General features: G+C 31.1%; 147 protein-coding genes, 7 tRNA genes, 1 rRNA gene and 1 pseudogene. 93 read left to right on the top strand and 63 right to left on the bottom strand.

The features are described from left to right. A partial coding sequence (locus ACYEKI_RS14340) for an HYR domain-containing protein (RefSeq protein WP_459211886.1) occupies positions 1-1,425 on the top strand: 1,425 nt, incomplete at its 5' end. Positions 1,426-1,431: 6 nt separating this feature from the next. Then, positions 1,432-2,355 carry a PorP/SprF family type IX secretion system membrane protein gene (locus ACYEKI_RS14335; RefSeq protein ID WP_459211885.1) on the top strand — a complete coding sequence of 308 codons (924 nt, stop codon included), beginning with the start codon at positions 1,432-1,434 and terminating at the stop codon, positions 2,353-2,355. A gap of 38 nt (positions 2,356-2,393) precedes the next feature. Here the strand turns inward: ACYEKI_RS14335 and ACYEKI_RS14330 are convergent, their stop codons facing one another. Beyond that, entirely contained in the window at positions 2,394-3,077 is a 684-nt protein-coding gene (locus ACYEKI_RS14330) for an SIMPL domain-containing protein (RefSeq protein WP_459211884.1), read from the bottom strand. A gap of 92 nt (positions 3,078-3,169) precedes the next feature. Beyond that, positions 3,170-3,820: a rhomboid family intramembrane serine protease gene (locus ACYEKI_RS14325; protein ID WP_459211883.1), complete on the bottom strand. Its 651-nt coding sequence runs from the start codon at positions 3,818-3,820 to the stop codon at positions 3,170-3,172. A gap of 145 nt (positions 3,821-3,965) precedes the next feature. On the opposite strand from ACYEKI_RS14325, the gene ACYEKI_RS14320 reads away from it, so the two are divergent. Beyond that, positions 3,966-4,865, top strand: a complete 900-nt coding sequence (locus ACYEKI_RS14320) for a lysophospholipid acyltransferase family protein (RefSeq protein ID WP_459211882.1) — start codon at positions 3,966-3,968, stop codon at positions 4,863-4,865. Positions 4,866-5,047: 182 nt separating this feature from the next. Here ACYEKI_RS14320 and ACYEKI_RS14315 read toward each other — a convergent pair whose 3' ends face one another. The 3 genes from ACYEKI_RS14315 to ACYEKI_RS14305 form a co-directional block, all read right to left on the bottom strand. Then, positions 5,048-13,987, bottom strand: coding sequence for a LamG-like jellyroll fold domain-containing protein (locus ACYEKI_RS14315; protein WP_459211881.1), 8,940 nt, complete (start codon positions 13,985-13,987; stop codon positions 5,048-5,050). Between the two features lie 12 nt (positions 13,988-13,999). Then, positions 14,000-14,572 carry a hypothetical protein gene (locus ACYEKI_RS14310; protein ID WP_459211880.1) on the bottom strand — a complete coding sequence of 191 codons (573 nt, stop codon included), beginning with the start codon at positions 14,570-14,572 and terminating at the stop codon, positions 14,000-14,002. A 216-nt stretch (positions 14,573-14,788) separates the two neighbouring features. Next, positions 14,789-15,991: a hypothetical protein gene (locus ACYEKI_RS14305; RefSeq protein WP_459211879.1), complete on the bottom strand. Its 1,203-nt coding sequence runs from the start codon at positions 15,989-15,991 to the stop codon at positions 14,789-14,791. A gap of 429 nt (positions 15,992-16,420) precedes the next feature. Here ACYEKI_RS14305 and ACYEKI_RS14300 point away from each other — a divergent pair, with 429 nt between their 5' ends. Together ACYEKI_RS14300 and ACYEKI_RS14295 are read left to right on the top strand one after the other, a co-directional pair. Continuing rightward, entirely contained in the window at positions 16,421-17,026 is a 606-nt protein-coding gene (locus tag ACYEKI_RS14300) for a Crp/Fnr family transcriptional regulator (protein ID WP_459211878.1), read from the top strand. Between the two features lie 25 nt (positions 17,027-17,051). Beyond that, positions 17,052-17,690, top strand: coding sequence for a Crp/Fnr family transcriptional regulator (locus ACYEKI_RS14295; RefSeq protein ID WP_459211877.1), 639 nt, complete (start codon positions 17,052-17,054; stop codon positions 17,688-17,690). 100 nt (positions 17,691-17,790) lie between these two features. Here ACYEKI_RS14295 and glmM read toward each other — a convergent pair whose 3' ends face one another. Continuing rightward, on the bottom strand, positions 17,791-19,179 hold the full coding sequence (gene glmM / locus ACYEKI_RS14290) for a phosphoglucosamine mutase (protein WP_459211876.1): 1,389 nt from the start codon (positions 19,177-19,179) through the stop codon (positions 17,791-17,793). Between the two features lie 143 nt (positions 19,180-19,322). Here glmM and ACYEKI_RS14285 point away from each other — a divergent pair, with 143 nt between their 5' ends. Together ACYEKI_RS14285 and ggt are read left to right on the top strand one after the other, a co-directional pair. Beyond that, a complete protein-coding gene (locus ACYEKI_RS14285) occupies positions 19,323-19,913 on the top strand; it encodes an acyl carrier protein phosphodiesterase (RefSeq protein ID WP_459211875.1) in 591 nt (196 codons plus the stop codon). Positions 19,914-19,917: 4 nt separating this feature from the next. Beyond that, positions 19,918-21,642, top strand: a complete 1,725-nt coding sequence (gene ggt / locus ACYEKI_RS14280; RefSeq protein ID WP_459211874.1) for a gamma-glutamyltransferase — start codon at positions 19,918-19,920, stop codon at positions 21,640-21,642. A gap of 473 nt (positions 21,643-22,115) precedes the next feature. Here ggt and ACYEKI_RS14275 read toward each other — a convergent pair whose 3' ends face one another. Together ACYEKI_RS14275 and ACYEKI_RS14270 are read right to left on the bottom strand one after the other, a co-directional pair. After that, positions 22,116-24,416, bottom strand: a complete 2,301-nt coding sequence (locus ACYEKI_RS14275) for a M1 family metallopeptidase (protein ID WP_459211873.1) — start codon at positions 24,414-24,416, stop codon at positions 22,116-22,118. 59 nt (positions 24,417-24,475) lie between these two features. Then, positions 24,476-24,991 (bottom strand): DUF6702 family protein, encoded by a 516-nt coding sequence (locus tag ACYEKI_RS14270; protein WP_459211872.1) that lies wholly within the window; start codon positions 24,989-24,991, stop codon positions 24,476-24,478. Between the two features lie 102 nt (positions 24,992-25,093). Here ACYEKI_RS14270 and ACYEKI_RS14265 point away from each other — a divergent pair, with 102 nt between their 5' ends. Then, a complete protein-coding gene (locus ACYEKI_RS14265; RefSeq protein ID WP_459211871.1) occupies positions 25,094-26,422 on the top strand; it encodes a sialidase family protein in 1,329 nt (442 codons plus the stop codon). Between the two features lie 59 nt (positions 26,423-26,481). On the opposite strand, the pseudogene ACYEKI_RS14260 reads toward ACYEKI_RS14265, so the two are convergent. Then, positions 26,482-26,604: pseudogene (locus ACYEKI_RS14260) on the bottom strand (IS982 family transposase); the annotation flags it as partial. Positions 26,605-26,730: 126 nt separating this feature from the next. Between ACYEKI_RS14260 and ACYEKI_RS14255 the strand changes: the two are divergent. Then, positions 26,731-27,027, top strand: coding sequence for a hypothetical protein (locus ACYEKI_RS14255; RefSeq protein WP_459211870.1), 297 nt, complete (start codon positions 26,731-26,733; stop codon positions 27,025-27,027). An 88-nt stretch (positions 27,028-27,115) separates the two neighbouring features. Here ACYEKI_RS14255 and dnaK read toward each other — a convergent pair whose 3' ends face one another. Continuing rightward, a complete protein-coding gene (dnaK, locus tag ACYEKI_RS14250) occupies positions 27,116-29,029 on the bottom strand; it encodes a molecular chaperone DnaK (RefSeq protein ID WP_459211869.1) in 1,914 nt (637 codons plus the stop codon). Positions 29,030-29,285: 256 nt separating this feature from the next. On the opposite strand from dnaK, the gene ACYEKI_RS14245 reads away from it, so the two are divergent. Both ACYEKI_RS14245 and ACYEKI_RS14240 read left to right on the top strand, forming a co-directional pair. Beyond that, complete coding sequence (locus tag ACYEKI_RS14245) at positions 29,286-30,710, top strand: L-serine ammonia-lyase (RefSeq protein WP_459211868.1); 1,425 nt, start codon at positions 29,286-29,288, stop codon at positions 30,708-30,710. Beyond that, on the top strand, positions 30,710-31,399 hold the full coding sequence (locus tag ACYEKI_RS14240) for a CPBP family glutamic-type intramembrane protease (protein WP_459211867.1): 690 nt from the start codon (positions 30,710-30,712) through the stop codon (positions 31,397-31,399). The genes ACYEKI_RS14245 and ACYEKI_RS14240 overlap by 1 nt, the downstream gene beginning before the upstream one ends. Before the next feature lie 33 nt (positions 31,400-31,432). Here the strand turns inward: ACYEKI_RS14240 and ACYEKI_RS14235 are convergent, their stop codons facing one another. Then, entirely contained in the window at positions 31,433-31,912 is a 480-nt protein-coding gene (locus tag ACYEKI_RS14235) for a nuclear transport factor 2 family protein (protein ID WP_459211866.1), read from the bottom strand. 141 nt (positions 31,913-32,053) lie between these two features. Here ACYEKI_RS14235 and panB point away from each other — a divergent pair, with 141 nt between their 5' ends. Both panB and ACYEKI_RS14225 read left to right on the top strand, forming a co-directional pair. Beyond that, positions 32,054-32,872, top strand: a complete 819-nt coding sequence (gene panB / locus ACYEKI_RS14230) for a 3-methyl-2-oxobutanoate hydroxymethyltransferase (RefSeq protein WP_459211865.1) — start codon at positions 32,054-32,056, stop codon at positions 32,870-32,872. A 10-nt stretch (positions 32,873-32,882) separates the two neighbouring features. Then, positions 32,883-33,575, top strand: coding sequence for an RluA family pseudouridine synthase (locus ACYEKI_RS14225; RefSeq protein ID WP_459211864.1), 693 nt, complete (start codon positions 32,883-32,885; stop codon positions 33,573-33,575). Here ACYEKI_RS14225 and ACYEKI_RS14220 read toward each other — a convergent pair. Then, positions 33,572-34,441: a DMT family transporter gene (locus ACYEKI_RS14220; protein ID WP_459211863.1), complete on the bottom strand. Its 870-nt coding sequence runs from the start codon at positions 34,439-34,441 to the stop codon at positions 33,572-33,574. The two genes, ACYEKI_RS14225 and ACYEKI_RS14220, sit on opposite strands and share 4 nt — an antisense overlap. A gap of 14 nt (positions 34,442-34,455) precedes the next feature. After that, positions 34,456-36,000: a hypothetical protein gene (locus ACYEKI_RS14215; RefSeq protein ID WP_459211862.1), complete on the bottom strand. Its 1,545-nt coding sequence runs from the start codon at positions 35,998-36,000 to the stop codon at positions 34,456-34,458. 202 nt (positions 36,001-36,202) lie between these two features. Between ACYEKI_RS14215 and ACYEKI_RS14210 the strand changes: the two genes are divergently transcribed. From ACYEKI_RS14210 to ACYEKI_RS14175, 8 genes are all read left to right on the top strand, one after another. Continuing rightward, positions 36,203-37,375 (top strand): 2-isopropylmalate synthase, encoded by a 1,173-nt coding sequence (locus ACYEKI_RS14210; protein WP_459211861.1) that lies wholly within the window; start codon positions 36,203-36,205, stop codon positions 37,373-37,375. Positions 37,376-37,403: 28 nt separating this feature from the next. Further along, a complete protein-coding gene (gene leuC / locus ACYEKI_RS14205; protein ID WP_459211860.1) occupies positions 37,404-38,786 on the top strand; it encodes a 3-isopropylmalate dehydratase large subunit in 1,383 nt (460 codons plus the stop codon). A 2-nt stretch (positions 38,787-38,788) separates the two neighbouring features. After that, positions 38,789-39,379, top strand: a complete 591-nt coding sequence (gene leuD / locus ACYEKI_RS14200) for a 3-isopropylmalate dehydratase small subunit (RefSeq protein WP_459211859.1) — start codon at positions 38,789-38,791, stop codon at positions 39,377-39,379. A 58-nt stretch (positions 39,380-39,437) separates the two neighbouring features. Continuing rightward, positions 39,438-40,553, top strand: coding sequence for a 3-isopropylmalate dehydrogenase (leuB, locus tag ACYEKI_RS14195; protein WP_459211858.1), 1,116 nt, complete (start codon positions 39,438-39,440; stop codon positions 40,551-40,553). A 521-nt stretch (positions 40,554-41,074) separates the two neighbouring features. Next, entirely contained in the window at positions 41,075-41,236 is a 162-nt protein-coding gene (locus ACYEKI_RS14190) for a hypothetical protein (protein WP_459211857.1), read from the top strand. 91 nt (positions 41,237-41,327) lie between these two features. Further along, positions 41,328-41,495 carry a hypothetical protein gene (locus tag ACYEKI_RS14185; RefSeq protein ID WP_459211856.1) on the top strand — a complete coding sequence of 56 codons (168 nt, stop codon included), beginning with the start codon at positions 41,328-41,330 and terminating at the stop codon, positions 41,493-41,495. 232 nt (positions 41,496-41,727) lie between these two features. Then, complete coding sequence (locus ACYEKI_RS14180; RefSeq protein WP_459211855.1) at positions 41,728-43,401, top strand: tetratricopeptide repeat-containing sensor histidine kinase; 1,674 nt, start codon at positions 41,728-41,730, stop codon at positions 43,399-43,401. Then, a complete protein-coding gene (locus ACYEKI_RS14175) occupies positions 43,382-44,092 on the top strand; it encodes a LytR/AlgR family response regulator transcription factor (protein WP_459211854.1) in 711 nt (236 codons plus the stop codon). Before ACYEKI_RS14180 ends, ACYEKI_RS14175 begins: the two co-directional genes overlap by 20 nt. Positions 44,093-44,647: 555 nt before the next feature. Here the strand turns inward: ACYEKI_RS14175 and ACYEKI_RS14170 are convergent. The 3 genes from ACYEKI_RS14170 to ACYEKI_RS14160 form a co-directional block, all read right to left on the bottom strand. Next, positions 44,648-45,667, bottom strand: a complete 1,020-nt coding sequence (locus ACYEKI_RS14170; RefSeq protein WP_459211853.1) for a cytochrome d ubiquinol oxidase subunit II — start codon at positions 45,665-45,667, stop codon at positions 44,648-44,650. Positions 45,668-45,671: 4 nt separating this feature from the next. Next, positions 45,672-46,973 (bottom strand): cytochrome ubiquinol oxidase subunit I, encoded by a 1,302-nt coding sequence (locus tag ACYEKI_RS14165; protein WP_459211852.1) that lies wholly within the window; start codon positions 46,971-46,973, stop codon positions 45,672-45,674. Positions 46,974-47,228: 255 nt separating this feature from the next. Beyond that, the gene (locus ACYEKI_RS14160) at positions 47,229-48,506 is read right to left on the bottom strand and encodes a pentapeptide repeat-containing protein (protein ID WP_459211851.1); all 1,278 of its coding nucleotides are present in this window, start codon (positions 48,504-48,506) and stop codon (positions 47,229-47,231) included. A 164-nt stretch (positions 48,507-48,670) separates the two neighbouring features. Between ACYEKI_RS14160 and ACYEKI_RS14155 the strand changes: the two genes are divergently transcribed. Next, entirely contained in the window at positions 48,671-49,402 is a 732-nt protein-coding gene (locus ACYEKI_RS14155; protein ID WP_459211850.1) for an aspartyl/asparaginyl beta-hydroxylase domain-containing protein, read from the top strand. Here the strand turns inward: ACYEKI_RS14155 and ACYEKI_RS14150 are convergent. Further along, positions 49,399-49,785: an acyl-CoA thioesterase gene (locus tag ACYEKI_RS14150; RefSeq protein WP_459211849.1), complete on the bottom strand. Its 387-nt coding sequence runs from the start codon at positions 49,783-49,785 to the stop codon at positions 49,399-49,401. The genes ACYEKI_RS14155 and ACYEKI_RS14150 overlap by 4 nt on opposite strands. A gap of 78 nt (positions 49,786-49,863) precedes the next feature. Between ACYEKI_RS14150 and ACYEKI_RS14145 the strand changes: the two genes are divergently transcribed. Beyond that, positions 49,864-50,493 carry an NAD(P)H-dependent oxidoreductase gene (locus ACYEKI_RS14145; RefSeq protein ID WP_459211848.1) on the top strand — a complete coding sequence of 210 codons (630 nt, stop codon included), beginning with the start codon at positions 49,864-49,866 and terminating at the stop codon, positions 50,491-50,493. A 54-nt stretch (positions 50,494-50,547) separates the two neighbouring features. Here the strand turns inward: ACYEKI_RS14145 and ribB are convergent, their stop codons facing one another. The 6 genes from ribB to tpx form a co-directional block, all read right to left on the bottom strand. Then, positions 50,548-51,699, bottom strand: coding sequence for a 3,4-dihydroxy-2-butanone-4-phosphate synthase (ribB, locus tag ACYEKI_RS14140; RefSeq protein ID WP_459211847.1), 1,152 nt, complete (start codon positions 51,697-51,699; stop codon positions 50,548-50,550). Positions 51,700-51,755: 56 nt separating this feature from the next. After that, positions 51,756-53,195, bottom strand: a complete 1,440-nt coding sequence (locus ACYEKI_RS14135) for an LptF/LptG family permease (protein ID WP_459211846.1) — start codon at positions 53,193-53,195, stop codon at positions 51,756-51,758. Positions 53,196-53,202: 7 nt separating this feature from the next. Further along, positions 53,203-53,838: a LolA family protein gene (locus ACYEKI_RS14130; protein WP_459211845.1), complete on the bottom strand. Its 636-nt coding sequence runs from the start codon at positions 53,836-53,838 to the stop codon at positions 53,203-53,205. A 63-nt stretch (positions 53,839-53,901) separates the two neighbouring features. Beyond that, positions 53,902-56,388 (bottom strand): FtsK/SpoIIIE family DNA translocase, encoded by a 2,487-nt coding sequence (locus tag ACYEKI_RS14125; protein WP_459211844.1) that lies wholly within the window; start codon positions 56,386-56,388, stop codon positions 53,902-53,904. A 68-nt stretch (positions 56,389-56,456) separates the two neighbouring features. Further along, the gene (locus ACYEKI_RS14120) at positions 56,457-56,825 is read right to left on the bottom strand and encodes a diacylglycerol kinase (protein ID WP_459211843.1); all 369 of its coding nucleotides are present in this window, start codon (positions 56,823-56,825) and stop codon (positions 56,457-56,459) included. 2 nt (positions 56,826-56,827) lie between these two features. Continuing rightward, a complete protein-coding gene (tpx, locus tag ACYEKI_RS14115; protein ID WP_459211842.1) occupies positions 56,828-57,325 on the bottom strand; it encodes a thiol peroxidase in 498 nt (165 codons plus the stop codon). A gap of 238 nt (positions 57,326-57,563) precedes the next feature. Between tpx and ACYEKI_RS14110 the strand changes: the two genes are divergently transcribed. After that, positions 57,564-59,645, top strand: a complete 2,082-nt coding sequence (locus ACYEKI_RS14110) for a T9SS type A sorting domain-containing protein (RefSeq protein WP_459211841.1) — start codon at positions 57,564-57,566, stop codon at positions 59,643-59,645. Between the two features lie 94 nt (positions 59,646-59,739). Here ACYEKI_RS14110 and ACYEKI_RS14105 read toward each other — a convergent pair whose 3' ends face one another. The 3 genes from ACYEKI_RS14105 to ACYEKI_RS14095 all read right to left on the bottom strand — a co-directional run bounded on the left by ACYEKI_RS14105 (position 59,740) and on the right by ACYEKI_RS14095 (position 60,996). Continuing rightward, positions 59,740-59,997, bottom strand: a complete 258-nt coding sequence (locus tag ACYEKI_RS14105; protein WP_459211840.1) for a DUF6952 family protein — start codon at positions 59,995-59,997, stop codon at positions 59,740-59,742. Then, positions 59,978-60,292, bottom strand: a complete 315-nt coding sequence (locus ACYEKI_RS14100; RefSeq protein WP_459211839.1) for a thioredoxin family protein — start codon at positions 60,290-60,292, stop codon at positions 59,978-59,980. Before ACYEKI_RS14100 ends, ACYEKI_RS14105 begins: the two co-directional genes overlap by 20 nt. A gap of 65 nt (positions 60,293-60,357) precedes the next feature. Next, on the bottom strand, positions 60,358-60,996 hold the full coding sequence (locus tag ACYEKI_RS14095; protein WP_459211838.1) for a redoxin domain-containing protein: 639 nt from the start codon (positions 60,994-60,996) through the stop codon (positions 60,358-60,360). Positions 60,997-61,262: 266 nt separating this feature from the next. Between ACYEKI_RS14095 and ACYEKI_RS14090 the strand changes: the two genes are divergently transcribed. The 8 genes from ACYEKI_RS14090 to ACYEKI_RS14055 all read left to right on the top strand — a co-directional run bounded on the left by ACYEKI_RS14090 (position 61,263) and on the right by ACYEKI_RS14055 (position 71,711). Then, a complete protein-coding gene (locus ACYEKI_RS14090; RefSeq protein WP_459211837.1) occupies positions 61,263-63,473 on the top strand; it encodes a tetratricopeptide repeat-containing hybrid sensor histidine kinase/response regulator in 2,211 nt (736 codons plus the stop codon). A gap of 147 nt (positions 63,474-63,620) precedes the next feature. Then, positions 63,621-64,781, top strand: a complete 1,161-nt coding sequence (locus ACYEKI_RS14085) for a trans-sulfuration enzyme family protein (RefSeq protein ID WP_459211836.1) — start codon at positions 63,621-63,623, stop codon at positions 64,779-64,781. A gap of 61 nt (positions 64,782-64,842) precedes the next feature. Further along, complete coding sequence (gene bshB1 / locus ACYEKI_RS14080; RefSeq protein ID WP_459211835.1) at positions 64,843-65,559, top strand: bacillithiol biosynthesis deacetylase BshB1; 717 nt, start codon at positions 64,843-64,845, stop codon at positions 65,557-65,559. Between the two features lie 70 nt (positions 65,560-65,629). Beyond that, a tRNA-His gene (locus ACYEKI_RS14075) sits at positions 65,630-65,705 on the top strand. A 316-nt stretch (positions 65,706-66,021) separates the two neighbouring features. Next, a tRNA-His gene (locus tag ACYEKI_RS14070) sits at positions 66,022-66,097 on the top strand. Between the two features lie 546 nt (positions 66,098-66,643). Beyond that, entirely contained in the window at positions 66,644-67,153 is a 510-nt protein-coding gene (locus ACYEKI_RS14065) for a hypothetical protein (RefSeq protein WP_459211834.1), read from the top strand. A gap of 144 nt (positions 67,154-67,297) precedes the next feature. After that, a complete protein-coding gene (locus ACYEKI_RS14060) occupies positions 67,298-68,752 on the top strand; it encodes a sodium:solute symporter (protein WP_459211833.1) in 1,455 nt (484 codons plus the stop codon). A gap of 592 nt (positions 68,753-69,344) precedes the next feature. Next, positions 69,345-71,711 (top strand): TonB-dependent receptor, encoded by a 2,367-nt coding sequence (locus tag ACYEKI_RS14055; protein WP_459211832.1) that lies wholly within the window; start codon positions 69,345-69,347, stop codon positions 71,709-71,711. A gap of 254 nt (positions 71,712-71,965) precedes the next feature. Here ACYEKI_RS14055 and ACYEKI_RS14050 read toward each other — a convergent pair whose 3' ends face one another. Further along, positions 71,966-72,973, bottom strand: a complete 1,008-nt coding sequence (locus tag ACYEKI_RS14050) for a 3-oxoacyl-ACP synthase III family protein (RefSeq protein ID WP_459211831.1) — start codon at positions 72,971-72,973, stop codon at positions 71,966-71,968. Positions 72,974-73,751: 778 nt separating this feature from the next. Here ACYEKI_RS14050 and htpG point away from each other — a divergent pair. From htpG to ACYEKI_RS14035, 3 genes are all read left to right on the top strand, one after another. Beyond that, positions 73,752-75,635: a molecular chaperone HtpG gene (gene htpG / locus ACYEKI_RS14045; RefSeq protein WP_459211830.1), complete on the top strand. Its 1,884-nt coding sequence runs from the start codon at positions 73,752-73,754 to the stop codon at positions 75,633-75,635. Between the two features lie 118 nt (positions 75,636-75,753). Then, positions 75,754-77,103 (top strand): serine hydrolase domain-containing protein, encoded by a 1,350-nt coding sequence (locus ACYEKI_RS14040; protein ID WP_459211829.1) that lies wholly within the window; start codon positions 75,754-75,756, stop codon positions 77,101-77,103. A gap of 78 nt (positions 77,104-77,181) precedes the next feature. Further along, the gene (locus ACYEKI_RS14035) at positions 77,182-77,583 is read left to right on the top strand and encodes a hypothetical protein (protein WP_459211828.1); all 402 of its coding nucleotides are present in this window, start codon (positions 77,182-77,184) and stop codon (positions 77,581-77,583) included. Between the two features lie 139 nt (positions 77,584-77,722). Here ACYEKI_RS14035 and ACYEKI_RS14030 read toward each other — a convergent pair whose 3' ends face one another. Further along, positions 77,723-78,133, bottom strand: a complete 411-nt coding sequence (locus tag ACYEKI_RS14030) for a hypothetical protein (RefSeq protein WP_459211827.1) — start codon at positions 78,131-78,133, stop codon at positions 77,723-77,725. Positions 78,134-78,339: 206 nt separating this feature from the next. Here ACYEKI_RS14030 and ACYEKI_RS14025 point away from each other — a divergent pair, with 206 nt between their 5' ends. Further along, positions 78,340-79,209 (top strand): helix-turn-helix domain-containing protein, encoded by an 870-nt coding sequence (locus tag ACYEKI_RS14025; RefSeq protein ID WP_459211826.1) that lies wholly within the window; start codon positions 78,340-78,342, stop codon positions 79,207-79,209. A 109-nt stretch (positions 79,210-79,318) separates the two neighbouring features. On the opposite strand, the gene ACYEKI_RS14020 is transcribed toward ACYEKI_RS14025, so the two are convergent. Then, a complete protein-coding gene (locus ACYEKI_RS14020) occupies positions 79,319-80,101 on the bottom strand; it encodes a S1/P1 nuclease (protein WP_459211825.1) in 783 nt (260 codons plus the stop codon). Between the two features lie 227 nt (positions 80,102-80,328). Here ACYEKI_RS14020 and ACYEKI_RS14015 point away from each other — a divergent pair, with 227 nt between their 5' ends. From ACYEKI_RS14015 to ACYEKI_RS13990, 6 genes are all read left to right on the top strand, one after another. Continuing rightward, positions 80,329-81,258: an alpha/beta hydrolase gene (locus ACYEKI_RS14015; protein WP_459211824.1), complete on the top strand. Its 930-nt coding sequence runs from the start codon at positions 80,329-80,331 to the stop codon at positions 81,256-81,258. A 20-nt stretch (positions 81,259-81,278) separates the two neighbouring features. After that, positions 81,279-82,085 carry a Cof-type HAD-IIB family hydrolase gene (locus ACYEKI_RS14010; RefSeq protein ID WP_459211823.1) on the top strand — a complete coding sequence of 269 codons (807 nt, stop codon included), beginning with the start codon at positions 81,279-81,281 and terminating at the stop codon, positions 82,083-82,085. An 8-nt stretch (positions 82,086-82,093) separates the two neighbouring features. Further along, positions 82,094-83,977 (top strand): M61 family metallopeptidase, encoded by a 1,884-nt coding sequence (locus tag ACYEKI_RS14005; RefSeq protein ID WP_459211822.1) that lies wholly within the window; start codon positions 82,094-82,096, stop codon positions 83,975-83,977. Positions 83,978-84,063: 86 nt separating this feature from the next. Further along, entirely contained in the window at positions 84,064-85,332 is a 1,269-nt protein-coding gene (locus ACYEKI_RS14000; protein ID WP_459211821.1) for a DUF819 family protein, read from the top strand. Between the two features lie 97 nt (positions 85,333-85,429). Continuing rightward, the gene (locus ACYEKI_RS13995; RefSeq protein ID WP_459211820.1) at positions 85,430-86,179 is read left to right on the top strand and encodes a DUF4369 domain-containing protein; all 750 of its coding nucleotides are present in this window, start codon (positions 85,430-85,432) and stop codon (positions 86,177-86,179) included. 92 nt (positions 86,180-86,271) lie between these two features. Beyond that, positions 86,272-87,513 (top strand): DEAD/DEAH box helicase, encoded by a 1,242-nt coding sequence (locus ACYEKI_RS13990; RefSeq protein WP_459211819.1) that lies wholly within the window; start codon positions 86,272-86,274, stop codon positions 87,511-87,513. 74 nt (positions 87,514-87,587) lie between these two features. On the opposite strand, the gene ACYEKI_RS13985 is transcribed toward ACYEKI_RS13990, so the two are convergent. Next, on the bottom strand, positions 87,588-88,625 hold the full coding sequence (locus tag ACYEKI_RS13985) for a M28 family metallopeptidase (protein ID WP_459211818.1): 1,038 nt from the start codon (positions 88,623-88,625) through the stop codon (positions 87,588-87,590). Positions 88,626-88,789: 164 nt separating this feature from the next. Here ACYEKI_RS13985 and ACYEKI_RS13980 point away from each other — a divergent pair. The 6 genes from ACYEKI_RS13980 (at position 88,790) to ACYEKI_RS13955 (ending at position 92,528) form a co-directional block, all read left to right on the top strand. Beyond that, positions 88,790-88,874, top strand: a tRNA-Ser gene (locus tag ACYEKI_RS13980). Positions 88,875-88,954: 80 nt separating this feature from the next. After that, positions 88,955-89,039: transfer RNA gene (locus tag ACYEKI_RS13975), tRNA-Ser, on the top strand. A gap of 80 nt (positions 89,040-89,119) precedes the next feature. Then, positions 89,120-89,204 (top strand) — tRNA-Ser (locus ACYEKI_RS13970). Between the two features lie 80 nt (positions 89,205-89,284). Further along, a tRNA-Ser gene (locus ACYEKI_RS13965) sits at positions 89,285-89,369 on the top strand. 983 nt (positions 89,370-90,352) lie between these two features. Next, positions 90,353-91,198, top strand: a complete 846-nt coding sequence (locus tag ACYEKI_RS13960) for a M57 family metalloprotease (RefSeq protein ID WP_459211817.1) — start codon at positions 90,353-90,355, stop codon at positions 91,196-91,198. Positions 91,199-91,664: 466 nt separating this feature from the next. Next, the gene (locus ACYEKI_RS13955) at positions 91,665-92,528 is read left to right on the top strand and encodes a DUF6268 family outer membrane beta-barrel protein (RefSeq protein ID WP_459211816.1); all 864 of its coding nucleotides are present in this window, start codon (positions 91,665-91,667) and stop codon (positions 92,526-92,528) included. Between the two features lie 1,433 nt (positions 92,529-93,961). On the opposite strand, the gene ACYEKI_RS13950 is transcribed toward ACYEKI_RS13955, so the two are convergent. Further along, a complete protein-coding gene (locus tag ACYEKI_RS13950) occupies positions 93,962-94,765 on the bottom strand; it encodes a lysophospholipid acyltransferase family protein (RefSeq protein ID WP_459211815.1) in 804 nt (267 codons plus the stop codon). 40 nt (positions 94,766-94,805) lie between these two features. Beyond that, positions 94,806-95,450: an NUDIX hydrolase gene (locus ACYEKI_RS13945; RefSeq protein ID WP_459211814.1), complete on the bottom strand. Its 645-nt coding sequence runs from the start codon at positions 95,448-95,450 to the stop codon at positions 94,806-94,808. Here ACYEKI_RS13945 and ACYEKI_RS13940 point away from each other — a divergent pair. Then, positions 95,444-96,172: a peptidylprolyl isomerase gene (locus tag ACYEKI_RS13940; protein WP_459211813.1), complete on the top strand. Its 729-nt coding sequence runs from the start codon at positions 95,444-95,446 to the stop codon at positions 96,170-96,172. The genes ACYEKI_RS13945 and ACYEKI_RS13940 overlap by 7 nt on opposite strands. Before the next feature lie 46 nt (positions 96,173-96,218). Here the strand turns inward: ACYEKI_RS13940 and ACYEKI_RS13935 are convergent, their stop codons facing one another. Then, positions 96,219-96,932, bottom strand: coding sequence for an RDD family protein (locus tag ACYEKI_RS13935; protein WP_459211812.1), 714 nt, complete (start codon positions 96,930-96,932; stop codon positions 96,219-96,221). 36 nt (positions 96,933-96,968) lie between these two features. Between ACYEKI_RS13935 and ACYEKI_RS13930 the strand changes: the two genes are divergently transcribed. From ACYEKI_RS13930 to ACYEKI_RS13900, 7 genes are all read left to right on the top strand, one after another. Next, positions 96,969-97,928, top strand: a complete 960-nt coding sequence (locus ACYEKI_RS13930) for a stage II sporulation protein M (RefSeq protein ID WP_459211811.1) — start codon at positions 96,969-96,971, stop codon at positions 97,926-97,928. Next, the gene (locus tag ACYEKI_RS13925) at positions 97,925-98,806 is read left to right on the top strand and encodes a hypothetical protein (RefSeq protein WP_459211810.1); all 882 of its coding nucleotides are present in this window, start codon (positions 97,925-97,927) and stop codon (positions 98,804-98,806) included. The genes ACYEKI_RS13930 and ACYEKI_RS13925 overlap by 4 nt, the downstream gene beginning before the upstream one ends. A 46-nt stretch (positions 98,807-98,852) precedes the next feature. Then, positions 98,853-99,557 carry a DUF4129 domain-containing protein gene (locus ACYEKI_RS13920; protein ID WP_459211809.1) on the top strand — a complete coding sequence of 235 codons (705 nt, stop codon included), beginning with the start codon at positions 98,853-98,855 and terminating at the stop codon, positions 99,555-99,557. Between the two features lie 56 nt (positions 99,558-99,613). Next, the gene (locus tag ACYEKI_RS13915) at positions 99,614-100,780 is read left to right on the top strand and encodes a DUF4350 domain-containing protein (RefSeq protein ID WP_459211808.1); all 1,167 of its coding nucleotides are present in this window, start codon (positions 99,614-99,616) and stop codon (positions 100,778-100,780) included. Positions 100,781-100,809: 29 nt separating this feature from the next. Continuing rightward, positions 100,810-101,826, top strand: coding sequence for an AAA family ATPase (locus tag ACYEKI_RS13910; protein ID WP_459211807.1), 1,017 nt, complete (start codon positions 100,810-100,812; stop codon positions 101,824-101,826). A 5-nt stretch (positions 101,827-101,831) separates the two neighbouring features. After that, the gene (locus ACYEKI_RS13905; protein WP_459211888.1) at positions 101,832-103,163 is read left to right on the top strand and encodes a DUF58 domain-containing protein; all 1,332 of its coding nucleotides are present in this window, start codon (positions 101,832-101,834) and stop codon (positions 103,161-103,163) included. Between the two features lie 115 nt (positions 103,164-103,278). Continuing rightward, positions 103,279-103,707: a DUF2141 domain-containing protein gene (locus tag ACYEKI_RS13900; RefSeq protein WP_459211806.1), complete on the top strand. Its 429-nt coding sequence runs from the start codon at positions 103,279-103,281 to the stop codon at positions 103,705-103,707. 72 nt (positions 103,708-103,779) lie between these two features. Here ACYEKI_RS13900 and ACYEKI_RS13895 read toward each other — a convergent pair whose 3' ends face one another. Continuing rightward, positions 103,780-105,273 carry a hypothetical protein gene (locus ACYEKI_RS13895; RefSeq protein ID WP_459211805.1) on the bottom strand — a complete coding sequence of 498 codons (1,494 nt, stop codon included), beginning with the start codon at positions 105,271-105,273 and terminating at the stop codon, positions 103,780-103,782. Positions 105,274-106,072: 799 nt separating this feature from the next. Between ACYEKI_RS13895 and ACYEKI_RS13890 the strand changes: the two genes are divergently transcribed. The 4 genes from ACYEKI_RS13890 to ACYEKI_RS13875 all read left to right on the top strand — a co-directional run bounded on the left by ACYEKI_RS13890 (position 106,073) and on the right by ACYEKI_RS13875 (position 111,522). Further along, positions 106,073-106,888 (top strand): sensor histidine kinase, encoded by an 816-nt coding sequence (locus ACYEKI_RS13890; protein ID WP_459211804.1) that lies wholly within the window; start codon positions 106,073-106,075, stop codon positions 106,886-106,888. Next, positions 106,885-107,634: a LytR/AlgR family response regulator transcription factor gene (locus ACYEKI_RS13885; protein ID WP_459211803.1), complete on the top strand. Its 750-nt coding sequence runs from the start codon at positions 106,885-106,887 to the stop codon at positions 107,632-107,634. Before ACYEKI_RS13890 ends, ACYEKI_RS13885 begins: the two co-directional genes overlap by 4 nt. 425 nt (positions 107,635-108,059) lie before the next feature. After that, entirely contained in the window at positions 108,060-110,399 is a 2,340-nt protein-coding gene (locus ACYEKI_RS13880) for a TonB-dependent receptor (RefSeq protein ID WP_459211802.1), read from the top strand. Between the two features lie 184 nt (positions 110,400-110,583). Further along, a complete protein-coding gene (locus ACYEKI_RS13875) occupies positions 110,584-111,522 on the top strand; it encodes a LysR substrate-binding domain-containing protein (protein ID WP_459211801.1) in 939 nt (312 codons plus the stop codon). Between the two features lie 56 nt (positions 111,523-111,578). Here the strand turns inward: ACYEKI_RS13875 and ACYEKI_RS13870 are convergent, their stop codons facing one another. From ACYEKI_RS13870 to ACYEKI_RS13855, 4 genes are all read right to left on the bottom strand, one after another. Further along, the gene (locus tag ACYEKI_RS13870; protein ID WP_459211800.1) at positions 111,579-111,773 is read right to left on the bottom strand and encodes a hypothetical protein; all 195 of its coding nucleotides are present in this window, start codon (positions 111,771-111,773) and stop codon (positions 111,579-111,581) included. Between the two features lie 132 nt (positions 111,774-111,905). After that, complete coding sequence (locus ACYEKI_RS13865) at positions 111,906-112,706, bottom strand: TIGR00266 family protein (RefSeq protein WP_459211799.1); 801 nt, start codon at positions 112,704-112,706, stop codon at positions 111,906-111,908. An 82-nt stretch (positions 112,707-112,788) separates the two neighbouring features. Further along, a complete protein-coding gene (locus ACYEKI_RS13860; protein WP_459211798.1) occupies positions 112,789-113,241 on the bottom strand; it encodes a DUF4442 domain-containing protein in 453 nt (150 codons plus the stop codon). 179 nt (positions 113,242-113,420) lie between these two features. After that, positions 113,421-113,612, bottom strand: coding sequence for a hypothetical protein (locus ACYEKI_RS13855; protein WP_459211797.1), 192 nt, complete (start codon positions 113,610-113,612; stop codon positions 113,421-113,423). A 293-nt stretch (positions 113,613-113,905) separates the two neighbouring features. Here ACYEKI_RS13855 and ACYEKI_RS13850 point away from each other — a divergent pair, with 293 nt between their 5' ends. The 5 genes from ACYEKI_RS13850 to ACYEKI_RS13830 all read left to right on the top strand — a co-directional run bounded on the left by ACYEKI_RS13850 (position 113,906) and on the right by ACYEKI_RS13830 (position 118,254). Next, positions 113,906-114,367 carry a DUF4870 domain-containing protein gene (locus ACYEKI_RS13850; RefSeq protein ID WP_459211796.1) on the top strand — a complete coding sequence of 154 codons (462 nt, stop codon included), beginning with the start codon at positions 113,906-113,908 and terminating at the stop codon, positions 114,365-114,367. 51 nt (positions 114,368-114,418) lie between these two features. Next, on the top strand, positions 114,419-114,772 hold the full coding sequence (locus ACYEKI_RS13845; RefSeq protein WP_459211795.1) for a PadR family transcriptional regulator: 354 nt from the start codon (positions 114,419-114,421) through the stop codon (positions 114,770-114,772). Continuing rightward, positions 114,756-116,480, top strand: coding sequence for a PspC domain-containing protein (locus ACYEKI_RS13840; protein ID WP_459211794.1), 1,725 nt, complete (start codon positions 114,756-114,758; stop codon positions 116,478-116,480). Before ACYEKI_RS13845 ends, ACYEKI_RS13840 begins: the two co-directional genes overlap by 17 nt. 31 nt (positions 116,481-116,511) lie before the next feature. Beyond that, the gene (locus ACYEKI_RS13835) at positions 116,512-117,231 is read left to right on the top strand and encodes a head GIN domain-containing protein (protein ID WP_459211793.1); all 720 of its coding nucleotides are present in this window, start codon (positions 116,512-116,514) and stop codon (positions 117,229-117,231) included. Positions 117,232-117,396: 165 nt separating this feature from the next. After that, positions 117,397-118,254 carry a GIN domain-containing protein gene (locus tag ACYEKI_RS13830; RefSeq protein ID WP_459211792.1) on the top strand — a complete coding sequence of 286 codons (858 nt, stop codon included), beginning with the start codon at positions 117,397-117,399 and terminating at the stop codon, positions 118,252-118,254. A gap of 57 nt (positions 118,255-118,311) precedes the next feature. Here the strand turns inward: ACYEKI_RS13830 and trxB are convergent, their stop codons facing one another. After that, positions 118,312-119,277 carry a thioredoxin-disulfide reductase gene (trxB, locus tag ACYEKI_RS13825; RefSeq protein WP_459211791.1) on the bottom strand — a complete coding sequence of 322 codons (966 nt, stop codon included), beginning with the start codon at positions 119,275-119,277 and terminating at the stop codon, positions 118,312-118,314. A gap of 257 nt (positions 119,278-119,534) precedes the next feature. Here trxB and ACYEKI_RS13820 point away from each other — a divergent pair, with 257 nt between their 5' ends. Continuing rightward, positions 119,535-120,155: a trimeric intracellular cation channel family protein gene (locus ACYEKI_RS13820; protein WP_459211790.1), complete on the top strand. Its 621-nt coding sequence runs from the start codon at positions 119,535-119,537 to the stop codon at positions 120,153-120,155. 37 nt (positions 120,156-120,192) lie between these two features. On the opposite strand, the gene ACYEKI_RS13815 is transcribed toward ACYEKI_RS13820, so the two are convergent. Together ACYEKI_RS13815 and ACYEKI_RS13810 are read right to left on the bottom strand one after the other, a co-directional pair. Continuing rightward, on the bottom strand, positions 120,193-121,512 hold the full coding sequence (locus ACYEKI_RS13815) for a hypothetical protein (RefSeq protein ID WP_459211789.1): 1,320 nt from the start codon (positions 121,510-121,512) through the stop codon (positions 120,193-120,195). 192 nt (positions 121,513-121,704) lie between these two features. After that, positions 121,705-123,114 carry an MBL fold metallo-hydrolase gene (locus tag ACYEKI_RS13810; protein WP_459211788.1) on the bottom strand — a complete coding sequence of 470 codons (1,410 nt, stop codon included), beginning with the start codon at positions 123,112-123,114 and terminating at the stop codon, positions 121,705-121,707. 152 nt (positions 123,115-123,266) lie between these two features. Here ACYEKI_RS13810 and ACYEKI_RS13805 point away from each other — a divergent pair, with 152 nt between their 5' ends. The 15 genes from ACYEKI_RS13805 to nadB all read left to right on the top strand — a co-directional run bounded on the left by ACYEKI_RS13805 (position 123,267) and on the right by nadB (position 138,331). Further along, complete coding sequence (locus ACYEKI_RS13805; protein WP_459211787.1) at positions 123,267-123,650, top strand: hypothetical protein; 384 nt, start codon at positions 123,267-123,269, stop codon at positions 123,648-123,650. A gap of 402 nt (positions 123,651-124,052) precedes the next feature. Beyond that, complete coding sequence (locus ACYEKI_RS13800; protein WP_459211786.1) at positions 124,053-125,084, top strand: transporter family protein; 1,032 nt, start codon at positions 124,053-124,055, stop codon at positions 125,082-125,084. Between the two features lie 100 nt (positions 125,085-125,184). Then, positions 125,185-127,551 carry a TonB-dependent receptor domain-containing protein gene (locus tag ACYEKI_RS13795; RefSeq protein ID WP_459211785.1) on the top strand — a complete coding sequence of 789 codons (2,367 nt, stop codon included), beginning with the start codon at positions 125,185-125,187 and terminating at the stop codon, positions 127,549-127,551. A gap of 42 nt (positions 127,552-127,593) precedes the next feature. Continuing rightward, positions 127,594-129,261 (top strand): PepSY-associated TM helix domain-containing protein, encoded by a 1,668-nt coding sequence (locus tag ACYEKI_RS13790; RefSeq protein ID WP_459211784.1) that lies wholly within the window; start codon positions 127,594-127,596, stop codon positions 129,259-129,261. 102 nt (positions 129,262-129,363) lie between these two features. Then, complete coding sequence (locus ACYEKI_RS13785) at positions 129,364-130,197, top strand: OmpA/MotB family protein (protein WP_459211783.1); 834 nt, start codon at positions 129,364-129,366, stop codon at positions 130,195-130,197. A 152-nt stretch (positions 130,198-130,349) separates the two neighbouring features. After that, positions 130,350-130,748 (top strand): DUF983 domain-containing protein, encoded by a 399-nt coding sequence (locus tag ACYEKI_RS13780; protein WP_459211782.1) that lies wholly within the window; start codon positions 130,350-130,352, stop codon positions 130,746-130,748. After that, on the top strand, positions 130,745-131,377 hold the full coding sequence (locus ACYEKI_RS13775) for a Crp/Fnr family transcriptional regulator (protein WP_459211781.1): 633 nt from the start codon (positions 130,745-130,747) through the stop codon (positions 131,375-131,377). The genes ACYEKI_RS13780 and ACYEKI_RS13775 overlap by 4 nt, the downstream gene beginning before the upstream one ends. Before the next feature lie 67 nt (positions 131,378-131,444). Beyond that, positions 131,445-132,248, top strand: coding sequence for a sulfite exporter TauE/SafE family protein (locus ACYEKI_RS13770; RefSeq protein ID WP_459211780.1), 804 nt, complete (start codon positions 131,445-131,447; stop codon positions 132,246-132,248). 93 nt (positions 132,249-132,341) lie between these two features. Then, positions 132,342-133,742, top strand: a complete 1,401-nt coding sequence (locus ACYEKI_RS13765; RefSeq protein ID WP_459211779.1) for an MBL fold metallo-hydrolase — start codon at positions 132,342-132,344, stop codon at positions 133,740-133,742. A 113-nt stretch (positions 133,743-133,855) separates the two neighbouring features. Continuing rightward, a complete protein-coding gene (locus tag ACYEKI_RS13760) occupies positions 133,856-134,218 on the top strand; it encodes a rhodanese-like domain-containing protein (RefSeq protein WP_459211778.1) in 363 nt (120 codons plus the stop codon). Further along, the gene (locus ACYEKI_RS13755) at positions 134,190-134,504 is read left to right on the top strand and encodes a heavy-metal-associated domain-containing protein (protein ID WP_459211777.1); all 315 of its coding nucleotides are present in this window, start codon (positions 134,190-134,192) and stop codon (positions 134,502-134,504) included. Before ACYEKI_RS13760 ends, ACYEKI_RS13755 begins: the two co-directional genes overlap by 29 nt. Before the next feature lie 190 nt (positions 134,505-134,694). Then, positions 134,695-135,249, top strand: a complete 555-nt coding sequence (locus ACYEKI_RS13750) for a YeeE/YedE family protein (protein WP_459211776.1) — start codon at positions 134,695-134,697, stop codon at positions 135,247-135,249. Positions 135,250-135,263: 14 nt separating this feature from the next. Next, positions 135,264-135,689 carry a DUF6691 family protein gene (locus ACYEKI_RS13745; RefSeq protein WP_459211775.1) on the top strand — a complete coding sequence of 142 codons (426 nt, stop codon included), beginning with the start codon at positions 135,264-135,266 and terminating at the stop codon, positions 135,687-135,689. Between the two features lie 156 nt (positions 135,690-135,845). After that, positions 135,846-136,772, top strand: coding sequence for a quinolinate synthase NadA (gene nadA, locus ACYEKI_RS13740; RefSeq protein WP_459211774.1), 927 nt, complete (start codon positions 135,846-135,848; stop codon positions 136,770-136,772). Between the two features lie 2 nt (positions 136,773-136,774). Beyond that, positions 136,775-138,331: an L-aspartate oxidase gene (gene nadB, locus ACYEKI_RS13735; protein WP_459211773.1), complete on the top strand. Its 1,557-nt coding sequence runs from the start codon at positions 136,775-136,777 to the stop codon at positions 138,329-138,331. 156 nt (positions 138,332-138,487) lie between these two features. On the opposite strand, the gene ACYEKI_RS13730 is transcribed toward nadB, so the two are convergent. The 10 genes from ACYEKI_RS13730 to ACYEKI_RS13685 all read right to left on the bottom strand — a co-directional run bounded on the left by ACYEKI_RS13730 (position 138,488) and on the right by ACYEKI_RS13685 (position 147,889). Further along, positions 138,488-139,255: a DUF481 domain-containing protein gene (locus ACYEKI_RS13730; protein ID WP_459211772.1), complete on the bottom strand. Its 768-nt coding sequence runs from the start codon at positions 139,253-139,255 to the stop codon at positions 138,488-138,490. Between the two features lie 89 nt (positions 139,256-139,344). Beyond that, positions 139,345-139,737, bottom strand: a complete 393-nt coding sequence (locus ACYEKI_RS13725; protein ID WP_459211771.1) for a CsbD family protein — start codon at positions 139,735-139,737, stop codon at positions 139,345-139,347. Positions 139,738-139,804: 67 nt separating this feature from the next. Continuing rightward, positions 139,805-140,839: an AI-2E family transporter gene (locus ACYEKI_RS13720; protein ID WP_459211770.1), complete on the bottom strand. Its 1,035-nt coding sequence runs from the start codon at positions 140,837-140,839 to the stop codon at positions 139,805-139,807. Between the two features lie 13 nt (positions 140,840-140,852). Further along, on the bottom strand, positions 140,853-141,713 hold the full coding sequence (locus tag ACYEKI_RS13715; protein ID WP_459211769.1) for a carbonic anhydrase: 861 nt from the start codon (positions 141,711-141,713) through the stop codon (positions 140,853-140,855). Between the two features lie 311 nt (positions 141,714-142,024). Beyond that, positions 142,025-142,609: a Crp/Fnr family transcriptional regulator gene (locus ACYEKI_RS13710; protein ID WP_459211768.1), complete on the bottom strand. Its 585-nt coding sequence runs from the start codon at positions 142,607-142,609 to the stop codon at positions 142,025-142,027. Positions 142,610-142,898: 289 nt separating this feature from the next. Next, positions 142,899-144,443 (bottom strand): amidohydrolase family protein, encoded by a 1,545-nt coding sequence (locus ACYEKI_RS13705; protein WP_459211767.1) that lies wholly within the window; start codon positions 144,441-144,443, stop codon positions 142,899-142,901. A 28-nt stretch (positions 144,444-144,471) separates the two neighbouring features. After that, positions 144,472-145,692 (bottom strand): dipeptidase, encoded by a 1,221-nt coding sequence (locus ACYEKI_RS13700; RefSeq protein WP_459211766.1) that lies wholly within the window; start codon positions 145,690-145,692, stop codon positions 144,472-144,474. Between the two features lie 56 nt (positions 145,693-145,748). Then, positions 145,749-146,720, bottom strand: a complete 972-nt coding sequence (locus ACYEKI_RS13695) for an ornithine cyclodeaminase family protein (protein WP_459211765.1) — start codon at positions 146,718-146,720, stop codon at positions 145,749-145,751. Further along, positions 146,721-147,056, bottom strand: a complete 336-nt coding sequence (locus tag ACYEKI_RS13690; RefSeq protein WP_459211887.1) for a MarR family winged helix-turn-helix transcriptional regulator — start codon at positions 147,054-147,056, stop codon at positions 146,721-146,723. It lies immediately after the preceding gene. Positions 147,057-147,253: 197 nt separating this feature from the next. Next, positions 147,254-147,889 (bottom strand): hypothetical protein, encoded by a 636-nt coding sequence (locus ACYEKI_RS13685; RefSeq protein ID WP_459211764.1) that lies wholly within the window; start codon positions 147,887-147,889, stop codon positions 147,254-147,256. A gap of 166 nt (positions 147,890-148,055) precedes the next feature. Between ACYEKI_RS13685 and ACYEKI_RS13680 the strand changes: the two genes are divergently transcribed. Beyond that, the gene (locus ACYEKI_RS13680; protein ID WP_459211763.1) at positions 148,056-148,532 is read left to right on the top strand and encodes a hypothetical protein; all 477 of its coding nucleotides are present in this window, start codon (positions 148,056-148,058) and stop codon (positions 148,530-148,532) included. Positions 148,533-148,626: 94 nt separating this feature from the next. Here the strand turns inward: ACYEKI_RS13680 and ACYEKI_RS13675 are convergent, their stop codons facing one another. After that, entirely contained in the window at positions 148,627-149,136 is a 510-nt protein-coding gene (locus tag ACYEKI_RS13675; RefSeq protein ID WP_459211762.1) for a hypothetical protein, read from the bottom strand. A gap of 33 nt (positions 149,137-149,169) precedes the next feature. Continuing rightward, the gene (locus ACYEKI_RS13670) at positions 149,170-150,498 is read right to left on the bottom strand and encodes a DUF6161 domain-containing protein (RefSeq protein ID WP_459211761.1); all 1,329 of its coding nucleotides are present in this window, start codon (positions 150,496-150,498) and stop codon (positions 149,170-149,172) included. Between the two features lie 363 nt (positions 150,499-150,861). On the opposite strand from ACYEKI_RS13670, the gene ACYEKI_RS13665 reads away from it, so the two are divergent. Further along, entirely contained in the window at positions 150,862-151,746 is an 885-nt protein-coding gene (locus tag ACYEKI_RS13665; RefSeq protein ID WP_459211760.1) for a putative phage abortive infection protein, read from the top strand. 16 nt (positions 151,747-151,762) lie between these two features. Here ACYEKI_RS13665 and ACYEKI_RS13660 read toward each other — a convergent pair whose 3' ends face one another. From ACYEKI_RS13660 to ACYEKI_RS13645, 4 genes are all read right to left on the bottom strand, one after another. Then, on the bottom strand, positions 151,763-152,173 hold the full coding sequence (locus tag ACYEKI_RS13660) for a hypothetical protein (protein WP_459211759.1): 411 nt from the start codon (positions 152,171-152,173) through the stop codon (positions 151,763-151,765). Between the two features lie 13 nt (positions 152,174-152,186). Continuing rightward, complete coding sequence (locus ACYEKI_RS13655) at positions 152,187-152,897, bottom strand: hypothetical protein (protein WP_459211758.1); 711 nt, start codon at positions 152,895-152,897, stop codon at positions 152,187-152,189. A gap of 412 nt (positions 152,898-153,309) precedes the next feature. Continuing rightward, positions 153,310-153,383: transfer RNA gene (locus ACYEKI_RS13650), tRNA-Pro, on the bottom strand. Between the two features lie 57 nt (positions 153,384-153,440). Continuing rightward, positions 153,441-156,692, bottom strand: a complete 3,252-nt coding sequence (locus tag ACYEKI_RS13645; protein ID WP_459211757.1) for a cytochrome c biogenesis protein — start codon at positions 156,690-156,692, stop codon at positions 153,441-153,443. A 337-nt stretch (positions 156,693-157,029) separates the two neighbouring features. Between ACYEKI_RS13645 and ACYEKI_RS13640 the strand changes: the two genes are divergently transcribed. From ACYEKI_RS13640 to ACYEKI_RS13630, 3 genes are read left to right on the top strand one after another with little or no spacing between them, the layout of a single operon-like run. Then, on the top strand, positions 157,030-157,797 hold the full coding sequence (locus ACYEKI_RS13640) for a Rossmann-like and DUF2520 domain-containing protein (RefSeq protein WP_459211756.1): 768 nt from the start codon (positions 157,030-157,032) through the stop codon (positions 157,795-157,797). Beyond that, positions 157,781-158,308: a KdsC family phosphatase gene (locus ACYEKI_RS13635; protein WP_459211755.1), complete on the top strand. Its 528-nt coding sequence runs from the start codon at positions 157,781-157,783 to the stop codon at positions 158,306-158,308. Before ACYEKI_RS13640 ends, ACYEKI_RS13635 begins: the two co-directional genes overlap by 17 nt. A gap of 6 nt (positions 158,309-158,314) precedes the next feature. Next, complete coding sequence (locus tag ACYEKI_RS13630) at positions 158,315-158,887, top strand: non-canonical purine NTP diphosphatase (protein WP_459211754.1); 573 nt, start codon at positions 158,315-158,317, stop codon at positions 158,885-158,887. Positions 158,888-158,907: 20 nt separating this feature from the next. On the opposite strand, the gene ACYEKI_RS13625 is transcribed toward ACYEKI_RS13630, so the two are convergent. Further along, positions 158,908-159,537 (bottom strand): CPBP family intramembrane glutamic endopeptidase, encoded by a 630-nt coding sequence (locus ACYEKI_RS13625; RefSeq protein WP_459211753.1) that lies wholly within the window; start codon positions 159,535-159,537, stop codon positions 158,908-158,910. A gap of 470 nt (positions 159,538-160,007) precedes the next feature. On the opposite strand from ACYEKI_RS13625, the gene nhaC reads away from it, so the two are divergent. After that, complete coding sequence (gene nhaC / locus ACYEKI_RS13620; protein WP_459211752.1) at positions 160,008-161,492, top strand: Na+/H+ antiporter NhaC; 1,485 nt, start codon at positions 160,008-160,010, stop codon at positions 161,490-161,492. Between the two features lie 194 nt (positions 161,493-161,686). Here the strand turns inward: nhaC and ACYEKI_RS13615 are convergent, their stop codons facing one another. Further along, on the bottom strand, positions 161,687-162,160 hold the full coding sequence (locus ACYEKI_RS13615) for a hypothetical protein (RefSeq protein WP_459211751.1): 474 nt from the start codon (positions 162,158-162,160) through the stop codon (positions 161,687-161,689). A 241-nt stretch (positions 162,161-162,401) separates the two neighbouring features. Continuing rightward, positions 162,402-163,022 carry a TetR/AcrR family transcriptional regulator gene (locus tag ACYEKI_RS13610; RefSeq protein WP_459211750.1) on the bottom strand — a complete coding sequence of 207 codons (621 nt, stop codon included), beginning with the start codon at positions 163,020-163,022 and terminating at the stop codon, positions 162,402-162,404. 192 nt (positions 163,023-163,214) lie between these two features. Here ACYEKI_RS13610 and ACYEKI_RS13605 point away from each other — a divergent pair, with 192 nt between their 5' ends. Then, positions 163,215-163,847: a transglutaminase-like domain-containing protein gene (locus tag ACYEKI_RS13605; RefSeq protein WP_459211749.1), complete on the top strand. Its 633-nt coding sequence runs from the start codon at positions 163,215-163,217 to the stop codon at positions 163,845-163,847. Between the two features lie 25 nt (positions 163,848-163,872). Here ACYEKI_RS13605 and ACYEKI_RS13600 read toward each other — a convergent pair whose 3' ends face one another. Continuing rightward, on the bottom strand, positions 163,873-165,447 hold the full coding sequence (locus ACYEKI_RS13600; protein ID WP_459211748.1) for a S41 family peptidase: 1,575 nt from the start codon (positions 165,445-165,447) through the stop codon (positions 163,873-163,875). A 179-nt stretch (positions 165,448-165,626) separates the two neighbouring features. On the opposite strand from ACYEKI_RS13600, the gene ACYEKI_RS13595 reads away from it, so the two are divergent. The 3 genes from ACYEKI_RS13595 to ACYEKI_RS13585 all read left to right on the top strand — a co-directional run bounded on the left by ACYEKI_RS13595 (position 165,627) and on the right by ACYEKI_RS13585 (position 171,584). After that, positions 165,627-165,938 carry a DUF6660 family protein gene (locus tag ACYEKI_RS13595; RefSeq protein WP_459211747.1) on the top strand — a complete coding sequence of 104 codons (312 nt, stop codon included), beginning with the start codon at positions 165,627-165,629 and terminating at the stop codon, positions 165,936-165,938. A 114-nt stretch (positions 165,939-166,052) separates the two neighbouring features. Beyond that, a complete protein-coding gene (locus tag ACYEKI_RS13590) occupies positions 166,053-170,357 on the top strand; it encodes a CusA/CzcA family heavy metal efflux RND transporter (protein WP_459211746.1) in 4,305 nt (1,434 codons plus the stop codon). Positions 170,358-170,402: 45 nt separating this feature from the next. Then, complete coding sequence (locus ACYEKI_RS13585) at positions 170,403-171,584, top strand: efflux RND transporter periplasmic adaptor subunit (protein WP_459211745.1); 1,182 nt, start codon at positions 170,403-170,405, stop codon at positions 171,582-171,584. Positions 171,585-172,249: 665 nt separating this feature from the next. Here ACYEKI_RS13585 and ACYEKI_RS13580 read toward each other — a convergent pair. Further along, the gene (locus ACYEKI_RS13580) at positions 172,250-174,604 is read right to left on the bottom strand and encodes a TonB-dependent receptor (RefSeq protein WP_459211744.1); all 2,355 of its coding nucleotides are present in this window, start codon (positions 174,602-174,604) and stop codon (positions 172,250-172,252) included. Positions 174,605-174,837: 233 nt separating this feature from the next. On the opposite strand from ACYEKI_RS13580, the gene ACYEKI_RS13575 reads away from it, so the two are divergent. Then, complete coding sequence (locus ACYEKI_RS13575; RefSeq protein WP_459211743.1) at positions 174,838-175,905, top strand: sensor histidine kinase; 1,068 nt, start codon at positions 174,838-174,840, stop codon at positions 175,903-175,905. Then, complete coding sequence (locus ACYEKI_RS13570) at positions 175,905-176,624, top strand: LytR/AlgR family response regulator transcription factor (protein ID WP_459211742.1); 720 nt, start codon at positions 175,905-175,907, stop codon at positions 176,622-176,624. Before ACYEKI_RS13575 ends, ACYEKI_RS13570 begins: the two co-directional genes overlap by 1 nt. A 206-nt stretch (positions 176,625-176,830) precedes the next feature. On the opposite strand, the gene rrf is transcribed toward ACYEKI_RS13570, so the two are convergent. Then, positions 176,831-176,905, bottom strand: a 5S ribosomal RNA gene (gene rrf, locus ACYEKI_RS13565); the annotation flags it as partial.

Raw genomic sequence — 176,905 nt, 5'->3', positions numbered from 1 at the left:
GGTGATAATTTACCTGATTATACTTCTTTAATCACTGCTACGGATAATTGTGATAATACTCTTACTATTACTCAAAATCCTAGCACTGGTTCTCCTTTCATAAATGGGATGACTGTTACTTTTACTGCTATTGATGATGCAGGGAACGATTCACAATGTAGTATTATCATTACTGCTAATGCTGATACCGAAGATCCTGTTATCTCATGTCAAGCTAATCAAACACTAGATTGTAATGAAACTGTTATACCCGATTATACTACACTAGTTACTGCTACTGATAATATTGATCCAGATGTCACTATTTCTCAAAATCCTAATGCTGGTTCGCCTTTTACAGATGGGATGACTGTTACTTTTATTGCTACTGACGATGCAGGGAACAGTTCACAATGTAGTATCATTATTACTGCTAATGCTGATACCGAAGATCCTGTTATCTCTTGTATTGGAAATCAAAATCTTAATATCGGTGATAATTTACCCGATTATACTTCTTTAATAACTGCTACGGATAATTGTGATAATACTCTTACTATTACTCAAAATCCTAGCGCAGGTTCACCTTTTACCGATGGAATGACTGTTACTTTTACAGCTAATGATAATACAGGGAACACTTCGCAATGTAGCATTATCATTACTGCTAATGCTGATACAGAAGATCCTGTTATCTCTTGTCTAGCTAATCAAACACTAGATTGTAATGTAACTGTTATACCTGATTATACTACGCTAGTTAATGCTACTGATAATATTGATACAGATGTCACTATTTCTCAAAATCCTAATGCTGGTTCGCCTTTTATAGATGGGATGACCGTTACTTTTACAGCAACTGATGATGCAGGAAACAGTTCGCAATGTAGTATCACTATTAACGAAGAACAACCTTTTATAGCTGTCGAAAATGATATTGAAATTAATCTAGGAGAAGAGATAGCTATCGATGTTGTTACTAATGCTACTGGTGTTATTTCATGGTCACCAACTACAGGACTTGATAATCCTAATAGTCTTTCTCCTTTAGCTAGTCCTGAGGAAACAACAACATATACTGTAACCTTAACAACTCTTAATGGATGTATAGCTCAAGATGAAATTACTATAAGCGTTATTCCTCCTCAAGAAGAAGAATCTCTTTATGGTTTTTCTCCTGACAATGATGGAATCAATGACTTTTGGGAAATAAAAGGTATAGAAAACTATACAGATAATGAAGTTTATATTTACAATCGATGGGGTGATTTGGTCTTTCAAATAAGAGGCTATAATAATACCACTAATGTTTTTAGAGGAGAAGCAAATCGATTAACCTCTGCTGGAGCAAATAGTCTTCCTGAAGGAACTTATTTCTTTGATATCAAAATTAACTCTGCTCATAATTTACCAAAACTTCAAGGTTTTCTTGTATTAAAAAGATAATATCGTATGTATAATATTAGATTGATATTCCTATTGCTTATTGTATTAATTCAAGGAAATAGTTTTTCTCTTTTGGGTCAACAAACACCTATTTTTGCTAATTATAACTATAATCCTATCATTTTAAATCCTGCTCATGCTGGATATTATGAAACTACAGATATTTCTGTTTTTACCAGAGGATATTTTAATACTACAGATGGTAGTCCACGTGATTTAGGTGCTTCTTTTAATACCTCTTTTAGAAATGAGCATCAAGGTTTTGGAGGTAGTGTTATTAGTGATGAAATAGGAGTTACCAAAACTACTCATATTTCTTTGGCGTATGCCTATAAAATCCATTTTGACAAAAATTTTAATCGTCCAATTTGGTGGGCGTATAATCCTCATATTTTATCTTTTGGTATCACCGGAGGGCTTTTATCATACAATGAAAACTTACTTGATCTAGGCATCACAAACGATCCTAATTTTGATCACAACATTAATAGTTCTATTCCTACACTAGGTATCGGGATCTTGTATAATAGAGAGGAAGCTTATATAGGTTTTTCTGTCCCCAATCTTCTAGGTACCAGCTTAGCTTCTGATCAAGATATTGATCTTCAAAATGTGTATTATAGTTATGCTGGTTTACGCCTTTTTACAAGTCGCTATCAAAAGTTATTATGGAATCCAAGTGTGCTTTTTAAATACACACAAGGCGCGCCAGCTCAAATAGATTTTAACTCAACATTTAATTATAAGAATAGTATTGAATTAGGTTTTGGTTATCGTACTAATACTTCTATTAATTATATTCTAGGATTTAAACTTTCTAATCATTTTAGATTTTTATATCAATTTAATCAAGGAGTTCGATCTTCTCCTATCAAAAGCTCACATGGTATTGTATTAAGTTACCGTTTTGGTAATGGATTTGGTAATTAGTATTTAAAATAAAGGGCGGTAATACCGCCCTTTATTTTCTATTTCAATTCAAATACGATATGTATTTGAGAACTCACCTTTAACTCTCCAGGAGCAATAGTTGGTCCGCTTGAGTCCATTTCTGCAGACATAGCTCTCATCTTTAATCCCATAGGTGCAGGATTAGAAACATTACGTTGTTCGCTAATTTGAACTGCCTTACCTATTGTTTGACCTAAAACACTAGTATACTCCAAAGCCTTTTCTTTTGCATTAGCTACAGCTTTCTTTCTAGCTTCAGCTTCTAAGCTTTCGATTTTAGATGAAGTAAATTGAATACCATCTATTCTATTGATTCCAGATGCTAATAATCCACTCATTATTTTATCATAATCTTCTAGTTTACGAATTTTGATTCGCATCGTTTGATTAGCTGTATAACTATATTTTTTGGTGTTATAATTATAGTTCTTATTTAAATTGATGTATTCTGTACGCACATCTTTTTCTTTAACCCCTGCTTTTTTACAATATTGAATTACAGCAGCAACGGCCTTATCATTTTTTGTTTTAACATCTAGTGCTTCATTACCTTGATGCTCTACTCGTACGGTTACTATTGCGCCATCAGGAATTACATGAACAATTCCTTCTCCTGCTACAGATACCGTATTTTTATGCGATTCTTGTGCTTGTATTCCCATAGTTATCAATGTAAGTGCGATTAAAAATATTTTTTTCATAGTTTGTATTTAAATGGTTATAATTTCAATATTTTCATAAATCAATCTCAGAAGTGATTTATATTAATTCCTTATAATCAATAGCTATGCCATTATAATTTTCCTTGTCGTTGCATGATAAACAAAATGACTATGGGAATGGCTAATAATCCAACAAAAATCAGGTTTTGCTGAAATATCCATGGCGCTATAATTAAGGTTATTAAATACCCTCCCACTGCACCTCCAAAATGTGCATCATGACCAATATTCCCTTGTCTATTTTTCATACCATAAATAGAATACAATAAATACCCTATACCAAAAACAAAAGCAGGAATAGGTATTGGTATAAATAATAGTCCCATACTGCTTGTAGGTTGAAATAAAATTGCTGCATATACTATTCCCGAAACTGCTCCACTTGCTCCTACTGCACTATAGTGATATTCATCTTTATGAAAATAAAGTGAACATAAACTTCCTATGACTAAACTTCCAAAATAAATGATTAAGAAATTAATGCTTCCTACATAAACTATTACTACAGGTGCAAAAAAATATAAAGTTAGCATATTAAAAAAAAGATGCATTTCGTCTGCATGCAAGAATCCTGAACTTATTGTACGGATTTGTTCTCCTCTTCTTATTCCTCCTATATTAAATTTATACTGTTCAAAAAATGAGAAGTCTTTAAAACCTTTAAACGAAATAATTACATTGGCTGCGATAAGAATAATCATTACCAGATCTAAATTCATCATATATGTCCTTTATTTTAATAGTTCAAATATACCTATAAATCTAATTTTAACAGTATAGTATATTCATATTCGAATTCCTTTTTAATTCTTCGTCTATATAATTCACTTTAAATTGTCTATTTTCGCTAATTCAAATAAAGTTGGAATGCAATTATTTATTTATTGTTTAGCTTATCCATTTTTATGGATTATTTCTAGGTTACCATGGCGTTTGTTTTATGCTTTTTCTACTAGCATTTACATTCTAGTCTATTATGTAATAGGTTATCGTCGTAAAACTGTTACAGAAAATCTCAAGTTAGTTTTTCCAGAGAAATCTGATCAGGAGATTAAGATTATTCGTAAAACTTTTTACAAACATATGTGTGACATGTTTTTGGAAATGATCAAATCCATGTCAATAACAAATGACGAATTATTAAAACGCTTTCATATTACTAATATTGAAGTTTTAAAAGAATTAGAAGCAAAACAAAAAAGTATTGTTTTACTAGTAGGTCATTACGCAAGTTATGAATGGGCAATTGTTGCTCAATTACTTATTAAATATCCTTCGATTGGGGTTTATAAACAAATTAAAAATCCTTATTTCGATCGCTTAGTTAGACGTATTCGCGCAAAATACAATACACAATTAGTCACCAGCTATAATGCCATGAAAAAAATTACTAAAAATGAAAATGATGGAAATTTAGCTATTTATGGTATGGTTTCTGACCAATCTCCTCGTATTCATAAAGCTTTTTATTGGACTGATTTTATGGGTATCAAAGTTCCTGCATTTTTAGGAGGCGAAGTTTTGGCTAAACGTTTTGATCTTGCTGTTGTTTATCTCAATGTAGAAAAAAAGAAAAGAGGTCATTATGAAGCTTCCTTTATTCCTATTACAGAAAGTGCTGGAGATTGTGAAGATTATTTTATTGTAAAAAAATATTTGAGTTTACTCGAAAATCAAATTCGTAAAGCTCCTGCTTATTATTTATGGACTCATAAAAGATGGAAACATCGCAATGCTACTCCTCCTAAAGGAGCTACTATTGATTAATAGTTCTTTTTGCTTTTTTATAGAAATAATAAGTAAGTTTTTATAATTTTATTTGTTTAACTAAGCTTACACTCTATTATAATTTATAAAGTTTAAATTCACTTCTATATATTTTATATAACAATAGAGGTTACCGAAATGGTAACCTCTATTTACTTTCTAAAAAAACAAATCAACAATTATTATTCAATGATTAATTTATGTTGTAATACTTGTTCTCCAGCTGTTAACTGATAAATATAAATTCCATTGGCTAATACTTTTCCTTCTATTTCTCCATTCCAATCAATGGTATGAATAGTATTTCCTGATACTTTTTCATTAACAAAAGTGTATACTTTTTGTCCTAACAAATTGTATAAACTAATATCTACATGTTGTGCTTCTGGTACACTATATGTTATTCTTGTAGTATCAGTCATTGGATTTGGTATATTTTGTGTTAAACTAAATCCTATTTTATCATTAATTATAACTTGTTCCACAGTGTTATTTTTAGCTGTATAATTAAGCTCATATGGAGTTTTCAATCCTCCTAATAACACATTACTATCAAAAGTCTCTACATTATCTAATGTGATTATTTTCTCTCCATCATATAATTTAAAAATCACTTCTGCATTTTCATCTGCTCCAATCCCTATAAAGTAATGATATTGATTATTTACTAGTTGTGGCTTCGCTATCCCTCGAACCTCATCTCCTATAAATGCAGCTATTATATAATCTTTTGTAACATCTAATTGAGTTGTCTTTAATACAGCGGTCATATACATAAATTCTGCATAATTTCCTGTATCCATACGCCAATCTAATCTTGATGCTTTTTCTAGATAAGAAACTTCATTTGTAGTTACATCAAAGGCTGCTCCAGAGGTATTAGCACGACTAGCAATTCCACTATAGTTCAATGTTCCTGCTACATTAAGTGTAGTAATGTACCCTAATCCTGGTGTTAAATGGGTTAAAGTTCCTACCCATCCATTAACATCATCATACTCTGCACTCAATCCTCTCCTTTCTATAAAATCTCCTGCTCTTGCTATCGTTGATGTCAATGATCTCAAAGCTAATGATGTCGTTTGTAGTTGATCTGGTAAAAACGCAATTCCTGTTCTTACATTTCCTCCTGCAATAGCAATGTTAGTATCTACTGGAACTGGAATTCCTGACACCTCTAATGTTATTGATGTACTCTCTATTCTTCTTAATAGATATCCTTTACGTATATCTATAGTTGTCATTGCTGGATCTATTCCTATTAAAACTCCATTAGCATCTACTGTTGCTATAATTGTACTTGGACTCGCTGCATCTGCTAATTGATCTCCATTTGATAATCCCCTAATCGAACTTAAAGAAAGTGTATTTGCTACCGTATTATCTATCAAGTTAAAACTCACTTCGTAAAAACGTCCAGTAACTGGAATTCTTCTTGTAAGATTCTCTCCTACAGTAAAAGTTACAGGTATAGCAATAGTACCTTGTATAGATCCGAATGCAAAATTATAGTGCTCTATAATACTTCCATACTCAGTACACTCTGAAGCATCCCATACTCTAAAACTTAAAGTTCCTGTCTCTGTATCATCACCAAATACTCCAAATCGTACCATGCCATCTACTCCAACTTGTCCTGATCCTCTAAACTCATCATTTAAGTATACGGCTACAATATCATTAGTATCTATAGATTGTGCGTCATTGATCATTAATCTCCCCACAAAATTCATTGTTCCTAAAAAGTCTCCTGAACTAAAGCCTGCTGTATAATTAGGAACTTCACAATTGGTTGTAATTTCTAATGTAAAAGTCTCTACGCCTAAGGATTGTCCTGAATTTGCATTTTCTACTACTATTGCAACATTTGCCGTATGTACACCTGGATTTAAGTATGGTGCGACTACAAATTCTAAATCTCTTTCGGTTTCTAAGGCTTCTATTCTTCTATTTGCACCTTCTGCTATAGGAGTTATGGTACTACCATTACGTTCTTGTACTGATAACCATACTGGTAACTGTTCAAAACGATACGTAACTGGTACTCCTCCTGCTTCATTAATCAAGTCAATATCATCAATAATCAACTCTTGTCCTTGAACCTGGGATCGGTTAATATTATTTTGACTCCAAGCAATAGTATTTTGATTCACTATAAAACTCCATGAATATCCATCTATCATATTTTCTGCTTGATCTCTTAAACGGTTTTCATGAATCATTGCTGTCAATCGAGCTCCTTCTAAATCTGCTACAGTAAATAATGGATTGATATTAATTGTTGTTCCTCCATCGGATACTGTAGTGGTAAATTGTAGATCTGTTACTCTACGAGTTACATCTAATGGTGCTGCTTCTGCTTCTCCATTTACAAAAGCTAAACCAGTAGCTGTGGTTCCTATTGCATTTCCTGTAAAATCTCGAATAGCTTCATCTTGTGCTCCATTTACTCCTGCTAAAGCGATATCATCTAATATAAAATAAGCTATCAACCCTGACTCATTTCCTAACAATTGACGATTCAATTGGGTGTTGATCTCTAATGGTGATTTGGCTACATTCCATATTCTGATATCATCTAATCTTCCTATATAAGATTCGCCATTTACATCTGGAGAAATTTCGATAGCTTCATTATTACTTACAACTCCATTATATGGCGCAGAAGCTACAGATTCTCCATTAAAATAGATTTCTACAGTACTTCTTCCATCATATACTGCTGCTATATGTGTCCATTCAAATGGTAATACCGCTCGATTTGTAGTTAAAACATCATTTACACGTATAGTTCCGTTAGGTAATAATGCTAATCCATAATTACTTCCTTTTCTTAACATCGGGACAGTCTCCATAGTAGGGTATCTTGATGGGTTCACCCACATTTCTACAGTAAATGCTCCTTCAATATTAAAAACAGGTTGATGCGGTACACTAATCTCATCTGCATTTTGAGCGAGCTCTGCAGATACTAAATCTCTTGGTAAACCACCTATTACTCCACGCAATCCTATAGAATTTAGGTTTACTGTAGCTGTATTAATAGGTCCATTAAAAGTAATAGAAATTGCACCTTCTGTTAATACTCCATTATTTACAGGATTAGTACTTATTCGTTCTGCTGCTGTACGATTAATAACTCCTTCTACAAAAGCTGTAGGGTTATTACGACTATTAGGATTTAAACTATCTGGATCACAAATAGGTGTAATTCGCATACTATAAGTTCCATTAGCTAGTCCCGATACATCTGCATCGTATACAACAAAACCTGTTTGATCATCTAAATTTGCTCTTAAAGTTGCTGCATCTAAAGTAACTAATTCTACAGGGGTATTATTTCCTTCATTAGCATATTCTAATCGTACTTGGAACGTACTTGTTTCTGCTTCTTCTGCTGCTGGTGCAACTCCTAAAAAGTCATTAAGTCCTGGTATAGCAAATCTAAATTGTAATTCATTATCACTTGCATTATTCACTACCCAATCTACAAGAGGTGCTGCTTGCTCAATTTCTTCTACACATGCTCCACTGAAATGTGCAGAAACAAAGACTTCTTGAAAGGGTACTACACCTACTTCTGCATATTCGTCGACTCTATATCTACGGTAAACGTCTCCATCTTGTTCACATGCTGCAAAGAATCGAATTCCAATATCTTCATACGAAATATTTTCTGGAGCATCTAACCCTCTTGTAATACGTAATTGACCTACGATTTCTTCTACAACTCCTGTCGGAGAATTTCCATCTAACCCAAACGTGATAGGTGAGGTTGTTGCTGGTTCAAAAATTGGAGATTCATTAAAGAACACTTGCGCTCCTTGATTATTACTTGCTCCATTTAATCCTACTATATATGTTTTACGTGTATTATCTTGAGCACGTTGCGTATTACGTAAAATCACATTATATAAAATAGAATCATCTCCTGGAGTACTAAATCCTACAGTTCTATCTAGGACAATTTCTACTCCTTGTCTAGGAACTGTTCCAGATTCATATGGACACATACTTCGTCCTGCTCTAGTTAAAAACATCGGAGTATCATATTCTGGATCCCTACGAATACTTACATTAAATTGATCTCCAGCATCATCATCTGTAAAAGTAAAGCTATCTACTCTGCTACTTCCATTTGAATTATTTGAAGCATTACTTCTTACTCCCGAAATAGAAGTTTCATTACTTAATGATATTCTTACACCTAAAGCATTAAAACTAGTACCTATATTAATCCCTGTAACAACTCCTCCTCCATTTACTGATCCATCATCATTAGTAACAGCTCTAGATAAAGCATAAGAGACATTTACTCCTGATGAGAATGATAATTCTTGATCTAACGCACTAACACTACCAACTCCTCCTAGAGTTTCTAAACTTTCTGTCGTATTTGCAAAAGTCTCGCCATTAGCTAAGAAGTTAACTTCTTTTAGTTTTTCTCTATTCTTCTGAATAATAGCAGTCCATGTATCAATCTGATGTGCTAAATCCCGAATCGTTTCATCTTCGTCTTTTAAATTTTGAGTCAAAATACGATCTAATGTAGCACTTAAATCATTACTATTACGTAAATCCAATTCTGATTGATTTGGTGAATTTACACCATCTATTTCTCCTATTAATAATTGTTGTAAACTAGGAATCGTAACATCTAATAATTGTTGTTGTGTAAATGCAAAAGGAGTACTCTCACTAATGACCATCGTTAATTGATTAGGATTAACTACAGCTGTACAAGTCGCTTCATTCACTGTTAACGCTCTTGACATACTAAATCCTAATACATCCGAAGTTCCTATATATACATCTGCATCTTGACCAACATACGTATCAAAAGTCGGAGTAGATACATTTTGTGTCAAACTTACACTCGTTCCATTACCTCCCGTATTGCGATAACTAAAATTTGCAGTAGTCGTTGTTCCTACATTTAACTCATTTGAACTTACTGTAGTATTTACTCCTTGAACAGTTCCTACACCCAAAGGTGCTGTAACAGCAGCTGTTGTCATTTCTACATCAAATTCTACTCCTACTCCAGCTGTAAATGCGGTCATGATATCTGTTCCTTCTTCAAAAGAATACGAATTAGAATAAGTTGCTCCTTGCTCTAATGTTGCACTACTTCCATCTCCTGGTGGATCATGCAATACATATCCTACTTGTGGGTTTGTCAATGTAAAATCAGTTGCGGCTGGTTCTGCTCCTGTTACATATACAGATTCATTTGCATTAATAGATTCTACATTAGCACCTTCTCCACGTTGTACCGCTATATTTAATCCTCTAGTATTATTTCCTAAAAAATTAGGTGTACTTACTTGAAATACAAAATTAGCTCTTCCTACTTCATTAGTAGTCATTTCTAAATTCCTACCTCCTGCTCCTAGGATTACATCTCCGCTTAAACTCACCTTAACATCTTCTATAACACATTGTGTTTCTTCATTACCTGCTACTCCATACTGTTCAAATACACGTACAGATGCCAAAACTTCTTGACCAGCTTCTAACGCATAAAATCTATTACATAAAGGATCTATTCTTGCTACAGCTAAATCTTCAGTAGCTATACCTTCTGCCGTAAGTAATGTTTGATTAGTGATATCATAACGATAAAATTCTGTAATCTGTTCTATAGGGTTTCTAAAACGAATATCTCTAATAACATTTCCTTGTTGTAGATTTACACTAAATGTTGGTAGTGTAAATCCGGTCATTGTATTTGTTACAGACACTTCATAATTACCAGGTAATAAATCTTTCACCACAAAAACATTCTGCTCTGCATTAAAATTACTAGCCTCTATCGTTTTTATGAATTGTGGCTCTCTAATATCACTTCTCGTTATTGTTCCCGTCCACACTCCTACATTATTGTCACATGGCACTACTATATTTCCTATAAAATTATATCGCGTACGGTTCTCAAAATTTAAACTTGATATAGGATCTACGACATTTAAAACATATTCTCTCATGCCTTCTGCTGGATTAAACTCGGCATTGGTAGGTACATAATCAAATGCAATCTCTCTTATGTATCCAGAGCCTCCTCTTACTATATCGGCTTCATTTTCTAAGTTTAAATAATTGTTCTCATTCGTTGCTCCTACTATAGTATTTAACGCTCTAAAACTTTCTGCCTCTTGCTCAAACGTATAGGATAATTGTAAATGATCTTCATCAAGTGTTATAACTTCTCCTTCTCTAATGGCGATTAATTGACTCTCACTATATGCTGCATCTCTATATTCTACTATATCTATATTTGCTCTAGAAAATGCTTCTTGAGTCATATCTCTATTTTGAGCACCCAAATACAAGTTAGTATTAAAGTTCTTAGTTCCACTTGGTACATTTGCTACTATCGAAGGCATCGCATCTAACTGTATTCTTACTTGATTAGTTTCTCCATTATAACTAATGGCAAAGAAATTATAATCTGATCGACTTTCAATTTCACGTTGTGTAATTTCTTGTTCTCCTATAAATACGTGAATACGATTATTCGCCTGTAAATTCACTAGCAAATCTCCCCAGTGTAATAAGGTTTGTACTTCTGGAATTATAATATTAGGATCTGCTACATCGTCTGGGCTGTAAAAGAATGACCAGGTAAATTGTTCTGCTGCATTAGCTGAAACCATCTCTGAGCTAACCGCATAACTCGTATTTCCATTAAAATCTAAACTAGACTCGTCAATAACTACTGCTTGATTCGAATTTGCTGCTTCATCTTGAATTAATTGTGGATGAATCGAAAACGTATGTCTTCCTAATGGAGCTGAAAAACTATAGGTTCCATTCATATTAGTTCCTCTTACAGTACCATCTTCATTTCTAATAATCTGTCCATCTAATACAATAGGAGTATTTGTTACTACAGGAAATAAATCAAATCCTCCAACTGCACTCACATTAGGAACTCTATATACTACTTCTCCTGTTACCGTAAATGTAGACGTATCTATAAATTGTTCTAAATTACGTTGTGCATCTGTAAATATCAATGCCAAAGGCACTTGTTGAGAACGATCTACTGGACTAAACGTATGATTAGGTAATACTGGTGTAAATGTATACCTCAAAGAAGTATTACCTCCAGTAATTCCTGGTAATGTTCTAAAACTATACATCCCATTTTGATCTGTAAAACTTGCATAGTTAATGGCGGGTCTATCATTTGCAAAGGTTAAAGGTACTTCTTCTACACGCTCTTCTCCACCTACCATTACTATTCTAAAACTTCTTCCTGTAAGTATTCCTCTAGTATGTATCGCTTGATTATATATCTCACTCTCTCCATTAATATCAAAACGGTAATATGCTATCAAGTCTTCTTCATTATCTCCTAAAATAACTTCTCTATAATTAAAAATATCTGTAGCTTCTCGAATCCCACTCCAGATTCTTAACTCATCAATATGGTATGGATTATTAATTTGATGATTAAACGAAAACTGACTTGTTCTATTTAAGTTAATGGCGAACGGATTAACTGTAGTAGCATTCGGAGTGATTTCTGTATTTGCTCCTATAGGTTGTACTCCTCCATCTATATATAAAGCTCCTCCTGTAGGACTAACTGTAAATGCATAATGATGCCAATTCGTATCATTAGGTTTATCTGCAGATACATATACGTTTGATCCCAAATACATTTCAGCTTTAGTATCTGTCATTCGAATCTCTCCTGCATCTAATTTAAATACGGTATTACTTGCAGTATTTGTTGATGGGGTTTTATACCAAAATTCTATAGTAGCAAAACCTCTTGATTCTCTAAAAGGTTCTATATTATTTACGACTACTGGTACAGCTCCATTTGTAAATAATAAGGATTGATCTGTACGAGCTACAGCATTACCATCATTAGTTAATACAGCTTCTATTTTTACATTAGGTACAGCTGTTTGTGTATTTGTAATCACACTACCATCTATCTCTCCATTATGAAATACAAATCCAGTATCACTACCTGAGCTTGTCATTGCCCCTCCATTAAATGCTTCTACAGTATATTCATACAGTTCTCCTGGTATAATTGAAGTATCATAATATGTAATAAAGCTTGATACCATGCGATTAGCCACATCATCAACTGTTTCTATTACGCTACTCGTTGCTCCTCCATTAACTGCTCTTCTTCTAATGGTATAAGAATCTACATTGGCAATATGCGGCCATCTTAGCAAAATTCCTCTAGTATCATTTTCAACATCATCATCTATTCCTCCTCCATCTGCTGCTCTTAATAAAATACGATCCAAACTAAAAATTGGATGATCTGCATCTGTACGTATTTCTGCAAATCTTCTAATTTCTCTATAATCACTTGTGATACGAGATTGTTGCACAAATCCATTATCTATTGTAGCCGCTATATTATCCCAAACGGTACTAGCTAATCTAGGTAGATTTGCAAATGTTGCTTCTGTAAATTCAGAATTGGTATAACCTATCACTAAACCTAAGCCTCTAAACTCTGCTATCGATGATTCATTCTCATTAAATAATGATCGAAATCGTGTATTTTCTATTTGCGCTCGAGTTCGTACACGACTCCATACACGGTATTCTGCTAGCATCAAATCATTATTTGCAGCAATACTCATATACAAATGCTCTGGACGCATAGTTACATTTTGTATTACTTGTAGCTCTACACCATCTAAATATATTCTTAATTGGTTTTGAGCATCTAATGTTATTGCAAAATGATTCCATTGATTATTTAATAAACGTTGCGATGGTGTTAACGTTATATTAGTAACCGCATTTCCTAGAGTTAATGTCAATTCATCTCTTGATCCTAAAAAACTAAAGGCATCTGATCCTGTCAATAAATTAGTAATGCTCCACGGAGAAAATGCATTATTAGGATTAGTATCAGAGGGGCCAGCCATGATCCAAAACTCTATAGTAGCTTCTCCTTTTTGTCCTCTCTCAATAGCATCTGTAGTAAACCTTGTTTGTGTATCAAAATGGGTTTGATAATTACTATTTCCAAAAATATGTAATACTGCTGGTCTATGATCTTGTGCTTCTACTATCAACGTATATGCTATCATCCAAAATAACAATATACTTCTTATGATATAATTCTTTTTCATATATTCTTATTTTTAAAACACATTAGTTATTTTTTGCATTGTAAATACAAAAGGATCTATTATTTCAATTATACCCCCTGTGGTATTCACAGATGGTAAAACACTATTTATAAATACATTATCATTATCTGAAGCTATTAAAACAGCTGAGTTATTTACAGTTTGAGGTGTAACTATATTTATATTATCTAAGGACTCTCCATTAAAATTTTCTTTACTGTGGAAAGATATGCTCCATCGAAATGTATCTAAACTTTGATTATTTATCTTTTCAAAAATAACATTAGATCCATTTCTCTTTAAAAAATACTCTGGAGCTTTAGCCGAAGCTATTAAAACTTCTCCTTTTTGGTTTGGAACAGGTTGTAGTATAAATGCTTGTAAATAACCATCTTTGCTATTAAACACTTGGTTTTTAAGCGGTATAGCTTCTACTGAATTATCATTTAAATTATGATGTAATACCAAACGTGTGCTATTTTGAGTTGCTTGACTCACAAACCGAAATAGTTGCGTATCTTGTGCATGGATACTTCCTATTCCCATCAAGAATAAAAAGATTCCTGTATATATATGTTTTTTCATATGTTATCCGTTATTGTTCCTTTATTTAGTACATAAATATCCTTGCTCACTATTTATCTTTGATAAACAATGTGCCTATTTATTATATCTGTAAAAGGATTGGAAGTAATTGTTATATATTATTTTTAACTAGTATTTATACGTATGTTTTACTTTTAATCTAGTTATCTATATTTTTTAAAATTGCTATATAACTTTTACCTTAGTCTTGAATTCTTATTTATTAATCGCTGCTTCAAGAGTTGCTATCTTTTTTAATAACAATGCAATTTTTTGCTCTTGAGATTGCAATTGCTCCTCTTGATTGATTGTATGTAATGTTAGTTCTTCAACTTTTTCTACTAACACTGTATTGATTTGAGATACATTCATCCCATTTGCTACTACTTCTGCTTCTGTAGGCATATTAGGTAAATGTTTATTTTCTTTAATATATGCCGCAACTTCTTTTAAAGACATTAAATTATAGTCCTTTGCAAATACATAATCTGGAAATGTAGTTACATTTAATCGTACCTCATCTGTTATAATAATACCGTCTTGTATTCTTGTTTTTTCTTTACCAGTACTATCAAAGAAAGAAACTTTGTCTAAATTCCCATTACGGTCTGCCTCTGGTCTAAATTCAATTGCTTCTGTAGATCTAATTTTACCTCCTTGTCCATCTCTTTTTATCAGTGTAATATCTCCATCTTTAATTCGTGCCATCTCTATATTTGATGAATTTCTAAATTCTATAGCGTCACTTCCATTATTAACTAAACCTGGTCTAAAAACTAAATTACCATTACTTATTAACCTTCCATTGTCTATTCTTACATCTCCATTATTAACATGTAATTTTTCGCTTGGATTAGCTGTTCCTATTCCTATTCTATCATTTCCATTAGTATTAAGTACTATATTTCTTCTAAAAGCAACTCTATTATCTGATAAGTCCATTATATCTGTACTACCTACTCGTATAGGTAAGGTATTGTTTCTTGCTTTTAACCTTGTCATACTCACTCCATTCTCATCAATCTCTGCTATAGTAATAAACCCACCAGAAGAAATCCCTGATTGAAATCTGATATTTTCACTACTAGAACTTCCATCTATATCAGATCTAATGTCTATACCTCTAATAGATTTTATGCTAAAATGTTTTCCTACAGGACTAAGAACATTTGCTCCTTGAGAGGACGATCTTCCGTTTAAAATCAAACTATTATGATTTAATTCTGCTATATAATTAGTTCCACTTGGACTTCCTGTAAAAAACCTAAAATACTCATTATTCCTAGAACTATCATCATTAGCCCTAAAGGCAATTCCTGCTTGTCTATTTATTCCTTCATATAGTTGAGCATTAGCTATTGATCCAATACCTAATGTTAATGCCATAAACGTTATAGCTTTCATTGTTTTCTTTTTCATGATCTAAATTTTCTTTTGTATTTAATTCTTTTTGCGAAAAAAGCTACCGGTACTTTATTTTCATCATCAAAGATCTCCAAAAACCATTTCTTAAATGTTGACATGAATCACACTCATTCAAAAATCACGATGTGACCTCGATCAATTTTTTTTCATAAATCATTAAAAAATCACTATCACTCATCACATTTATTTATATGCATTTCTTAAATATGTTATTTTTTATTTAACTTTTCTATAGCTTTTTATTAACATTTTTTAACACAATTAACATACTGTAGCAATTTCTATCTAATTTTTTTCTTACAAATATTTTATGCATCTTAGCAGAATCTTTTCTTATCATAATTTTCTACGTTATTTTATTCAACGTTATTTTTATTCTTTTAATCGAATACATCATTCTATTAATTAATAATAATTAACTACATGGATCATAAAATATATCAAGGATTATTATCCCTATTGTCTAGTCATGGACATATAAAAAGTTATTATCCAAATGATATAATAGTCTCTAAAGGTGATATTACAGATCAAACTGCATTTTTATTAGATGGTTTGGTTAAAGTTACTATGGGGAAAGAACAAAATGCTTTACTGCTGTATCATATCACTGATTTTGATTTAGGAGTTATCAGTTTTATGAATATTTATGAAGATACACCTATTCAAACTACAGTTATAGCTATTAAGCAGACAAAGCTATTATGGGTTTCTAATCAAATTTTACTTGATTTATCAACAAATAATCAAGAATTAAAACATATATTAATTACTAGTTATCATAATAATAATCAACATCTTTTACATAAAATAAATGAAATACTAACCCTGTCTGTAGAAGATCGCCTTTTTGAGTATTTAATAACTAAAAGTTCTTTGTTTAATACCAAAAAATTAGAACTTACACGCTTTGAAATAGCTTCTGATCTTAATATATCCAAAGAAGCTGTTTCTAGAGCTTTAAAACAACTAGATGATCAAAATCGTATCTCTAGAAACTCAAGAATTATCATAATAGAAAGCTTTTAATCACTTTATTTTAGTTTTCATTCATATGGATTTATCACTAAAACATCACTTAGTCAATTTTGACTTGCCTGAAAAGTTAATTGACTTAATTAACAGCCATTGTATTGTAAAAAAATATCATCAAAAAGATTATTTTTTTCACGAAGGTCATTCAAATAATTATACTACATTATTAATCAAAGGATCTTTAGAACTTTATTTAGAACATATTGACAAAAAGATATTATTATATCCTCTTACTTCCAAACAAATTTGTTTAATTAGCCTTACTAATTTGTTTGGCGGTTATCCTGTCAACTTTTCATCTATAGCTCTTGAAGATTGTATCTTACTTTCTATTCCGCTAGATAAAGTTATAGATTGGTCTTCAGAATTTCCTATATTAAGAGAGCTTATCATAAAATCGCATCAACATCACTACAGCTCTATCTTGAGAGTAATTCAATCATTGATAGAAGAACCTTTGGAAAATCGTTTGTTAAGTTACCTTAAATTAAAAACTGTTTATCATAACTCTAATGAGTTATCTATCCCACATCAACAAATAGCTAACGATTTAAACTGTTCTAGAGAAGCTGTATCCAGAACCTTAAAAAAATTAGAGAAAAACAATATTTTAAAAAGAAATATCAGGTCTATTACTTTAAATGATGAGCAAACATGAGAAATCATATCCTCTAATAAAAACTAAAAGGAGCTATTTAAATAGCTCCTTTTAGTTTTAAATTAATAGATTAATCCTCTTAAGAATTAATTATTCTTATTTATATACCTGCAATTTCTTTAAGTACATTTATAGTTTCATCTGCTAATGCATCTGCTTTTTCTTGACTTAAAGCTTCAGTATAAATTCTAATAATAGGTTCTGTATTACTTTTACGCAAATGTACCCAACTCTCTGCAAAATCAACTTTAACTCCGTCAACTGTGCTTACTTCTTCTGTTTCATGTTTTTTATGAAAACTCGCCAAAATAGCATCTACATCAAGCTGTGGCGTTAATTGTATTTTATTCTTGCTCATAAAATATGATGGATATGTAGCTCTCAAAGTGCTAACACTCATATTTTGCTCAGCCAGATGTGTCAAGAATAATGCAATACCTACAAGCGAATCTCTACCGTAATGTGATTCTGGATAAATAATACCTCCATTACCTTCTCCACCGATAATCGCTTTATTAGCTTTCATTTTTTCTACTACATTAACTTCTCCTACAGCACTAGCTTCATAAGTTCCACCATGTTTTTGAGTCACGTCTCTTAAAGCTCTACTTGATGATAAATTAGAAACTGTATTTCCTTTGGTTTTACTTAATACATAATCTGCACAAGCAACCAAAGTATATTCTTCTCCAAACATTTCACCATTCTCATCCATAAAAGCTAAACGATCTACATCTGGATCAACTACGATTCCTAAATCAGCTTTCTCTTTAACAACCAATTCAGATAAATCTGTTAGATGTTCTTTTAATGGTTCTGGATTATGAGGAAAATGTCCATTAGGTTCACAATATAATTCTACAACCTCAACTCCTAATTGTTTTAAAATCTTAGGAACAGCTATTCCTCCAGTAGAATTCACACCATCAACAACTACTTTTAATCCAGCTGCCTTTACTTTTTCTACATCAACTAATGGTAGTTTTAAAACTTCATCAATATGAATATCTATATAATCTGCTTTTGTCGTCACACTTCCTAAATCATCAACTTCGGCAAAAGAATAATCATCTTGTTCTGCAATTTTTAAGATATCTGCTCCATTAGCACCACTCAAAAACTCTCCCTTGTGATTTAACAATTTCAAGGCATTCCACTGCTTTGGATTATGACTTGCAGTAAGAATGATTCCTCCATCTGCTTTTTCAAGAGGTACTGCTACTTCTACTGTAGGCGTTGTAGAAAGATCAAGATCTATTACCTGTATTCCTAATCCTACCAAGCTATTCATTACCAATTGCTGTATCATAGCTCCAGAGATTCTTGCATCTCTACCTACAACAACTATTGGATGTTCTTTATTATATTCTTTTTTTAACCAGCTACCATATGCCGAAGCAAATTTTACTGCGTCTATAGGGGTCAAATTATCTCCCACATTTCCACCTATAGTACCGCGTATTCCTGAAATCGATTTGATTAATGTCATACTTTATTATTAAGTGTAGTATTTCTTCTTTTGAAGAAAAATTGAAGCACAAATATACGAGCTAGATCTTGCTATTGCTAAATTCTATTTTAATTTTTAATTAAAATTTATATTTCAAAAACTAAAAATCGTAAATTCACCTAATGAATTTTCTAGCACATATTTATCTTTCTGGTGATGATCAAGAATTACAAATAGGTAATTTTATAGCAGATTCTGTTAAAGGTAAAAAATACCTACATTATCCCGAAAGAATCCAAGATGGTATTAAATTACATCGTCAAATTGATTCTTATACAGATCATCATCCTATTGTGCGTCAAAGTATTTCTCGCTTATTTCCCGTTTATGGTCATTATAGCGGTGTTATCGTAGATATTTTTTATGATCATTTTCTCGCTTCTCTATGGCAAGATTATACAACAATACCTCTTGATGAATATATTGCTACTTTTTATAGTTTATTACAATCTCATTATGAGATATTACCTACCCGTATCCAAAATTTCATGCCATACATGTTATCTGATAATTGGTTACTTAGCTATGCTCGCATAGATGGTATAGAACGTATCTTATTTCAAATGGATCAAAGACGTACTAAACATAAATCTAATATGCATCTTGCTGTAAAGGAATTAAAAGAATATTATGAAGATTTTAAATCAGAATTTCGTTTGTTCTTTATAGATTTACAGCTTTTTACTACTGAAAAAATTAAAACCCTAGCTTAATTAAATGAAAAAAATCGCATTAATCTGTTGGGCATCTTTATGCCTTTTTTCTTGCAAAAAAGAATCTAAACCATTAACTACAACTCCTCAAAAGCAAACTACTCCTACAATAAATCGTGGGCTTATTACCAAAAAAGCCATGGTGGTTTCTGCTAGAAAAGAAGCTTCAAAAATCGGAAAAGAAATCATGCAACAAGGTGGTAATGCTTATGATGCTATGGTTGCTACCGAAATGGCTCTTGCTGTAGCTTTTCCTTTTGCAGGAAATTTAGGCGGTGGTGGTTTCATGGTCTATCGCAATGCTAATGGTGAAATTGGAGCTTTGGATTATAGAGAAAAAGCACCTCTAGCTGCGACCAAAGATATGTACCTAGATAAAGACGGAAACGTAATACCTAATAAAAGTCAAGTAGGTGCTATGGCTGTAGGAGTTCCTGGAACTGTTGCTGGAATTTTTGCCGTTCACAAAAAATTTGGTTCGTTGCCAATAGAAACTATCTTACGTCCTGTAGTTGATTTGGCAAAAAAAGGTTATGCTGTTACAGAAAAACAGCAAAAACGTTTTGAAAAATATCACAAAGTTTTTACTGAAGTTAATCAAGATACTGTTTTATATTCTACCCCGTTTAAAGCCAACGATACGGTAGTAAATTTAGGTTTGGCTAGAACGCTTGAACGAATGATTCAAAATGGTAAAGATGAATTTTATAAAGGAAAAACTGCACAAAAATTAGTTGCTTATTTACAAGAACGTGGAGGTATTATAACCCTAGAAGACATGGCTAAATATGAAGCTAAATGGCGTACTCCTGTTACTTTTAAGTATAAGGACTTGAAAATTATTTCTATGTCTCCACCTTCTAGTGGAGGGGTTTGTTTAGCTCAAATCATGAAATCTATAGAGCCATTTGACATCAAACAATATGGTCACAATTCTCAAAAAGCAATACAAATCATAACTGAAGCCGAACGTAGAGCTTATGCCGATCGAAGTTTCTATCTAGGTGATCCTGACTTTGTCAATATTCCTATTGATACACTTATTAGCGAAAAGTACTTACACAATCGTATGGAATCTTTTAGTTTTGACAAAGCTACTCCTTCAAGTGATATGTCTTATGGTAATTTACCTGGGTATGAAAGTGACGATACAACCCATTACTCTATCGTAGATCATTACGGTAATGCTATAGCTGTTACAACTACACTTAATGGTGCTTATGGTTCAAAATTATATGTAGATGAATTAGGTTTCTTTTTGAATAATGAAATGGATGATTTTAGTGCAAAACCTGGTGTACCTAATATGTTTGGTTTAATCGGTGCCGAAGCTAATGCAATTGCTCCAGAAAAACGTATGTTGAGTTCGATGACACCTACTTTGGTTGAAAAAGATGGAAAATTCTGGATGACTGTAGGAACTCCTGGGGGTTCTACAATTATTACCTCTGTACTACAAACTATTCTCAATGTATCTGAGTTTGGTATGGGAATGCAAGAAGCAGTTAATGCGCCTAGATTTCACCACCAATGGTTACCAGACGTAGTAACTTTTGAACCTAATGTTTTTGATACACAATTATTAGATAGCCTAAAACAAAAAGGATATCATATTAATCAACAGAAATCTCGTATCATTGGTAAAGTAGATGGGATATTAGTTTTACCTGATGGTACTTTAGAAGGTGGTGCAGATAAACGTGGTGATGATACCGCTATGGGATTCTAGATATTTCTAAATTATTCTATAAAAATAAACAAGAGGTAGTCATTTAGGTGATTACCTCTTGCTCATTTTAATCATAAAATATTTTATATTTTTACTTCTATATTTTTAAATTATGAAAAAGTCTTATCTATATCTCATTCTTATTTGTAGCCTACCTATACTTCTACATGTTTATAATCCCTCAATGAAATTAGGTGCTCTAGGTTTATTTTTAGGCTTTTGGGGACTTTATATTTCTCCAATAATTATTTTTGGATTCCTTTTTTATTTAATTCTTAAAGCAAATAAATAGTTTAATATATACTACTAAAAATTATTATTTAATGCTTAATTGATAAGGTATTAATATGTAATTGTTTTTAACACTATCTTAAAAAAACACAAATAAATCTCGAAAATAAAGAAACAAGGTAATAATTTTAAATTATTACCTTGTTTCTTTATTAGTTCCCTATTGACTCTTTGTCAAAGATTTAATTCTTAATCGAATTCTTAAATCTATCAAATTGACTGGCGCTTGAATTTTGTGGCCAGATATTATTTGAAGTGTCAATATCTGCTGTTTCAAACTTAGGATCTACTATTACTTTAACTAATTCTTTATCTGTACTAATTACTTTTGATACAGACTTATCATTCTTTCTCCAGATTTGTGCAGGATATTTAATAGTTTCTTCTGTACCGTCTTTATAGGTATATTGTACTATTAATGGCATTACTAAACCTCCTGGCTTTTCAAAAGTTACTTCATAGAAATATTTAGGAGTTTTAAACTCTTTTCGCTCTTCAACTGTAAAGTTATCCATAATATATTCCTTTAAACTCTTTGAGTTAGCTACAGCATCACCTTCAGTTAAAGACTCATTAAAGTCGTCACTTCCTTCTTCTACCATATAAACCATAGGCCCTAAGTCTTTTTCTGAAATCCCTCTACTTTGGATAAAGGCTTTTGCTTCTTTATTAATCTTAGGAGAAACAAAGAATTTTTTAACTCCTTTTACACCTATATCTGTATAATCTGTAGTATAGAACCATCCTCTCCAGAACCAATCTAAATCTACTGCCGAAGCATCTTCCATAGTTCTAAAGAAATCTTCTGGTGTTGGATGCTTAAACATCCATCTCTGAGAATATGTTCTAAAAGCATAATCAAACAATTCTCTACCCATTACTGTTTCTCTTAATATATTTAATCCAGTTGCTGGCTTAGAATATGCATTACTTCCAAATTGATAGATATTGTTAGATTGAGACATAATAGGGGCAATAAAACTTTGGTCTCCACTCATATAAGGCACAATTTTCTTTGCTGGTCCTCTTCTAGACGGATATTTATCTAATGGTTTAATTGCTTCGGGATACCACTCGCCAAAATCTTGTTCTGCTACATATTGTACAAAAGTATTTAAACCTTCATCCATCCATGTCCATTGACGCTCATCGCTATTAACAATCATAGGAAAATAATTATGTCCTACTTCGTGAATAATCACACTTATCATACCATATTTAACCCTATCACTATATGTCCCATCAGGATTTGGACGTCCATAATTCCAACAAATCATAGGATATTCCATCCCTTGTCTTTTTGCATGAACAGAAATTGCTTTGTGATATGGATAATCAAAAGTCATACGACTATATGATTTTAATGTACTAGCAACAGCTTTTGTTGACCATTCTTCCCATAACGGATTTCCTTCTTTAGGATACATTGATACAGCCATAACATCCTTATCTCCAACTTTTACAGCCATCATATCCATTATAAATCTACGTGAAGTAGCAAAACCAAAATCACGAACATTCTTTGCCCTTAACTTCCATGTTTTCTCTGTAGTAGCAAAAGATTTTTCTGCTTTTTCAGCTTCTTTTTGCGTTACAATGATTACAGGTTTTTTATACGATTTTTTTGCCTTTTCATAACGCTCCATCATTTTTTTTGTATATACTTCTTTGCGGTTAACCAGAACTCCTGTTCCATCAAGAATATGATCAGACGGCACTGTAATATCTACTTCAAAATCACCAAAAGGTAATGCAAATTCACCCCTTCCCCAAAATTGAGAGTTTTGCCATCCTTCTACATCATTATATACAGCCATGCGAGGATAAAATTGAGCTATAACATATGCTCTATTTCCTTCTTCAAATTCTTCATAACCTGATCTTCCTCTCCCATCTACATGGTTATTAATATTATACCACCAATTAACTGAAAAAGTAAACTTACCTCCTGGTTTAAGTGGTTGATGCATTTCTACTCTCATCATTGTTTGATTGATTGTATATGGTAATTCTTTTCCGCTTGCATCGTTTACTGCAGTAATATTAAATCCTCCATCAAAACGTTCCTTAATAAATTTCTTTGCAAATTGACTAGGTTGCTCTCCTGGATTTACTCGTTCTGATTCGATTAATGGGGTTTTTGAATCTTTTGCTCTCATATTTTGATCCAATTGAACCCATAAAAATTCAAGAACATCTGGAGAGTTATTTGTATATGTAATAGTTTCTGACCCTGTAATCGTTTTCTTTTTATCATCAAGCTTGATTTTCATTTTATAATCTGCTTGTTGCTGATAATATGCAGAACCAGGTGCTCCTGAAGCTGTTCGATACATATTAGGAGTTGAAAACTCCTGATACATTTGCCTGAATTTATTTTCATTAATGTGCCCCAATTCTCGAGCTTGTTCTTTTTCTTGACCATAGGAAACCATTCCTGTACTCAAAAAAAATGCTGTAATAGCATATACTATTTTTTTCATATCCAATCACTAAATTTGTAGAAACTGCAAAATAATTTTTTTCTCAGAAGTTTTACCTTTTATTTACTAAAATTTAACAGCCCCTTATCATTTTCTCTTTCTAAAATTAAACTTTTTCTTGTTTTTCCTTTTTTAACATGAATGATATTTTGTTGTTCTTCAAAAACTTCCATTAAAACTTTATTCTCTACAACAATTTCGTTAAATGAATTAATTCCTTCTATTTCTAAATAACATAACATGATATCATTATCATATTGTTTTCCTAAAAAAGTATATTTAATAGGTTTTCCATTTATTTCTATCTTTAATTTCTGAGCTAAATAAACATTGATATAATAATCTATATTCTTCTCTTTTTCTTCATCTTTATTCATCAATTCGATAGATTCATCATAACGTTCTTTTAATAATTTCTCAAAATCATCAATAAATATTCTAGAAATAATTTCTACACTTTTTTTACTTTCATTATAGTCAATTTGCGTTACACTCACATAAAACTTATGTACTGTAGTATAACTACTCATAATAAATAGTAATATTACCAATCCTGTAATTTTCTTTATTTGCATTATATTTTAAATCTTTCCTTTTTATTATACTTTATTTGAGTTCTTTATTTTTGTTGACCATAAATGTACCATCATTTATTTGATAACAAAATTTTCAGAAACATGTTAAATCGTTTTTATCTTGCCATTGGGCTCCTCTTTTTATGTTCCTCATGCATTCATGTGCAACATTCTGATACTTCAAACCAAAAAACATTCCAAAAAAAATCTTTTAAAAATGTTAAGATATATGAATCTACAGGTAATGGTCTTGGTCCATGCGAACCTAGTATTTTTATAAACCCTAAAAATCCTAAAGCCATTGTTGCAGGTAGTATAATCGATTTTGTACATCACTCTAATGATGGAGGTGCTACATGGCAGACAAAACGATTATCTTCTTCTCTTGGGATATGGGGAGATCCTGTAATTACTGCCGATACCAAAGGTAATTTTTACTACTTTCATCTTAGTGATCCAGATGGAACTAACTGGAAAAGTAATCGTATTTTGGATAGAATGGTTGTTCAAAAAAGTACAGATGATGGAAATACCTGGACAGATGGTATAGGTATTGGTCATAATCCCCCTAAACAGCAAGACAAAGAATGGGCTACAGTAAATCCTAAAACAAACGAAATATACCTCACTTGGACAGAATTTGATCAATACGGTAGTGATGATCCTAATCATAAAACACGCATCTTATTTTCTAGTTCAAAAGATGAGGGAGATTCTTGGTCCACTCCTATCGCTATTAATCAATTTGATGGTAATTGCATAGATGATAATAACACAGTAGAAGGCGCTGTTCCTGCTAGCGACGGTAAAAATATTTATGTTGCTTGGAGTTATAAAAATCAAATTTGGTTTGATAAAAGTACTGATAATGGAAAAACATGGCTAGATAATGATATTATAATTTCTCCTCAAAAATCAGGCTGGACTTTTAACATTCCTTCTGTTAATAGAACAAACGGAATGCCAGTAACTGCTGTAGATAATTCTGATTCTCCTTATAAAGGAACTATTTATGTTAACTGGACAGATCAATTATCTGAAGAAAATACTGATGTTTTTATTGCGAAATCTACCGATGAAGGTAAAACTTGGTCTAAACCGATACGAGTGAATACTGATCAAACACAAACTCATCAATTTTTGACATGGATGAGCGTTGATCCTTCTACTGGTTATATCTATATTATTTACTATGATAGAAGTGCTTATACTGATAGTAAAACAGATGTTGTTTTGGCAGTTTCTAAAAACGGTGGAAAGACTTTTACTAATACCACTATATCAGATAGTCCTTTTGATCCTACAGGTTGTCCTTTTTTTGGAGATTATAATAACATAAGTGCTCATAATGGTATAGTTAGACCTATATGGACACGATACGAGAATAACAAGCTTAGTATTTGGACATCTTTAATTGATGATACTAAATAATAAAAACTATATTTATTCAAATAGAACTAAAAAATATATTCAATGAACCCGTGGTGCATTTAGGCTATATTAATTTTAAGATTGTTGATATTTCTTTCAAATAAAAACTTATTGATGTATTGAATCATGGTCAAAGCAGTAATTTTAGAAAGAATTTTGGTTTTGAACTCATCAAAAAACTTGAATAATATTAAAGTTAATTTATCTTAAATTCACTACGTTTTTGTTAGCATATCTAAATCCATTATAATAGTTGTTACTATTTTAGCACCATAAATTCATTCATCAAATCAAATCAACATATCACTATGACTTCTTATCAAGAGAATCGTTCAATTGTTATTGAAGGGAAAATTAAACAACTTGAATCTCAAATGAGTTTTATTAAAAGAAACCTCGTTTTGGTTATTCTTTTTGGACTCTTTTTTATTCCTTTAGCTCCTTTTTATGGAGAAGACGACATGCCTATTCTAAAAAACTTAGATTATAATTACCTCTTGGCATTATGTTTTTCTGCTGGAGTTTATCTCTCTTTTTGCTTCTTGGCTCATTTCCTATGGGATTATCAAGATCGTCGAAAAATCAAAAGCCATCATAGAAAATGATATTAAATTAGGTAGAGAATCCAATAATATTAAGATATAAAAAACGCGCTTATAATAAGCGCGTTTTTTATATCTATAGAATTGTAAATTATTTTACTTCTTCAAAGTCTACATCTTCTACATCACTAGCTTCACCTCCACCTTGTTGTTGAGCTCCTGCTCCAGCGTCAGGTCCTGCTGCTCCACCTTGTTGTGCTTCAGCTTGTGCCTTGTACATTTCTTCGCTAGCTACTTTCCATGCTTCATTGATTTTATCAAGAGCTGGTTGAATTATAGCGATATCTTTAGTTTCGTAAGCTTTCTTTAATTCTTCTAAAGCATCTTGAATTGGCTTTTTCTTATCGTCTGATAATTTATCTCCAAATTCTTCTAATTGCTTATCAGTTTGGAAAATCATTCCATCAGCTTCATTTAGTTTATCTGCAGTTTCTTTAGCTTTTTTATCTGCTTCTGCATTAGCTTCTGCTTCATTCTTCATTCTTTGGATTTCCTCTTCAGTTAATCCAGAAGATGCTTCGATACGAATATCTTGAGTTTTGTTTGTAGCTTTATCAGTAGCGCTTACTTTGATAATTCCGTTTGCATCGATATCAAATGTTACTTCGATTTGAGGTGTTCCTCTTTTTGCTGGTGGAATACCATCTAAGTGGAAACGACCAATTGTTTTATTATCAGCTGCCATTGGACGTTCACCTTGTAATACGTGAATCTCTACCGATGGTTGATTATCTGCTGCCGTTGAGAATACTTGAGATTTCTTTGTTGGGATAGTAGTATTCGCTTCGATAAGCTTAGTCATTACATTACCCATAGTTTCAATACCTAAAGATAACGGAGTAACATCTAATAATAATACATCCTTGATATCTCCAGTTAATACACCTCCTTGGATAGCAGCTCCTACAGCAACTACCTCATCTGGGTTTACTCCTTTACTTGGCGCTTTACCAAAGAACTTTTCTACAGCTTCTTGTACAGCAGGGATACGAGTTGATCCTCCTACTAAAATGATTTCATCTATATCGCTAGTAGATAATCCAGCATTTTGTAATGCAGTTCTACATGGCTCGATAGTACGTTTTACTAAATCATCAATTAACTGATCAAATTTAGATTTTGTTAATGTTCTTACTAAGTGTTTTGGTCCACTAGCAGTAGCTGTGATATATGGTAAATTGATTTCTGTTTGTGCAGAAGATGATAATTCAATCTTAGCTTTTTCTGCAGCTTCTTTAAGACGTTGTAAAGCCATTGGATCTTGACGTAAATCCATGTTTTCTTCACCTTTGAATTCTTCTGCTAACCAATCAATAATTTTTTGATCAACATCATCTCCTCCTAGGTGAGTATCTCCATCAGTAGCCAATACTTCAAATACTCCATCTCCTAATTCAAGGATAGAAACATCATGAGTACCACCACCAAAGTCAAATACAACGATTTTCTGATCTTCTCCTTTTTTATCTAATCCATAAGCCAAAGCTGCAGCTGTAGGCTCATTGATAATTCTTTCTACAGTTAATCCTGCAATTTCTCCAGCTTCTTTTGTTGCCTGACGTTGAGCATCGTTAAAGTATGCTGGTACAGTAATTACAGCTCGTGTTACTTCTTGATCCAAGAATTCTTCTGCAGTCTTCTTCATTTTTTGAAGTGTCATTGCCGATAATTCTTGTGGTGTATATAAACGTCCATCGATATCAACTCGTGGCGTATCATTGTCTCCCTTTACTACTTTATAAGCTACTCTCTCAACTTCTTTCGTAGATTCAGAGAATTTATTCCCCATAAAACGCTTAATAGAAGCGATAGTTTTTGTTGGGTTTGTTACTGCTTGACGCTTTGCAGGATCTCCTACTTTAATTTCTCCTCCTTCTACAAAAGCAATTACAGATGGTGTTGTTCTTTTTCCTTCAGAATTAGTGATTACTACAGGATCATTCCCTTCCATCACTGATACACATGAGTTTGTTGTTCCTAAGTCTATACCTATAATCTTACTCATAGCCTTATATGTTATATTATTTTATTTAAGTGTTATTCAAAAATTTACTACTGCCTGGTATAAGTCAATGATTATGCCAACAGTTTTTGTATGACAGCTTGTCATTTTTTTAGAAATACTTCATTCATAACATGGCATTTTTTTCATTTTTGACCATATTATTTTATCCATTTTAATTAATATGTCATAAAAAAACACCTATATAAATTCCAATATCCTATATTTACCACGAAAATTAATACCAAGATTACGAATTATGGAATGTATCAGTATTTTTGATATGCTCAAAATTGGTGTCGGTCCTTCTAGTTCTCATACTTTAGGTCCATGGCGTGCAGCTCAGCAGTGGATACAAGAATTAAAAACCGCCAATGTTTATAACGAGGTAAAAACTGTTACTGTAGATTTATATGGCTCTTTGTCATTAACTGGTAAAGGTCATGCCACAGATCTTGCAGCAATTTTGGGATTGGCAGGTTATGACCCTGTGACCATTCCTATTGATCGTATTTCATCTGAAATAGATACTATACAAAAAACACATATTTTGTGTTTTAACGGCGAAAAAGATCTTGTTTTTGATCCAAAAACAAACGTAATCTTTCATCGTGATTTTCTGGATTTTCATCCAAATGGTATCACCTTTAACGCACTCTTATCAAATGGAGAAAAAATAGCTTCTACCTTTTATTCTATTGGAGGAGGCTTTGTAGTTAAAGATGAACCTAAACAAGATACTACTAAAGAAGAAAACTTTAAAACATTTCCTTTCCCTATTCAAAAAGCTACAGAGCTTTTGGAATATTGTGCTACTCAAAACAAAAAGATTTCTGAAATTGTTTTAGAAAATGAACGTTCTATCCGTTCTGATGAAGAAATAAATGACGGAATTGCTGCGGTATGGAAAGTTATGTTAGAATCTATGTATACAGGTTGTCATACAGAAGGGACTTTACCAGGTGGACTTAATGTAAGACGTAGAGCTTATGATTCTCACCAAAAATTAATAGGTAATACTCCTTATAATAATCCTACCGAATGGATAGCCGCTATTAGAGATACCGAAGTAAAGTTTAGACAAATCTTAAAATGGGTTTCTTGTTTTGCTTTAAGTGTAAACGAAGTAAACGCCTCTTTAGGTCGTGTTGTTACAGCACCTACAAATGGTAGTGCTGGAGTTATTCCTGCTGTGATGATGTATTATATGGTTATCGAAAATCACGATGCCAATTTTGATGATGTAAAACAATTTATGCTTGTTGCTGGTGAAATAGGTAGTCTTTTCAAAAAAGGTGCTACAATTTCTGCTGCTATGGGAGGTTGTCAAGCAGAAATAGGTGTTTCTTCTGCTATGGCCGCAGGAGCTTTGACCGAACTTATGGGGGGGGCTCCAGAACAGGTACTTATGGCAAGCGAAATTGCAATGGAACATCATTTAGGACTTACTTGTGATCCTATTGGTGGACTAGTTCAAATTCCATGTATAGAACGTAATGCAATGGGAGCTATTAAAGCTATTAATGCTTGTGAAATGGCACTAGATACAGATGCAAAAAACGCAAAGGTACCACTAGATAAAGTGATCAATACTATGTGGGAAACAGCCAAAGACATGAATACCAAGTATAAAGAAACTAGTGAAGGTGGTTTGGCTATTAATGTAGGAATGAGTGATTGCTAATGAATAATGAGACTAACTATAACGTACTAGCTCTTAAGTCCAAAAATTTAATTACACAATATTTTAAATTATTTGGACTCTATTTCCTGTTTGGTATCTTTTTAGTTTTCTTTAAAAGTAAATTTCCTGACTTAGATTTTGAACAATATAGTCAAGATGACATTATAGCATTATTTGCTAATAACAAACTAAAAGCTTTTTTCTCTTTAGTGATTATTGCTCCATTAATAGAAGAAGGACTTTTTCGTACCCTAATTAAACCTAAATCCTACGAAATTCCGTTATTCTTAGCTTCGATTACAGGTGTACTTCTTTTATTTTTATTACCCTCTTCTATAGATTGGTATTACCGCTTTTCTATAATGCTTTTTGCTATTTTAGCTTCAAGTTATGGATATTCTCAATTAATTCCGTTCGGACTTATTCAAAAAATACGCTTATTCTTATATAGAAATCAAATCATTGTATTACAGATTACTTCTGTATTGTTTGGACTAATACATATTCTAAACTATGTAGATACTTTTCAAATTAATACTGTTTTATTTCTACTTATAGTACCTCGTATTTTTGCAGGACATATGTGTGGTATGATTAAAATCAAGAATGATCATTTAATCTGGTCTATTTTATTACATGCCATTAATAATGGAGTTGTTTTTATAAGCCTATTGATTATGAAACCTTAATCATTTTTCTATAAGCTAATTCATAAAAACCACTTACTTACAACCTTCTTTATGTCTCGTATCTGTGATACTAAGTATCTTCCACCCTTTTCCATCTTGATATAACTGAAAGGTATTTATTCCACAATGACTAAATTTATCATTAAAATAAAATTCATAAGGTGTCCATATTTGAGCTATATCCCTTTCTGCTTCTATCTTAAATAATAATAACTGTTCATTCCATCGCTGTGTATTAGGCCTATTGTGAATTACTTCTAGAAACTTATGCATTGGTGTCTCTGCTACTTTTCTTGTTCCTTCTTTCTCTACAATAGTTCTTAATATCATCTTATCATCAATCACCTTTTTTATAATAGCGGTATCTCCTTTATGAAACCCTTCAAAAAAGGTCAAAACAGCTTTTTTAGCTTCCTTTTTATACTGAGATACATGATCTTGATTTGCTTTTTTTTGTGCATTTACATGAAAAACACAAAATACTATTACTAAACTGAAGATTACTTTTTTCATTTATCGCCTGATTTTAAGCATTAAAAATACACTTTTTAATTGTTTCTATACTTGTCAATCTTATTATCAAATAATATGATATTATTTTGGATAAAAGAAACCCTTAAAATATGTACATTTACACCATAAATAGAATTGAACATGTCTGTAGCAAAAAAGGATTATAAACGTATTACTGTAAAGTCTCTAATTGAGATGAAAGCTAATAATGAAAAAATAGCTATGCTTACTGCCTATGATTATACTATGGCAAAAATCATTGATAGTTCTGGTATAGACGTCATTTTGGTTGGGGATTCTGCTTCTAATGTAATGGCTGGTCATGAAACAACATTACCTATTACATTGGATCAAATGATCTATCATGCACAATCGGTGATACGTGCTATCAAACGTTGTCTCGTTGTTGTTGATATTCCTTTTGGAAGCTATCAAAGTGATCCTAAAGAAGCTTTACGTTCTGCTATACGTATTATGAAAGAATCTGGTGGTCATGCTGTCAAAATGGAAGGTGGAAAAGAAATTAAAGATTCTATTAAACGTATCTTAAATGCTGGTATTCCTGTAATGGGACATCTGGGACTCACTCCTCAATCTATTTATAAATTTGGTACTTATACCGTAAGAGCCAAAGAAGAAGCTGAAGCTAAAAAGCTAAAAGAAGATGCTTTATTGCTTCAAAAATTAGGATGTTTTGCTATTGTTTTAGAAAAAGTTCCTGCAAAACTTGCCAAAGAAGTTGCAGATAGTTTAACGATTCCTGTAATAGGTATCGGAGCTGGTAATGGTGTTGATGGTCAAGTCTTGGTAACTCATGATATGCTAGGCATGACTCACGAATTTAATCCTAGATTCTTAAGACGTTATATGGATTTGTTTAATGGAATGACTACTGCTTTTAGTCAGTTTATTGATGATGTAAAATCTCTTGATTTCCCTAACGAAAAAGAACAATATTAGTTTAACGCTGATGCATTCTACCAAAGACAATCTTCAAGTAATTTATGAAGACAATCACCTTATCGTTATTAATAAGCGTGCTGGTGATATTGTACAAGGTGATAAAACAGGTGATAAACCATTAAGTGAAATTACTAAAGAATATATTGCAGAAAAATACAATAAACCTGGAGCTGTTTTTCTAGGGGTTGTTCATAGATTAGATCGCCCTACTACAGGTATTATTGTTTTTGCAAAAACTAGTAAAGCCTTAACTCGTCTTAATAAATTATTTGCTAACAAAGAAACTCAAAAAACATACTGGGCTATTGTAAAAAATCAACCTCCTAAAAAGGAAGACCGTCTAACTCATTGGCTTAAACGAAACCCAAAACAAAATAAGTCATATGCGCACACAAAAGAAGTTACAGATAGCAAAAAAGCTATCCTTGACTATCGTGTTCTTAAAAAGTTACAACGCTATCACCTTTTAGAAATTGATTTGCATACGGGTAGACATCATCAAATAAGATCACAACTATCTAGTATCGGTTGTACTATTAAAGGCGATTTAAAATACGGTGCAGATCGAAGTAATAAAGATGGTAGTATTCATTTACATGCTCGAAAACTTAATTTTATTCATCCTGTAAAAAAGGAACCTATTACTTTTATTGCTCCTACACCTAATAACGACGCTATATGGAAAGCATGCAATGATTAATTTGTTTTTGTACTCTTAAATACTCGTATACTTTCTATAACAACAGCACTTAATATCAATACTCCTCCTATTAATGTATCCATTTTAGGGATTTCTTTAAGAAAAATAGCTCCCAAAAGTATACCATAAACAGGCTGAGTACTACTTATAATACTGGCTGTAGTTATCGAAAATCGTTTAAAACTAAATAAAAACAAGGTATGCCCTATAGCTGTAGTAATCAAAGCCAAAACTACTGTAGGTAACCATTGTGTAGTAATTTTTGATCCATCTAATAAAAAGATAAATGGTGCTAATATAACAGCTGTTATTACTAATTGATACCACATCAATACTGATCCATTATAGTTACCAACTTTGGTTTTCATAATTAAATTACGCAGTGCATAACATAATGCAGAGAGTACTCCTAGTAGAACTGCCTTAGTATATTGATTTTCAAAATCTAAATCAGGAACTAAAAAATAGATACCAATTAACACTAATATACTCAATAATAAATGAGCTTTCTCAAATTTAGTTTTCAATAACAATGGTTCTAATAAAGCTGTTAATACAGGATAGGTAAAAATAGATAACATTCCTATTGCTACATTAGACAATTTCAACGCATAAAAAAAAGTAACCCAATGCCCACCCATTAATAATCCACTTAGTACAATTGGCAGTATGTCTTTTTGTTCTATTTTAAGTGATAACTTTTTCCAATTACAAAAAATAAACAAAAATATTCCAGCAAAAAAGGCTCTATAACCTATAATTACAGGAACAGACATTTCTATATATCTTCCTAAAACTCCTGAAGTACTTATCAAAAGCATCGCCAAGTTAAGCTCCAGTATATTCCTAACGTATTTATTTTCCAATTCTAATTTCGACTTTAGCGCATTAATCCTTTGGCCTTCTCTCGTATAATTTCGCCTACAGGCTTTGATTCTATTTTACTCTCTAACCAAGATAAAATATCTAAATATAAAAAAGCTCTCTTTTCGTATGGATGATTTTCATACTGCTTTAAGCGAGTATACAATGTTTTAAATTCATCTTTAATTTGATGAGGAAAAATATCTCCCAACTTTCTTAAAAACTTAATCATTTCTTTTTGAACTTCATGTAAATCATCCATTTTGATTAAAAACTTATACGTTTCTTTAAGCTGAGTTTCTAGATGATAATCCAAACCTGCTTCATAATGTGCTACTAAACTTAATACTCTAGAAAAACACATCAAATCTTCTCGCATCTTTAACGATTTGTTATTGATGATTTTCTGTAAATATTCGATACACATTCTATTATCTCCTGTACCAAAATACAAACATCCTATTTTATAATACAAAACCATATTGTGATGATCATCTAATCTATTTTTATACAAAGACAATCCTTCAAGTATAGTATTCACTAACGGGAGTCCTTCTTCAAAACTTCCTTCCAAAAAATGAAGATTTAGCTTATTATTATAGGTATATAAAAATACTAACGAAGCAATATTGTCATCCATAGGAAAATCCTTTGAACTCGTTATTGTTTCCAATCGATTCAAAACCGTTTTAAACTGTTCCCTATCTTTAATATAATACAGAGATTCTAACAAATAATGATTTCCTCTTAAATAGAATACTGGATTAATTTTAATCATTTTGGGATACTCTTCAAAAAGATCTACCCATTTTTTTGAATACTTATAACACGATAAAAAATCTTGTGTAGTAAAACTATACCAAAGATGTGCTTTATACAACCATAGCTTTTCTCTAAAACCAAGCATTTCCCATTCGTATTTAGGTAACTTACTTTCAAAATAAGTCGTGATCTCACGATGCTCAGCATCATTTTTAACATATCCAGTTTTAAGCATCAATCCATACAACTGTAATGACAAATTAGACAACCTACTTGTCAATACATTCTTCATACTCAACTCTTTGGCTTCTATCGATAATTCATCTGCCCTAGAATTAATACTTCTGGTAATGTATTGCGTTTCTATAAGTTTTTCAAACTCTACTATCTCATATGCTATATTGTTTTCCTCATGTTCTTTGGCTATAGTTTTGGCCTTATCAAGAATCTTTAAACTTTGTTTATATAAACCTTTATGATATAATATAGTAGCAAAATCTAACTGTTCACGTATTTGTGATCTAATATTTTGATGTACTGGATTAAGACGTAAACTTATTAGTATCTGCTTATATAAATGTGCTTTTAAATTAGATAGTTGTTGTTTCTTAACAATACCCTTTTTTACAATAAGTTGTTCATCAAAAGCATCATATTTATCTATATGATTAAACAATGCCAAAAATTTAGAATCAGAATTTACTCCAAGCCTACCTACATAGAGTTTGAATTGTCTTTTTTCAGATTTAGATAAAGATTTCACTAAAACAAACAAAGGATCTTTTTGGTCATTAGTCATTGTAAGTTAAAACATTTTAATTATTTAGAAAACAAAGAGTTACATTGAAAAATAAAGTTTTAACCATTGTAAAAAACCATTTTTAAAACCTTTGTTTAGGATTCCCAAAATATAAATTAGCAACAGAAAATAAAATCTATTACAGGTTTATTTAAAAAAACTTTAGAGAAAAGCGTGCATTTACAATTTAATTGAGATAGCTATGAGTACCAACAAAGTTCAAATTTTTGACACAACCCTAAGAGATGGGGAACAAGTCCCAGGGTGTAAATTAAACACACAACAAAAATTAATCATAGCAAGACAACTCGATTTATTGGGTGTTGATGTTATTGAAGCTGGATTTCCCGTATCGAGTCCAGGTGATTTTAATTCGGTATCAGAAATTGCAAAACTAGTAAAAAACGCAACAGTATGTGGTCTTACACGAGCTGTTGAGAATGATATTAAGGTTGCTGCAGAAGCTTTGCAATATGCAAAACGACCTAGGATTCATACTGGAATAGGTACTTCTGAATCTCATATCAAGTTTAAATTTAATTCTACACCAGAAAAAATTATTGAACGTGGTGTAGCTGCAGTAAAATATGCAAAATCATTTGTAGAAGATGTTGAATTCTATGCAGAAGATGCTGGACGTACAAATAATGAGTATTTAGCTCGAGTATGCGAAGCCATGATCAAAGCAGGAGTCACTGTACTTAATATTCCTGATACTACTGGATATTGTTTACCAGAAGAATATGGAGAAAAGATTAAGTATTTAAAAGAAAATGTAACTGGAATTGATAAGGTAACCATTTCATGCCATTGTCATAATGATTTAGGATTAGCTACTGCAAATTCTATTGCTGGTGTTCTTAATGGAGCTCGTCAAATTGAATGTACTATCAATGGTATAGGTGAACGTGCAGGGAATACTTCGCTAGAAGAAGTTGTCATGATTATGAAACAACATCCTTACCTACAGTTAAACACTGATATCAATTCAAAATTATTATACGAAACTAGTTTAATGGTTTCAGATAAAATGGGAATGATAGTACAACCTAACAAAGCTATCGTAGGTGCAAATGCCTTTGCTCATAGTTCTGGAATTCATCAAGACGGTGTAATTAAAAATCGTGAAACTTACGAAATAATTGACCCTGCCGAAGTAGGTGTAACAGAATCTGCTATAGTGCTTACAGCTAGAAGTGGTCGAGCTGCACTTGCTTATCGCGCAAAAAAAGTTGGTTATGAATTAACTAAACTTCAACTTGATATTGCCTATAAAGAATTTTTAAATTTTGCAGATAAGAAGAAAGAAGTTTATGACGAAGATATTCATGTTATTATGAATAATACAAACATAGCAGTAGCCGTTTCTGCTTAATGATTTTATATAGCTAAAGCTAAATTTAATGAAGAAGACATTATTTGATAAAGTATGGGATGCTCATGTTGTTAAAGAAATACAAGATGGTCCTCAAATTTTATATATCGATAAACATTTAATACACGAAGTAACAAGTCCACAAGCGTTTAACGAACTTGAAAAACGAGATATTCCAGTTTTTAGACCAGATCAGATTGTTGCTACAGCAGATCACAATACCCCAACTCAGGATCAACATCTGCCTGTAAAAGATGTATTATCTAAACAGCAATTAGAACAATTAACCATTAATTGTAAAAAAAATAATATTACGTTATACGGTTTAGGTCATGAATACAATGGTATTGTTCATGTCATTGCTCCAGAATTAGGAATTACACAACCTGGTATGACTATGGTATGTGGTGATAGCCATACCTCTACTCATGGTGCGTTTGGTACTATTGCTTTTGGAATTGGTACAAGTCAAGTAGCTCAAGTTTTTGCTAGCCAATGTTTATTATTACAAAAACCTAAAAGCCTACGCGTAAATGTAAACGGGACATTAAAACCGGGTGTACTCCCAAAAGATGTTATTCTTTATATTATTTCTAAACTAGGTACTAACTCTGGTACAGGATATTTCTGTGAGTATGCAGGTAATGTATTTCAAGAAATGTCTATGGAAGGAAGAATGACTGTATGCAATATGAGTATCGAAATGGGAGCTCGTGGCGGTATGATTGCACCAGATCAAACTACTTTTGACTATATAAAAGGAAAAACGTTTGCTCCTCAAGGAGATGATTTTGATAAAAAAGTAGCTTACTGGAAAACGCTAGCTACAGACGAAGGTGCCGTATTTGATCAAGAATACCACTTTAATGCCGAAGATATAGAACCTATGCTTACCTATGGAACAAATCCAGGTATGGGTATTAAAATCACAGAACAAATTCCTATAGAAAACGATCCAAGCTTTGAAAAAGCATTACAATACATGAATTTTTCAAAAGGACAATCTCTAGTTGATCAAGAAGTTAACTATGTTTTTATAGGAAGCTGTACCAATAGTCGTATAGAAGACTTTAGAGTCGCTGCAGATTATATAAAAGGGAAACAAAAGGCCTCTAATGTAACTGCTTGGTTTGTTCCTGGATCTCAACAAGTAGCACAACAAATTGTCAACGAAGGTTTACAAGACATTTTTGAAGAAGCAGGTTTTCAACTTCGTCAACCGGGATGTTCAGCTTGTTTAGCAATGAATGATGATAAAATTCCTGAAGGTGAATATTGTGTTTCTACTTCAAATAGAAATTTTGAAGGTAGACAAGGGCAAGGTTCCAGAACTATTTTAGCTAGTCCTTTAGTGGCAGCCGCTACAGCTATAGAAGGTAAAATTATTGACATTACAAAACAATTAAACTAGTCATGGAAAAATTTTCAACATTAACCTCAACAGCAGTTCCATTGGCTATCGAAAATATAGATACCGATCAAATTATCCCTGCTCGTTTTTTAAAAGCTACAAGCAGAGAAGGATTTGGAGAGAATTTGTTTAAAGATTGGCGTTTTCATAAAGACGGAACGATCAATACAGATTTTTCTCTTAATGATTCAAAATATAGCGGAAAAGTATTAATTGCTGGAGATAATTTTGGTTGCGGTTCTAGTCGTGAACATGCCGCTTGGGCTATTCATGATTATGGTTTTAAAGTTGTGATCTCAAGTTTCTTTGCTGATATTTTTAAAGGAAATGCTTTAAATAATGGAGTGTTACCTATACAAGTATCACCTACTTTTTTATCACAACTTTTTGAAGCTATTGATCAAAATCCTAACACTGAATTTACAGTTAATCTAGAAACACAAACATTAACTATTATAGGAACTGATATTTCAACAACATTTGAAATTAACTCCTATAAAAAAACGTGTTTATTAAATGGATATGATGACATAGACTTTTTAGTAAGCAATAAAGAAGCGATAATACAATTTGAGCAAGAACGCTCTTATTAAACTTAATAAAATTAAATAGTACATTAACCATATCAATGGTTTCTAAAATTGTATACTTATGAAATTAAATATAGCTGTATTAGCAGGTGATGGTATAGGTCCAGAAGTGACAGCTCAAGCCATAAAAGCATTAGAAGCCATTGCGCATAGCTTTAACCATACTTTTTTATTCAAAAATGCATTAGTAGGAGCTACAGCAATTGATCATTGTAATGATCCTCTTCCCGAAGAAACTTTATCCTTATGTAAAAATACCGATGCAGTTCTATTCGGTGCTATAGGTGATCCTAAATATGATAATAATCCTAATGCTCCTGTTAGACCAGAACAAGGTTTATTAAAATTAAGAAAAGAGTTAGGCTTATTTGCAAATATTCGTCCTGTAAAAGCTTATGAAACTTTACTTGATAAATCACCTTTAAAATATGACATTATAGAGGGTACAGATATTTCAATATATAGAGAGCTAACAGGAGGTATCTATTTTGGCGAAAAGAAATTAAATGAAGCTGGAACTATAGCTTCTGATTTATGTCAATACAGTGTAGAAGAAATAGAACGTATTGCTCATTTAGCTTTTAAAGCTGCACAAAACAGAAGAAAGAAATTAACGCTAGTTGATAAAGCTAACGTATTAGAGTCATCTCGTTTGTGGAGAAAAGTAGTTCGTAATATGGCTTCACAATATCCAGATGTAGCCTTAGACTATTTATTTGTAGATAATGCTGCTATGCAAATGATTCTTAATCCCAAGCAATTTGACGTGATTTTAACTGAAAACATGTTTGGTGATATCATTTCTGATGAAGCTAGTGTTATTGGTGGTTCTATTGGATTACTTGCCTCTGCATCTGTAGGTAAAAAATACTGTATGTTTGAACCTATACATGGTTCCTTTCCTCAAGCAACAGGAAAAGGTATTGCAAATCCTATAGCTGCTATTTTATCTGCTGCTATGCTTCTGGAACATTTTGATTTACATCAAGAAGCAACAATGATTAAACTAGCTGTAGAAAAAGCATTAGAACTTCATTTAACCACTCCAGATTTAAATGAAGAATCACCATTAACCACTGAAAAAGTAGGCGATTTTATTGCAGATTATATCGAAAACCCTAAAGACTCAAATATAAATTTTGAAAATATACATGTAGGACAATCTACTATTATTTAAGGTCGCCCTTTTAAAAAATATGAGTTCATGAAATCTAAAAGCATCATATAGACATAAACTCATAAACTATTTTTTATTTTTTTCTTTCAAAAGGCTATTTAAGGTACTGTTCCTTAATAGCCTTTTCTTTTAGATATTTACAAGTTATCTATATATACCTAAATAGGGTTGACCGCTTTTCTAAAGAAGAAATGAATTTATGAAATCTAATTACTAGAAAAAATCGAAGAATTAACTCTATATACAATTGAACAACAAGAAGTATTAAAAAAGCAACAGCAAAAAAATGAAGTTCTCGAAGCTAGATTAGCCAAACTTGAGGCTTTATTGCTTAAATAATATCCTCTTAACCCCATAACATTTCTTTTTACTGTCTTTTATTTAATTAAACATAAACATTATATATCAATATTTTGCTCAAAATAATTACTTAAAACCCATTTATATTATACGGAAAAACACCTGTATCAATTACTGTTTTTTAATTAAATTTAAATACAAATCATTTTAAAAATAAAGATATGTTAAAAAACATTTTAAATTTAGACGGAATCAAAAAATTAGAGAAGAAACAACAACGTGCTGTCCAAGGAGGCAGAATGAAATGTAAAGTTAATGGTGAATGTATAGCTTTTGGTCGACAATGTGCTGAATCTGAATGTGCTTTTATTGATCCTTGTTAAAAGACATTAAACTTCTATATAGGATAGGAATTGTGTTTGCAATTTCTATCCTATTTTTTTAATCACATAAACCACTTAAAAACTATTACTCATGTTAAATAACATCTTAAAATTAAATCATACACATGTATTAAATAAAAAGCAACAATTGGCTATCCAAGGCGGTGAAAAAAAATGCTTCTATAATGGACAATGTCAAGAATATGGTGCGCATTGTAAAGAATTACAATGTTCCTTTGAATTAGGTAGTAGACTTTAAAATTATTCAATAACATGGTAAATATTCTACAAAGATATTTATCATGTTATTAACGCATAACCATACTATATCTTTATAAAATATTTTAATAATATCTCATCAACAATCTCATGTATACCACTTTTAATCAACATAATATACAAATGAATAATCATTTTCTTATTTCGTAAAAACAATAGTGATATCTATTCATTTTATTCTTATTTTAGCTTTACTACTTTAAAGCCCCCCTATGAAGTTAAAATACATTCTATCAATCTTTTTCATTTTTATATGCTTTCATTTTTTATATCCTCAACAAAATACAACTTCGATTATTGATTCTTTGACGACCAAAGAACAAAAACAACAGTTATCGTGGGACGATTATACTGTGTTAACTAAAGCTTTTATACGCAAAAAAGATTATACCAATGCTTTGTTTTATACCAATGCTTGGATTGAACGTGCAAGAGAAGTTGATGATACAAACCAACTAATCAAAGCTTATGACCGACGTAGAATTCCTTTGTATTATTTAGGTCAAACCGAAGAAAACATCCAGAATCATCAAACTTTAATCCAATTATTTAGCGTTAAAGATTCTATTAAAAAAACCAAAATACTTAGTTCACTAGGACTTTTATATCATGATCAAGGTGATGACCAAAAAGCCTATTCTATTTTAAAAAACATTGATTTAAAACATTTTAAAAGCGATCCTAACGCTTCTGGTTATTTTACTAATTTTGGTATCATACTTTCTTCTATAAAAAAATATGATTCGGCTATATATTATTTTAAGAGAGCTACGCAACTTAATAAAGAAAATAAAACTGGCGATCTTTTACTAAATTATTCAAATATAGCTGCTACTTATTTAGATCATAATAAACCTCAAATAGCTATTCAATATCTAGATTCAACTAGAATGTTTTCTAAAAGTTTAAGAGGTTCGAGCTTAATTCTCGAAAACTATTTTACAGCTTATAAAAACTTAAAACAATTAGATACCGCAGCAATTTATTTGGATTCTCTCCAAAAGATAAACGAACAAATTTTTCAAAAAAACCTAAACACTGAGATAAAACAACTCAAAAACGCTCATTTAAAAGAAAAAGAATTACAACATACTATAAAACTAAAAAACAATGAACTAGAGCGTTCAAAGAGATACCAATTATGGGGAATTATTCTTTTATTACTATGTATTATTGTAGCTGGATCGATTATCTTTTTTCTTGTTTTAAAGAATTTAAAAACAACACATAAAAATAGTCTAGTTGAGCAACAACTATTACGCTCGCAAATGACTCCTCATTTTATTTTTAATTCGCTAGCTATAGTTCAAGGTATGATATTGAGCAATAAAGCTCATAAAGCCTCTATTTATATAGCCAAACTATCTAAACTTATTCGTTTAGTCTTAGAAAATTCCAGATCAAAAATAGTACAGCTTTCTCAAGAATTAAAAGTAATTCAGCTATACTTAGACTTACAGTTAGAACGCACTAATCATGCTTTTACATACTCAATTCATATAGATCAATCAATAGCTACAGATACTATTAGAATTCCTCCTATGATCATCCAACCATTTATAGAAAATGCTATTGAACATGGGTATCAAGAAAATAATAAAAACTTTTCTATACATCTGAGCATTTCATTAGAAAACGAAAGTCTTATTTGTACTTTAATTGATAATGGTGTCGGCATTAATTTTTCTAAAAAGAATAAAAAAACAGGTGGTAAAAAAGGAGTTTCTACAATTATTACTACCAAGCGCCTATCACTATTATCAAAACAATTGAAATCACCCGGAAACTTAATCATTAAAGACAATACTATTTATGGCAAAAATGGTACTGTAATCACTATAACTATTCCTTACAAAATTATTGCAAATGAAGACTTTAATTATTGAAAACGAACCATACATCAGAGCTTCATTAAAAGCGTATATTAGAACTTTAGCTATTCCCATAGAAATCATCGGAGAAAGTAGCTCTGTTCATGATGCCATTGAAACTATTAAAATTATCTCTCCAGAACTTATTTTAATGGATATCGATATTGATGGTGGAACAGCTTTTGATGTTCTTAAAGCTATAGACGAAGTCAATTTTAAAGTTATTTTTATTACTGCTCACGAAAAATATGCACTCCGCGCTATAAAAAACAATGCCGTAGATTATATTTTAAAACCTATTGATCCAGAAGAGTTAGAAGCGGCTATATATAAAGTACTTTCTAACCACAATACAAGTACTACTCCTAAACAATTGGATTATCAAAAAGACAGATTAGTTTTAAAACTACAAAACAGTCTTCAGTTTATTGACTTAAATACACTCTTATATTGTAAGTCTGATAAAGGATATACGACTTTCTATCTTAATGATAATCGTCATTTTTTGGCATCAAAACCGCTTAAAGATTTTGAAAAGCAACTGCCTAAAAATAACTTTATTAGAACACATCAATCGTATATCATCAATACTGCATTTGTAGATTGTTTTGATAAAAAGGGTTTTTTAATTCTTAAAAACGGTGTTAAAATACCTGTTTCTACTCGTAAAAAAGATGAAATAATTACGGTTTTATTCCACTCTTAAAAAACAAATTTAAATTTAAACACAAACGAATATACATTTATTTTGGGCGTATATAGATTCTTGTTTTAATTCATGTGACTTTTAGGTTACTTTTACTTTGTGCTCAATCAAAAAATATATTACAGTTATATGCAATCATTAAAAAATCAAAAATATGTATTAACAATAATTACTATTTATACTATTGCCTTTATCATTGGTAATGAGACTTTATCTTTGTTTGATTTGCCCCTTGTAATCACAAATAGTATTTATCAACTTACATTAATAACATGTATGGTTTATGTTATTTTCCCCAGTATTAAATCATACATGTTATCTCTATCATCTTATACTTATATTTAAATCAAGTGGGTTAAGAAGTTAATATCTGTTCATAATTACAATCTTAACCAAATTATGGATAAGTAGTAGTGTGCTTTAGTGGGGCTTTTTTAAGTGCACTACTCACTTATTCATTTCTTAATAAGTTTATAGTAAAAAAGTAACTGTATCCTTCAATTACTTTTTATGTGTTTTCATTAACCCCAATGTTTCTCATTGGGGTTATATATTTTATCGTTCAAGTATTTTAATCATTTTAAATGATTTTAATAAATGAAACAGGCCTGGTAAAATAATACTTCCTCCTATTATCAAAGCTATTCCTAGAGTTTGTATTACAGCTTCTGGCGCAACTCCATCAAGTAAACTCAAACTTCCGGTACGTGTAATAATCATATTGGGATAATGAGACATTGCAATCGCAAATAATATTAAAAACATTTGTAAACCTGCATAAAATCTACTCCATATCTTATTCCCTTTTCTAATCGATTTCCATAACGGAATTAATACTATTGCTGAAATACCAACAATAACTAAAGCAAAACGATGATGTAAGAAATCTATAATAAATTTATTTTCGGTTACATAACCATAACTCAATGTAATTAATCCTAGAAGTACTACTACTATTGTTGCTATAGTAGATTTTCTTCTATACATCTTTTCATTTTCTGGAGCGGCTTCTCCTATTAATAAAACCGATGATAAAAAGGCACATAATGCTGTAAAAAAAGCGCCTATTAAAATACTTAATGGTGCTGTCCACGAACTGACATATATCTCATAAAAAGTTTGTGTTTGATTAGCATCCAAAAGAACTATTCTACCCGATATCAAAGCACCGAATATCATTCCTAAAAACATAGGAGTTATTAAACTAGAAATTTTAAATAATAGATCATAAATATATTGTGAGTCATCCTTAACTGCATCATAATGTCTAAAGACAAATGCAACCCCTCTTAAAGTCACTCCTAATAACATTATGGTTAACGGAATGTGCAAATTTACTACCAGCACATTGTAATACTGTGGAAATGCAATCCATAAAATCACAATTACAATAATGATCCAGATATGGTTTGCTTCCCATACTGGTCCCATAACTCTATAAATCGTTTTTTTGGTAATTTCCTGATTCTTTTCCGATGAGAATAATTCTACGATTCCTGCACCATAATCGGCTCCTCCTAAAAGTGCATAAAGAAAGAATGAAAATCCCAAAAAGAATATAACTATATACAACATAGGCTTAGGCTTTAGTTTGATTTAATACTTTGATTTGTCTTCTCATTAACCATGTTACTGCGATAGTAAGGACTGTATATACTAATACATACATATAAAAACTATAGACTACACCATCCATAGGGGTTACCGCATCTTTGGTTTTCATAATATTATAAATAATCCACGGCTGTCTTCCTACTTCGGTTACAATCCATCCTGCCTCTAGTGCTATAAATCCCATTGGTGCCATTATAATAAACACTAACCAAAATTTAGATTTTGATAACCAATGCTTTCGTTTTAATGATATAAAATACAGTATTGCGCATAACATCAACATCCCTCCTATTCCTACCATAATCTGAAAAGCATAATGTACTATAGCCACATTAGGATGTTCTTCTTTAGGAAAATCGTTTAACCCTTTTACCTCTGCATCAAAATCTCCAAAAGCCAAGAAAGATAACATTCCGGGTAAGGGTATTTTATAACTCACCTCTTGAGTTTCATTATCAACAATACCTCCTATATACAATGGCACATTTTTTTCTGTTTCATAATGAGCCTCCATTGCGGCTAACTTTATCGGTTGTCGTTTTGCTATATCTTTTGCCGATATATCTCCGCTTATAGGTTGTAACAAAGCTGCTATAGCTCCAAAGGTAATCGCGATCTTAAAAGCCTTGGTATGTAAGGCTACTTTTCGTTTTTTATAAATCTGATATGCGTGTACTCCTGCTACAGCAAAACCTGTTGCTGTAAAAGCTGCTAATATCATGTGTAATGCTTGTGTAAACCAAGCCGGATTAAGCATAGCTGCTATTGGGTCAATATTTGAAAACACTCCGTTCTCGTATGTAAAACCACTAGGCGCATTCATCCATCCATTGGCAGCGACAACCAGTATACCAGAAGCTACTCCTGCAATTCCTACTATTACTCCTGTAAACCAGTGAAATCGCTTAGGTAATTTATTCCATCCATAAAGATAAAACCCTAGCGCAATTGCTTCTATAAAAAATGCAGCACCTTCTAGCGAAAATGGCATTCCGATAATAGGTCCTGCATGTTTCATAAATTCTGGCCAGAGTAATCCTAATTCAAATGAAAGTGCTGTACCTGAAACTGCTCCAGTAACAAAAAATATAGCAACTCCTTTTTGCCAAGATTTAGTAAGCGTAAGATAAATTTGATCTTTGGTTTTTAACCATTTGTAATGTGATACTACCATAAAAAAAGGCATAACCATACCCACACAAGCAAAAACAATGTGAAATATGAGTGTAAATGCCATTTGGAGTCTTGCTGCATCAAGATTTTCCATAGACGTTATTTAATGAAGTTAATAATTGTATTATCCTTAAAACGGACTCAATTGGTACCTCATTGAATACGGCTATCAAGAATAATTTTTCCCTCTATAAAGATACGACACAACCATATTTTGAAGAAGTTTTCTTAGGGTAATTTTATAACCACACTATTCTTTTTAACTATGGTTAAATAAGTATCATTTATGATTAAAAAGAATGATCAAACCAAGCTATTTTTAAAAGACTTATTAATCGATTTTAAAACTTTATTTCTTTAAGTTTTTGGTCATCTCTTCTATAACTCTAGTAGTTATATTATCCATTTCTTTCTCTTCTAATTGTATAGGTTTATTAATAGATTCTGTGAGTTGTACGGTATTCTCTACGATTTGATCTAGTACTTGATTGATCCGTATTTTTGATTGCTCATTATTATCTGATAAGATATGGATTGCATTAAGCGCTCCATTAATCGATCCTACATAACGTTTACGCTCTTGTAATTCTATAATACGTTTTAAACGATTATTAATTTGATTAATTAAGGTAATAACTAATGATATCCCAAGAATGATAGGACTGACATAAAAGAACCATTGTAAAAAGGTAGTTTCATTGTTGAGTGTAAGTTTAAATCCTTCATAGTTAGTATTAACATAAGACATGATATTCCATACTCCTATAAGTACTAAGATTAGAAAAACACTAGCTAATACATATTGTATCCCTACTGCATATTGTAAATGTTGATTAGGTGTCTCTAGATGTTTTAGCGCATTGCTGATTTTTTGATTAGTATTTTCTTTAGCTGCTTGTTCTTTTTCTAATTTTTCTTCTTCTTTCTTTATTGAGTTTTTAATATCATCTACATTTTCGACATTTTTTAGTTTCTCTTGTAATTCATTAATTCGATGTTTACTTTCAAATTCAATATCATTTGAACTTAAATATTTTTTAGAAACATTTTTCGCTTCATATAGCTGATCTATTGTATAATCAGCCCCATCTAATTTTACACCTTCTAAATCAGCATCTTTAAAATTAGTACCTTCAAAAATTCCATCTTTTAAGTTTGCATTAATAAGAACAGCTCTACTTAAATCAGAATTAATTAATTCTGATTTTTCAAAGTTTGTATTTATCAATATAGTATCAATAAATTTTGCATTATCTATCACTGTTTCTTTTAAGTTGGCTCCAGATAAATTTGTTCTCTCAAAATTTATAAAATCCAATTTAGCTCTTTCTAAATTAATCTTACTAAGATTTAAATCACTAAAATCCAAACCACTAAGATCTAAAAATGATAAGTTACCTTGTTTTCCTATTTCACCATTAGAATTCAACCACTTTCCATGCTGCTCTAATATATTTGAGAAATCAGTATTTGTAATCTTATTCCGAATCATTACTCTATTAATAATTCGGGCAACTTTTCTATCTCTTAATATATTTTTCTTTAATAATTCTGATTCTTGATCATTTTTATCTAAAGCTTCTTTTAATTCCTCATCTGAGATTTTTCGGTATTGGCGATCTTCCATAAACTAACTGTAATAATGCTTTGATTTTATACCTAAGATACGACTTAGCCTTACACAAAACAATCTAAATTTGCTTGTATTATTTTTCAGCATTTTTATTCAAAAAACAACCTACTTCTTTATCTATTTTGTATTTTCAAGTATATCTAAGCAGCTAAGAGATTATGAGTACCATCACACCAACAAAGTTTTTGCAATTACCCTATCAGTTTGATGTTTTAAAACTACAGCAAGATGTAGCTTTGTTGCTAGAGCAACAATGGATTGCTCATTTTAATACAAAAGGTTATGATGGTGACTGGAAAGCCATTCCGTTATATGCGCCTAATGGTGATGCTTCTAATATTCAAGCTTTATCAAATTCAAACGATCCATTATTACTTACAACTAATCTTAAAGCTTGCTCTTATCTCAACGAAGTGATAGAGACTTTTCAGTTTCCGTTACTCTCTGCTCGTTTACTCAAATTAAGTGTTGGTGCTTATATCAAACCGCATAAGGATCATAAATTAGGTTATGAGGATGGATATTTTAGATTACACATCCCCATTATTACCAATAAAGATGTGCATTTTATGCTAGATAATACAGAGGTTACCATGCAAGAAGGTGAATGCTGGTATACCAATGTAAATTATGTACACTCGGTACGTAATCAAGGTGTTACTGATCGTATACATCTGGTTATTGATGGTAGACGAGATGAATGGTCTGATAATTTGTTTTTTTCTCTAGCTCCCAAAGAAAGTTTAATCACTCCTCGTGCAATCCAACAATCTCCAGAAACCATCAAGTTTACCATACGAGAATTAGAACGTAGTAATATGCCTATAGCCCAAACATTAATCAAAGATTTAAAAGAAAAACTAGCTTTAATTAATGATAGTAATTATTAATCAACAATAGGTATTGGTTGTTTTTCTTCGTTTACAGCTACAAACTTGAATAAACCAGTAACTGCTTTTTCTCTTACATCTTGGTACATATCTTCTTTGTAAATATCTACTTGAACAAGACAGCTAGTATTACCTACTTTAACCACTTTGGCAGTCAATTCAATTATAGTCCCCTGTGGTATCGGCTTTTTAAAATCAATTTTATCTGTAGAAATGGTGACTACTCTTTTTTTACTAAAACGCGTAGCACAGATAAAAGATACTTCGTCCATTAATTGTAATGCGGTACCTCCAAATAAGGTATCATAGTGATTAGTCGTATTAGGAAAAACTGCCTTAAAAACACTAGTTTCTGATGCTTCAATACGGTCGTTTATAGTCATATTATTTTTTCTTATCACATTTCTCACAAATCTACAATAGTCTAACTTATATTTGCGCTATCATAAAAAAAGATTTCTATGAATATTATCGAAAGTTTAGAATGGCGCTATGCTACAAAAAAGTTTGATGCTACAAAATCGTTAAGTACAGCTCAAATTGATACGCTTATTCAAGCATTTAATTTGACTGCAACTTCTTATGGTTTACAACCTTTAAAACTTGTTGTGATCCACAATAAAGATTTACAGCAACAACTTGTAGCGCATTCTATGAATCAACAACAAGTTGCCGATGCTTCTCATTTACTTGTTATTTGTATCGAAAAAGAAATCTCATCTGATTATATCATCAATCATTTTGAACGTGTAAAAGCGATACGAAATACTAATGATGAGGTTTTAAAGCCTTTTAGAGATTATTTGATTGATTCTTTTGGAGGAAAATCAACTACAGAAATACGCACATGGGCTTCAAAACAAGCTTATATCGCTCTAGGTAATTTATTAACTGTATGTGCTACGCAAGAGATAGATGCTTGCCCTATGGAAGGTTTTGTTCCGGAAAAATATGATGAGGTTTTACAATTAGACAAAAAAGGATTGTCTTCTATTCTGGTACTTCCTGTAGGTTATCGCTCTAATGAAGATATGTTTGCAGATTTTGCCAAGGTAAGACGTTCTACAAATGAGACTGTGATTCAATTCTAATACAAAAAGCCCTCTATAAAAGAGGGCTTCTTATTTATATTTTCTTTGTCGTAACTAATACGATACGTAATCTATTATCTCTAATCCATATCCTATCATACCTACACGCTTTTCTTGCTCACTATTAGAAACTAAGCGTAATTTATGAATGCTAAGATCATGTAATATCTGTGCTCCTATCCCAAAATCTTTGGAATCCATTACAATTCTAGGCGCTTTAACTACTTCATCTTCTTCTTGAAGTCCTTTTAATATCCCTAATCGATTTAGCACATTAAGTGATTGGTTTTCTTGATTAATAAAAAGAATTGCTCCTTTCCCTTCTTTATTAATACATTTAAACATATCGTCTAATCGTTTATCTGCATTATTAGTCAAGGTTCCCAAGATATCATTATTAACCAATGTAGAATTAATTCTAGTCATCACAGGCTCATTTTCTGCCCATGTACCTTTGGTTAATGCGATATGTATTTGATCGTTTGTAGTTTGTTTATAGGCACGTAACCTAAACTTTCCAAAACGAGTAACTATATCAAAATCTTCTTTTTTCTCAATCAAAGAGTCATGCTGCATTCTATAGGCTACAAGATCTTCTATCGATACTAATTTCAGGTCAAACTTTTTTGCTACCTCTACTAATTCTGGTAACCTTGCCATAGTCCCATCTTCGTTCATAATCTCAACGATTACTCCTGCTGGTTTTAACCCTGCTAATCTTGCAAAATCTATAGCTGCTTCTGTATGTCCTGTTCTTCTTAATACTCCTCCTTGTTTCGCTTTAAGCGGAAAAATATGTCCTGGTCTAGCCAAATCATGAGACTTAGTATCTTCATTGATTAAAGCTTCGATCGTTTTTGATCTATCGCTAGCCGAAATCCCTGTAGTAACTCCTTGTCCTTTTAAATCAACTGAAACTGTAAAAGCTGTTTCCATAGGATCGGTATTGTTACCTACCATCATATGCAACTTCAATTCGTCACAGCGCTGTTCTGTTAAAGGTGTACATATTAATCCTCGACCGTGTTTGGCCATAAAGTTAATCATCTCTGGAGTTACCTTCTCTGCTGCTGCAATAAAATCTCCTTCATTTTCTCTATCCTCATCATCAACTACTATAATTACTTTTCCTTTGCGGATATCATCTATAGCTTCTTGTATCGTATTGAGTTGTATACGTTTTTTTGTCACTGTCGTTTCAGACATAATTTATGGAAATATGTTGTGTTTATTTTCAACAAATATATTTAAAAAGAATGGCTTTATTTAGATTTTGAAAATCGTTTTTGAAAGAATTCTTTTATAGGTTGTATCACTGCATCCATGTTTGTAACTCCTCTATCTCTAGTTGCTCTATAGGTAAAGAATATACTTAATGGAAATATAATAAATGTCGATAACCACGATCCTAAAAATGTAGGTATTCCTCCTTCTTCTGCACTATTGTTTGCAAAAAGTCCAATAAAGTGATAGCTCAAAAAGATTATTACTCCAATAATAATTGGGAGTCCTAATCCTCCTTTACGAATAATAGCCCCTAATGGTGCTCCTACAAAGAATAACAATACACATGCTATACCTAAGGCATATTTATCGTGCAAAGTCATCTCATATTTATTAAGGAAACGTCTTTTTACTTTAGCATTTTTTATAGTTGCTCTAAAATTACGCTGCAATCCATCTACATTAGAAAAGGCTAATTTATATACTTGTGATTTCTCTTTATTAGTAAAGTATTCTAAGTATGTTTTTACGGTATCGCTTAATATTTTAGGTTTTTCTATTGTAAGATCTCTATTAAGTTCGCTTATTCCATTACGCGCCTCAATCTTAGTTTCCATCGATTTTCTATCGGCATTGTAAGCTCCAGATAATGAGTCCAAAATATCACCTAATTCATTTACATTAAGCATTTTTGGACCTTTTTTATATTGTTCCTTATTTAAATCGACATCATTAAAACTCGATAAATCAATATTGATCGTATATTTTTCAAAATGAGCTTTAGCTAGAGGTAACTTTCGCTGTTGTTTTGGTGACGATTGTTGTACTTCGTCATAGTAATTTCCATCACTTAATACTAGAGAAATTAACTCTGAGTCTACACTTCCCATTAATTCTCCTTCTTTGGCTTTAATCACTGTAAAATTCCCAGCTCTTGATGCTTTCTTATGTATAATTACATCTTTTAAAAACTCATCATTTTCACCATATTTTTCTGCTACTTTTATATTGATATCTCCTAAATCATTAAATTGATTAGGCGCTATTGCCATTGCTGGCTTAACTTTAACAAGGTTCTTTCTTAGGTTAATAAACTTCTTTTCTGCAGATGGCATTACCACGTTTGAAAAGAAGAATGCACCAAACCCTAAAAGCACAATAAAAACACTTAATACTCGCATTGCTCTTTGTAGCGATATTCCAGAAGATTTCATTGCTGCAAACTCATAATTCTCTGCAAAGTTACCAAAGGTCATAATTGACGTCAATAAAATTGTCAATGGTAATATCATAGGAATCAATCGCGGTGTTCCATATAATAAAAACTTAAGGATTACTAAGATATCAATATCTTTTCCTGCCAATTCTGATATGAATAACCATATCATTTGCAAGATAAAGATGAGTAATATGATAATAAAGAGCGGAAAAAATGTCTTTAAAAAAGTTACTAGAATATATCGATCTAATATTTTCAAGGGATATTTAATCTAAACGGTTGATATAATAGTTGCTATATTTTGATTCATCAAAAACAAATTGTGTTTTGGATAACGGCTGATTTGTTTTAAAGCTGTTCACTGTAATTGTAATCTGTGTACCGTTATTCTGTGTTTGAATCATTTTGTAAATATGCTTCGTTTGTACATCAATTCCCAATAAAATTTCTTTTAATTCACTATTAGTATCTATTGGGGTTAATTTTATGTACTGAATTTTTCTTCCTTTTACATTTTGTACAATGTCTTTTTTATAGGTATATCCTTCTTCATAAAACGTTAGCATTTTTGATGGTGTAATACTATCGTCTTCTTCTTCACTTTGTGTAGAAATATTAATTTCTTCGTCTTCTGGGATAATTACATATAATTTTTTTCCATCATACATACGTGTACTTCCCATTAGGTTAAGTACATAGTTATTATTTTTTAAGACCACATCTCCTCTTGTCTCTTGATATACGTCTTCTTTTGTGTTTTTTAAGGCATATTTAAATCCTATAACAATATTATCATATGATTTTACTTTGCTAGAAACCTCATCCAGTATGGTCTTTGCGTTTTGAGCTTGTACTACTTGCACAAAACAAAATGCTAATACGATGAATACTATTTTTTTCATTTTTTTTCTATAATTTATTCAAAAGTATATGTAATAATGGGGATATACTTTCTTTAGGTTATGTTACTTTTCTGCTTCTAATAAGAGATGTAATGCATTTAAATCTGTTACCAAAACTTGACGTGCTTTACTTCCTTCAAAAGGACCTACAATACCAGCTGCTTCTAATTGATCGATAAGTCGTCCTGCTCTATTATATCCTAATTTAAGTTTACGTTGCAATAACGAGGCTGATCCTTGTTGCGCTGTTACGATAATTTCGGCTGCTTCATTAAACAATTTATCTCTATCCTTCTTGTCTATATCAATACTCGTGCCACTATCTTCTCCTATGAATTCTGGTAGTAAATGAGCACTTGCATAAGCCTTTTGTCCACCGATATATTCTGTGATGCGTTCAACCTCTGGTGTATCGACAAAAGCACATTGAATACGGATAACATCATTACCTTGTGTATATAACATATCTCCTCTACCGATCAATTGATCTGCTCCTCCGGTATCTAATATTGTTCTCGAATCAATTTTTGATGTTACTCTAAATGCTATACGAGCAGGGAAATTGGCTTTTATCATTCCCGTAATTACATTTACAGAAGGTCTTTGTGTTGCTATGATTAAGTGAATACCGATTGCACGTGCTAATTGTGCTAATCTCGCTATAGGAGTTTCTACTTCTTTACCTGCCGTCATGATTAAGTCTGCAAACTCATCTATAACCAAAACAATATATGGTAAAAAGCGATGTCCGTTTTCTGGATTAAGCTTTCTTGCTTTAAACTTAGCGTTATACTCTTTTATGTTACGCACCATTGCATTTTTAAGCAAATCATAACGTGCATCCATTTCTATACACAACGAGTTTAAGGTATTAATCACCTTGCTGTTATCTGTAATAATGGCATCTTCTGCATCTGGAAGTTTTGCTAAGAAGTGACGCTCTATCTTGTTATATAATGTTAATTCTACTTTTTTAGGATCAACTAAAACAAATTTAACTTCGGCTGGATGTTTCTTATATAATAACGAAGTAAGAATCGCATTTAATCCTACCGATTTACCTTGTCCTGTAGCTCCTGCCATTAGCAAGTGAGGCATTTTTGCCAAATCTACTACCAAGGTTTCATTTGAAATGGTTTTACCTAGCGATAATGGCAATTCCATTTCTGCATTTTGAAATTTAGGAGACATAATCGCTGATCGCATCGATACTATCGTAGAGTTCTTATTAGGAACTTCTATCCCTATGGTTCCTTTTCCTGGTATAGGTGCTATAATACGAATTCCTAATGCCGCTAGAGATAAAGCTATATCGTCTTCTAAATTCTTGATTTTTGAAATTCGTATTCCTGCTTCTGGTACGATTTCATATAGTGTAACTGTTGGTCCTACAGTAGCTTTTATTTGAGCTATTTCTATCTTGTAATTCTTAAGCGTCTCAACAATTCTATTTTTGTTTTCTTCTAGCTCTCCTTGATCAATAGTAATCCCAGCTTTTCCTTGTGTGTAATCTTTTAATAAATCTACTGTTGGGAATGCATATGCACCTAATTCTAATCTAGGATCAAATTCTCCAAAATCTTTTACTAATTGATCGCTAATGGTATCGACTTCTTCTTCTTCTACGGTCTCTTCTATTTCCATAGTGATTTCTTCTAAGAAATCATCCTTTTCATCATTTACACTCTTAACCTCATCAGCTTCTTGCTCTCCATCCAAAATAGTAATTCCTTCTGGTTGTGAATAGTTCTTGATGGTTGGTACTAAATCTTCTTGACCAAAAGTAGTTGTGATAGTTGTTTCTGCATCTTCTGCTATAACTATAGGTTCATCTATAGCTGTCACAGGAATTTCTGTTTCTAATGGAATAGTTTCCTCTTTTTGATTTACGCCTTCATCATTTAATGATGGTGCATCTACTTTTTCATCGGATATAGTTTCTTCTACTTCTTCCTCTTTTCTTGAGAATGCCGCTATTACAATTTCTGGTGTCAGTTTTAATCGCACTACAACATAGAGTATGGCAAAAAATATCAGTAACAATACTGTTCCTAACTTACCTATATAATCACTTAAAAAATCATTAAATTCAAATCCAACAACTCCTCCTAAAATATGATCTGCATAATTAAAGAATCCAAATAAAACTGCGCCCCATAACATCAATAATATTCCCCAATACCAGAAACCAATCAATTTCTTTTTATTGAAACCTAGTACTAAATACACTCCAGATAATAAGGTTAATACAGGAATTATAAATGCCGAAATCCCAAATCCTCTATAGATAAAAAAGTTACTAATTTGGGCTCCAAAACTGCTTAGACTATTTTTGATTCCCACATCTCTTCTAGCATAATCAACCAATTCGCTTTGGTCTACTTTCCAATTGAAGAAAAAAGAGGTAAATGAAAAAAATAGCCATATCCCAAATAAAAATAGAAAAGTACCCAAAACAATCTTTTGTTGTTTGGTCATACTTAATCGTTCTTTAATCGACTTTTTATTCTTTACGGTTGTTTTTTTGGTAGTTGCTTTTCTTTTGGCCATTCTTGAAAATAATCTTAGCGCAAAAATACGAATATCTCTTTGTGAACGTAAAATTGCTTCTAAAATTTCTAAAAAATATACGGTATATAAATGATGAAACCTATGATAACGGCGGTAATTGCTGCAATAAATACGGCTCCAGCCGCTACATCTTTTATCACCCCTATCTTGTTATGAAAATCTGGATGGACAAAATCTGCAATAGCTTCGGCAGCTGTATTCATACCTTCCATACTCATTATCAATCCTATTGCAAAGATTTGCATTATCCATTCTGTGGTTGTAATATCATAATAAAAACCTGCAATTGTCATTACAATTCCGATTCCAGCTTGTACCTGTATACTAGCTTCAGTTTTTAATAATAGTAATGCACCTTTCATGGCATATCCACAACCACGAATTCTTCCCTTAATAAATTGTATCCCTTTTGTCATTATTACAATGCGTTCAATGCTGCTTCATAATTAGGTTCATCTACGATTTCATTTACTTGTTCTGTATGTACAACTTTACCTTCCTCATCAATAACTACAATTACTCTTGAGTGCAATTGTTGTAATACTCCATCAATAATTTCTAAGCCATAATCTTTACCAAATTTACCAGTTCTGTAATCTGAAAGGCAATATACTTTATCGATCCCTTCTGCTCCACAAAAACGGGTTTGTGCAAAAGGTAGATCTCTAGATACACATAATACTACTGTGTTTTCTATTGAAGAAGCCTTTTCATTAAACTTTCTTACAGATGTAGCACAAGTTCCTGTATCTATTGATGGAAAAACATTTAATACTACTTTTTTCCCTTTATAATCTGATAACTTAACTGTAGATAAATCCCCTTTTACTAATTCAAAATCTAATGCTTGAGTTCCTACACTAGGTAATTCTCCTATAGTTTGAACTGATTTTCCTTGTAATGCTATTGTTGCCATGATTTATGTTTCTTTTTTATGAGAATGTAAAATTAAGAAGATTAAACTATTTATCATTTTACCTTTTCTCTTTTTTCTAGTCAATAGCAAAAAAAGAGATAGGCTCTCCCCTACTTTTACAAACAACACAATAATGACATTTTTTTTATAAAATCCATAACTTTTTAACGTTTATTACGTAGGGTATATACGATATCGTGCGTTATTACAAAGAATTACAAATCACATTCTCAAAAACATGAAATACAAATTACCACTAATCATTCTTTTGATTTTAGGGCTTTCGCTTCAAGCGCAACAAAGTCCCGATGAAATAGCCAAGACTTGGCTAAAAGACAATTTAACAACATTAAAAGTCAACTCGATAGACGAATTTAATCTACGTTCAACTCGCAAAGGACTATCAGGACAAACATTACGTTATCAACAAACTATTAATGGAATACCTGTATTTGATTCTGAAATAGCTATTCATATATCAAATAAAAACAAAGTATCTTATGTAGCTAATAATCATAAACATGGTGTAACTACAATCAATACAACTCCAAACCTTTCTAAAACCTCTGTTCTTGACCAAGCAAAACAATACATGAATTTAAAAGGAGAACTAACTCAAAGTGATTCTCAATTATATGTATATCTTAAAGATGGAAACACTAGATTAGTACATGTAGTACATATGGATGCTAAACAATCTACTGGATATTGGAGAGTAATTATTGATGCGCATTCTGGTGAAATTATTGAATCCAAAGATGTATCTATCCGCCGTGATATCAATTCAAAAATTTCTCATGCAGTACCTACTGTTGGTTTTAAGGATCAAGAAACAGCTCGAATTGTAGAAAATATAGCTGCTGCACCTGTTGATGGCACAGGTATGGTATTTGATCCGGATCCATTATCTGTTAATGGTGTAACTTATGGCGGGAACTATAGAGATAATAATGATGCTACAAATGCTTCTCTGGATGCTTCAAGATCATCTGTTACCTTGAAAGGAATTGATCTTACTGGAGGTACTTATAAACTAGAAGGACAATATCTAGAAATCCAAGATGTAGAAGCTCCTTTTAAAGGGCTTTTTACACAAAATTCTCCTGATTTTAATTATAACCGTTCTAATGATGCTTTTGAAGCAGTTAATTGTTATTATCACCTTGATAAAAACATGCGTTATATCAATGAAACATTGGGTATTACTCTTGTTTCTAGATTTAACTCTGGAGTGATCATCTATGATCCTAGTGCATGGAGCGGTGGAGATAATTCTTCTTATGGAGGAGGAGTTCTTAAATTTGGCGAAGGTGGTGTAGATGACGCTGAAGATACAGATGTAATTATCCACGAATTAGGTCACGGAATTCACGATTGGATCACTAATGGTTCTTTATCTCAAGTTGATGGTTTAAGTGAGGGATGTGGTGACTACTGGGCGCAATCTTATAGTCGTAGCCTTAATCAATGGGATAGCAGTGCTCCTTCTTACCATCATATGTTTCATTGGGATGGTCATAATGAATTCTGGGGAGGAAGAACTACTAACTATTCGGCTACTTACCCAGGAGGTTTAACCTCTTCTATCCATCAAAATGGACAAATATGGGCAACTGTTCTTATGCGTATTTTTGATATTATAGGACGAGAGAAAACAGACAAAGCATTCTTAGAAGGTTTAAGTATGACTTCTAGTTCTACAAATCAAGAACAAGCTGCTATCGCTGTAAGACAAGCTGCTATCGATATGAATTACAGTTGTGCAGACATTAATGTAATGACTACTCAATTTACCAATACAGGATATACTATGCCTTCTATCCCATTACAGGTTAATTGCCCTGGTGATCTTGCCGTAGCATCTGACCCTACAACAACAAACTTTACTATTCCTGACTATACCGGTATGGCAAATGCTATTAATGATGATTGTAATGCTACTGTTACACAAAGTCCTGCTGCAGGTACTGTTGTATCAGATGGTTCTCATCAAATCACTATTACTGCTAGTAGTGGTGGAGCTTCTGTAAATTGTACTTTTGAATTAACTGTTGATAGCACTCTTTCTGTAGACGAATTTGATGTTGAAAATCAAATTTCTATATATCCTAACCCGGCTAATGATTTTATCACTATCGATCGTAAGGTTAATACATTAGAAAAAATAGAAATCTATAATATATTAGGAGCTAGAGTACATACACAAACTCTTGATAAACTTAGCAATACTATTAATGTAGCTAATTTATCAAGTGGAGTATATTTTATTTCTTTTGAAAATAGAAGCAATAGTAAATCTTATAAATTCATAAAGAATTAAGATTTAGTTTATATAAAATCAAAAAGAAAGGTTGTCTAATACATAGACAACCTTTCTTTCTTTTTCATAGCATTATTATAGTATGCTCTATTGTTTATTTATCAATAGATCCTAATACTCTTTTCATAAATGAGTTAAGCGCTTCTTTTTTAGGAGTTCCTTCTTTTATCATTTTATCAACTTCTAGAGCTCCATACATATTTGATATTAACTCTCCTATTACATCTAGTTCTTCATCTTTTAATGATGGTACTTCTGTAAGCGCTTCAAGAGTTTCAATAGTTTCGATTACAAAATCCTCGTCATTTTCTTCAATGAAAGAGGTAAGATGCTTAATTACTGGTAACTTCATTAACTAATTCTTTTAATACATCAAACTTGTTAGTTTGGGTTTGATTCACAAATTCTCCTCCTTTAAAAGTAGCAAACGTTGGTAAGTTATCTACAGTAGCTAGCTTACGTGATTCTGGATACTTCTCTGCATCAACAATCACAAAAGTCAGTTGTTCTTGCTCTGTTGCTAATTTTTTAAATTTAGGTTTCATTATTCTACAATTCCCACACCAAGTTGCAGAGTATTGTACTACTACAGTTTCATTATCTGCTATTACACTAGCTAGATTATCTTCTTGTAACTCTTTTACCATGATAATTTTTCTTTTTTTTTAGATACACTAAGCTCATAAAGAGCTTAGTGTATTATATGTTATGATTAGTGAGAAGCTAAATATGAAGCAACTCCATCTCTATTTGCATTCATTGCATCTTTACCTTCTTCCCAGTTTGCAGGACAAACCTCACCGTTCTTTTGTACGTGAGTATACGCATCGATTAATCTTAAGAATTCGTTTACGTTTCTTCCTACTGGCATATGGTTGATTCCTTCATGGAAAACTGTACCTTCTTCGTCAATTAAGTATGTAGCTCTATACGTTACGTTATCACCTTCTACAGTTACAACTCCTGTCTCTTCGTTATACGTTTCGTTAGTGATATCTAAAATCCCTAAAGTACTAGCTAAATTACGATTTGAATCAGCTAAGATTGGATAAGTAACACCTTCAATACCACCATTATCTTTAGAAGTGTTTAACCATGCAAAGTGTACTTCTGGAGTATCACATGAAGCTCCAATTACAATTGTATTTCTCTTTTCAAATTCAGCTACAGCAGCTTGAAAAGCGTGAAGTTCTGTTGGGCAAACAAATGTAAAATCTTTTGGATACCAGAAAAGTAATACTTTTTTATTCTTGTTTTTAGCTTCTTCTAAAACATTGATTTTAAAAGTATCTCCCATTTCGTTCATTGCATCTACATCAAGATTCGGAAATTTTTTACCTACTATTGCCATTTCTATTTTTTTATATGATTAATATTGATTTTGACACTGCAAATATACAGTCTCTTTTTGTTGTACTAATAGTTATTGATTTTAATTTTTTATATCGTAATAAGTTTTTCTAATGCTTCAATTTTTATTCAAAAATCTCTATTTAAATACCCTTTTTTTATGATTAAAATCATCTTATAACTTTTTAATTTCTATAATATTAATTCTATTTTGTAATTTCGTGAACCGAAATCCCCTACCCCAAATAGGTTTAAAACACTAAACTATTGAAACGTATCGTATTAATTACATCATTACTGCTGATGTTGAGTGCTTATGTCTCTAAAGCTGAGACACAAAATACTGCAACTAAGGATAGTATTCAATTAATGATTAAGGAATCTCAACGATTTCAAAATGAATTTAAATATGAACAATCATTACAAATTGCCGAAAAAGCATTAATGATTGCCAAATTCCATGATGATTCTGAAAGTAAAGCATATGTTTATCAAATTATAGGTCATAATTATGAGCTAAATGGAGAACATGATAAGGCTATTGATAATTATGAAAAAGCATTGGTTTATGCCAAAATCTCTAAAAATAAATATTTAGAATCAGAGATCAACAATAATATTGCTGCGCTTCAAATTAAAGAAAAAACAACTGTTTCTTCTGCTGTTTCACATTATAACGAGGCTTATTTAATAGCCAATAAAATGAAAGATACTATGCTTATGATAGCTCCTTTAATCGATTTAGGAGATTATTTTATCATGCAGCAAAAATATAAAACTGCTTATCCTTACTTATCAAAAGCTCGAAAATTAATTACTGCTAAAGCTTCAAATACTAATAAAACAGTGATTAATGCCCTTTTAGCTCAATATTTTTTACATGAAAAAATGTATGGTCGAGTTGAGACGCATACAAAACGTGCTATTTCTTATGCAGAAAAAGATAATTTACATGAGGAGTTAGCCAAAGCATACAAAATCTATTCTGATCTTTATAAAGCTAAAAAAGATTATCAAAAAGCCTATACCTTACTTAATGAACATTATAAAAACTTGGTGATTTCGAACAATAAAAAACGTTTAATCGAATTACAAAAAGCAAATGTTAAATACGAAGTAGAACAATATAAACGTGAATTAGAAGTTGCCGAAAATGAAGCAAAAGAACGTAAGTTTCAAATTATACGCTGGAAAACAACGATTATATTAGGTATCATTTTTATCATCATTTCTTTTATTTTCTTGATTAGTTCGTATAAAAACAACGCTCAAAAACGTAAACTTAATCAAGATCTTCTTGAAAAAAATAAGGAGCTTAAAAAAGCAAAAGAAACAGCAGAACAGGTCTCTGTTCTTAAGTCTCAGTTTGTCTCTACGGTAAGTCACGAATTACGTACACCTTTATATGGAGTTATTGGTCTTACTTCTATGCTTATGCAAGATCATCCAGAAGAAAAAAAGAAAGAATATCTTCAATCTTTAAAATTCTCTGGTGATTATCTTTTGGCATTGATTAATGATGTATTACAATTGAGTAAAATAGAAACTAACGAAGTGGTTTTAGAAAAAACTTCTTTTGATATACGTTCTCTTGTAGAAGGCATTGCTAATTCTTTACGTTCTAGATTAAAAAACAACAATAATAAAGCACATATACAGATAGATCGTTCAATTCCTCAAACACTCTCAGGAGATTCTGTTCGTTTATCTCAAATCCTAATTAATTTAATAGGAAATGCTTTAAAATTTACCAAAGAAGGAAATGTATGGATCACCATTACTCATATTCGTAATTTTAATAATACTCACCTTTTAAAATTTGTTGTTAAAGATGACGGAATAGGTATTCCTATTGATAAACAAGAATCTATTTTTGATAATTTCGTTCAAGTAAAAAATACAGAACAGGAACATCAAGGTACAGGTTTAGGGCTCTCTATTGTAAAAAAACTTATACAATTACATAACAGTGAGATTCATATTAAAAGTAAAGAAAATGAAGGTACTGAGTTTTTCTTCGAATTGTATTTTGAAGAAGCTATCCAGCAAGCTCCTGCCCTAACCAAAACTCCACAGATAAAGACTCCTGTAGGTACAGATAGTTATCATATATTAATTGTTGATGATAATAAAATCAATCAAATGGTAACTCAAAATATCTTAAAGAAAAACAATTACACTTTTAATGTAGCGACTAATGGTACTGAAGCTATTAGCAAAGCCAAAGAAAATACTTATGACCTTATTTTAATGGATATTAATATGCCTGGAATGAGCGGACTCGATGCTACCATCGAAATTCGTAAATTCAATACTAATGTCCCTATTATTGCTTTAACTGCTGTAGAAGAAGGTGAAGTAAGAGATGAGGCTTTATCTTCTGGAATGAATGATGTGATTATTAAACCTTATGATACTCAGCAATTCTTCCAAACTATAATAAAAAACATTACGATGGCAAAGCATAAAAGCGCTTAACATTTAGCTAAACCCTTGTTAAATCTAGAAAGTTTTGATTGAATATATGTATTTTTAGCCTAGTTCTTCTTCTGTAAATGTTTTATCGTTATGGAGAAAATGAGCTATTATTAGTTATAAAATACATGTTTCAAATTATTCTAGATTATGAATAAAGATTTAGGCTTTAATACAGTTTGTACTCATTTTGGAGAATTAGAAGATACGCAATTTAAAGGTGCTGTTTCTCCTATACATATATCAACATCTTATGCTTTTGAAGATGTAGCTGTAAAACGATATCCTCGTTATTTTAATACCCCTAATCAAGAAGCGCTTAATAAAAAGATAGCACGATTGGAACATGGTGAAGCTGCTCTCGTTTTTGGAAGCGGTATGGCAGCTATAAGTACTACGCTTTTAAGTTTTTTAAAGTCTGGAGATCATATCGTATTACAACGAAATTTATATGGTGGGACACTTAATCTTGTGCTTAAAGAGTTTGATCGATATGCCATTGAATATTCTTTTGTCGATATACCTACTCCTAAAGCTTTTGAAGAAAAAATACAAGAAAACACTAAACTCATTTATATTGAGACGCCTTCTAATCCACTTTTAAAGATCACAGATATTACTGCTATAGCAGCTTTAGCAAAACAACATCAATTAATTTCTGTTATTGACAACACCTTTGCTTCTCCTGTTAATCAAAACCCTATTCTTATGGGAATTGATATTGTTATCCACTCTGCTACTAAGTACCTAGGAGGTCATAGCGATATACTTGCAGGTGCTGTAATCGCTTCTCAAACTCATATCGATACTATATTTCAATTAGGAATAAACTTTGGTGGAAACTTAAGTGATCTTACCGTTTGGATGCTTGATCGTAGTATCAAAACATTAGGTTTACGTGTTAAAAAACAGAACGAAAATGCTAAAAAAATAGCTAAGTGGCTCAATAAACAGGATGCCATTTCAAAAGTATACTATCCTGGTTTAAAATCTCATCCAGATCATGATTTGGCAAAAAAGCAAATGAAAGGAGGTTTTGGAGGTATGTTATCTTTTGAATTAGATACTACAATTAATGTTACTGCTTTTCTATCATCATTAACATTAATTAAAAGTTCTATGAGTCTTGCTGGAGTAGAAAGTACTATCTTATCTCCTTCAAAAACTTCTCATGCTCTATTGAGTGAAGAAGAACGATCGCTAAGGGGAATCTCTGATAATCTACTAAGATTAAGCGTAGGTATAGAAGAGAAAAAAGATCTTATAAAAGATATCAAACAAGCCTTGAAAGCAGCAAAACAAACTTCTTAATTATAAAAATTAAATTACATTCGTAAAGTGTATTATATATACACTTATTTAATATGACTATATGAAATTAGATATACTAGCTATTGGTGCGCATCCAGATGATGTAGAATTAAGTTGTTCGGGTACTATTGCCAAAGAAATTGCTAATGGTAAAAAAGTAGGAATTATAGATCTTACCAGAGGTGAATTAGGTACTAGAGGTACTCCAGAAATTAGAGATCAAGAAGCTGCCAATGCTGCAAAAATTTTAGGCGTTAGTGTTAGAGAAAATTTAGGTTTCAAAGATGGATTTTTTGTTAATGACAAAGCACATCAATTAGAGATCATCAAAATGATACGTAAATATCGTCCAAAAATTGTATTGTGTAATGCGATTACAGATCGACATATCGATCATGGTAAAGGAAGTAAACTTACTAGTGACGCTTGCTTTTTGTCAGGTTTAAGACGTATTGAAACTACTATTAACGGGATTGATCAAGAAGCTTGGCGCCCTAAGAATGTTTATCATTATATTCAATGGCAACCTATTACTCCAGATTTTGTTGTAGATATTAGTGGATTTATGGATAAAAAGGTAGAAAGTGTACTTGCTTACAGCTCTCAATTCTTTGATCCAAACAGTAATGAACCTAAAACTCCTATTACAAGTAGTAATTTTCTAGACAGTGTAACATATAGAGCTGCCGATTTAGGTCGTTTAATTGGTGTTGATCATGCCGAAGGTTTTACTGTAGAACGTTATGTAGCAGTAGATTCTATTTCTGACCTTATTTAATATGCATTTTTTGTCATTTTTTCTTTGTATAAAGCCTAAATATGATTATATTTGCATCCGGAAATTAAATGGTGATTGTAGCTCAGTTGGTTAGAGCGCCTGATTGTGGTTCAGGAGGTCGTCGGTTCGAGACCGATCTTTCACCCTTAAATTTAAGCCTTACTTTTATTTAGTAAGGCTTTTTTGGTTTCATTATTTATTGTTTTCCTCAAAAATGAGGAAAGAGAGATTAGTGAGATTGAATCTAAAATCTAAAATATAAAACACTAAATCTAAAATTAAAAAGGGTTTTAAGCATAAACTTTATAACGAGTATATCTGTTATCTGTAAACTATCTAAGATTTCTACATCCGTTATTCCTAAATATAATTCACTCACAACTTTTGAACTTGATCCAAAAAAATAACAAAATCCCTTGTCAAATTAATAAAAAGAATTATATTTGCACCCGGAAATTAAATGGTGATTGTAGCTCAGTTGGTTAGAGCGCCTGATTGTGGTTCAGGAGGTCGTCGGTTCGAGACCGATCTTTCACCCTTAAATAAAAGGATTACAAGATAACTTGTAATCCTTTTTTAATTATATACTTACTTATACTGGATCAAGACTAATTGTTGTGTTTTTGTATAAGTGACGAGTAATTAGCGATGAGACATGAGTGGGATTGAATCTAAAATTTAAAAGGATTCTCTATATAAACTTTATAACGAGTATATCTGTTACCTGTAAACTATCTAAGATTTCTGTATTTAACGCTACTTATAAACATAATTTGCTCACAACAATCACTCTTGAACCAGCTAAAATCTTTGATTTAGTATATCATGGAGTAAAATCCTAGGATGACTATCCTTCATTCAATATTGTTTCTTAATTCTACTATAATTTTAAAGTTTGATCTTTATTACTTCTTCTAATTTTAATCAAAACACACTTCACCTAAACATTAATTTTAGCTTATAAAACCATGAATTTTAACCCATTACACCTTGTATTTTATAACAATCACTTAAAATATTTGATTAGGTCATTGATCAAAGCTTTAGTTACTTGCATCATCATTTAATCTAAAAAATCAAAACAATGAAATTTCAAATCAAATCATCTATCGTAATGGTATTTGCTGCCCTTACAATTCTATCTTGTTCTAAGCAAGAAGAAGAATTAACTCCTGCTCAAACTACAGAGAATCTTTATGAGTTAGTAGGTACTACAACTACTCGTCAAGCAACTCAAGAAGAACTCGACAAGCTTACTCAAAATCCTACTGAGAGAATTAGCTGTACACTAAGTAGTGACATTGATTGTGGTGAAAGCCCTTCTTCTTTTGAAGGTTATGTTCAAAACTGTACTACCTATCCTAAGATATGGCCTCCAACAGGAGCTACTATAGAAACATACAAAAGTATGATCTATTATGTAGACAGTGATGGTGATATCAATCTTGATCAGTACCAAGATGATGCACAAGATCACGTTGATGAATTAGTAAATACTTATGGTTCTGCAGCATTTATTACAGCAGATGTAATCTACTGGCCATGTAGAAGAGGGGATAATTCTTGTGTAATAAAATATACAGTATATAAATAATAGTACTGTAATTATTATCTAAAAATAAATTAACCACTATAATCATGATTGTAGTGGTTTTTTTCTATTAAATAGTATTCCTTTTTGAACCTGTAGTCTAAATTTGTATTTTGCTTTTCTCAATATCAAATTTAATTAGTCTCTATGCAGCCTTTACATATACTACTACTCATTGCAGCTTATTTTGGAGTGCTTATTCTTATCTCTTATTTTACTGGAAAAAATGCAGATAATGATGCTTTTTTTAAAGCTAATAAGCAATCTCCCTGGTATGTTGTTGCATTTGGAATGATTGGAGCTTCTTTAAGTGGTGTTACTTTTATTTCTGTACCTGGTTGGGTTGAAGCCTCTCAATTTAGCTATATGCAAGTAGTTTTAGGGTATATTCTAGGGTATTTGGTTATTGGTACAGTTTTACTTCCTCTATATTATAAACTCAACCTTACTTCTATATATACTTATCTCGAAGATAGATTTGGGTATTACTCCTATAAAACAGGCGCTTCTTTCTTTTTAATTTCTAGGATTGTTGGTGCTAGTTTCAGGTTATTTTTAGTAGCCAATGTGTTACAAAGTATACTTTTTGATGCTATGGGTATTCCGTTTTGGGTAACCGTTATTATCACTATTTTATTAATCTGGTTGTATACTTTTAAATCTGGTATTAAAACTATTGTTTGGACAGATACTTTACAGACGCTATTTATGCTTATTGCTGTAGGTGTTGCCATTTATTATGTTGCAGATGACTTAGGGATTAAAAACGGAGGATTGTTTAATTATGTATGGGATAGCGAACTTTCTAAAATGTTTTTCTTTGAAGATTTTAAAGATGGAAAATATTTCTGGAAACAGTTTATATCTGGTGCTTTTATTGCAATTGTAATGACTGGACTAGATCAAGATATGATGCAAAAAAACCTTACTTGTCGCACACTTAAAGACGCTCAAAAAAACATGTTTTGGTTTACTTTAGTACTAACCGTCGTTAACTTTATATTTCTAGCTTTAGGGTTATTATTAACAGATTATGCTTCTATAAATGGTATTGATGCCCAGAAAGATCAGTTATTTTCTACTATCGCTACACAAAGTAATTTAGGTTTTGGTATAGCCATATTCTTTGTGCTAGGTTTAATTGCCGCAGCATATAGTAGTGCAGATAGTGCACTCACTTCTTTAACAACATCTTTTAGTATAGATATTCTCAATATTGAAAAAAAATATGATACTAAAAAACAAATAGCATTACGTAAACAAATTCATATACTTTTCTCTTTAATATTAGCCCTTGTCATTATCGTTTTTAAATATATCATTAAAGATGCTAGTGTTATTGCAAAACTTTTTGTTTTTGCGGGTTATACTTATGGGCCTCTCTTAGGGCTATATGCTTTTGGTTTATTTACAAAACTAAAAGTAAGAGATCACCTAGTTCCTTTAATTGCTGTAATAGCTCCAATTATGGCTTATGGTATTGATTATTGTTCTGCTTTGTATTTTAGCTTTGAGTTTCAATTTTTCATACTTATTCTCAATGGCTTTATTACATTTCTAGGATTACTTTTTATTTCTAAAAAAACTACTGTTTTACAATAATATATAATGTATATTTGTTCTCAAATTGGGAAACATCTATTAAACACTGGATAATGCTATGAAAAGTTAAAAGCATATCCTTTTTTGTTAAAAAAATACAAACATTGTAACAAGAGTTTTTAACTAACGTCTTATATGTAAAGATTATGATTTTTCATAAATTTAGTTAGTTAGTTACTTAATAATCAAATTTTATTCATAGTTGATGGTTAGTGTTACTATTTGGTTATTATAAAAAAACCGCTACATATACTGTAGCGGTTTTTGTTTTTATATGATATAGTTTAATCATTTCATTTATAAGTTTTTATAAAATTGCTAATTTTATTAACACACTCTCTTTTAACCTTATTTTTCACAAAAAAAGATTTTAAACACTACAAATCAACACCTTACAACTTTTTAATAATAGTACAATCGTCTTTATTTTCTTTATTTTTTGTTAAAATAGAAATTAACTGTAACAGATTTTAGCAAGGCTCGTCATACATTCTATAAGAAACAAAGTTATCGATCTCTTTAAAAATTTAGCAATCCATGTATTTGTATTATGCAATACAAAGTACAATGCATGACCAACAACATAATCATTATGAAAACAAAAAGTAAAAATCTAATCGTATTCTTATTATCAATTTGGTGTTGTTTTGTCGCCACGGCTCAACCATCTCCAGATAATGCAATAGTAGGATCTGTAAAAGGAATAGTAATGGATAAGAATCTACAACAAGCTATTCCTTATGCAACAATAGTAATTAACGACGCTACAGAAAAAATTATAAGTGGAGGTATCACTCAAGAAGATGGAAATTTCATTATTAATGATATACCTAACGGAAATTATGCCCTTAAAGTTCAATTTATAGGTTACAAAACATTTAGTCAACCTATTGTTATTAGTCGCAAAAACAAAGATTTAGACCTAGGAACTATCTTTCTTGAAGAAGAAGTAGCGACTCTAGATGACGTAACAATTGTAGCAGAGCGTACTACAGTTGAGCAAAAAATTGACCGTAAGGTGATTAATATCGGTAAAGATTTAACTACTACTGGAGGTAGTGCTGCCGAAATCATGAATAACATCCCTTCTGTTAATGTTGATCAAGATGGAAATATCGCTTTACGCGGAAATGAAAACGTACGTATTTTGGTAGATGGAAAACCTACTAATGTATCTGCTGCACAATTGCTTAAACAAATTCCGTCTACAGCTATCAAAAAAGTAGAACTTATTACTAATCCTTCTGCAAAATATAATCCTGAAGGAATGAGTGGTATTATCAATATCGTTTTACATAAAAATAGTAATATTGGATTTAACGGAAACCTTAATCTAGGTGTTAATCATGACGAAAACACACGTTTTAATGGTTCTTTAGATCTTAACTATAGAACAGGAAAAGTAAATATCTATGGTAGTTATGGAAATAACATTTCTAAAAATCAACAACGAGGAGAGTTAAACCGATTTGACGATAATACAAGACAAGAATTTGACATCTTAACAGATAACACTTCTCATTTATTCAAAGTAGGTTTGGATTACTATATCAATGATCGCAATACAGTATCTTTTTATACGAATCAAAACTTATTTAACGGAGACAATAACATTACTACAGATTTATTATTCTTAAGTAATACTCAAAATGATTTTAGTCAAACGACAATTAATGATGAAGAAAACACAAATTCTACTTACAACTTTGACTACAAGCATGATTTTAAAAAAGAAGGGCATAACATTGAATTAGAAGTTAACCACAGTACTTTTAAACAAGATAATATTGATGATTTTACCGGATCAACAGGATTTACACCTTATAGAGATATCATTGATAATGAAAGAAACAATACAGTAATCAACTTGGATTATGTAAATCCATTATCAGAAAAAACTAAATTAGAATTAGGATCTGAAGTTCGTTTACAACGTACTGACAATGTTTACTTATCAACGTTCTTTGACAATTCAACTTTTGAATACAACAGAGATATCTATACTTTGTATGCAACTTATGGTCAAAACTTTGAAAAATGGTCATATCAATTAGGAGCTCGTTTAGAAAACTATAATGTAGAGGCTATATCTTCTACAAACGAAAACTTTGAAGATGATTTCTTTACGGTATATCCTTCAGCATTCATTAGCTATACTCCACAAGAAAAAGATAGCTACCAATTGAGTTATAGTCGTAGAGTTGATCGTCCTGGATTGAATCAAGTAAATCCTATTAGAGAATTTAGTACTGCAAGAGTTACCGGAAGAGGAAACCCTTCTCTAGATTCTCAATTTACAAACTCATTAGAGTTTAATTATACTCGTAGGCTTAATAAAGGTTCTATTACTGGAGGTGTATTTTATAGATTAATTAATGACGAAATCAACCAAACTTTTTTAGTTGATCCAGAAGATGAAAATAGATTAATCTTAATCTCTGATAACTTTGAAGATAATTCTTCTTATGGTTTTGAGATTTCAAGTAATTATCGTCCTACAAAATGGTGGAATTTCAATACTAGTTTTGAGTTATACAGTCAAACACAAAAAGGTGTGGTAGGAGAAACATTTAGAGAGGTATCTAATACAGCTTTTAACTTTAGAATCAATAACAATTTAAAAGCGACAAAAAACTTAACTTTCCAAGTATTCGGAATGTATAGAAGTTCGCAAAAAGGAGTACAATTTAACTCAAAACCGTTCTATTTTGTAAACACTGGTGCTCGTTATAATTTCTTAAAAGGAAAAGCTACAGCTAGTGTAAACTTTAATGACATATTCAATACCATGAAGTTTAGATTCCATAGTGATTTACCTTATCCTCAAGAAGGACAATTTCAAGGAGAAACACAAACAGTATACTTTGGATTATCATATCGTTTTGGAAGCGGTAAAAACAGAAAGTTAGCTAGAAAAAGAAGAGATAATAACGAGAAGTCAGGAGGAGGAATATTATAGGATAACGATCTATAATTCAGACAGAAATAAAACTATACATGTCAAAAAAAATAATATTTTAAAAATAATTCATAATTATTAAAAAATAGTGTAATAGTTTTCTTTTTTCATCGTCTTCTTAATAAATAGTACATATCAATGTTATAATTTGTTTGAGTTAACCGTCAAGATAAAAATAACTTTTAAGTACATATATAAAAAACGCGAAGAGGTTCTCTTCGCGTTTTTCTTTTTATCATATTTTTAAATGTGATCTACCATTTAATAATAGCACTACCCCATGTAAATCCACTACCAAAAGCTGCCAATACTACAGTATCTCCTTCTTTAATCTTTCCTTCTTCCCAAGCTTCTGTCAAAGCAATCGGAATTGAAGCTGCTGTTGTATTTCCATATTTCTGGATATTGTTGTAAACCTTGTCATCAGACAATTGGAATTTCTTTTGTACAAATTGTGAAATTCTCAAATTCGCTTGATGTGGTATTAACATATCAATATCAGTTGTATTTAATCCATTAGATTGTAATCCTTCGTTAATTACTTCAGAAAAACGTACTACTGCATTTTTAAATACAAATTGACCATTCATATATGGATAATAAGGAATATCTTCTTGTGGATTCTCTTCTATAAGTGCAGGTACCCAATGTTCTGTACTAGGTCCCATTAAAGCTAATTCTTTTGCATGAGCTCCTTCACTATGTAAATGTGTAGATAATACTCCATGACCTTCTTTATCACTACGAGATAATACTGCTGCTCCTGCTCCATCACCAAAAATAACAGAAACACTTCTTCCTCTAGTTGTCATATCCAATCCTCCACTGTGATTTTCACTACCTATCACCAATACATTTTTATACATCCCAGTTTTGATAAACTGATCAGCAACGGATAATCCATATACAAATCCACTACACTGATTACGTACGTCAAGGGCAGGAATTGTTCTCATATTCATCATCTCTTGAACTTGTACTCCACATCCAGGGAAATACATATCTGGACTCAATGTAGCAAAGACAATTAAATCAATATCTTCTGGTTTTAATCCTGCTCTTTCTAATGCAATTTCTGAAGCCTTAACTCCCATTACAGCAGTAGTATTACCATCTCCTTTTTTAATATGTCTTCTTTCTTTTATTCCTGTTCTTTCTTGAATCCAAGCATCGTTTGTATCCATTACTTTTGAAAGATCATCGTTTGTCACGACATTTTCAGGCACATAACTTCCTAGTCCAACTATTTTTGATGTATACATAGTATTAATTGTATATGTTCTATTTTTTTATTATTTTCTTTACTGATTTACTATCACAAGATATAGATTATTATATTTTTCGTAAAGCAATATATTCTAATCTTATATGCATGCATAATATTTTGTAAATCTAGGCAAAAGTACCTAATTTATATAATATCTTAAAAAAAAGCGTATCAAACACATATAAACAACTAATTAACAAACACTTGAAATCTTTATTTACTATTATAAAAAGTTATTATTTGTATATATTACAGGAAATAAAAGGTATAAAAATGAAGAAAGACATGTCAATCACTACATGTCTTTCTAACAACCTAACCAATAAATAAACAAACAAACCGGCTAGTGTAGTAAATTTCATGAAGTATATCAGTACTAGCTCAGTTATGATTGCTCTTTAAACATTACATCTCTTAAGGATGTTTTATTTGTATCATAAAATTATGAATTGACAGCTTGGGGTTTACTATCAATTCATAAATCAAAATCATTTTGCTTAATTCTTCTTTTTCATAGCAATTTTAACCGTTCATTTATTGACCAATTAAAATTCTTAAGCAAAAAAATCATCTTAAAAATTCAATCATCTAAATCTATGTCATTACTGTAGTCGATCACTTTTCTTATTACTTACATTTTTTTTATTTTTTTTTAAATGTCATTTTGGCAGCTATTTAATCTTGGTATTTTTTTTGAAAAAAGGCTATTGTCTTTTATCATAATTCTGTGATATAAAAGGCTTATAATTTTTAAACAAAACATTTTAAATATCATGGCAACAGGAAGTATTAATGTATCGGTAGAGAACATTTTTCCTCTCATCAAAAAGTTTTTATATTCTGATCACGAAATCTTTTTACGTGAACTAATATCAAACGCAACAGATGCAACATTAAAATTAAAACACCTTACTAATATTGGTGAAGCAAAGGTGGAATATGGAGATCCTAGAATTGAAGTAAAAATTGATAGCGAAAATAAAAAGCTTCATATTATAGATCAAGGACTAGGAATGACTGCAGATGAAGTTGAAAAGTATATTAATCAAGTAGCTTTTTCTGGAGCTGAAGAGTTTTTAGATAAATATAAAGACGGTGCCAAAGATACAGGTATTATAGGTCACTTTGGTCTTGGTTTTTATTCTGCTTTTATGGTTGCAGATAAAGTAGAAATTATCACAAAGTCTTTTAAAGATGAACCTGCTGCACATTGGACTTGTGACGGTTCTCCTACTTTTACTCTTGAAACTGCCGAAAAAGCAGATAGAGGTACAGAGATTATACTTCACATCGCAGAAGATTCTACAGAGTTCCTAGAAGAAAGTCGAATTAGCGAACTTTTAGTAAAGTATAATAAGTTTATGCCTATTCCGATTAAATTCGGAACTAAAGAAGAAACATTACCTAAAGCTGAGGATGCACCAGAAGATGCTGAACCAGAAAAAGTAACTGTTGACAATATCATCAACAACCCTTCTCCAGCATGGACAAAACAACCAAGCGAATTAAAAGAAGAAGATTATAAAGGTTTCTATAGAGAATTGTATCCTATGCAATTTGAAGAACCTTTATTTAACATACACCTTAATGTAGATTATCCATTTAACTTAACAGGGATTTTATATTTCCCTAGATTAGGTCAGGATATGAATCTACAAAAAGACAGAATCCAATTATACCAAAACCAAGTATTTGTTACTGATAATGTAGAAGGTATTGTACCAGAATTCTTAACAATGCTTAGAGGTGTAATCGATTCTCCAGATATCCCGCTTAACGTATCTCGTTCATATTTACAAGCTGATGGTGCTGTTAAGAAAATCTCAAGCTATATTACAAGAAAAGTAGCTGATAAACTTAACTCTCTTTTCAAAAATGACCGTGAAGATTTTGAAAAGAAATGGAACGATATCAAAATCGTTATCGAATACGGAATGTTATCTGAGGATAAGTTCTTTGACAAAGCAGACAAATTTGCATTATATCCTACTGTAGACGGAAGTTACTTTACATTTGAAGAGCTTCAAGAAAAAATCAAAGACTCTCAAACAGATAAAGACGATAAATTAGTTATTCTTTATGCTTCTAACGAAGATGAGCAACACACTTATATCCAAGCTGCAAAAGATAAAGGATACGAAGTTCTTTTATTAGATTCTCCTATTGTTTCTCATTTAATCCAAAAATTAGAAACTAGTAAAGAGAAAATCACTTTTGCTCGTGTTGATGCAGATCATGTAGATAATCTTATCAAGAAAGATGAAGAGACAATCTCTAAATTATCTGATGAAGAAAAAGAAACTCTTAAAACTGATTTAGAAAAAGTTGTTCCTGCTACATCATATACGGTACAATTAGAAGCATTGGATAGCTCTTCTGCTCCGTTTATGATCACTCAACCAGAATTCATGCGCCGTATGAAAGAAATGCAACAAACTGGTGGTGGCGGTATGAACATGTTTGGTAATATGCCAGAAATGTACAACCTTGTTGTTAATACCAATCATGATTTAATTAGTAAAATCATGACAGAAAAAGAAGACACTAATAAAGAGGCTATTATTAAACAAGCTCTTGATTTAGCTAAACTATCACAAAACTTGCTTAAAGGTGAAGAACTTACTGCATTTGTTAAGCGTAGTTATGATTTGATCTAATACAAATTTAGATGATATTATTAATCCCATTTTGGTTTTCAAAATGGGATTTTTTTATTGTAATATGTAACCAAGAGATTATCTCTTCTGTCTATAAAAGAAATTAAATTTTACCCTTATGACTCTTCGACATTTAGTTGCATTTTTTTTATGTTTAAGTCTTACCATCACAGGTCAAGCACAACAATTAGAACATAAAATAGATAGTTTATTACACTCTAATTTTTCTACAACTGCTCCAGGTGTTGCAATCTTGGTGGCAAAAAAAGGAGAAATTATCTACAATAAAGCCATAGGTATGTCTGATCTAGAATTAGATATTTCTTTAGCCCCTAAACACGTTTTTAAAATAGGTTCTATTACTAAACAGTTTACCGCAGTAAGTATTCTTATGCTTCAAGAACAGCAAAAGTTGAATGTAATTGATGTGATCACAAAATACCTTCCAGACTATCCTATACAAGATAAAAACATAACAATTCATCAATTATTGACACATACGTCTGGAATCAAAAACTATACTCGTCTTAATATGGATAGTATACAACATAAAGATTTATCTCCTCTAGCACTTATCGATTTTTTCAAAAACGAACCTACTAATTTTGATCCTGGGCAACGTTACTCTTATAGTAATTCTGGTTATGTTATTTTAGGATATATTATCGAAAAAGTTTCTGGTCAATCTTATGAGGATTTTATAGAAGAACATATCTTTAAAAAACTAGGAATGTCAAATTCATATTATACTAACAATTATGAAATAATAAAAAATAAAACCAAAGGTTATTTAAAACGAGATAAAAATACATATATCCATCCTCCACATTTTAGCCATACAATTCCTTATGCGGCTGGATCACTACTCTCAACTGTAGAAGATTTGTATACTTGGCAAAAAGCTATTACAAATCATACTTTGCTCTCCCCTAGTTCTACACAACAGGCTTTTACTAATTATACCACGACTACAGGAACACCTATTCATTATGGTTATGGTTGGCATATTAATGAAATTAATGGCAGTACAACCATAGAGCACTCTGGTGGTATTTTTGGATTTATAAGCAATGCTATTTATTTACCTCAAGAAGATGTTTATGTAGCGATGTTATCCAACTGTAGTTGTAATTTACCCATTACTACTACAAGTACTCAAATTGCTGCTTTGGCAATAAACAAACCTTTTCCTGAATTAAAAAATACGGTTAAACTCACAAATAAAGAGTTACAAAAATGGGTTGGCACTTATACTTTTACAGATGGTACTATACGTATTATTTCACGTGAAGGAAATCAATTATATAGTCAACTTAAAGGAAAAGATAAATTAGCCATTTATCCTATTTCAAAAAACACTTTCATCTTCAAAGAGCTATTATACACCATTATCTTTAAAAAAGATAAAAAGGGAGTCTCTTATACGTTTAAAAACAGAGTCGAATCCGAAATAGGAATCAAAAAATAAACCAATGAACAACAACACTTTAACAAAAAAAAGTGTTGTTTTTTGTATCTTTATATAGCTCACCTTAAAAAACTCGTCATGATTACTCCACTTTTTAAAAAATTACGACTTTCTCCTAATTTAGATGAGATATTAATTTTAAACGAACCTTCTGGCTTTGATAGAGAACTGAATAAACTATCTAATATACGCATCATTGAATCTCTAGTTAAAGTTTCTGAGGTTGATTTTGCTTTGGTTTTTGTAACCAAGAAAGATCAAATAGAGAAACGAATTGAAACCTTATATCCTCGTTTAATAGGCGATGCCACCTTATGGTTTGCCTATCCTAAGAAAAATTCAAAAATATATACAACCAAGCTTACAAGAAAAAATGGATGGGGTGTACTTGGTGATTATTTAATCAAGCCTGTGCAAAAAATAAGTATTGATCATAATTGGAATGCTTTACGTTTTAGAAAACTATCCTTCATTTCTTAAATTAAACATATCATCATTCCTGTTTTTAATTTCATAAGGGCAAGAAAAAACCCCTTTGCGTTACTAAGGGGTTTAACCAACTAATCAAACAAACATGTTACTTATGAAAAAAAACTCTATGATTTACATATTCTACATTTTATAAAAACATATACGGCTCTTTTTTTGCATTAAGCGCATATATATTTTTCTCATCTTTTAAGATCACTAACATCATCATTACAAACACTACATAAATTAATGCCAAATTAAATTGATGTGCATCTATCAAAAAGATCGTAAAAAAGCTACATAATAGGATTGCTATTTTGGTAACTTTCTGTGTGGCATATCCTAAAATTAACAGGAGGCCTATAAGAAATTTCTCAAAAGGAACTAAAGGTGCTAATGTTTCAATAATTCCAATATTAAAAAAACTTACTTGTCCAAAATAAGTTTCAATTCTACCTATAAATGATTCGTATTGTATTGCATTATACAAGCCATAAATCACAAAACTGAGACCTATAATAATCCTAAAAACAAAAAACACTAAAGCATTGATTTTCAAAATGATAAATTTTTAATGTAAAGCGGCACAAAGGTATTACCGTAGCCGTAACTAGCTCTTGTATATTCCTTCAAAAAAATGGTATAAAAATCTACTTCTAATTTATTTATTAACAAACGCAAACGTTATCGTTATTTTAAACAAGTAGATAAGGTCTAGTTTTATTCATTTTATTTTTGTAACTTTAAAATATTAACCCACTGATTATGAACAGATATACATTACATGAGACCTTTGTCGTCGATCAAAGTGAGCTTGATATTTGGAAATCCGAGCCTCACAGTCACAATTATTTTGAGATCATTTTTATTGAAAATGGAAAAGGATTCCATACTATTAATGATAGTAAAATCCCTTACAAATCAAGAGATATCTTCTTATTAGCCCCAGAAGATACGCACCATTTTGATATACAAGAACGCACTAGATTTACTTGTTTTAAATTTACTGAGTTATTGTTTTCAAATAAGATTAATCTTCCGGATAGAAAATATTGGTTACAACGTATTGAACAGATTTTACATCGTCCTAATATTTTACCTGGAGATGCCATCTTTCATGAAGAAGATCGCAATGTAATATGGGATATTCAAAAACTGGTCATGCACGAGTTTAGACAAGAGCAAACTTATCATCGAGAAATTATTTCTAATGCAATTAGTACTATTTTAAGTTTAATTGTAAGAAATATTTCTGAATCGTATGAAAAATTGAAAAAAGATTCTTCTGTGAATCTAGAGCGTAGTAAAATTGATGACATTTTAAGCCATATTCATCAAAACATCTATAATAATGATGTTACCAAAATCAATTATATGGCAAATAAATTTAATATGTCACAAAGCTCTATTAGTACTTATTTCAAAAAACAAACAGGAGATTCTATTCATCAATACATTACGAAATATAAAATGAAGCTCGTTAAACATCGTTTATTGCATACTGATTTTACAATTGCAGAAATCGCATATCAGTTAGGATATACCGATGAAAGTCACCTCACCAAAACTTTTAAAAAACATTTTGCAAGTTCTCCTAAGCAATTTAGAAAAGAAGCACTTGCAAGCAATGATTAACTTAACTTAACATTCCCTTGTTTATGATTACATTATTACTATATCTACAAAAAAAATCGAGGAAGTTCCTCGATTTTTTTATAATTATTATATGATAGATACTTGCTCTTTATCCAAAAATTTCATTTAAAACTTTTGCTAATCTAATTCCTCCCTTTTGTAGTTGTTCTCTTACTATAGGAAAATTAACATACGAATATCTATACCTTAGTTTCTCTCCTACATTTGCAGTCTTATATACTTCTTTTGCTAAGTTTTGAGATTCATTCACCCAATCAAGCACACTTCCGCTCTCTATCTTTCTAATTTCTTCTTTAGACAACACCGCTTTATTATTGGCTAATTCGGTATAACTCATCCCATAAGAATCTATCATTTCACTATCCCAAACCTTATGTAAGTTAGATCCTTTATTAAACCATCTTACTTGAATAGTATTTCCGCCTTTATCTTCTCCTCTACCTACATGCAAAGGCTGGTGTAAATCTCCTATAAAGTGAACCAACATTTTTAAATAAAAAGCTTTGTCTTTTTTTGCTACTTTAGGATCTTTTAAAACGGCCACACATTTTTCAATTCCTTTAACTAAATCTCCATGTTCATTAGGTTGTTCTTCTCCATACTTTTTGTCAAAAGAAAAATTAACATAATGCCATGGACTATATTTTTTGTATTGTCTATCGCTTTTAATTTCATCTGCATATGTAGAGACTATAGCCAAACTTTGCCCATCTAGCAATTTAAAAATAGCTTTTCTAGCTCTATTAGTCAAATGTTGAGATGCAATCTCTCCTGTAACTCTATGTCCTGTTTTTCCCCAAAAAAAATCTGCTCCAAAACTAAGTTGTATGGAAAAGCATACTAAAAAAAATACTAAAAAACGTAACTTCATTTATCTAAACTAAATTATTAACTCTGGTATTTCCGTAAAAAAACGGAGATGGCAAATATATAAAAGCCTTTTGTTATAGTACCGTTAATTTTTACTCTTCCTTTTAATTATAGTATGTATATTATCTTTGTCACTATTATTTTAACAATTATTAGTTATAACATACGTTTTTATTGTAATTTGTTATTATTTAGCATCGCATTTTATTTTATAAACAAAACAATTAGATGAGACATATCCTTTTTTTTCTTTTACTATGTATTAGTAGCTTATCTTTTTCTCAAGAAAGAGAATTTAACTCGGCTCAAGTAAGGATTAATCAATATGTAGATGGTACACTTATCACTCCCTTTTCTAATGCCCAAATTCCTTTAGTTATTTTTATTATGGATCAAGGAGCTATTAATAGAGATGGTAATGAACGTATGTCTAAAAATGACACTTTCAAAAAATTCTCTCGAATACTAGCTCAAAAAGGTATTGCCAGTTATAGGTATGATAAGCGTTTGTTTAGAATGGACCAATTGGGTCTTTATGAAAATGATATTTCATTTAATGACTTTATTACCGATGTTAAAACTATCATTTCATACTTCAGAAATAATAATGCTTACTCAAAAATAATCATCGCAGGACATGGTCAAGGAGCTTTAGTAGGTATGATTGCTGCTCAAAATGACAATGCAGATGGTTTTATATCTTTGGCTGGTTATGGACAATCTATAGATAACGTAATTATAGATCAATTAAAAGTACAAGCACCTGGTCTAGATAAAAATGCAGCTAAAGCATTTAAAGAATTAAGAGAAAAAGGACGTGCGGTAAGTTACCAACCTGCTTTAGGATCTATTTTTAGATATAACTTACAACCTTTTATGAGATCATGGATGAAATATGATCCTGCTGTAGAAATACAAAAATTAGAAGTTCCTATCTTACTAATTCAAGGTGATAATGATTTACAAATTACCTTATCTGAATACGAAAAATTAAAAACTGCTGTACCAGAAGCAAAATATCTCATGCTTGAAGGTATGAATCATATTTTTACTCAGGTATCTAAAAGTAGTTTAGAAAATCAAAAATCTTATAACGAACCGTGGCGAGAAATTATGCCACAAGTAATTGATACCATTACTGATTTTGTAATGCAATAAGCCCATTCAAAAGACCATTCATGTCGCAACCTATTTTATTTTCTGATATAGACGGTACTCTATTAAATGCCGAAAGAGAATTATCTCATGCAACACTTACTGAAATTAAACGTATTAAAGAAAAAATACCGTTTATTCTTATTTCTTCGCGTATGCCTAGTGCTATGAGACATTTACAACAACAATTAGCAATTACTCATCTCCCTCTTATTTGTTATAATGGAGGTCTAGTTATTGTAGATAATAAAACGGTACACTCTACAAGCATTCCTATCAATATTGTAAAAAGCTTAGCCATATATAATCAAACGATAAATACTCATATCAGTTTATATCACAATGACGAATGGCATGTACCTCAAATGGATTATTGGGCAAATAGAGAAGCAAATAATACAAAGGTACAACCTACTGTAACTCCCATACATCAAACTATTGAACGCTGGGAAACACAACAAAAAGGTGCTCATAAGATTATGTGCATGGGAGAAGAACAAGAAATAGATGCTATTGTTTCATATTTAGAAACTCATTTTGATTCTCAATTACATTTATATCGTTCTAAGCCTACTTATCTAGAAATAGCCAACAAAGAAGTCTCAAAATTTACTGCTATTGAATTGTTATTAAAAAATCACTATAACATAGATATCTCAAATGCTATTGCTTTTGGTGATAATTATAACGATATTGAAATGTTAAGTAAAGTTGGTACGGGAGTTGCAGTAGCTAATGCAAAACCCGAAGTATTAAAAATCGCAGATTACATTACGTTATCAAGTAAAGAAGATGGCGTAGCAAACTATATAAAAACACACATTAAATAGAAAGATCGATGTCGAAATTATTACGTTATGTAACCTTAATGGCGATAGCCATATTCTTAAACAGTTGTGGTGCTTCAAAGCAAACCCAAACAAGAACAAATCAACTTATTACTTCAACCATAGATTTGGTTAGTGTTGTAAATGATCAAGTAAAAGTTGATATTAATATTTCTAATATTGCTACAGATACTATTAGTTATCAGCTTCCTAAAATCATTCCTGGTACTTACTCAAATGATAATTATGGAGCTTATATAGATAACTTTCAAGCATTTGATAAAGAAGGAAACCGTTTATCTACCTCAAAAATTGATGCTAATAGATGGTTAATTCAATCTGCTCAAAAACTAGATAAAGTATCTTATTTGGTTAATGATACCTTTGATATAGAAAATACACATGAAGTTTTTTCTCCATCAGGTTCTAATATTGACAAAGACAAAAACTTTATACTTAATCTACATGCTTTTGTAGGCTACTTTACAGGATTAAAAGAGCGCAAATACAAATTACTTATTAAACATCCTAAACAACTTACTGCTGCTACTTCTTTAATCAAAGCTCCTCTATCTCAAGCTACTGCTCAAGATCCTTATGACGTTGATGTTTTCAATATCAACAGATATGCAGATGTAGTAGATTCGCCTATCATGTATTCTGTACCAGACGAAGTAAGTTTTAAAGTTAATGATATCGAAATTTTATTACGTGTATATTCTCCAAACAATATTCATACTGCGGAAAAACTCAAACCAGAAATGGAACGTATGATGAGAGCTCAAAAGAACTTTCTAGGAGATATAAATTCTACTAAAAAATATAGTATTCTTCTATACCTTTCTAGTTTAGCATCTACAGATGCAACTGGTTTTGGTGCATTAGAACACAATACCTCTACTGTAGTTGTTTTACCAGAATCTATTCCGCTAGATCGTTTAAATGAAGCTATGATCGATGTGGTTTCTCATGAGTTCTTTCATATTTTAACACCTCTTACAATACACTCAAAAGAAATACACAATTTTGATTTCAATGCTCCTAAAATGTCAAAACATTTATGGATGTATGAAGGTACTACCGAATATTTTGCCCAATTATTTCAAATCAGACAAGGTATCGTAGATAAGAATACTTTCTTTGATCGCTTATTAGGTAAAATTAATTCTTCAAAACGTTACACAGATGAAATGTCTTTTACAGAAATGAGTAAAAACATTCTTAAAGAACCTTATAAATCAAATTATGCAAACGTATATGAAAAAGGTGCTTTAATCTCTATGTGTATTGATCTAATTATTAGAGAAAAAAGTAACGGAGAAAGAGGTATTCTTGACCTTATGAAACAACTTTCTCAAAAATATGGTTATGATAAAGCTTTTAATGATCAAGATTTAATAAAAGAAGTAACCGATATTACTTATCCAGAAGTTGGTGAGTTTTTAACAACACATGTTATAGGAAAAACACCTATCAATTATGAAAAGTATCTTTTTAAAGCTGGTTTGGTTTTTAAAGATGTTACTGTTCCTACTTCTTATTTTATTCATGATCAACAACCTTATATAACTGGAAGTGAAGAAAACAATCAAATCTTTTTTATTCCAGGTATAACATACAATAGCTTTCTAAATGATTTAGGTATTAAAGGCGGAGATATTTTAGTAAGTATTAACGATAAAAAATATACTTTACAAAATGTTTACGATTTATTAAAAGATCCTAATCAATGGAAAGAGGGAGATCCTATTACTTTTAAAGTAAGACGTGATGACGAAATTGTAAGCCTAAATGGTACTGTTAGTATTCCTACATTAAAAAAGAAAATGATTCAACCTATACCTACCATTAGTCCATTACAAGCTCGAGTATTAAAAACATGGATTAATGATTAAAGCTTATTAAGGTTAATACATTATAAAATTTCATCTTACCTAAAAAATCGTATTTTGCAATACGATTTTTTTATTTGATATCATTTATGGAAGATACTACACCTTTTTTTACCAATGACGCTATCGTTTTTGGAGTAATCATGCTTTGTATAGGATTTGTATTTTATACCTCTTCTATCAAAACAGGCTTTTGGAAAACATTTTATCGTTTTGTACCCGCTATATTACTCTGCTACTTACTTCCTGCTATCTTTAATTCATTAGGAATTATAGATGCAGAAACATCAAAGCTTTATCATGTAGCTAGTCGTTATTTATTACCTGCAGCTTTAGTATTAATGACGTTAAGTATAGATCTTAAAGCTATTTTCAACTTAGGCCCCAAAGCCTTAATTATGTTTATTACAGGTACTATAGGAATCATTATTGGTGGACCTTTAGCTATTTTATTGATTTCATCTTTTTCTCCAGAAACAGTAGGAGGTGTTGGTCCTGATGCTATATGGAGAGGATTATCTACCTTGGCCGGAAGCTGGATTGGTGGAGGTGCGAATCAAGCTGCTATGTTAGAAATTTTCAACTATAATCCTGATAAATATGGTGGAATGGTTTTAGTTGATATCGTAGTAGCAAATCTATGGATGGCTATTTTATTAATCGGAATTGAAAAAAGCAATAAAATAGATCGCTGGTTAAAAGCTGATACTACAGCTATTGAAGATTTAAAAGATCGAGTATCAAACTATACAGCAAGCGTTGTACGCAACCCTACTACAACAGATCTTATGGTAATGATTGCTATTGCTTTTGTTACGGTAGGAATTGCACATTGGGGTGCTGGTGGTGTCTCTAATTTTTTAGCTACAAATTTTGAAGTTTTTAATGACAAATCTTCTGCATTATCTTCATTTACTTCAAAATTCTTCTGGATGGTAACGATTACTACTATTATAGGTATCATTCTTTCTTTTACAAAAGCTAAACAATATGAAGGAGCTGGTGCCAGTAAAATAGGTAGTGTTTTTATCTATATTCTTGTTGCTTCTATTGGTATGAAAATGGATTTAGGTTTAATTTTTGAAAACCCTGGACTTATTGCAATAGGATTGGTATGGATGACTATACATGCAGTATTATTAATTGGAGTTGCAAAACTTATCAAAGCACCATATTTCTTCTTGGCTGTAGGTAGTCAAGCTAATGTAGGAGGTGCTGCTTCTGCTCCAGTAGTCGCTGCTGCTTTTCATCCATCATTAGCTACTGTAGGTGTATTATTAGCTGTTATGGGATATGTAGTAGGAACTTATGGAGCCTTACTGTGTACTTGGTTAATGGAAATTGCATCACAACACTAGTTTTTAATCATATTTTATATGATATTTGCCTGCATTAGTATTATTTTAACAATTAGAGTATTCTTAACGTAAACTCAAAAACAACCTATATTACTCAATGAAACAAATTGTCTCATTTTTTCTACTTTTAACATTAATTGTCAGCTGTTCACAAGAACCTCAAAAAGAAGGGAACGCTATCATAAAAGGAAACATTAAAGGTCTTAAAAAAGGAACCTTATTTTTACAAAAAATTCAGGATACTACTATTATAAATGTAGACTCTATAGTTCTTGATGGAACCTCAGAATTTGTATTAGCTACTCAAATTGATGCTCCAGAAGTGTTCTTTTTACACCTTGATAAAAAAGATGGAGCACAGTATAATGATCGCTTTGATTTCTTTGTAGAACCAGGTGAAACTGTTATCTCAACTACACTTCAAGACTTTGAAAAAGATGCTCAAGTAGTAGGTTCAAAAAATCAAGAAAAATTTCAAGAATTTAAAAAAATTAGACGCCGTTTTAACGAACAACATTTAGGAATCTTAAAATCTTCTTTCGAGGCTAGAAAACAAAATGATACCGCTGTTTTAATAAAAAATGATTTAGCTTATCAAAGTTTAATCAAACGTAAATATTTATATACAGTAAATTTTGCATTGACTAATAACGATTTAGAAGTTGCTCCTTATGTTACTATGACAGATATTTTTGATGCAAATGTTAAATATCTAGATACTATTGCCAATGGTTTAACACCTAAAGTGCAACAATCTAATTATGGTAAACAATTAATTGATTTTATAAAAGATCGCAAAGAAGAAACTGCAAAATTAAAAGAGAAAACTACTGATTCTGTTCAATAGTACCTTTTAAAAGATTATATACTGCCCGTTTAAACTTGATTTAAACGGGCTTTTTTAATGTATCTTTGTCATGATTATGTAACTATTATTATATGCAATTTAAAGATTTACAACTACACAAACCTATTTTAAGAGCCTTAGCAGAAAAAAACTATCAAAACCCTACATTAATACAAGAACGTGCAATTCCGCTTATTTTTGAAGGACATGATCTTATAGCTTCGGCACAAACAGGTACTGGTAAAACAGCTGCATATGCATTACCTATGTTACAGCGTCTTTTTACAAATCCTGACACCATCAAAAAAAGTAAAAAGATTAGAGCTTTAATCGTTTGCCCTACTAGGGAATTAGCTATTCAAATTGAAGAAAGTTTTGCTGCTTATAGTACTCATACACATCTTGCTACAGGAGTGGTTTTTGGTGGAGCTTCTACCGATCCTCAAAAGCAATTATTAAAAAAAGGAGTTGATATTCTAATTGCTACTCCAGGTCGATTATTAGATTTACACAAGCAAGATCTTGTTAATCTAAGTTATATAGAAACCTTAGTCTTAGACGAAGCAGATTTAATGCTTGACATGGGATTTATTGATGATGTCAAAAAAATCGAACGTTTATGTACTCGAGAAAAACAAACCTTACTCTTCTCTGCTACGATGCCTTATAAGGTTACCGAGCTAGCAAAAACGATTCTTAACACTCCTAAAAAAATAAATGTAGCTGCTAATAATACAACAGCTACTGGAGTTTATCAAGTTTTATATTACACCCCTAAACCTAATAAAATAGAGCTTTGTTTACATTTACTTCGTAAAACAATTAATCAAGAGGCAAAGATTATCATTTTTAGGCGTACCAAATATGGTGTGGATAAACTCGAAAGTTCATTAATAAAAAATGGTTTTAAAGTGTGTGGAATCCATGGTGACAAATCACAAAGCGCAAGACAAACTGCTTTAAATGATTTTAAAAAAGGAGAAGCAACTATTCTCATTGCTACAGATGTAGCTGCTAGAGGAATTGATATAGAAGCCATAGACGCAGTTATCAATTTTGATATTCCTCATATAGCAGAAACTTATATTCACCGTATTGGACGTACTGGGCGCGCAGGAAAAACTGGAATGGCATACTCTTTTTGTTCTGCCGATGAAAAAAACTATATCAAAACCATAGAACGAGCTATTTTACAAAATATAACTGTAGAAGAAGAACATCCTTATCCCTTAGCACCTAACGCAAAACCAGAAGTGCATAAAAAGAAAGGGAGCAAATACAAAAAAGGAAGAAAATCTGAAGCTTCTAAAAAGAAAAAGAAGCGCTGGTATTAATCAGTTTCTTTATCCTAATAACAAAGTCCCTAAATAATTAATTTAGGGACTTTCTTTTAGCTTATTAAATAGCACTATTCGTTTGTTCCATCAACTACTATTCGTTCTGCTCTATTAGCTACTTCCCAAGCAGTATAGAATACCAATCGAGCTCTTTTCTCTAATAAATCATACTCAATTTTATCTGGAGTATCTGTAATTTGATGATAATCATCATGAACTCCATTAAAATAGAAAATAATAGGGATGTTATGCTTAGCAAAATTATAATGATCACTTCTAAAATAAAAACGATTAGGATCATTACGGTCATTATACCTGTAATCTAGATCCATTTTTACATATCGCTCATTAGCAGCTTCACTAATTTTATGTAAATCTGTACTCAATCGATCACTCCCTATTAAATACACATAATTACGTTTATCTTCTCCTTCATGGTTTTTGTCTACACGACCTACCATATCAATATTTAGATTTGCCACTGTATTGTCTAAATCAAATACAGGATTTTCTGTATAAAACTTAGATCCATATAATCCTTTTTCTTCACCCGTAACGTGTAAAAATAAAATGGAACGTTTAGGTCCTTTTCCATCTTTTTTTGCTTTCGCGAAAGCTTGAGCTATTTCTAAAACACTTACTGTCCCTGATCCATCATCATCTGCCCCATTATACACATTTCCATCTTTATCAACTCCTACATGGTCATAATGTGCAGAAACAACTATAATTTCTTCTGGTTTTTCTGTTCCTTCAATAAAAGCCAAAACATTTTCTGAAGCTTTAATTCCTCCTCTAAAATAACTTTCTGGAATCTCTTGATAATAATCATCTCCACCTAAAGGAGATACTATATTCATTCTTTTATACTGTTCTTTTAAGAATGCTGCAGCTTTTTTCTGTCCTGCCTCACCTGTATCCCTACCTTCAAAATCATCTCCAGCAAAAACGTATAGATAATCTTTTAATTCTTTTGCTGTGATAGTAGACGCATATGTAGATACATCTTGACTTTTACTAGAGCTTTTGGGAGCTTCATTCTTCTTTTGAACACTTCCACAAGAGGCCATAATACCTCCAATACAAAGAGCCAATGCTACTTTTTTCATTTTCTTATTTTTAAGCTTTCAGCGCAAGATACTGATTTCAAAGAACATGAAAAATCATTTCACAAACCTTTAAAATTATTTCATTTTTTTTGCCAAAAATGTTTTTAGATTGTAAAAAGTTACTATATTTGCATCCGCAATCACGAAACGATTGCATCGCAAAAGGAGAAATGGCAGAGTGGTCGAATGCGGTGGTCTTGAAAACCATTGAGGGTCACACCTCCGGGGGTTCGAATCCCTCTTTCTCCGCGAAATAATTCAGAATATAAGTTCTGAAATTTGACATAGTGAATTAAAAAGTATCATCTCTTTAAATAGAGAAACGCATTGGAGAAATGGCAGAGTGGTCGAATGCGGTGGTCTTGAAAACCATTGAGGGTCACACCTCCGGGGGTTCGAATCCCTCTTTCTCCGCGAAATAATTCAGAATATAAGTTCTGAAATTTGACATAGTGAATTAAAAAGTATCATCTCTTTAAATAGAGAAACGCATTGGAGAAATGGCAGAGTGGTCGAATGCGGTGGTCTTGAAAACCATTGAGGGTCACACCTCCGGGGGTTCGAATCCCTCTTTCTCCGCGAAATAATTCAGAATATAAGTTCTGAAATTTGACATAGTGAATTAAAAAGTATCATCTCTTTAAATAGAGAAACGCATTGGAGAAATGGCAGAGTGGTCGAATGCGGTGGTCTTGAAAACCATTGAGGGTCACACCTCCGGGGGTTCGAATCCCTCTTTCTCCGCTTATAATTCACAAATTAAAAAGCTTACTAATATATTAGTAAGCTTTTTTTATACCTTAAATTTAAACTTTCATTAAAAAATTAAGGAGTCAAGAACATAAGGGATCAAGAACAATTGTTGTGTTTTTGCATAAGTGATGAGAGATGAGTGGGATTGAATCTAAAATTCAAAAGTTTTTTTGATGTGGAGTTGGTTAGTTAGGTAGTTTTTGAGTACTGTCACTTCGACTGTGTTAGTGACCAGACAATCCTTGTGATAACTATAAATCTAGATCAAAAATCGTTAATCTACATTCGATACTCATTAGTTATCAATCGGCCTATCGAAAGTATAGCATAAAATTTGCAATGAGAGAAGCGTTAAAAACTTTGGACTGTTTGAGCGCAAGCGAGTTTGTCTTAAGTTTAACTTCCGAATAATAAATTGGTTAGTTTTGAGTGAAATTCGTTACTTCGACTCCGCGATCGAATTAATCTAAAATCAACTATCATTAATCTTAACTCTGTATTCGACATTCATTATTATATTTTAATTCACCCACAACTTTTGAGACTGATCCAATAGTATCTAAAATGTAAAACGCTAAATCTAAAATATAAAAGGATTCTCAACATAAACTATCTAAAGTTTCAATATTCAATATTGGATATTCATTATTCGACATTCTTTTATAGGTCAATTTAAAATCAATTAGTCTTGGAGTAAAATATAAAGTCGTTAATCTACATTCACAATTAACTCCTGTACAAAATTGTTGTCTCAATTAACAAATTCATAGTGTTTCTGATAATATTTTATCATCCTCTCATTTTTTTATCATAAAACATCCATAAAAAACATATTTATACTTGTTCAATTTAAAAAAAAGCATAAATTCGCCTTTCGATTTTCAAAAAGTTCAAAGCTTTAACAAATTTCGAAAGCAAAGTATGATTTAACCCCTACTTTGTAAAAAATAACTATACAAACTCAATTTAACAAAATGAAAAAAATCAAAGCACTTGCGCTTAGCGCTTTAGTAGCAGGATTTGTAGTGTCTTGTCAACAAGACGACGTAAACAATCAAGAAGTCACTAATGCAACAGTAGAATTATCAAAAAAACATCAATTGGCCGTACAAGCAGCTGGAGTTAATCCTAATGGAGCAAAGTATGTTACTATGCAACATTTAGACGGAGCTTCATTTGATGCAATTCAATCAGGTGATATTATTTTAGCATTAGATAAACTTGCAGAACAAGCTTTAGCATCTGATGGAGATACTAAGCAATATCATACTCATAACCTAGTAAGTCAAGGACGTACAATTGACGTTGTTGGTTTTACAGGAGGACGTAATGCCTTAACTCAAAGAATGAGAACAGGTTTACAATGGGCTGTAAACAATTATAATAGAATAAGCACTTCTCTTACATTTAGATTAACTTTTGAAGCATCAGAAGATGCAGATATGGTTGTATATAATGCTGGAGGGACAAGAGCTGGTGGAGTTGCAGAATTCCCTAGTAATGGTCGTCCAGGAAAGTATATTGCTATTTATGGTGGTATGGATAACTTCAGTAATAATGTAAATGAACATGTTATGACTCATGAAATGGGACATGCTCTAGGTTTAAGACATACAGATTATGCAAGAAGAGTTTGTGAAGATGGAGGTAATGAAACTGCTGGAATTGATGGTGCTATCCATATCCCAGGAACTCCATCTGTTAACCAATGGGGAGCTCCTGGTTTAGACACAGATTCAATCATGATCTCTTGTTTCAATTCTCAAGTTGATGGAGAATTCAGTGAATATGATGTAGTTGCTTTAGAATACTTATACTAAAATAAACTATATTTAACTTATAAACTTTGAACTTTTTGAACAAACCATCCTGTAAATCAGGATGGTTTTTCTTTTATATAAGTTTAAAATATTAAAGATTCATGGGTAATTGTTATATTATTTATAAGTGAAGAATGATTAACGATGAAAGATAAATTGGATGGAATCTAAAATTTAAAGGGATTCCAACATAAACTATATAATAAATATAACTACAGCCTATAGAAAGCTATTTTTTAGACTATCTAAGATTACTACATTGTTATTCTTTATTCAACATTCGTTATTTATATGTAATTCGCATACAACTTTTAAACATGATCCACTTTAAGTCTTATTCCATTATTTATAACTGATATCTTTTTCTTATCTTAAAATATATTCTTTACATAACATCATTTAAATAACAATCTATTTTATTTAGCGTTACTCTTGTGCATTATTTTAGTATAGAAACAATATCAATATGAAAAAAAATTTAACCTTAATTTGTTTATTATTATTGAGTCTAACCGCCATGGCTCAAATGGATCAGTACAGTTTAGAATTTAGAGGTCGCTATATCGGAGATAATGATAGTGATGCTTCTTTTCAAACTTTTGCTGTCAACAAACGCTTAGCTAGGATTCCTATAAAAAAAGGAGCTAGCGGATTAATTCAAATTCACGCCAATTACAGCTATGCCCATGTAAATTTTAAAGAAGCCTTTACTTTTTTTGAAGATATTGAGAATTTACACAACGTAGGATTAGCTGTAAACTATATTAAAAGATTAAAAAATCCAAAATGGAGCTTTATAGCTCGTTTTAACCCTCAATTAAACTCTAATTTCACAGATGGTATTAAAGAAGATGATTTATACCTTAATGCAGTTGTATTATGGAATTATAGTAAAACAGCTAATAGTCGTCTTACTTTTGGATTAGCCTATACTAATACTCTAGGTTTTCCAGCTCCTATTCCTGTAATCAACTACTGGAAAAAAATAAACGAAAAATGGGAATTTAATTTAGGTGTACCTAGAATTTCATTAGTACATAATCTTAATACTAAATCCAGCATCACAGCTTATCTTGAACTTAATGGATACAATGCCAATATCAGTGAAAACTATATCATTAATGGCCGAGAAGCTGAACGTGTAGGCTACCGCGATATTATTAGTGGTTTAGAATACCGTTACCGCATTAAAAACTTCGTATTACTTGTTAATGGCGGTTACACATTAGATAGAAATTTTGAATTACAAAACTCTAGTAATGATAGCATTGTTGAATTTAATATGGATAATAGTCTAAATCTAGGTCTAGGCTTAGGTTTTAATTTTTAAGAAATGCTATTCACATACAACAAAAAAACACTTTTAACACTGATTTACAACTATTTAAAATAAGCTTAAAATACCGTTTATCGATATTTTTACGCTTTTCATCGAAACTTTAATCATTTTTCAACAACTTAAATATCAACAACTTAGTAATCAGTCGTACATTTACAATGTGATTATATAACACAAGCCACTAACTTTAACCTACAGGTGAATCGGAGTGTGAGGACATTAGTTCATAACGTCCCAATTATGAACTAAAGAGAGTACTCCTATAGATTTATCTTAACACAAAAAAACACCACTGTCAATGTTGGTGTTTTTTGTGTTTAATCATAACTATTTTCAAAAAATAAAGAGCTCTGAAAAGAGCTCTTTACATTCCTCAATTGTAAACATTTACTTTTGTAATTGTATAAATAAATCTACTTTATCCTTCTCAATTATGAGTAAACTGTTTGTCTTTAATATATTTAATCATTCACATGAATAATAACTTATCATCTTATTATTTTTCGTTATTCAAAAATGCTATTTTATTCTTATAATATCAAAAAAAGGTACTCTACTTATCCTCTACAAACAATAACCAACCACACTTAAAAACACTAATAAACAACACTTTACATTTATTTTTAAAATACAGTGAATCGAGATTTTCAAATCATATTTTTAACTGTTTTTTTTCTTTTTAAGAAAAAAGGAACTCATAAAATGAGTTCCTTTTGCACTTAATTAAGTTATCCTAAGACAACTCCCCTAACACATTTTCTCAAAAATTTAATTCTAACTAATTAAATAATTGCTATTGAAAAATGTTCTTTCTTATTTTTTACAATCTTATAAAAAACTCCCATGAAACACAGTATTTCATGGGAATTATTCAACATAACTATTTAATTAAAATAGCCAACTTTACTCTTATGTTCCCCGCTATAAAGAACATTATGAGTAGAAAAAATTTAAGTCTTGTCATTAGATTTATTAGCAAGCTATACAAGACTTAAACTTGGGGCAAAATGACATGGTCTACTATCCGATAATCAAAATGGGGAATATAAATAGTTAAATCTGTTCACTATATTTACTAGTTAAGCTCTTGTTGTTTTTATGTATTCAAATGTGTTAATTAAAACTCATCTGACCAAGAAACACATCTCTACTTTTCCTCTACACTTCATTTACACACACCTGCAAACAGCTATTTTACAAATCTTTATATTGTTTTTATTAATAAGTCTTTTCTATATACGAATGCCACAAAACATTACTATTAACTCCCTCTTCTAAGACCAAATAGGACTTAATCATATTCATCTTTTAAACACTCACGATTAAAAGTTGTATTAATATTTCTACATCCTTTTATTGTTACAAAAAAGAGCCTGCTAATAGTTAGCAGGCTCTTTTTTTATCATTCAAAAACAATGGTTAATTTAATATTCCCACTGTCTCTTTTTATTTAATTCTTCTTCGGCTTCTAATTCTTCTTGTGGTATCACTTTTAAGAATGAAGGATGTTGCTCAATAGCGTATTCTAATTTCTCTACAATATCATCAATTGAATCATTTTCATAATCAATATCAAGAGGTTTTTTTATTACCATAGATTGTAAAATCCCTCTTTTTTTAATTCGTATTCCTTTTTTATCAAATGATCTTCTAAATCCATCAATCACAATAGGAATTACAATTGGCTTATATTGTCTAATAATATGTGCTGTACCTTTTCTAATAGGTTTAAAAGGTTTTGTAGTTCCTTGCGGAAAAGTAATCACCCACCCATCATCTAGTGCTCTAGAGATATTAGTAATATCACTCATTTTTACTTGTCGCTTGATATCCTTTCCTCCAGATCTCCATGTACGTTCTACAGTTATTGCTCCAGCATAAGCTAGTATTCTTGCCAAAAGTCCTGCTTGCATAGTTTCTTTGGCAGCAACATAATACAAGTTAAGCTTAGGTTGCCATAGATATCCTATATTCTTGATAGAATCTACACGACCACTCAAGCTAGCATTAAATACATGAAACATTGCCACCACATCTGCAAAATACGTTTGGTGATTTGAGACAAAAAGCACTTTTGTATCTGGTAAATTCTTTATAATCTCACTTCCTTCAATCTGTAACTCATTAAAACCTCTATAACGTCTATGTGTCATAGAACCCATGATACGGATTAGCCATTTTTTTAAAAATAAAATATGACCGAAAGGATTCCTTTTAAATAATCCCATATTTAGTTTATGTTAAAACACAAGACACAAATATACAAAATCATAGCGCTTTGACCTGTTTCATCAAGATTTTTAGTTCACTAAGCATCATCGCTGTTGCACCCCAAACCGTATAACCATCTAATTTAAAGGATGGTACTTCTATTTTATTTGCATAAGAAGTTGTTAAAATTTCTGAAATAACATTCGTTTCATCTAGCAAATCTGCCAACGGAATCTCAATAATCTTATCTACTTCTTCTATTTGACGATCAAATTGTGGTAACTGATCAGTATATCCTAAAAAGGGATAAACCCAAAAATTTGAAGGTGGTATATAAACTCTTGTCAAAGGTTTGATAACTTCTACTATATCTTGAGGTACTCCTATTTCTTCATTCATTTCGCGTAAAGCAGCCTCTTGATGATTAGCATCTTCTTGTTCTACTTTACCTCCTGGTAATGCTACTTGAGCCGAGTGTACTCCGTTATATGTTGGTCTTAGTATTAGGGCTAAATATAATTCATGTTGTTTTGGATAACACAGCATCATTACAGCTGCTTCTCTAGGATTAAGCGTATCAATTTTTATATTATTTAATTCTTTTTTACGGATGTCAGGAGCCATTACCTCATGTGAAAATACTCCTGGTACGGACATTTTCTGTATTTTTGGAATCAAATTTTTAAATGCTTCAAATGTCATTCCTACGATTTATTATTTTAATTGGTTGTATTTTAATTAGCTCTAGTTGTGATCAAAAAACTTCTTCTCAAAAGAAGTCTATCCAAAAAGAGGCCTCTTCTGAAAAGAGGAAACAAAAAGATACAATTTTAAAACCAAATAATATTGTAAATAAGAAGAAAAAAGAAGCTCCGTTTAAATTAACAAACGAAAATTTAAGAACTTTTTTTGCCGATTATGGTAAAAAAAATCCCGAAACTATTGTTAGAATTTCTACACGTTTCGGAAAATTTGATATCCAACTCAATACACAAACTCCAATTCACAGAGCTAATTTCATCTACTTGGTAAAACAAAAATATTTTGACGAAACTTTCTTTTATCGCGTTGCCAAAGGTTTTGTAATTCAAGGAGGGAATAGTGATCGTACTCAAATGAGTCAAAAACGTTTTGAAATTGGTGATTACACTTTACCACAAGAACAAGTAAAAGGGCAATCGCATATACGTGGTGCTGTTGCCTTATCAAAACAATGGGTCGACAATCCTAGTAATAGATCTACTCCCTATGAGTTTTTTGTTGTAGTAGCAAAACAAGGAGCGCATCATCTAGATGGTGAACACACCATATTCGGAAAAGTTATCAAAGGAATGAACGTTGTTGATAAAATATCCAATGTTCCTACTGATGAGAGTGAATGGCCTATTAAAAATATCTTTATTAAAGCAGAAGTAATTCGTTAATAGATAAAAAAAGATAAGGCTGTAAAAAATTACAGCCTTATCTTTTTTATTGTTGTGTAAAGTAATTATAATCTTTTATCACTTTGGCAATAAATTGTAATGGTTTCTCTTGAGGTGTAACTCCCATTACAGAGGCTACTTTTTCTGATAATTTTACAATTACATTATGATTAGCTCCTCTCCTAGCATCTGAATATACTGTTTTAATTTTTTGCATTTCGGCATCATCAAATACAGTTACTTGCGGATATTGTGCTTTGTAATCTTCTGGTATTTCAACATAGGTTGTTTGATTAAAACTAACTCGTTTACGTTCGCTTATTACCGTAGTTCCAGCTGCCATATCTCCTAATCGCTGACCTTTACCTCTCATTAAAATCAATACCACAGCAATTCCTCCTGATGCTAACGAAATATCAATTACTCTTAATAACCAACGAACTAAATAGTTTGAAAATCTAGGTTGAGTTCCATCTAATCTAGCGACTCTAATGTTCATCACTCGTTTTCCTGGTGTTTTACCATTCCAGAATGTCTCCCACAATAGATGATACAAAACCAATGGTAATGAAAGTAACATCATAACTCCCCATTGATCATCATCGATACCACCTATAGCTCCTAAAATAAAAATTGCCGCTATAATATATCCTATCCATATTACTCCGTCAATCAAATATGCAGCTATACGTTCTCCTATTCCAGCTACATTTTGTTGTATATTTACATTTTGGGCAGTTTCTATTTGAAAATTATCCATGAATTGTGTTTCTTTGAGATTCTAATCCTTTACCTCATGCGTGAAGCGGCATTTATCAAGCAAAATAAAGACAAATGGTTAAAATTTGAAAGTGTTCTGGCAAATAATACAATTATTGCCCCTGATGCTTTGTCTGATTTGTATATAGAAATCACAGATCATCTTAGTTATGCGCAAACATTTTACCCTAATAGTGAAACATTAAACTACCTTAACCATCTTGCTGCTACAGCACATCAAAAGATTTATAAAACCAAAAAAGAGAAAAAGAATAGGTTTTATACTTTTTGGGTAAAAGAGTTTCCATTAGAATTTTATCAGTATCAAAAACAACTGGCTATTACTTTTTTTATTTGCCTTGTTTTTACATTAATAGGCATCTATTCTGCTTCAAATGATGGCGCTTTTATAAGATCTATATTAGGTGATGCTTATGTAAATATGACTTTAGACAATATTGAGAATGACGATCCTATGGCTGTCTATAAAAAATCTGGAGAAGTCAATATGTTTTTAGGTATTACCATTAATAATATTCGTGTTGCATTAACTTGCTTTTCTTTTGGAGTATTATTAGGTATTGGTACTGTTTACGTTTTAATGCAAAATTTTATCATGTTAGGTTCTTTTCAATATTTCTTTTATGAAAAAGGACTTTTATGGGAAAGTGCACGTACTATCTGGATACATGGTACCATAGAAATTTCTGTTATTATTATTGCTGGTTGTGCTGGATTAGTTGTAGGCAAATCTATTTTATTTCCAGGTACCTATACCCGTCTTACTTCTTTTGTACAAGGCGTAAAAGCTGGGTTAAAAATTGTAATAAGCACAGTTCCTCTTTTTGTTATAGCCGGTTTTTTAGAAGGTTTTGTTACACGACATACAGAAATGCCTGATTGGTTAGCAATTTTTATAATTTTGACTTCCTTAGGATTTATAGTATTTTACTATGTTATTTATCCTAGATACTTATATAAACGAATCAATTCATGAATACAAACTACATTAATTTTAAACGAAAACGTGATTTGGGTGATGTCTTTAATGACACTTTTGCCTTTTTGCGTCAAAATTTTAAACCTATTTTTTCTCTTTTAGTTAAAACAAGTGGTGTAGCCTTTATTATTATGCTAGCTACTACAGCATATTATAACCATACCTCTTTAAATATTACTGGAGGAAATGTATTTGTAGGTATGCAAGATGCTAGTGAAGCAGCTATAATTACTATGCTTATTTCTTTAGTGATTATGCTTTTAGCTTTACTTGTCTTTTATGCTCAACTTTTTGGTACAACCTTATTTTATATCAAATCATATACAGAGAACCAAGGTGTAGTTGATTTAGATTATGTAATACAACAAACTCGAGATAAAACAGGTAGTCTTATAGGGTTATCATTATCTTCTGGCTTTTTAGTTTTCTTAGGATTCTTATTTTGTGTAATTCCAGGGTTTTATCTTTATGTACCACTTAGTTTAGTTTTTGCTATTATGGTATTTGAAAATAAAAGTATTGGTGAATGTATTGAATACAGTTTTAAATTGGTAAAAGGTGAATGGTGGACAACATTTGCTACCTTATTTGTAATTGCTATATTGATTAGTATCATTGGTGGTGTTTTTTCTGTTCCTGCAATTATTTATGCAATGGTAAAAACCGTAAGTTCTGCTTCTGCTGGTTCTTTATCTGATCCTACAGTAGCATTTGATTGGGTATTTGTTACATTGACTACTATCTCCTCTGCTATTCAATATATTTTATACATTATTACAGCAGTATCGACAGCTTTTATTTATTTTAATTTAAATGAATTAAAGAATTTCACAGGTGCTTTTGAGCAAATTGATTCTTTAGGTAAAAACGAATAATAGTTTGAGGATACTACTTTTCTTTTGTTGTTTTATAATAGGCTTTTTGAATAGTAATGCTCAAGATAGTATTCCTATTGTTAATCAAGAACTTCAATATGATCTTGATACTAATTTAACCCCTCCTAATTTTGACTTACAAAAATTAGAAGACTTTAAAACTGATGAAGATTTTAATTATGTAGAAACTCCTCAAACCGAAAATTGGTGGACACGTTTAAAAAAATGGGTTAATCAATTATGGCGTGACTTTATAAAATCACTTTTTGGTGTAGACGAAATTGGCGGTTTCTTAGGTGCCTTAATAGGTTTCTTGCCGTATTTGATTCTTGTTGGAGTTTTGACTCTTATCGTGTGGCTATTTATGAAGGTTAGTCCTAAAGAAATGCTTATGGAAAAACATAGCATTCCAGAAGTCATACTTACAGAAGAAGAAGACATTATTCAAAATCAAGATATTGATACACTGATTTCCAAAGCTATTCAACAAGCAAATTACCGATTAGCGATTAGGTATTACTATTTAAAAGTATTAAAATCACTTACAGATCAAGAATTGATTCATTGGGAAGCTCAAAAAACTAATCATGAATACTATGATGAAATTCCGAATCAACAATTAAAAACACAATTCACTACCATCACAAATCTGTATGATTTTATTTGGTATGGTAGTTTTGATATCGATCAAACCATATATTTAAAAGCTGAAAAAGAATTTAAGGCTATTCATCATTTAATCCATTCATAGACTTGTTTTCAAAATCGCATAAAATACTCATTTTCTCACTAATTGCTTTATTAGCTTTGCTCACGTATCTAGAAGCTGCAGAGCCTGATAAAATCAATTGGTTTCCTAGTTATGCAAAAACTGATAAAATTCCGCTAGGTACTTATGTAAGTTATACATTATTAAAAGATACTTATACTACAACTATTTTAGACGATGTAAACCAACCTCCTTTTGAATTTTTAAACAAGAAGGATCAAAATAATATAAATGGCACTTACCTATTCATTAATAACCAGGTAAGTTTTCATGATAGTGAATTACACAAGCTATTAGATTGGGTCGATCAAGGAAATACTTTATTTATTTCTGCAAAAAATATAAGCGAGAATTTATTAGATACTTTACACCTAGAGACTGAGCATTTATTGGCGTATAATGCTATTAACACACAACCCAAAGTACGGCTTGTAAATACCTATTTGGCTTCAGATATCTTTTATGCTTATGATAGAGATATTAGTAATCCTTATTTTAATGTAATTGATACTACTCAAACAGTAATTTTGGGTGAAGTAGCTTTACGCGAAAAAGAATTACAAGATACTAATACTCATCCTAACTATATCAAGCAATCCTTTGGGCAAGGAAAAATTTTATTACATACATTTCCTGAAGCTTTTGGTAATTATTTTATGCTTACAGATCAGCATAATACTTATACACAAAATGTATTAGCTTATATCGATGTTTCTCAATCGGTGTATTGGGACAATTATTATAAATCAGGTAAAACATTTTATTCTGCCTTGTATTTATTTATGAATAATCGCTATTTAAAATGGGCTTATTACATCCTTTTAATTGGCACATTACTATTCATTTTTTTTGAAGGAAAGCGTAAACAACGTAGTATACCTATCATTACTCCTTTAAAAAATCAAACATTAGCTTTTACTCGCACTATCAGTGCTATGTATTATGAAAGGCAACAGCATAAAGAAATTGTAAAAAAACAATATTTATTATTTCTAGACTATGTTCGTACAGTATTGCGAGTTAGTACAGAAACGATTGATGAAGAAACCATAGCAAAAATCGCTACACGTAGTAATAATACAATCGAAGATACTACTACATTATTTAAAGTATTTAATACCTTACAAAAACAACCGCAAGTAACTAAAGAAGAATTATCTCATCTCTATGATTTAATTACTACTTTTAAACATATTGACCACTAAAGAACAGCATCTTTTAAAGAACATCATATATGGAAAACGAAGAAATACAACATACAGATACCTCTACAAATGATTCGATTAATTTTGAAAATCGTATCGACTTAACAGAGTTACATCAAGCAGTTACTAACCTTAAAGCCGAGTTGGCCAAGGTTATTGTAGGACAACAAGAGTTTGTTGAATTACTAATTGTTGCATTATTATCAAATGGACATGTATTAATTGAAGGAGTACCAGGAATAGCAAAAACAGTTACAGCAAAACTCTTTGCCAAAACTTTACAAACCCATTTTAATAGAATTCAATTTACTCCAGATTTAATGCCAAGTGATGTATTAGGTACTTCTGTATTAAATATGAAATCTAGCGAATTTGAGTTTAAAAAAGGGCCTATTTTTTCTAATATGGTATTGATTGACGAAATCAACCGTGCTCCTGCCAAAACGCAAGCTGCGCTTTTTGAAGTAATGGAAGAACGTCAAGTAACTATCGATGGTATTCGTTATGAAATGCAACCTCCTTTTATGGTATTGGCTACTCAAAATCCAGTAGAACAAGAAGGAACTTATGCTTTGCCAGAAGCTCAATTAGATCGTTTTTTATTTAAAATCAATGTGGGTTATCCATCTTTTGAAGAAGAGATCTCCATTCTTGAAACACATCATGATCGCAAATCCAAAACTCCTCAAGAGTTAATAGAGACGGTATTGACTCCAGAAAAACTTTTGGAATATAAAGTTAAAACTCAAGAAGTCATTATAGAGAAAAAGATTCTTGCTTATATAGCCGAAATTGTAACCAAAACACGTACACATCCTCATTTATATTTAGGTGGATCTCCTAGAGCTTCTATTGCTATTATGAATGCTTCAAAAGCTTTTGCTGCGATACAAGGACGTGATTTTGTAATTCCAGAAGATATCAAAAAAGCAGTATTCCCTGTTTTACGTCACCGTGTTATACTTACTCCAGAGCGAGAAATGGAAGGTCTGACTACAGAAAATGTTATTGATATGATTTTACAATCAGTAGAAATCCCACGTTAATTTTGATACAATTCATCAAATCTCTATATCTAGGCAGTCGATTCTTTTACGCCTTATCCATTATCTCTGTTTGTTTTTTATTTTCAAACTGGATTAGACCATTATATATTGTTGCATGGTTAGCTCTATTAGCACTAGGCTTAATCACCTTATTTGAACTCATCATTATATATAATGCAAAAAATGGAATAAAAGCAAATCGGTTATTACCTGATAAGTTTTCTAATAGTGATGAAAATGCTATACCTATACGCATCTATAATGCGTATAATTTTATGATATACGCAGAGATCATTGATGAGATTCCTATTCAGTTTCAAAAAAGAGATTTTCTAAAAAAATGTATACTATCTCCACAACAAGCTTTTGACTTTGAATATTTACTACGTCCAGTTTCTCGTGGTGAATATCATTTTGGTAGTTTACATATCTATGCTTCGTCAAAAATAGGATTGATAAAACGTCGCTACAGTTTTGATAAAGCTGCAATGGTTAAGGTGTATCCATCTTTTATTCAAATGAAAAAATATGATTTTCTTGCTATTGACAATCGTTTAACTCAATTTGGATTAAAAAAAATACGCCGAATCGGACATACCATGGAGTTCGAACAAATTAAAGAGTATGTACAAGGTGATGATATAAGAACTGTAAACTGGAAAGCTACTGCAAAGCATGGTAATCTAATGGTTAATCAATATCAAGATGAAAAATCACAGCCCATCTATGCTATAATTGACGCTAGTAGAGTTATGAAAATGCCCTTTAAAGAGTTAAGTTTATTAGATTATGCGATCAACAGTACACTAGCATTTTCTAATATTGCTCTAAAAAAACATGACAAAGTAGGTATGCTTACTTTTTCTAATACAATACAAAACTTTTTGCCGTCAAGCGGAAAAAAAACGCATATCCATACTATTTCTGAAACTTTATACAATATCAAAACTAATTTTTTGGATGCTGATTTTGGGATGCTATATGCTCATACAAAAAGACAAATCACACAGCGAAGTTTATTATTACTTTTTACCAACTTTGAACATATCTCTGCTTTAAAAAGACAATTACCATACCTACAGGCATTAGCAAAAAAACATCTTTTGGTTGTTATCTTTTTTGAAAATACAGAATTACATGCTCTAATTAATACTAAAGCAGAAAATCTAGAAACTATTTATGATCAAACTATAGCGCAACAATTTGCCTATGATAAAAAAGTAATGGCTACTACTTTACAAAAACACGGTATACAAACTATTCTTACCAGTCCAGAAGATTTAACAGTAAATACTATCAATAAATATTTAGAAATTAAAGCTCGAGGATTATTATAAGAACTATATCTTACATTTCATCCATTAGTTTTTACAATTGGGTATTCCTTTTTATAGTTCATCAGCTGTTTTATAGACATTTGAAATATAAAACAAACTATAAAATCATCCACTTATGAAAACTATTGCTTTCCTTCTCGTTTCATTTTTTATCAGTTTTTTTACACATGCTCAAAAAACTACTACAACACAAGGAATTAAAATTACAGTAACTGTTCCTAATGTTCCTGGTAGTAATGGAGATGTCTTTTTTGGTCTTTACACTCAAGATACTTTTATGAAAGCTGGTCCTATAAAAGCTGAAAGTAGCATTATTAAAGATGGTATTGCTACTGTAATATTCAAAGATATTCCTCAAGGTGAATACGCAATCTCTTGTTTTTATGATGCAAACGGAAACAAACGTATGGATTTTGAGCCTAATGGTATGCCTAAAGAAAGTTATGGCGTATCTAATAATAATATGAGTTATGGTCCTCCTGTATGGGAAGATGCCAAATTTGTCGTAGCCAAAGAAGATTTAGCCTTAACTATTAGAATGTAATGTTAGTATTAAAAAACAGTAAAGCTCGATGACTAAAATATCATCGAGCTTTATCTTTAATGGGGGTTATAGTCAATTTTGTATCTTCTTAGTAAAAGGTTTACCATTGAGTTGTCCTTTTACAAAATATATTCCTCTACTAGGAACCGAGATACGCATTGAAGTTTCGTTTGTACTTGGGTTTACCCTCACTGTACCAATGAGCTTACTGTTAATATCATAAATGTCAATTTCTCCATTATTAATAGGTTTTCCAGACATTGTAATTTCAAAATTATTAATTGCTTTACGATAGATTCTTATTTCATCTTCTCCTTTATTAGAAATCTCATAAGAAGTCGTCGCTGATTTTGTTGTCTTAGGAGTTACTATAATATCTCTAGTAAATGTCAATTTCTGATTTCCATCATATGCTGCTAAATTAATTTGAGAAGGAGAAAAATTATAGTTTGGATGAGAAAAAGTAATTACTCTAGATTCTCCTAATCTTGCAGGAAATGAATAATGTAATCTTGCTTGTGTTTTTGCTCCTCTAATATTCCAAGGATTTTCACCATTAAAATTACTATTTGTAAATACAAATCCAGTAAAATTAGCTCCGTTTGAAAATTTAAATCTTCCTCTCACTTCATTCCATCTGTTTGCATCTTTCATTACACTCATTGAAGAAAAATTGTTTCTTTCATAAAAATCTACTGCCATTGATGGTCTTTTTGAAAAAGAAAACCAACTTTCTCTTAGTTTTTCATGCATTAAACTATATCCGTTTGCATGGGCACTCTTATTACCATCTCCATATCCTAAAGGAGCATCTGTTGCAAAATTATTAATCGTTAATAAAGATGATCTTGTATCTCCTCTTCCAGGATTACCATTAATTAAATAGCGATGTGTCTGTTTTAAATCATTTACTTGACTTGCAGAAAAATCATTTTGTCTTGTGTAGCTAAACTCATAATGTAACCATGAAGGTGCACTTGAACCAAAATTTCGCTCAGATAATACTACTAATCGTTTATTACTAGCTATCATCTCATTAAGTCTAGGCCATAATTGATTAGGACTAGTTTGTGTATATAAATAATGATCAATATCTGCTCTAGAATTACATCTATTACCTTTACCTTTAAACGCGTCTTTTATATGATTGGTTGTAACACCTCCATCTATTTGCATGTGTAATGTGATGATTTCATTGCGGTTTGCATCTAGAAAATCTTTAACATATTTAAGAAAATCGCACATTTCCATCCAATGAAAATATCCACCTGGCCCATGTCCTAATCGTAAAAATTTTCCTTTAAAAAGATTTGTAACTCTACCATATTGTAAGTCAATCATAAAACTTCTCACTCCATTATTCAACTGTGTGCGAATATCATGTTGTTGGTTTTTTCCTCCTGGTCCTAAATCTGTTGCATTGATTTCTGGATTTTGAAATGCATTGTGATTTACTAGCCAAGAAATTTCATCATATCGCCTATTTTTATTTAAATCAGCTGTGCGTTGACCGATAGCCTGATTAAATAGTAAGCCCATTAAAAATAAAAGAGTAATTTGTTTCATATAATTGAAGGTTTGATCAAAAGGACGGCTAAGATCTTCAATTCAAACACAATAGATCGTGATCCATATCACAAAGTTATACATATCACAATTATATTTTTTCACCAAAACAAAAACAATCTTATGATATACAGAAGATTACAATAAAATCTATAATAAATACAATAATTCATTTAACAGACCTTTAACTCTATTTTATGAGACTTTACATATTATAAAACTTAATCTTTACTTAAACACTCCTACTTTTTTATACTTTACAGAGTCACTTAATAATACCTTCTATTACGATTATTCTTGAACTAAAACTTATTCTTTAAATTCTAAAATTCATCAATTTAATTCTTAAGTTCATTATTTAATCAACTTTTTATACAAAGAAGATTCTTACTTTAATCTTGTTATTTTTATTTCAGGAGCTAATATTTAGTTATTTCTATACTAAACAATTTCAGTAAATGTGTGAAGTTAACTTTTAAGACATCGAAATTATTTTTTAATAAAAATTTTGTATCTATCATTGCTGAGCAGTTTTATGATAGCTAGAATAAATCAAAAACTAATGAATATTAATTTTCATTTTCTACTAAAAAAAATAAAGAATTGGATAGTTCCTATAGTGGGTGTTTTTCTTTATTTTATTTTGATACTTTATCTTAGGTTACTACTTCTAGAAAATGATGGTGATATTTATGAAATTTTAATAAAAGATTTTATTTTCAATCTTCCTGTATTACTTATAAACATTATACTTATTTATTGGGGTGTTAGATTTTTAAATAAACATTTTTTTGAAAAAATGATCCTTAAGTTTTTACTTGAATTGATTTATATTGGTATCATAACTTCATTTCTGGTTATCATAATGGGTAGTGTCATTTTAATGACTCAGAACTATCACGGAGATTTTAATTTAAAAAATCATATAAGCCTTTTTGGTGATACCTTTGTAATGGCATTACTCACAGGTGTTTTTACACTCACTATTTTAGAAACTCATTACCAACACAAGATTAGCAAACAAAAAAAGCTAGATCTCGAAGCTCTTCAACAAGAAAACTTAATATTAAAATACATTCAATTAAAAAATCAAATTAACCCCCATTTTTTATTTAACAGCCTTAATATTTTAACAGCACTTACTCAAATTGATCAAAATAAAGCTGTCGAGTTTATTCAAAAATTATCTGATATATATAGATATGTACTTTTTCAAGATCAAAAAGATATCGTTAGCTTGGCTGAAGAGTATTCTTTTATTCAAAGTTTTATCGATATCTTGAATACAAGATTTCAAGGAGGTTTACAGATAGACATTTCTATTAAAAATACATCTCTAAAAAAAAGTATTATTCCTATGACGCTTCAGTTACTCATAGAGAATGCTGTAAAACACAATATTGTAGATACTCAAACTCCTCTATCAATTTCAATTAAATCAAACGATACACAGATAGAAGTATCTAACAATCTAAATCCTAAAATATTAGTTCAAAAAAATCATAAAATAGGTTTAGATAGTATCATAAAAAGGTATCGCATTTTAGATAAAAATGCCGAAGTAACTATTACTCAAACCGATAATCACTTTATAGTCAAAATCCCTCTATTATGAATGTTTTTATAGTTGAAGATGAAGAACTTTCTAGAAATCATTTAAGATCAGAAATTGCTAAACATTTACCTAATTTTAATATTATAGGCGAAGCTACTTCTGTCAACCAATCTATTACATGGCTCAAAAAGAATACACCTGATTTAATCTTCATGGATATTCAATTATCAGATGGTTTATGTTTTGAAATTTTTAAACACCTTACCATCGAAACTCCTATTATATTTACAACTGCCTATGACCATTATGCCATTCAAGCTTTTCAAGAAAACGGAATTGGCTATTTATTAAAACCCGTAAATGCCTCACTTTTATTAAATGCTATTGATAAATTTCAACGCTTAACAACATATAATAAGTTTAATATAGATTTACAAAAGTTAGTGACTACCTTCCACCCTACTAGTTTTCGCCATCGCATTTCTATACAAAAAGGAGAAAAGATTTCTTTTTTAAACATTCATGATATTGCTTATTTCTTTTCTGAAGAAACTGTCACTTTTGCTGTTTTAAAAAATGGAGAAAGAAAACTAATTGATAATAATTTATCAACCTTAGAACAAGAACTTGACCCTAAATATTTTTTTCGTATAACACGAAACTGTATTACTCATATAGACGCTATTGAATCTATTAATAAATATTTTAACAGTCGTTTGAAAGTATTTCTAAAACCTTCTTTAGATAAAGAGTTACTAATTAGTAGAATTCGCTCAGCTGAATTTAGAAAATGGTTAGATCAATGATATCCTTTTAAACATTTCTTTTTTATTTGATTACTTAACAATTCTTCTTACCTATCAATCAAGAAACTTATACTGTAGCATATTATTCACAGTACTCTAGAACGTATTTTTATTCTATATTCTACACTGTTCGTTTCCTAAAAAAACAAGCATTTATATTTAAGTCGATCTTGCTTAATCTTTAAATTCTAAACTTCATTTCATTAATACTAAAGTTGGTTAGAATCTTATTTCATAACACTTCTTTTTACTTCAAATTAGCTCTATAATTTATTTTTTTAGTTAGATCGCCATATTCTTTAATTACCACGAATAGTTGTTTTCACATCTATACGGATCATTCCTTAAAAATTAAAAATTTGACAATACTTAAACAATAAATAAAACCACAAGTTAAACCATTTTAAAACTCAAAACCTTAAATTATGAAGCTTAAAATCCTCATCATTTTTAGTATCCTATACTTTTCTCATTATTCTTTTGCTCAAGGATTAACGCAGTCTATAAAAGGTAAGGTTGTAGATGCCGTTACACAAAAGCCACTACCATATGCTAATATTGTCATCTTAGGATTAAAACCTTCAAAAGGTACCATCACAGATAAACAAGGTTCTTTCTTATTAGAGAACATTCCTATTGGTAGGTATGATATAGAGGTTTCTTTTTTAGGCTATACTTCTATTATCAAACCAGAAATAGTATTAACACCTGCAAAAACAGTCGAGCTAATTTTTGAATTAGTTGAAAACTCTAATGCTCTTGATGTAGTAGTTATTAAACCTAAAGTCATCAAAAATAAACCTATTAACATTATGGCTACCGTAAGCTCTAGAATGTTAAGTGTAGAAGAAGCTAATAGATATGCTGGAGGTTTTAATGATCCTGCTCGATTAGCAGCCTCTTTTCCAGGAGTTTCAAGTGGTATAGGTAATAATGCCATTGTCATTCGAGGAAATGCTCCAAAATCTTTACAATGGAAATTAGAAGGAATTGAAATTCCAAATCCCAATCACTTTGCTGATTTAGGAGCTTTTGGTGGTGGTGGATTGACAGCATTAAGTAGTAATTTGTTAGCCAATTCAGATTTTTATACTGGTGCATTCCCTGCCGAATATAATAATGCACTTTCTGGTGTATTCGATATTAGAATGAGAAATGGAAATAATACTGACTTTGAACATACTGTAGAAGTTGGTGCTATTGGAATTGATATAGCATCTGAAGGTCCTTTGAATAAAAAAACAAATGCTTCATATTTATTTAACTATAGATATTCAACATTAGAACTCATTTCTTCACTTTTACCTGATAACAGAAAAGGAACTGATTATCAAGACTTATCTTTTAAGTTCAAATTTCCAACAAAAAAAATCGGTACATTTTCGCTATGGGGAATAGGCTTATTGGATACTTCTGGAAATATAGCAGAAGTTGATATAACTAAGCAGGAGTTTATCAATGATCTACAAGAACAAGATATTTCTCAATATATGGCAGCCTTAGGATTAAATCATAGGTATTTATTTAAAAATGATATTTATATAAACTCGACTTTAGCTATTTCTGGAAATGGAATAGAAATGGAAACTAAACAACTTGATAACAATGCCTTATTAACACCTGAAAATAAAATAAATAATGATAATTATTATATCACTTTAAAATCTTTTATAAATAAAAGGTTTAATAAAAATCATGTAAATAGAACTGGTTTTTCTATAAGAGGAATTCATTACAATTCATTATTTAAAGAGAATAGATCCACAGATAACGAACTTGAAACATTAGTTGATGAAAAAGGTTTCAGTACTTTATTATCTGCTTATAGTAATTCATCTATCACGCATAATAATTGGAAATTTAATATAGGAATCAACTCACAATTCTTCACTTTAAATAATGATTTCACTATAGAGCCTCGTATAGGTATTAAATACGCTGTGAATCAAACAAGCAGTTTACAATTTGGATATGGGTTACATAGTAGACTTGAGCCGTTAAATATTTATTTGTCTAATACCACTGATGCTCCTTCTACAAAAGCCAATAAAAATTTAGATATTTCTAAATCACATCATTTCGTTTTGGCTTATGATTTAGATTTAAGTAAAAAAACACATTTAAAAATCGAACCTTATTTTCAATATCTATATGATATCCCGTCTATCAAAGGAAGTACTGTTTCTCTATCCAATTTACAATATGATTTTTTTGAAAATCGAACTTTTATAAATTCTGGAAAAGGTAGAAATTATGGTATTGATCTTACTCTTGAACAATATTTAAATCGTGGTTTCTATTACCTTATCTCTGCTTCATTATTTAATTCAGAATATAAGACAGATACTAACGAATGGTATAACACACGATTTAATAAAAATTTTCTTTTTAATTTTCTCATAGGTAAAGAATTTAGATTAGGAAAAAGAAAAGAAAATTTACTAGGTCTTAATTTAAGAGTAAGCTATCAAGGAGGTAATAGACATTCTCTTATAGATGAAGAAGCTTCTGCAAGAGAACAAGATGTTATATTCAACGAAAACACTCCTTTTACAGAACAGATCGATCCCTCTTTATTCACCTATTTAACAATTAACTATGCTTGGTATAAGAAAAAAATCAACCATAGAATATCCTTAAAAATGCTCAATGTTAATGGTCATAAAGAATATTTAGGTCATCGTTTTAATCTTATAGAAAATAAACCAACTGCATATAAAGAAGCTATTGTTATCCCTAATATTAGTTATAGAATATCTTTTTAAGCTATAGCCTATATGTAGCTATTAAAATAATGGCTATTATTTTAATAGCTATCTAACTTATAAAATCAACAATTATAATAGTATATACCCTATCGACATAATAGAGAAAACGAATTTTTTAACACACATCTCATAAGTTTTATTAATAGCTTTTAATATCTTTGTTTTTGCAAAAAAACATCATATGACCATTACTCAGCTTAAGTATGTTCTTGCTGTTGCAGAGCATCAAAATTTTACCAAAGCAGCCGAAAAAACCTTTGTTACACAACCTACTCTTAGTATGCAAATTCAGAAATTAGAAGACGAATTAGACATACAAATTTTTGATCGCAGTAAAAAACCTATAGAATTAACAGAAGTTGGAAAAAAGCTAGTCCAGCAAGCTAGAAATATTGTTAATGAGAGTGAACGTATTCAAGATATAGTAGATCAGCAAAAAGGATACATAGGTGGTGAATTCAAATTAGGAGTAATTCCTACGGTAATGCCTACACTATTACCTATGTTTTTAAATAATTTCATCAAAAAATATCCAAAGGTTAAGCTAAAAATAGAAGAATTACATACAGAAGCTATAATAGAACGACTTAATGATGGTCATCTTGATGCTGCTATAGCGGCAACACCTTTAGAAAATGACAATATAAAAGAGCGTGTTTTATATTATGAACCTTTTGTAGGCTATATTCCGCAAAATCATCGTTTACATAATAATACAAAAATAGATGTTAGTGATCTTGATATAGATGATATGCTTTTATTAGAAGATGGTCACTGTTTTAGGGATGGTATCATTAATTTGTGTAAAACACAAAAAAGTTACGAAGAAGATCATTTTCAATTAGAAAGCGGTAGTTTTGAAACACTTATCAAATTATCTAATGAAGGATTAGGTATGACATTATTACCTTATTTACATACATTAGACATTAAAGCTTCAGAAAATCAAAATTTACGTCATTTCAATGAGCCAACTCCAGCTAGAGAAGTAAGTTTAATTTATCATAAGAGCGAATTAAAAATGCAAATTATAGATGCTTTAAAAAATTCTATAATGGGAGTAGTAAAAGGAGCTATAGCTTTTCATAATGTAAAAATAATCAGTCCTATTTCTAAATAATTAAGATTAGGAGATTAGCATAAAAACAAAGAGAGCGACTATAAGTCGCTCTCTTTTTATTTTAAGTAAATTAAACAAGGTTGTAATTCTGGTTGTTGCTCAGTTAAGGATTTCACCCAAATCTTCAATTCTTCGATTTCGTGAGGTAGTAATCTCTTAATTGCTTTTTGGATTTCTTTACTGAACAAATTAACATCAAAACTTACTTTCCTAAGTACAGTTTTAGTGTATTCAAACATTGCTCTTGCCATATATATTTGAAATTGGGGTTTGGTTTAAAAAATAAGTAGTTGTAAATAATAGGCATAAAGTTTTGTATTCCGACATATAAATATACAAAAAAAAATGCTTTTTATATGTCATTAACTCATATTTAACACCTATTAAAAATTATTATCTCCATCTAATAAGTCTCCGATTCCTCCAAGAATACTTCCTTCTCCTTTACTAGAACCTCCGCCTCTAGGAGCTAACGCTAAAACCCTGTTTGCTAACCTACTAAAAGGTAAAGATTGAATATATACAATTCCTGGCCCTGTTAGTGTCGCAAAGAATAATCCTTCTCCTCCAAAAATGGTATTCTTAATACCTCCTACAAACTCAATATCATAATTGACATCTTTTGAAAACCCTATGATACATCCTGTATCAACTTTAAGTTTTTCTCCTGGTTGTAAGATTTTCTTGGCTGTTGTTCCTCCTGCATGTACAAATGCCATCCCATCACCTTCAAGTTTTTGCATAATAAAACCTTCACCTCCAAAAAGTCCTCTTCCTAATTTTCTAGAAAATTCTATTCCTATAGAAACACCTTTGGCTGCGCATAAAAAAGCATCCTTTTGACAAATAAATTTCTCTCCGTATTCTGTTAAATCTAATGGTATTATTTTTCCAGGATATGGTGATGCAAAACTCACTCTTCGTTTATCATGCCATTGATTATGAAAAGCAGTCATAAATAAACTCTCGCCAGTAAGCAAACGTTTACCGGCTCCAAAAAGTTTACCCATTAATCCTTTATCTTTTTGAGATCCATCTCCAAAAATAGTATCCATCTGGATACCATCATCCATCATCATAAAACCTCCTGCTTCGGCAATAACACCTTCTTGAGGATCTAATTCGATCTCAACATATTGCATCTCTTCTCCATATATTTGATAATCTATTTCATGTGCTGTCATGTCTATTTTTTTGATTAATTCGATTTATATTATATGACAGTATAGTTGTAGAGACGTTACATCTTTGGATTCTTTTTAACAATTATTTAATGCGTATAGTCCATTCAAAGTTAAATTCAGAAACTTTAATTCCTTCTTCATTAACTCCTACAGATTTCATCCAGAATGTCTGTCCTTCACCTGTGGCTATAGTATCTTGTATTGCTTTTTCAAGAACATTTCCATCATTGCAACTAAATGTAATTCGACCTGTAGCTTTTTTAGTAAAACTAGAATTGTTATTAGCGACAAGCATAGAAATCTTTTTTCCACTTTTAGTAATATGAGACATTACTAAAGCTCCTGTACTTAATTCGGCAGCCATAGCTTGTACTGCAAAATACATAGAGTTAAAAGGATTTTGATTAATCCATCTATGCTTAACACTTACTCGACAACACGATTTATCTATTTCTTTTACTCGTACCCCGCTTAACCAAGCCGAAGGTAATTTAAACATTGTAAATGTGTTAATCTTTTTTGGTGTCATTTTCATTTTGATAGGGATGTTTTAATGTTATTTCAACTCTATAAGTATACTAAATTTCATAAAAAATACCTAAGACATTTTATTATTGTATAATAGTTGAATGTTTTTATATTAATCCTATCAAAATACAACTCGTATTAAATTTTAATATTATTAATTTTCACATATAAAATTCAAATTGTTTTTTAATACCATAAACAGTATTCTCCATTAATACATTTTCCTTCATCACAGAAACTAAAACCACCAGATGTTGTAACACAACATTTATTCTGAATTCCTGTGCATCCTCCATTTACTCCAGATCCATAAATTTCTTCCTGATCTCTTTTACTTATTACTTGTACACCTTTTAATTTAAAAATTTGTTTTGTCATAATGAGTTTTTTTAAGATTTAGATAGGTTAAAGGTACTACTTCTATCTCATTGACAATTACGGCTTTACATCAAAACAATAGACGTAACGCAGTATTTATCGATGAAATACACAAATATGCATAAAATAGAACTAGTACAAAAAGTAAACCACAATTACTTTCATCATTTGCTTCTGTATATATAACGCTCAAATTTGATTATACCCTATCTTAAATAATTGTTAATTTTAAGTACTATGTTTTGCATAATACCTTTTTTTATCCATATATTTGTATAAGAAAATAATAGGTTATGAAATCATCAATACCAAAACAATCAAAAACAATTAGTGCTTTAATACATATTTCTATATTATCAAAGTATTTTATTCCATTAGGAAATTACATCATACCACTACTGTTGTGGCAAGCAAATACTAAAGACTCTTTTATCAGTAAGAATGGAAAAGAAGCACTTAATTTTCAGTTAAGTCTTCTTGTCTATAGTATTCTTTTAGTGATCATAGCTATTCCTTTTGTAATATATACATTGGCAAATACAGCTATGAGTTTTGATCACCAACACCATATTACAGATGAATATTTTTTAACTCACATTAATGAGTTTATGGGGATCACCATCTTTGGTATCATTGCTGGACTGTGTATTTTAACCACACTTGTTGTAGAAATTGTTTGTGCAATACTTGCAGCAACCAGAGCTAGTGACGGAGAAGTTTATAAGTATCCTATCACTATTAGATTCATAAAATAATGAGATTATGAATCAAAAGTTAATTAATTTAATATCCAAAAGCACCGCTTTATGAAGATAGAAAACACAAAAGCGCAAATGCGTAAAGGAGTTTTAGAATACTGCATCTTATCTATTTTAAAAGATGATGACGCATATGTAGCAGAAATTCTAAGTACTCTAAAAGATGCAAAGATGCTCGTAGTAGAGGGTACAATTTACCCGCTATTAACCCGACTAAAAAATGCAGGACTTTTAAGCTATAGATGGGAAGAATCCTCTTCTGGACCACCGAGAAAATATTACGGATTAACAGAAACAGGAAAGTTATTTCTAAAAGAGTTAAACACCACTTGGAACGATTTACAGCACGCAGTAACTCTCGTAACCAAACAAAAAAATAATCAAGATGAACAAGACAGTTAATATAAACCTAGCCGGCATATTCTTCCATATAGATGAAGATGCATACCTGAAACTTAAACGTTATTTAGAAACGATAAAACGCTCGTTTACCAATTCTCAAGGTGGTGATGAAATATTAGCTGATATCGAAGCTCGTATTGCAGAACTCTTTAGCGAAAAAATTAAAGATAAGAGACAAGTTATCAATATGGAGCAAGTTGACGAAGTGATTACGATCATGGGGCAACCTGAGGATTACCACGTTGATGAAGATCTTTTTGAAGACGAAGTACATACACAACAGAAAAAGAAACGCAATACACCTAAACAACTATTTAGAGATACAGAAAATGCTTATATCGGCGGTGTAAGTTCTGGTTTAGGTCATTACCTAGGTATCGATACAGTTTGGCTTCGTTTAGCATGGGTATTATTTACAATTTTTTCTAGTGGCGCTTTTATCTTTATCTATATCGCTTTTTGGATTTTTGTACCAGAAGCTGTTTCTACCGCAGATCAATTAGCGATGAAAGGGGAACCTATCAATATCAATACTATTGAAAAAAAAATTAAAGAGGGTTTTGATGGCATCTCTGATACTGTAAAAAATGTAGATTATGAAAAATATGGTAAAAAAGTAAAAAGTGGATCTGCTACATTTTTTGACGCTATCGGAGATATATTCTTATTCATTCTTAAAGTATTTGTAAAATTCATAGGGGGATTACTCATCTTTACAGCTGGAGCAACATTAATCGCATTGTTTATCAGTTTATTCACTATAGGTAGTTTTGACTTTATCGACACTCCTTGGACAGAATATATAGAGGTAACCAACTTTTATAATACACCTATATGGTTAGTAACACTATTGGTTCTTTTTGCAGTAGGAATTCCATTCTTTTTCCTGTTCATCTTAGGATTAAAGATTTTAATCAAAAACCTTAAATCTATAGGTACTGTTGCTAAATTATCATTATTAGCACTTTGGATATTATCTATTATCGGGTTATCTGTTATAGGCTTACGCCAAATGACTTTACAAGCATTTGATGAAAAAGTAGTTTTAGAAAACGAAATTGTATCGGTAACACCACAAGATACCTTATATATCAAAATGAATGTTGATAGTCGTTTTGTTAAAAATGCATATAATAGAGATTCATTTAAAATAAAAACTGATCATCAAGGTAGAAAAGTAATTGTTTTTCAAGATATCGAGCTATTTTTAAAATCATCAAAAACAGATACCCTTCCTAAAATTCAAATAGCAAAATCATCTGAAGGTAGTAGCTATGATGACGCTAGAGAAAAAGCTGAAGCTATTGAGTATAATTATAAAATAGAAGGAAATACTTTATATCTAGATGCTCATGCTCTTACTGCTTTTACAAATCATTTTAGAGATCAAGAAGTACAAGTTTTTCTATCTATACCAGAAGGGATGACTTTATTTATGGATGATAATACTTCTTACTATAACAATTCTTGGACATATAAAGATTATATCCCAGTAAGAGGAAAAGAAGATCAATATATCCAGTTAAAAGACGATACAGTTATCTGTAACGATTGCCCTAAAAATGAAACTAATAAGTGGAAGTATGAAGAATGGGAAGAAAATACAGAAGATCATGAACCTTCTAGTTTAAAAATTGATACTGATAAAGGTAAAGTCGAAATCAAAATCAATGAAGAAAAAGAAGGTTTAGATATCGAAATTCAATAACATTAACTATAACTCTTAAAAATCATATATCATGTCAACATTAGCCAAAATATTAGTTACCTGTAGTTTAGGATTACTCCTTTCTTCATGTAACATCGTTATCAACGGAGTCTCTGGTTCTGGAGACGTAATTAAAAAAGAAAAAACACTTTCTGAGGATTTTGAAAGTATAAAAGCTAGTAGAGGTCTAGATGTTATTCTAGTTAATAGCACTGATCATAAAGTTGTAATTGAAGCTAACGAAAATTTACATAATCTTATTGAGGTTTATGTAAAAGAAGGCGTATTAACTATTACTTCAGAAAAAAATATTAGACGTGCAGATGCTAAGAAAATTTACGTTTCTTATCAAACATTATCAAATATTACAGCTACCAGTGGTGCAGATGTTACTTCTTATGAAATCGTAGAACAAGAATCTTTAAACCTAAGAGCTACAAGTGGTGCTGATATAGATTTACAAACCAAAGCTAATCAGTTATCAACTACAGCTACTAGTGGAGCCTCTATTAAAGTACACGGAAAAGTTAACCAACATAATTCAAGCGCTACCAGTGGTGCTGATATTAGAGCAAAAGAATTACTTAGTCTTATTACCGAATCAAAAGCAACTAGTGGTGCTACTATAAAAGTCCATGCTCAAAAACAATTTACAGGAAAAGCAACTAGTGGTGGTGATATTATTCTTTATGGAAATCCTGAGCAAGTTTCTGAAGAAGAAAACTCAGGTGGTAATATCAGACAGCGTTAAGAAACTATTTCTTGTTCAAAACTACCAATCTTTTTTAAACCTCCTTTATCGGAGGTTTTTTCTTTTTGTCTATTTTCTTCAAATATATTTATCATAGAAAACGTTCTTCTAGCATACCTGGTCTTATTTTTGAAGTCCAACGTATTAAACTTAAATCACTTTTTTATGAGAAAATTATGTAGTATTTTCTGTTGTATACTTTTTATAACATCAGGTTTTTCACAGAAAAAATTAAAAGTTAAAGGAAATAAAATTGTAGTTTCAGAACAACATGCCGTTAATGCTTTCACTACTCTTGATGTTTCTGATAATTTTGAAGTTATTCTTTCAGAGAGTATTGACCCTATGTTAGAAATAGAAGCCGATAGTAATTTACATGAATTTATTTCTTTTGAAGTAAAAGACAGTATTTTTTCAATTACAACTACAAGAGATATAAGACGTAGTAAAAAATTAACTTTAAAAATTAAGTATCCAGAAACCTTACGTAATCTTATTATAAGAGATAAAGCTAATATAAAAGCTATAGGGCCTATCGCCATTCCTAACTTAGCTATAGAAGCAAATGACTATAGTAAGATTTTTGCTACTGTTGAAACAGATAATCTAAAATTTGTAGCCAACGGGAAATCTGATAATGAATTGCATATTACTGCTGCTAATGCAAAAATACAACTCAATGATAACACCGAGTTTAAAGGAATTCTAACTACCGAACAAACTCTAATTGACTTATACTCAAAAACAACAGCAAAAATCGAAGGAAAAATTGCTTCATTAGAATTAAGAGCCGAAGGAGATACTAACTTCTATGGAGAACGTGCTATTATCAATAATGCTTCCATTCAAACCGAAGGTTCAACCGATGTTTACATAATGGCAAAAGAAACAATAACTATTAATGCTATTGAAAAAAGTGAAATCTACATTTTAGGTCAACCTAAAATATCCATTACAAATTTTGATAATGAATCCATACTCTATAAAAAAGAAGAAGGCTATACTCCTGGATTCTTTAATTAATAAAAAAAGCATTCTAAAAAATTAGAATGCTTTTTGTCTTTTATATTTCTCGTATTATTAAGCTGTCTCTACACTAGATTCGATTGTAGCCAAATAACGTTCTGCATCAAGCGCCGCCATACATCCAGTTCCAGCTGCTGTAACCGCTTGACGATATTCTTTATCTTGAACATCTCCTGCTGCAAATACACCAGGGACATTTGTTTTTGTAGATTTTCCTTCAGTTATTAGATATCCTGTATCGTCCATATCTAATTGTCCTTTAAATATGTCTGTATTAGGTTTGTGTCCAATAGCTATAAATAATCCTGTAATAGCGATATCTTCTTTATCTCCAGTTTGGTTATTTACCATTCTTAATCCATCTACTACTTGCTCTCCTAATACCTCATCAACTTCTGTATTATATCGTACTTCAATATTAGATGTATTATTTACACGATGCTGCATTGCTTTTGATGCTCTCATGTAATCTTTACGAACAAGCATAGTAACTTTTGAACAGATATTTGCTAAATATGTAGCTTCTTCTGCGGCAGTATCTCCAGCCCCTACGATAGCAACATCTTGTCCTTTATAAAAGAATCCATCACATACTGCACATGCAGATACTCCACCACCACGTAATCTTTGTTCGCTTTCTAAACCTAAATATTTTGCAGTTGCTCCTGTAGAAATAATAATAGACTCTGCTTCTATTTGTGTAGTATTATCCACAGTTACTTTGTGAATCCCTCCTATTTCTTTGCTAAACTCAACAGCAGTAACCATTCCTATTCTCACTTCTGTACCAAAACGTTCTGCTTGTTGTTGTAATTGCATCATCATTGTTGGGCCATCTATTCCTTCAGGATATCCAGGAAAGTTATCTACTTCTGTTGTAGTTGTTAATTGACCTCCTGGTTCCATTCCTGTATACATTACAGGTTTTAAATCTGCTCTAGATGCGTATATAGCTGCAGTATAACCTGCAGGTCCTGATCCTATGATTAGGCATTTAATTCTTTCGATTGTATCTGACATAACTTTACATCGTATTTAACTAGTTGTAAAAGTAGTAATTTGATTAGAAAACTTACATTATTTTATTATTTTGTTTTTCTATCTCTTTATAAGATCGTTTGATCTTATTTCTTCTTTTTTAATTTTAAACTTCTTTAGCTCTAGTTGTTTTATTATTATTCAAACATCATCTTTTTTTCTGTAGAAATAAGCACTCATAAATGATTTATTTTTAAGCTTCTTAACGTATTTTTGCCTACAAAAAGATAAGGAAAACAATGTCACTTTTTACAATTTTGGACCTTCTAGGTACATCAGCTTTTGCCATATCTGGTGCTTTAAGTGCCATGAATAGAAAATTAGATTTGTTTGGTATTTTTATCATTGCCTTTGTTACTGCTATTGGTGGTGGTACAATACGTGATATTTTGGTAGGAAATACCCCTGTATCATGGATGCAGGATACGACTAATATGTTTCTTATAGGTAGTATTACTATTGCTGCTATTATTTTTAGAAACAAAATCAATTACCTAAAAAAATCACTATTTCTCTTTGATACTATAGGATTAGGAATTTGTACGATTATTGGTGTAGAAACTGGTATTAGCGCTTCTCTAGACCCTATTATTTGTATCACTTTAGGTACTATGACTGGGTGTTTTGGTGGTGTAATTCGTGATATTTTATGTAATGAAATCCCTGTGATTTTCAGAAAAGAAATTTATGCTACGGCTTCTTTGGCTGGTGGTACTTGTTTTATGATATTATACTATTTCAATTTAGGAGAAAACTTAGTGTACATCAGTACTGCAGCACTTATCATCTTAATTCGATTATTGGTAGTAAAATATAAAGTCTCACTCCCTTTATTTACTATACATAATAAAGGCCACTAGATAAGTGACCTTTATTTTTTATTAAGCTAAAAACTATTTAATGTTGACAACCTTCTGTCCCAAATATTGCATCTAATACTGCACTCGAATAATTATTATAATACGATTGTGGAGAATTACAATAAACATTAGAATTCCCAAATTCTTTAATTACCATTTGATAATTTAATGGAGCTCCTCCTCCAGGGAAAGTCATTGTAGGTAATCCATTTCCAAATTTCAATACATTTCCTGAAACACTTTTCAACGGATAAGCTCTTACAACAGTACTTCCTGGAAACTTAGCATATAAAAAAGTACAATTTGCATTATTTACAGGTGTCTGAGAAGTCACCGTAAATTCTAATTCATCTGCTGGTGTAACTAACATTCCATTTTCTGCTCTGTTAATTAATCGTACATCTACATTACACGGTTGGATATTATGTGTTATTTCATCTCTATGATTACATCCTCCACTAAAAAAGTCATCTAATTGAGTAGATGTAAAATTGCTTAAATAACCATCTTGATTTGCGCAGAAAGGACTTTGTACATGCCCTGCTTCAAACATCATTTCATAATCCATAAAAGCTTGTCCTCCAACAGTAATATAGGTTGGTAACCCATTACTATAGAGTACTTCATTATTCCCTAAACCTTGTACAAATTCATGTCTAGTTATTTGTCCACCTCCTATTGGTCTTACATATAATGATGAACAAGAATTATTATTTACTACCCAGTTATACCAAAATGGATGTAATTTTACTTTAAAATTTAGGACATCAGCTGGAGTTATCAACATTCCATTCTGTGCTCTATGACTTAAAAACACATCGCAATTAAAAATTTCTTGTAAGGGTACATTATAAGAAACCCATGCTTCTCCATATTTTTCATAACGATCATAACTAATCTTATATTCACCAGCTTTAATCACCACACCATCTTCTACATACTCTTTAAATAATTCTCGTGGTAATCTTACATCTTCTTCGATAACCAAAACATCTGTTTCTACTTTTTCTGTAAAAACAAAATGTACTTTATCTCCTTCAAGAGTTAAATATATACCTCCAATATCTGGATCTTCATGATCATCTCTAATTTCTTTAGGTAGATCACCTTCTATTGTTTTATAAACAAAATTCCAGATTTCTCCTTCTTCATTTTTAAAACACACTCCTGGTCCTGTACTACATGTTCTACTATAACGAGCATCCAAAACATAAATCCATGGTGGATTTTCTGCTAATATTTTTGAAGATGTTATCTCATTATCTAAATTTTCTACAGCAACAACTTCTTCTATTGCTTCTTTTTGACAACTACTGATTAATGCTAGTATTGCTAGCATAAAAAATAACTTTTTCATTTGGTAATGATTTAATATAATATTTTGATTCTGCTTACTCTATAAGGCTTTTCAGCTTCCGCCATATTTGGTTTTCACTGTAAAGTCCGCAAACCAAAAATTCATTACCCACTCTCTATTATTTTTTTCAAAAAAAACTCCTTACAACAAAATGTTATAAGGAGTACTTCTTCATTTTTATATTATAGTTCTCTACTTCAGTGTACTAGAACAAACTTCGTCTGTAACTTTAATCCCTGCTTCTTTTATAGCTTTAAATCCACCTGCTATTTCTACCAAATTATGAATTCCTCTACTTTTTAAAATAGACGCTGCTATCATAGAACGGTATCCTCCTGCACAATGGATATAAAACGTTTTATCTTCTGGGAATTCCTGTAAATGTGAGTTTAAAAAATCCAAAGGAGTCAAATGTGCTCCTTCTATATGTGATTTAAGGTATTCTCCTTCTTTACGCACATCATATACAGGAATAGCATCGGCTAATTTTTCTTTAAACTCAGTAGCTGGTATAGAAATCAAACTGTCAACTTCTTTTCCTGCTGCTTTCCATGCATCGAATCCACCTTTAAGATATCCTATAGTATTATCAAATCCTACTCTAGATAATCTAGTTATAGTTTCTTCTTCTCTACCTTCGTCTGCTATTAATATAATAGATTGTTGTACATCTTTAATTAATGCTCCTGCCCATGGCGCAAATCCACCATCAATTCCTATAAAAATAGAACGTGGAATATGTCCTTTTGCAAAAACTTGTTGGTGACGCACATCAAGAATCATTGCTCCAGTTTCATTTACAACCACTTCAAGCTCTTCTACACCTAATGCTCTAGTACCTCTTTTTATTACTGTATCAAGATCATCATATCCTTCTTTGTTCATTTGTACATTAAACGGAAAATATCCTGGAGGAGGTAATAACCCTTCTGTAACTTCTTTGATGAATTCTTCACGAGTCATATCAGTTCTCAATGCATAATTCATCTTCTTTTGATTTCCTAAAGTATCAACAGTCTCTTTCATCATGTTTTTACCACATGCAGATCCTGCTCCATGCGCCGGATAAACAATCACATCGTCTGCCAGTGTCATAATTTTTGAACGTAGGCTATCAAATAAAATCCCTGCTAATTCTTCTTGAGTCATGCTTGCTGCTTTTTGAGCAAGGTCAGGTCTTCCTACATCTCCCAAGAACAAAGTGTCTCCGCTAAAAATAGCATGATCTTTACCGTTTTCGTCTATTAATAGATAGGTCGTACTCTCCATAGTATGTCCTGGAGTATGCAACACTTTGATTTTAATCTTTCCTAAAGAGAATTCTTGTCCATCTTTGGCTATTATGGCATCAAAAGCAGGTTGTGCTTCTGGACCAAAAACAATCGGTGCTCCTGTTTCTCTAGACAATGTAAGGTGTCCGCTTACAAAATCAGCATGAAAATGAGTTTCAAAAATATATTTGATTTTAGCTTCATCTCCTTCGGCACGGTCTATATATGTCTGTGTATCTCTTAACGGATCTATAATCGCTACCTCTCCATCACTTTCTATATAATAAGCTCCTTGAGCTAGACATCCTGTATATATTTGTTCAATTCTCATTATTCAATATTTTAAGCAAATGTAATCATTATCGTATAAACCATAACTGAGTATTATCATACGTTATCAAGAACTTATTTTTAATCCATTAATTACAACTTTTTTTAACTTTTATCTTATTTTTGCATGAAATTTTTTAGTCTGTATTTTTCATGAGTAGACTTTATGCTACAATATTATTATTGGTACTTACTATGCAACCCGCTATAAAGATTGGGAATGTATTGTATTATCAACTTAATATTGATTATATCGTCGAAAAATATTGTGTAAATAAAGCTCGTCCTCAACTAAAATGTAACGGTAAATGTTACCTCAATAAAAAATTACAATTACAACAAGGATCAACTGAAACTTCAGAAAAAACGATTTTAATTACTGAAGCTTTTCTTCCTTTATATTTTCAACAGCAAGATATTCAGCTATCACAACCTTTATATTTTGATATCACTTCATCCAAATTTTGGAAAAATAATACGATTTATCTTTATGATATAAATAAAAAGATAGATCCTCCTCCTAAAACACTCTCATAACATACTTATATTGTTATCACATTATCTGTGTTGTATTTATCCTATAATACTTCACTAGATAGATATTTTTATATTCTTATAAGTATTTTAAGAAGTATACTTACTTCTATGACATTCTTTTTTAAGCTTATCATAAGTCTCTTATTCAATCCTAACCGATTCTATGTGTAGATATTTCTGTAGCGCTATGAAAACATAAGTTATACTCTATGTTTTGATATCTATAATGCTTGTGCTAGGCTTATACGATATTATATATCACTTAATTAATAGTAAAGATGGTTAACACTTATTTGTTATGCTAGTATTTATAATCTAGCTCATATTTTGTTTTCCTTCTCTTAGATACTAGTGCCTTATTTTAAGATGATAAGGGAACTCTTATCTATAATTTTTAAACACATGAAAAAACATATATATGCTATCTTATTGTTAGCAACTTCATTCATAAATGCTCAAGAAATAAAATGGTCTGGATCAAGACCTGACGGACACGCTCCTATTGCTGTAATGGGAGATCATACTCATAGTAAAGGTGAACTTATGTTTTCTTACCGCTATATGTATATGACCATGGAAAATTTAAAGCAAGGAGATAATGATATTTCTTTTGCAGATGCGCTTTCTCAATATATGGTTACTCCTACACGTATGCCTATGCAAATGCATATGATAGGTGCTATGTATGCGCCAAGTGATCGCATAACGCTAATGGTTATGGGTAATTATATATCTAGTACTATGGATCATGTTACTCGTATGGGGCAAACCTTTTCGACTGCTTCTTCTGGTTTTGGTGATACCAAAATTGCTGTGCTTTATAAATTTATGGATAAAAATAAACAGCGTATGCATGCACAAATAGGAGTATCTATCCCTACTGGAGATATAGATTCTGAAGCGATTACACCTGCATCACAAAGTGCTTTTAACAATGGTATGAGACCTTCCCCAGAAACGATCTTACCTTATCCTATGCAATTAGGTAGCGGTACTTTTGACGGTGAATTTGCTCTAACGTATTTAAAACAGTGGTCTACTACATCTTTTGGCGCTCAAGCTAGAACGACACTTCGCTTTGGTGAAAATGATAATGAATATACTTTGGGTAATCGTTATCAATTAGACACTTGGTATGCTATAAACGCTACTGCAATAATGAGTTTTTCTGCTCGTATTAGAGGTTTATATATAGAAGAAATAAGTGGTATGAATCCCCAACTTAATCCTATGATGGTGATTACTGCAGATACTGCTAATTCTGGTGGTACACTTATCAATTCTGGGCTTGGGGTGAATTTTTATGCGCCTTCTGGTAGCTTAAAAAATCTTCGCTTAGGGATAGAATTTGGTTATCCCTTGTATCAAGATTTAAATGGAATACAGATGAAAAACAAAGAATCTTTAACAATTGGGCTTCAATACGCCTTATAACATTACTAAACAATATATGATATCATAAGAAGTCTATCTCCTCTTTATTTTAGTATAAAAGGTCATAAACTTCTTCATTAGCAACATATATCCATATTATATGAAAAATTTTATTCTACGACTTATGCTATTTTGCATAGGCCTAGTGAGCTATGCTCAAAACTCAACCTATACTGGTATTATATTTAATGCTAAAAATACTCCTATTACAGGTGCTACAATTTATGATCTAAATAATCCAAAAAATGGTAGTTTAAGCGATATAAATGGTCGATTTACTATTTCTTTACAAGAATCTAATCCTCGTGTTAGTATCTCCTATATGGGCTATATTACACAAGAAGTTATCCTCAAAAATCAGGATAATGCTATTGTATTAATTGCTCAAGATATAGCACTAGATGAAGTTGTTATTTCTGCTAGTAGAGAATTACAAAAACGTGCCGAAGTTCCAGCTGCTATCAGTGTACTCTCCTCAAAGTCTATCAAAGAAGCAAAAGCTTTTGGGATTGAACAATTGACTAATCAAGTACCTGGAGTATTTATGTCATCATCAAAAGTAGCTAGTAATGAGCAACACTTTACCGCTACTCGTTCTCCCATTTCTACTAAATCTCTATTCTTATTTCTAGAAGACGGTTTACCGATTAGACCTACAGCTGTTTTTAATCACAACACCTTATTAGAAATGAATGCTACAGCTTTTGATAAAATCGAAGTGCTAAAAGGTCCTGCTTCTAGTATTTATGGTAGTGAAGCTATAGGAGGTAGTTTTAATTTTATTACCAAAAATCCAACTAAAGATCTTAGTGGAAGTCTTGGATTCCAGATTAATGATCTTGGTCTAACAAAAGTTGAAGCCGAACTAGCAGATTACACTTCTAATGCCTTTGGATTCTATCTAGGCACACATTATGTACAACGCAATAATGGTCTTATAGCACATAGTGATTATGAAAAATTTGCCCTCACATTTAAAACTTTATATCACTTAAATGCTAAAGCAACATGGACTTCGGTTATTGATCTTATTGACTATCGCTCTGATATGACAGGCTCTTTAACTGAAGAAAATTATTTTAGTGAAAATTACTTAAGTAATCAAACATTTACACAACGTGATGCTTTGAGTTTTCGTTTTAGAAATACGCTGGATTACCAATGGAATATTCAAAACAAGACTTCCTTTAATCTAATTTATCGAGATAATCGTATGGATCAAAATCCATCATATCGTATTCGTCAATTTAGAAATCAAGGGCAACTTACAGGTATGGGATCTGGTGAAGTAAACTCTAATCAGTTTAACTCTTTTATGGGGTTGATACAACATAAAGTTAATTTTGGTTTTGCCGATTCTTCATTGATATTAGGTACTTCTATAGATTATTCTCCTCAAGATTATGTAGCTCAAAAAACAGCGGTAACTGTGGATCCTTCAACGGGACAAAATATTGACTTTACTATTCAAGAGAATGATTTTATTCTTAATTATGAAGCCGACATTTATAATTATGCTGGTTATTTACAATATGAAATTTCGCCTATAGAAGCCTTAAAAATCACTGGAGCACTACGTTATGATGCTTTTACTTATGATTATAACAATCGTATAGATGGTACTGCTGGTGCTCAAGATTCAAAAACACATTACACTAATTTTTCGCCTAAACTAGGTATCAATTACAATTTTAATACTCGTACTGGAATCTATGCTAACTATGCAAATGGTTTTACTCCTCCTCAAACTTCTAGTTTATATAGAAATCGTTTTGTAGGTGTAGATGGTCAAGTTTTTGATCTAAAACCTAGTCGATTTGACAATTTTGAAATAGGTGGTTATACCAAACTAAACCAAAAACTTAAATTTGATATAGCACTTTATCTTCTTGAAGGAAAAAACAGATTAGTTACATTGCGTAATGATGATGATACTTTCTTTAATGCTAATGTAGGGAAGACGAGATCGTATGGTATCGAATACGGTATTACATATAACCTACTCCCTAATTTAATTCTTTCTCATCAAGGAAGTTATGCTCAACACCGTTATGTAGATTTTGTAGACAGAGATACTGATTATTCTGATACAGATATCCCTATCGCCCCTAACTTAATAGGTTTTTCTGCGCTTAAATACAATTTTAATCTTACACATAAGATAGGTATGCAATTAGCTCTTGAGCATGAATTAATGGGTAAATATAATTCTAGTTTTGAGAACCAAGTTGTACTTAATGAAGATCCTGATAATCCTGTAACATCAACAGCAACTTATGCTGGACATAATATTTTTAATGCTAGAGCAACTTTAGCTTTTAAGAGCTTTGAAATTTGGGGACATGTACTCAATATTACTGATAAATTATATGCTACTAGGGTCTCTTACAGTAATTTTAGGAATAACAACAGTTATACTGTAGGTAATCCTCGTGCTTTTCATTTAGGTATTCGTTATTCATTTTAATATTTATATCAGCCAAAGCAAGCTTTGGCTGATTCTTATCTTATGAAAAAAAATCTTTCTCTACACATTTGGTTATGGAAATGGCATTTTATAGCAGGAATGATTGCGCTTCCTTTTATAATAGTATTAGCTATAACTGGCGGAATTTATCTTTTTAAAAATGATTACCAAGCTGCTACTGTAGCAAAAACTAAACATATATCGCCTCATAAAGGAGCTACAATTTCTCTAGAAAAACAAAAAGAAGTAGCCATTGCACATGCTATAAAAAAACCGCATTCTATTATAATCAATAATAATACTCAAGTAGCAACCGAATTTATCTCTGGTCGATTTGGAGGAAAATCCAGTATTTTTATAAATCCTTATACCGCATTAGTTAATGGAGAATTTATTCCTAGAAATGCGCTCATGTTTAAAGTTCGTAAATTACATGGAGAATTGTTATTAGGTGGGTTTGGTACAAAAATCATCGAACTCATCGCTTGCTGGATGATCGTTTTAATTCTTACCGGATTATATATTTGGTTACCTATACGACAATGGTCTTTAAAAGGATTATTTACTATCAGATTTAAACAAGGAAAACAACTACTCTATAGAGATCTCCATGCAGTAATCGGTTTTTGGTTTTCAATACTATTATTAATCACCTTAGCTGGCGGTTTACCTTGGACAGATGTTTTTGGTTCTGGCTTTAAATGGGTTCAAAAAGTAACGCATACTGGATATCCAAAAACTTGGTCTGGTGTGCATGTTCCTATCAAAGCAAATACTCCTATGTTAACATTAGACAGTATGTCCACCATTGCTAGAAATCAACATTTAGAAGGTATTGTTCAATTACAGTATTCAAAACCTAATACTGCAATTTTTAGTGTGAGCAATACTACTACTAATTTCAAGGCAAAAAAAATGCTTCATTTTAATGCTTATTCTGGTGAACTCATAAAGCAATTGACTTGGGATGACGTAGGTATACTCATGAAAGCCAGGTTATGGCTTATGGCATTTCATCAGGGTGAATTTGGATTATGGAATTGGTTATTAATGTTGTCTGTTGCCATATTTCTTACGCTTATGAGTTTTGCAGCCATTTTATCTTACCTAAAAAGAAAACCTAAAGGAAATTGGGGAATTCCTAAAGTTCCTGCTAAGTTTGTCGTTGGTAAAAGTATTTATGGGATCATGTTCCTATTAAGTATTATGTTACCCCTTTTTGGAATTAGCCTATTGGTAATTCTTATTTTTAATTTAATAAAACCTTATTTAAAATTTAATACAATGAAATCAGTTATAAATTTTCTTATGATTAGCTTTTTTACAATCTCTTTTACAGCTTGTAATACATTAAGTAAAGAAGAACAACAGTATGATGCTATTATGCAAAAAGTAATCGATATCCATGACGAGGTTATGCCTAAAATGGGAGAAGTAAGTTCACTTATCCAAAAACTTGAACCTAAAAAAGATACTACTGCTCAAGGCAAAGCTTATACTGCAGCTCAACTTGATTTAAAAAGTGCTTATGATTTTATGATGGACTGGATGAGTGATTTTAGTACAAAATTCCCTCATGGAGAAGAAGTAACAACAGAAGCTGTACCAGAGAAACTAAAATTATTAAAAGAAGAAGAAGTTGAAGTCCTTCAGGTTAAAGAAAAAATTAATTCTAGTATCAAAAAGGCAAAAGAACTATTGCAACAGTAATTTTTTAGGGTAGTCTTTTTCTAAAATGTTTTATTTTAGCATTTAAAATTATTGTCCCAAAAATCATAAATCTTAATTGATTTAAAAATGACACTATAACTGATGAAAAGAAACATATTTCTAATCGCTTTATTAGCATTAACCTCTTTTGGTTCTTTTGCGCAAAGAAAAAAAGATTTACTTGCCGAAATTGATAAGTTAAGGCAAGAATTAACTACTGTAAAAAGTAATTTAAATACGGCACAACAAAAATCAAAGATTAGTGCAGCTCAATTACAAGCTACAGAAGAAGAATTATCTAATCTTAGAGAAACAAATACTAAGCTTTTAGAAAACCTTGGTAGTATTACTACGCTTTCAAAAAAGAAAGCTGATAATCTTGGATCTTCATTAGAGAGTCTTAAAGAAAAAGACAAACAATTAAATGTAATTAATAAAGCATTGAGTAATGCTGATTCTGTAAAATTAGCTACGCTTACCGTTTTTAAAGGTGCCATACGTAGCGCTTCAAGCAATCAAGCTAATCTAGGTGTTATCAATGGTGCTGTTACTATAGTACTTACAGATAGTTTTCTTTTTGGTGAAGGTGATCAATATGAAGTAACAGAAGAAGCAAAAACTATAGTTGAAGGAATTGCTAAAACTTTAAACGAAAATCCTGATTTAACAGTAACTATAGAAGGTAATAGTAATGCTATTGAATTTAAAGATAAAGCTATTCTTGATAATTGGGATTTAAGTGCAAAACGTGCATCTGCTGTTGTACGTATGTTACAAAACGACTATCAAGTTGATCCTAAACGTCTAGAAGTATTAGGTAAAAGCGAATATCAAACCGATGCTATCGATACAGTTACTCGTTTTATTATCAATCCTAAGTTTGGAGAGTTTTACTCTTTAATTAAAGAAAACATGAAAAATGCAGCTAAAGAATAACTCTGTATTTTTTATCACAAATAGTAAAGCCAATCAGTTTTTGATTGGCTTTTTTATTTCTTATTAATTTTAAACAACTAGCGTTTTTATGTAACCTATGTTACTGACTCCTCTTGCTATTCCATTTACTTTTATATTTAAAAGATATTTATATGTTTAAAGGTTCAAAATTATACAGCATTCTCTTTTTAAAATGCCCACAATGTCATCAGGGTAATTTCTTAGAAGCGCATCCATACAATATCAAACATTTTAATAAAGTAAAAGATACTTGTCCTCAATGCCAACTTAAATATAGCATTGAACCTAGTTTTTATTATGGTTCGATGTATGTTTCATACGCTGTAGGTGTAGCTTTTGGCGTAGCTATTTTTGTACTTACAAAACTGTTTAATCTGCAATTAAGTCTTCTCGGTCTCTTTGTTACCATAGCAATTAGTCTTATCTTGCTTATGCCTTATATAGGAGCTATATCCAAAGCTATTTGGGCTAATTTTTTCTTTAGTTATAATACCAAAATTGCTAATCAAATACGCTGTAATACAAAATGATTCAAGAATTAAAATCTTCTTATGGTCATCAATTTGAAGAAGCATTATTAAATGAAATTGTTCAAGTAGGTACTTTTAAAGAAGTTCCTGCTGGATTTAAACTTATAGAGATTGGAGATTTTATAAAAAGTATTCCTTTATTAATTTCTGGTGCTGTAAAGGTGTTACGCGAAGACAAAGATGGAGATGAATTACTTCTTTATTATTTAGAAAAAGGAGATACCTGTTCCTTTACAATGTCTTGTTGTATGGGACAAACTCAAAGCGAAATCAGGGCTATTGCCGAAAAAGATACCAAGCTAATCATGATTCCTATTTCAAAAATGGAAACTTGGACTAGTACTTATAAAACTTGGAGAAACTTTGTTTTTGATAGTTATCACAATCGATTAAACGAATTATTAACTACCCTTGATAGCATTGCTTTTGACAATATGGATAATCGCCTAGTACATTATCTCAAGGAAAAATCTAGAGTTAATAAAAGCCTTATCATAAATCATACACATCAAGAAATTGCATATGATCTACATACTTCTCGTGTAGTTATCTCAAGATTATTAAAAAAACTAGAACAAAAAGAAAAAATTAAATTGTATCGAAATCATCTAAAAATTATAGCTCTATAATCCTATTTATGTAACTCTAGTTACTGTACAGCTCTAATAAGCCAAGTACATTGTACAAAAAAATACAATGACAATTATAGAAGTTTTTGGTTACCTGGGAGCATTAATTATAGGTGTTGTTTTAGGCTTAATTGGCGGTGGTGGTTCAATACTCACTGTACCTATATTAGTTTACCTTTTGGCTAGTAACCCTATTACAGCTACGGCATACTCGTTATTTGTTGTAGGGACATCTTCTCTTGTAGGTGCTATTCAAAATATTAAAAAAGGATTGGTTGATTTTAAAACAGCTATTGTTTTTGCTATTCCTGCTTTTATTGCTGTATATGGTACTCGCAAATTTTTATTACCTCTTATTCCCGATTCTCTTGGGTTCTGGAATTCTTATGAAATTACTAAAAACATAGGCATCATGATCTTCTTTGCTCTTATCATGTTATTAGCCTCAATTGCTATGATACGAGATAAAAAGCACCATAAAGAAAATACCACACAGCACATTAATTACAATTATCCTCTAATTATTATAGAAGGAATTGTAGTAGGCATTGTAACTGGTATTGTAGGTGCTGGAGGTGGTTTTTTAATCATTCCTGCACTTGTTATGCTTGCTAAGCTTCCTATGAAAAAAGCAGTTGCTACTTCGTTATTTATCATTGCTATCAAATCTTTAATTGGTTTTATAGGTGATGTAGAAAATTTAGACATTAATTGGCCTTTCCTACTTTCATTTACCAGTCTAGCTATAGTTGGCATTTTTATAGGTATCTGGTTAACTAACTATATAGCTGGAAATAAACTTAAAAAATCCTTTGGTTGGTTTGTCTTATTAATGGGATGCTATATCCTTTATAAAGAACTGGCTCTATGATACGCTTCTTTCTACACTTATGTAACCTAAGTAACTGACTTACAAAACACATATTACTACTTTTAACTTATCATTTTTGAAAAACTATTAGATATGAAAATAGAACAAATATATACTGGTTGTTTAGCACATGCTGCATATTATATCGAAAACAATGGTGAAGCTGCTATCGTTGATCCTTTAAGAGAAGTTCAACCTTATATAGATCGCGCGCAAGAAGATAACGCTAAGATTAAATACGTTTTTGAAACTCATTTTCATGCCGATTTTGTAAGTGGTCATTTAGATTTACATAAAAAAACAGGAGCTTCTATTGTATATGGACCTAATGCTAAACCTGATTATGATGCTATTATTGCCGAAGATCATCAAGAGTTTAAAATAGGTAATTATACCATCAAAGTCATTCACACACCTGGTCATACTATGGAGAGTACAACCTATTTACTGATTGATGAAAACGGAAAAAAACATGGTATCATTACTGGTGATACTTTATTTATAGGTGATGTAGGAAGACCTGATCTTGCTCAACATGTTGTAGCTGATCTTACCGAAGAGAAACTTGCTGGACATCTTTATGATTCCCTACGTAACAAAATCATGACTTTACCAGATCATTTAATTATTTACCCTAATCATGGAGCTGGATCTGCTTGTGGTAAAATGATGAGTACCGAAACAACAGATACTCTGGGACATCAAAAAAAAGTAAATTATGCATTAAGAGCTGATATGAGTAAAGAAGAATTTATTCATGAACTTTTAAATGGTTTAACTCCTCCTCCTGGTTATTTTCCTCAGAATGTACTCATGAATATTAATGGTTATGAAAGTTTAGATACTATCATGGATCGAGCTATCAAACCTTTATCTCCAGAAGAATTTGAAGCTATAGCTAACGAAACTGGAGCACTTATTATCGATGTTCGTCATCAAGATGATTTTGCCCAAGGACATATCCCACGTTCCATTTTTATTGGTTTACAAGGTAGTTTTGCGACATGGGTTGGTGCTCTTATTGTCGATGTAAAACAGCCCTTATTATTAATTACCCCAGAAGGTCAAGAAGAAGAAACCGTTACACGTTTATCAAGAGTTGGTTTTGACCAAACATTAGGTTATCTTAAAGGAGGATTTAATGCTTGGAAAAAAGCTACCAAAGAATATGATACCATCACTAGCGTATCTTCAACTATATTAAAAAACAATTCATTACCTGTATTTGATGTAAGGAAAAAGAGTGAGTATACTTCTCAACATCTCTTAGGAGCAATAAATACGCCATTACACTACCTCAACAATTATTTATCAGATTTTCCAGCAAACGAATCTTTTTATGTGCATTGTGCTGGAGGTTATCGTTCGATGATTGCTTTGTCAATACTTAAAAGTAGAGGAATTCATAACGGGATAGATATCTCTGGTGGTTTTAATGCTATCTTATCTACAGATGTACCTATTACACATCCTGTTTGTCCTTCTCATTTATAGAAAATACTCCGTTAATTAATTATTCGCTTTAAATTTTTGCCCTTGTGCTTATACTCCTCATTACATTTTATATAATACATAAGGGTGAAATTTTATCTCAATCTTATTCTAATATGTCTTTTTTATCTGCCCTTTTTAAAACTAAAACTCCATCTCATAATACTGCTATACACGTATTAAATGCTTTTGATTTCAAAAAGCAATTGTCAAATTCTAATATTCATCTTATTGATGTAAGAACTACTAATGAATATCGATCTGGACATATTCAAGGAGCATTACTAATCAATTTTTTTAATACTACAGCTTTTAAAACTCATTTTAGTAAACTCCATAAAGATACCCCAGTCCTACTTTATTGTCGCTCTGGAAATCGCAGTCATAAAGCAGCCAAACAATTAGTAAAATTAGGATTTACAACTATTTATGATCTTAAAGGAGGTTTTAATGCTTGGAAAAAACAATATACATTCTAATTCATTTTATGATATGGAAACTACACTTTATATACATAATCTAAAATGTAATGGTTGTGTAAACAGTATTACTCAAAAACTATTACAATGTACCGACATCACATCTTTAAAGATTGATTTAGCTCATACAGCTATACATCTTAAACATCAAGAATCAATTGATCTTTCTTTGGTAAAAAGCAAACTTAAAGATATGGGGTACCCTGTCATTGACGAAAAAAACGCACTTAGTAGTAAAGCTAAATCATACATAAGCTGTGCTATCGGAAAAATAAAAGCCATATAACTGTACTATTAATATTACTTACTCAATTATACATTGATTTTGTAAAAGAGAAGCTCGATAATTAGATATCGAGCTTCTTTTATTCTCTATTTTAAGGTACGAACATTAATAACAATTTTTCTGTGATAAGTAACCCAAGTTACTGACTACAGGGGTTCTCTTTAAGTTCTTTGTAACAAACGATTACATTATGCTTAATTTATTTGATCCTTGGCCATGGTATTTTTCGGGTATTAGTATTTCAGTTATCATGTTTTTATTAATCTTATTAGGAAAAAACTTTGGGATTTCTGGAAACCTTAGAACGCTATGTACTTTATGTAATGCAGATAAAACATGTGAGTTCTTTTGCTTTGATTGGAAAAAACAGCGATGGAACCTTCTTGTCTTATTAGGCAGTATTATTGGTGGTTATATAGCTGTAAACTATATGTCTGCTACTGATTCATTGCAATTAAATAATAATACACTGCAACGTCTAGAGCAATTAGGATTTAAAAATATTGAAGAGACTTATTTACCTTCTTCGATTTTTGATCTTCATGATTTTTCTTTAAAAAAAATAAGCATTCTTAGTTTAGGAGGCTTGCTCATAGGTTTTGGAGCTCGATATGCAGGTGGATGTACTTCTGGTCATGCCATTTCTGGTTTAAGCGACCTTCAAATACCTTCTTTAATAGCTGTAATAGGTTTTTTTATCGGTGGTCTTATCATGATTCATTTTCTTTTTCCTTTCTTTTTTTAAAACTCGTAATTTATATGAAACTACTCCTCAAATTCTTTAGTTATCTTTTTATAGGAATTGCTTTAGGTATCACTATGTATAAATCTGAAGCCGCTTCATGGTTCCGCATCTACGAAATGTTCACTTTTGGCTCTTTCCATATGTATGGTATTATAAGTACAGCTCTTCTTTCAGGTATAATAGGTATTTATAGTATCAAGAAATTTAATATTAAATCATTTCAAAAAAAGCCTATTCAATTTCATAAAAAAGATATATCTCTTTATCGCTATCTGTTGGGTGGTATTCTCTTTGGGTTAGGTTGGGGATTAGTAGGAGCTTGTCCTGGTCCTATGTTTGTACTTCTAGGCGCAGGTTATTACAGTATTTTAATTGTTATTATAGCCGCTATATTAGGTACCTTTCTTTATGGAATTTTAAAAAACAAACTTCCTCATTAAAGTTTATAGCGATCTCATGATTTTCTTTATTTAATATTTTCAGAATTACGCTTTACATAGGCCAGTATTTCATCAAATCATTATACATTTTTAGCTGACGAATATCATTTTTAAACTCTTTAAGCTATTCTATTTTTACTCCATTGAAATTAGAATATGAATCTTACAGAACAAATTGAAGCGTTAAAAAGGGAAAAAAACGCTATCATTTTAGCTCACTATTATCAAACTGAAGCTATTCAAGATATTGCTGATTATGTAGGAGATAGTTTAGGGTTATCTCAAAAAGCTGCACAAACAGATGCAGATGTTATCGTTTTTGCTGGAGTACATTTTATGGCAGAAACAGCAAAAATCCTAAATCCTCATAAAAAAGTATTATTACCAGATCTCAATGCAGGATGCTCCTTAGCAGACTCTTGTCCGCCTGATCTTTTTAAAAATTTTGTAGCAGCTCATCCAGATCACAAAGTAGTGACCTACATTAATTGTAGTGCAGAAATTAAAGCTTTATCAGATATTGTTTGTACATCTTCAAATGCACTAGATATCATCAATAGTATCCCAAAAAGTCAACCTATTATTTTTGCTCCAGACAAAAACTTAGGACGCTATATCATGAAACAAACTGGTCGAGAGCTTGTGTTATGGGACGGTAGTTGTGTCGTACATGAGGCGTTTTCTTTTGAAAAACTTGTTGCTTTATATCAAAAACATCCTACTGCAAAAATCATAGCACATCCTGAATCTGAAACACATATTTTAAATCTAGCACACTATATAGGTTCTACAGCTGGAATGATTAATTATGTCAAGCAATATCCAGATGAAATGTATATTGTAGCAACAGAAGCTGGTATCTTACATAAAATGCAAGAGCAAGTTCCTAATACCACTTTAATTCCTGCACCAGCAGTCGAAGACAATACTTGTGCTTGTAGTGAATGTGGTTATATGAAAGTAAATACGTTACAAAAACTATACGATTGTTTACTGCATGAAACACCTCATATTACCGTAGCACCATCGCTACGTAAAAAGGCATTATTACCTATTGAACGAATGTTAACGTTATCAACATAATCATGATTACAACTGATTATCTTGTTATAGGCTCCGGAATTGCAGGATTGACTTTTGCTGTAAAAATGGCTGAACAATTTCCTGAAAAAAAAGTGCTTATAGTTACCAAAAGTAATGAAGAAGAATCTAATACAAAATACGCTCAAGGCGGAATCGCTATCGTATTAAATGAAAAAGAAGATTCTTTTGAACAACATATACAAGATACCTTAATTGCTGGTGATGGCCTCTGTGATCAAGATGTAGTTACTATGGTTGTAAAAGAAGGCCCCAAACGCTTTAACGAGCTAGTTACTTGGGGTACTCATTTTGATACCAATACTAATGGTCATTTTAACTTAGGAAAAGAAGGTGGTCATTCTCAATACCGAGTAGCTCATCATAAAGATTGTACGGGTTACGAAATTGAAACTGCTTTATTAAATCGTATTCATCAACTTTCTAACATTACTACACTATCACAACATTTTGCTTTAGATCTCATTACTACAGCTAATATTTGTCATGGTGCATACATTATCAATCAAAACAATCATACTGTAATAACTGTTCAAGCATCTGCTACTTTACTTTGTACTGGAGGTATTGGTACTATTTATGGGCATACTACTAATCCTAGCATTGCTACTGGTGATGGTATTGCTATGGCAATTAGAGCACAAGCTACCATAGCCGATATGGAATTTATACAGTTTCATCCTACTGTTTTACATGAAAAAAGCGAAGGAGCTTCTTTTTTAATCTCAGAAGCTGTACGAGGTTTTGGCGCATATTTACGAAATCAAAATGGTGATCGTTTTATGCTGGGTTATGATGCCAGAGCAGAACTTGCTTCAAGGGATATTGTTTCTAGATGTATTGATAACGAATTAAAAAAAGAAGGACATACCCATGTTTTTTTAGATTGTACACATTTGGATCTTTTTGCTTTTAAAAAGCACTTCCCTACTATATATGAAAAATGCTTAGCTATAGGCATTGATATCACTACCGATTGGATTCCTGTAGTTCCTGCTGCTCATTATATTTGTGGAGGTATTAATGTAGATCAAAATGGTCAAACTTCGATTAAAAACCTGTTCGCTTGTGGAGAATGTACCCGTACTGGTTTACATGGAGCTAATAGATTAGCATCTAACTCTTTGTTAGAAGCATTGGTTTATGCTCATAATACGTTTACTTATTTAAGTACAATCCTAGATACCTCAACTGTAACTATAACACTAAGAAGTAGTGATATTTCGCTACGACAAGAACAAGTATCCTCTACTTTAATTACTACTTATCGTCAGCAATTACAAGAATTAATGCATCGTACTGTAGGGATTATAAGAACGACAGCAGAACTTGTACACACAAAAACACAAATAGAACAATGGATCATGCTTATTGATCATATGTATAGTCAAACGCAATTCAACCTAGATTTAGCTGAATTACGTAATATGCTATATGTTTCTTTAGCTATAGTAAAACAATCACTAGCTCGAAAGCATAATAAAGGAGGGTTCTTTAATACCGATAACGAATCATTAACTAGTTTTTCTAAAGCTATTTGAATTTATCCATAATCTTTTAATTTAAAAGAAGTTCAGCTTACTCCATAAAAAAAACGAAGCTTTTTATCGCTTCGTTTTCTATTAATATAGATTACACTATATTAATTGATGACCATGTACCTAACTCTTAACTTTTATTAATGATCACTTTAATTTTTATGACTTGTTAAAAATATATGTCAATCCTGTTGTCAATTTATATTGTGTTTTTTCTATTCCTAAAGCAGGAAAAGCATCATGCCAAATTGTAAAATGTGTATTAAAGCTTAAATTCTTGAATAGTTTTATCAGTAATACATTATCACTTGAAATTCTATAATCATTAATACGATCAAATCTAGGTTGATAATATATTGAGCCTACAAGAGAAACCTTGTCATTAGGAAAGAACTTAAATGACATATATGTACTATTACGTGCATAATTATGGTATAGATTTTTTGTTTCTTCTTTTAAATGCTCATATTCATACATCGCTGCCGTACCTATATATATCTTCAATTGTTTTACCGGATTTAAAGCCATTCTAACTCCGCTTCCTAATAACCATCTTAATTCAATACTTGAAACTTCATTAGACTGTGCTTGTGTAAAAGCTTCCCAACTCCACCGTTGATTTATTTTATAATTATATCTTAAATGTTGTATGCTTTTATCTATTAATCGATTATCATTAGATTCTTTAAAATCATAATCGTTTACAAACAAAAATGTATGTTTATTTTTTACATGTTGTAAATGTATTCTTGAATACATTTCAATTATCTTGTTTGTATTTTGAGTTAATTTAAAATTGATACTTGCATTTCCTGACCACCTTGAAGTATCACTAGCTCTTCTTAAAGACTCCATATTAACTATTTGCCCATAAGTAGATGATAGTCCTAAGACTACAACTACCAAAAATAGTATACACTTATTCATAGAATGTATTCACTACAATTTTTTATTCTAATTTAGAACACCTTAAGTCTTAAGTCTTGTAACAAAAGGTGTTCTTAAAAAGAAGAAAATTATTTATCTGAAATACTTTTTAAAAATTTATCAAACTCTTTTAAAGCTTCTTGTTGAGACTTTCCGAATTTTTCTTTTAAATGCCCTACAAATCTCGTTTTACTTCCTTTAATTTTCTCCCAATCATTATCTGATATGTTTCCCCAAAATTCTTGTGCTCTACCTTTTACCGTTTCTGCTCTACCTTCCCATTTTAACTCATCATATTCATCATATAGTTCTCGTATTTTTATTCTAGCTTCTTCAACAGAGGTTCCGAATTTTTCTTTTACAACTTCTTCAAAATTGTCTACTTTTCCTTTTACTTTCTCAATTTCTTGTTCTGTTAATTCCCATTCTTTTTGAGCTTTCTTTTTCAATCCATCCCAAAAATCTTCAAATGACTTTTCCATAATTATTTATTTTTAATTGTGTTCAACATTCTCATTATTAAAGAATAGCAGAACTATTTAATCACATTTATTTATTCTTTATAAACTTTCCTTCTTCAGATAGCATTACTGCTATAGCTTTAGTACTTTTAAAATATGAGAAGGTAATGATCATGATTACCGTAATTGGCACACATAATATCATTCCAGTTATCCCCCATATTTTACCCCAAATAGCAAGTGCCAAAATTGTCACTAATGGGCTTATATTTAGAGATTTCCCCATTATTTTAGGTTCTATAAAGTTACCTACCACAATTTGTATTACTCCTACAGCAAATAACACTACCAAAAATGGCCACAATTCGCCAAACTGTAATAAGCTAAATATCGCAGGAAAAACAGTGGCTATCAACGATCCTATTGTAGGTATATAATTGAGTATAAAAATCAAACATGCCCAAAATACTGGGGCATCTACTCCCACTATAGCCAATACGATATAACTCAGAATTCCTGTTATAAGACTTACAACCGTTTTTAATAAAATATAATTAGATATAGATGTTTCTATTTCTAGTAGTATGATATTCGTCTTGTTATAGCTATCTTCTTTTATAAAGATTTTTTTTAATTTTTCTTTAAAATTATGTTCTTCTAGAAAAATGAAAACTGCATAAATAAGCACCATGAAAACATTGCCTAATGCTCCAGATATCACATTTGCTAAACTGTTAAAAAAGCTTCCATAATCAATGCTTTTTAGCATTTTTGCTAATGTTTCTATCAAGTTTGTTTTTGCTAAGCTCCCCAGTCTATTTAATATTTGTTCTATATTTTTATGATATTCTGAGTATGAACTTGATAACTCATTAATATTATTGATTAGAATATCTGTAATAAAACCCAAACTCATAAATATTAAAAAGAATGCTATGATGTTTTTTAACCATTTTGGGAACATCTTTTTTATGATCTGAATTCTCTCTATTGCTTGTCTAATCCTTTTTGTTAAAAACCATAATAACAATGCAAAAACAAATTGTATGAGCACACTCTTTCCATAAATTAACATTGCTATAATAGCTATGATTACAAAAGAGCTATAGGCAATTTTTTTCATGATTTGGTCTACATTATTTACTTAAAAGAACAGTTCTATCATTTAGGGGTTGTTCATTTCTATAATTATTTTTTGGCATTAACTCTGATAAGGCTTTTACTTGATCCAGAGAAGCTGTAATTGGTTCTTTAAAAACAAACCAGTTAACAGTTTCAGTACATGGCGGTGTTGTTAAAGATCCTTTGTAATAAAAATGACTTGCGTTGTATGCTACACTTTCATTAAAATCGTATGGTTTTTCGATTATTTTAGTTTCTCCTTCTTTAACTGGTAAGTAACTTTCTATAAAACTAAATGGTTTGCTCGCTTCTCCTTCTTTAACCATAAAGGCAAATACCACAAAGTCTTTTTCTGAGCTTTGATGTACCATATGTATTACTAAAGGATATCGTATCCCATTAATGGTATGCTCTGATGGAGAATGGAAATGAAACTGTTTTAACACATAATTCTTGTCTTTAAAAGACACATAATTTTCGTCATCTTTAAAGTTATATTGAATGGAGTGTCCGTTATTAGTCACACTGTATATCGTTGTTAGTTCTTTATAGTGTATATCTTCTTCTTTTAAACCAGAAACTTCTTTTTTTGTATCAACTTCAATGATGTTTATAGGCGATTGATGAGTACCATCACAGGTTGCATTAGCTTCTATCTCTGCCCAATGCTCTGGGCTAGTCTCGCCTTCATAACTCCAAGCATTCTTATGTCTAGTTGTTGTTGCTGTCGCTTTTATTTTTTCACTTTTTTCAGTAGTAGCATTATTGGTCTTAACTTCTTTTACCTTTTCTTCTGGAGTTTTATCATTTTGTTTACAAGCGTAAATCAAAGTAAAAAGGAAAAGACCTAAAATGTATATATTTCTGTTTTTCATATGTTTTTATTAAGACTTCTTTTTCAATTAAAATTCTAATGCTTTAATGGGAGTTATTTATGATATATGATCTAAGTTATTCTTTTGATTTTGATTCTACTAATTATCATTTCTTCTTGTATTACATCTCTATCTTTATCATTTTAAGGTATCTTTTCGATTACTTATTTTATAGATTAAGAACTGTTTATACTTCTTTATTATTAAGACAAAAGTATTTTGCTTTATAACCTTTTCCATTAACAAATGTTAAAAAGAGAGCCCCTAAAAATATTTAGGGGCTCTCTTCTCTTTATCTGAAAAAATTTAACTTATGTATTTTTTAGATCTTTCCGTAATCGACTTAAGGTTACATTGGTTATTCCTAAGTAGGAAGCAATATCTGAGTGCGGAATTATATTTTCTAATTGATGGTATTTTTTTCTAAAATTAAGTAATCGCTCTCTAGCTGTTAATGATGCTAATCCTATTTCTTTATTTATTTTTTGAGCTAATTCATCTTGTAAGACTTCATTCCCAAAGGTTTTTAAATCATTTCTCTTTATTAATATCTCTTCAAACTTAGCCGAATCCATTACTGCCAATCTGATGTTTGTCATCGCCATTAAATTTACATTTGAAGTTCCTTCTATTTCCCTATTAAATGATGGCGTAATAAACTTACCTTCCAAAAAGAATGAAATAGTCACACTTTCTCCCTTTAAGTTATGTACATAGCTTTTACTTATTCCATCTAGTAGCATAAATTCTTTTGAACTACGCTTTTTTGTTTTTACAAAAGTTGCTCCTTTTTCATATGTTTCAAATGTTGTTATTGCCATCAACTCTTTAAATGTCATATCAGAAATAGGACTGATTTTTGTCATACATTTTCTAAATTCATCCTCTAAACTCATAACTTGTTTTCTGGTTAGTCTAATTAACTTTTCCCTATATTGATGCTTTTCCAATCTAAGTATTATTCTTTTTTAAATTAGAATAAAATGGAAGTGTCTTAGAGTTATAGTCGTGGAAGATATAATTTCATTAACTTTTTTATAGGATTCTTGTTTTATTTTTCACTTATCACAAAACTTAATTGCTAATTATCTCGTGAGAATTTGAACCTTGATTATTGAAAAAAAGCAGCTTTTCTAAATATAGAAAAGCTGCTTTATATCGCTTTAATTAAATACGAAATAGGGACTATTTCTCATATAACTCACCTCTTTTTATTACTGCTTTTATCTTGCGTGTATTCGATATATTTTCAAGAGGATTTGCGTCAAGAATAACGATATTAGCTAGTTTTCCTTCTTCTATTGTTCCTATATTTTTTTCTTCTCCCATTCCTTCTGCATTAATTATAGTTGCTGCTCTTAAAGCATCTATAGGAGATAAACCTGCTTGTACTAATAATTCTAATTCTTTATGTATGTTTACTGTTTTCTGGTGATATCTCCCATAAGTAATTACATGATCTGATCCTGCACCTATCTTCACTCCCATGTTTTTTGCTATGTTAACCGCTTTCATAGCAGCTTTGTATCTAGACGAATCTACTTTTCTTCCGTTACTAGGTCTACTCAATCCATCATAGTACACAAATAAGGTAGCATCTAGTATACTATTATTCTTTTTCATTGCATTAAACAAACGTTTTACTTCTGGAGCATTTTTATCCCATTTTACTTCTTTCAGTTTTTTTCTATAAGCAATAGCTTCTTCTCTTGACTTAAAATCATGCCTTCCTTTTAATTCTGACAAAAATTCATACGCAATCATATCTCCTGCATGAGACATCATTTCTGCTCCTCCGTTTGTAATATCTATAGCTTTGGTTGGTGGTACTACAGCATGTGCCCATACTTTCAACCCTTGGCGTTTTGCTTCGCTTGCTATCTTTTTAAACAACTCTTTATCTACACTATCATATACTTTTATAGCAGTAGCGCCTAACCCTTTAGCTTCAGCTATAACTTGTTTAAAATCGGAATCATTTGTAATGGAACGTTGCCATGAAACTTCTCCTGCTACAGCTCCTTTTGCCACTTGTTGTGGTCTTGGGTCATTATCAAAGAAATTAGGTCCTGCTATTATCGTTGAGAAAAATACATCTGCGCCTATATCTTCTCCTATTTGTGTATTCTTTTTTAAGAGTGTTAACATACGTCCATCTCCTCCCATATCTCTTACTCCAGTAACACCACCCATTAATGCTGTATTCAATTGTTCTTGTGCATCTTTAAACGTTCCATGTGTAATATGCACGTGAGCATCAATTAATCCCGGAATGATATATTTACCTTTAAGATCATATGTTGTTGCTCCTTGTGGTGCTATAATTGGTCCATTGTAACTCACTTTATGAATTTTCTCCTCTCTAATCAATATATCTCCTCTTCTTCCTGTGTTAGATACAGCATCTATAACAGTCGCATTTTTAAGTACTATATAAGTCCCTTTATCTTCCTTATTTTTATTTACGCCTTCTAATAGTTCTTTAACTGCTTTTTTAACTTGTTCAGAATTACTTTTTTTTAAGACAATGTCATATGCTGCTTTCTTCATTTCTTCATTTGGAGCTTGACTTAAAAATGAACTTAATTCTCTTTTTATATCTGTAGTAGATGATAGTTTATCAACTTTGGACGTAAGTGTAATTAATCGTGCTTTAATTTGATCTGGTATTTGTGCAGCAATTGCCGTGACCATCATTATTGCAACTATGGTGAAAATTATTTTTTTCATGATTTAACTTTTAAAATTTCTAATGTTCTTAATGTTTGAATATGGTGGTTAGTACGCGTTTAAAGTTGTCTCCTAGTACCATTTTTACTTCGCTATCTTTATAGCCTCTTTTCAGTAATCCTTCGGCTATATCATATGTTCTATAAGGGTGATTTAATCCTTCTATAGTTAACATATATTCTTCATTGGTATGTGTTTGGTATTTTGCTGGTGCATTTTCTAATCTGTTCTTTCTCCATTCTAAAGCACCATAATCTTCTGTATACAATCCTTGATCACTTCCTATACCTACATGTTCTATTCCTACTAATTGTACTACGTGGTCGATATGCTTAAAGAAGTCTTCTATAGTTACAGGTTCTTTTTCTTTAACCATAAAACGTAAAATCGGAATTCCGATAACTCCTCCTGTTTTAGCCATAGCTTTTATGGCTTCATCTGTTTTTGATCTTCTTAAACCTTTGGCTATACTTCTACATGCACCATGAGTAATTAAAACTGGTGCAGTACTAGCTGCTATTGCATCAAGTGTAGTTTGATCTCCACAATGCGAAACATCTACTCCCATTCCTACCGCATTCATACGTAAAAGAATTTCTTTTCCGTATGCTGTAAGTCCTGTATCTTCATCTTCAAAAGCACCACATCCTAATTTATTTTTTCCGTTATACGTAAGTTGAGATACACGTTGTCCCAATCCATAAAACATATCCACATCATCTACTGTTCTAAAATGACTAGAATTTTGATTTGTAATCAGCATTCCTATTTTTTCTGAAGCATTGATATTTTCTAATTTCTGCTTAGTATCTATACGTTCAAAATAGGTTGGATTAGACGCTATGATTCCGTTTTGTGTTGCCATAAATTGTAACATAGCTTCATGGGTAGGTTGCATACTTCCCCATCCAAAAACATTAATCCCAGAACTTTTCACAAATACAAAATCTTCTTGGGTAAAAGCATTAGGCTCTGTTAACCAATATTCTCCAAGACGCTTTCCGGCTCTCTCATGAAACCAATCTTGATAGGTACCTAACATATCAATACTTGTTGTTGTATTAACGAGATGCAGTGCTTTTCTAGAATACTTTTGAAGTTCGTTAGGTATTTTCTTTTCATTTTTTGGGGTTGAAACTGGTACCTTCTTTGCTTCTTTAGCATCACAAGCTATCGCAGACGGTAACATTGTCATTCCTACCGCACCTACTCCTAAGTTTTTTATAAATCGTCTTCTTTCTGATTTCATAATCTTATCTTTTAATTACCTCAATTCATACTTTTTAAAGCACAATCAAATAGTTGCTAACTACAACTATTAGTTATAAAAAAAAGTTTCTTTGCTTTTTTATAACAATAATATCCTGCTGCTATGTCTTCTATAGCCAATCCTACAGATTTAAATACAGTGCGTTGAGATTGTTGTTTTATATCTTTATTTTTTACCAAACTTGATAAGTCTCCTGTTATCAGTTTATCTATTTTATAACCTTCATTAGTCGGAATAATGAGATCTCCTGCTTCATTACTAGCGGTATAATAGTCATCTACAAAAACCTTTGAAGATAATATTACATCGGTTGTTAGTTCTCTTACATCTGCGTTACAAGCACCTATTGCATTAATATGCACATCTGGTTTAAGTGATAATGTATTTAAAACAGGTGTTTCTGCGGCTGTCACGGTACATATAATATCTGCTTTTGCTGCTGCTTTTGCTACTGTATCAAAGACTGTTATCGTTATACTATATTGTTCTTCTATTGCGGCTTTTAGTTTTAGCGCATTGGCTTTATTCTTACTCCATATATTAACCTTGGTAATTGGTCTTACCAATTGCATTGCTTCTAGGTGTTTTCTAGCTTGTTTTCCGCTACCTATCAAACACAATGTTTGCGCATTTTCTTTTGATAACATTCTTGTTGCCAGAGCGCTTACAGCTGCTGTTCTTATTGCTGTAATCTCGTCTGCATCTAAACTTGCCAATAATTGTCCTGTATGAGTTTCAAATAAATGTAAAATTCCTTGATGCGAAGAAATTCCTTTTTTATAATTATTTGCAAACACACTTAGCACTTTTACTCCCATAAGATTATAGGGTTGTATATAGCCTGTCATTGTCCCCAAAATACCATCTGATGGTGAAGGCAAAAACATCTTTGCTCTTAATGGATTGATCGTCTCCTTTTCAAAATCCATCGAGAATAGTTCTTCCATAATGGCTATACATTCTGCCATCGAAAGCGTTTGAGCAATATTATTCTTATCGATAAACATTTAGGTTAAGTTTTTTAGCATTTTATGAAGTACATTCTTAAATACTTCAAGCTCTTCTGCTGTTATTCCTTCTTCTGATCTTTGCGTTACTTTACCTGCTATTGCTAATGCTTTATCTTCTATTGCTCTTCCTTTTGCTGTTAAAAAAATAAGTTTATTACGCTTGTCTTTGGATAAGTTCTTTCGTTCTACTAATCCCTTTTTTTCAAGTGCATCAATTTGCCTGGTCATTGTACTTTTCTCCTTTTTGGCAATTAGAGCTAACTCTTGTTGATTTACCCCATCTTCTTTCCATAAATAAAAAAGTATCCTCCATTGCTCTACAGTAATGTCTATTTCATTTTCTTTTAAACTTTGTTGTAAATGTCCAGATAGTATACGTTCTGCTATACTTATTAACCTTGATGATGAATTTAAATGCTTCTTTTTAATAACGCTATCTTTTATTATTTAGTTGCAATATACAACTTTTTATTTAAAAGAAATCATTTAGCTTTATATCTCAATAAAATCCTATATAGTTGTTTTTAATTTTATGATAGTAACATCATCGCTACAGACCATCTTTCATGTCTAGTCATAGTAACCAAGAAAGGGCTTCTCGCTTTAAGTTTTTGTACACTAACATCATCTTTTAATGCTTCGCAAACGATACTGGCTATTTTATAGTTCCATATCTGAAAATAGTCAGTAATTACTGTTTCTGCTTCCCAGTGAAGTTCATTATTTTCTTCGTATTCTTCTATAAGAGGAATTATTTTTTCAACCATAGCATCAATAGCATGATATACAGGTAGACTCGCAAATTCCTGATCAACAAGGCTTCCTTGTTCAATTTCTATTTCTATGCCCGATAGTTCATTTGGTCCCAAATCGGTTGCAGATAAGGCTGCTTTGTCATCAGACTCTTCAAATCCATATGCATATGCATCATCGACAGTATCTCCACCATAATACCATTGGAAATCTAAAGATTTTATTTCTTCATTCTTTACACAGTGCTCTAATGCTATTTGCATTTGTTCTTTAAACTCAGCTTGAATTGTTTCTTTGGGTAAGCTCGCTAATATTTCGTCAGCTTTCGCTAAAAAGAATTCTAAGTTATTTTGTTGCAACCAGTTTTTGATATCTAATTCTCGCTTTTCTAATCTCTCGATAAATGTTTTCATTTGATTTTATGATTGGTTCCTTATCCAAAAATACTATTAAAAAAAATTATAACTAAAACGATAGCTCTTTTTAATACTTAATTATCATTCTTTAAATAAATCAAAAAAATGACGCAACCTTTTGGTGTTCAACTGCATCTACTAGTAAATCAAAAAAATCAACACCATGAAAAAATTATTATTACTTCCCTTAGTGATGTTACTTATGGCTTGCCCATCAGACGATGATGATACTGTACTTGATCCTGCTCCAGAACAAATTATTGGGAAATGGTCGCCAACAAAAGATGTTTATATCCTTAACGATGGATCTCAAATTGAAGAAATAGGTCAAGATTGTTACAATAGTACGATTATCGAATTCCTAGCTGATAATACTATAGATTTAACTCCTTTTGATGAAGGTGATAACGATATTTGTGTTCCAGATGAGAGTATCGTATTTGAATATTTTAAATGGGAAAAAATTAATGACACCACTTATCGACTTACTTCCAAAATGGCAGGAGAACCTGAAGAAGTGGATAATCTACAGATCGAGTTTGTTAATCCTAATACTTTTATTATTAAAGACGATGAAGACGGAACAACTCTTGACGGTGTTGAATATACCGAATATCATGAATATTACGAAAGGCAATAAATAAGCTTGTCTTATCTAAAATATAAAATCCAATCATTATTTCTTATAGAGAATAGTGTTTGGATTTTTTTGTTTTATGAAAAGTATATAGTATTTATCCTTTTAAATTAGCAAAAGGTCTTTTTCCATATTGTTGAATAAATTCTTTTATCATTAATTTCTCATATTCTCTTGGTTCAAAATCTGAAATAGCAAGCCAACAAAAAACTAAATCAGAATAATTCTTTAATTGCCAAATAAATCTCCCTCCATAATGACCTACGGCTTTTCCTTTTCCAAATTTTAAGTACTGTTTTATTCTACTCTTTAGTGTTGACTTATTTTTTAGACTTCCCGCTTTACCTATATAGATTGTTTTTACATCATCAACCCAATTTTCATTCAATATATCCAAAGATACATTTGGATTTCTCTCTTTAAAGAAACCTCCAACTCCTTCAATCAAAAACTCAGGTTTATTATTATTTATATTCAAAACTAAATAAACACCCATTTTCTCTGGGATAACTCCTATATTATTTATTAATTCAAAAACTTCTACAAATCCTTCGAAACCTAGTTTTTTAAGCTTTTCAATATTATTAAAATCTATAGCTTTAATCATTCTATTTCTTTTAGATTAAGAATTAATCTCTTATTATTTCCCACCAAATATTTTCCCAGCTATATCATTAGGCATAGTAGGCCCTGAATCATCTTTTAACAATCCAGTATCGGCTCTACTAAATAATGATTGCATAATTAATTGTCTATCTTCCTTTTCTATATTTGATTCATTCAAAAGAGATAAATAAAAATATGTAAGTGTATGTCTCTCTTGACTATCTCTTGCTAGATGAAAAGAACTAAACATTACTTTAGTAATAGCTTTTATACAAAAAGCCATAAATGATATAAATGTTATATAAATAATAGACCATCTAATAGCTCCGCTTTTATCTTTAGCAAAAAAACTCGCGTAAATTTGTTCAGGAGCATTCCATAATAATTGTATAAGAGAAAGTGTAACAATTAAAACCAATGCAATCAAAATAGAAACAAAAAACCAACCTTGATTTTTTAAACTTTGTGATCTATCTTTCCAGTAATTTGCAGGCTCTTTAAGTTTAAGTAGTTCTTTATATGTTTCTTTAAGATTTTCTATTTCTTTCTTTACTCCAATATTTTCATCTGTATTATCTCCATTCATCCATTCATTAAAAACCTGCTCCTTATTTTTCTTAAAGTTTTCAAAAACTGATTTAATCCCAATATTATTTTCTCCTCCATCGAACCACTCTTTAAACTGGTTATCTTTTTCGCTTCTAAAATAATCCCATTGTTCACTTTTCTTATTAAGCTCATCTTTAGATTTATCAACGAAATTTATTCGATCTATTTCTGATTGGGATATTTGGTTTTTATAATCATTTTTTAGTCTATTTAAAGAAGTACGTTCTTTTTTTGTTCTTTGAAATAATATTGATTTTTCTTTAAAATCAAATTCATAAGCTAATAAAACACCTATTATACTCTCTCTTGAAGAAAAGTTGATATTAGTCTTTACAAAATAATTAAAAGCGGAATTAACTGCATTAGGTATTTTCTCTTTCAATTCAATCAAAAATTTTGTAAATGGAGATTCGTATGTGAAAATCAAATCATTTTTATTATTCAAAAATCTTTTCCATGACTCCCAATTATTACTTATAACAAATTCTTCCTCTATCAAATAACTATTTAAAAAATTATCTAATCTATTTTTACAATCACTAAAATATCTCTTAGATACATTTAACTCTCTAGGGATGTTCGAATACTCATTCCATCCTATTACTTGATCTGAAAAAAACTTATGAATTGAACTAAATCCTATTAATTTTTGTTCAAATTCTATATTTGAATATTTAATTACAATTTCTACAGATTTAAACCATTCTGAATTTTTAGACTCAACTATTTTCTTTCTTACTTCATCAGTTGTCATTAATTACTTATTTATAAATTACTATTATCAAAAGTTTTTTTATTATCACCTTCACCCATCTTCTAAATTTACAAGAACTTATCTGTAAATATTCTAATATCTACAACTACTTATAAACTATAGTCTGTGAATAAAAATTCACATTTTTTACGGAAAACCATAAGGAAAATCAAAAGGACAACATAACCATAAAAACAATATGTAAAAACCACATTACAAGTGATTTTTAATATTCTAGTTTTGGCATTAATTTTCTATTAATAAGTAACAGAGAAACAACAATAAATTTTAGAAAGTAAAATATGGTTAAAAGTAAAAAAACACCTATCTGTAATTCAAATAATAATTTTTGTAGTCATTTTTTTGATCTGGCTATTATTGTTAAGTGGTCAATACATTGATTCACTATACAGTTCCCCTGCAAATAGAGGTGCCTTTGGAGATAAATTTGGTTTTGCTAATGCATTATTCTCAGCTTTAGCATTAGCTGGTGTTATTTACTCTATAATCTTACAACAAAAAGAATTAAAAGAAACTCGCGAAGAATTTATTGAACAAAACTTTCAAACTGGTTTTTTTAATCTTTTGAAAACTCAAGGAGAAATATCAAAAGAAATAACTGTACATGTCTGTATAAATCAAGGTAATTCTCGTGAAGATTTCACTGGTAAACTCTTTTTTAATAGTTCAAAATATTTTTTATTAGAAATATCCTCTGCCTTAAAAGAACTTACTTTTCCTAAAGATACTATCTATGATACAATTACAATAGAAAATTCAGAAGTACTAGACATTCGAAATTATCATCGTACACTATATTTTTATAATGTAAGTGAATCAATTTTCGAGAATTTTAAAGAAAAAAATCATCTTAATCAAGCTAGAGAACTCTCAAAAATATTCTTTAGTAAAATTCATTTTTCAATAAGCCATTATTTCCGTCATCTATATAATATCTTCAAATATCTAGAAAATGTAGAAATAGAAAGATTAAATAAAGCTTCAAATAATGAAGAAAAAGAACATATTAAATACGATATAAAAAGCTATGCAAACCTAGTTCAAGCTCAAATGTCAACAGGAGAACTCTTTTTGATTTATTACAATTCTCTGCTTTTCCCTAAATTCAAACGTTTATTAATTAAATATAATGTACTTGATAATTTATACCAAGAAGATCTTCTTGATATCAGTCATTTAGATTCTGATTTTAACTTAAAATCTAGAAAAGAATTGTTTTCGATATAAATACCTAATCTCCCCCCTATAAAACCTTAAGCTTTAAATAATTTTTATATCCCAAAGTAGAATAATAGAGTATAGAAAGAAAATAGAATGCTGCTAAAACGGTAATCACATTTATAACCATTTCTATTAGTGTATCATCTATTCCCATAATAACAAAACTGCCAAAAAAAAGAATAATCGCAGTGATTATAAGTGTATTGTTAAATACTGGAGTAATCGCTAATGTTTTATTAGATCTTGTTAAATCTATTTCAACTTTTTTAGTGGTAATATAAAAGAGCTTTACATAACATGTGTAGATTTTATCTTCTAACTCTAAATTTAATGATTCTCCATTATGTATTTTATGGATTTCTCCATCTATATAAACTTTATAAGGGAATGTCATATTCATCAAATAAAAATCTCTCTTAATTTCTAAATTCATAGTTATTATTTTTTTAGATACAACCTCCTCTAGAACTCGTCCCTTGCTCAACTATTAACGATGCTGCCGCTCCTGCCAAACCACCAAACGGACCTGCTAAGAGTGTTCCTAAAACTGTTGTTGCTGCATCTGCTATTATAATTTGTTGAGTAGGTCTACAACTTTTATTTCCTTTGGCTATTTCTTCTTCATAATAAGCATTCCATAACTCATATGAAGCTATCGCTGTAGATTCAAAAATAATTACAGCTTCTTCTTCTTCAGTACTTAAATCATTAGATTTAAACTGGTTTAATATTTCTAAAGTTTGCTCTTGCGTATAATTTGAAGTATATATATCTGATAATAATTCTCCTACTCTATTTGAAATCCTACCATCTGCTATAGCTTCTTGAAATAAAAGAGGAATTGTTTCTAAAGCAGTTTCATCAAACTGAGATTTTGTATTAGTTTTATAAAATGCCTCTATATCAAACTTTTCTTTTTTAAATACTCCAGGATATTTAACTTCCATTTCTTCACTAATAACTTCTAACATATCAGAAATAGCTCCGTCAAAATTCTTATCTTTTTGAGGAGAATATAAATATGCTTTTACTGCTTCATTATGTATTTTTCCGTAATCTTTTGCTTCTATTTTTATAGGCTCAGATACTTCTGATTCCTTAGTACATGAATTAAAAAATAAAGAGATTGCAATTAGAAAAAATAATGATTTACGCATAATGATTTGTTTTGATTCTGTATCAAATATAATAAACTATTTTGTTTATAAAATACGTTAAAACCATATATTAAATAACTCAAAACCATCGTAAATCAATCATTAAAAACTCATCACACCTTACTATCAAGGTTTTACATCTTTAGAGATTCTATATATTTTACTTATCATTTTATTAAAAAACCATCAGTATTGATTATCTTGTTTTATACTCTTTATTAAAAAGTTTTACCTCATACTTTTTATTTTTATTAAACTTAAAAATCATACGTATTCTACTCTTTACTCCTGTATTCTAAGGGTATTGCTATAGTTTTTTAACTATAAAATTGATCTCGATTATAAAGTATCGTATAGTACTATTCATAAACAACAAAACCCTTTGCCAAGGCAAAGGGTTTTACTTAGGGTGTCGGGATGACTGGACTCGAACCAGCGACCTCACGCCCCCCAGACGTGTACGCTAACCAACTGCGCCACATCCCGAACTAGGATTGCAAATATAATAACATATAAACAATCCTATTTATATTATTTTATGCTTTATTTCTTATAATGTTTTTTATACCTCCAAAATGAGATAATTCCTAACACAAGCAGAAATGTAACCGAATAGTATATTGCAGTAGGTGTTACTACTTTATCTCCACTAGCATAAGAGTGTAATCCTTTTAAATAAAAGTTTACTCCAAAATAGGTCATTAATACACTATACACTGCTACAATAGAGGAAAAGTTAAATGTCCATTTTCCTCTTAACCCTGGTACTAATCGCATATGGATTACAAAAGCATAAACCATAATACTAATTAATGCCCAAGTTTCTTTTGGGTCCCAACCCCAATAGCGTCCCCAACTTTCGTTAGCCCATTGACCACCTAAGAAGTTTCCTATCGTTAACATCACTAATCCTACTGTAAGTGCCATCTCGTTAACAATGGTAATTTCTTGAATTGCTAGCGAAACACGTTTTTTGTTTTTGGTAGTAGTCATGATCATCAATAGTAACGCTATAATACCTAGAATAGCTCCAATAAAAAATGGTCCATAACTACCTACAATAACTGCTACGTGAATCATTAACCAATACGAATCCAATACAGGTTGTAGGTTGGCAATTGCTGGATCTGTCCAGTTTTCGTGTGCAAAATATAAAATCATTGCAGCCACAAAAGTCGTTGCAGCCATAGTAAGGTTACTTCTTCTCGCAAAGATCAATCCTATCGCCATTGCTGCCCATGCTACATAGATCATAGACTCATAGGCATCACTCCATGGTGCATGTCCTGATACATACCAACGTATAATTAATCCCGCTGTATGTACTGCAAATAATAGAATTATTATCCCTGTTCCTCCTATGGTCACTCCTTTCATGATTTTAGAATCTTTTAAAATTCTAATAATCACAAAGAAGATCATCAATAAACCTATTACTGCATAGTATTTATATAAACTTCTAAATACATCGTACTTATTCAAAAATAATTCTCCTTCGATTTTTTTATCACTCGGCAGTACTTCTGATCCAAATTTCTTTTGGAAACTCTTCATACTCTCTAAGTATTGATCAGCTTTTGAATAATCTCCAGTTTGAATTCCTTCTATCAATGCTTGTCTATATATAGGTAATATCTGTCTTGTATACACAGAATCCATCCCTGTGAATTTTACTTCGCTTAATCTAGGTGGAGATACCCATTTGTTATTAGTATCTTCTGGTACTGGGAAAACTCTCAAGATATCTCCGCTAATCGCTTGATCTAGTAGATATACTCTTTCGTTTGTTTTGATATAATCTTTTTGAAAGCTATTAGGCGTTGTTGTTCTTGTAGCGTCATCTAAATAAGGTTCTAACTTATAGGTTTGATCTTCGTTAAACAAATCAACTAAAGCTACATGTCTAACACTTTTTGGCACACCTAATACGGTACGAATACTATCATTTTTTCTGTTAAGTTCGATAATAGGCACATAATACCACATGATAGGATTTTGCAGAATAGATAACATCACTTGATCTGCATTTAGTCCTTTATATTTATCACTTTTACTCAGCTTTCTAAGTAATTCTGAAGCAAAAGTGTTTACAGGTTTCATTCTACCACTTTCATCCTGAATCACCAAACTACCAAACTTCTCTGCATGTTCTGGAGCTACTGTATATTTCTTTATAATAGAATCTATCTGTGCTTCTGTAGGTGCTTGAGGTATATGTGATGATGTATGTTCTTGTGTAGTCGTAGTTGCTTCTTGTGTTACCGCTGTACTATGATCATGAGCAGCTCCTTCTTGTGCATGTGTACTGTGATCGTGTGTTGCAGTTTCTTCACTAGTTTGTGCATATCCTACTCCTATAGATAAAAGTAGTGCAATAGTCATCAACGACTTTTTCTTTGCTTTTACTTTATCTAGCATTCCTTCTAAATCTCTAAATCGTGATCCATTAATAAACAGAATCAACATCAATCCTAGATATAATAAAAAGTATCCTATATAGGTAATCCATGTTCCCCAGAAATCATGATTTACAGAAAGAATAGTTCCTTTTTCATCTTGATCAAATGAAGCTTGGAAAAAACGATATCCTTTGTGATCCAATACGTGATTCATATATATATCATAAGGCTCTGTTTTTCCATCTGATATCACATCTACTTTACTCATATAAGAACGATATCCTCTTTCTGTTCCAGGATATTTTTCTGCTATAAAATCATTTAATTTTAAAGCAAATGGTAATTTAAGACGCTTAGAACCATAAGTCATATAGAAATCTAGATCTCCTATAGTAATTTGTTGCATATCGTTTGCAAATCCTTTTCCTCCTAGCATTTTTACCTGCTTTGTTTCTCCATTTGTAGTAACATTAACAATCAAGGCATCTTCTTGTCCTTTTTGTTTTTCTTCTATAGGTACTACATCATATTTTCCTTGAATCACAGGATCTGGAATCACAAATTGCATCCCTGCAGTTTGATATAACGATCTTAGCATTAATGGCTGTACACTATCTTTGATGACAGTACCTCGCATTTGATCTGCCATACGCATATAGTTTCCTTCAAATGGAGATTTTATAAAATACTCCTCATTTTTATAGGTAATATTAATCGCGCCGTCTGTAGGCTTATTAAAGGCTATAAGAATATTATGGATATTAGATACTTCTCCTTCTTTTAGATAATGATCATGACGACTACCGCCTCCTGCTTCTACTATTTTTAAATAGTTTTCTCCATCTTCGCTTTCAACCAATCCCATTTTTGCTCCTTCGATGTAATTATCATAAGAGATTGTTACTGGTTGCTGGTTATAATCTGTATCAATAGTAAAATCGTTTGATGTTGCAGCTGCTAGTTCAAGAGGTCTACTCAATACTCTTCGTCTAGGCTCTCCGTTGATTTCACCATCCATAAAAATCGTTAAGTACGTTTTCTCTGAAAGAAATTCTGAAGTTGTCTCTCCTTCTCTTATCGGCATTATTCCTTCATAACTGATATATCGTGTTATAAAAGCACCAACGATAATTAAGATAAAAGCTAAGTGAAGAATTAGTGTAGGCCATTTTTCTCGTTTATGTAAACGATATCGCACTATATTACCACAGAAATTGATTACAAATATTCCCATAATGGCTTCAAACCACCAAGCATTGTAAATCCATATTCTAGCGGCAGTAGTACCATAACTATCTTCAAGAAATGTCCCTACTGCCATCGCCGTTGCAAATACAATAAATAATATTGCCATTAAACGTGTCGAAAACAATAGAGATACTAATTTATTTTGCATAATAATTCGTCATTTTTTTGCTGTGCAAATTTAGTTTATTTATAGCTATTAGCCTCTATTGAATAGTATTATTACATCGTCTTTCTGAACTTTTTAACATAAATCATCTTACTGATTTTATTAGATCTCATCAGTCATCATTATAATCGTCTTTTTTACAATAACATACCTATGCATAATAGTAAAATACGCTTGTCATAAATAGTTGATTATTCTAAAGTTTCTTTCACTCTTTATGCTTTCATTTTTACAACGTATCACCCTTATAACACTTCTTTCTATTACAATTTTTATAGAAGTCATTCTGTACATTCATTAACTTATGTATTTTTACCGCATGATACGTATTGTACTTATAGGATCTGGTAATGTAGCTAAGCATTTATATACAGCTTTTGATAAAACCGACGATGTTGCTATTGTACAGTGTTACAATCGTGCTGGAATCACTTTGACTGATACACAACCTCAACATCATGTCACAAATTCGCTTAACGAACTTACCACAGATGCTGATGTTTATATCCTGGCTGTAAGTGATGATGCTATTGCAACGGTTTCAGATCGCATCCCGTTTACCGATAAGTTGGTAGTGCACACATCTGGTAGTACGCCTATGGATGTATTAACTTCAAGACATAAACGTGGTGTTTTTTATCCTTTGCAATCCTTCAGCAGTACAAAAACTGTAGATTTTAGTACTATCCCGTTATGTTTAGAAGCCGAGCATGCTTCAGATTTGCTACTTTTACAACAATTAGCCCTTTCGCTTAAAGCGCCACATTACCCAATATCATCTATACAACGTAATGTTTTGCATGTAGCTGCTGTGTTTGTAAATAATTTTACCAATCACCTCTATTCCGTAGGAAACGAGATTTGTGAAGAACATCAAATTCCTTTTGATATTTTATTTCCGCTTATTAGCGAAACGGCTTTAAAAATTAAAGATCTACCGCCACTTAATGCTCAAACAGGTCCTGCAAAGCGTAACGATACTAATACGATATCACGTCACTTAATGACATTGACACAACAACAGCATATAGATTTATATAAAACCCTTACAACAGCGATTCAAATTACTCATGGAAAAAAGCTATAAAGAATATTTACAACACATCACTACTTTTATTTTTGATGTAGACGGTGTACTTACTGATGGTACTATCATCATTAATACCGATGGTCAATTATTACGTAACATGAACATTAAAGATGGTTATGCTTTAAAAGCAGCCGTTAATCAAGGGTATAATGTATGTATTATCTCTGGTGGAACTAATGAGGGAGTACGTTCTAGACTAAGAGGTCTGGGTATTACTGATATTTACTTAGGTGCGCATCACAAAACAGAGCAATTAGACGAGTATCTTGATATTTATGATATCAAAGCAGAGAATGTATTGTATATGGGAGACGATATTCCTGATTTACCTGTAATGCAAATGGTAGGATTACCTGTTTGTCCTCAAGATGCCGTTTCTGAAATTAAGGATGCATCCAAATATGTTTCTCACAAAAAAGGTGGTAAAGGTTGTGTGAGAGATGTTATCGAACAAGTACTTAAGGTACAAGGGAAATGGGCTACTGAATTTGATGCTAAATACGATTAATATATCATGAAACTTGTTTTTGCTACTAATAACCTAAATAAATTAAAAGAGGTTCAGGCTTTATTACCAGCATCGATCGAACTGGTAAGCTTAAAAGATATCGGTTGTACCGAAGATATTCCTGAAACTTCTCCTACGATTGAAGGAAATGCTATTCAAAAAGCTGAATACGTAAAGCAACACTATGGTTATGATTGTTTTGCAGATGATACTGGATTAGAAATCACTGCTATCAATAATGAGCCTGGTGTATACTCTGCTAGATATGCTGGTCAAGCCAAAGATGCTAATGCCAATATGGATAAAGTATTATCAAAACTTGAAGGTATATCCGCTAGAGAAGCACAGTTTAAAACTGTAATAGCATTGATCTATAATGGATCTTTACACACATTTACTGGTATTTGTAAAGGTCAAATCACCGAAACTAAACAAGGTGATCGCGGTTTTGGTTACGATCCTATTTTTTTACCCGATGGATATACCGAGACTTTTGCACAGATTTCGCTTGACGAAAAAAACAAAATTGGTCACCGTGGTAAAGCCACTCAACAACTTATAAACTTCTTGAAACAATAATGTTTCAGGAAGTTTTTTCTTTAAGCTTCAGGAAAGGCTAACATACCTCCCATTCCTACTGTAAATAACCAATTACCATAGATTGCATGCTCTATAGATACTATCGTTGTAGACTTTGTTTTGTGATAGGTATATGCAAATAACAATCCTCCTATAAAAGTAAGTATTTGTACCAATGCACTTTTTAAAAAGATATGTGCTAATGAGAATACGATTGCATTGATAAAAATCAATAACCATTTGTTAGTGATTAAAGCAGTGTATCGTGTAAAGAAAAAAGTTCTATAAATTACTTCTTGGGGCCAAACAGATAAAAAAGTATACACCAATAAAATTATCCCCCATAAGGATGGCTTTTTTAAAAGTACTGCAAACAATTTATCTGGAGCGATAAAATATACATATAAGGTTGTGACAATAGCTATAATCAATAATTTGATCATGGCTTCTTTAAAGAAATGTCTCCACACTATTTTTTTAGGGAATTTAGTTTTTAAAACTCCTTCTCGATACAAATGTGATAATATATAAATAAACCCTATTATGGTAAATCCTACCTTAAGACTAGGTGAATACGACCATAAAAAACTTATCGGCAATAGAATAAAAAATAAAAAGAATTCTACTCCTTTATAATAGTTTGATTGCATAGTAACTTTTTTACTAATTTCTGTATAATTGTCGGTAATGAAAAATTATACCTTACATTCTTTTCTAAAAGAACATATATTAAAAAGACTATTATTTCTTTAGGTAATTACAATAAAAAAATAAAGCCTCTGTGGGGCTAGAGGCTTATCACTCGATAAATGGGGGCAAAAAATGATTACTACATTTGGGGAATAAATAATCCTTACTTTTCAGTTCAACACAACACTAATCTCGTCATTCATTTTGTTGGGACAAATGTAATTCGCTTTACTATTATCTCTATTTCTATCAAAAAACAAAAACATAAAAATTCGACATAATACACAAAACATCGTTAAAGTGCATTTATAGTAATCTTACTTTATTCTCATTATCATTTTAATATTCATTTTATTTAGACTCAATTTTGCATAAATTTTATTAAAGTCGTAACATTACATCTCAAAAATTATAGAATTCTAATTATTATATGCAAAGTCAAGATATTAATCCTAAGAATCCCGAAAACGAGCCTATTATTGAAAATAAAGAATTAAGCATTTTTGAAGCTTTGATTCCTATTATAGCATTAGTTATTATGCTATTTTATAATGTGAGATACGTTTTTGGAGATGATGCGTTAAGCGGTAGTAATCAGTTTATATTATTATTAGGTGCAGCAGTAGCTGCTATTGTAGGATTCTATAATCGGGTTTCGTATAAACAAATGATGGAAGAAGTAGCAGAGAATATCAAATCTACTACTGGAGCTATTTTGATATTGCTTATGGTAGGTGCTCTTGCTGGTACCTGGCTTATTAGTGGTATTATCCCTACCATGATTTATTATGGTTTACAAATATTAAATCCTACCATATTCTTAGCAGCATGTGTAGTAATTTGTGCTATCATTTCTATAGCTACGGGTAGTTCATGGACTACTACAGCTACAGTAGGTATCGCCTTAATTGGTATAGGTGATACTTTAGGAATTTCTCTAGGAATGACTGCTGGTGCTGTAATTTCTGGTGCTTATTTTGGAGATAAAATGTCTCCGCTATCAGACACTACTAATCTTGCTCCTGCTATGGCTGGTGGAGATTTGTTTTCGCATATTAAATATATGACACTTACTACAGTACCTACAATTATAGTAACCTTAATAGTTTTTATTATTATAGGTTTAAATATAGATACTGTAGGAGCTCCTAATATTCAAGACAAATTAACTGCTATAGAGAACGCTTTTACTATTACTCCGTGGTTATTTTTAGTACCTGCTTTTGTGGTGTTTTTAATTGTAAAAAAGACTTCTCCGCTAATCGCTTTATTATTAGGAACACTTTTAGGCGGAATAGCTGCTATCATTGCGCAACCACAAATTGTTGCTAGTATTGCTGGTGCTGAAGCTTTAACTTTTAATTCGGCTTATAAAGGTGTGATGACTGCTATTACTGTTGATTCTGCTGTCGTTACTACGAGTACAGAATTAAACGATTTATTTACTGCTGGCGGAATGAAAGGTATGCTAGGTACTATCTGGTTAATTCTTTGTGCTATGGTTTTTGGTGGTATCATGGATGCTATCGGAGCTTTATCTACAATTAGTAAAGCTTTATTAAATTTATTTAATACTGTTTTTGGTTTATTTGCAAGTACTGTTTTTACATGTTTAGCATTAAACGCTACCGCATCTGATCAATATTTGGCTATCGTAGTACCAGGAAAAATGTATGCTGGTGCCTATAGAAAAAAAGGATTAGCGCCTGAGAATTTAAGTAGAACACTAGAAGATTCTGGAACAGTGACTTCGGTTTTAATTCCTTGGAATACTTGTGGAGCTTATCAAAGTGGTGTATTAGGTGTATCTGTAATGGATTATTTTGCTTATGCCATTTTTAACTGGCTAAGCCCTTTTACTACCTTATTATTTGCTGCTTTAAATCTTAAAATCAAGCAACTGGTAAAAAAATAAGATTACTTTTTTATATAAAACAACAAAAACGGCTTGCAAATGCAAGTCGTTTTTTTGTGATCACTTTTACACGGTGACAAACGTCACTGATTATTAAGCTTCTTTATATGATATTTGTCTATAGAGAACCCTTTTAGTTTTTATAATAGAGATCGATCAACTTTTGATTATGCGTTGTATCGATCTCTTATTTTTTATTCGGTAGGTTTAGTTTTTAATCGTTTAAAAATAAAACGTGTAATATAAATCCCATTACCATCTTCTTCTCCTGCATCACTTTCTACTCCACTTACTACAAAAGCCAGATCCCATCCTTCTTCTACCATACCATTTATTTTTGAAGAAATTACAGCATCATTTGCAGCTATATTTTGAAATCTAATTCCTGCTAAGTTGTAAAAGTTCAACAATTTTGTTTCTTCAAAGTTCTTTACTCTTATTTTTGATCTCTTTGATTTATTGCGTTCATCATTCTCTGCTGATCTTGAAGAAGTAAATTCTTTATAGTCTCTATCTTCTGAAGCAGAAATTATTCTAGATCTCCCTATCCCACTAGGTATAATTGATTCTACCGAAGTTACTACTTTATATTCATATCCTTGTGCTTGTGCATTTAAACCTAATATCATCGATATTAATAACATTCCTACTAATGTAATCTTCTTCATATTTATCTATAATTTAAAAATTTAATATTCTTTCATAAAAAAACGCATACCCCATAGTTTCTATATCAATAGTCACTACCAAGGTATGCGTTTGTTGTAACGCAAAAGTTTTTTATTTATTTACCCAATTTCTTCCTCAGCGCTGATAAATAAATAGTTAATGACTTAACTCAAAAACTTTCTAAAATTTTATTATGTATGCATCTATACCTATAACAGTCAAATTCACGTTTACCCTACCTTAACTAGTATAAATTTCTGAAAAAGCTTCAACTCCCTTTCTCGTTAAAGAAGGTCTTAGCATACTAAAAAGAACTTTGAGATAATAATCCACTTTTGAAATCCCTCCTTTTTCATTATAAAAAAGTTGTGAATCTGTTATCCATGAGTTGTATAAAATCAATAATCCATGAACAAACATTTTTACAGATTCTTTGTCATCATCTGATTTCATATAACCATTAGCCATCAAAAACTCTGAGATTCTCAATAATAGATTATGGTATTCTTTTGCTCTTTCTATACTCTTTAGCCTAATAGGTTCGTATTTTAATTGTAGTTCATGACTACTAAAAAACAAAAAGCAATATTTTTCTGTTAATGTCATCATCTTTCTTAATGTGACTACCAACGAATCAAATGCAAAAATATCTCGTTCAACTTTTTCGAAGCTTTCATCTAATTCGTCCAATAAATTTTGATGCAATCGCATGATGATATCATCCTTCTTAGGGAAATGATAACACAAATTACCATAACTCATTCCTATTTCTTCACTTATGGCTTTACTAGACACTTTTGAAACACCTCTGGTATTAAACAATAACAATGCAGTTTGTAATATTTTTTCTTTTGTTTTCATAAACATTTAGGCAAATATGCCTATACATTAAAATAAGCGTTTATCTTTGCACCCCTTTTTGAACTAAATTTTATTTAGATAACAAAAAAAGCAGCATAAAGATATCGTTTGATTATCATTTATTCATTTCAAAGGTAAGTGATGTTATCGACTCTTTAAATTAAGGAATACAAAAACAAGGATTTTAAGGTAATGGAAAAGTATTTGAAAGAAACATTTTTCTTCAACTATTCACATCCCATAGTAAAGGAATTTATATTACAGCATCTTACTGGTGAAGAACGTAATGCAGTAGAACAAACTCAAAAGCTATATATAGCAGTTAGAGACCATTGGCGCTATAATCCATATCACTTTACTACACAAAAAGAAGATTGGCAAGTACATGCTTTAATGCAACGTCCTGACGGGCATTGTCTTGATAAAGGGATTATTTTAATCAGTTGTCTTAGAGCTATTGGAATTCCTGCTCGATTGTGTTTAGCTAAAGTAAAAAATCATTTGGGAGTAGAAAAATTGTTAGCATATTTAGGTTCAGATGTAATCGTTCCTCATGGTTATATCGAAGTTTTTTTAAACGATTCGTGGATTATCCTTACTCCTGCATTTAATAAAGAGTTATGCGAAATCATGAAAGTAGATGTCATGGATTTTGACGGTAAAAACGGAACTGTATTTCAAGCTTATAACAGTAATGGGAATCAGTTTATGGAGTACCTCGAAGACTATGGACATTTTGATGATCTTCCTCTAGAAAAAATCACACAATTAGTATATGATCATTATCCCGTACTTAGGGATAAAATGAAAGAAGTAATGTTTTGATCAAAGCCCCTAAAATAGCAATAGCTTATGGGGCTTTTTTCTTTTTAATATCTTCTAATACCCATTGTATTTCTGTATCTCGTCCTATTAATCTATCTTCTAATTTGGGCAATACTTCAACATCTGGCGTCACCCCATATCCATCTGGAGAAGTAGTATATGGTGTTTCTACTTGCATCATCCCCATACGTATACTTAATCTTGAATGCGGTAATCTGAAATTTTTAAACAAACCTGCAACAGTACCATTAAAGGCACCTCCTGTCTCTTCTCCTATAATTACAGCTCTATTAGAAGCTTTTAAATTAGTTGATAAAATAGATGAAGCAGAAAAAGATGCTCCATTAGTCAAAACATATAACTTTCCTTTAAATCGCAAAGGATTAACCTCTGTCTCCTTGGCATTCTTTAGTTTATAATATCGCTTACCGTCTTTTTTATGTGTTTTAATTAAATTATGTGCTACTATCAATGGCGAAAAAATACTTCCAAACACTTTTTGTGCTACAGATGCATTATACGACAGTACGGATTTAAGTACTGGCACTCTGGTAAGCACTTCTGCTTCTTTTACCATTTTAAATTTTTCTGTTGCAAAATAACTATACAAATCTGTAATTTGATTTACGCTTCCTCCTGGATTATTCCTTAAATCAAGAATCATATGTGTAGCTTTGGCAGAATCTATTTTTTTAAAGCTTTCTTGAAAAAACTCTTTATATCGCCCATCAAAAACTCTTATTTTCATATAAGCGACACTACTATCTTTTCCTATAAAATCAAATATACGTGTGTATTCTTTTTTTCTTGTATTATAACCGTATTTTACATTAGCCTTACGTTTCTTTTTCTGTTTTATTTTTAATGCTTTTCGCTCAGCTTTAGTTAATCTTACTACTTTATTTTCTTTAATTGTATCCTTTTTCTTTTTCGCTTTGGCTATCCTCTTAAATGTTTTATCAAAAATAGAATCTCCTCTTTTTAATGTCACAGTTATACTGTCTTTAAATCCCTCGTTTTTATATACATAATCTGAGAACCTAAATGCTATTATCCTATTATAAAATGTCGTATTATATCCATCTGATGCCATTCTTTTTTTATAAGCATCAATAATTGAAGGTATTGGTTCTCCTTCTACTTTTACGATTTCGCTCCCTATAACAGTGCTATCTTTCCCTCTTGTATTGGTAATCCATAATCCATTATTTAAGTATTCAAATTCAAGGTCATTAAATTCAAATTTCTTCTTTAAAATGGCTTTACGTTCTTTTTTGTGAAATCGAGTCTTAGGATAACTCACAGAAATATGCCCTTGTCTCACCTCTGCTATTACCGGAGCTAATTTTTTGTAAAACTCCTTACTTGTTAAGGGTTCTTGAATAGTTTGTTTTAAACTATCAAATTTAAAATCTAAACGTTCTTTAGTTATATATCCATAAAGTTTAGGATGTAATTTTTGTAGTTTTCTATACGTTTTATCTACATCTTTTTGTAATTGTTTTACGGTATGCTTGGTTGTAATTTTCTCATTATAACGATCTATACTAGCACATGAAATTAAAAAAAGGGGTACACAAAAAAGTATTATTCTTTTCATCCAAAATCTTTTAAGTTCTCTCCATAGCAAAACTACTACGGTTTCTTGATAACGTTCTGTAACATAAGACTGTTTTTAATAAGCAATGTTACTTTCTTTATTTAGTTTTTATAGCATTTAACAACTTTTTTGTATAAAAATACTATTATAGAAACTCTTTTTTGTGCTAAGTTTGTAATATGAAGTTTCAGATCATCATACTTGCACTTTATTTAGTCGGACTTAATATGGTTCCGTGTGCAGATGGTATTACTGATAGTGATGCTAGTCTAGAACACATCATAGCTCTTGATGATAATCATCACGATGAAACACATGAGGACATATGTTCTCCATTTTGTCAATGTCAATGTTGCCAAATGCAAATATCTATTGCCTCTTCATTCAATTTTGATGTAATTCATCCTGAAATTTCAACAAAAATCATTTCATATACCTCTTCTATTCCTGAAGGTTTTACTTCTGGATCTTTTGAACCTCCCCAGGCATAATTCGATCATATTATAGGATACCTATATCCAATTGAGAACAGTATCAAATACTATTAAACCTAATGTTATATGCTTTTATATAGCACATTATCAACTGAATTATAAGTTATATTTATGTTCAATAAAATCATCTCATTTTCTATAAAGAATAAACTCTTTATAGGAATACTTACTCTTGCACTAATATGTGTAGGGATATACTCTTTAACACAAATACCTATAGATGCTGTACCTGATATTACTAATAATCAAGTACAAATTGTCACCACTTCAAAATCTCTTGCACCACAAGAGGTAGAACAATACATTACTTATCCTGTAGAAATTGCCATGGCAAACATTCCTGATGTAGAAGAAATTCGATCTATTTCTAGGTACGGTTTGTCTGTTGTTACTCTTATTTTTAAGGATGATGTCGATATTCTTAAAGCTCGTCAATTTGTTAGCGAACAAATAAAAGAGGCAGAAAACGAAATTCCAGAAAGTTTAGGCAGTCCAGAAATGATGCCTATTACAACTGGATTAGGAGAAATTTATCAATACATCCTTACTATTGAAGAAGGTTATGAAGACCAATATTCTATCACCGATTTACGCACTATTCAAGATTGGATTGTACGTAGACAATTGATGGGTACTCCTGGTATTATCGATGTTTCTACTTATGGTGGTAAGTTAAAACAATACGAGATTGCTATTTACCCAAGTAGTTTGCGCAACTATAATTTATCTATTACAAACGTTTTTGAAGCATTGTCTATAAATAACGAAAATGCTGGTGGTAGCTATATAGAAAAAGGCAATAGTTCTTATTATATCAGAGCTCTAGGAACGTTAAAATCCAAAGAAGAAATTGCCAATGTTGTAGTAAAAACGGTTAACGAAGTCCCTATTCTTGTAAAAGATATTGCTGCAGTAAGAATAGGTAGTGCTCCACGTTTTGGAGCGATGACTATGGATGGAAAAGGAGAAGTTGTAGGAGGAATCTCTTTAATGTATAAAGGAGAAAATTCTGCAAAAGTTATCCAAAACGTTAAAGAACGCATACAATTAATAGAAAAAGCACTACCTAAAGGTGTAAAAATTCAGCCATATCTAGATCGCTCAGAGTTAGTAGGTAGAGCAATTAGTACCGTTTCAAAAAACTTATTAGAAGGTGGGCTTATTGTTATTTTTGTATTGGTCTTATTATTAGGAAACTTTAGAGCTGGACTTGTAGTTGCTTCTGTTATTCCTCTTTCTCTACTTTTTGCTATTACATTAATGAATATTTTTGGAGTTTCGGCAAATTTAATGTCATTAGGGGCTATTGATTTTGGTCTTGTAGTCGATGGTTCTATTATCGTAGTTGAGGCTATTATTCATAAACTTTATATAGGCAAAAACCGAGTACTCACACAGTCCGAAATGGATGATGCTGTTTTTAATTCTTCTTCAAAAATCAGGAAATCAGCAGCGTTTGGAGAAATTATTATCCTTATTGTTTACTTACCTATTCTAGCATTTACAGGAATCGAAGGTAAAATGTTTACTCCTATGGCACAAACAGTAAGTTTTGCTATACTGGGAGCTTTGATATTATCACTTACTTATGTGCCTATGATGAGTGCGCTATGTCTAAATAAAAAGATTGTAATCAAAGAATCTATAGCTGATAAGATCATGAATTATGCGGCAAAAGTTTACTTACCGCTGCTAAAAAAAGTATTATCTCATAGTAAAAAAGCAATTGCTATTACATTAATCATTTTTATTGGTAGCTGTATTGCTTTTTCTAACATGGGAGGTGAATTTATCCCTACTCTAGAAGAAGGAGATTTAGCTCTTCAAGCTAGCATACAACCAGGAAGTTCGTTAACCGAAAGTATTAATACTACTACAAAAATTGAACGCCTGCTCAAAGATAATTTTCCTGAAGTAAAACATGTGGTTTCAAAAATTGGTGCTGCCGAAATTCCGACTGATCCTATGGGAATTGAAAATTTTGACATCATGATTGCCATGAAACCTCAAAAGGAATGGGTAACCTCAAGTGATCGTCAAGAATTAGCTTTCTTAATGAAAGAAAAATTAGAAGAAATCATTGGTCTTAATATCGAACTTACCCAACCTATTCAATTGCGTTTTAACGAATTGATAAGTGGTTCTAAGTCTGATATTGCGATTAAACTTTTTGGAGAAAACACTCAAGTTTTATATCAAAAAGCAAATCAAATTGCTCAACTTATCCGACCTATTCGAGGTATCGGTGATTTAAATGTAGAACAAGTCACAGGATTACCTCAATTATTAATTGAATACGATCGTGCCCAAATTGCACGTTATGGTGTTTCTGTCAATAAGCTTAATACAATTATCAAAAGTGCTTATGCTGGAGCTATTGCAGGTATTGTATATGAAAATGAACGTAAATTTGATCTTGTAGTACGCCTTTATCCTGAAGCGAAAAAGGATTTAGATTTAAGTCAACTTACTATTAATTCATCTCAAAATATTCAAGTACCACTCAATGAATTAGCTGCTATTAAAATTGAAAATGGACCTAATCAAATTTCTAGAGAAAATGCTCAACGTAGGGTCACTATAGGTATTAATGCCAGAAATAGAGATGTTGAAAGTCTTGTTAAGGATATTCAAAATACATTAAATACACAATTAGAACTCCCTCCAGGTTATGTTGTAAAATATGGCGGGCAATTTGAAAATTTAAACAAAGCAAAAAAACGATTAAGTATAGCTGTTCCTGTAGCACTAGCACTTATCATCTTTTTATTATTTATCACTTTTGATTCTTTTAAATATGCTTTGTTGATTTTTACTGCGGTACCACTTTCAGCTATTGGCGGAATTGCAGCTTTGTATCTTAGAGGAATGCCTTTTAGTATTTCTGCTGGAATCGGTTTTATTGCTCTTTTTGGTGTAGCAGTTCTTAACGGTATTGTATTGATTAGTTATTTTAATACATTGAAAAAAGAACATCCAGAAATGTCTATTGTTACTTTAATTATAGAAGGTGCAAAAGTTCGTTTAAGACCTGTTTTACTTACTGCTACGGTAGCTTCATTAGGTTTTTTACCTATGGCGATTTCTACCTCTGCTGGAGCCGAAGTACAAAAACCTTTGGCCACAGTTGTTATTGGTGGGCTTATCTCGGCGACTTTTTTAACCTTATTAATTCTACCTGCTTTGTATCAATTAATAGAACGCAAAACTCGTTTACAAAAACCAAATACTTTAATCATTATCGCTTTATTAAGTTTGGGACTTAATCCTATATATGCACAACAAGCACCTCAAAAATTAAGTCAAGAACAAGCAATGACTTTGGCTACAAAAAATTCTTTGATGCTAAAGAGAGCTACGCTAGCTGTCCAAAATGCTAAAGCTGTAAAAAAAGGAGCTATAGCTTTAAATCCGTTTACCATACGTTATCAAGATGTAGGTGTAGGAGAAAATATATCTGAAACCGAATTGCACTTGCAACAAAACTTTGGATCAATTCTTACACATATCCAAAAAAACAAACTTGCTAATACACAAATACAATTACAAGAGAGTAATGCTATTTTAACAAAAAGGCAACTCAAAAAAAATGTAAAAACACTGTATCAACAATGGCAATATCTGTATGCTAGACTTGAGTTAATCAATGAGCAATTAGAGAATAACACTTATATACAAAAGCTATCTAACACCTTACATGATACAGGTGAGATTAGCGGTCTTGAAGATGATCTTACTGCTTTAAAAACAGCCTCTTTAAATGTAAAAAAGAGTAGTTTACTTAAAGATTTCTTGGCTGTAGAAACACGTCTTAAAGAAGAACTTCAAATAGATTATGCTATACAACCCAAAAATGATTTACCAGAAAAATTGGTATTGCCTACTCTCAATCAAGAGCTTTCTAGTGATTTTTCTAATAGTCTTACTTTACAAAACGAAGTATCAGAAAAACAATTGGCTGTAGCCAAATCTAGATTTTTTCCAGAAATAACTGCAGGTATTGTCAATAGAAAAACTGGTAATGCTACTGCTTATAACGGATTTAAAGTTCAACTAGATATTCCTTTATGGTTTTGGTCAACCAATGCTAAAATAAAGCAGCAAAAACTACTTCTAGAACAAAGTAAATTAAGTACAGCTACACAATCACTAACGATTCAAAATACTTTAGAAAATACAAAAAAACAACTTAGTACACTTGATAATCAATTAACAAAAATCAATACACAAACCATCAAAAAAACCGAAGCATATATCTCAAAATTAAAGATTGCTTTTAAAGAAGGTGAATTAGACGCCTATCAATATGCACAAAGTTTTGATACTTATTATCAAGCTAAATCTAATTTTATCGAACTTGTATTGAATTATAATCAAGCGATAATTGATTACGAATATTTCATCAACAAGAACTAACACAATTAATTTCTGAATTAGAAATTTAACTTAAAGAAGAAAACAATGAAAAAAATCATTCTATCTATAGCCATCATAAGCAGCTTTATAAGTTGTTCGTCAAAAAAAGAATCTCCAAAAGATATTCAAGAAATTAACGTTGAAGAGCATCACGAGAACGAAGAACATAGTGATAATGAAGTTGAACTTACTCCAGAACAAATCAAATTAGCTCATATCGAAATTGGAAAAACAAAGAAACAATTAATTAAAGATGAATTAGCTGTTGCTGGAGAAATTCAAGTTCCTCCTCAAAGTAAAGCTACTGTCTATGCTCCTATCGAGGCCTTTGTAGAAAAAGCAAGTTTATTACCTGGAGAAAAAGTTAAAAAAGGGCAAATCATTGCTACTCTTAAACATCCTAAGTTTATTGACGTACAACAGCAATATCTTCAGGCTATTATTAAATTGAATACAGAAAAAGCTAATTACACAAGAAAAAAGTCATTATATGAACAAGATATTGTTTCTCAAAAGAATTTTCAAACAGCAGAAAGCACTTATCTTACAGCCAAAAACATTGTTGAAAGTTATGCTTCTCAATTAAGCTTAATAGGTTTTTCTCCAAAACAAATCCAAACCAAAGGAATTCAAAACTTTTTGTATGTAATTGCTCCAATAACAGGATATATCACTCAAAATAACATGAACAGAGGTAAGTTTGTTGCTTCAAATGAATTAATGTACGAAATTATTGATGATGAGCATATTCATGTAGAACTACAGGTTTTTGCCAAAGATTTAGGAAAAGTAAAAAAAGGGAGTCCTATCATATTTAAAGCAAGAGGAATTGATAAAGAATATCAAGGTGAAGTAGAGTTAATAGGTACAAAAATTAAAGAAGATACTAAGACCGCTGATATCCATGGTCATTTTGAAGATCCTAGTAGAATTATTAAACCCGGAATGTTTGTTGAAGCTAAAATTCTTTCTGGTGGTTCATTAGGTTATACACTCCCTGAAGCAGCTCTTATAGAACAAGATGGTGAGTATTTTATTTTCACTCCAGAAACCAATACTCATTTTAAACGTTTAAAAATTGAAAAAGGAGTATCTCAAAACGGAAATATTGAAATTAAAGCCATCGAAGGTGATAATTTTGATATTGCAATCGTAACTAATGGTGCTTATTATTTAAAAGGTGCTTTATTACAAAATTCGGGAGAAATGGGTGGTCATCATCATTAATATAAAATCAAACAATAATCAACTTATTGTCTAAAAATAAAAAGGGGGAAATATCCCCTTTTTTTTAGACTATTTTTAGCTTATAAATTTATCACATACATTTTTTCAAAACAAAAACACCTACAAATCAAACAAATACATATTTCATCAAACTTTTTTTGTTTTTATTTATCTATCCATCTTTGATTTAAACATACATTTGTACTCGATCATCAATTAAAAATCAATAAAATCATCAATCAAATTTAAATCTTCATTCATCAATAAATTAGGCGATCATTTTCTTGATTCGCCTTTTTTATATTTCTGCCTTATCGTTTCTTTTATACATGTAACCTTTATTATTTTTCGTATTTGTTTATTACCTTTATTTCAAATCACATTAAATCAAACAATTATGATCAAAAAAAATCAAAACACTTAAAGGTATTAAGCCATTAAACAGAGAAGAACAGCGTACTATTTATGCAGCAGGAAGTCGTAATTGTCCTTTTAATCCATCTCAAGGATTAACAGGCAAATCATGTGCTAATGCCTCAGACTGTACTCCTTTAATTATTGGATTTCCAGTAGCATGCTTAAGAAACTGTTGCTTGAGTGCTTATTAATAAGTACTACTTTATACAATTTAAAAAAGGATGACTAATTTTAGTCATCCTCTTTTTTTAATCTGGCAATCTATCTCTTTCATTTTTCTTTCGATTAAATCGATATGTAAACGTAGCACTTACTCTTGTGCCACTTCTCTTAGATTTTGCATCTACTATATAATTATCTTGTGTTATAGTAAAATCTCTTACTCTAGAATCAAAAAGATTATTTACGTTTAATGATATTGAAGCTTTATCTTTCCATAAATCTTTACTCAAGCCTAAATTAACAACATATTGATCTCTAGTATATGATTGTCCGCTTTGTCGTGCTCCAGTATAATTAAAACTCGTTTGAAAAGCCAGTTTATTAGGAAACTTCATTCTAACATTGGCTCTTGTAAACCATGCTTTATCTTCATTATCATACGAAATATCATCATATGTTCCATCTTGCTTAAATGCATAATAATTAATTTCTCCAGAAACATTTAACCATTTTATTGGGTTATAACTCAAATTCAGCTCAGCTCCATATCTAGTTTCATCACCTAAATTAACTGGTCTTGTAAAAAGTGCTCCATTTGCTGAACGTGTTGTAATAAAATCAAAGAAATTAGTACTATTTTGATAATATATTGCAGGATTAAGAGTCAGTTTTCCTATCCTCTTTAATCCTCCTAATTCTAGTGCATTAGTGTACATAGGGTCTAAATCTGGATTTCCTCCAAAAATATTTCTATCATCGCTAATTCCTCCAAAAGGATTTAATTGCCAGAATCTAGGCCTTGTAATTCTTCTTCCATAACTCAGTTGTAAATTTGTTTTTTCATTTATTGAATATGTTAAATGTACTGTTGGAAAAAAATCGGTGTACTTCTTATCTGTATTAAAAATATTTTTTCTATCACTACTTCCTGTGTTTGCATGTTCAACACGCATACCTAGTAAATATTGAAATCTTTTTCCTTTATTTCCATACTGTGCATATGCTCCATAAATACGCTCATCATAATGCAATAAATTATCAAGCTCATCAGATAAAACCTCATTAAACCATACCTTGTAATCACTGTTTATTCTTCTAATTTCACCTTTAATACCCAACTCTAATCTACTACTTTTTGACAATGGTGTAATAAAATCTGATTGGAATAATAAATCTTTACTGCTCTCTATATCTCTACTACGTGTAGTTGTTATGTTTGTTGTAGACGGAAACTCTCTCATCTGAGTTAATCGTTCATTTTCATCATCATTCCAAAACTCGTATTGAACATTTGCTGTTAATTTTTTTCCTTCTGTATCAAATGTCTTTGTGTAATTAACTTCAATTTGATTTGCTATTTGAGGTTCTTCATAATCCTCGGCTCTTACTGTAATACTATCTAGATCACGTTGTGCATTTAAATATTCGTACCTATATGCTGTCTCATCATTATTTTCTCTACGATTGTGATAATAACTCAAAGTCAACGTATTCTTTTCATTAATATAATAATCTGCTCCAAAATATATATTATAATTATTGTTATTATTCTTATCGTCTGAAGTTTGATTTAAAACAGATTGGATAGTATTATTTTCAAAAAACTGTTGAGATTGTTCTCCCTCTCCAAAATAATTCAGATATCGATATCCTAAATTTGTAAAAAAATTAAATTTTTCTCCTTTAGAATTTATATTCAAATTCACGCCATGATTTGCAGGTATTCCTGTAGTTACCTGCAGTGATCCCCCTAAACCATTTTTCTTGTTCTTTTTAAGAATCACATTTATTATTCCTGCTGTTCCTTCTGCATCATATCTTGCAGATGGATTAGTAATCACCTCTACTTTTTCTATACTCTCTGCAGGAATTTGATCCAACCCTTCTGCCGAGGCTAAAACAGATGGTTTTCCATTAATTAAAATTCTAACATTGCCATTTCCTCTTAAACTCACACCTCCAGCAGCATCTACAGAAACCGATGGCACATTATCTAGTACATCACTAATTGTTCCCCCTTTAATAACCAAATCTTTTCCTACATTAAATACTTTCTTATCTAATTTATACGAAACTGATGTTTTTTCTGCTACTATATTTACTTCAGATAATTGCGCTAAATCTTCAGTTAATATTATAGTACCTAGATGTATATCTTGTTGAATATTGACTTGAGGTTTGATTTCACTTTTAAATGATATATATTCTATTTTAATATCATAAGTTCCTGGTTTTACTTCAATTTCGAATAATCCTTTTTCATTAGTAACACCTCCTTCTATTACTTTGCCCCCATTAGCACCTAATATTGAAACTGTTGCAAATTCTAAAGGCATTTTTGAATGCTCTTCTCTTACTTCTCCTTTAATCACATACTTTTTTTCTTGTGCATTTATAGCAGAAATCCATAACATGAAAACTATAAAAATAATTCTTCCCATAACTGTTTAATTTGTAATTCGACAACAAATATGAGTTTAAGTCAAACACAGTATTAAGGAAAAAGGCAAACACTTATATTTAATCGACAAATGTATAAGTTCACCTAATGATATAGATTCGTCTATCATTTTATATATTTTGTCTTCAATTAGATCATATTCGTCTACATTATTAAATTCTACAAGCTTATATCAAACTTTTATCTATAGTTTTACCTATATAACTATACATTATGAGTGCATTTGAAAATAAATTTGACATTTCTGCTTCACCAAAATGGTATCATCACCTATTCTTTTGGATTGCAATCATCATCATTTTTATAACTCGAGCGACCTATGAAGATACTTCACATACATTTAAAACCTCATTTACGTATGTTCTTTGTCATTTGACGCCTATTATTCCTTTATCGTATTTAATAGCATATATAATTATTCCTAAATTCTATCAAAAAAAGAAATACTGGTTAACTGCTATCCTTTTATTATTTATCTATTATATAGCTTCTGCTTTAGGAAGGATAATGATAGTACATGTAGGAGAACCAATTGTAAGAATACCACCTTATTATACAGAATCTATACAAGAAATTTTAACCGATTTACCTAAATTAATTTTTCACTATTTCCCGCAAATCTTTACCATCTCTCTTATTTTTACATTTATCAAAACTTTTATTGAGTATAATAGAGTTACTCAAAAGAGCATCTTACTAGATAAGGAAAAAGCTACGGCTGAGTTAAGTTTATTAAAAGCACAATTGAATCCTCATTTTCTATTTAATACACTTAATAATATCTATATGTTATCTCTTGATAACTCCCCAAAAACACCCGAATCAATTGGAAAGCTTTCAGAAATTTTAGACCACATATTATATAAGTGTAATCGCAAATATGTTTCTCTAAGTAGTGAAATAAGTCTGCTAGAAAATTATATCGCTCTCGAAAAATTACGTTATGACGATCGTTTAAAAGTTAATTTTTCCAAAGACATTGGCTACGATATCGAGATTGCCCCTCTTATTTTGCTCTCATTAGTAGAAAACGCTTTTAAACACGGAGCAGGCGAAGATAGTGGTTCTCCTGAAATAACTATTGATATCGTTTTAAAAGATAACCTTTTTACTTTTAATATTATGAATACAATAGCTACAACTTATGAATCCAATCATAAAGGATATCTAGGATTAACCAACATAAGAAAACAATTAGATTTAATTTATTCTAATTCATATAACTTAAATATTATTCCTCAAACCAATACTTTTGCAGTAAACTTACAGATAACACTCTAATGAATATAAAATGTCTTATTGTTGATGATGAACCTTTGGCAGTTAAACTGATCGAAAAACATATATCTCAAATTGATACTCTAGAAGTTGTTGCTACTTGTAATAGTGCTATTAAAGCTTTCGAAATATTAAATACACAAAAAATAGATTTAATGTTTCTTGATATTAAAATGCCTCATATAACCGGAATTGATTTTTTAAAAACACTTAAAAACCCTCCAAAAACTATTTTTACAACAGCCTATCGTGATTACGCTATAGAAAGTTATGATTTAGATGTGATAGATTATTTATTAAAACCTATAACATTTGAGCGTTTTTTTAGAGCTATAGATCGTTTTTTAAGAGATTCAACACCTAATAATACTGCTACTTTACAAAATTCATCTCATCAGATATTACCTAATTCAGATATTTATATTAAATCAGGCAATAAGTACTTTAAATTAAATCCTACATCAATATTATATATCGAAAGTCTAAAAGATTATATCAAAATCCATACTGATGATGATCGACGTATTGTTTCTAAATATAAAATAAGTGATATAGAAAAAGTATTAGCTCCGTATCAATTTATTCGTGTTCATCGCTCCTATATCATCAATTTAAATAAAGTGACATCATTCACTACACACGAAATTGAGATTAATTCGACAGAGATTCCAATAGGAGCAAGTTATAAAGACAATGTAATTCTACACTTGCCTCTTAAATAATATAAATCAAGTAGTAAACACCTTTATTTAATAAATCTTTTATAAGTAAGCTGAAGCAGAAGTATGCTTGAGTGTAGTTAATGGCTTAAATAAGCTTATTTTATTCTTCTTGTTTGAGATTCTTTCTATGAAGTATCGTTTCATCCCAAAGGTTTATAACCATGCACAAAACAAAAAACCCTTCACAGTTATTGTGAAGGGTTCAAAAAAGGCGGCGACCTACTCTCCCACGAGCGCAGTACCATCGGCGCTATCGGGCTTAACTTCTCTGTTCGGAATGG

The sequence above is a fragment of the Aquimarina rhabdastrellae genome (assembly GCA_947387485.1).
Lineage (GTDB): Bacteria > Bacteroidota > Bacteroidia > Flavobacteriales > Flavobacteriaceae > Aquimarina.
The sequence above is the reverse complement of the archived record's forward strand: the minus strand, read 5'-3'. Positions and strand labels throughout refer to the sequence as shown.

Excerpts from the sequence above, each read along its gene's own strand:
- ACYEKI_RS14335 (WP_459211885.1), top strand. The coding sequence starts at position 1,432 with ATGTATAATATTAGATTGATATTCCTATTGCTTATTGTATTAATTCAA.
- ACYEKI_RS14330 (WP_459211884.1), bottom strand. The coding sequence starts at position 3,077 with ATGAAAAAAATATTTTTAATCGCACTTACATTGATAACTATGGGAATA.
- ACYEKI_RS14325 (WP_459211883.1), bottom strand. The coding sequence starts at position 3,820 with ATGATGAATTTAGATCTGGTAATGATTATTCTTATCGCAGCCAATGTA.
- ACYEKI_RS14320 (WP_459211882.1), top strand. The coding sequence starts at position 3,966 with ATGCAATTATTTATTTATTGTTTAGCTTATCCATTTTTATGGATTATT.
- ACYEKI_RS14315 (WP_459211881.1), bottom strand. The coding sequence starts at position 13,987 with ATGAAAAAGAATTATATCATAAGAAGTATATTGTTATTTTGGATGATA.
- ACYEKI_RS14310 (WP_459211880.1), bottom strand. The coding sequence starts at position 14,572 with ATGAAAAAACATATATATACAGGAATCTTTTTATTCTTGATGGGAATA.
- ACYEKI_RS14305 (WP_459211879.1), bottom strand. The coding sequence starts at position 15,991 with ATGAAAAAGAAAACAATGAAAGCTATAACGTTTATGGCATTAACATTA.
- ACYEKI_RS14300 (WP_459211878.1), top strand. The coding sequence starts at position 16,421 with ATGGATCATAAAATATATCAAGGATTATTATCCCTATTGTCTAGTCAT.
- ACYEKI_RS14295 (WP_459211877.1), top strand. The coding sequence starts at position 17,052 with ATGGATTTATCACTAAAACATCACTTAGTCAATTTTGACTTGCCTGAA.
- glmM (WP_459211876.1), bottom strand. The coding sequence starts at position 19,179 with ATGACATTAATCAAATCGATTTCAGGAATACGCGGTACTATAGGTGGA.
- ACYEKI_RS14285 (WP_459211875.1), top strand. The coding sequence starts at position 19,323 with ATGAATTTTCTAGCACATATTTATCTTTCTGGTGATGATCAAGAATTA.
- ggt (WP_459211874.1), top strand. The coding sequence starts at position 19,918 with ATGAAAAAAATCGCATTAATCTGTTGGGCATCTTTATGCCTTTTTTCT.
- ACYEKI_RS14275 (WP_459211873.1), bottom strand. The coding sequence starts at position 24,416 with ATGAAAAAAATAGTATATGCTATTACAGCATTTTTTTTGAGTACAGGA.
- ACYEKI_RS14270 (WP_459211872.1), bottom strand. The coding sequence starts at position 24,991 with ATGCAAATAAAGAAAATTACAGGATTGGTAATATTACTATTTATTATG.
- ACYEKI_RS14265 (WP_459211871.1), top strand. The coding sequence starts at position 25,094 with ATGTTAAATCGTTTTTATCTTGCCATTGGGCTCCTCTTTTTATGTTCC.
- ACYEKI_RS14255 (WP_459211870.1), top strand. The coding sequence starts at position 26,731 with ATGACTTCTTATCAAGAGAATCGTTCAATTGTTATTGAAGGGAAAATT.
- dnaK (WP_459211869.1), bottom strand. The coding sequence starts at position 29,029 with ATGAGTAAGATTATAGGTATAGACTTAGGAACAACAAACTCATGTGTA.
- ACYEKI_RS14245 (WP_459211868.1), top strand. The coding sequence starts at position 29,286 with ATGGAATGTATCAGTATTTTTGATATGCTCAAAATTGGTGTCGGTCCT.
- ACYEKI_RS14240 (WP_459211867.1), top strand. The coding sequence starts at position 30,710 with ATGAATAATGAGACTAACTATAACGTACTAGCTCTTAAGTCCAAAAAT.
- ACYEKI_RS14235 (WP_459211866.1), bottom strand. The coding sequence starts at position 31,912 with ATGAAAAAAGTAATCTTCAGTTTAGTAATAGTATTTTGTGTTTTTCAT.
- panB (WP_459211865.1), top strand. The coding sequence starts at position 32,054 with ATGTCTGTAGCAAAAAAGGATTATAAACGTATTACTGTAAAGTCTCTA.
- ACYEKI_RS14225 (WP_459211864.1), top strand. The coding sequence starts at position 32,883 with ATGCATTCTACCAAAGACAATCTTCAAGTAATTTATGAAGACAATCAC.
- ACYEKI_RS14215 (WP_459211862.1), bottom strand. The coding sequence starts at position 36,000 with ATGACTAATGACCAAAAAGATCCTTTGTTTGTTTTAGTGAAATCTTTA.
- ACYEKI_RS14210 (WP_459211861.1), top strand. The coding sequence starts at position 36,203 with ATGAGTACCAACAAAGTTCAAATTTTTGACACAACCCTAAGAGATGGG.
- leuC (WP_459211860.1), top strand. The coding sequence starts at position 37,404 with ATGAAGAAGACATTATTTGATAAAGTATGGGATGCTCATGTTGTTAAA.
- leuD (WP_459211859.1), top strand. The coding sequence starts at position 38,789 with ATGGAAAAATTTTCAACATTAACCTCAACAGCAGTTCCATTGGCTATC.
- leuB (WP_459211858.1), top strand. The coding sequence starts at position 39,438 with ATGAAATTAAATATAGCTGTATTAGCAGGTGATGGTATAGGTCCAGAA.
- ACYEKI_RS14190 (WP_459211857.1), top strand. The coding sequence starts at position 41,075 with ATGTTAAAAAACATTTTAAATTTAGACGGAATCAAAAAATTAGAGAAG.
- ACYEKI_RS14185 (WP_459211856.1), top strand. The coding sequence starts at position 41,328 with ATGTTAAATAACATCTTAAAATTAAATCATACACATGTATTAAATAAA.
- ACYEKI_RS14180 (WP_459211855.1), top strand. The coding sequence starts at position 41,728 with ATGAAGTTAAAATACATTCTATCAATCTTTTTCATTTTTATATGCTTT.
- ACYEKI_RS14175 (WP_459211854.1), top strand. The coding sequence starts at position 43,382 with ATGAAGACTTTAATTATTGAAAACGAACCATACATCAGAGCTTCATTA.
- ACYEKI_RS14170 (WP_459211853.1), bottom strand. The coding sequence starts at position 45,667 with ATGTTGTATATAGTTATATTCTTTTTGGGATTTTCATTCTTTCTTTAT.
- ACYEKI_RS14165 (WP_459211852.1), bottom strand. The coding sequence starts at position 46,973 with ATGGAAAATCTTGATGCAGCAAGACTCCAAATGGCATTTACACTCATA.
- ACYEKI_RS14160 (WP_459211851.1), bottom strand. The coding sequence starts at position 48,506 with ATGGAAGATCGCCAATACCGAAAAATCTCAGATGAGGAATTAAAAGAA.
- ACYEKI_RS14155 (WP_459211850.1), top strand. The coding sequence starts at position 48,671 with ATGAGTACCATCACACCAACAAAGTTTTTGCAATTACCCTATCAGTTT.
- ACYEKI_RS14150 (WP_459211849.1), bottom strand. The coding sequence starts at position 49,785 with ATGACTATAAACGACCGTATTGAAGCATCAGAAACTAGTGTTTTTAAG.
- ACYEKI_RS14145 (WP_459211848.1), top strand. The coding sequence starts at position 49,864 with ATGAATATTATCGAAAGTTTAGAATGGCGCTATGCTACAAAAAAGTTT.
- ribB (WP_459211847.1), bottom strand. The coding sequence starts at position 51,699 with ATGTCTGAAACGACAGTGACAAAAAAACGTATACAACTCAATACGATA.
- ACYEKI_RS14130 (WP_459211845.1), bottom strand. The coding sequence starts at position 53,838 with ATGAAAAAAATAGTATTCATCGTATTAGCATTTTGTTTTGTGCAAGTA.
- ACYEKI_RS14125 (WP_459211844.1), bottom strand. The coding sequence starts at position 56,388 with ATGGCCAAAAGAAAAGCAACTACCAAAAAAACAACCGTAAAGAATAAA.
- ACYEKI_RS14120 (WP_459211843.1), bottom strand. The coding sequence starts at position 56,825 with ATGACAAAAGGGATACAATTTATTAAGGGAAGAATTCGTGGTTGTGGA.
- tpx (WP_459211842.1), bottom strand. The coding sequence starts at position 57,325 with ATGGCAACAATAGCATTACAAGGAAAATCAGTTCAAACTATAGGAGAA.
- ACYEKI_RS14110 (WP_459211841.1), top strand. The coding sequence starts at position 57,564 with ATGAAATACAAATTACCACTAATCATTCTTTTGATTTTAGGGCTTTCG.
- ACYEKI_RS14105 (WP_459211840.1), bottom strand. The coding sequence starts at position 59,997 with ATGAAGTTACCAGTAATTAAGCATCTTACCTCTTTCATTGAAGAAAAT.
- ACYEKI_RS14100 (WP_459211839.1), bottom strand. The coding sequence starts at position 60,292 with ATGGTAAAAGAGTTACAAGAAGATAATCTAGCTAGTGTAATAGCAGAT.
- ACYEKI_RS14095 (WP_459211838.1), bottom strand. The coding sequence starts at position 60,996 with ATGGCAATAGTAGGTAAAAAATTTCCGAATCTTGATGTAGATGCAATG.
- ACYEKI_RS14085 (WP_459211836.1), top strand. The coding sequence starts at position 63,621 with ATGAATAAAGATTTAGGCTTTAATACAGTTTGTACTCATTTTGGAGAA.
- bshB1 (WP_459211835.1), top strand. The coding sequence starts at position 64,843 with ATGAAATTAGATATACTAGCTATTGGTGCGCATCCAGATGATGTAGAA.
- ACYEKI_RS14065 (WP_459211834.1), top strand. The coding sequence starts at position 66,644 with ATGAAATTTCAAATCAAATCATCTATCGTAATGGTATTTGCTGCCCTT.
- ACYEKI_RS14060 (WP_459211833.1), top strand. The coding sequence starts at position 67,298 with ATGCAGCCTTTACATATACTACTACTCATTGCAGCTTATTTTGGAGTG.
- ACYEKI_RS14055 (WP_459211832.1), top strand. The coding sequence starts at position 69,345 with ATGAAAACAAAAAGTAAAAATCTAATCGTATTCTTATTATCAATTTGG.
- ACYEKI_RS14050 (WP_459211831.1), bottom strand. The coding sequence starts at position 72,973 with ATGTATACATCAAAAATAGTTGGACTAGGAAGTTATGTGCCTGAAAAT.
- htpG (WP_459211830.1), top strand. The coding sequence starts at position 73,752 with ATGGCAACAGGAAGTATTAATGTATCGGTAGAGAACATTTTTCCTCTC.
- ACYEKI_RS14040 (WP_459211829.1), top strand. The coding sequence starts at position 75,754 with ATGACTCTTCGACATTTAGTTGCATTTTTTTTATGTTTAAGTCTTACC.
- ACYEKI_RS14035 (WP_459211828.1), top strand. The coding sequence starts at position 77,182 with ATGATTACTCCACTTTTTAAAAAATTACGACTTTCTCCTAATTTAGAT.
- ACYEKI_RS14025 (WP_459211826.1), top strand. The coding sequence starts at position 78,340 with ATGAACAGATATACATTACATGAGACCTTTGTCGTCGATCAAAGTGAG.
- ACYEKI_RS14020 (WP_459211825.1), bottom strand. The coding sequence starts at position 80,101 with ATGAAGTTACGTTTTTTAGTATTTTTTTTAGTATGCTTTTCCATACAA.
- ACYEKI_RS14015 (WP_459211824.1), top strand. The coding sequence starts at position 80,329 with ATGAGACATATCCTTTTTTTTCTTTTACTATGTATTAGTAGCTTATCT.
- ACYEKI_RS14010 (WP_459211823.1), top strand. The coding sequence starts at position 81,279 with ATGTCGCAACCTATTTTATTTTCTGATATAGACGGTACTCTATTAAAT.
- ACYEKI_RS14005 (WP_459211822.1), top strand. The coding sequence starts at position 82,094 with ATGTCGAAATTATTACGTTATGTAACCTTAATGGCGATAGCCATATTC.
- ACYEKI_RS14000 (WP_459211821.1), top strand. The coding sequence starts at position 84,064 with ATGGAAGATACTACACCTTTTTTTACCAATGACGCTATCGTTTTTGGA.
- ACYEKI_RS13995 (WP_459211820.1), top strand. The coding sequence starts at position 85,430 with ATGAAACAAATTGTCTCATTTTTTCTACTTTTAACATTAATTGTCAGC.
- ACYEKI_RS13990 (WP_459211819.1), top strand. The coding sequence starts at position 86,272 with ATGCAATTTAAAGATTTACAACTACACAAACCTATTTTAAGAGCCTTA.
- ACYEKI_RS13985 (WP_459211818.1), bottom strand. The coding sequence starts at position 88,625 with ATGAAAAAAGTAGCATTGGCTCTTTGTATTGGAGGTATTATGGCCTCT.
- ACYEKI_RS13960 (WP_459211817.1), top strand. The coding sequence starts at position 90,353 with ATGAAAAAAATCAAAGCACTTGCGCTTAGCGCTTTAGTAGCAGGATTT.
- ACYEKI_RS13955 (WP_459211816.1), top strand. The coding sequence starts at position 91,665 with ATGAAAAAAAATTTAACCTTAATTTGTTTATTATTATTGAGTCTAACC.
- ACYEKI_RS13950 (WP_459211815.1), bottom strand. The coding sequence starts at position 94,765 with ATGGGATTATTTAAAAGGAATCCTTTCGGTCATATTTTATTTTTAAAA.
- ACYEKI_RS13940 (WP_459211813.1), top strand. The coding sequence starts at position 95,444 with ATGTCATTCCTACGATTTATTATTTTAATTGGTTGTATTTTAATTAGC.
- ACYEKI_RS13945 (WP_459211814.1), bottom strand. The coding sequence starts at position 95,450 with ATGACATTTGAAGCATTTAAAAATTTGATTCCAAAAATACAGAAAATG.
- ACYEKI_RS13935 (WP_459211812.1), bottom strand. The coding sequence starts at position 96,932 with ATGGATAATTTTCAAATAGAAACTGCCCAAAATGTAAATATACAACAA.
- ACYEKI_RS13930 (WP_459211811.1), top strand. The coding sequence starts at position 96,969 with ATGCGTGAAGCGGCATTTATCAAGCAAAATAAAGACAAATGGTTAAAA.
- ACYEKI_RS13925 (WP_459211810.1), top strand. The coding sequence starts at position 97,925 with ATGAATACAAACTACATTAATTTTAAACGAAAACGTGATTTGGGTGAT.
- ACYEKI_RS13910 (WP_459211807.1), top strand. The coding sequence starts at position 100,810 with ATGGAAAACGAAGAAATACAACATACAGATACCTCTACAAATGATTCG.
- ACYEKI_RS13900 (WP_459211806.1), top strand. The coding sequence starts at position 103,279 with ATGAAAACTATTGCTTTCCTTCTCGTTTCATTTTTTATCAGTTTTTTT.
- ACYEKI_RS13895 (WP_459211805.1), bottom strand. The coding sequence starts at position 105,273 with ATGAAACAAATTACTCTTTTATTTTTAATGGGCTTACTATTTAATCAG.
- ACYEKI_RS13890 (WP_459211804.1), top strand. The coding sequence starts at position 106,073 with ATGATCCTTAAGTTTTTACTTGAATTGATTTATATTGGTATCATAACT.
- ACYEKI_RS13885 (WP_459211803.1), top strand. The coding sequence starts at position 106,885 with ATGAATGTTTTTATAGTTGAAGATGAAGAACTTTCTAGAAATCATTTA.
- ACYEKI_RS13880 (WP_459211802.1), top strand. The coding sequence starts at position 108,060 with ATGAAGCTTAAAATCCTCATCATTTTTAGTATCCTATACTTTTCTCAT.
- ACYEKI_RS13875 (WP_459211801.1), top strand. The coding sequence starts at position 110,584 with ATGACCATTACTCAGCTTAAGTATGTTCTTGCTGTTGCAGAGCATCAA.
- ACYEKI_RS13870 (WP_459211800.1), bottom strand. The coding sequence starts at position 111,773 with ATGGCAAGAGCAATGTTTGAATACACTAAAACTGTACTTAGGAAAGTA.
- ACYEKI_RS13865 (WP_459211799.1), bottom strand. The coding sequence starts at position 112,706 with ATGACAGCACATGAAATAGATTATCAAATATATGGAGAAGAGATGCAA.
- ACYEKI_RS13860 (WP_459211798.1), bottom strand. The coding sequence starts at position 113,241 with ATGAAAATGACACCAAAAAAGATTAACACATTTACAATGTTTAAATTA.
- ACYEKI_RS13855 (WP_459211797.1), bottom strand. The coding sequence starts at position 113,612 with ATGACAAAACAAATTTTTAAATTAAAAGGTGTACAAGTAATAAGTAAA.
- ACYEKI_RS13850 (WP_459211796.1), top strand. The coding sequence starts at position 113,906 with ATGAAATCATCAATACCAAAACAATCAAAAACAATTAGTGCTTTAATA.
- ACYEKI_RS13845 (WP_459211795.1), top strand. The coding sequence starts at position 114,419 with ATGAAGATAGAAAACACAAAAGCGCAAATGCGTAAAGGAGTTTTAGAA.
- ACYEKI_RS13840 (WP_459211794.1), top strand. The coding sequence starts at position 114,756 with ATGAACAAGACAGTTAATATAAACCTAGCCGGCATATTCTTCCATATA.
- ACYEKI_RS13835 (WP_459211793.1), top strand. The coding sequence starts at position 116,512 with ATGTCAACATTAGCCAAAATATTAGTTACCTGTAGTTTAGGATTACTC.
- ACYEKI_RS13830 (WP_459211792.1), top strand. The coding sequence starts at position 117,397 with ATGAGAAAATTATGTAGTATTTTCTGTTGTATACTTTTTATAACATCA.
- trxB (WP_459211791.1), bottom strand. The coding sequence starts at position 119,277 with ATGTCAGATACAATCGAAAGAATTAAATGCCTAATCATAGGATCAGGA.
- ACYEKI_RS13820 (WP_459211790.1), top strand. The coding sequence starts at position 119,535 with ATGTCACTTTTTACAATTTTGGACCTTCTAGGTACATCAGCTTTTGCC.
- ACYEKI_RS13815 (WP_459211789.1), bottom strand. The coding sequence starts at position 121,512 with ATGAAAAAGTTATTTTTTATGCTAGCAATACTAGCATTAATCAGTAGT.
- ACYEKI_RS13810 (WP_459211788.1), bottom strand. The coding sequence starts at position 123,114 with ATGAGAATTGAACAAATATATACAGGATGTCTAGCTCAAGGAGCTTAT.
- ACYEKI_RS13805 (WP_459211787.1), top strand. The coding sequence starts at position 123,267 with ATGAGTAGACTTTATGCTACAATATTATTATTGGTACTTACTATGCAA.
- ACYEKI_RS13800 (WP_459211786.1), top strand. The coding sequence starts at position 124,053 with ATGAAAAAACATATATATGCTATCTTATTGTTAGCAACTTCATTCATA.
- ACYEKI_RS13795 (WP_459211785.1), top strand. The coding sequence starts at position 125,185 with ATGAAAAATTTTATTCTACGACTTATGCTATTTTGCATAGGCCTAGTG.
- ACYEKI_RS13790 (WP_459211784.1), top strand. The coding sequence starts at position 127,594 with ATGAAAAAAAATCTTTCTCTACACATTTGGTTATGGAAATGGCATTTT.
- ACYEKI_RS13785 (WP_459211783.1), top strand. The coding sequence starts at position 129,364 with ATGAAAAGAAACATATTTCTAATCGCTTTATTAGCATTAACCTCTTTT.
- ACYEKI_RS13780 (WP_459211782.1), top strand. The coding sequence starts at position 130,350 with ATGTTTAAAGGTTCAAAATTATACAGCATTCTCTTTTTAAAATGCCCA.
- ACYEKI_RS13775 (WP_459211781.1), top strand. The coding sequence starts at position 130,745 with ATGATTCAAGAATTAAAATCTTCTTATGGTCATCAATTTGAAGAAGCA.
- ACYEKI_RS13770 (WP_459211780.1), top strand. The coding sequence starts at position 131,445 with ATGACAATTATAGAAGTTTTTGGTTACCTGGGAGCATTAATTATAGGT.
- ACYEKI_RS13765 (WP_459211779.1), top strand. The coding sequence starts at position 132,342 with ATGAAAATAGAACAAATATATACTGGTTGTTTAGCACATGCTGCATAT.
- ACYEKI_RS13760 (WP_459211778.1), top strand. The coding sequence starts at position 133,856 with ATGTCTTTTTTATCTGCCCTTTTTAAAACTAAAACTCCATCTCATAAT.
- ACYEKI_RS13755 (WP_459211777.1), top strand. The coding sequence starts at position 134,190 with ATGCTTGGAAAAAACAATATACATTCTAATTCATTTTATGATATGGAA.
- ACYEKI_RS13750 (WP_459211776.1), top strand. The coding sequence starts at position 134,695 with ATGCTTAATTTATTTGATCCTTGGCCATGGTATTTTTCGGGTATTAGT.
- ACYEKI_RS13745 (WP_459211775.1), top strand. The coding sequence starts at position 135,264 with ATGAAACTACTCCTCAAATTCTTTAGTTATCTTTTTATAGGAATTGCT.
- nadA (WP_459211774.1), top strand. The coding sequence starts at position 135,846 with ATGAATCTTACAGAACAAATTGAAGCGTTAAAAAGGGAAAAAAACGCT.
- nadB (WP_459211773.1), top strand. The coding sequence starts at position 136,775 with ATGATTACAACTGATTATCTTGTTATAGGCTCCGGAATTGCAGGATTG.
- ACYEKI_RS13730 (WP_459211772.1), bottom strand. The coding sequence starts at position 139,255 with ATGAATAAGTGTATACTATTTTTGGTAGTTGTAGTCTTAGGACTATCA.
- ACYEKI_RS13725 (WP_459211771.1), bottom strand. The coding sequence starts at position 139,737 with ATGGAAAAGTCATTTGAAGATTTTTGGGATGGATTGAAAAAGAAAGCT.
- ACYEKI_RS13720 (WP_459211770.1), bottom strand. The coding sequence starts at position 140,839 with ATGAAAAAAATTGCCTATAGCTCTTTTGTAATCATAGCTATTATAGCA.
- ACYEKI_RS13715 (WP_459211769.1), bottom strand. The coding sequence starts at position 141,713 with ATGAAAAACAGAAATATATACATTTTAGGTCTTTTCCTTTTTACTTTG.
- ACYEKI_RS13710 (WP_459211768.1), bottom strand. The coding sequence starts at position 142,609 with ATGAGTTTAGAGGATGAATTTAGAAAATGTATGACAAAAATCAGTCCT.
- ACYEKI_RS13705 (WP_459211767.1), bottom strand. The coding sequence starts at position 144,443 with ATGAAAAAAATAATTTTCACCATAGTTGCAATAATGATGGTCACGGCA.
- ACYEKI_RS13700 (WP_459211766.1), bottom strand. The coding sequence starts at position 145,692 with ATGAAATCAGAAAGAAGACGATTTATAAAAAACTTAGGAGTAGGTGCG.
- ACYEKI_RS13695 (WP_459211765.1), bottom strand. The coding sequence starts at position 146,720 with ATGTTTATCGATAAGAATAATATTGCTCAAACGCTTTCGATGGCAGAA.
- ACYEKI_RS13685 (WP_459211764.1), bottom strand. The coding sequence starts at position 147,889 with ATGAAAACATTTATCGAGAGATTAGAAAAGCGAGAATTAGATATCAAA.
- ACYEKI_RS13680 (WP_459211763.1), top strand. The coding sequence starts at position 148,056 with ATGAAAAAATTATTATTACTTCCCTTAGTGATGTTACTTATGGCTTGC.
- ACYEKI_RS13675 (WP_459211762.1), bottom strand. The coding sequence starts at position 149,136 with ATGATTAAAGCTATAGATTTTAATAATATTGAAAAGCTTAAAAAACTA.
- ACYEKI_RS13670 (WP_459211761.1), bottom strand. The coding sequence starts at position 150,498 with ATGACAACTGATGAAGTAAGAAAGAAAATAGTTGAGTCTAAAAATTCA.
- ACYEKI_RS13660 (WP_459211759.1), bottom strand. The coding sequence starts at position 152,173 with ATGAATTTAGAAATTAAGAGAGATTTTTATTTGATGAATATGACATTC.
- ACYEKI_RS13655 (WP_459211758.1), bottom strand. The coding sequence starts at position 152,897 with ATGCGTAAATCATTATTTTTTCTAATTGCAATCTCTTTATTTTTTAAT.
- ACYEKI_RS13645 (WP_459211757.1), bottom strand. The coding sequence starts at position 156,692 with ATGCAAAATAAATTAGTATCTCTATTGTTTTCGACACGTTTAATGGCA.
- ACYEKI_RS13640 (WP_459211756.1), top strand. The coding sequence starts at position 157,030 with ATGATACGTATTGTACTTATAGGATCTGGTAATGTAGCTAAGCATTTA.
- ACYEKI_RS13635 (WP_459211755.1), top strand. The coding sequence starts at position 157,781 with ATGGAAAAAAGCTATAAAGAATATTTACAACACATCACTACTTTTATT.
- ACYEKI_RS13630 (WP_459211754.1), top strand. The coding sequence starts at position 158,315 with ATGAAACTTGTTTTTGCTACTAATAACCTAAATAAATTAAAAGAGGTT.
- ACYEKI_RS13625 (WP_459211753.1), bottom strand. The coding sequence starts at position 159,537 with ATGCAATCAAACTATTATAAAGGAGTAGAATTCTTTTTATTTTTTATT.
- nhaC (WP_459211752.1), top strand. The coding sequence starts at position 160,008 with ATGCAAAGTCAAGATATTAATCCTAAGAATCCCGAAAACGAGCCTATT.
- ACYEKI_RS13615 (WP_459211751.1), bottom strand. The coding sequence starts at position 162,160 with ATGAAGAAGATTACATTAGTAGGAATGTTATTAATATCGATGATATTA.
- ACYEKI_RS13610 (WP_459211750.1), bottom strand. The coding sequence starts at position 163,022 with ATGAAAACAAAAGAAAAAATATTACAAACTGCATTGTTATTGTTTAAT.
- ACYEKI_RS13605 (WP_459211749.1), top strand. The coding sequence starts at position 163,215 with ATGGAAAAGTATTTGAAAGAAACATTTTTCTTCAACTATTCACATCCC.
- ACYEKI_RS13600 (WP_459211748.1), bottom strand. The coding sequence starts at position 165,447 with ATGAAAAGAATAATACTTTTTTGTGTACCCCTTTTTTTAATTTCATGT.
- ACYEKI_RS13595 (WP_459211747.1), top strand. The coding sequence starts at position 165,627 with ATGAAGTTTCAGATCATCATACTTGCACTTTATTTAGTCGGACTTAAT.
- ACYEKI_RS13590 (WP_459211746.1), top strand. The coding sequence starts at position 166,053 with ATGTTCAATAAAATCATCTCATTTTCTATAAAGAATAAACTCTTTATA.
- ACYEKI_RS13585 (WP_459211745.1), top strand. The coding sequence starts at position 170,403 with ATGAAAAAAATCATTCTATCTATAGCCATCATAAGCAGCTTTATAAGT.
- ACYEKI_RS13580 (WP_459211744.1), bottom strand. The coding sequence starts at position 174,604 with ATGGGAAGAATTATTTTTATAGTTTTCATGTTATGGATTTCTGCTATA.
- ACYEKI_RS13575 (WP_459211743.1), top strand. The coding sequence starts at position 174,838 with ATGAGTGCATTTGAAAATAAATTTGACATTTCTGCTTCACCAAAATGG.
- ACYEKI_RS13570 (WP_459211742.1), top strand. The coding sequence starts at position 175,905 with ATGAATATAAAATGTCTTATTGTTGATGATGAACCTTTGGCAGTTAAA.